Genomic DNA, 230,686 nt, shown 5'->3' on the forward strand with positions numbered 1-230,686 from the left:
GCCTCCACACCGATGTGATTCCCGCCAGCCGCTTTGTCACCTACACCACCACCCACGACCAGGTGGGCAACCGCTGCCAGGGCGATCGCCCCAGCCAGAACCTCACCCCTGCCCAGCAGGTGCTCAAGGCCGCCACAATCTACCTCTCCCCCTATACCCCGATGCTCTTTCAGGGCGAGGAGTTCGGCGCCACCACGCCCTTCCAGTTCTTCGTCTCCCACGGCGATGAGGAGCTGCTGCGCCTGACCGCGGAGGGCCGTTTGCGAGAATTCGCCAGCGCTGGGTGGGATCCCGAAGACGTACCCAACCCGGCTGAGGAGGACACCTTCCTGCGCTCCAAGCTGAACTGGGACTTCGATGCCACCCAACACCGCATCATGGAGGCCTATCGCACACTGCTGCGGCTGCGCCGCAGCTGCGGCCTCGCCGATCCGTGGCTCGAGCACATGGAGGTCAGCTGCGATGAGCAGTGGGTGGCCATGGACCGCGGCGAGTACGTATTTGTGGGCAACTACTCCGAACGTGAGGCCCACGTCCCCTTCGGCGGCACCCTCGTCTACTCCTTCACCTCCCCCGAGGTGGGCGAAACCCACACCACGCTCGGCCCCTGGGAGTTCGCGCTGATCAAGGCGGATAAAAGCTAGGACGAGCCGGTAGCACTACGCATCAACGCCACCTCTCCTCCGTGCCGAGGGCACGAACTGGGAGCAGGTGGCGTTGTTATGGGCTAGGCCTGGGCCGCGTCCTCAGAACTACACCAAGAACTGGTATTCCGGCGACTCTGGGGTGAGCATGGTGCACTTCATGCGGGAGGCATCCATGCGCTCGAGGAGAGGATCGAGATCGCGGGCGCGGGAGAGCTGCAAGCCCACCAACGCGGTGCCGGTTTCTCGGTTATTGCGCTTGAGGTACTCGAATCGGGTGATGTCATCATCCGGGCCGAGAATATCGGTGACAAAGCTGCGCAACTGGCCGGGCTCTTGGGGAAAATCAACCAAAAAGTAGTGCTTGAGGCCGCGGTGCACCAACGAGCGCTCCACGATCTCGCTATAGCGCAACACATCGTTATTGCCGCCAGAGATGATGCACACCACGATCTCGCCGGGCTTGAGGGCGACGTCGAAAAGCCCCGTCACAGACAAAGCACCGGCGGGCTCGGCGATGATTCCCTCGTTTTGGTACAGCCCCAGCATCTGGGTGCACACCGCGCCTTCATTGGCGGAGATCATGTGCACGCGCGAGCGGTTGCGATCAATGATGCGATAGTTGAGATCGCCGACGCGCTTCACGGCCGCGCCGTCGATAAACGGATCGACCGTGGGCAGCGTGGTGGGCCCCTTGTTCTCGAGGGCGGCCTGCATTGAGGCGCCCGTCTCCGGCTCCACACCAACGATCGCGGTGGTGGGCGCCATATCGGCCAGATAGCTGACCACCCCGGCCAGCAATCCGCCGCCACCCACCGGCACCACGACGGTGTCCGCCGATTTGCCCATGGCGGTGAGCTGGGCGAGAATCTCGGCGGCCACGGTGCCCTGGCCGATGATGGTGTCGCGGGCATCGAAGGGCTCCACGAGGGTGGCGCCGGTCTCCTTGGCATCGGCCTTCGCCGCCGCCGAGGCGGCGTCATAGGTATCGCCAATCTGGATGACCTCGACGAAGTCGCCGCCGTGCACGCGGATGCGCTTGAGCTTCTGCTTCGGGGTTTGCTCCGGCACATAGATGCGGCCGGTGATGCCGAGGGTGCGGCACGCATAGGCCACGCCTTGCGCGTGATTACCAGCGGAGGCGGCCACGATCCCGGCGGCACGATGCGCGTCATCGAGCTGCGAGATGTTGTTATAAGCGCCGCGGATCTTATAGGAGCGCACGTCCTGGAGATCTTCGCGCTTCAGATACACCTCCGCGCCGGTGAGCTCGGACATGCGGGGGCTGTACTGCAGCGGGGAGGGACCCAACACGGTGGAAATTCGCGCCTGCGCCATTTGAATATCGGACGCGTGAATCTCCAGAGATGCAAGCTCGTGCGTCGCGGTGTCAGCTGGCGTGGGCGCGTCAGTCGCGCTGTGGTGATCCGTCATGCAGCAAGATTCTAGCGCCTCGCGCTATCGCCTTTGTGCTCCCCTCCCCTAGAGCGCAGAAAACGCCACCCTTCAGGACCATCGCAGAGGCGCGCGCGATGGTGGCTGGAGGGTGGCGTCGATAAGCGACATCGGGACGCTAGGCCAGAATGCCGGGCCCCATCTCTGCCTTGAGATCTCCCATCAAGCTGGGGGTACGGTTCACGCGCAAGTGATCGCCGAGCACCATCATCGTGGTTTCCTCGCCGCACTCGAGCGTGAGATACACATCGGATTCGCCCTTATTGGCCTGCAGCACACCCTTCAAACGGGAAATATTCGCAATCGTGCACTGATCGGCGCGCATGCGCAGCCGCAGCGGAATACCATTGCCACTTCCCGCAAGATCGGGCTGTTTCATGTCATCGCAGAAGATCGACTGGCGCTCATCCTTTTCGGAAATGTGCGCCTTCACCAACACGATGCTGTCCTCAGCGATCATGCCGCTGACCAAGGCGTAGACCTTGTTAAACACCAGCACCTCGAGCTGGGCGCCGATGTGGTCCTCAATCGTGATAATCACCCAGGGCGAGCCATCGCGCTTCGAGAAACGACGGTCCACCTTGGAAATAATGCCGCCGATGGTCACCTCTTGTCCGTGGCGCACATTGCGCTCCAAGATGTCGGTGAATGCCGTATCAGTTTGCAGCGCCAGCGCGTCCTCGAAACCGTCCAGCGGGTGGCCGGAGACATACAGGCCGAGCATTTCCCTTTCGAGGGCGAGCTGCTGCTTTTTATCCCAATTCTGGTCCGGCACCTCGATCTCGAAGATCGTGGTGTCCTCGGCGCCATCGCCCAGGCTGGCAAAGAGATCGAACTGGCCCTTGGCCACCGCCTTCTTGGTGGAGGAAACACCATCGACTGCTTCTTCGTGAATCAGCATCAGGCCTTTACGGGGATGGCCCAAGGAGTCGAAAGCGCCCGCCTTGATCAGCGACTCGGTCACGCGCTTGGTGCACGCCACGGTATCGATTTTGTCCAAATAGTCGGAAAAAGAGGTGAAACTTCCCTTTTCTTCCCGCGCGGCAATGATGGAATCCACCACTTCCTCGCCCACATTGCGCACCGCGCCCAAACCGAAGCGGATGTCCTTGTCCACCGATTGGAAGGTCAGCTTGGAATCGTTCACATCCGGCGGGAACACGTGAATACCAAGGTGGCGGCAATCGGCCAGGTACACGGCCGACTTGTCCTTGTTATCCGAGACCGAGGTGAGCAGCGCCGCCATGTACTCAGAGGTGTAGTTCGCCTTGAGATAGCCCGTCCAAAACGAGACCAGGCCATAGCCCGCGGCGTGCGACTTATTGAACGCATAGGAGGCGAAGGGCTCGATGGTATCCCACAGTGCCTTGATGGCCTCCGAGGAATAGCCGTTTTCTTTCATCCCCTTCTCGAAGGTGATGAACTCCTTCGCCAGCACCTCGGGCTTCTTCTTACCCATGGCTTTACGGAAACTATCCGCTTGGCCGGCCGAGTAATTGGCCACTTTCTGCGAGATACGCATGATCTGCTCTTGGTAGACGATCAGACCATAGGTGTCTGCGAGAATTTCCTTCAGCGGCTCGTCCAGCTCGGGGTGGATCGGCTCGATGGGTTTGCGCCCATTCTTACGATCCGCGTAGGCCAAGTGCGCGCCCACACCCATGGGTCCGGGGCGATAGAGCGCGAGCGCCGCGACGATATCGTCGAAGTTTGTTGGTTTCATGCGCTTAAGCAGTTCGCGCATACCGGAGGAGTCCAGCTGGAACACGCCGAGAGTATCGCCGCGGGAGAGCAGCTCATAGGTTGGCTCGTCCTCGGTGCTGAGGTTTTCCAAATCCAGATCTTCGCCGCGGTTTTCCTTGATGTTTTCTAGGGCGTCACCGATGACGGTGAGGTTGCGCAGCCCCAGAAAGTCCATTTTCAGCAAACCGATGGCTTCGCAGGCAGGATAATCCCAGCCGGTGATGATGGCGCCGTCGGAGCGCTTCCACATCGGAATGTGATCCATCAGCGGCACCGAAGCCATAATCACCGCACAGGCGTGCACGCCCGCTTGGCGCACCACGCCCTCGAGGCCGCGGGCGGTCTCATAGATCTGCTTCACATCCGGATCGGACTCAATGAGTGAGCGCACCTCCCCGGCTTCCTCGTAGCGCTCGTGCTCGGGGTCGGTGATACCGGCCAAGGGAATATCCTTCGCCATGATCGCCGGCGGCAGGGCCTTGGTGATGCGGTCCGCGATCTGATAGCCGGGCTGGCCAAACTGCACGCGCGCCGAGTCCTTCAGCGCCTGCTTGGTTTTCACCGTGCCGAAGGTGATCACCTGCGCCACTTTGTCCTCGCCCCAGCGGTCAGCGGCATAGCGCACCATTTCGCCGCGGCGGCGATCGTCGAAGTCGATATCGATATCGGGTGCGGAGGGACGCTCCGGGTTGAGGAAGCGCTCGAACAGCAGATCATGCTCGATCGGGTCAATATTGGTGATCGTCAGCGCATAGGCCACCAAGGAGCCTGCGGCCGAACCACGGCCCGGCCCCACGCGGATACCGACAGAGCGGGCGTGCTTGATCAGTTCCGCCACGATGAGGAAGTAGGAGGGATAGCCCTTCATGTCGATCACTTCGACCTCGTATTGGGCGCGGTCGATATAGTCCTGCGGCACCTCTCCACCAGGGAAGCGGTTACGCAGGCCCTCAAGCACCTCGTGCTGCAGCCACGACGTCGGGGTTTCACCCTCCGGCACATCGGCGATCGGCATGCGATCGTGCGGATGCGGCTCCCAGATTTCGCTGTAATCTTCTACGCGCTCCGCGATCCACAGCGTGTTGTCGCAGGCCTTGGGCACCAGAGTGTCCCAGGTGTCGCGCATCTGATCGGCGCTTTTAATGTAGTAGCCGGTGCCGCCGAATTTGAAGCGATCTTCATCGTGCAGGGTCTTGCCGGTCTGCACGCACAGCATCGCCTCGTGGGCCTTGGCCTGGGATTCGAGCACATAGTGGCAGTCATTGGTCACCAGCGGCGGCAGCTGGAGCTTCTGCCCAATTTCGAGCAGTTCCCGTCGGACCCGCTTTTCGATATCGAGCCCGTGGTCCATGAGCTCGAGGAAGAAGTTGTCTTTGCCGTAAATGTCTTGCCACATGGCGGCCGCCTCGAGGGCCTGATCGAACTGCCCGAGACGCAAACGGGTTTGCACGTCTCCGGAGGGGCAGCCGGTGGTGGCGATAATGCCCTCGGCGCGCTCGGCGATCAGATCGGCGTCCATGCGCGGCCACTTACCCAATTGGCCTTCATAGGAGGCCATTGAGGAGAGATAGAAAAGATTCTTCAACCCGGTGGCGTTTTCCGCAATCATCGTTTGGTGCAAATACGCGCCCGAGGCGGAGACGTCATCCGATTTTTGGTGCGGCTCGCCCCACCGGATGCGCTGTTTATTAAAGCGCGACTCCGGGGCCAAATAGGCCTCCACGCCGATGATCGGCTTGATGCCCATATCGGTCATCTTGCGATAAAACGCATCAGAGCCGTACATGTTGCCGTGATCGGTCATGCCCACGGCCGGCATGCCCTGACGCTTGACCTCCTCAGCGAGCAGGTCGATCTTGGCCATGCCGTCCAGCATGGAAAACTCTGTGTGATTATGCAGATGAACGAAGGATGAGCCCATAGTGTCACGATTCTAACTGCTTTCCGCTGCCGCCTCGAAGCCCCTCGTGGCGCGCCCCTTCTTCCTCCCCACTATGCACTTATCGACGCTGCCCTACAGCAATGAATCCCGCCCCAGGCCGAGGGCCTAAGGTATCTAGCATGGTCTACGGCGTTCTTGCTTATTTGCTGTGGGGACTTTTTCCCGCCTATTTTCCTCTGCTCGACCCCGCGAGCCCCTTCGAGATCCTGGCGCACCGCATCGTGTGGACCGCCGTAGTGATGGTAATCGTTATCAATATCACAGGGGCGTGGAAAGAACTCTGGCGCGCCAGCAGCCGCACGTGGATGACTGTGGCCGCCGCCGCGGTGGTGATCGCGATCAACTGGCTCGTCTACGTTATTGCGGTAACCACCGACCATGTTGCCGAAGCCGCACTGGGATACTTCATCAATCCCCTCGTGGCTGTGGTGCTCGGATTGGTGTTTTTACGCGAAAGACTGCGCCCACTACAGACCGTGTCGGTGATAATCGCCGCCATCGCGGTCGCGCTCCTGCTGCTGTTCAGCTCCACCCCACCACTCATCGGCCTCACCCTGGCTTTTAGCTTCGCGATCTACGGTCTGCTTAAAAAGCGGGTGCCGCTACGCCCGAGCGCCTCGCTTGCGGCCGAAACTATCGTGCTGCTGCCCTTCGCCCTGCTCTACCTCATCTGGCTCGAGACCAGCGGCCAGGGCACATTCCTCTCCACCGGGATCGGGCACATGGGGCTGCTCGCATCCTCCGGCGCGGTCACGGCGCTGCCGCTTTTGCTTTTCGGCATGGCGGCACAGCGCATCCCGCTCTCCACGGTGGGCATGCTGCAATACATCACCCCCACCATTCAGATGCTCTGGGCGCTCTTTGTCACCCACGAGCACCTCGATCAGGTGCGCTGGATCGGCTTCATCATTATCTGGATCTCAGTCACGATCTTCATCGTCGATATCGCGGCGCACGGAGTACACCGCCGATCCCAGAATCGACGCCAGAACTCCTAGCGGCAGCGCCCGGCCGGCTTTAGAACGCCGGGGTCTGCTGCGTGGTGGCCGGGACCTGCTGGATTGTCTCGAAATCAGCGCGGTGGACCGGCATGATTCCGAAACGCCCCCACGCGGCGTCATTAGGCAGTGCCTCTAGGTAGGCGACGTCCTCGTTCAAACTGAGTGTCTTGATGGTGCGGGTAGGAGCCCAAATCACCAGTCCTTCGATCGGTGTGGACTCGGCGTCGTCAAGCAAAAACTGGGCGGCCAAATCGTGGCGCAGCGCCGTGGCAAATACCGCACGCCTATCCGCGGCGGCCGAAGGCTCCGGCACCACCACCGGCGAGGACATGTTGAGCACCACCGCCGAGACCCGGGGCACATCCAACTCATCGGCGATGCGCGCCGCCCGGGTCACCGACACAGGCGCGTCGAAGGTCACCAAAGCGAAGGCCGGCTCTTTACTGTCGAGCCCCGAGACTGTCGCCGCGGCGCGCTCGGCATAGTGATCGATAGATTCGCCTGTTTCTCGCCCCAGCATGTCTCCATTCGAGCTCGCAGGGCGCTCGCCGGTGTAGACCCGGCCGGCCGTGAAGACCACGGCAATGGTTAGTAGCGCCACGCCCATAGCAATGAGGACATAGCGCAGCATCGAGGCGTGGTTCACATCAGACATGGCGTACCCATCATGGTGTATCGGCTAACTTTCCCGAAGAGTATCGAGCGCTCGCGCAAGATCCTCTGGGTAGTCGCTCGTAATCGTCATCTTTTTGCCCGTGGCAGGATGATCAAACGTTAATGACACGGCATGCAGCCACTGCCGGTTGAGGCCGAGCCTTTCCGCGAGCGCCGGATCCGAACCGTACATGGGATCGCCCACACAGGGATGGTGCAAACTGGAAAAGTGCACGCGAATCTGGTGGGTGCGCCCGGTCTCTAGGTGAATATCGAGCAAGGATGCCTCGGCGAAGGCCTCGAGAGTCTCGTAGTGGGTGACACTCGGCTTGCCGTCGCGTGTTACCGCGAAGCGCCATCCTGCGGAGGGGTGGCGGCCAATGGGGGCATCGATCGTGCCCTCGAGCGGATCGGGGTGGCCCTGGATGAGAGCGTGATACGTCTTGGTCACCGTGCGCTCCTTGAAGGCGCGCTTGAGCACCGAGTAGGCGAGCTCGGATACGGCCACCACCATCACTCCCGAGGTTCCCACATCGAGCCGCTGCACGATGCCCTGGCGCTCCGGCGGCCCCGAGGTGGCGATGCTAAAGCCCGCGGCCTTTAGCCCGCCGACCACGGTGGGACCCTCCCAACCGATCGTGGGATGCGCGGCCACACCGACCGGCTTATTGATGGCAATGACGTGCTCGTCGGAATACAGCACCTCCATGCCCTCGATCAGTTCCTCTTTAGGGATGAGATCCTGGTTCGGCCCGGGCAGGGTGACCTCGAGCAGCGCGTCGACAGCGAGCCGATCGGATTTTCGCACCGGCTGACCGTCGATAAGCGCATCGCCCTTCGCCACAATATCCGCGGCGGCCGACCGAGAAATCCCCAATACCTTGGATAGGCCTTGATCGACGCGCATTCCCGCCAAACCATCGGGGACCGGCATGCGGCGAAACTGCTCAGAACTCATGCTGTCTCCTTCGTTGGCTCGGGTTCAAAAAACAGCGACACAATCACCACGACGACCCCAATGGTGATCGCGGAATCCGCCAAGTTGAATACGGCGAAACTGCCAATGGAGATGTAGTCCACGACATGGCCGACGAAAAAGCCAGGCGCGCGAAAAAGCCGATCGATGAGGTTGCCTAGGGCACCGCCCGCGATGAGAGCGACTCCGATGAGCTGAGGACGGTGCACCATTGTGCGACCGAAGTAGAGCGCGCCGAGAACAAACACCAACTGCACCGTGGTGAATACCCAGGTGTGATCTTCTCCCATAGAAAACGCCGCACCGGAATTAAACACCAGTACAAGACGCGCCCAATCGCCGATGACTGACACAGGATTGAGGGGGTCGATGGTGTGCAGAATGGCTTGTTTAATCACCTGGTCCAGCACCGCGATCACCACGATGATCGGGACCAGCACTCTCAATGCGCTCCTCTTCTTTGTTTCCACGCCATCAATATTGCCTTACTCCCCGCGCAGAACAGAACTGCCGCGCCTTCCGCCGCGCTTATCGACGCCTACCTCCACACCGCTGCACACTGGCCCCCGCACTAACCAGCCCATGCAGTCTCACTAGAATCATCGGTTATGACACCCCCGTGCCGCAGCCACCGCCCTCGTCGTTTATCCCGCAGCGTCATCGCCCTGTGCGCAGTTGGCGCCGTGGGCTTAGCAGGATGCTCCGCTGAGGATTCCGCCACCGACACCGCCGCTGTAGACAGCGATAATGCGGTGGAGTTGCAGCTGGATTCCCCCAAGGTCACCGTCATCGATGCCGGGGCGCAGGATTCTGCCACCGAACTTCGCTACACCGCGACTGCGGACAGCCCAGAAGAGGAACTATCGGTGGTGGCCTACGACGGTTTTAGCCAACAAATCGCAGCCCTTAACGAGGTCGAACCTCAGGCCCCCGCCGGCGGCGATGTCACCAGCCTCACCCTGCCGCTCACCGGCCACATCGACGGCGATAGCGGCCGACTCGAACTCGCACTAGGAGCCCCCACCTCAACGGATCTGTCCCTCAACGACACCCTCGCCAGCGCCGAAGGATTCCGGATCGTGGTCGACCGCAGCGATCGTGGAATAGCGAACTCGGTGCGTCTCGCCGCCCCGAAGGAGGCATCCGACGAGGCCCGCTCCATGGTGGAATCCGCGGTCTTCACCTGGCTATCGCTTTCCGTGGTGTTCCCCGAGGAGCCCCTCGGCGACGGCGCCCAGTGGACCGTGGACAGCCGGGTACCGGGCGAAAACTCCATGCTCCAAACCATCACCTACACCCTCGACTCCCACGAGGGCACCACCGCCACACTCAGCGCCGAGATTCAACGCCGCTCCACCCTCGGGGCGCTCAGCGCCGGCGAGGACCACCCCGAACTAGAGGTCGTCTCCACGGAATCAACCTCCACAGGCGAACTCACAGTGAACCTCGACAGTAGCGTCCGAAACACCGGCCGCATGGCAGTGACCACCCGACTGGTCTACGCCGCCGATGCGGCACGCGAAGACCAACAAGCCGTGATTCAAGATCTCACCAGCGCAGTGGAGTATTCTTCCCCATAGAACACTGGGTGTCACCCCACTACAGCAGTCGCCGCGCGCCCAGCCCGCACGCCGGCGACGCCCCAACGCGCCTGCCCGCTGTGAGGCCGACACCATCACCCGCCGATGAGGAGCAGCCCATGTCTAAACACATCCATATTGCCGTCGACGGTGTCAGCTTTTCCTATGGGGCACACCGCGTTCTCACCGATGTGTCCTTCGCCGTCGGCGCCGGCGCGGTAGCCGGACTCATCGGCGAAAACGGTGCCGGGAAATCAACGCTCATGCAGCTCATCAGCGGCACCCTCGAACCCGATGTGGGAGCAATCATCACCCCCACCAAAACCGGCTACCTCACCCAAGAAGTATCGTGGCCGCCCACCGCTCCCCTGCGCTCGATCATCTCCGACGCGATCGGCGAGCTCAAAGCCATCGAGCGCGACATCATCAGCGTCTCCGAAGAACTCGCCACCCACCCCGACTCCGCCGAGCTCGCCCAACGCTTCGACACCCTGCTCGCCGCGGCCGAACGCCACCAAGTCTGGACCCTCGACGCCCGTATCGCAGAAGTCCTCGCCGGCTTAGGACTGGCCAAAGTTGATCTCGACGCCCCCATAGGCTCCGTCTCCGGCGGGCAACGCCGCCGCCTCGCCCTCGCCGCGCTACTGCTCCGGCCCGTCGACGCGCTCATCCTGGACGAGCCCACCAACCACCTCGACGATCTCGCCTGCGACTTCCTCATCGACGAACTCCGTTCCTTCGACGGGCCCGTGCTGATGGCCAGCCATGACCGCTGGGTATTGGACAAAGTCGCCACCCATATCGTCGATCTCGATCATTCCCTCGGGCCGGAGGGCGGCGAAGGTGAAAATCTCGCACAAGGCGTGGTGTTTGGCGGAAGTTTTTCCGAATACCTCGCCTATCGCAAAGAACTTCGCGCCCGCTGGGAACACGACTACCGAATCCAGGAAGCAGAACGCTCCCGTCTCGAAGCCGGGGTGCAAGTAAGCGAAACCGATCTTTTTGCCCGCCAGGACTCCAAAACAGAAACCCGCTCCTCCGCCAAGTACTACGCCGACAAGGCAGCCAAAGTGCACGGGCAGCGCATACGTACCGCACGCAATCGCCTCGACGCTCTCGAGCGGCGGGAGATCCCCGCGCCGCCGAAGCGGCTCGAATTTGCTGGTTTGCCGGAGCACTTTCTCACCACCACTGGCTCGGACTACGCACTCATTTTTCGTAATTTCACCGTTCCTAGCCGCATGGAACACGCCTTATCGGCAAAGATTCGCCATGGAGACCACGTTCTCATCACCGGCCCGAACGGCGCCGGAAAGTCGTCCCTGCTGGAAGCGATCGCGAATACCACCGATGACGAAAACCCCAGTTTGATTATCGGCGATGACCTTCGCGTCGGCTGGATGCAGCAGGACACCGACTGGGACGATCCCTTCCGCAGCGCCAATGACATTTACGCCGATCACGCACCCAAGGGCGCGGCCTCTCTCACCGAGCTGGGTTTGCTCAGTGAGGAAGCCGCCAGGCGCCCGATTGAAAAGCTGTCGTTGGGGCAGCGCCGCCGGGTAGCGTTGGCGATCGTGTTGGCGGATCCACCGGATATTTTGCTGTTGGATGAGCCCACCAACCATATTTCCCTCACCTTGGCCGAGGAGCTCGAGGAGGCGCTGGACGGCTATGAGGGGGTGCTGCTGCTGGCCACCCACGATCGGTGGATCAAGCGGCGGTGGCAGCAGCGCGTGATTGATATTCCCGCGCCGCATCGCGAATAGAGCGCACAAAAAGGGCCCATCCTCCCGCTGCGGGGAGATGGGCCATGTGCTGTCCGGCGATGCGCTCGCCGTGTCTGCTTATTGCGGGGCGGGGGCGCCTTCCGGTGCGGGCGGTGCCTCGCCCTCGGGTGCGGGAGGAACCTCGCCTTCAGGAGCGGGTGCTTCGCCCTCGGGGGCGTTGTCCTCGGGCACCGGTGCCGGGGCGGGGAGCTCCTTGCAGAATGCGGGAACTTCCTCTGGGGCGACGGTGCTGTTGACCACGGTGCAGGCCCAGTCTTGGGAGACCTTCCAGTGGCCGTCTTCGTTGACGAACTCCACGCCCTCAGCGATCTGCGGCTCGCGATCCGGGAGGGTGAAGTGGATGGTGGCCATCACGCTATCGGGGGTCCAGCCGGGCAGGATCGGGTCCACCACTTGGAAGTTGGCGCCGGACTCTTGCTTGGAGCGGGTCATGACGTCGAACAGCTCGGGGGCCTGGTCACCGTTTTGTACGGTGAGCACGCGCTCCTCGATGGGCAGGTTCGGATCGGTGGCCCGGGCCAGAACGCCGTTGAGTTCTTCCAGGGTGGGAAGTTCGACAGCGGCGGTCGAGGAGCTGGTGCTGGAGCTGGTCTCAGACTCCTTGGAATCGCTGTCCTCAGAGCCGCACCCTGCCAGCACCAGCGATGCGGCGGTGACTAGTGCGAGTGCACGTGCCTTGTAAAGTTTCACTACTCTCCTCAGTCCTTGACTGTGTAGGTCAATTTTGTGATTGTCCACCCAGCGCCACTCAGCGTGGCGCTGGCGCGTCCACACGGGGAGGAACCACGATCGCGGGCACCATCAGTGACCGCAGATCACGAGATGACACAGCCATCTCAGTCCCTTCTCAGCGGCAGCTTAGAGCCGCTTCATGCAGGTCTCGGGCGGAAAATCTAGTACTTGGATTCTACACGGGCCAACGCGAATGGACACATCCTGGACGGCGTCGATAAGCGCCGAATGGCGCGTGCGGGCGTACGAGAAGAGCCACGGTCGCTGTTCGGAGTAGCGCGGCAGCGGGCTATCGAGGCGTTTCCGCCCGCGGCGCGGCGGCGGTGTGGCACGCTATATGCATGACTAACGAGACCGATACCACTGCGGAGCACGCCACCACCCCAGCTGCCAAAATTGTTGTGATTACCACGGGCGGAACGATCGCCTGCACAACCGATCGCGACGGAGTGCTCTTGCCCACAGTGAGCGGAGCCGAGCTGCTGGAACCGGTCGCCCAACGCTTCGAGGACACACAGCTGGCGCTCGAGGTGCGGGAACTGGACCGCCTCGATTCCTCCGCGATGACCCTCGCCGACGTCGACGCCATCATCGCCGCCGTCCACGACGCCCTCGACGACCCCACGGTGACCGGTGTCGTCGTCACCCACGGCACCGACTCCATGGAAGAAACCGCCGTTGCCGTCGACACCTTCCACGATGATCCCCGACCCGTGGTCTTCACCGGCGCCCAACGCAGCTTCGACCACCCCGACTCCGATGGGGTCGGCAACCTCTTCGAGTCCGTCGTGATCGCCATGGACTCCAGCGCCCGCGGCATCGGCGTCATTATCGTGTTCGGCCACGCCGTCATCCCCGCACGCGGCGCCACCAAATGGCACACCAGCGACAACCTCGCCTTCGCCACCAACGCCCCCGAAGAGCCCACTCGTGCCGAGCCTCTGCCCGACGCGCCCCTGGCTGACGTCACCGTCGATATCATCGCCGCATATCCCGGCGCGCCACGCACGCTTGTCGACGCCGCCCTCGACAACGGAGCCGACGGCCTCGTCATTGAAGCCATGGGGGCAGGCAACGTCGGCCGAGAACTCGCCATCGCCGTCGGCGAAGCCCTCGACGCCGGCACACCCGTGGTGATCACCACCCGCGTTCCCCGCGGCGACGTGCACGGCTCCTACGGCGGCGCCGGCGGCGGCGCCACCCTGCTCCAAAAGGGAGCCCTGGGATCCCACTACTTCCGCGCAGCTCAGGCCCGCATTCTTCTTGCTGCCGCTATTGCCACCGGCGTTCACCCCGCGACGCTGTTCTAGTTAATCCATCTCCTCTTCATACCTGGCCAACCACTCCTCCCACTCTAGGGAGGCCAGTGGATCGGCGGGCTGAAGATCCGGGTCATCTACGGCGAAACTTCGCGTACGTCCACGCGTTGTCGTGCGAGTTTCAAAACGCACCGACACGATTCCGTGTCCAGAGCCCTGTACCCAGCCGTGACCGTACTCGGGGTGTACCACGTCCTGGGTGGCGGTCCAGGTGGGGCTGTCCGGCTCTGGCTCTGGGGATTCTTCGCCGTCATGAGCGGGCTCTGGAGAACTATCCCGAACGCCCACCTCCGTATCGTCAAACTTCGCGGGCGGCAGGACCCGCTGATCAAGTTCTGGAAACATGACGTTTTGGCGTGCAGCTTCCAGGCCGGAAAAAGACACTCCCACGAGCCTGATCGGCCCGAGTTCATCTGGGTAGCGCACCATTTTCTTGGCCACCGCGTGCAAAGTGTCGAAATCATCGGTGGCATAGTTCAGCGTGTGCGAGCGGGACTCGATGTGAAAGTCCGCCATACGCAATTTCACTGTGACCGTACGGGCGCCGCGGCCATCCTGGAGTAGCCGTCGGTGTGCTCCACTTGCGGCGCGCTCCACTGCAGCGTCCACATCATTGACTGTGACAAGATCCAGCGGATACGTGTGCTCTTGAGAGATTTGTTTCGCAATCGCGCGCGGTTTTACTAAGCGGTGATCGTGTCCGCGCGCAAGATTCCACAATTCGAGGCCGGTTTTACGGCCGAGACTTATCACCACTTCTTCTTCGCTGAGTGCCGCGAAGTCACCGATCGTTTCCACCCCGAGCGCCCGCAGCTTGGATGCGGAGACAGGACCGATCCCCCAGAGTTTGCCCACGTCCAGGGGATGGAACATGGCTGATTCCTCTTCTTGGGCAACCACGAAGACGCCATCCGGTTTCGCCTCACCTGAGCCGATTTTCGCGAATTGCTTACCGCTGCCGGCCCCAATCGAGGCGGGCAGGCCTGTTTCTTCGCGAATTTCTTCGCGCAGCTCTTCGGCCCAGGCTTTCACAACGTGAGGTTCCTCGCCTTGTATCTCGTGGGGTTCGAGAAAAGCTTCATCGATGGAGAGCTGTTCAATAACGCCGGCCCGCCGGGCCACGATCTCGAATACCCGCGCCGATGCTGCCTTGTACACGGCCCGGCGCGGCTGCACGACCACTGCCCCGAAGCCCACCATGGCTTTCGCTTGAAACATTGGCATGGCCGAGTGCGCGCCAAACGTGCGCGCTTCATAGGATGCCCCGGCCACCACACCGCGCCCGTGCACCCCGCCTACGAGCACGGGCCGGCCGCGCAGCGTGGGCCGTGTCAGCTGCTCACAGGATGCATAAAACGCATCCATGTCGATGTGCAGCACCCAACGTCTCATACCTTCGAGTTTCCCAGATCTTTCTCATGCGCTTATCGACGACGTCTCCTGGCGATGTACCCGCACAGGAGAGTGACCAAACATCGCAGTCTAGTTCCACACCGTCGTTCTGGGCGAGACAGTACGCCCCAGTTGTGCATAACCCCGGAACAAAGCTGAGTATTTCACAGACGCACCGCGTATCAGGCTTTCTGCCAAGCCAAGATCGCCTGAGGTCGCTAGTCTTCGGCTACACCCCAAGAACTACCGCCTCTAGGAGAAGACCGTCATGTCTGTACAACGCTGTCACCAGCTCATTCGCGTCATCGGCGATGCGTATGAGGAACTCGTCGAACTTTTTGACTTCGACCAGGGTGGAACCCTGAGCCTTGCCGAGAGTTTGCCGGCGCTCGTGGAGCTGGAAAAACACAAGGCTGTACAAGCGCATTTAGACATTTTGCTCTGCCATCTCGCCGGCAAAGAAAATCTCACCCACGTCGCTGGGACCAATAAGCCCCGTCGCGTTCTGCGTGAGCATCTGGGCTGGTCAGGTAGAAAAATTACTGCGGCTATAGGCGAAGCGAGCCGGCTGTACAGTCCCGTGAAAGATGCCCGCATCGAAGCGGCGGAAACCGATCCAGCTCTCGACGCCGAGGTCAAGGCAGATGTGGGTCTCGCCACCGATTTGCGCGCCATCTCTCGCAAGAAACTACTCACCCAGCACATTGGCGCAGAAAAACGCACCCTCATTGATAAGCAGCTGCTCAACCTCATGGCACACAACTCCCTGCAAACCGAAACCTTGCGTGCTGAGGCCATCGACTACGCCGCCAGCCATAGCTTCAATGCCACCCGCTCCTTCCTCCGCGAAAAAGTGGCCTCGCTCAACGACACCCTCGACCCCGATAAAGAGCACGCCGAACGCAACCGTTTCTTCACCGTGTCCAAGCCCGATAAACACGGCGGGCAGCGTATTCACGGGTACCTGCCTCCACGCACCTGCGCCAAGTTGCATTCCCACATGGACAAACATCTGCGCACCACCCGCGACAAAGATGATGCCCGCAGCCTCAACCAGGTCATGGCCGACGCCTTCGACTCAGCCATCGGTTCGCACCAGAACAAGGGGGTCTTTGGCATCTCCATCTCAGCGAAAGACTTCGATATCGAGGACTATCGAGCCGCCAACGTTAGCTTCCCCACCGACACCGGCGTGAGTCTGAGCCCGGCAGACGTACTCAAGGTAGCGGAGCAGAAATATGGCTTCGTGTGTGTCCACGACCCAGAGACAGGCCAAGCACTGTCTGTGCACAAGGTGGAACGCCTTGCCAGCTTCCGCGACCGCATAGCGCTGCTCGCCTCCGAATTGGTGTGCTCGCACCCAGACTGTAACGAACCAGCGAGCCGCTGCCAGGTCCACCACCTGCTCGCGTGGAAGGACGGAGGAAAAACCGAGCTCCCGAATCTCACCCTGCTCTGCCCCGAACACCACAGCGATAACGACGATTCGCGCAGCAACCCACACAAAACCCACGCGGTACGAGATCCCCGTACGGGCCGTGTGGGCGTGACCTACCCCGCGACAGCCACGCGCCCCACCCCCACCATCACCTTCAACGACTCCCCCGACGCCCAGCGCTCAGCGGGGGCACGTATCCGACAGCAAGCATGGCCCCAGCGCCTGCACGCAGAGGAGACCACGGAATGGCGCTATGCCAGCTAAGCCGCCCTGTAAACGCAACAAACCCCGCCGAAGCGGGGCTTGGTGACACGGGCGGCTACTATGCCTAGTTCTTCTTCACAGAGACATACACCCCGTCGAGAACAGGATGGCCATCCTCGAGAGCATCGTCAATGATGGACAGATCCGTACACAGAACCTCACCAGCGATGGTGTCCTTGTGCTTAGTCGCCCACTCCAGCTTGTCTTCCGGAACCGACAACACGGCAGTGATTCGATCGGACACCTCAAACTCGGCGGCCTTACGAGCATCCTGGATACCGCGGATAACATCGTTGGCCCAACCCTCGGCCTCCAAATCCTCGGTGAGGGTCATGTCGAGCACAACGAGGCCCTCCATACCGGCAATCTGGTTGGTGGACTCGGGGTTGTCCGCAACTAGCTTCTCGGTGAACTCGCCCTGCTGCAGCTCGACGCCATCGGCGACCACGGTGTCGCCGGAACGAGAGTAGTTGCCAGCCTTGACCGCCTTGATGGCTTTTTGCACATCCTTGCCCAGGCGCGGACCAGCGACGCGGGCGTTCACCACCACCTCGAATCGGCCGACGGCATCCACATCGTCAGTGAGCTCAACCTCCTTCACGTTCACCTCATCACGAATGATGTCCGCGAAAGGCTCAAGGCGCTCTGCGTGCGGCACAGCCACAGTGAGTTTCGGCAAAGGCAGGCGGTTACGCAGCTTGTGCGACTTACGCACCGAGGAAGTAGCCGATACCACCATGCGCACCTCGTCCATTGCCTGAACAAGCTTCTCGTCACGCGGGAACTGCGACGCGTCCGGGAAGTCAGTCAGGTGCACCGAACGCTCACCGGTCAAACCGCGGTAAATCACCTCAGTAGCCATCGGCAGCAACGGGGCGGCCACACGCGTGAGAGTTTCGAGCACGGTGTAGAGGGTGTTGAACGCCTCCGGGAATTCCTGGTCGCCTGCCCAGAAACGGTCACGAGAGCGACGCACGTACCAGTTGGTCAGAGCATCACAGAACCACCGCACCTCATCGCAGGCAGTAGCAATGTCCAGGTCATCGAGGGCCTTGTCTACGGCCTCGACGAGATCACCGGTCTTAGCCAAGATGTAGCGGTCCAGCACATTCGTCGAGCTGGTATCGAAGTGCGCCGGGGTGGAGCTGTACAGCTGCAAGAAGCTGTAGGCATTCCACATCGGAAGCAGTGCTTGACGCACGCCCTCGCGGATTCCCTGCTCGGTCACGATGAGGTTACCGCCACGCAGAATGGGTGAGGACATGAGGAACCAGCGCATGGCGTCGGAGCCGTCCCGGTCGAATACCTCGTTCACATTGGGATAGTTGCCCTTGGACTTGGACATCTTCAGCCCGTCATTACCCAACACGATGCCGTGAGCAACCACGTTGGAGTAACCGGCCTTGTCCCACAGCGCAGTAGCGATGACGTGCATGGTGTAGAACCAACCACGCGACTGACCCGAGTATTCGACGATGAAGTCGGCCGGGTTGTGGGTATCGAACCACTCTTTGTTCTCGAAGGGGTAGTGCTTCTGGGCGAAGGGCATGGAGCCGGACTCGAACCAGCAGTCAAGTACTTCTGGTACGCGCCGCATGGTGGATTGCCCGGTCGGATCGTCCGGGTTGGGTCGGGTCAGCTCGTCGATGTAGGGGCGGTGCAGAGACGTCGGTCGCGTCCCGAAATCGCGTTCAAGCTCGTCGAGGGAGCCGTAGACATCGACGCGCGGGTACTCGTCGTTGTCGGAGACCCACACTGGGATGGGCGAGCCCCAGTAGCGGTTGCGGGAGATGTTCCAGTCGCGTGCGCCTTCCAGCCATTTGCCGAATTGGCCGTCGCGAATGTGCTCCGGAACCCAGCGGATCTGGTCGTGGTTGAGTTCCACCATCCGGTCGCGGATTTTGGTGACCTCGATGAACCAGGAGGGCAGCGCCATGTAGATCAGAGGCTCTCCAGAGCGCCAGGAGTGCGGGTAGGAGTGCTCGATGGTCTGGTGGCGCAGGACGCGTTTGGCGGCCTTGAGGTCCTTGATGATGTGCTTGTTCGCATCAAAGACCAGCTGTCCCTCGTATTCGGGCACAGCGTTGGTGAACTTGCCGTCCATGTCGACGGGGATGACCACGTCGATGCCGTTGGCCGAGCAGGTATTCATGTCGTCTTCACCGAAGGCGGGGGCCTGGTGAACGATGCCTGTACCGTCTTCGGTGGTCACATACTCGGCGGCAAGGATCTGGAAGGCGTTGGGGTGATCCTTGAAGTGCGGGAAGATCGGCTCATAGCTCAGGCCAACGAGTTCGTTTCCGGGGTGGGTGGAGACGATCTCGTGATTCTCGCCGAGCTCCTTGGTGTACTGCCCCAGCAGGTTTTCGGCGATCAGGAAGTCCGCGCCGCGGAATTCTTCCAGTCCGTCGTCGCCGACGCGCACCCGCACGTAGGTGACATCGGGGTGGACCGCGAGCGCCAGGTTGGATGGCAGGGTCCACGGCGTGGTGGTCCATGCAAGAGCCTGGGTGCCCACGAGCTCGGGGTTGGCGTCACCGTTGGCTGCGGTGATGGGGAAGGTCACCGTCAGGGTGGGGTCTTGGCGCATTTTGTAGCTGTCGTCGAGGCGGGTTTCCTGGTTAGACAGCGGGGTGTGCTCGGCCCATGAGTAGGGCAGCACGCGGAAACCTTGATAGATCAGGCCCTTCTCGTAGAGAGTTTTAAACGCCCACATGATGGATTCCATGTAGTTCAGATCCATCGTCTTGTAGCCGTTGTCAAAGTCCACCCAGCGAGCCTGGCGGGTGACGTATTCTTTCCACTCTTCGGTGTACTGCAGCACGGAGGTGCCGCAGTATTCGTTAAATTTCGCCAAACCCATGTCTTCGATCTCACCTTTGTCGGTGATTCCGAGCTGCTTCTCTGCTTCCAGCTCGGCGGGCAGGCCGTGGCAGTCCCAGCCGAAGACGCGATCGACTTTCTTACCCTTCATCGTTTGGAAGCGGGGCACGATGTCTTTGACGTAGCCGGTCAGGAGGTGGCCGTAGTGCGGCAGGCCATTGGCGAAGGGAGGTCCGTCGTAGAAGACGAATTCTTTGGCGCCTTCGCGTTGTTCAACGGAGGCGTGGAAGGTGCGATCGTTCTTCCAGTAGTCGAGAACGTTCTTTTCCATGTCGGGGAATCGGCTGCTTCCGCCGCTCATGTCTACGCGGGGATAGACTCCGCCTACGTTGCTCTTCGATGAGCTTTCGCCTGTGGTCATGTGGGCTCCTTACAAAGACAATTCTGGGCAGTTATGCGTGTGGTGTTATTCGCCTAGGGACGAGTTTCCCTGAGCATGTCTGCCCTGGATACCCGCGGTACCACCCTATTTGCGTGCACCCCAGGAGGGTGCGCGCCTCTTCGTTTGTCTTGTGTAAGGATTATCGACCCTCGTCGGCTGGTTCTACTTGCCGCCGTGGCGGTGTTCTTCCAGCGGCTCCCCGGTGATTGCCGGATCAATGCCTTGTGTTGCGTCACGGGGTGTTTACCCCTCGTTTGTGATGCTCCCGGGCAAGTATATCGGAGAATTCTCCTTCAGCGATAGTTCGGTTTCTTCGCCTGCCGCCGCGCGAGCATGGCTATCGCTTTCGCCGCGCGTAGCGCCATGTATCGATTCCCCATACCGCGATGCCGGCGATGGAGGTGGCGATGAGAAGATAAGCGAAGATGATCTCCTCGGTCTGCACAGTGAGAACAAGCAGAAAGAAACTTGCGAGGGCGAGCACGATAGCGAGAAGCATCATAGCCAGGATTGTAGAGGGTGAGGGGCTGTTTTTTGCTTTACGACGCCACCCCGACTGCCCCTGTGTCCGCCACGCCCACCTGCGCCGCGCCACCGCGTCCTTGTAGCTGAGCCAGCGTTGAGGCATGCCCTCGCCCCGTGCCGCCTATACTCTCCGCCTGCCCAGGCTCATACACTCCTCAGCACCGCCTTGTGTGTGCTCTGCAGGGAAAAACCGCCCGCACGGACGGTGTGGTGGCCGCGGCGGGCAGCGTCGCTACTGATCAACTGGACTAGTCCCCGCTGTGACGTCTCGGGAGACATCAATGACGGTGATCTTCTCCTGCACCCCGATGCGCTGGGGTTCGTTCTGGCTGAATCCTTGCTCAGGCTGAACCTCTCCCCCAGGTTCCCAGCGTCTCTTCGGCCCCACCAGCCTTCAGGGTGGCGTCGATAAGCGTGCATGCCGAAGGCCCCACACACATCGGTGCGTGGGGCCTGTGGCTAAAAAACGTGCTGCTAGTTATTCGAACCGTTGTGGGGGTTCGGAGCCGAGGTGGTAGTGGTATCCAGCTCCTGCAGCTTGGTCTCCAGCAGGTTCTTCAGGCGGGTGCGGTACTCGCGCTCGAAGACGCGCAGCTCGTCGATACGGTTCTCGTAGACGCTCTGCTGCTGCTTCATGGTGGCCATGGTCTCGCTGTACTTGCGGTCGGCCTCGGTCTGCAGGCTGGAGGCCTTCTGCTCGGCCTGCTTGACCTTAGCATCGGACTGCGCGGTGGCGTCGTGGATCATGGTCTCGGAACGCTGCTTGGCGTCGGAGAGCATGCGCTCGGACTTCTCGTTGGCTTCCGCAATGGTCTTTGCGGCCTGGTCCTTGGCGGTGCCCAGGGTGCGGCGAGAGGTCTCGTTGGCCTCGTTGATGGTCTTCTCGGCGGTCGCGCGGGCTTCGTCCAGCATGGACTGAGACTCGTTGCGGGCGTCGTTGGTGAGACGATCGGCCATCTCCTGAGCCAGACCCAGGACGCGAGCGGCCTGCATGTGGGTCTCGGGGGACGCGTTCTGATCATCTGCGGCAGCGGCCACGGAGACCGGCTGCTGCGGCTGCTGCTGAGCGCCAGCGTTGTCGCGGGCCTGAGCTGCTGCCTTGCGGGCCTCCTCGGCCTCCTTGCGGGCAGACTCGGCCTGCTTCTTGGCTTCTGCGAGTTGGGACTCGTACTTGGTGGCGAGCTCCTTCTCGATGCGCTTGCGCAGCTCGGTCTCGTTGACCGCCGGGCTGGCAGCAACTGCGCCACCGCGCACGGTGTCGGCGGAGTCGAGCTCCGACTGGAGCTCCTCTACCTGGGCACGCAGTGCATCGTTGTCGTCTTGGAGTTGACCAAGAGTGTCTTCGACGAGATCGAGGAACTGGTCAACCTCATCCTCAGCGTAGCCTCGCTTGCCGATCGGCGGCTTGCTAAAGGCAACATTGTGCACGTCGGCTGGAGTCAGCGGCATTGACGATTCCCTTCGCGTTAGTTTCTCTATCTTAAAAATTCTCTCAGCCGCTCCGGCGTCGCACAAGATGCTTAGACACTCTTTCGCAGCTTTGAAAATTTTTCGCGACCGACGGGGGATCTGCCTCCGTCGAATCTATATTTCTACGTTTTTCTCTTATTACGTTATCTTACGCAGATTCCCTCAAGGTGCACTGCACCTTAACACAATATACGGGTTTGATTTCGGATGTCTACGCAATTTGCTGCCGAGTCCGCGAGGACTCTGCCCGCGGGTTACCCCCGCTAGCCACATCGTAGTATCCGATTTCTCATGCTCTACACAGAACATCACCCCGTATACCGGGCCGCAGCCTCACGGCAGTGAAGCTGATATCCCGAGTGTACGGGGTGGGAGGTGACACCGTCGAGAATTGCACAAATTACACGAACGCGGCGCTATAGATGGCGATGACGATGTACTCCAGCAGGATGAGGCCGATGAACAGCACCAGCACGGAAACGTCCAGGGCCACTCCGCCCATGCGTACCGAGGGGATCATCCTGCGCAGGGCCTTCACGGGCGGGTCGGTGACCATGAAGATGGGCTCGGCGATGTAGTAGAACCAGCGCGGCGGGGAGAAGCTGCGCGAGAACGACACCACCATCTCAATCAGGATGCGGGCGATGAGCACATAGCGGAAGATGCGGATCGCCCAAAGCAGAATCATAAAAGCTGTAGTCACGGGTGTAGAGCCTAACGTATCTCACGTGTCGAGGAACAATATTTCTCGCCCTGCGTGGGCCGAGCAGTCGCCGCGGAGTGTAGCGAACGTCATACTCCAGGCGCGGCGCTCAGCGGGACGCAGGTGCTGCACACTGCTGCTAGTACGACGCCCACCGACGAAAAGAGGAGCGTCGGTGGGCGTAAAAAGATCGTGGGGGCGGCCGGCGTATTAGACGCGGGCGGTGCGCTCCAACTGGGTGGTGGAAACGTGTGCCCCGTCCGGGATGAGAGCGAAGACACGCGGCGCAACCTTCTTCATGGTGCCGCGCAGTGCAAAGCCCAGGCCGGCGGCGAAGTCCACCACGCGATGGGCGTCCTCGCTATTCATGCGGCTGATATCGAACACCACGGCATCGCCATCACGGAAGGGCTCGCCAATGCGCGCGGCTTCGGTGTAGCTGGAGATCTCCACGGGCACGATGGCGCAGGCGTAGGAGCGGTCACGGTCACGATCCCGCTCGTAGTAGCCCTCGGATTCCCGGCTCGGCTCCTCGTAGCGACGGCCGTAGCGCTCGCTGTAGCGATCCTCACCATAGGGGCGCTCGGCGTAGCCGCGCTCCTGGTAGCCGGCCTCGTCGCCGTAGTAGGCGTCATCCATGTCATCGGCGATGGGGCCGAGTCCGAAATACTCTTTGAACTTGTTCAAGCTCGACATCGTGTGGTGTTCCTCTTCTTAGATCTATGTGGAGGGATTGTGCTGGTCAATTGGGGTGTAACCAAGAGTGCGCGAGGCTCACAACCGCGTAATTTCTATCGTTAGACTACTGGCCGCGGGCCGAGGATATCCGTTCCGACACGCACAAATGTCGATCCCGCCTCAATTGCATGCACCATGTCCGCGCTCATGCCTGCCGAGTAGTCCAAGCGCCGCCCTAGCTGCTCCGACCAACGCTGCACGACCGCGGCGCCGCGCGCAAAAACGTCGCGCGGATCGGCGTCGAGCGGCGGCACACACATGAACCCGCCACAGCGGGTGCGGGGCTGTGATTCGAGCGTCTCGACGATCTCTGCCAGCTGGTCCAGTCCGGTGCCGCCGCGCGCGCTATCGCCATCGGCGGAGAGCTGCACAAGGCAGTGCAGCACCGCGTCCTCCTGGCGCTGGCCACGCTCGATGGCCAGCTCCATTCCGCGATCCAGCTTCTCGGCGATGGCCACCGAATCCACGGAGTGCACCCAGTCTGCCCAGCGGGCGATCGAGTTGGCCTTCTTGGATTGGATCTGCCCGATCATATGAAAGGACATCTCCGGCAGGGCTTCCTTCTTTTCTTTGGCCTCTTGGTCCCGATTCTCCCCCACCGCTGTGACTCCGAGCTCCTGCAGCAGCGCCACATCGGAGACGGGATGAAACTTCGTCACTGGCAGCAACTGAATCTCGGCGGCCTCGCGACCCGCATGGGCGGCGGCCTCGGCGATGGTGGCGCGCACCTGCTCTAGCCGGGTGGCGAGTTCCTCGCGCCTGGTCAGCGTCTCTTCACTCATTTTTCCTCCTAGGATCGGCGTGGCTCGTGTGCGTGAGCCGCGGCGCTACCGTTGAGCCACACCAGCCCCGCCTGGCGTCCGGTGGGCCCCTGGGCGCGGCGATAGGAAAATAGCGACTCGTCCTCGATGGTGCAGCGGGGATCAACATCAATGGCGCGCACGCCCAGCGCGCGCAGCTGCGCTACCAGCCCGGCCCGAATATCCAATCCCGTGGTGCCCGTGGCGGTGCGGCACCGACTACCCGGCAGACGGGACTCGACATCGGCGGCCATCTCTGGCGGCACCTCATAGCGCGCCCCAGAGGCGGCGGGGCCGAGCAGGACATGGATGGCCTCTGGCCGGGCCCCGAGCTCCACCATGGTCTCTACGGTGCGGCGGACGATGCCATTGCGCGCGCCCATCCGGCCGGCATGGGCGGCGGCGACTACCCCGGCATGGTGATCCGAGAGCAGCACCGGCACGCAGTCAGCCACCAGCACGGCGAGAGCGAGGTCGGCGCTGGTGGTCACCAGCGCATCGCTGGCGGGCACCGGCTCCTGCTGCGGACGATCGACCACGGTGACTGTCGGGGAATGGATTTGCTCCATCCACACGATGCGCTCCGGGGCGAGGCCGATGATGCGGGCTAGCCGGCGGCGATTAGCGGCGACAGCCTGCGGATCATCGCCCACGTGATCGCCAAGATTAAAACTGTCGTAAGGGAAGGCCGAAGCCCCGCCGGCACGGCTAGTAACAACCTTGCGGACGGGGCGAGTATCGATAGTCACGTAACTGCTTCAGTTCCTAACGCATGAAATCGGGAATGTCGAGGTCATCCACCGGCGGCTCCGAGCGGCGCGGTTCGGGGCGCTCCTCGTAGTCATTGTGGGTAAACAACCCCGGAGAGCGATCGCTGCCCAAGCGATGGCGCGCCTGGTTAGCGCGGTCATCATAGGCGCGGTGCTCGCGGGCCGGCTCCTCGGCACGCTCGGGGGCGGGGCGCTCGCCGGACTCGGCGCGCTCGCCGCGGCCGAACATGCCCTCGTTCTGGCGCGGTGCCGGGGTGGGGCTGGCCGCAGCCGGGCGCTCTGCGGGCTGGCGCACATTATCGTTATCGGCCACCGAGGCGGCATCGTCGAAGCCCGTGGCGATCACGGTGACGCGCACCTCGTCGCCGAGGGTGTCGTCGATGATGGTGCCGAAGATGAGGTTCACATCCGGATCGGACTGGCTCTCCACCATCTCTGCGGCCTGGTAGACCTCCTGCAGGCCCAGATCGGAACCACCGGCGAAGGAGAGCAGCACGCCCTTGGCGCCTTCCATGGTGGACTCCAGCAAGGGAGAGTTGATGGCCTGCTCCGCCGCAGCCACCGCGCGGTTATCGCCCCGCGAGGAGCCGATGCCCATGAGGGCGGAGCCGGCATCGGACATCACGGCACGCACGTCCGCAAAGTCCACGTTGATAATGCCCGGGGTGGTGATGAGCTGGGTAATGCCCTGCACGCCGTTGTAGAGCACCTCGTCCGCGGAGCGGAAGGCCTCCATCATGGAGAGGTTGGCATCGCCTAGCTGCAGCAGGCGATCATTAGGAATCACGATGAGAGTGTCGCAGGAGTCGCGCAAGGCCTCGATGCCCTCGAGCGCCTGACGCATACGGCGACGGCCTTCAAACTTGAAGGGACGGGTCACCACGCCCACGGTGAGCGCGCCCATCTTCTTGGCGATATTAGCCACCACCGGGGCCGCGCCGGTGCCGGTGCCGCCACCCTCGCCGGCGGTCACGAAGACCATGTCGGCGCCCTTCAGGGATTCCTCGATCTCGGACTTGTGGTCCTCGGCAGAGGTGCGGCCCACCTCGGGATTAGCCCCGGCGCCAAGGCCGCGGGTGGCCTCTCGGCCAATGTCGAGCTTGACGTCGGCATCCGAGAAGAGCAAAGCCTGGGAGTCGGTATTAACGGCGATAAATTCAACGCCCGCCAGGCCCTCTTCAATCATGCGGTTGACGGCATTGACGCCGCCGCCGCCGACACCGACGACCTTGATGACGGCGAGGTAGTTGTTCGGTGAGGTCATGGTTATAAGGCTCGCCTTTCGGGTTTTTCTCGTGTGATCCTAGTTTTATGTGCGCTCAGGTATAGCCCACATATTGTTGAAACAATGTAAGTCCATCATGGTCGACACATACGCATTTGAGGGTGACATTCGCGCGGCGTGTCTTTAACCCTAAAGCTCAACTTTAGAGTTCTGACGTGCGCTTTCGCTTAGCGGGTCGTGACCATATTCGGGTTGCTCACATTCCACCAGTCCTCGGGGCGGGTGAGCACCGCACGGGTGGCCCGTGCCTTATTGGCGGCATCCTCTGCCGAGCCCCAATACACGGCCTTCGCCCCCATCTCGGCGTTCTCGAAGTGCAAGGTCAGCTCGAAGGGGCTCGGGGCTTCGACGAAGCGCAGCAGCCCGCGCTGGTCGCCGGCGATCTCCTCCCACGCGTTCACGGCGTCGACGACGGCCGCATAGATCTTGGGGTTGTCATCACTCATGCCCACAATCTTCATTGCGCCGCGCGGATCATCGCTGATCACGAAGGGCACCCCATCGCGGTCGGCAAGATGTGCGCCATCGGCCTGTTCGGAAAAGATGAAGGGCTCGCGCTCCACCACCTGGACTTCGATGCCGCGGGGCGAGGAATGGCCCACCGTCGCCGATTTCACCCACGGCAACTCCGCGACGCGGCTCGCCGCACCAGCGGTATCCACGCGCAGCGAGTTTTCCCCTTCCACCACACCAGCGGCGGCGAGCACCTCCTCCGTGGAGGTTTCCTTATTCCCCTCTACCGAGACCTGAGAGACGGTGATGATGGGAAAGAACACGCAGATCAGCACTGCCACTGCCCCCAGGGCGATCACCGCGCCGAAAGCTTGGACAATCCTCCTGCGGCTCACTTATTCCCCCGCCTCTGCTGTGGTGGCGGAGCTGGACAAGCCCTCGAGAATTTCGTCGGCAAGCATCGTCACCGAGCCCGCCCCCATAGTGAGCACAATGTCGTGCGGGTTCACCAGTTCAGCAACCACCCCGGGCACCTCGGCGAAGCTATCCACATAGCGGCAGGGCGCGCTCACCTTATCGGCGATGACGCTGCCGTTCACGCCTTCGACGGGCTCCTCGCGGGCGCCGAAAATGTCGAGCACCACCACGGCGTCGGCCATCGACAGAGCGGCGGCGAACTCCTCAGCGAATTCGATCGTGCGCGAGTAAAGGTGCGGCTGGAATACCACCACCACTTTGCCTCGCCCGATCGCGCCGACTTTGTCCTGGGCGGCTCCAATCACGGCGGAAACCTCGGTGGGGTGATGCGCATAGTCATCAAAGACACTCACCCCGAGCGCAGGCCCCTCGGCCACGGTGCCGTGATACTCGAAGCGACGGCGCACCCCGGTGAACTCGCTGAGCCCTTCGGCTAGGGCGTCCACATCGCCACCGGCGACATGGCCGGCGAGCAAGGCGGCGGCGGCGTTGAGCACCATGTGCTCACCGGGTACGTGAATGGTGACGTCCACGGCGGTATCGCCGAGGCGAATCCGGGCGCGGGTGCCATACACCGTGGTGGTGCGCTCCTCGATAATCGCGCCGGCCGGCACATCTGGGTGCATGGAGCAGGCCTCGCGGGTGCCATAGCCGACCACCGTGGTGCCCTTAGCCACACACCGCTCCCCCAACGCGGCGGCGTGTTCATCATTGAGGCACACCACCAGCGTGCCATCGTCGACAAGCCGCGCTGCGAAATCATCGAAGACGGTGAAATAGGCGTCGTGGGTTTTGAAATAGTCCAGGTGATCCGGCTCAATATTGGTCACCACGGCCACCTTGGGCCGGTATTGCAGCAGCGAGGCATCCGATTCATCGGCCTCGGCCACAAAGCAGCTGCCGGTGCCATGGTGGGCGTTGGTGCCGGCCTTATTGAGCTGGCCGCCGATAGCGAAGCTGGGATCCATGCCCGCCTGCTGCATGGCCACTACCGCCATGGAGGTGGAGGAGGTTTTGCCGTGAGTGCCCGCGAAGAGCACTTGGTCGTGGCTATCCATGAGCAGCGCCAGCATTTCCGAACGGCGCAGAATAGGAATATTCAGCTCACGGGCACGCACCAGCTCGGGATTGTCCTGGGGGATCGCCGCGAAGGAGGTGACAACGGCAGTGGGGGGTGTGCCCTCGCGGTCGATATTGGCGGCGTCGTGGCCGATGGAGATGTCCACTCCCATGGACCGCAATGCCAGCACCACCCGGGAATCCTTGGCATCGGACCCACTGACCTCGGATCCTCGCGCCAGCAAGATGCGCGCGATGCCGGACATGCCCGCACCGCCGATTCCAATCATGTGCACCCGCGTTAGGTCCGCGTCCACCATCTGCTCGCTCACCACTGTTCTCCTCGTATATGTGTGTTTCTGTGCTCGTGACGACGCCACCTCGCCACCACAGTCCTGCTGTGGGCGGCGCGGCGCGCCTTAGGGTTGATGTTAGCCGCGTGCGGCCTGAACGATGCGCTCGGCGATGTCCTCGGCGGCGCTGCCCAATCCGGCCTGGTCGGTGGAGTGCACCATGGCCTCATAGAGCTGTTCATCACTCAGGATCGCCAGCACCTGGGTGGCGAGGCTGTGGCCGTTGAGATCGGCGTCGGCGATGATGGTCGCGCCGCCGGCACTGATCACCGGCTGGGCATTGAGCCCCTGTTCGCCATTGCCATGCGGCAGCGGCACGTAGATGGCGGGGGTGCCGGAGGCACTCACCTCGGCCACCGTCATCGCGCCGGCTCGGCAGCAGATGATATCGGCGGCCGCATAGGCCTTGTTCATCTCGGTGATATACGGCAGCGGCACATAGCCGGCACGCGCCTCGGGTGCCTCGTTCTTCTTGCCATAGGCATGCAGCACCTGCACCTCGCCGGCGAGGAGCTCCTCGAGTCCCTCGGCCACGGCACGGTTGAGCGAGCGCGCGCCCTGGGAGCCGCCGGTGACCAGCAGGGTGCGGCGCTGCGGATCCAGACCGAAGCTCTCGCGTGCCTCCTGCTGCGCCTGCTCGCCGCGGGTATGGGCGTGGGCGCTGCGGATGGGCACGCCCACCACATCGCCGGGGATGCCGGACTCGGCCACCGCATTCAACCCGGTGCCGCCGAGACGCACGCCCAGCTTATTGGCCATGCCGGCGCGGGCATTGGCCTCGTGCACGAAGAAGGGGATGCCGAGGCGGCGCGCCGCCAGATAGGCGGGCGCGGAGACATAGCCGCCGAAGCCGATGAGCACGTCTGCGTCGACAGCCTTGAGTACTGCGATGGTGGCGCGCACCGAGTTGAGCACCCGCCACGGCAGCTTGGCCAGAGCCATGCTGGGTTTGCGGGGCACCGGTACCGGTGGGATGGTGCGCAGCTCATAGCCGCGCTCGGGCACGAGGTCCATCTCGAGGCCTCGGGTGGTGCCGAGGGCCGTAATGCGGATATTCTCCTCCCGCGCCCGCAGTGCATCAGCAACAGCGAGGGCAGGTTCGATGTGGCCAGCGGTGCCGCCGCCTGCCACCACCACGGATAGTGTTGTCTCGCTCATGGGGCCTTTCTACCTTTGCCGATTATGGGAATGAGGATGGCGACGCACATGGGTGAGCGGTTCGCCATAGCGGCGCACGCGATCGCGTTCGCTGTGCCGGGTCAGCGCTTCTCGACGCCGCGAGCTGGGCCGGGCATCGCGCTGCTCATGCTCTCCCCCACTGCGGGGTGACTCGCCCCGGCCCTCGCGCACGGACACACCCGTGGCCATCGGCTCGGGCAGCATGAGCAGCCGATCGAACCATGGCCGGCCGTGGGACTGCAGGGCGGAAATCGCCTCTGGTTCGTGGCGGGCGCAGTTCAACAACAGGCCCATGGATGCCAGGGTGATAATCGCCGAGGTACCGCCCGCAGAGATCAGCGGCAGCTGAATACCCGTCACCGGCCACAGGCCGATCACATAGCCGATATTAATGAATGCTTGGATCACGATGGAGCCGGTGAGCGTGGCCGCCAACAAGGAGAGGAAGCGGCTATTGCTCCGCAGCGCGATGCGGAAACCGAGCACGCAGAGCGCGGCGTAGAGCACGATCACCATGGTGGCGCCCACGAGCCCAGTTTCCTCGCCGATGATGGCGAAGATGAAGTCGTTTTTCGCCTCCGGCAAATAGAACCACTTGGCGCGAGATTGCCCCGGACCGACGCCGAACAGGGACCCATCGGAGAGGGAGAGATAGCCCTGATAGGACTGGAAGGCGGCGCCGCGAGTGTCATCGAAGCGACCGAAGAAGGCGTCCTTGAACACCGAGATGCGATCGGAACGAAAACCCGAGGAATTCCTCACCGCCACCGCCAACGCGATAACGGTGGCGACAGCCGTGAACACGATATAGCGCAGATCCAATCCGGCAAATACCAGAGTCACACCCACCACGACGAGGAACGCCAAGGCCATGCCGACGTCCCTCTCCGCGAGGATCAGTCCAAGCATCACCACCGCGACGAAAATGAACCAACCGAAGCGTGCTTTTTTCTTCTCCGGAGGGCAGTCCGCGAGCCACGCGGAGCCCCATACCGCGATTGCCACCTTGGCCAGCTCGGAGGGCTGGAGCCGGATGGGGCCGAACACGATCCACGATTGGGAGCCCACCTCTTCGCGGCCGGTACCAATGGAGGGCACGAGCACGAGGACCAAGAGCAGCACGGACACGGCCAGCACCCAGGGGGCACTGCGCCGAATGGCCTGGGGGCGCAGGCGCAGACACAGCCACATCGCCACGAAGCCCACGCCGACCATGAGGGCTTGGCGCATCGCCGTGCCAAACACGGAGGCGCCCTCAAGCACCGACCATGTCATCGAGGAACTGGCCACCATCAAAATGCCGAAGAAGGCGAGGATGACCACGATGGAAGCAACAGCGTAGTAGTCCAGCAGTGGCCGCAAGGCCACGTGAAAATACTTCCGTCGGCCGCCGTGTTCGTTGGTGAGCACGTTAGACATTGCCACCTCCAGTTGTGGGGAATGCGGCACGCATGGCGTCGGCGAATATATCGCCGCGTTCACCCATGCCGCTATACATGTCCAATGATGCCGCAGCAGGCGCCAAGATCACGTCAACACCGGCCACGGCGTGTTCGCGGGCGAAAGCAGCGATCTCTGCCATGGCCTCGTACTTATCGGTGCTGGTTGAGACATAGACCGGCAGCTCGGGCACGTGCAGCGCCAGCTGCTCGGCAATGAGCGGGGCGTCCACGCCGAGCAGTGCGGCGGCTACCATGCGCTCGCCATGAGCGCGGACCACCTCGGAGACATCGGCGCCTTTGAGCTGGCCGCCGGCCACCCACAGGATGGACTCGAAGCCCTTGAGGGCGGCATCGGCGGCGTGCGGATTGGTCGCTTTGGAATTATCAATCACGGTGATCGCGCCGGCGGCATCAGTCACCTGGTGCACCACCTGGCCGCGGTGGGCGGCCACCCCGAAGCTATCGAGAGCGGCGGCAATATCGGCGGGGCCAACTCCGTGGGCGCGGGCCATGGCAGTGGCGGCCAAGGCGTCGAGCTGACCGGCGCGCCCCGCAGGGGAGATCCCCTCGATGGGGCGAATAGGGATGCCCTCCTCGGCAGCGGCTGCCGCCGGCAGAAATGCTCGATCCACGATCCAGCCGTCCCGCACCCCCACCTGGCCAGGGGCGGGATCGCCCAGGGTAAAGCCCACGGTGCGCCCAGCGGCCTGGGATTCCATGGCGCGCACATGCTCATCGTCCACGCCGAGTACGCTCAACTCGCCGCGCAGGATGCGTGCCTTGTCCGCGCCATAGGCAGCGAAGCTGCCATGCCAGTCAATGTGGTCCTCGGCCAGGTTGAGCACGCAGCCACAGTCTGGGGTGAACTCGCTGCTCCAGTGCAGCTGGAAGCTCGATAGCTCCGCCACCACCACCTCCACCCGTGGGGTGGCCAGCAGCGCATCGGGGATGGCGATGCCGATATTGCCCACCGCCGCCGAGGCCGGATTGTGGCGCTTGATCATCGCCGCCAGCATGGCGGTGGTGGTGGTTTTGCCATTGGTGCCAGTGATCGCCAGCCAGGTGCGGCGCGGGCCGAAGATCTCGGCGCGGTCCACAAGGTAGGCGAATTCCACATCGCCAAGGACGGGAATGTCCGCGGAGATGGCGTCGACAAGCAGCGGCGAATCGGGGCGCCATCCCGGTGAGGTGATCACGCAGGAGAACTCGCTCAGCCGGGCGCGGGCCGCCGCCGTGCTCAGGGCTTCGGCGCCGAGTTCGGCGATGGCATCGGCTGCGGCGGGATTATCGTCGGCGATCGCCATCTCCGTACCCAAGGCACGCACGAGTCTGGCGCAGCCACGACCCGAGATGCCGGCCCCGGCCAGCAGGATGGGACCTGCGAGAAACTCCGGCAGCCCAGAGGCGTCATCGGTGGATGGGTGGGAGAGCTGATCTGCAGACATGATGAAAGGCTATACCCCTGCGCTGGTGAGCCACTCGCTGTAGAACAGCGCCATGCCCGCGGTGCAGGCCATGGCTGCGAGCAGCCAGAATCGGATGGTGACGGTGGTTTCAGCCCACCCACCGGACTCGAAGTGGTGGTGGAAGGGGGCCATGCGGAACACGCGGGTGCCGCGAGTTTTGAAGACGATGATCTGAATGGCCACCGAGGCGACCTCGATGACGAAGAGCGCGCCGACGATAATCATGAGCAGCTCCGTGCGCGAGGCCACGGACAGTCCCGCCACGAGGCCACCGAGCGCGAGCGAACCGGTATCGCCCATGAAGATCTTGGCGGGCGCGGCATTCCACCAGAGGAAGCCCGCGCAGGCGCCGGCGCCGGCCGCCGCGAGCATGGCGAGATCGAGCGGATCGCGCACCGAATAGCAGCCCGGCTGCACGGCGACATCGCAGGAGTTACGGAACTGCCAGAAGGTCATGGTGGTATAGGCCACCATCACCATGGCGGTGGAACCGGCGGCGAGTCCGTCGAGACCATCAGTGAGGTTCACCGCATTCGACCAAGCGGACACGAGGATGTAGATGAACACCAAAAACACCAGAGTGCCCAGGATGCCTCCGCCAAAAGCCAGATCCACGGTGTCGATATCGCGAATGAAGGACAGGTGCGTGGACGCGGGGCTGATGCCTTGGTCATTCTCAAAGCGCAGCGCACAGAATCCGAAGATGACGGCGACCGCGAGCTGCCCGAAGAGCTTGCCCTTCTTATTCAGCCCCAGATTGCGGCCCTTCGCCAGCTTGATGTAGTCATCGGCAAAGCCCAGCCCGCCGAGGGCGAGCGTCAACAACAGCACCAAGATGCCGGAGGCGGTGAAGGCGGTGGATCCGGTGATCGCGCCCACGATGGTGGCGACCACATAGCCGCCGAGGATACCGGCGAGGATCGCGATGCCGCCCATGGTGGGGGTGCCGCGCTTCCGGAGGTGCGAGGCCGGCCCATCCTCGCGAATTTCTTGGCCCAGCCCCTCGGCCGAGAAGCGACGAATGAGCACCGGGGTGAGGAAAATGGCAATGAGGAAGCTCACTACCCCGCTGATGATGATCTGCGTCATGACGTAATCTACCCGTGCGTTTCTTTCTATACCTTCGTGACTGTTCTGGCGTTTATCGGCTCTTGCTCAGCTGCGCCAATTGCTCGGCGACGTACCACAGCCGATCGGCATTGGACGCCTTGACCAACACCACCTCGCCCGGCTCGACGCCGGCGGCAATGATATTCAGCGCCCCGTCCACGCCCTCGGCGATATGGGTGTCGATACCGAGTTCCTCGGCCACGCCAGCGAGGGCGTGGGTGTTGACGTCCGTACCGACCGTGATGAGGTGATCGATGCCCTGATCCAGCAGCACCTGCCCCAGCTCCTCGTGGGCGCTGATGGCATCCTCGCCCAGCTCGGCCATCTGTCCTAAGATCGCCCAGCTGCCGGTGCCAGCGGCGGCGGCCGTGGAGGCCAGCGCCTTGATGCCGGCGCGCATGGAGTCCGGGTTGGCATTATAAGAGTCGTTGATAATCACCACTCCATCGCTGCGGGTGGTGATGGCCATACGGTTCGCCGAGGCCGCCGTGTGGGCGCTCAGCGCCGCCGCGATCTGTGCGCACTCTAGGCCCACAGCATGCCCCACCGCCGCCGTGGCTAGGGCGTTATACACCTGATGTTCGCCGCTGACCTGCAGCTGGACATCCGCGCTGCCACTCGGGGTGGTGAGGACGAAGCGCGGGCGCGCCAGCTCATCCACGCGCACCTCGGTTGCCGTGATATCGGCCTGCGGCTGGGGCGCGCGCCCGTCGAGCGCCGCCGAGGTAAAGAGCACCCGCGCCGCGGTCGTCTGCGCCATCTGCGCCACTAGCTCATCATCGGCGTTGAGCACCGCTACCCCGTCGGCGGGCAGGGCCTCGATGATCTCGCCCTTTGCGGTGGCGATATTCTCCCGCGAACCAAACTCGCCCAGGTGGGCGCTGCCCACGTTGAGCACCACCGCGATATCGGGGCGGGTGATCTCGGTGAGATGACGAATATGCCCGATCCCACGGGCAGACATTTCGCTGATGAGATAGGTGGTGTCCTCATCGCATTTGAGCGCGGTATAGGGCAGGCCGATCTCATTATTAAAAGACCCGGGCGGGGCGACGGTCTCCGCCACCGAACGCAGCAATGTGGCCAGGAAATCCTTGGTGGAGGTCTTGCCCGCGGAGCCGGTCACACCCACCACCTTCAGCCCGTGTTGCTGCTGCAACTCCGCGGTATTGCGGCGGGCCAGCGCCGCCAACCCGCCCACCACGGCCTCCGTGCGGCCGGTGGTATCGACGGCGAAGGCATAGGCGTTGTCCATGCTGCGATCCAGTTCGGTCACCGGTAGCACGATCGCGGGCCCCTCGACCTCCTGGGCCACGAGGGCGGCCGTCGCCCCAGACTCGAGGGCGGTCGGCACGAAATCGTGGCCATCCACATTCGCCCCAGGCAGGGCAACAAATAGCGAGCCCTGGGCAACATTGCGGGAGTCAAACTCCACCGGCCCGGTCACGATGGACTCGGGATCGGCACTGGCAGAGAGCTCCCCGCCGGTGATCTCGGCGATCTGCGCGAGCGTGTACTTCTTCATCAGCTGGCCTTTACTTGCTCTCGGTGCCGCGCTGCTTGAGTGCGGCACGGACCTCTTCACGATCATCAAAGTGGTGGTTGACGCCCTTGATCAGCTGGCCGGTCTCATGGCCCTTGCCGCACACCACCACGGCGTCGCCCGGCTGGGCCCAGTTGATGGCGGCGATAATGGCCTCGCGGCGATCGCCGATCTCCGTCACCTCGGCGCCCGGGGTCTCGGCCTGCTGCTCGGTGGCGCCGCGCACGACCTCGGCGCGGATGGATGCCGGCTCCTCGGAACGCGGGTTGTCATCGGTGATCACCACGAAGTCGGCGCGTTTGACGGCCTCGGCCCCCATGATCGGGCGCTTAGTGGCGTCGCGATCGCCGCCGGCACCAATCACCGCCGCGACCCGACCGGAGATCTGGGCGCGTACGGTGTCCAGCACCTCGGCGATGGCCCCCGGCTTATGGGCATAATCCACCACGGCCATAAAGTCTTGGCCCTCATCGATGGATTCCATGCGGCCGGGAACAGCCACCTCGGCGATGCCCTGGGCCACTGCGTCCACATCGGCGCCAGCTGCATGAGCACAGGCGATGGCCAGGGCGGCATTAGCCACGTTGAAACGGCCGGGCAGCGGCAGCTGCACGGTGTGGGCGGCGCCGTCCACGGTGAGGATAAAACGCTGGGAGCCGGTAGCGGAGACCTCAATATCGGAGGCGGTCACCTCGGCGCTCTGGCCGTGGGTGGCCACGCGCAGCACGGACTCGCCGGCGCGCTCGGCCATGGACTCGCCCCAGTGATCATCGATGCACACCACTGCCTGCTCGGCGTGCTGCGTGCTGGAGGGATCAAAGAACAGGGCCTTGGCCTCGAAATACTCCTCCATCGTGGGGTGGAAATCGAGGTGATCCTGCGACAGGTTGGAGAAGCCCGCGACGGCGAAGTGCGTGCCGGCGACGCGGCCGAGCACGAGGGCGTGGCTAGAGACCTCCATGATCACGTGTGTGACGCCCTCCTCCACCATGGTGGCGAAGAGCTTCTGCAGCGTCGGGGCCTCCGGGGTGGTGAGCTTGGTCGCCACGGGGGTGCCGTTGATACGGGTTCCGGTGGTGCCGATCAGCCCCACTCGATGCCCAGCCTTCATCATGCCCTTTTCCAGCATGTAGCTGGTCGTGGTCTTACCGGAGGTGCCGGTGACGCCGATGATGCTGAGCTTCTCCGAGGGGTTGTTATAAATCGCCGCGGAGACCGGTCCGAGGATCTCGCGCACATCGTCTACCACGATGATCGGGCGGGTCTCCTCCGCGTCGCGGAGAATGCCGGCGCCGGCCTGATCGGTGAGGATCACCGCGGCCTCGCAGCCGCTGGCATAGGTGGCGCCGTGCACCTGAGTGCCGGGGAGCGCCGCGAACACAGCGCCCGCGGGCAGCGAGGTGGAATCCAGTCCAATCTCGCTCACGCTCAGAGCCTCGCTGGGCTCATTGATTACGCTGCCGCCGCTGAGGGTAAGGACCTCAGAAAAGTTCAGTGCCACGCGCAGTTTCCTCCTTGATATATAGGGCTCATTAGTCTCTAGCGCTATTCAGTTATAGGCTGCCGTGCTGCTCGCCGGCGCCGTGGTGCGCATTCGGTTGCGCTCTACTTTAAGCGCAACCGCCGGGCGATGCTGCACCCGCCTCGCACCGCCCCGCACCGCCCGCTGCGGGGTGGAGCAGGACCTGTGCCTAGTAGGCCTGAAGCACAAGGTTGCCCTCGCGCGGCGGGCTGAGCGGAACATTATCCCGCGCCAGCAACCACTGCGCAATGTCTTTAAACAGTGGCGCGGCCGTGCCGCCACCGCCGCCGTGGACGCCGCGTTCTGGGTCATCGAGCATGATGCCGATGACATAGCGGGGATCATCCGCCGGAGCGATACCGGCGAAGGTAATCCAATAATCCGAGTTGGAGTAGGCGCCGGTATTTTCATCGACCTGCTGCGCGGTACCGGTCTTGCCGGAAATCTGATAGCCCTCAATCGCCCCATCAGGAGCGGTTCCGGATTGGCCGCCATCGGCGCCCTGCACCACGCCTTGGAACATATTGCGCACTACCTTGGCCGCCTCGGGCTTCATCACCTGCACGCTCTCGGGTGCCTCAATGGGCACCTCATTGCCCTCGGCATCGGTTTTGGACTTCACGATCCGCGGCTGAATGCGCTCGCCATCATTAGCGATGGTTTGATAGATCCCCGTCATCTGCAGCAGCGACATCGCCATACCCTGTCCGATGGGCAGGTTGGCGAAGGTACCGCCGCCCCAGTCCTCGCGGGCGGGCAAGAGGCCGGCGGTCTCGCCGGGCAGCTCCACTCCCGTGGCTTCTCCGAGGCCGAAACGGTGCAGATAGTCATTGAAGCGATCCTCCCCTACGCGCTGGGCGAGCATCAGGGTGCCCACGTTGGAGGATTTAGCGAAAACACCGGTGGTGGTGAAGCCCACCGTGCCGTGTGGCCATGCATCGCGCACGGTCACACCCGCCATATCGATGGAGCCGGGCACGCTGAGCACCTCGTCTGGGGTGGTCAGCTCATTGTCGATCGCCGCAGAGGCGGTGATGATCTTCGCCACCGAGCCCGGCTCGAAGGGATTGGAGATCGTCGGATTGGTGAAACTCCGCCCCTCCTCGAGCTGCTTCTTAATATCGCCATTGGGGTCGATGGTGTCGGAATTGGCCATGGCGAGCACTTCGGCGCTGCGGGCGTCGAGGACGATGGCCTGGGCGCTCTCGGCACCGGAAATATCCTTGGCCTGCTGCACCTGCTGCTGCACATAGGTCTGCAAATCCAGATCTAGGGTGAGCTCATAGCTGGCGCCATCCTGCACCGGGACGACGTCGCGAAGCGTGCCTGGGATGGCCTGGCCATTGGTGGAGACATCCTCCTTAGAGGAGCCATCCTTCCCGGCCAGATTCTCGTCCGCATAGAGTTCGAAGCCGAATTGGCCCTCGCCTTCCATGCTGGTCTTACCCACCACGTTCTGGGCGATAGCCCCATTGGGGTAGTTGCGGATTTCTTGATAGTCCGCGGCAATACCGGGGAAGGTGTCGACGATCTCCGCCGCCACATCCGGATCCACATTGCGCACGAGGATCTCATACGTGGAGTCGGCCTCGAGCTTTTTCAGGATGTCTTCTGGCTTCACGTCCTCCGCGCTGGCCCCCGCCTCCTTGATGGTGGCGGGAATCTCCTGCGCAATTTTCTCCAATTGCTTATCGACGTTGTCCGCGATGGCCTGCTCGCGTTCCTGCTCGCTCATATCGTTATAGCCGCCGGCCTCATAGAGCTTATAGTCCTGGCGTTCGCGCTCTTCCTCACGGAATTGCTTCGGCGAGACGGTCAGCGAGCGGGCCTGCATGGTCGAGGCAAGGCTGTGGCCATGACGATCCTCGATCGCGCCACGGCGCGCGGGATCCACATAGAGGCGGCTGCGCTGGGCCTCCGCCTTGGCCGCAAACTCCGGACCCCATACGACCTGCACGAGGGCGAGTCGGCCGATGAGCACCACGGCGAGAAGGATCGCAAAAACTTGCGCCACGCCGAGGCGCTTTTTCAGATTGACGGGGCCACTGGTGCTGAGCCACGTCCAGAAACGCGAGGTGGCCTGGGGCGGCTGCGACCCGCGTTCCGAGCGCGGGGCACGGGGAGCATCGTCGAGCCGGGGGCGGCGGCGAGAACGCGCCGAGACGTCGGCCGCCTCACCGCGTTCGCGGCGAACCGGGCGGCGGGGTTCCCTGCGGCGCGGCCTAGATGATTCACTCACGAACCGAGACTCCTTCACTACCCTTGAGAAAACGCTGGCCTTGGAACTGACAAGACAGGGCTTTTAGCCTCAAAACTACAGCTAGTGCCCTGTCTATAGAGGTCGAGTTCAGTCTAAACCGCCTAGCGCCCCGCATAGGGGAGCGGCGCACCGGATTGCGCGCTATTCGGCGTCTCGCGCGTTTCGGCGACACCATCGTTCACCGAGTTATTACGCGGCGCGACGGCTTCGAGACGATCGCGCATCTCCTCGGTGCGGTTGGGATCGCTGCTGGCGCGGTTTGGCCGGCCCTGTCCCTTATTGACGTCAATGATCGGCAAATTCCCATTGGGGTTGGGAGCCAGCTTCTCCTCCACTACCCCATCGCTGCGCACGTCGAGAGCGCCCGGCTGGCCGGGAATCACCATCTTGTGATCGGCGGCCCTAGCGGCCGCATCGGCGGCGGCGCGGGATTGCTCCACATCGCGGCGCAGGGTTTCGAGCTGATTACCCAGCTGGGCATCCTGCTGCGAGAGGCGCTGAATAGTAAAGGTCTGCTCCGTGTTCAGTCCGGAGAGCGACATCGTGCCCACCACACCGAGCACGCTGAGCAGCAGGAAGAACACCAAGGTGCGCACCACGCCCTGATCCGGGCGCGGAGATTCCACGCGGCGGCCGCGCACCGAAACCACCTGTTGGCTGCCCAGCCTGCGCTGGAACTTCCGCTGCGGCTTCGGTGCCGCCGGCGCCTGCGGCCGCAAGGTGGTGGCGCGGTGCCCATAACGGGTGCTCAACGACTCCCGCTCGGCGGTGTCCTTGTCACGCTCGAGCGTATCGACGCTGCTGAAGGTGCTCGTGCTGTAATCCCGCGAGCGATGGGAGGTATCCGCCCAACGCGGGGAGGGGCGATAAGCATCGTGCTCTGCCTGGCCCGAGCCATCCTGCGCGCTGCGCCGAGGACGCCGCACGGGGGTTCCTGCGGTGAGGGTCATGTCTTAGAGCCTTTCTTCCGATACTTTTTCAGCGGCGCGCACCCGCACCGATGCGGCACGGGGATTCATCTCGATCTCGGCGGCGGATGCCTTCTCCGAGCCGCGGGTGAGCAAGCGGAACGACGGAGCGGTTCCCGGGAGATCCATGGGCAGCCCCGGCGGAGTGGTGGAGGTCGTGAGATCGGTGAGCACCTTTTTCACGATCTTGTCCTCGAGCGACTGATAGCTCATGAACACCATTCGCCCGTGCGGGGCGAGTCGTTCGGCCACCACGGGGATGAGCTTTTCCAGTGACTCGAGTTCCGCATTGACTTCCACACGCAGGGCCTGGAAGGTGCGCTTGGCTGGATGCCCGCCCGTACGCCGGGTCGCCGCGGGGATGGTGTCGTACAGCAACTCCACGAGCCGCGCCGAGGACTGGAAGGGCTCCTTCTCACGCTCCCGCACGATCGCGCTGGCAATCTTGCCCGCAAAACGCTCGTCACCATAGGTTTTGAGGATGCGCGCGAGATCTCCGTGGCTATAGGTGTTGAGCACATCCGCCGCGGTTACATGCTGGCTATTATCCATGCGCATATCCAGCGGGGCGTCCACCTTATAGGCGAAACCCCGATCGACTTGATCGAGCTGCATGGAGGACACACCCAGATCGGCGAGCGCCCCGGTGAGGCCATGCTGCTGGGCGCGGATAGCGGCCGGCGCCGTCGAGCGATCGATCTCCTCACCCAGACCATCAAAGCGGGCGTGGATCGGACAGAAGCGAGCGCCGAAGCGCTCGAGCCGAGTACTGGCCTCAGCCAGGGAGCGGGCATCGCGATCGACGCCGATAACGAAACAGCTGGGGAAGGTGGACAGCAGGTGCTCGGTGTGTCCACCGGCACCGAGAGTGGCATCGACGATCACGGGATGCTCGGAGGCCTCGATCGCGGGAGCGAGTAGCTCGGTGACGCGATCGCGCAGCACGGGGACATGGCCATGATTGGCTTCGAGCTCCCGCGCTTGGGCGCTGGCTGTATCCACGTCGCGTTCCTGTTGTGTGTGCTGTGCCGTCATGGTGCGCGATCGCACCCCCTCTCGCTATGAGTCGTGCAGGTAAATAGATGTGTGGTCTCACCGGACACGTCGGCGGTGTATATAGAGCTCCGTCCGAGGGAACATTCTGGTATCGGGGAAGTACACCAGAACTTCAACCTCAGCCGGAGGTCTACACACACCGCGTGGGCGTTGTCGACAGCGGGCCTGTGTTAGATAAAGCCGCCCAGAACGTCATCCTCTGCTTCCGCGAAGGAATCCTCGGTTTCGGCCTGGTACGCAGCCCATGCCTCGGCATCCCAGATTTCTAGGAAGTCGACCGAGCCGATCACCACGCACTCTTTCTTCAAGGCCGCATACTCACGATGCGCCGCCGAAAGCGTGATTCGACCGTGCCCGTCAGGGCGTTGCTCGTCCGCACTCGCAGCGAGGTTACGAATGAACGCCCTCGCCTTGGGGTTGGTACGCGACACCGCCGCTGCCTTGCGTGCTCGAGCGGCAAACTCCTCACGGGGATACACGGCCAAGCTGTGATCTTGACCCTTGGTGACCATGAGGCCGCCCGCAAGTTCCTCGCGGAACTTTGCCGGCAGTGTGAGCCGTCCCTTGTCATCGAGCTTCGGGGTATAGGTGCCAAGAAACATGGGTTTATTGGCCTCCTTTACGTGTCAATCACCTCGAAACCCAGTGATGCGGGATACCTCGTTCAACGCGGCACTCAGGTGCGCATCTCGCATGCCTTCGATATCCAATTTCCTGCCCGCCGAGCGGCCACAATGGGCCGGCCAGCTGACCTAGGCCCCACAATACCCCACTTTCCCCCACTTTTAACAGCCTGCGCCGCCCATTTCTTTTTCTTCTCGCTAAATCCACTGTTCATCGCGGTATTTTTCTCTCGAGCGCGGTGGGAGACACGATACGCGATAACCCTCTGGGGCGTCACAGTAGGGCACGAGAGGTGACTGTAGTACTCCTGACCCCCATAATCCCCATGCGCACCACCTCTACCTTTTCGCTTTTCAACCGCACTATCTTCACCTTTTACCCAGCGGGGAGCTCCGCGTGGGACACAGTGGGGGATCGCGGTGGGAGAAAGTGGGAAGCCATGTAGTGCACTAGCCCCGTGGGGGTGTGCCGATACTGCTGGCGCGAGGTGTGGGCATGAAAAAAGCGCGCACCTTAATAGGTGCGCGCTGGATGGGGCCTCAGACCCTTAGCCCCTAGCGATGAACGGTTGGGGCGTTAGTGCTCGCCGAAGCGGCGGCGGAAACGCTCTTCCATCGAGCTTGTGTCTTGTTTCGGTGCGGCCGCGGGGCGGGAGCTACTGACGGTGTGCAGCTTCGGACCGGACTCGGCCGAGCCGCCCTCGCCGCCGTCACGCAACATCCAGAGGCCAGCGCCGAACATAATAAGAAAGCCCACTGCGCCGAGGGCGATGAACCACAGGTTGGTCTGGCTCAGCGCGATGCCACCGATCAGCACAAGAAGGCCGATGACGCCGACGGCAATCCCCCGCAGGCTCAGCGAACCAGAACCACCACCGAAAGCGGATTCCTCTTTAATTGAGGATCCAAACTTGGGATCGTCTGCAAGTAGTGACTGCTCAATCTCACGGAGAAGCTTTTTCTCCTGCTCTGAAAGCGACACTGTTCCTCCCGGGCGGGTGTGTGGCTGGGCTCCTTGTGCAGAGCACCTGCCGCTGATGGGGTCTTCAAAATACAACAACGTTTCACTGCCGCGAATTGTTCCGATCACCATTCACCGGCAGTACTCCCACCCCCGACAGCCCCACACGCCCCGCCATGGATAGCCGCCTCATGGCGACGCTGCGGCCGAGTTTCTAGGCTGCGGTGGAAGTGGGATGCAGCTGCTCATCTACATCGTCTAGGAAGGACTCTACCAGCCGCATCAAGGTACCCACGCGGGCTGGGGAAATGTGCCGATCAAGGCCATTAAGTGCACGCTGCCTCACCCGGGAGAAGGCCTCGAAGAGATCGGCATAGTCGGCACCACGTTGATCTACGAGGCGCAGCTGATCCCAGGCTGAACGCGGCAGCCGTCGCCGCTTCGCCACAGGACTATCTGCCACCCGCGCTCCCGCGAGACGCAGCGCAGCGCGGTAGCCATATTCGAGAGCATCGAGCAATTTATCGTCCAGCAGCGCCTGCTGCGCGGCCTCATAATTGTCCACACCACTGCGGAAAAGCCGGACACTATTCGGAACGCGAGGACGGAGGGAGGAGACGGTGGAGGATACGATCGGGGTGGCCATGGGCTACTCCTTCATTGTTGAGTGCTGTAGTGCGTTGTTTAGCTGTGACACTAGTGAGCACCCAGGACACTCCACCCTCCGTGTTCGAACACGTGTTCTACCGAGAATGTTCGGCTAGAATATGCCACACATCGCAGAGAAGAATGGTGAAATAAGAAGTTATGGCTGTGGAGGAAATACGCGAGCTCACGACCGTCGAGTTTTGTATGCTAACCCCGCATTTGGTGGACATCTACATTCGCGCAATGGGCTATGACCCCACCTTGGCCGATTCCCGCGTTTCCGCGTGGCGGCATAACTCCCGCAACCGCGATTTTCACGCCTTCATCGCCGTCCACGATCGCTCCATCGTCGGCGTGGTGTACGGCTTTCGTAGCAATAGCACCCAATGGTGGTTCAATCAGGTCTATCACGGGGTACGCCAGACCTACGGTGCCCATAGTCCGCAGCTAGGCACCCTCAAGGATTATGTGGAACTCTCCGAGATCCACGTCGATCCCGCCTATCAAGGCCGAGGCATTGGGCGCCGCCTCATTACGGCGTTTATCGACGCCGCCCCCACCCAGATTCTTCTCTCCACTCCAGAAACCGCCGGGGAAAACAACCGCGCTTTCGGCCTCTACCGCTCTTTAGGCTTTCAGGACCTGCTGCGCAATTTTCGTTTCCTCGGCGATTCCCGCCCCTTCGCGGTGCTCTGTCTTCCCACCGCTTCTTAGGCGGCCGGCTGCCACGCCGGGGCCATGCCGAGATTGTGCAGCACCTCTTGCGTGGCGCGGGCGAAGTTCATCGTCATAAAGTGCAGATCCTCCACCCCTTCCGCGATCAAGCGCTCGGCCATCTCGGAGGTCACCTCGATCCCCACGGCCCGGACCTGCTCATCCGTCTCTGCCGCAAGCAAACGCCGTTCCAGCGCCGTCGGCAAGGAGGAGCCGGACAACTCCACCTGACGCCGGGCCGAGCGCAGGCTCGTGATCGGCATCAGGCCGGGAATCACCGGCTTCGCGCCGTGTACGGGATCGGCGGCAGCAAGGCGATCTCGGAGCCGCAGGAAGTGCTCCACATCAAAAAACATTTGGGTGATGGAAAACTCCGCCCCGGCGCGCAGCTTCTCCAGGGTCCAGTGCGTGTCCGCGTCTAGATTCTCGGCGCGATAGTGGCCTTCGGGGAAGCTGGCGACGCCGATAGTGAAGTCGCGGCACTCCTCCACGGATTTGGTTAAACGGATGAGATCGACGGCATAGTTCAGTCCGCCTTCGGTGGGCACCCACTCCCCCAGCGGATTGCCGGGCGGATCACCGCGCAGGGCCAAGAGATTGGTGAGCCCCAGGTGGGCATACTCCCGCAGGATCGACGTGAGTTCCTCGGCGGTGTGTTCCACCAGAGTCAGGTGCACCAAGGTGGTCAGCGGGTGCTGCGAGAGCCGGCGCGCGATGCGGCCGGTGCGCTCGCGGGTGGAGCCGCCGGCGCCATAGGTCACCGAGGCGAAGGCCGCACCCAGATCGTGGAAGGTGCTCGCCGCGTCCCACATGCGCTGCTCGGCTGCGTCATCGCGGGGTGGCATGAATTCCACCGAAAAGGCCACGCAGGCTTCTCGGGGAGCAGTGATGGCGTCGATAACCGAACGGTGCTGCGGCTGTGTTGTGGGCATGGTGCTGCATTAAAGCACATACAAACCGCTTTGTGCGCGAATTGCCCCCAAAAGTGAACCGAGCGGTTCATTCCTACGGAAAATTATGTGCCCCGCACGCACCTCGTGTCTGCTGCACACGCTAGAGTCAACAGTGATACAACCTAGACCCTCCTCGCCGCCGGCTGGGGCCTCGCTGACCCCTACCCCACTATCGATCTGGAGAGACTGTGATGTCGACTCACTCGGAGCTGTTCACCGACCCTATTCAGGCCATTCCGCCAGTGGTACGTGAGCATTTGCTGAGCTACTGCACACAGCGCAATCAGCACTCCCTCGCTATGGACGAGAACGTGCATCTCGGCACTGCGGTGCTGGAAGATTTCGTGCTCAGTGGCGGTAAGCGCATGCGCCCCATCTTCGGCTGGACCGGCTTCATGGGCGCTCGGAGCCCCGAGTGCACCGAGGATATTGAGGCTGTTACGACTGCCTTATCCGCCCTCGAGTTCATCCAAGCCTGCGCTCTTATTCACGATGACATTATCGACTCCTCCGATACTCGGCGCGGCTACCCCACCGTGCACCGCCGGGTAGAGGCCTATCACCGAGAGCAAGGCTTTTCCGGCGATGCCGCCCACTTTGGCGAATCACTGGCTATATTGCTCGGCGATATGGCATTGGTATACGCCGATGACATGGTGATGGATTCCGGCCTATCGGATGCCGCGCTGCGGCGCATACGTGAGCCCTGGCGGGCGATGCGCCATGAGGTCATCGGGGGACAGATCCTCGATATCACCATCGAGTCCAAAGGCGTCGAGGGCGTGGAGGCACCCATGCGCGTCAATCGCTATAAAACGGCCGCCTACACCATCGAACGCCCGCTGCATCTGGGCGCCGCTATCGCCGGCGCAGACGAGAAGACCATCGCCGCCTATCGCTCCTATGGTCGTGACGTGGGGATCGCGTTCCAGCTGCGGGATGATGTGCTCGGGGTCTTCGGCGATCCAGCCGTCACCGGCAAACCGGCCGGCGATGATCTTCGTGAGGGAAAGCGCACCGTATTGGTGGCGCGCACGCTCGCGATTCTCGATGCTCGCGCCCCGCAGCGGGCTGCCCGACTGCGCGAAGGCCTCGGCCACGTGGAAAGCGCCTCCGATATTCAGGAGCTAGCCGAGATTATCGCTGACTCCGGGGCCGTGGACGAGGTGGAAAGCCATATCACCGAGCTGAAGAACCAGGCGCTCGCGACCATCACGGCGGTACCCACCGTGGCGGGTATTCTCGGCGATCTTGCTGAACGCGCAACCGCGCGGAGGATGTAGTGGCGATGGACTGGGCTCGTGCACGCTGGGTCGGTCTCGTCGCCGCAGTGCTGATCATCGCGGGATCCTATGGCGGAGGTGCCATCCGCAACCGCGGCGGAGTATTAGAGGCACTCGGGCTGGACTTTATGAGCTACGGCCATGGCGCCGGGGTGTCCAATACCGTGGTTTGGCTCGGCATTATGGGCACCGTGGCCGCCTGGGTGCTCTTGGGCCGGCAGGTGATGTGGAATCCGCGGCTCTCCGAGAAGGACAAAGTCGCCGAGATCCGCCGCTGTCTCATCGCCTGGGTCGCGCCACTTCTTGTCGCCGCCCCGATTCTCTCGCGAGACGTCTATAGCTATCTCATGCAGGGAGCGATGCTGCGCGATGGCTTCGACCCCTACACCCAGGGCGCCGCGGTCAATCCGGGCCCCTTCCTGCTGGAGGTCAGCCACGACTGGCGCAATACCACCACCCCCTATGGGCCGCTGCATCTATGGATCGGCGAAGGCATTACGAGCCTAGTGGGCGAGAACGTCACCCTCGGCGTGCTGCTATACAAGGTGGTCTCTATCGTCGGCTTCATCGCTATTGCGTGGTCCACGCCGAAGATTGCGCGCTGCCTCGGCGGCTCACCGGCGCTGGCGCTGTGGCTGGGCGTGGCCAACCCGGTGATGGTGCTCCACCTGGTGGGCGGCATGCACAACGAATCGCTCATGGTGGGCTTGGTCAGCCTCGGCCTGCTCTGCGCGCTGCGCCAGCGCTTCCTCTGCGCGGTGCTGCTGGTGTCTGTCGCGGTCTCGCTCAAGGCCACGGCGGCGCTGGCGCTGCCGTTTATCGTCTGGATGGGAGCCCGCCATCTCGCGGCCGTCCTGGAACGCCGGACGGGGCTCGCTCCCACTCCCCGCGCGCTCCTCGCCTTCTTCGCTACCGGTGCCTGGATGGTGGTGGAGTTCGCCGTGGTGATGATCGCGGTCACCGCCGCCTCGGGCTCAAACTGGGGATGGGTATCGCAGCTTTCGGGGAACTCGAAGGTGATCAACCCGCTGGCGCTGCCCTCGCTCATCGCCGACATTGTCACCCCGGTGATCCTGTTCATCACCGATGACTTTTCCTATAACACCGCGCTGGCCATCACCCGCCCCATCTGCGGGGTCATCATGCTTCTCGGCATCGCAGCAGCGTGGTGGATCTATCGCCAGAACAATCGGCGCAATATCATCGGCATCGCCGTGGCCTATGGCTGCGCCGTGGTATTCAACGCCGTTACCCTCCCGTGGTACTACACCAGCCTGCTCAATGTGATCGGGACCTTCCGCCCCTCGATGAGAGTCATCAAGGCCACCACCCTGCTGTCTATCATCATTGCGCTCGCCTTCACCGGCAGCGGCAATCACCAGCTCTACAACCCAGTCTGGATGGTGCCCACCACCATCGTGGCTTACTTCGCCACCGGCTATATCTTCACCGACGCAGAACGGCAACAGCCCCGGCACCGCACAGCCTGAGCCGAACGCGAGGCTGCGTTGCGGTAGAAGGATGCTGTGCCGGCGACGGGGCGTCGATAAGCGTGCTGAGTTTAGAGAGCCATGGCCTGGGCGCGGCGCATGACCTCGCGGGCGAGATGCCCGTGGAGAGCATCGACGGGGCGACCGGGCAGCGAGTCATCGGCGCTGAAAAGATACTCCAGGATCTCAGCATCCGTGTAGTGGCCATCGGACAATAGCGCGATCACTCCGGGCACAAAGCGGTTGAGCGAACCGTCCTCGTTGAGGAAGCGCTCCGGAACATATTTCACGCCATCCCGCTGCACCACAAGCAGCTGATGATCGCGGACGAGGTGATGCACCTTCGTCACCACCACACCCATGCGCTCAGCCACATCGGGGATGGCTAGCAGGGGCTCGTCAGGGCTTAAAACATCCTTGGACACTGGAATCGAACTCACGGCACCTAATGTATTACAGAGTGACGAGAAACGGTTAGCTTAACTTCGTTAATGCAGGCATACTATTCACCATGACTCAACTGGCGGTCGGCACACTTCTCGATCAGCGCTACCGAGTGGAAACTCTTATCGCTCGGGGCGGAATGTCCTCTGTGTACCGGTGCCTAGACCTGCGCCTCGGGCGCCCCGTGGCGGCAAAGGTACTTGATGATCGGCTCATGGATGACCCCGTCTCGCGGGAGCGTTTTCGCCGCGAGGCCCGCTCCATGGCGCAGCTCTCGCACCCGAGCCTCGTGAATGTCTATGACACGAACTCTTCCGGCGATCACGTATTCCTCATCATGGAACTGATCACCGGCGGCACCCTGCGCGAGCTGCTCTCCGAGCGCGGCCCTATGCCGCCGCACGCGGCCACCGCTGTGATGCGTAGTGTCCTCACCGCGCTGTCGGTGGCGCACCGCGAAGGCATGGTGCACCGCGACGTCAAGCCCGATAATGTGCTGATCAACGGCAACCATCAGGTCAAGCTCGCCGATTTCGGGCTGGTGCGCGCCACATCGCACGCCCACCACACCTCCGACCAGATCATCGGCACCGTCTCCTATCTCTCCCCCGAGCAGGTCGATGGCTCCTCGGTCGGCCCCGCCTCGGATGTGTACTCCGCCGGCATCGTGCTCTTCGAGCTTCTGAGCGGCGATACCCCCTTCACTGGGGACAACCCCATGGCCCACGCCTATGCCCGCCTGCACGCGGATGTGCCGCCGCCCTCCACGCGCATCGACGGCGTCCCCCCAGAATTCGATGAGCTCGTCGCCCGCGCCTGTGCGCGCAACCCCGCCGATCGCTTCGCCGACGCCCAGGAGTTCCTCGAGGCCGTCAACGAGGCCGCACGCACCCTGAACCTTCCCGATTTCTCCGTGCCCGTGCCCCGCCACGGTGCCGCGCACCGGGCCACCACCGTGGTGAGCCCCGCGATGAATCCAGAGCCGAACGGCCTTATGGAGGGCCCCGGCCAGCCCCAGCAGCCGCGCGAGGGGTTATTCCCCGACGCCGAAGAGGAGGCCGGCCCGCACGCCACCACGCAGGAAACCCGCACCTTCGGCGCCGTTCCCCCGACCGGCCCCGCTGGGCCGGCGGTTCCGGCAGGGCCGGCGGTTCCGGCGGGCCCCATGGGCGCCCCCGACGCCCCTACCCCGCATGGCGCGGCACAGCCCACCGCCTACGACGCCCCTGAAAATCCCCCGGCTCCCGCTGCGTCGGCAGCGCCCTCGCGCCCGTCCCGGCCCGCCGGTAATCGCCGCGGCATTGGTTTTTGGGTATGGCTGGTGGTGATTGCCCTTACCACCGCAGCGGTGGCCGTGGGTGGTTGGTGGTTCGGCTCCGGACGCTACGGCGATATCCCCTCGGTCCTCGGCATGGACCAAGAACAGGCCGTGGCCACCGTGCAGGAGGCTGGTTTTTCGGTAAGTACCGACGAGATCTATGACGACGAGGTCGCGGCTGGGGAGGCGGTGAATACCCTGCCCCCTTTTGGCGAGCGAGTACCACGCGGTCATGATGTCGTGGTACTCCTCTCCCGTGGCAAGCCGACCGTCCCCGCCATCCCCCAAGACCACGACCCGCTGAAATACGAGGCGGCTGTCACCGACCGCACCCTGGAGTGGGAGCTGGGCGAGGCCGCCTATGATGACACCGTTCCCGCCGGCAAAGTCCTCGACGCCTCCCCTGCCCCCGGCACCGAGGTGAAGGTGGGATCGGCGGTATCGGTGATTCTGTCCAAAGGCCCCGCGCCCGTGGAGGTACCCGATATTCGTGGCCGCAGCGAAGACTCCGCCCGCGCTATGCTCAAGCGGGCCGGCTTGGAGGTCTCCGAGGTGCGCAAGGAATACGACGAGGGCGTGGACCCAGACGAGGCGGTATCGACCATCCCCTCCTCCGGTACCTCGCTGAACCGCGGCGACTCGGTGATTCTCGTGATGTCGAGTGCCATCAAGGTACCGAAGATCACCGGGCTGAGCCTCGACGAGGCGAAAGACGTCCTCTCCGACGCCGGTATCAGCATCCGAGAGGCCTCCTATGTATCGAAGACCGGCCGCGTGGTCGATGAGGTAGTGGCAGTAAGCCCCTCCCCCGGCTCCGGTCTGGATCCGTCGAACGCCACCGTCTCCGTGGAGGTGGCATCGAAGGTGAAGATCCCGAGTGTCTTGGGCAAGCGCGTATCCGATGCGGTGAAACAACTCACCGAGGACGGCTTCGCGGTGGATACCTCAGGGCTGGACGATGATGATCGCGTGATCGCCCAAAGTCCCCTCCCCGGGCTGAGCAGAGACTCCTCCCGCGGGGATGTGACCATCGAGCTCACGGCCCTCTAACGCCCAGCTGGCATAACACAACGGCCCGCACTCCCTGTATCGGGGAGGCGGGCCGTTGTGCTGCGCGGAGGAGGCTACTGGTTACGCAGCATCTCCGCGACGAGGAAGGACAGCTCCAAGGACTGCTGCGTGTTCAGTCGCGGATCGCAGGCCGACTCATAGCGGCCGGGCAGATCGATATCGGTGATGTCCTCGGCACCACCGAGGCACTCGGTGACGTTCTCGCCGGTGAGCTCCACGTGGATACCGCCGGCGTGGGTGCCGAGGGCGCGGTGCACCTCGAAGAATCCCTGCACCTCATCCAGCACCTTGTCGAAGTGGCGGGTCTTATACCCATTCGAGGAGGTGTGGGTGTTGCCGTGCATCGGGTCGGTCTGCCACACCACCTTGTGGCCGGATTCTTCCACGGCGCGGACGATTCCGGGCAACACGGTGCGCACTTTGTCATGACCCATGCGGGCCACCATGGCCAAGCGCCCCGGCTCCTTGTTCGGATCCAGCTTCTCGGCATAGGCAACGGCCTCTTCTGGGCTGGTCTTCGGCCCCAGCTTGATGCCCACGGGGTTAGAGATCAGCGCGGCGAAGTTCACGTGGAAATCGTCGATACCGCGGGTGCGCTCACCGATCCACAGCTGGTGTGCGGAGAGATCATAGAGTCCGGTCTCGCCGTTTTCGTCTTGGCCAAGACGCAGCATGGCGCGCTCATAATCCACCAGCAGCGCCTCGTGGGAGCAGAAGATATTGGCTTGGCGCAGGGACTCATCGGAGACACCGCAGGCCTGCATGAAGCTCAGTCCGCGCTCGATCTCTCGCGCCAGGGCCTCATAGCGGGCACCAGCCGGCGATTGCGCCACGAACTCGCGGTTCCACTCCGTCAGGCGGTACAGATCCGCTGTGCCGGAGGCAGTAAGGGCGCGCACCAAGTTCATCGCGGCCGAGGAGTTTGCGTAGGCGCGGATCATGCGGGCCGGGTCGTGGCGGCGCGCCTCAGGGGTCGCCTCCACACCATTGACGATGTCGCCGCGGTAATTGGGCAGCCCATTGGCATCGAGATCCTGGGAGCGCGGCTTGGCGTATTGGCCAGCGATACGGGCCATCTTCACCACCGGGGTGGAGGCGCCATAGGTCAATACGACCGCCATCTGCAGCAGGGTCTTCACATTCGCCTTGATATGCGGCTCGGTATTGGCCTCGAAGGTCTCGGCGCAGTCGCCGCCTTGCAGCAGGAATGCATTACCGAGCGCCACTTCACGCAGCTGATTCTTCAGCAGGTGAATCTCCGGCGGCAGCACCACCGGCGGCACAGACTCGAGGATCTTGCGCACCGCAAGGGCTTCCTTCTCATCCCACGACGGCTGCTGCTTGGCTGGGCGCGCCACGACATCGTCAAAGCGCTCCCGAATGCCCGCAGGCAGCGGGGGAAGATCGGGCAGCTCGGATTCTGATATATCTACACTCCAACTCACACGTTTATTCTTAGCACACCGAACTATTCTTCCCTCCCCTTGCCTACCCCAGCAGAGCGGGGCGGATGCTACTTTCGGCGCGAGATGGACTGGGCCGCCCCATCGAGGCCCAGCGGCATGGCGTTGGTGCAGATAAGAAACTTGGCGCGGTTGTGCCTGGCGTCGACAAGCGCATCGTGCACTGCGCTCGGCACGGCCGGCAGTTGCGGCCTACCAGCCATTTCCCAGTACTGCTTCAGCTCGCGGGTAAAGCGCGGCAGCTGCCGTGGCAGGCCCCGCATATCCCCCCAGAGCTGCGCGAGGACGATGTGATCATAGGCGCCCACCCAGGCCCATAGTTCGGGGCGAGTGCCGTCGTGGGTGAGGAACTCAAAGACCTCGTGGCGGATGGTCGCCCGCGTTTTCCACTCGCGGCTGCCGCGCTCCGGCAGCTTGTCGAGCACGTGCGCGCGCACCCAGTCATTGGCTGAGCGCGGATCAAACTCGCTCGACACGGCGTAATATTCACGGCCGTCCTCGGCAACAATCCCGATGGAGACCAGCTCGATGGTGGTCCCGTCCTCAATAAACTCGGTGTCGTAGAAGAATCGCACGGTGGTTGTCTGCTTGCTTTCTACGCCCCGGAAACTCTTCTGCCCCGGCGCGAGCGTGGCCGTCTGCGCGCTACCCGGCTGAGAGAAGCCGACAGAGCACAGAAAGGCGAACGTACTCGAAGTGTCATTTCAGTCTAAGCACACCGGCGCGCCACGTGCTCAGCGGGGGTATAGCCACCCTCGCCGGTGCCGCCCAGGTGCACGTAACTAGCAGCGCGAGTGGCGTGCGGACGCCGCATACTCGGCGGTAGTGTCCGGCTGCTTCTTCCCCGCATCCCTGCGGCCAGCGATCATCGGCTCGATCGCCGGCGGCGCTAGGGTCCAGCCGAGCACTGGCACACGAGAGAGCAGGTAGAAGCCATAGCAGGCGGCCATTGCCACGATGAATACGCCGATCACCCACAGCGATGGACTCGACAGCAGCCCGTGATCCGGTTCGATGAGCACGTCCTCGCGGTAGCGAAAGAGCATGCCGAAGAGCACAGAGATTGCGATGGGGTGGCCGATATAGACCACGAGGGTGTGACGGCCGACGAAGGCGAGCGCGGAAAACAGCAGCGGCACGCTGGCGAGCGCCACCGCCAATAAAATCGCCGTGGGCAGCAGCCAGAGCCGCCACAGCAGCCCCTCGATGAGGTCGATGAACTCGGTGCTCCAGCCCCACATGCCTTCCTCACGTACGGGCAGCCCCGCAAGCGCCCCCGAGCGAGCCGAGCCCAGCCACCAATCATGCGCGGCATAGGCCGCCAACCCACTGAGCCCATAGGCCGCAATGAAGCGCGGCTGAGTGCAGCTGCGGGCAATCCAGGTGATGGCGACACGGTAGCGCAGTCCGATCATGTAGATGGGCAGATACTGCGCGAAATGCAGCACAATCGACGCACTCACGGGGGTGAGTTGCAGCAGCACTGGGCTAAAGGAGGCGGCCACTGCCACCCCATTGCTCAGCCGCCGGGTGGCCCATGCCCAGAGGCAGAACACGGCCAAGCAATACAAGAACCAGTACATGCCCTCGCCGTGGAGCACGCTATCGACTACCCACCCCGCCCCGCGGTGCTCGAAGTCGGCGAAGCGCACCATCTCATATTCTTTAATGAACAAGTAGATGGGCATCCACACTAGGTAGGGCAAAAAGAAAAACCAGATGCGTTTGGTGAGGACCTCGCGGAGGGAAAAGCGCAGCACTTTCGCCGAGAAGTAGCCGGAGACTAAGAAGAATAGCGGCATGCGCAGTGGATCCAGCAGATGGTTGAGCTCTGCCAGCCACGTGTCCATTCCATAGGGCACCTCTAGGCACACGTGCAGCAGCGTTACTCCGACAATGGAGAGCCCCTTCGCGGCATCGGGCCATTTCAGGCGCTCTTTCACCACCGTGTGCTCCTGCACATGCGGCATGCCGTGGCCGGTGGCATCCGGCTCCATCCTCTGTTCCACATCAGCAGCGTTATATCGCGTGGCAGGCTGATTCTGCGTCATGCGCCCGTACACTTTCTCCCTCGTGCCCCGTCATCCCAAGCGCGCTTATCGACGCTCAGCTCCCCGACACGAACACCGCGACTGCGCATGCAGCAGCGGCGCCGATAGGGGTTCAGCAGGACTGCCCTAACCCTATCGACGCCGCTCAAAAAAGTTAAACTATGCCACCTTAGCGTAACCTAAGAATCGCTGTCTTAGCCCTCCCAATTGGCGGGGAGTTCCGCCCCTTCCGGATAGCCCTTGCCCGCAGCGAGTGCTTCTTTGACATCCGCGGCATACAGGTCCACATAGGGATAGCCGGACATCTCCGAGAACAAGGCCGTGATGTGGTCGGTGAGCGCGCGGGCGGCCTCATAGCTATCGGGGTCCAGGCCGCGCTCCTGCACAAAGGCGATGGGGTCGATCGGTGGGGCCACTTTCATCCACACCTTGGCGGGGCGCACAATCCACGAGCCGATGGGATTGGCCTTGCGGGAATTGATCATCGCCACCGGCACGATGGGCTGCTGACATTCCAAGGCGGTGCGGGCCATGCCGGTCTTGCCGCGATAAATGCGACCATCCGGCGAACGGGTGCCCTCGGGGTAGACGCCGAGCACGTCGCCGCGATCGAATACCTTACGGGCCGCAGCAATAGCATTAGCCGCAGCATCCTCCGAGGTGCGATCGATCGGCACTTGGCGTAGCGAGGTGAAAAACCACAGCTGTATCTTGCCCACCAGTCCGGTACCGGTGAAATACTCATTCTTGGCGAGGAAGGTGATCTCACGGTCGCACAGCAGCGGGAAGAAGAAGGAGTCCATCACGGACTGATGGCTAGAGGCGACGATCGCAGAGCCGCTCGCTGGGATATTCTCCTTGCCTTCAATCTCTGGGCGGTTATACACCCGCAGGAAGGGTCCGATGAGGATGTTCTTAAACACCCAGTACCACTTGTTTTTCATGTGCGACTTCCCTAGCAAATGGGGCGCTGTAGATGATCTGCCCTACACGGGGCACACCACGGCTCGGCGCCGGTGAATGCATGATCTGTCCTCCCACGAGGACCGTAAGTATAGGTTAGTAGAAACTAGCCTTCACGTCCGGAAGTTTCGCCGCAAGGACGCCCTCGGTGCGCACAGAATCACTCCACCGGGGCGAGGAAACGGGTGCGCGCCCGATCGGCCGCGCCAATCATGCCGGCATCCGAGCCCAGTTCCACCGTCTTAATATCGGCGAGCGGACGGTGTCCGGCACCCACAATACGCCGCGCGAAGCGCTGCTTCGCGGCCTCAAGATACAGCGGAGAATCCTTGGCCACGCCGCCGCCGACCACAATGAGCTCGGGATCGAGGATATCGGCGACGATGGCCAACCCCTCCCCTAGCCAATGACTGAAGTGCTCCACCACTTTCACCGCAGCAGGATCCCCATTACAGGCCGCCTGCATGATCCTCCTGCCGGTGAGCTCGTCGGCCTGCGAGCGGAAGCGACGCACAAAGCTCGACTCCTCGAACTCGCCGGAGCCAATGATCTCCTTGGCAAAATCCGGCAGCGCCGTGCCCGAGCAATAGCGCTCTAGGCAGCCCCGCTTACCGCAGGGGCAGCGACGCCCATCGGGGACCACCGTGATGTGCCCGAACTCGGGGGCGGTGCCGAAAGCGCCGCGATAAATCTCCCCGTTATGCATGAGCGTCGCCCCGATCCCAGTGCCGATGGCAAAAAGCACCCACGTCTGGGCGTCGCGGGCGGCACCGAAACGGTACTCGCCCCACGCAGCAGCATTGGCGTCATGCTCGAGGACAACGGGGAGGTCAATGAGCCGCTCGATGTCCGCGCGGACGTTCTTATCGCGCCACGGCAGATGCGGGGCGAAACGTACCCGCTCGCATTCGGGATCGATAAAGCCGGCGACAGCAAGCCCCACCGCCCCCACATCGTGGCGAGAACGCAGAGACGTGACCACATACGCAATCGCCTCGTCGAGTCCACGCTGGGTGGACGGGGTGGGGACCTGGGTCGAGTCGATGATGCGCCCCTCGGGCGTCACTACGGCGCCGCGAAGGTTGGTACCGCCGATATCGAAACCGATGGAGTGGGTGGCAGACATAATGGAAGCTCTATGGGTCCCGTCTCTAGAGGTTAAAACTCACCCAGTATATATGCGCTTGACTGCGTCATTCTAATCGCTGGACGAGTGGAGAATACGCTGCAGCCGCGCCGCCATAATCGGCCACGCCCAGTGCTGCACCACGTGGGCGCGGCCCCGCTGCCCCATTGTGCTGCGCAGAACGTCATCGTCGAGCAGACGAACTATCGCGTGCACCAGGCTGTCGATGTCTCGACCATCGACCACGATGCCCGTCTCCTCCGTCACGGTCTCTGGCGCGCCGCCGGAATCGCCCGCCACCACCGGCACCCCGCTGGCTTGGGCCTCGAGGTAGACGATGCCGAGCCCCTCGACGTCGAGGCCCTTGCCGCGGGTACGGGCCGGCATACTAAAGACATCGCTGGCGGCGAGCAGCTGCCGCATCTCGCCGAATTCACACTGCCCCATGAGGTGGATGCGCTCGCTGGCCTGGGAGTTGGCGTCGATAAGCGCGCGCAGCTTCTTCTCATATGAGCCGGTGCCGACAAGCACGAGTCGCGCCTCGGGGTGGCGGGCAAGAATGCGCGGCATGGCGCGCACCAGCTGGTCCTGGCCCTTGCGAGGCACAAGCCGAGAGATACAGATGATCAGCGGCTCATCGCCCCATCCATAGCGGGCGCGCACCTGCCGCCGTTCTTTCTCGCTCAGGGGGTGAAATAGCTCGGGATCTACTCCCGAGGGCAGCGGCTCATAGCGTGGATGAGTACCCAGTGCCGGGCGGATCCGGCCCAAGGTGTAGTCGGAGATATAGGTGATCACATCGGCAGAAGCGCCAATGCGCCGCAGAATCTGGCGGGCGCCGGGCACCATCGACCACCCAACCTCGTGGCCGTGGGTGGTAGCCACCACCTGGCAGGCCCCAGCCGCCCGCGCCGCCGAGCCGAGCACCGCGAGAGGGGCCGCAGCCCCAAACCACACGGTGTCGATATCGTACTGGGCGATAAGACGACACATCTCCGCCTTGAGCCCGGGAGTGGGCAGCATGACCCGGCGAGGCCAGCGCACCACCGTGTACTCGACCTGGGCATCCCATGCTGCGGCCGCCGCAGCGTCTTGTGTGGAGGCAAGCACCACAATCTCCGCGGGGTCGAGATAGAAGACGAAATCGCGGAGATAGGACTGGATCCCGCCGACTGTGGGCGGGAAATCATTGGTAACAAGCAGCGTGCGGCCCATAGTCATCCCATTCTAGCGAGGGCCCCTAGGCCACACAGTGGGGCCTAAAAAAAATCACGCCACGCGATCCTCCCAGAGAGGACGGTGGCGTGAGGGGGCGTGGCCGGTATCAGTAGCGGCGCGCGCCGTAGAAGGGCATCGAATCCACGGAGACGACCTGCACGGGGATACCATAATCCGAGGCGTGGACCAGCTTGCCATCACCGATGTACATGCCCACGTGGGTGGCTCCGGGGTAGTAGCCCACGATATCGCCCGGCTGCAGCTGATCGCGGGATACCGGCGTGCCACCGGCCATCTGGGCCTGGGAGGTGCGCGGAATGGACTTACCCTGCTGCGCATAGGACCACACCATCAGCCCAGAGCAGTCAAAGGCGTCGGGGCCGGTGGCTCCCCAGCCATATGGAGCGCCGAGTTTGCTCATCGCGGCATTCACCGCGCTCATCCCGCCTGGGTTCGAGCTGGTAATACCGGCGAGATCGAATCCCTCGATGGGGCCGTTCTTGTTTTGCCACGCCTGGCGCAGGCTCGGCTCCAGGGCGTCAATACGCGCCTCCAGCTCACTGGTGCGCTTATTCAGCTCATCCTGCTCGCGCTCGAGCTTGGCCCGCTGGGCCTTCAGGTCGCCCAGGCGGAAGTCGGCCACAGCCTTGGCTGCAGCGGCACGCTCATGTTCCTGAGCTGCCTCGCGCAGCGCCTCCTGCAATTCCACAATGATGCGCTCATTGCGCTGACTCAGAGCGCTCATATAGGCAGTGCGATCGATGGCGTCCTGCGGGTTATGTGCCGAGGAGATGCCCGAAAGGGGATCGAGGCTCGCACCGCGGTAGCGGGCCTTCGCCACCTGGTTCACATCGCTACGAATGCTCTCGGCGTTCTCTGCCGCTTCTTGTGCAGCCGCAGAGGCTTGCCGGTACTCCTCCGCGAGGCGCGCCGCCTCCTCATTGCTCTTGTCAATATCGATGGACAGCTGCTTGACTTCCTCGTTCTTCGCAGTGGCCTCGTGGGAGACCGCGTCCATCTCCTTAATCAAGCTCTCCATCTGGGCGGGATCAGCGCTGGCAAGAGGCGCAGCGATGCTGCTGGCAGATAGGGCAAGGGCGCAGGTAATAAGCCCGAGCTTGGTGAGTTTCATGTGTTCTCCACGTGCGTCTTAGAAGTGCCGGCGCTGAAACAACAGCGTCACAATAAAAGTTACAGCGGGCCACGGGCCGCGCTGTGTGGTGTTCCTGCTCCCCTAGGGAGCACACACCCAGTTAGCGGGTTAGTTTAGCGTACATTTCGCCAATACCAACCCTGATGTGGCCACTGAGGCTTAGAGTAAATCACAGTGGTGAAAGTTATTGGCCCAGCCAGCTAGACGAGGCCGTAGCCCTGCCCACCCCCAAACGTAGGCGGCGAGCGAAGAGGGCTACGAGCACCGGCGCCCCAGCGAATGCCGAGGCGCCGCCATAACGACAAAACCGCAGACCGTACGTTGGTCTGCGGTGTGCTGTCAGGGCTGTCCTCGCCGGTGGCTCTTAGAAGCGAACCACGGAGTGGATCGGCATGTAGTTGAGCGGACGCTCGCCCACCGGGGTGCCGGACTGCATGGCGTCGATGATGGTGCCATTGCCCACGTAGATGCCGACGTGGGAAGCGCCGCCGTAGTAGGCAACGATGTCGCCGGGACGGATCTGGGACAGCGGCACGCGGACGCCGGCAGCTGCCTGCTGCTGAGAGGTGCGCGGGATGGACTTGCCCACCTGGGAGTAGACCCAGGAGGTGAAGCCGGAGCAGTCGAAGGCGTCCGGGCCGGCAGCGCCCCAGACGTAGGGAGCGCCGGTCTTGGAGCGAGCGATGCTCACGATGCGGTCACCAACAGAGTTGGAGGATGCCGGAGCGACAGAGCGGGCGACCTGAGCCTGGCCGGGAATCTGCACGGGCAGCTGAGAGCTCAGCTGGCCGGTATCAACGATGTTGTTGATCTCTGCCGGCACACCGGGAATGTTCGGCACGGCCGGAACGCTAGGAACGTTCGGCACGCCAGGAACGGACACGTTGCCGACGACCGGCACGTTGATGTCGAGGGCCTGAGCCGGAGTGGCCAGTGCGGCGGAGGCACCGGCGGCAACGGCGGTTGCGGCTGCTGCGTTGCGAACGATACGGCTTGCGCTACGACGATTGTGATTACCCATTTGAAACTTTTCCACGTCTTCCTTGTTTGAACCGGCCGGGTTAGCTGACGGGCTAGGCATCCGGAAGGCCTCCCATCCTCGCGCCGTGCTCTCTATACTGAGCACTCTTGCGAGAATTTCACCCCAGATATTTAGGTGGTTCCCCGGCTCCGGCGGCATCCTCAGGATCGGAGTTGATCAGAGACTGTGCCGGATTAGGTCTGGCTTATTCTTTTCGGTAGATGTTCGTCGGTGGCGACCAGATCGTTTTTCTTACTCTCTGCTTCGTCCCGCGAAGTCTCGTTTAGGTTACGAAACGGCAACGATACTTGTCCAACTTTCAGCAAAATCTAGGCGCTGTTATCAAGTCGTAATCTTCCAGTGACCATTCGGTGATCGAAACAGGCGACGGCGACGCGGCCCCAGGCCGTTCGAATGACACCCCTTTTACCTGCAGTTTTTCGCATATTTTCGCCCCAAGCTGCACCGATAGCGGGAGCCGCCCACCGTCGGCCGGGGCTCAATAATTATTTTTTGTGACCTTCCCCACTATAGCCGTTATCGGGCCGTGATCGTGCCCGAAACGTTATCTCAGCGCGACCACACGAAGCCCTAGGATGTCTGATCAGTGGCCCTGGAAACGCCCCTGCGCCCCGCCGAGCGTACCGACCGCGCCGGCTGGCGAGAGCGGTACTGCCCCGAGTACCGCGTGCTGGCCGCGTGGCGGTCTCTAGGCCGCTGTGGGGGACGCTTCCCCACTGCGCGTGGACAGGTGACTGTGCTGCTTGCCAAGGCGGTAGAGGCGGTGTCTACCCCACCGTCGGACCACGGTTGGCTGTGTGGGCCCTCGATGGTGCACACCGAGCATAAGAGAAGGACCCTCACCCCGAGGGTGAAGGTCCTTGACTCTATGACGCAGTAGTCTCAGTACAGAATATGTACTTCAGGTGTGATGCTATTCGCGGCCGGCATCCTTGTCGGCGCGGCGATTAGCCTCGTTGAGGTTCTCGAGCATGGTGCGCTCTTCCTCTTCGTTGGCGTGCTCGATCTCGGCAGCGCGGCGAGCGACATCCTCGCTGTCGGCCTTCCACAGGCCGCGACCCGGGTGCCCACCGAAACCAAGCTGGTTCGGCTGGTTCGGCACCTTGGCGCCTGCGTACTCGAGCGGGATCTGGTGTCCGTGCTCGTCCACTGGGCCGATGGGCTGGTGAACTTCCACGTACTCGCCGTGCGGCAGACGCACGATCACGCCGGTTTCGACGCCGTGCTCCAGCACCTCGCGGTCAGCGCGCTGGAGGCCAACGCAGATGCGGTAGGTGATGAAGTAGGAGATCGGCGGCAGCAGGATGAGGCCGATACGACCAACCCACGTCATGGCGTTGAGCGAGATATCGAAGTGGTAAGCGAAGAGGTCGTTACCACCAGAGACGGTCAGCAGTCCGTAGAAGACCAGAGCCATCACGCCGATACCGGTACGGGCCGGTACGTCGCGGGGACGCTGCAGCAGGTTGTGGTGCTCATCGTCGCCGGTGATCTTCTTCTCGATCCACGGGTAGGCGAAGAGCAGGACCACGAGGATGCCAAGCATGATGGCAACCCAGAACACGGCCGGGATGGTGTGGTTGCCGATGTAGAGCTCCCACGCCGGCATGACACGGGCGGCACCGTCAGTCCACAGCATGTAGATATCAGGCTGGGAACCAGCGGAGACCTGTGCCGGGTTATAGGGGCCAATGTTCCAGATGGCGTTGATCGTGGTGATACCTGCCATCAGGGCCAAGGCACCGGCGGTGATGATGCCGAAGGCGGAGGCCTTCAAAGCGAACACCGGGAGAATACGGACGCCCACAACGTTGTTCTCGGTGCGGCCTGCGCCCGGGAACTGGGTGTGCTTCTGGAACCAGACGATCGCCAGGTGTGCACCGATCAGGGCCAAGATGATGCCCGGCAGGATCAGCACGTGGGCGATGTAGAAGCGGTCCAGCATGATCTCGGAGGGGAAGTCGCCACCGAAGATCAGCCAGTGCATCCAAGTACCGATGATCGGCATACCCACGATGATGGCGGACATAATGCGCAGACCCACGCCGGAGAGCAGGTCGTCCGGCAGGGAGTAGCCGAAGAAGCCCTCGGCGACGGACAGCAGCATCAGCACGCTGCCGATGATCCAGTTAGCTTCACGCGGGCGACGGAACGCGCCGGTGAAGAAGATACGCATCATGTGCACGATGATGGAGATCGCGAAGGCCAGGGCGGCCCAGTGGTGCATCTGTCGAATGAACAGACCGCCACGCACCTCGAAGGAGATGTTCAGCGCGGTCTCGTAGGCACGAGACATCTCCACACCGTTGAGCGGTGCGTAGGCACCGTCGTAGATGACCTTGGAGATAGACGGATCGAAGAACAGGGTCAGATAGACACCCGTGACGATCAGGATAATGAAGCTGTACAGCGCGATCTCACCGAGCATGAAGGACCAGTGAGTCGGGAACACCTTGTTAATTTGGGTGCGCAGGAAGCCGGCTCCGCTGTAGCGAGAGTCAATGGCTTCTGCGCGCTCAGCTAGTTTATTGCTCATGATTTACGCTCCCAGAATGCCGGTCCGACAGACTCGATAAAGTTGCCTGCGGCGACGAGGTAACCATCTTCATCGACGGTAATGGGCAGCTGCGGCAGGGCACGAGCGGCGGGGCCGAACACCGGCTTGCCGAAGTGCAAAGCGTCGAACTGCGATTGGTGACAGGGGCACAGGATTCGGTTGGTCTGAGCCTCGTAGAGCGAGGTTGGGCAACCGATGTGCGTGCAGATCTTGGAGTAGGCGTAGTAGTCGCCGTAGTGGAAGTTCTCCTGTCCGACACGCTCGATCACCTTGGCAGCGTCGGCGCTGCGCAGGCGGATCAACATGACGGCGTTACGCGGACCGTGGATCGAGTGCATGTGCTCCTCGTAGACCATGGCCTGCTTGTCGTAGCGGTCACCGTCGTTGACGTACTCGTCAGGAAGCGGGAACACCGTCTCCATCGAAGCTGCCAACAGATCTTCGGGACGCATACGCACCAGACGGGTCACACCCTGGGTGGTGTAGTGCCCATCGTGCTTCTCCGCGGTCACGCCGGTGTCGCGGCCCAAGTACAGCTTGGTGCCGTGCTCGGCGAGGGTCCAGCCGGAGGTCCAGAGGGTGCCGTCACCCTGGATGCCCAACTCATGAGGCTTCCACGGGTTCTTCACCATGCCGCCGAGCGGAGCCAGGATACCCAGGCCGGCGACTGCTGCGCCGGCGCCCATGACGCCCTTGAGCATCTTGCGACGACCCAGAGTGGAGGTCTCCCAAGCGTCGTTGAGCAGCGCGCCGAGGGTCTTTGCATCGACCTCAGCGGAACCGCCATCGTGACGCTGCTGGACGGAGATCTCTTCGGGGATGAACTTCTTCACATAGGTGACTACGCCCATACCCATCGAGATGATGCCCAGACCGGCAGTCAGGCCCAACATCGGGGTGTAGAAGGTGTAAAGCCACAGTCCCTCTTGGCCGAGTGCCTTGTACTGCCACGGCCAGAAGAGGTAGATCGCCATGAAGGCGAGCATGAGAACGATGCCCGCGATGAAGAAGAAAGCGACCGAGCGCTCGGCTCGCTTCTCAGCGGGGTCATTCTCAATCGGGAAGCGTTCCTTGCGGTACGCAACCGTGACGTCATCAAGCTCGGTGCCGAGACGGGCGAGCTCCTCGTTGCTCATCGCAGCGAGTTCTTGCGAGGTGTATTCTTTGCTGTTTTTGCTCATGAGCGCGATCCAATCCACAGAGCAGCAGCGATAAGCGCTGCCATACCGGCAAGCCACATGAACATACCCTCAGCCACTGGGCCGAGGCCGCCGAGGCTCCAACCACCGGGGCTCGGGGTTTCCTTCGTGGACTTGATGTACGCGATGATGTCCTTCTTCTCGTCCAGCGAGAGCTGACGATCAGAGAACTTCGGCATGTTCTGAGGGCCAGTGAGCATAGCCTGGTAGATCTCTTGCTCGTTGGCGGGATCCAGAACCGGGGCGTACTTACCGGAGGAGAGCGCACCGCCACGTCCGGTGAAGTTGTGGCACGACGCACAGTTGAGGCGGAAGAGCTCGCCACCGCGGGCGACGTCTGCCGGATCGATAGTGCCGTCGTAGTGGCTACCGCGCAGCGACTCCATGGCGATGGTGCCGTCCTCGTTCTTCACGAGGCCGGGACCGCCACCGTTGGCGTCCACATATGCGGCAAGTGCCAGTGCTTGGTGCTCGTTATAGCGCGGGGTCTTGCGCTGTGCCTGTGCCTCATTGCGCAGCATCGGCATACGGCCAGAGTGCACTTGGAAGTACACGGCGCCTTCGCCAACACCGATCAGGGAGGGACCGCGTCCCTCAACGCCCTGAAGGTTGGTGCCGTGGCACGTAATGCAGGCTACGTCGTAGATGTCCTTACCCTCTTGAATGAGAGCGGCATCGTCTTTTTGAGCGGTTGCTACCTGTGCATCGGGGGTCAGTGCGTGAGCCAGCAGGCCGGCGCCAGTCAGACCCACCGTGAGTGCAAGAGCACCCGCGACGGAACGGCGTGCCTTACGCCGCGTCCGGGTCTTCTTTGCTTCCGCGGACTTCGCCGCAGAAACATCGTGTGGTGTGGTATCCATCATTTTCCTTTTTCGGGTTTCGGAAAGTGAAGGGCTGTTGATCCGCGACCACTCCTTCTGCCCTGCCGCATCACTGCCTGCCTGTCACAGACTGCGGTTGAGAGCCAGAAATGGCGCGAGACCGATACGGCCTACTGAATGAAGTAAATGGTTGCGAACAGGGCAATCCAGACAACATCGACGAAGTGCCAGTAGTAGGACACTGCCATTGCTGCGGTTGCCTGTGCCGGCGTGAACTTGGACTTCGCGATACGAAGCAGGACAACCACAAAGGCCAGAACGCCCGCGAGGACGTGGGCTGCGTGGAAGCCAGTCGTAATGAAGAAGACCGAGCCGTAGACACTGCTCTGAATAGTCAAGCCGTGCTCGACCAGGTGGTAGTACTCATATGCCTGACCAACGAGGAAGATCGCGCCCAACAGTGCGGACAGTGCATACCACCGGCGGAGACCGAAGACGTCACCCCTTTCTGCTGCAAAGACGCCCCACTGCGCGGTGAAGGACGACGAAATAAGGATCGCCGTGATCATCATCGCGTAGGGGACATTGAGGTGGTCCGTTCCCTCGTCCCACGAAACTCCCTGGCCATTGGCGCGGGAGACGAAGTACATGGCGAACAGACCACAGAAGAACATCAATTCCTGAGACAGGAACACGATCGTTCCCACACTGACCATGTTGGGTCGGTTCAGTGCGGCAACGCGCTGTGTTGCTGCCGTTCCTGAGTTATTTACTGCGCTCGTCACGCTTCTAAGTATGACTGATTCCTAAGGAAGATTCATCATCTACCCCCGATATAGCGCCAACTTTTTCCGTTTTCCCAGCTCGCGCTCGAGGGTTTTCTAAGAATTTAAGAAGTTTTCGATGAGCCGGGAACTTTTTGGAACCGCATCCGACGCCCCTCCGTCGGCGGTGGCAACTACTCCCCCAGGCGGGCCCGCGGCGTGATCGTCGAAGATCTCAGCAGCGTGTGCCCAATTCTCTCGCGCTCTGCTATCTCTGCGGGCGAAAGTGAGTATGCGTTTATGCTAGCGGATCAGTGCTTATTAACTCTCATAAATGCACCCTAAGAACGGCGAGATTCATCTCACAGACCCGCACAACTGGGCTTCGCCCCCCCATAGTTACCCCCATGCGGAGGCCCCTTCCGCGCGAAGATTCACCTCCCCCACCCTTAATGAGGAGAGGACGCTCACACGCTCCCGAACCACGCCGGCGACAGCTAGGGTTCTTAGGCTGCCCTTAGACATAACACACGCGGCACCCGCCTCAACTGAGAGTGAGGTGGGTGCCGCGTGAAAGTTTTTGTGAGCTATGCGGGCCGTGCGTAGGAAGCAGACAACCTACACACCGTGGGCCCGCCTAACCGTGAGCCCGGAAAAAGACTTAGTGCTTTTCCTTCGGGATGCCGTACTGCAGGTTGAGCATGGTGGTGGACCAGATAACCAGGACCGCACCGAAGCCAATCATCCAGTAGTGCATGTAGATGATGCCCGCGCCCAGCACGAAGATGGAACCAGACATCACGGCCGGCCAGATGGAGCTCGTGGAGAAGAAGCCGTAGGTGCCGGCACCGTCTTCCACTTCTGCTTCCTCCCAGTCCTGCGGGAGGATATCTTGGCGCTTCTCAGTGAAGTGGAAGTAGCCCGCGAGCATCAGGGTCATGAGGGTGGAGATCACCAGCATGGTGATACCGATCCACTCGCCGCCCGGCAGGTTTCCGGAGTCTTCAACGAAGATGGTCGCGAAAATGTAGATGATGGACGCCGCACCAATGTATGCGGTGAGGGCGTACAAGAGTTTAGAGCTGACCTTCATGTTTCTTGACCTCGTTTCCTAGTTGCCCGCGTTAGCGCCGGGCTTGTCGAGGAAGTTCCCGCCATCGCGAGAGTCCTCACGGCCAGAGACGAACGGAGCGGTGGAGGTGGCGTAGGGGGCCTCGCCGATGGACTCCAGAGCGGCCGCATTGGTGGCCTGCGGATTATTAATACGGTACTCGAGGTACTGCTTGAACTTCTCGGGGGAGACTGCACGAACCTCGAAGTTCATCATGGCGTGGTAGGTACCGCACATCTCAGCGCAGCGACCCACGAAGGCGCCTTCCTTATCGATGCTCGTGATCTGGAACTCACGCTGAGACTTATTAGCCTCCGGGTGGGAGTACACGTCACGCTTGAAGAGGAACTCCGGCACCCAGAAGGAGTGGGAGACGTCAGCGGAAGCCAACTGGAAGGAGATCGCGGTGTTGGTCGGCAGGACCAGAACCGGAACCTCTTCGGTGGTGCCGACGGTCTCGATCTTGTTGTAGCGGAGGTAGGAACGATCGTTCAGGGACGTGCCATGAATCGGATTCGGATTCTTCACACCCTCGGGATCCTTAGCGGATGCCTCGGCTGCAGCCTGACGCTCCTCATCGATGCCCTGGTACTCATTACCGGTCGGGGTGAACTGGCCGTCCACCTCTTGGTAGCCGAACTTCCAGTTCCACTGATACGCGGTCACGTCCACGGTCACCTTCGGATCCTTATCCAAAGCGGTGACGCGGTCCTGGGTCTGCACGGTGAAGAAGAACAGTGCCATCACAATGATGATCGGCACGCCGGTGAGCACGAGCTCAAGAGGGATGTTGTACTGAGTCTGGCGCGGGAACTCGTCCTTGCCAGCCTTCTTGGCGCGCTTCGCGGAGAATCCGAAGATCGAGTAGATCATGAGTCCCCACATGATGATGCCGATGATCCAGGCCGCAACCCAGACCCACACCCAGAAGTTACCCATCTCGTACGACTCGGGGGTCACACCCTCGGGCCAACCCATGCGCAGGGCATGGAAAAAGCCGTTATCAGGTGGGGTGACGTCACAACCAGTCAGCGCGAGTGCGCTGACACCGGTGACGCCTGCAAGCATCGCCTTGCGCGAAATACCACGCTTTTTACGCTGTTCCACGTGTGTCTGCCTTCCTGTCCACACAAAAACTTTGTGAGTGCCCGGAGCTGCGAGCTCGTCCTAAGACACTCTCTTAACTAAGCAGAGTACTGCATATCGGCTGTTTTTCCATGTTGTTTGTCATGATTCTTTAAGGATTCGGCCGATTCCTGAAAATTCTCTGAGGATTGTCCTCGGCACTTCCTGCCACAACGAGAGCGACGCCCGTCAATATTGTGCCCTAAGTCACCAGTTTTGGGGCGGGCTGTTCTCCCCCGTTCGGGCGTAGCCGCTCCCCCGCTGGCGCTCGCTTCACGGCGAGGTTCGCGGCTGCACCATGGCGCGTATCGAGGCTACACGGCCCTCAACCCAGCCCACGTAACGCTTAGGGCTCCACGTGATCACGGCTGTACTATTGGGAACGGCGTAGCGAGCCCGTGAGTTGATACGTCGTGGATACGCCGCGCGCTGAGGTGCTGTGGCCGAGCCCGCGCCACCTTAGCGGGCGGTGGCCAACTCCCCTCGCGGGGATTCCACAGCAGTGTCGCTCGCGCCAGAGCGCACCCTCGGCACTGTACGCTACGTCCTTAATATCTATAGCCCTCTGACACTCTTTAGGAATCGAGGAACCAGCCCGACTATGTGTGGTCTTCTTGGAATGCTCACCGCCGAGGCGAATGCCGCCGACTTTCAACACGCCGTGGAGCAGGCGCTGCCCTGCATGCACCACCGCGGCCCCGATGCCTCGGGCACCTGGCACGATGAGCATGCTGTCTTTGGCTTCAATCGCCTCTCTATCATCGACCTCGCACATTCCCATCAGCCCCTGCACTGGGGCCCGGAGGGCGAGCCGGATCGTTACTCGATGACCTTCAACGGCGAGATCTACAACTACATCGAATTGCGGGAGACCCTGCGCAAGGAGGGCTATACCTTCCACACCGATGGCGATACTGAAACTATTGCCGTGGGCTATCACCACTGGGGCGATAAGGTGGTCGAGCACCTGCGCGGCATGTTCGCCATCGCTATCTGGGATACCAAGGAGCAGGTCCTCTTCCTGGCCCGCGACCAGTTCGGCATTAAGCCGCTCTATTTCGCCACCACCCCGGCCGGCACGGTCTTTTCCTCCGAGAAGAAGACCATCCTCTCCATGGCGGAGGCCATCGGTCTGGACCTGGACCTTGACTATCGCGCCATCGAGCACTACGTGGATTTGCAGTATGTGCCGGAGCCGGAGTCGCTTCATGAGGATATTCGCCGCCTCGAGTCGGGCTGCTTCGCCACGGTGCGTCCGGGCGAGAACTTGGTGCAGCAGCGCTATTTCCGCCCGCAGTTCAACACCACCCCGGTGCCCAAGGGTGCCGAGCAGGATCTTTTCGACCGTATCGCGCGGGCGCTGGAGGATAGCGTCGAAAAGCATATGCGAGCAGATGTCACCGTCGGCTCGTTCCTCTCTGGCGGTATCGACTCCACCGCCATCGCTACTCTCGCTAAGCGGCACAATCCGAACCTATTGACCTTCACCACCGGCTTCGAGCGCGAGGGCTATTCCGAGGTGGATGTGGCAGCAGAGTCGGCGGAGGCCATCGGTGTCGAGCACATCGTGAAGATCGTCTCCCCGGAGGAGTACGCCACGGCCATTCCGCGGATCATGTGGTACCTGGATGATCCGGTGGCGGACCCGTCGCTGGTGCCGCTGTATTTCGTGGCGCAGGAGGCCCGCAAGCACGTCAAGGTGGTGCTTTCCGGCGAGGGCGCCGATGAGCTCTTCGGCGGCTACACAATATATAAGGAGCCGCTGTCGCTGGCGCCCTTTGAGAAGGTCCCCTCTCCCCTGCGCGCGGGACTGCGTCGCCTCGGCGCTGTGCTGCCCGAGGGCATGAAGGGCAAGTCCCTGCTCGAGCGCGGCACGATGACGATGGAGGAGCGCTACTACGGCAATGCGCGCTCCTTTAACTTCGAGCAGATGCAGCGGGTGATCCCGTGGGCGAGCCGCGAGTGGGATCACCGTGAAGTCACGGCCCCGATCTACGCCGAGTCCACCCACATGGATCCGGTAGCACGCATGCAGCACCTCGATCTCTTTACCTGGATGCGCGGCGATATCTTGGTCAAGGCCGACAAGATCAATATGGCTCACTCCCTTGAGCTGCGCGTGCCCTTCCTCGATAAGGAAGTATTCGCCGTGGCGGAGACGATCCCGCACGAGCTCAAGATCGCGCAGTCCACCACCAAGTACGCGCTGCGTAAGGCCATGGAGCAGATCGTGCCCGCGCACGTGCTCCACCGCAAGAAGCTGGGCTTTCCCGTACCGATGCGCCACTGGCTGGCCGGCGATGAGCTGCACGGCTGGGCCCAGGACACCATCAACGAGTCCCAGACCGAGGAGATCTTCAATAAGCCAGAGGTGCTGAAGATGCTCGCCGAGCACCGCGCCGGCACCTCGGATCACTCCCGTCGCCTGTGGACGGTGCTGGCCTTCATGGTCTGGCACGGCATCTTCGTGGAAAAGCGCATCGATCCGCAGATCGAGCAGCGCGATTACCCCGTGGATCTCTAAACCACCCAAACAGCACAACAGCCCAGCATCCCGCACAATCGGGAGCTGGGCTGTGGTGTGTGTATGGACGCTTATCGACGCTGCCCTCCACTCACAGTGCGTGCTTAGTGGAAGGAATCGCCGCAGGCGCAGGAGCCGGTGGCGTTCGGGTTGTCGATGGTAAAGCCCTGGGCTTCGATGGTGTCGGAGAAATCAATGGTGGCGCCGGCGAGATACGGGGTGCTCATCTTGTCCACGACGAGCTTCACGCCGCCGACCTCATCCATCTTGTCGCCGTCCAGGGAACGGTCGTCGAAGTAGAGCTGATAACGCAGACCAGAGCAGCCGCCAGGCTGCACGGCGATACGCAGGGAGAGATCTTCGCGCCCCTCCTGCTCGAGCAGAGCCTTCGCCTTCGCGGCGGCAGCCTCGGTGAGGATTACTCCGGTGGCGGATTCGGGTGCAGTCATGGTGAGTGGATTCTCCTTATAGTTATTGAGTCATACGACACACGGCGGTCCTCGCGGGAGGTGGGCTGATGCCGTGCCCCAGGCGCGGACACTGCTGTCATGTCAGTGGCACCAAGGCTACCGCGTGCCTCTACTGAGTGTAAACACATCCTCACAGGCACCTATTCCCCACCCTGCGTTCGCCCGCGGCTGCCTGTACGCAGCGCTTCAGCTGCCTGGGCCGCGGCGTGGGCGGGGGTGCGCCGCCGCCACCACGTACCCGTATCACCTGCCGCGCCGGCCAGCGTGGGTACTTCGCGCGCGCCGATGGGTATCTCTGGGGAATCTTTTACTAGCCTATTAGGCGTGAAACTACCGTGGCAGAAGAATCAAGACGAGACCGCATCCGACGCCCCCGCTGACACCAGCGCCGCAGAGGAGCATTCCACCGACTCCGAGGAGCAGCACCCGCGGGGCTATACCCCGAAGAAGGGCCGCCCCACCCCGAAGCGCAATGAGCGTGAGCGCGAGCGCGGGGTGCGCCGCGAGCACTTCTCCGCACCGGAGACGCGCGCCGAGGCCCGCGCGCGGCGGAAGAAGTTCAAGGAGTCGATGACGAAGGAGGAGTACAAGGAGTACAAGGCGCGGCAGAAGCGGCAACGCCGCGAGGAGCAGCGCCGGATCCAAGAGGGCATGGACCGCGGCGAGGAGCGCTATCTCCTCGAACGCGATAAGGGCGAGGTGCGTGGCTTCGCCCGCGATTGGGTGGATGCCCGCCGGTTCATCACCAATATGATGATGCCGCTGGCCCTGATCCTGCTGTTTATCATGCTGGTGTCGAACGCCGTGCCGCAGATTTCGATGGCGGCATCGATGATCGCGATGATCATCATGCTGGCGATCTTCGTCGAAGGCATCATCATGGGCCGCCGCGTCAATAGGGCCGCCCGCTTGAAGTTCCCCGGCTCCACCGAGCCTGGTTTCGGCTTGGGCTTCTACGCCTTCTCCCGCGCCGGCCAGCCGCGCCGCTGGCGTTCCCCGCGCCCGCGCGTGGAGATCGGCGCCGAGGTCTAGTAACCATGCGGAAAGGCTCGCGATGCGTCATCTGATTCTCGGCGGGGCCCGCAGTGGCAAGTCGGGCTATGCCGAAGCGCTGCTCAGCGATGCCGCGGATGTGCTCTATGTGGCCACCGCTCGGCCGTGGCCGGGCGATGAGGATTTCGCCGCCCGCATCGCCGAGCATCAGCGTCGCCGTGATCCGCGGTGGCGCACGGATGATTCTTCCGATCTTCTCGCGGTGCTGCGCACCCCGCCTGCCGCGACTCTGCTGGTGGACGATCTGGGCACGTGGATCACCCATGAGCTCGACCGCGCCCAGGCGTGGGAGAAACCGCGCGGCACCATCCGCCCGCGCTGCACGGCGCTTATCGACGCCATCTCCTCGCTTCCCGCATCCACCACACTGGTACTGGTCAGCCCAGAGGTAGGGATGGGCGTGATACCTGAACACCGCTCCGGCCGGCTCTTTCGCGATGAGCTGGGCTGGCTCAACGCGCAGCTCGCCGCGGTGATGGACCGCGTCACCTTGGTGGTCGCCGGCCAGGCGCTGCCCTTAAAAAAATGAAATTCTCGGTGCTGCAGCCGTATTCTGGGTACGTCTGATCCCCAATGCGGAAACCACCCGCGGTTTCCCGTGCCAACATAAGGAGCTGTCTCATGGAGTCCCTGCCCTCCGCCTCCGATCTATTTGCCAAGGTAGATCCCCCTAGCACTGCGGCGCGGCAGGCGGCGATCGCGCACCAAGCGGACCTGACGAAGCCTGTGGGCGCCCTCGGCCGCTATGAGGAGATCGGCATCTGGATCTCCTCCTGCCAGGACCAGTGCCCGCCGCGCACCATTACTCAGCCCACCATTGTGGTTTTCGCTGGCGATCACGGCATCGCCGCCAATGGTGTTTCCGCCTATCCTTCTGAGGTCTCGATTCAGATGGCGGAGAATATCCGCCACGGCGGCGCCGCGATCAATGTGCTGGGCCGGGCCGCCGGCGCCGAGGTGCGGCTGGTGGATGTCTCCCTCGACCACGATGTGTGGGGCGATGAGCGCGTTTCTCGTTCCTGCGGGTCGATTGACCGCGAAGATGCCATGACTAATGAGCAGGTGGTGCGCGCCCTCGAGATCGGCAAGCGCATCGCCGATGAAGAAATCGATCGCGGCGCGGATCTCCTCATCGCCGGCGACCTCGGCATCGGCAATACCACCCCGGCGGCTGCTCTCACCGGCGTCGCCACCCGCCTGGAGCCGGTTGTGGTGGTCGGCCGCGGCACCGGCATCGACGATGAAGGCTGGAAACGCAAGGTCGCCGCGGTGCGGGATGCCATGTTCCGCGCTCGCTTGCTCAACCGGGAACCCGTCAGTGTGCTGCGCACCATCGGCTCGCCGGATCTGGCCGCCATGGCTGGTTTCCTCGCTCAGGCTGCGGTGCGCCGCACACCGGTGATCCTCGACGGCGTGGTCGTCACCGCCGCCGCCCTCTGGGCCAATCGCCTCGCTCCCGGCGCGCGTCAGTGGTGGATCGCGGGACACCGTTCCGTGGAGCCGGCGCATAGCGCCGCACTCGAAGCCTTGGATCTCACCCCAGTTCTAGATTTCGGTATGCGCCTCGGGGAGGGTTCCGGCGCCGCCGCTGCCCTGCCGATCGTGCGGGCTGCGGTAGACATCATGACGGATATGGCCACGTTCAGCTCTGCTGGGGTCTCCACCCACAACGAGGACGAGAGTGTCGGGTAAAGCGGGTCCCTCCGGCAGTGGCCGCCACGGCCATCCGCTGTGGGAGGGGCCAGCCACCATCTTTTCTTGGCTCACCGTTCTCCCCCTCCGCGGGGCCACGGTTTTCGATACCACCACTGGTCGGCGGGCCATGACCTCCGTGCCGCTGGTCGGCATCGCCTTCGGCGCCGTCGCTACCCTGATCGCTGTGGTGAGCCCTCCCGCCTCCGCCGCGCTGGCCGCGGTGCTCATCGTGGTGGCGGTGCAACTCTTGAGCCGCCTCATGCACCTTGATGGGCTGGCGGATGTCGGTGATGCGCTGGGCTCCTATGCCCCTCCGGAGCGGGCACGCGAGATTCTTGGCGATCGCTATACCGGGGCGCTGGGCATGGGCGCGGTCCTGCTCGCCCTGCTCACCCAAGTGGCTGGGCTGGCCACTGTTCTCGGCGCAGTAGCCCCTTCGGCCGCGCTGCTGCTGGCCCTGCTCAGTATCTTCTTTCTCTCTCGGTGGTCGGCGCTGGTGGTGTGTCGTCGCAGTGCCTCGCCGCAGCGGCAGGCGCTCTCTCCTACCGGTTTCGGGGCGCTGATCATGGGCACAGTGCCCGCGTGGCGGGTGGCTGCCTGGGCCGCCGGTTTCGTCGTGATCTCCGCTGCGGGGTGGCTCGCCCTAGGTGCTCCTGGCATGGCTGCGGCCACGATCCTGGGCACCACGGTGATCTGGCTCTGTGCCGAGGGCCTCGTGCGCCATATGGCTCGCCGCTTTGGCGGACTCAATGGAGACTGCACCGGCGCGATCATCGAGATCACCACCGCTCTTGCCGCCGTGGCCTATGGACTCAGCCTCTCCTACCTCACCTCTTAAGTGCAGGGGGAGGCGGCGGGGGTGGCTCGGCATGCTCCCGGGACAGCGGTTGTGGACACGTCTACATCGTGGAGAAAATTCCCGTCCCGAGCGCGAAAGAATGAATAAATTTTCTGCGGCCACATCAGCATCATTTCCCCAGCGCACACAGCATTTTTTACTTATTGCCCCTTAGTGAGCGAGCAATTAATCTCCTCTGTGCAAGTGTTCAGAAAGCCACGATTGTGGCACCACAAGAGGGAGACACACTTTGTCCTTCGTCCTATCCATTAATGAGATCGTTGATGGCCCCATCAAGGATCTATACCTCGAATTCGGCGGCAACAACTGCTGCCCGCCCCCGGCACCGGCGATCCTGCCGAACCTCACCACCGTAGATTTCTCCGGTGCGCACTTCGGCTCCACCGATCTGCTCGACCTCAACATCGATCTCTCGGCTCTCTAAGCCATCCTTATATTTAAGCGATACATCTCACGCACACAGCAACACCGGCGCCCCCTCCCATGAGGGACAGCGCCGGTGTTGTCTATGAGGACTACGCCGCTTAGGCCTCGATGAGCGTGTGAATCCAGCCGTGCGTATCCTCCACGGTGCCGCGCTGGATACCCGTGAGGTGATTGCGCAGCTCCATGGTGACCGTGCCGGTGGCACCGCCAGCGATCTCAAAATCGCCGTGAGCGGACTTCACCGCGCCCACGGGGGTGATCACAGCCGCAGTGCCGCAGGCCAGGGCCTCGGTCATGGCCCCCGAGGTGGCGTCGTCACGCCACTGCTCCTTCGACACCAGCTTCTCCTCCACCTGATAGCCGAGATCGCGGGCCACCTGCAGCAGAGAATCGCGGGTCACGCCGGGAAGCAGAGAACCGGACAGGGCGGGGGTCACCACGGTGACATCCTCCCCTTCGCCGTAGACGAACATGAGATTCATGCCGCCCATCTCCTCGATGTAGTTCAGCTCGATAGAGTCCAACCACACCACCTGGTCGCAGCCCTTTTCTTCCGCCTGGGCCTGGGCCAGGAGCGAGGCAGCGTAGTTGCCAGCACACTTGGCCGCACCGGTACCACCGCGGGCAGCGCGGACGAAGTCCTCGCAAATCCACACCGACACGGGCTTGATGCCCCGCGCGAAGTAGGCGCCGGCCGGGGAGGCGATGAGCACATAGGTGTAGCTATTCGCCGGATGCACACCCAGGGAGGTCTCGGTGGAGATCATGAACGGGCGCAGGTACAGAGATTCCTCGCCGCCGGCGGCCGGAACCCAGTCGCGATCGATGTCCACCAGCTGGCGGATGGACTCGAGGAATACCTCTTGGGGCAGCTGCGGCATGGCCAAGCGGTGCGCCGAGTTCTGGAAACGCGCAGCGTTGGCGTAGGGGCGGAAGGTGACAATGGAGCCATCCTCGTGCCGATAGGCCTTCAGCCCTTCGAAGATGGCCTGCCCATAATGAAAGACATTCGTGGCCGGATCAAAGGACAGCGGGCCATAGGGGCGCACCTGGGCGTCGTGCCATCCCTTATCGTGGGACCACTCAATGGTCACCATGTGATCGGTGAAGTGCTTGCCAAACCCCGGGGCCTCAAGAATCTTCGCAATCTCAGCGGCGGGGGTGGGGTTCTCGTTCTTCCTAATGGTGAACTCTAAATCTTGCATGGTATTAAGCTACTCCCTCTCTGGTTTCAAAGCCCTGATTACCCTAAGTTTCGGGCAACCAACTCGCGGCGGCGTCTCTTAGCTCACGCTAGGCTGGTGGAAGTCTTATTCACAAGACGTTGCCGGCGCCACCGACCACAGCTGGGCGTCGATAAGCATTGACCGCTGTACAGAAAGGATTGCGAACCATATGGCGAACTCCCTGCCCGCGCGCGGCTACCTGCCTGAATTGAAGCGAAGCAAGAAGCTGGAGAAGGACACCTCCGTGCTGCTCGTGCCCGTCTATGAGGGCGAGAGCGAATTGGAGCTGCCCGTACTGGGGCCGCTGGACGATGCCTCGGCGCGCTCCCTGTGTGATGCGCTGAGCGCAGTCGGCGCCACCGGCAAGGCCGGCACCGTGCACACTGTGCCCGCCCCGAAGAAGCTCAAGGTAGACGCAGTCGCCGCGGTGGGTCTGGGTGCTGCCGAGGACTCCGATGCGGAGACGATTCGCCGTGCCGCCGGTAGCGCCATGCGCAGCCTGCCCGAGCACGCCGTTGTGGCCACCACCCTCTCTGAGCTCAATACCGCAGCCGCCGTCGAGGGCTGCGCGCTGGGTGCGTATGACTATCGCGGACTGCGCACTGAAGGCGAGAGCACCCGACCTAGCTCGGTGACCTTCCTCGGCGCCGATAAGAAGGACTTCGAGGCCGCCGTGATCGTGGCCGAGTCCGTGGCGCTGTGCCGCGACCTCGTCAATACCCCCTCCTCACACCTCTACCCCGAGTCCTATGCTTCCTTCGTGGCCGAAGAAGCCGCGAAGGTGGGGCTGCAGGCCACCGTGCTGGATGAGAAGAAGCTCGCCAAGCGCGGCTTTGGCGGCATCCTCGCCGTGGGCATGGGCTCGTCCCGCACCCCGCGGCTGGTGCGCCTGGAGTGGAAGCCGAAGAAGGCGAAGACCCACGTGGGCTTGGTGGGCAAGGGCGTGACCTTCGATACCGGCGGCATCTCCATCAAGCCGGGCGCCAATATGGAGAACATGATCTCCGATATGGGCGGCTCCGCGGCCATGATCGCCACCATCGTTGCCGCCGCCCGCCTTGAGCTGCCGGTGCAGATCACCGCCACCATCCCACTGGCGGAGAATATGCCGGGTGGCAAGGCCTACCGTCCGGGCGATGTGATCACCCACTATGGCGGCACCACCTCCGAGATCCAGAACACCGATGCCGAGGGCCGCCTCATCTTGGCGGATGCCTTGGTGCGTGCCAGCGAGGACAACCCGGACTATCTCATCGATAGCGCCACCCTCACCGGCGCCCAGGTGGTGGCCTTGGGTGATCGCACCTCCGGCGTGATGGGCGATGAGACTCTCCGCGAGCGCATTGCCGCCACGGGTCGCGATGCAGGTGAGCCGGCATGGGCCATGCCGATTCCGGAGGAGATCGCCGAGCAGTTCTCCTCTCCTTCCGCGGATCTGCGCAATATTGGCACCAACCGCTCCGCCGGCATGATGCAGGCCGGCTATTTCCTCAGCCGCTTCGTCGGCGAGGGCATCCCGTGGGCCCACATCGATATCGCGGGCCCCGCCTTCAACACCACCGCCGTCCACGGCTACACCCCGAAGCGCGCCACCGGTGTTCCGGTGCGCACCTTGGTGGATCTGCTCCGTGACATCTCGGTCAATGGTTAAAGACCTGCACCCATGACTAATCCCATCCACTTCGGTGGATGGGATTTTTCCTTTTCTCTGCCTTATGCCTCGGGCCGCTTATCGACGTCGCCCTCGGTCTCATTGTGTCTCTTTTCCCATTCCTCGCGCCGCTGCCGCTGTTCCTCGCGCTTGCGGAGGATACGGTCACGTTCGATTCGCTCGCGCATCCTTTGCGGATACCCCGTCTCCTCCACATCGAAGAGGCCGATACCCAGCGCGGAGGCGGTGGCGTTGATGCCCTTGGGCCCGCCAATCCGGCGGCGGATGAAGTCTCCATGCTCATCCACCAACACCACGCTCATCTCATTCACCAGCGTTTCGGGCTCGACGAAGCCCTCCACGAAGCCACGGCCCTGCATCCATGCGCGCAGCTCGGCGAGATCGGCGTCCCGGATGGATCCGGTGGCGCTGCGGGGAGCCTTGAGTCCCTTTTTGGATCTGCCACGGTTGAAAAGATTGAACATGACACATCATTCTACAAGCCCCCTGCGATAAGGCGGGGCTGCTCTCCACTGGGGGCATAGCGGGCCTGCACAGCATGCAGAGATCCGCTCCCACGCGCGGGGCCGCGCGGATAGGGGCACGCTATGCACAGAATGCGGAGCCTAACCGCCTACAATGGACCGTTAAAAGCGGTACTCTTTTTGTTGTTACCGTTTGACGATTTTTCACACGCTACTTTCATGCGAGGAGACTTAAAAACAATGGCGTTCTCCGTAGAGATGCCCGAGTTGGGCGAGTCAGTTACAGAAGGCACCATCACCACGTGGCTGAAGTCCGTGGGCGATACGGTCGAGGTCGACGAACCGCTCCTCGAGGTGTCCACCGACAAGGTTGATACCGAGGTTCCTTCCCCCAAGGCAGGCGTCCTGCTTGAGATCAAGGCTGACGAGGACGACACCGTCGACGTTGGCGACGTTATCTGCGTCATCGGCGACGAGGGCGAGGAGCCCTCCGGCGATTCCGATTCCGATTCTGATTCCGAGGAGTCGGAGGCCGAAGAGTCCTCCGCCGAGGAAGAGAAGAAGGAGTCTGAGGACAAGCCGAAGGCAAATAAGAAGTCCTCCTCCAGCGAGGCCACCGACGTGGCCATGCCCGAGCTGGGCGAATCCGTTAGCGAAGGCACCATCACCTCCTGGCTGAAGTCCGTCGGCGACACGGTCGAGGTCGACGAACCGCTCCTCGAAGTCTCCACCGACAAGGTCGATACCGAGGTTCCTTCCCCCGTCGCCGGCACCCTGCTCGAGATCCTCGCCGAAGAAGACGACACCGTCGACGTCGGTGACGTTATCGCCCGCATCGGCGACGCCGACGCCGCTAGCTCCTCCGACGATTCCGACTCCGACGACGACTCGGACGAAGACGAGGCAGAGGCCGAAGAAGCTGAAGCCAAGGAAGAGAAGAAGGAGTCTGAGGACAAGCCGAAGGCTGATAAGAAGTCCTCCTCCAGCGAGGCCACCGACGTGGCCATGCCCGAGCTGGGCGAGTCCGTTACAGAAGGCACCATCACCTCCTGGCTGAAGTCCGTCGGCGATACGGTCGAGGTCGACGAACCGCTCCTCGAAGTCTCCACCGACAAGGTCGACACCGAGGTCCCCTCCCCCGTCGCCGGCACCCTGCTCGAGATCCTCGCCGAAGAAGACGACACCGTCGACGTCGGTGACGTCATCGCCCGCATCGGCGACGCCGACGCCGCCAGCTCCTCCGACGACTCCGACTCCGACGACGATTCGGATGAGGCCGAAGCCGAAGAAGCTGCAGCCAAGGAAGAGAAGGAAGAGAAGAAGGAGGAGCCTAAGCAGGAGTCTGCTCCGAAGAAGGAGGAGAAGTCCGAGGCTCAGCCTGAGAAGAAGGAAGAGAAGAAGCAGGAGAAGGTCAATACCGGCGATAACCTGCCGTATGTGACCCCGCTCGTGCGGAAGCTGGCTGATAAGCACGGCATTGATCTCTCCACTGTCGAGGGCACCGGCGTGGGCGGCCGCATCCGCAAGCAGGATGTGCTGGCTGCCGCCAAGGGCGAGTCGAAGGGCGAGTCCGAGGACGCAGCCCCGGCGAAGGAGGAGACTCCCCGCGTGTCCACCAAGTCTGTGGACCCGGCAAAGGCCGAGCTGCGTGGCACCACTCAGAAGGTCAACCGTATTCGCGAGATCACCGCGAAGAAGACCCTCGAGGCCCTGCAGATCTCCGCGCAGCTCACCCAGCTGCACGAGGTGGACATGACCACCATTGCTGCCCTGCGCAAGGAGGCCAAGCCGGCCTTCACCAAGGCTCATGGTGTGAACCTCACCTACCTGCCCTTCTTCGCGAAGGCCATCGTGGAGGCCCTGGTGTCTCACCCGAATGTCAACGCCTCCTACAACGCTGAGACCAAGGAGATTACCTACCACCCGAGCGTGGGACTGGCTATCGCCGTCGACACGCCGAAGGGTCTGCTCACCCCGGTGATCCACGAGGCCGAGAAGCTGTCTCTGCCGGAGCTGGCGAAGGCGATCGTGGACTTGGCTGATCGTGCCCGCAATAACAAGCTCAAGCCGGCCGATCTGACCGGTGGCACCTTCACCATCACCAATATCGGTTCCGAGGGTGCGCTCTCCGATACCCCGATCGTGGTTCCGCCGCAGGCAGCCATGGTGGGCACCGGCGCTATCGCCAAGCGTCCAGTCGTGGTCAGCGAGAACGGCAATGACGCCATCGCTATCCGCCAGATGGCCTACCTGCCCTTCTCCTATGATCACCAGATCATCGACGGCGCTGACGCTGGCCGCTTCATGACCACCGTCCGTGACCGCCTCGAGAACATCGACTTCACCGAGGATCTCGAGCTGAGCTAAACACAGGGCTCTCCCCAACCACCCCGCGCAGTGCGTCAACGCCAGCGCGGGGTGGTTGTCTTTATGCACACCCCGCAGTTACCCCCACCGCTACCCCCGCATTCCATCACCGCAGGATGTCTGCAATCCGAGAATGGGGGCCACCACTCTCAATCCCAAACAGTGACCCAGCTCCTATAATGAGGGGGACATTTCTTTTCCTTACTGTCCTTCATCCCCAAGGCACATCAACCCCACGGAAAGGCCCACTTTGTCTTTCAGCGATCGCCATATCGGCCCCGACGCTCATGAAACTTCGATCATGCTGGATACGCTTGGCGTCTCCTCATTGGACGAACTCATTGAGAAGGCCGTCCCCGCCTCGATTATCAATACAGAGCGGATGAACCTGCCGAGCGAGCAGTCGGAATTTGAAGCACAGCGCGTGCTCGCCCACGACGCCGAGCAGAACATCCCCCTCAAGTCCTTCTATGGCCAAGGCTTCTCCTCCACCATCACCCCGTCGGTGATCCGCCGGGGTGTTCTTGAGGATGCCGGCTTCTATACCGCCTATACCCCTTATCAGCCGGAGATCTCCCAGGGCCGCCTCGAGGCCCTGCTGAACTTCCAGACCATGATCTCCGAGCTGTGCAACCTGCCCATCGCGAATGCCTCGCTGCTGGATGAGGCCACCGCCGTGGCCGAGGCCATTAGCTTGATGAGCCGCAAGGTGAAGAAGGGCCGCAGCGTGGTGTTGGACAGCCGCCTGCATCCCCAGGTGCTGAGCATCGCCCGCGAGCGTGCCCGCGTTATGGAGCTCGACGCGCACGTCCAAGACCTGTCCGTGGGGTTGGTCGCCGAGGATCTTGTGGGCACCGTGATTGCCTACACCGGCACCGAGGGCGATGTGCGCGATATTTCTTCGCTTATCGACGCCACCCACGATCGTGGCGGCCTCGCCACGGTGGTAGCGGATCCCATGATGCTGGTCCTGCACACCGCCCCTGGTGATCTCGGCGCGGACGTGTGCGTGGGCACCACCCAGCGTTTCGGTGTGCCGTTGTTCTTCGGCGGCCCCCATGCCGCGTTCATGGCGGTCACCGACTCCTTGAAGCGGCAGATCCCGGGCCGCATCGTGGGCGTGAGCAAGGATCTCGACGGCTTCCCGGCGTATCGCCTGGCCCTGCAGACCCGCGAGCAGCATATTCGCCGCGATCGCGCCACCAGCAATATCTGTACCGCCCAGGCATTGCTGGCTGTCATGGCCTCGATGTACGCCGTCTATCACGGCGCGGAGGGGCTCAAGGGCATCGCCCGCGAAATCCACCGCAAGGCCTGCAGCTTTGCCGATGCCATCGAGTCTGCGGACGCGGAGCTATCGCTGGTGCACTCCACCTTCTTCGATACCGTCTGCATCTCCACGGGCGGCCGTGCCGACGAGTTCGCCGCCACCGCCCTCGAGGAGGGCTATCTCATCCGTGCGGTGGACGAGGACCGCGTGTGTGTGAACTTCGGTGAGGCCACCACCGAGGACGATATGGCGGCCTTGTGCCGTATCTTCGGTATCGCCGACGACACCCTGGAGCAGGAGGCCGAGTCGCGCATCGAGCAGGAGCGCGCCGATGAACCGCTGCGGCATGAGATCTTCTCCCAGATCCACTCCGAAACCCAGATGATGCGCTATATTCGCCGTCTTGGCGACCGCGATCTGGCCCTCGACCGCACCATGATCCCGCTGGGCTCCTGCACCATGAAGCTCAATCCCACCTCTGCGGTCGAGCCGATCACCTGGCCTCATCTGGCAGATGTGCACCCCTTCGCCCCGGAGTCGCATACCAAGGGCTGGCGTCGCATCATCGAGGATCTCGAGACATGGCTGGCGGAAATCACCGGCTACGCCAAAGTGTCGGTGCAGCCCAATGCCGGCTCCCAGGGCGAGCTGGCCGGTTTGCTGGCTATCCGCCGCTACCACGTCTCCCGCGGCGATGAGCAGCGCGATGTGTGCATTGTTCCCGCCTCCGCCCACGGCACCAATGCCGCCTCTGCTGCGCTGGCGAACCTGCGTGTGGTCGTGGTGGCCACCGCCGATGATGGCACGGTCGATATCGAGGATCTCAAGGCCAAGCTGGAGGTCCATGCCGGCCATGTCGCCGCCATTATGATCACCTACCCCTCCACCCATGGCGTGTATGAGGAGAATGTGGGCGAGGTGTGCGAGCTGGTGCACGAGGCCGGCGGCCAGGTCTACATCGATGGCGCCAACATGAATGCCCTCGCCGGTATCGCCCGCCCCGGCGCGTTCGGCGGCGACGTCTCCCACCTGAATCTGCACAAGACCTTCACCATTCCGCATGGTGGTGGCGGCCCGGGCGTGGGCCCGATCGGCGTGGCCGAGCACCTGGTGCCCTTCCTGCCCACCGATGCCCGCACCGCCAATCCGCATGAGGATGCCCCCGTGGGCGAGGGCGTGCCGATCTCTGCCACCTACTATGGCTCGGCGGGTGTGACCCCCATTTCCTGGATGTACCTGCGGTTGATGAGCAGCGAAGGCCTCTTCGCCGCCTCCGCCCATGCCGTGCTTGCCGCCAACTACATCGTGAAGAAGCTCGAGGGCGCCTATCCGGTGCTCTATACCGGCAAGAATGGTTTGGTTGCACACGAGTGCATCGTGGATCTGCAGGAGCTGACCAAGCAGTCCGGCGTCACCGCCCTCGACGTGTGCAAGCGCTTGGTGGACTTCGGCTTCCACGCCCCCACCCTCGCTTTCCCTGTGGCCGGCACCCTCATGGTGGAGCCCACCGAGTCCGAGGACCTCGCGGAGCTCGATCGCTTCGTGGAGGCGATGCTCGTAATCCGCGAAGAGATCCAGGAGATCATCGACGGCACGGTCGCCGTGGAGGACTCCGTGATCCGCAAGGCTCCCTTCACCGCAGCCAGCGTCGTCAGTGATGAGTGGAACGAGAAGTTCAGCCGCGAAAAGGCCGCCTTCCCCGTGCCGGGGCTGCGCCGCGATAAGTATTTCCCCGCTGTCCGTCGTATTGATGATGCCTATGGCGACCGCAACCTAGTCTGCTCCTGCCCGCCGCCGGAGGCCTTCGACATCGACTCCGACCACGCTTAACCCGAAAGGCTCACCATGACTGATCTTTTGCACTCCCCGTTGCACGATCTCAACGAGAAGCTCGGCGCCAGCTTCACCGACTTCGGGGGCTGGAATATGCCGCTGAAGTACGGCCGCGAGCTCGAAGAACACCGCGCCGTGCGCGAGCGCGTCGGTGTGTTCGACCTGTCCCATATGGGCGAGCTCTCGGTGCGCGGTAGCGATGCCGCCGCATTCTTGGATTATGTGCTCGTCTCGCAGCTTTCTTCTTTGCCGGTGGGCAAGGCGAAGTATTCGATGATTGTCAACGCCGAGGGCGGCATCATCGATGATCTCATCAGCTATCGCCTCGCCGAGGACGAGTTCTTGGTGGTGCCCAACGCCGGCAACCAGCCCGCCGTGTGGGCCGCCTTCGAGGACCGCGCCCGCGAGCGCTTCGCCGATGCCGATCTGGTGCTCGAGAACCAGAGCCTGGACACCGCCCTCATCGCCGTCCAGGGCCCGCGCAGCGCCGAGCTGCTCAGCGAACTGGTTCCCACCGATTCTTCCGACACCCTCAATGGGCTCAGCTACTACTCCGCCGCCCCGCTCGCGGTGGCCGGGGTGGATACCCTCGTGGCCCGTACCGGCTACACCGGCGAGGATGGTTTCGAGGTGTATGTGGACAAGGAGCACGCCCCCGCTGTGTTCTCCGCGGTGGTCGACAAGCTCGAGGCCTATGAGGGTGCCGTCTGCGGCCTTGCCGCTCGGGATTCCCTCCGTCTCGAGGCCGCTATGCCGCTCTATGGCCATGAGTTGAGCGAGGATCTCACCCCCGTCGATGCCGGCTTGCGCGTGCTCGTGGGCAAGAATAAGACGGGCGAGTTCTACGGCGATCAGCTCCGTGAGCTGCCCACCCCGCAGCGCAAGCTCGTGGGGCTGCGGGGCGAGGGGCGTCGCGCCGCCCGTGCCGGCTCCGTGCTGTATGTCGGTGAGGAGCGCGTCGGCGAGATCACCTCCGGCCAGCTCTCCCCCACCCTCGGCCACCCCATCGCTTTGGCCTATGTAGACGCCGATCACGCCGCAGAGGGCACCACCCTCGAGGCGGATGTGCGTGGCAAGCGCCAGCCAATGACCATTGTTGCCCGCCCCTTCTACAAGCGCGGCTAAACTATTTCCCATTACGTTCTCCAGCTCGACAGAAAGGACTCACCCATGTCCCAGCTGCCCTCCACTTTCTCCTACTCCGAGGATCACGAGTGGATCGATCGCGCCGCGGATGACGCCGCCGGCACCACCGTCAAAGTTGGTCTGACGTCCATCGCCGCGGATCGTCTCGGCGAGATCGTCTTCGTGGATCTGCCCGCTGTGGGCGATTCCGTGGAGGCCGGCGAGATCTGCGGTGAAGTCGAATCCACCAAGTCCGTCTCGGATATCTACGCCCCGGTCACCGGCACCGTCACCGCCGTCAACGAGGAGCTCGAGGACAACCCGGGCCTGATCAATGACGAGCCCTTCGCGGGCGGTTATCTCTTCGAGGTCGAGGTGCAGGAGGTCGGCGAGCTCATGGATGCCGCCGAGTACGAGGCACAGAACGCCTAACTCGTCTATCAGCCGCTTCACGCTTATTGTGTGGAGCGGCCTTTTCCTGCTTATCGACGCCCGCCTCTGCCCCACAACCAGCTGCCGCCCACGGCAGCAAGGCGAGTGAGGTGCACGCCACAGGGCGCGTGTACCCTTGAGTCATTATGACTGCACCGCGCGAGCCTTTTACCCCCGCAAGCCAAGCAATCAGGCATCTCGATACCCCTATTGAGCTGCATCGGCTAGGCACCCGCGACTATGTGGAGATGTGGCACGAGCAGGCGGATTTGGCGGCGGCGCGCGCCCGCGACGAGATCGCTGACCGGGTGCTCATGCTCGAGCACCCCTCTACCTATACGGCGGGTAAGCGCACGCAGGAATCAGATCGCCCGACCAACGGCGTGCCCTGTATTGATGTGGATCGCGGCGGGCGAATCACCTGGCATGGCCCGGGCCAGCTGGTGGGCTATCCCATCATCAAATTGCGGGATCCGGTGGATGTGGTGGACTATGTTCGCCGCGTCGAGGAGGCGCTCATTCAGTTGGTGCGCTCGCTGGGGCTGAGCACGGCTGGGCGGATTGATGGCCGCTCGGGGGTGTGGGTGCCCGCCGATGAGCGCGGCCCAGATCGCAAGGTCGCGGCATTGGGTATTCGCATTACGCGGGGAATAACTATGCATGGTTTTGCGCTGAACTGTGATAACACCTTGGACTATTACGATCACATCGTTCCTTGTGGCATTAGTGACGCTGGGGTCACTACCCTGTCACGGGAGCTGGACACCGATGTGCGGGTGGAGGATGTGATCAAGCCGTGTTACCACTGGCTGGTTGAGGCTTTTGCAGGCCGGCTGGAGGTGGCCGATCACAGCTTTGGCTCCGCCGAGGACCCCTGCTCCCCAGCTGCCATCCGGAAACTATCGCTATAAAACACACGCCTCGCCCACGGTGGGGCCCGTAATTTGAGGACAAAGTGAGCGAAAAGAAGCTACTACGCATCGAGGCGCGGAACGCCGAGACTCCGATCGAGAATAAGCCGCGCTGGATCCGCACCCAGGTCAAAACTGGCCCGGAGTATAAGGACATGAAAAACCGCGTGTCCGGCGCCTCTCTGCACACGGTGTGCCAAGAGGCCGGCTGTCCCAATATTCACGAGTGTTGGGAGGACCGCGAGGCCACCTTCTTGGTTGGCGGCGATCAGTGCACCCGGCGCTGCGATTTCTGCCAGATTGCCACGGGCCGGCCCACCGAGGTCGATCGCGATGAGCCTCGTCGTGTTGCTGAGTCCGTGCAGGAGATGCAGCTGAATTACTCCACGATTACTGGCGTGGCCCGCGATGATCTTCCCGATGGGGCATCGTGGATTTATGCCGAAACCTGCCGTCAGATCCATAAGCTCAACCCCAACACGGGTGTGGAACTATTGGTCGATGATTTCCGCGGCAACCCAGACGCGCTGCAGCAGGTCTTCGAGTCCGAGCCGGAGGTCTTCGCGCACAATGTGGAAACGGTGCCGCGCATCTTTAAGAAGATCCGTCCCGCCTTCCGCTATGAACGTTCTTTGGATGTCATCCGCCAGGCTCGTGATTATGGTCTCGTGACCAAGTCCAACTTCATCCTTGGCATGGGCGAAACGGTGGAGGAAGTGCGCGAGGCCATGCAGGATTTGCATGATGCCGGCTGTGAGATCCTCACCATTACGCAGTATCTTCGCCCCGGCCCGCTGTTCCACCCCATTGACCGCTGGGTGAAGCCCGAGGAGTTCGTGGCGCATTCCAAGGCTGCGAAGGAGATCGGGTTTAAGGCCGTGATGTCTGGGCCGCTGGTACGCTCTTCCTACCGCGCTGGGCGCCTCTATGCGCGGGCGATGGCCGAGCGCGGCGAGGCCCTGCCGGAGAACCTCGCGCACCTGGGCGAGGATACCGGCACTACCGCCCAAGAGGCCTCCAGCCTCATTCAGCGCTATGGCGCGTCCAAGGACACTCCGGTAACCTCTGCCCGCCGCTAGGGCGGCCCTACAAGACACACGTGAGGAAAGGGTGACACAGGAGGAGGCAATGCGGGCGTGAGCACGCTGATCGCCTATCCTAAAACACATGGCTGATACGAATAAGAAACAACGGAAACTAGCGGCAAAGCAGGCTGCCAAGGAAGAAAAGGCGCTGAAGAAACAGCAGCGCAAGCAGAGCCGGGCGCAGGTCTGGCAGGCCTTTAAGATGCAGGCGAAGAACGACAAAAAGCTCGTTCCGCTCATGCTTCTCGCCATCATCGGCCTCGGCCTTGTCTTCTTCCTCATCGGTTCGCTCTTTGGTGGCCAGTGGTTCCTGCTGCCGCTGGGCTTGGTGCTGGGCTTCGCGCTGGCGATGTACATCTTCACCAAACGCGTGGAGAACACTGTGTACGATCGCGCCGAGGGCCAGGCCGGCGCCGCCGGCTGGGCGCTCGAGAACCTGCGGAGCGGCCCCGGCGTGGAGTGGCATACCCGCACTGCGGTGGCCACCAACCACCACATGGATGCCGTGCACCGCGTCATCGGCCCCGCCGGTGTGGTGCTCGTTGGCGAGGGCGACATCAAGCGGGTCCGCCCGCTCATGGCGAATTACAAGCGCCGCCTCGTGCGTATCGCCGGGCAGACCCCGATCTATGAGATCTTCGCCGGTGAGGGCGAGGACCAGGTGCGGGTGCGCAACCTGCAAAAAGAAATGATGAAGCTGCCCCGCAACTATAAGAAGAAGGAACTGGGCGCCCTTTCTGCTCGTTTCGAAGCGATGGACCGCGACCCGCTTCAGGCCGCTGGTATGCCGAAGGGACCTGTGCCCAAGGGCGCATCCATGGCCGGTATGAACCGCCGCGCCCGCCGCGCCGCCCAGCGTCGCTCCAAGTAGGCCGCGCCTAAAAATCAGCCACGAGCACTGCCTCTTACCTCCGCTGCCCCTCGGGCGCGGAGGTTTTTCTCTGCCCTCCCCCAGCCCTGCATGGCACCGGTGGACGTTCTATGTTTTAGAGCGTCGACGTGCAATGATGGATGGGTGAGTATCTTTGCTGAGAACCACCTGCTCGCGCTCACTGTCATCATGGCGGTGGGGCTGATTATCGGCAGGATCAACATCGGGGGATTTCGCCTCGGGGTGGCCGCTGTACTCTTTGTCGGACTGGGCTTCGCCACCGTTGAACCGGGCGTCAAGCTTCCCGAGGTGGTGTACCTGCTGGGATTGGCATTATTCGTCTATACCATCGGGCTCGAGGCAGGGCCGACATTCTTCGCCTCTTTACGTACCCGGGGGCTCAAGCACAACGCGTTTATCCTCGCGGTGCTATCTCTGGTCACGGCCATATCCTGGGGATTGATCACCCTCACCGGCTTGGGGGTGTCTACCGGTGCCGGCATGTTTACCGGCGCGGTCACCAACACCCCGGCGCTGGCCGCCGTTGTGGATTCACTGGCCGAAATCTCACAACCGGAGCACCTCGATCTGCCCGTGGTGGCCTACTCCCTCGCCTATCCGCTGGGTGTGCTCGGCGTGATCATGGTGATCGCCATCTTGGCGAAAGTGCTCAAGATCGATCATGAGCAGGAAGCCATTGATGCCGGCGTGGCGCCCCACGAGCTGGTCTCACAGCGCGTCCTAGTGATCGCGAATGATGTTCCGGCGGTGGACAATATTCCGCTGCTATGGCAGCTGCGCGTCATCATCTCCCGCGTCCAGCACGGGCATCGGGAAGGGCTGGCGGAGTATGGCGATCGGGTGCGCCCCGGCGATATCCTCACACTCGTCGGCGAGCCAACCGAAGTCGAGCGTGCCGTCGAACGCCTCGGAAAACCGCTCGAAGGCGGCCCCTCGCACGATGAAGATCTGGACTTTCGCCGTATCTTCGTCTCCTCGAAGGACGTCGTGGGGGTGCCGCTGTCGAAGCTGGAACCGAAGCTCCAGGGCATGCTGGTGACCCGTGTTCGCCGCGGCGACGCCGACATGGTGGCCACTCCCGATATGATGCTGCAGCTCGGCGACCGCGTCCGCGTGGTGGCGGATCCGCAGACGCTGCGCCGGGCGAACCGTATTTTCGGCGACTCCTATGCGCGGGTATCCAATGCCGACATGCTGCCGCTGCTGGCGGGCTTGGCCTTGGGACTGCTCGTTGGACTTATCCCCTTCCCGCTGCCCGGTGGTTCTGAGCTCAAACTGGGCAGCGCGGGTGGCCCGCTCCTCGTCGCGCTGATCTTGGGCGCGATTGGCCGCACCGGGCCGGTGGTCTGGCAGATTTCCTATAGCGCGAATAACGTCCTCCGCACCACCGGTATCACGCTCTTTCTCGCGGGAATTGGTACCACGGCGGGGGCAGGCTTTAAAACTGCGCTCAGCGACCCTGCCTCATTGACCATCATCGGCGTGGGTTTCATCATCACCGTTCTGGTCTCTACGATCACGATTCTCGCCGGCTACTTCTGGATGAAGATTCCTTTTGGTCAGGTCGCCGGTATTCTCGCCGGCGTACAAACCCACCCTGCCGTGCTCAGCTACGTCTCTGACCAAACCAAGAATGAACTGCCCGCAATCGGCTACACCACGGTCTATCCCGTTTCCATGGTGGCGAAGATCGTCCTGGCTCAGGTCTTGGTGTTCATGCTGCTCTAGCGAGCGCCGCGAGGCACCTCATAGTTCAGGCCCCTGGTTAATAACCAGGGGCCTGTGGTGTTCTTTTAGCCGAAGATTACTGCGGTTTTGGTGACACGGTCGTGGATGCCGCGGCCGTCCTCATCCACCATTGCGGCGGGGAAGATCAGCAGGGTGAGAGCCGTGCGGGCGGCGGCCCTCCACAGCCCCACCGTGGTTTCCTCATCAATGCGGGCCACACCAATTCCCAGCAAAGCCTGGCCGGGAGTACGGGCGAGCAGCGCCACGCTGATCGTGCCCAGGATGAAGTAGCACAGATAGGTCAGCGTGGCGGTACCGGTGAAGAAATCAGAGAACTGATCAATGATGATGGCGGTACCCCAACACAGGGTCCAGTCCACCAGGACACCGACGGACCGCCGCATCACCGATGCCAAAGCGCCGGGCCCCGTCTCTGGGAACCCGAGCTTTTCACCAGCCCACTTGGCGGGTCGATCGGCGTTCTCGGCCGAACTAGGAATTGCGGGACCGTCAAGCCAGCTACGCCTCTTTTCTGCCATGATCCCAATGTAATCGGGGACACGAGAGAAATGAAACTATTCGCATTATCCTTTTTCTCATCAACCCCACGGCCGCGGGGCCTCAGCCCCGCTATGGCGGCTGGGCGGCCCACCCACCCCCTTTTCGTTCGAGCTATAGATATTCGGGTACTATGGGGTTCCAGCGGCACGCGCCATATCGCAATATAGCCCGCGCCGTTCTCCTCATACCTGACGGTGTTCCTAAGCTGGAGGGCTGCGTCGATAAGCGCGTATAACTCACACGCCATAGCGGCCCCACGGCAGTGATGTAGCACCTACACTGGGGAGGAGATCTCAACCCAATAAAATAGCCCCAAGGAGCTAATACCCGTGGAGTTTGAAACCCCGAGCGACGTAGTCAAATTTATTCAGGACGAAAACGTTGAGTTTGTAGACGTGCGCTTTACCGATGTTCCCGGCACGGAACATCACCTCACTATCCCAGCGTCCATGCTCAATGAGGACGCAATGGAGGAGGGACTGGCGTTCGATGGCTCGTCGATTCGCGGATTCACCACGATCGACCAGTCCGACATGAACCTTCTGCCGGATCTGTCGACCGCCTATATCGATCCCTTCCGCGCTGCGAAGACCCTCAACGTTCGCTTCTTCGTGCACGATCCCTTCACCCGCGAGCCCTTCACCCGCGACCCGCGCAATGTGGCCCGCAAGGCGGAGGAGTATCTAGCCTCGACCGGCATCGCCGATACCTGCTTCGTCGGCGCCGAGGCCGAGTTCTATCTCTTCGACAAGGTGCGCTACGCCTCCGATGTGCAGCGCAGCTTCTACGAGGTGGACTCCGGCGAGGGCTGGTGGAACCGCGACGCCGCAACACAGATCGACGGCAGCCCCAACCTGGGCTATAAGAACCGCCACCAGGGCGGCTACTTCCCCACTGCCCCCTATGACCAGACCATGGATCTGCGTGACGCCATGGCCAAGAACCTGCTGCGCATCGGCTTCGATGTGGAGCGCTTCCACCACGAGGTGGGCAATGGTCAGCAGGAGATCAACTACCGCTTCGACACCCTGCTCCAGAGCGCCGATCTGCTGCAGAGCTTCAAGTACGTGGTGAAAAACACCGCCATCAAGTGGGGCAAGACCGCCACCTTCATGCCGAAGCCGCTGGCGAACTCCGCCGGTAGCGGCATGCACGCGCACCTGTCGCTGTGGAAGGACGGCGAGCCGCTCTTCCACGACGAGTCCGGCTACGCTGGCCTCTCCGATACCGCCCGCTACTTCATCGGCGGCATCCTCGAGCACGCTGGCGCTGTGCTGGCGTTCTCGAACCCGACGCTCAACTCCTACCACCGCCTGGTGAAGGGCTTCGAGGCCCCGATCAACCTCGTGTACTCGCAGCGTAACCGCTCCGCCGCCGTGCGCATCCCGATCACCGGCTCGAACCCGAAGGCCAAGCGCATCGAGTTCCGCGCCCCGGATCCTTCGGCGAACCCCTACTTCGCGTTCTCCGCGATGATGCTCGCCGGCTTGGACGGTGTGAAGAACCGCATCGAGCCGCATGCGCCCGTGGATAAGGACCTCTACGAGCTGCCGCCGGAGGAGGCCGCGTCCATCCCGACCGCGCCGACCTCCCTGGAGGAGTCCTTGGCCGCGCTTGAGAAGGACGCCGACTTCCTCACCGAAGGCGACGTGTTCACCGAGGATCTCATCGACACCTACGTCAAGTACAAGTGGGACACCGAGATCACCCCGTCTCGCATGGGCCCGACCCCGCTGGAGTACGAGCTCTACTACGACTGCTAAACGCTGCGCGTAGCTCCACCGTCCGCATCATCCGTTGCGGGCGGTGTTTTTTATGCTTATCGACGCCCACCCGCGCCACCATCACCGTCCAGACAGACGACGACCGCCTTCCCGCAGAGAGCGAAAGAAGGCGGTCGGCTACGGCGCTTTTCGGCTTAGTCGTCGTGGTCGTGATCGTCGTGGTCATGGCCATCGTGGTCATGCTCGGCATGATCGTGATCGAAGAGCAGTTCCTCGATGCTGGCCTGATCGGCGGTGGCGGGATCGACGAAGGTGGGCAGCTGCTGGGAGTCCAGCAGCGCGTCCTTGTCCTCGCCGAAGCGGGCGTGGAAGAAGGTGGTGTCATCCTCCTCTTCCTTCTCGCCAAGCAGCAAGAAGGGATACGGGGCGGAGTCATCCGTGGCCGTGAATACGTACCACGTGAAGTCGTCATCATCGCCGACCTTACGATCCACGGTCTCGAGGAACTCATACGCGCTCGGGGCGTCGGTGGGGTTGTCCAGGTCCTTATAACTGCCCACGAAGGTCATCTGATCGCCATCGATCACCAGCCCCTCTTTACCGTCGCCATAGGTCTCGAGGATCGTGTTCTTCAGATCATCCCAGTTCTCGGAATGCTCGATCGCGGCCTTGGCGAAGTCGGCGGCCATCTCGGGATCGTTGATATAGCTGCCGAGGCTACGGTAGGAGCCATCCCAATCCTGCAGGGCGGCGGCAGCCTCATCGGCCTTATCGGAGACCGCATCGGTGGCCTCGGTGGCCGCCTCGGAGGCGGCGCTGGTGGCATCGGACACGCTATCGGAGACCTCGTCGCTAGAACAGCCGGCCAGGGCCACTGCGCTGGCGGCGCCGAGGGCGATGAGGGTCGTCGGTAGTTTCTTCATAAATAGATATCCTTCGCTACTGCGACAGTGGTGAACAGCACCCAAGGCTACCTGAGATATATCGACGCCAGTCTCTATATAGATAACGATCCGTTTACGATTGCCCGCAAGTGACCGCGCGCGTCAGGCGCCGGACGATACACAAACACGGGCCCTCGTCGTGGCTGCGGCGGGAAAAGTTCTCTTCCCTGCAGGCCGACGAAGGCCCGTGTGGTGGCTGTACCCAGCGGCCGCCGTTTAGGCGGAGCGGCTGAGCACTGCGGAGGTATCGCTGAGTGCCGACTGCTTACGATCCGGCTTCACGATGGCGCGGTAGCCAACAAAGATCAGGAGGCCGACCACAGCGGTGACGACGATCGCACCACCGGGGCGCAGATCGAAGGTGTAGCTGAGGGTCATGCCGAGCATGGTGTAGATGATGCCCAGCACGATCGAGAGCAGATAGGCCTGCTTGTAGCTGCGGGCCACGATGAGTGCGGTGGCCACTGGCAGCACCATGAGAGAGACCACGAGCAGCGCACCGATCACCTTGGCAGCCAATGCCACAGTGACTGCGGCGAGCGCGGTGAACACGGTGTTCACCAACTGCACCTTGGTGCCGGAGATACGAGCCAGCAAAGGATCGACCACCATATCTTGCAGGCTGCCGTAGAACACCACGCTGGCGGCGACCACGAGCACAAACACGATGGAGGTGGCCCACACGTCGAATTGGGTGACGGCGGTAATCGAGCCGAAGAGATAGGACTCGAAGCTACGGCCACTCGGCGCCAAGTCGGCAAGGATCACGGCCACACCAAGACCGGCACTGAGGGTCACGGCCGTGGCCATGTCGCCGTACTGCGGGAACTTCTTACGCATCAGCTCGATGCCGAAGGCGCCGATTACGGCCACCACAATGGCGCCGACGACGGGGCTGAAGCCCGCGATCAGGCCGAGGGCCACGCCGGCAAGCGAGGTGTGGGAGAGCGCATCGCCCATCATCGCGGTGCGACGTGCCACCATCACGATGCCGATCAGGGGAATGGATATCGAGAGCAGCAGGCCCACCAGCAGGGTGCGGCGGACGAACTCGAATTCGAAGAAAAGCTCAAGCATCGATCAACTGTCCTTCCTCGATGCGCTGGATGCGATCAATGGTGACATGGCGGCGGATTTCGTCGAGATCGTGCGTAACCATGAGCACGGTGAGGCCATGCTCCTTACGCAGCTGCTCAATGAGAGTGAGGAACTCGACACGAGAGCCGGCATCGACACCGGAGATCGGCTCATCCAGGATGAGTAGATCGGGTTTGGTAATCAGCGCGCGGGAGATAAGCACCCGCTGCTGCAAACCACCGGACAGCTCCGAGAAAGGTACATCGACGATCTTCTCCAGCCCCATGGAGCGGAGAATCTCCTCGGCCTTGTCCCGTTGCTTCTTCCGAGCGAAGGTGAACATGCCCATTTCCCGAGTCAGGCCTTGGGCTACCAACTCGCGGGAGGTGATGGGAAAGGAGATCTTCTCGGTGGTGGTGGCCTGCGGCACATACCCGACGCGGTGCAGCTGATCCCCCTTCGACGAGGGCGATCCGAACAACGTCGAGGTGCCCTGGGTGGGCTTATAGGCACCGATGAAGATCTTCAGGGCGGTGGACTTGCCGCAGCCGTTCTCGCCGGTGAGACACACAGCCTCGCCGTTATTGAGGGTGAAGTTCACCCCTTTGAGGACGGGAAAACGGCCGAAAGAAAAGTGCAGGTCCTTGGTTTCGATAACTGCGGTGCTCACTGCTTTTCCCCCAATGATTCGTAGAGGTTTTCTAGGTTCATGCGCATATATCCCGTGTAGCCTTTGTCGCCTCCGCCGTACTCCATGGAGTTCAGCGGCAGCGCCCGACCATCGACTTCTTCGGCCACCACATTTGCGGTCTTGGGATCGGTGCCGTCTTCGTAATACACAACGTCGATGTCTTGCGCACGGGCGAAGCGAATGGAATCGGTGAGCACGCGCAGGCTCGGAGCCGAGTTCGTCGTCAGCCCCTGCAGCGGATGCTGGGTGAGCTGATAGTCACGTGCGAGGTACGCGAAAGCATTGTGGGCGGTCACGAAATCGCGGCGCGGGGCGTCGAGCAGCTTCTCCTTGAACTGTGCCTCCATGGTGGTGAGTTCACGCACCAGGTTGGACTTGTTCTTCTCGATCTCTTTTTCGTGATCGGGGATCAGCTTGCCCAGTTCCACGTTGATGGCATTCGCGTAGCGCTTGGCGTTGACCACCGACAGCCAGGAGTGCGGATCGAAGCTCACGGTATCCGTTTCGGAGGAACCGCCGTCGACCACATTGCTCAGCTCCAGTTCATTGCCGTCGCCGTCCACGAAGCTGTACTCCAGCAGGGACTCGGACACGCGATCAGAGACGAACACCCACTCCCCCGAGTCGGGGAATTTGAAGGTCACTTCGCCAGATTGGTGTCCCATCTGAATGTCATACACCTGGCCAGGGATGACGTCGGTGGCGGCTCGCTGCTGGAGCTGTGCGCCCTTATCGTTCATCACCTCGCGGCCCTTGTCGATGTAGTCCTGCTCGCTCAGCCCTTCCTCGAAGGGGAAGAAGGCGCCACGCAGCGAGCGCTCGTGGGTATGGCCAAAGAGCATCGTGTAGTTCGTCGAACTATCGATGGTGCCGTGCCCCATGTACTGGAACTCGCCGAGAGCGGCTGCTCCCTTGTAGTTAATGAGGTCCACGTAGTCAGAAAGCTGCAATACCGGCAGGTTGGGTAGAATGTCGCGAATTTGCGGTAACCACGGCTCCATATTGGCGCCGTTGACTACGAGCATGTCGGCTTCAGAGAGGGCCTTGATATTTTTCGGTGTGGGCTCCCAGAGATGCGGGTCTTGGCCTTCGGGCAAGAAGCTACGTACCTCGGCGTGCTCGCCGGCAATATCGGACACGAGGCTGTAGATCGGATAAAACGACGCATAAATCAGCGGAGCATCGCCTGAAGGGCCTGAAGACGACTCATCGCCCCCGCCGTTCGTTGCGCTAGGTGAAACCGCGCAACCAGCGAGAGCGACGAGCAAACTGAGGAGCAGAAGGATTTTTTTCATCACTTCAGTGCGTGCCTATGCGGCACAACCTCCATCAATTTTTAGTGAGCGTGCTCCAGAAGTTCTTCCTGGATCTGGGCCTGGGTGGCGCTGTCCGGGTTCAGGAAGGTCGGGAAGTTCTCGGCCTCGAGGAGGGCATCCTTGTCATCGCCGAAACGAGCGTGGAAGTGCTCGAGGGTCTCCTCGCCGTGCTTCGGCATGAGCAGAACGTACTTGTTCTCGGTGTCACCCTTGGCCTCGAAGACGTACCAGGTGAAGTCCTTGCCGTTGTGGCTCTTCTCTACGGACTCAACGAACTCGTACTCAACGGGCTCCTCGGAGGGGTTCTCCAGCTCGTCCGCGGTCTTGACGAAGGTCATGGAGTCGCCATCGACAACCAGACCGGCGTAGGGCACACCGTAGGACTCCTGCAGCTCCTTCTTGAGCTCGTCGATGCTCTCGCCGTGCTCTTCAGCAGCCTTGGTGAAGCCTTCCTCCATCTCGGGGTCATCGATGTAGCTACCGAGGCTGCGGTAGGTGCCATCCCAGTCAGCGAGGGTGGCCTTGGTGGCCTCGGTGGCCTCGGAAGCGGCCTCGGAGGCGGTCTCGCTAGCCTCGGAAGCGGCGGAGGTAGCAGATTCGGTTGCCGAAGAAACAGTGTCCTTGGCTTCCTCGCTGGAGCAGCCAGCGAGCGCCAGGGAACCGGCGGCGGCGATTGCGAGGATGGAGCGGGAAAGCTTCATGAGAGCCCTTTCCTTTTGTGCACAGTTACGGTTTACATCGGGCCGCCATTCAAAAAATTTATCTTTTTGGACGCGGCTCGAGACAGGGTTCAGTTGATTGAACCAAGCTGAGCTTAGGCTAAAACGATGTGGAGAAGAGTGTCAATAGATTACCCCCTAGTGGGGCGATACCCCGCCTATCCTCGAACTTTATTCGTGATCTAGCTCGCCTTGCCGGTGAATTCACCCGAGCTTAAGCTGTGAACGTCCACCCACCGCGGCGGGTAGGAAGAATGGCTAGGCATACACGATCTATTACGGCCTTCGGCACACCACATAAGAGAAAGGCATCCCCGTGGAACCCTCCACAATAACGGTCCACAGCACTCGTGCTTATCGCGGCGAGCGACCGCGGGGGCGCGGCTGGGTACACGCCGTGGCCACCGTGCTGGGAATCATTGCCGCCAGTGTGTTGGCTACCTATAGCTGGATCATGCTCACCCCAGCCCAGGCGAGCGGCGTGATGATTTATGGGGCGGGCATGGTGGCCTTGTTTAGCGTTTCGGCAACCTACCATCTGGGGCCGTGGCGCCGCCCCAGCACCGTGATGTGGTGGCGTCGTGCCGATCATTCCACCATCGCCGTCTTTATCGCCGCCACCTACACCCCCATGCTGCTATTGAGCGTCGACTCCCCTCTCGCTGAGTGGATGCTCGTGGCCGCATGGGGCGGCGCCGCCGCCGCGGTGGCGCTGAATATGTTGTGGATCAACCATCCCCGCTGGCTGGATGTAGCGGTATATCTCGTCTTGGGCTGGCTCGTGGTGCCGATCCTCCCGCAACTTCTTGCGGGCACGGGATGGACTGTGGTGTGGCTCCTTGCCGCCGGTGGCGTGATCTATTCTGCGGGGGCTGTTATCTATGGGCTCAAGCGTCCGGGCCGTACTGCCCGCTATATCGGCTATCACGAGTATTTTCACGCCACCACTGTGGTGGCCGCCGGGCTGCACTATGCGGCGGTGTGGCTGGTGGTCATGAACCACGCTGCCGCACTGTGTGCTTAACGCTGTGGGCGCAGGGTGAAAAATGCCATGGTCGCGGTGGCGCCCATGAGCACCACGGCGATCGCGGAAGTCACCACCACACCGGAATCGAAGGCGGCCCGCGCCGAGGCGGCGAGCGCCTCCCCCGCCTCACCGCCGATGGACTCCGCGGTGGCAATAGCACCGCCGAGGGTATCGCGGGCGGTGGCCGCGGCAGCACCGGAGATCGCGTCGGGCACATCTACATTGCTGCGATAGACGGCATTAACCACCGAGCCGAGCACCGCAGTACCGAGCACGGCCCCCACCTCATAGGCGGTTTCCGAGATCGCAGACGCCGCCCCGGACTTCTCCGGGGGCACAGCGGAGAGGATGAGGTCATTAGAAATGGTCTCCGCCACGCCCACGCCAATGCCGATCACCATGAAGGCGAGCACAAGACCTAAGTCGGAGTGGGAGCGGCCAGAGAACAGCACCATGAGATAGCCGGCTGCATTCATCAGCAGCCCGAAGGTCACCAGTAGGTGCGCGTCGATACGCATAGCAGCCCTCACCACCAGCAAACCGGCGATGATCGTGGCGATCATTCCCGGCACGAGCAAGAGCCCAGCCACCATGGGGCTATGCCCGCTGACCAGCTGGAAGTGCTGGGAGATAAAGTACAGCAGCCCCACCAGCGACAGAATGGCAAAGAGGTTGGCCAGCACGGCGCCGGTGAATTGACCCAGCCCAAATAGCCGCATGTCCAGCATCGGATTGGAGCTACCCAACTGCCGGCGCACAAAGAGCACCCCGCAGAGCAGGCCGAGGGCGGCGAAGAGGATCGGCTGCCAGCTGAAGCCGGAGGCGCCGATGCTCTTGATCGCCAGCACGATCGGGCCCATGGTGAAAAAGGCCAGCACAATAGAGAGAAGATCCAGCGCCCCGGGATGCGGGTTGCGGGATTCCGGAATCCACAGCGGCCCCAGCACGATCAGCGGCACCAGCACTGGGATGGCCATCAAGAAGACAGAGCCCCAATAGAAGTGCTCGAGCAGCACGCCACCCACCACGGGGCCGATGGCGGCGCCGCCGGAGAATCCCGCGGCCCAAATCGCAATGGCGAGGCGACGCTCCGTGGGATCACTAAAGATATTACGAATCAAAGAGAGCGTGGCCGGCATGATCATCGCGCCGAATAGCCCCATGCCCGCGCGGGCCGCCACCAAGAGGGCGGCGCTCGGGGCGAGGGCGGCGACCACGGAGATCACTGCGAAGCCGGAGCAGCCGATCAACAGCATCAGGCGCCGACCGACGCGATCGCCGATACTGCCCATGGGAATGAGCAGTCCAGCCAATACCAGCGGGTAGATATCCACCAACCACAGCAGCTGGGTGCCGGTAGGCGTCAGCTGCTCGGAAATATTTGGCAGGGCGAAGCTGAGGACCGTGTTATCGATGGAGACGAGCAGCACTGGCAGCATGAGAACCGCCAGCGCCTTCCACCTATCTCTCTGTTCTGGAGTCATAGCGCTACACAATCTAACAGACCCAGACTAAACCGTCCAGCCGGTACAGTTTTGCTGGTAAAGAGCACCTTACTGCGCTAGTATGACGGCATGTCCGCACGCGAAGCTGTCCTCGACGCCTATGAAACGCTGCTCATTGAACGCGATGATCAAGCCGCCACGATCAAGGCCATCGCGCAGACCGCCGGCTGTTCCAAGGGCGGGCTGCTCTACCACTTCCCCAGCAAGCAGGCGCTCGCAGACGGTCTCATCGACAGGCTGAAGCGCCGCACCAGCGACGATATTGAGACGATGCGCAGCGCCGAGGAGGGCGCGGTGAACTACTACCTGCGCACCTCCGCCGTCACCGATGACCACTTCGGCCGCACGCTCATGGCCGTCACGAAGATCGGCGCCAGCCACAGCGGCACCGTGGAGAACGCGCTGTCGATGGTGCAGGAACGCTTCCTCGCCGAGCTGCGGCGCTACTGCCCCAATGAAACCGTGGCCATCGCCGTGCTGCTGCTGGGCGATGGCCTGTACTACAACGAAATCAACTCCGGATTCTGCTGCACGGCGAAGCGGGATGTGACACCTGAGGTTCTCGCGGCTGCCGCCACGCTTATCGACGCCACCTCGCCGGAGTAATCCCCGCTTAGGCGGGGGCGTTGATGTAGATATTCTCCAGCAGCTGATCCCGTAGCTCCGGTTGTACCGGCTCGCCGGATTCATCGATCACGGTGGCCACGAGGCTAATCGAGCGCTCCCCGAGCGGCACCACGATCATCTTCGCCTCCTGCACGACCTGCACATCCAGCATGGCGGTGTTATAGGTCATGTTCTTCGCAGGATAGCCGCATACCTCGGGGGCGTCCGTGACCTGGAGGTCACCATCCTGGGAGAGCATATTCAGGGTGTCGGTGTATTGCTGGAAGGCCTCCTCTGGGCCAACCTCGACGGTGCCGCCCACAATGCTGGCGGTGACCGAGCCGGAGCTCATGGACAGCAGAATGGAATCGGCCTCGGCCTCGGGGTGGCGTTCCCAGCCCTCGGGCAGGGGCATCGCCACGGTATAGCCGGTATCGCCGACAGTAACCTCCGCGCTCGGCCCCTCAATCGGGGCGCATGTGCCGGCGGTGTCTGCGGGCGCATCCGCCGCGGCGGGAGCCTCCTCGCTGGCGGTGCTGGACGCCTCGGCCGCAGGGGACTCCGCGGCAGAATTATCGGCATCCGAGCCGCAGGCGGCGAGCGGCACGATGAGCGCGGTGGTGGCTAGGGCAGCGAGGGAGATTCTGAGGGGACGCATAGTTGAGTATCGTAGCGTGCCGAGCGGACACGGACAGGGACAAGCCCCGCCCACGGTGGCTATGAGTGCGAATGCACACCGTGAACGGGGCTTGTATCTATTCCCTCACACACTGTCCCGTGCGGAGATTAATCCTCCTCGGGGACCTCCCAGTTATAGGAGCGCTCCACAGCGCGGTTCCAATCGCTGTAGAGACGATCAACCTCTTCTTGCGGCATGGAGGGGCTCCATGTCTTCGCCTCAGAGGACTGGTCCTTCAATGCGGCCAGGTCTTCCCAGAAGCCGACACCCAGGCCGGCAGCGTAAGCCGCGCCGGTAGCGGTGGTTTCCACGTTCTTCGGGCGCACCACCTTGGTGCCCAGAATGTCGGACTGGAACTGCATGAGCAGCTCGTTCATGGTCATGCCGCCGTCGACGCGCAGGTTGGTGATCTCCACTCCGGAGTCGGCCACCATGGCGTCAGCCACCTCGCGGGTCTGGTAGGCAGTAGCCTCCAGCACGGCGCGGGCGATGTGCTTACGGTTGGTGAAGCGGGTCAGGCCGACGATCACGCCGCGGGCATCGGAGCGCCAGCGCGGGGCGAAAAGTCCCGAGAAGGCGGGCACGATGTACACGCCGCCATTGTCCTTAGCCTCGCGGGCGAGATTCTCCACGGAGGGCGAGTTGGGGATCAGCTGCAGGTTGTCCCGCAGCCACTGCACCAGGGAGCCGCCCATGGATACCGAACCCTCCAACGCGTAGACGGGCTTTTCCCCCTCGAGCTGGTAGCAGACGGTGGTGAGCAGGCCGTTTTCGCTCAGCTGCGGCTTAGTGCCGGTGTTGAGCAGCAGGAACAGGCCAGTGCCATAGGTGTTCTTGGCATCGCCGGCGCGGAAGCAGCCCTGGCCGAACATGGCAGCCTGCTGATCGCCCAGGATGGCCTTGATCGGCACCCCGGAGAGCGAGCCGCGGGCACGGATGGAGCGGAAGTCGCCCACGGAGGGACGGATCTCGGGAAGCATGGCCATCGGAATACCCATGGCCTCGCACAACTCCTCATCCCACTCCAGGGTTTCCAGATCCATGAGCAGGGTACGGGACGCGTTGGTGACGTCGGTGGCGTGCAGCGCCTCTGCCCCATCGTCGCCCTCGGCGCCGCCGGTCATGTTCCACAGCAGCCAGGTGTCGATGGTGCCGAAGAGCAGCTCGCCCTTCTCGGCACGCTCGCGGGCACCCTCGACGTTGTCGAGAATCCACTTCACCTTCGGGCCGGCCGGATAGGAGTTGATGAGCAGGCCGGTGCGCTTCTGCCACTTATCGGCAGTGCCCTCACCGATCAGCTTGCGGCAGATCTCGGTGGTGCGGGTGTCCTGCCAGACGATGGCGTTATAGATGGGCTCACCGGTGTTCTTGTCCCAGACAACGGTGGTCTCGCGCTGGTTGGTGATACCGACGGCCAGCACGTCCTGGGCGGAGATGTCCTGGTTGGCCAGGGCGCGGCCGACGGCGCGGCGGGTGTTATCCCAAATCTCCTTGGGGTCGTGCTCCACCCAGCCCTTCTGCGGGAAGTACTGCTTGTGCTCGTACTGGCCGACAGAGATCTGGTTGGCGTCGTGATCGAAAATGATGCAGCGAGTCGAGGTCGTACCTTGATCAATCGCGGCAATGTATTTGGTGGACATAATGTTCTCCAATGGTGGGGGGTGATGGGGGAAGGTGGATTACATGACGGTGGCCATGAGGCCAACGACGACGGCTGCAATCATCGGGGCGACAACAGGCACCCAGGCGTAGCCCCAGTTCGCGTCGGCCTTGCCCTTGATGGGCAGGAGGAAGGCGTAGGCGATACGAGGACCAAGGTCACGGGCCGGGTTGATGGCATAACCGGTGGGGGTACCAAGGGACATACCGATGGAGACCACCACGAAGGCCACGGCGAAGTAGGTCATCGGGCCGAGCTCGCCACCGGTGGGACCCCAGGCGATGAAGGCCAGGAGCACGAAGGTGGCCATGAACTCGGTGAATGCGTTCCAGCCGTTCTTCGGATGGGCGGGGCCGGTGAAGAAGATGCCACCGGTCACGCTGTTCGCATCGGTGTTCTCGCCGTTGTCGTCCAGCGAGTTGGCGTCGAAAAGCTGCTTGAAGGTGAGGTAGCAGAGGACTGCTCCGAAGAGACCGCCGAGCATCTGACCGACGATGTAATAAGGAACGAGCTCCCACGGGGTGGCACCATTGAGCGCAAGCATCACAGTGACGGCCGGGTTCAGGTGGCCTCCGGAGACATTCGCCACGGAGGCACCGATAAACACGGCCATACCCCAACCGAGGGCAATGAGAAGCCAGCCAGTGTTCCGGGCGCCGGAGGTGCGCAGCGTATTAACGGCGCACACTCCATTACCGAGGAGCAGGAGCAGTGTGGTGCCGAGGAATTCCCAGCCCAGCGCTTGGGTTGCTGTGATCATTAGATATCTACGCTTTCGTCGATGTTGGTTCGGGGATCGCCGGCCTTGATCATGTAGTCGGTGGCAGCGGCATCGGTGAGAGCCTTTTCGGCGTTGAGCTCGGCTTCGACGCGGCCACGGAAGCTCTCCAGCTCTGCCTCCACAGTTGCGTCATCCCAGCCCAGGTGCGGGGCGATGAAGGTGGCAACGGCCTCGGCCGCGACGGTGCCGCGATCGTCGTACTCCATAGCCACGCGCAGGCGGCGGTTGAGCACGTCCTCCAGGTGCAGCGCACCCTCGTGGGTGACGGCGTAGAGCACCTCTGCCCAGATATAGCCCTCCGCACCCTCGATGGGCGTGAGCAGGTCCTTATCCTCGGCGGCGGGGGCCAGCACCTCTTCATAGAGCGAGCCATAGCGGCCGAGCAGGTGCTCGATGGTCGCAGCCGGCAGCTCGTAGCGGGCGGCCAGCGCGTCCACCTGGTTGGCGAGCGCATGGTAGCCATCGGCGCCCAAGATCGGGGTCTGATCGGTGATGGACTCCGGAACCTGCTTCGGAATGTCGCCGATCGCGAGATCCACGGCATCCTTACCGATCACGCGGTAGGTGGTGTACTTACCGCCGGCCACGGAAATCAGACCCGGCAGGTCGCGGGCAACAGCGTGGTTGCGGGAGAGCTTGGTGGTGGTATCGGAAGAGCCGGCCACCAGCGGGCGCAGACCGGAGTAGACGCCCACGATATCGCCGTGGGTGATCGGGGTGCGCACCCGCTCGTTGAGCTCGCCCAAGATGTAGTCGATATCTTCCTTGGTGGGCGCCGGGTCCGGGCGACCCTCGGTGTACTCGGTATCGGTGGTGCCGACGATCCAGTACTCGCCCCACGGAATCACGAAGAGCACCGACTTCTCGGTGACGAAGCAGAGTGCGGCGTCGGATTCGATCTTGTCCTTCGGCACCACAATGTGCACGCCCTTGGATGCGTGCACGGAGAACTTACCCTCCACGCCGGCCATCTTGTGGATGTCGTCATTCCACACGCCGGTGGCGTTGATGAATACCGAGCCATGCACGGTGGTCTCACGGCCAGTGTCAGTATCGCGCAGGGTAGCGCCGACGACACGGCCGTGCTTCTTTTCAAAACCGACCACCTGGGTGGAGGTGCGGATGGTGGCGCCGTACTCGGCGGCGGTGCGCAGCACCGTCATGGTGTGGCGGGCGTCGTCGACAAGCGTGTCGTAGTAGCGGATACCGCCGACCACAGCATCTTCCTTCAGCGCCGGGACCACCTTGAGGGCGCCCTTGCGGGTGTAGTGCTTCTGCATGGGGACGGTCTTGGCGCCACCCATGAGGTCGTAGAGCGTGAATCCGCCGAACATCATGACCCGCTCCCACACGCGGTTGGTCAGCGGGAAGAGGAACTTCAGCGGCTTGACCTGGTGCGGAGCCAGGGTGGACATATTCAGCTCGCGTTCGCGAAGGGATTCTGCCACGAGGCGGAAGTCCAGCATCGCCAGGTAACGCAAACCGCCGTGGAACATCTTGGAGGAACGAGAGGAGGTGCCGGAGGCAAAGTCGCGGGTCTCGATCACCGCGACCTTGAGACCACGGGTGGCGGCATCGAGGGCAGCACCTGCGCCCACCGAGCCACCGCCGATGATGACGACATCAAATTTCTCTGAACCGAACTTCTCCCAAGATTCCTCGTAGTACTCGGGGTTGAGTGCCTGCTTCGATGTGGAAGCCATGTGAAAGTCACGACCTTTCCGGCCCGTCGACGCCTCGTGTTGCACTCACCAATGGGTGAGCTTCGGCGCATCGGTGGAGGCCAACAATGGGTTGATGTGAGGACGCAGTGCGGGAGTTAGGAAAGTTCTAACACTCTCATCACTTAGAGCACTGAGCCCTAATGTCAAAGTCCAGAGTAACAGCGCCTACCCCACCCCAAAAGGGTGCTTTTTATTAGTAGGACAAAGCAAGTCCCACACAAAGGGGCATAACCGCAGGTAAAAGACATATATGCAGCGAGCTATGCATAGTTGGTTGTGACTTGTAGCACATTGCACCGCTAACCTACGGTGTCGTCACTACCCCCTTTCGGGGCCTGTTTTTTCAAAATAAGGGCCGCCAAAACTACGGAATAGTAACCGACTTTTAGCTGGCGTTTTAGAGAATTCATCCCATGTCTATGCGCATAAGCTACGGAATGGTAATGAGTTATACCCCCGCGAATTTGAAAATGATCACCACCCCACAGGAAACAAAGCTACTAATCGGTAAGCGGGCATATATGTCCTGTCATTTTGCGCCCAGTTACCCCCAGCATCCTCCCCCAAAACCGAACCCTTTATGTCTATTACGGCCATCGCCGACCCCTCCCCCAGAAGGGCCGGCGAGCGCGGCCTCCCCCACCGCTAGAAGGCCGGCTTGTCCCGCTTGTGATAGCCCATGCGCGGCTGGAAGCCCTGCGGGCGGCGTCGTTGCGCGACGGCGTCGGCGATGAGCAGCCGGAAGCGCGGCGCCACGGAGGAGGGCAGCTGGGCGATGCTGAACCAGCCCACCGCACTGGATTCGTCATCGCCCACGGCCGGCTCGTCTTCGCCCACCACCTCGAGGCGGAAGGCGATATCGATATAGGAGGCAACATCCCCATTGGGGTAGGTCACCGGCCCCACTGCCCCGCACCCAAGAAGAGCGGCGACGCGGGTATCAAGGCAGGCCTCCTCTTTCACCTCGCGCACGGCGGTGTTGGTGGGTTCTTCTCCCGCATCGGCAATGCCGGTGACCGGCGTCCACATGTCATTGTCTGCCCGGCGGACGAGCAATACTTCGGGAGCATTGAGAAAGTTGCCGGTGGTGGACTCGCGTAACACGATCGCGGTCACCCCTGGAAGAAGCAGCGGCTCGTGGCCGATTTTTTCACGAAGACTGAGAATATAGTCAGGTGTAGGCATATCACCTGACTCTACCCGCACACGCTGCACGGATAGCCGGTGCGCAGGCGCCCTCACCCGCTTCAGGGGAGATATCCGCCGCCGGAGCGGGGTTGAAGTTTTGCTCACTGCACCAACCCCCTAAGCTGGGTGAGGTGCACTACATTTCTACTCGCGATACCTCGGCTACCCCGTATTCCTTCACCGATATTCTCCTCGGCGGCCTCGCTCCCGACGGTGGGCTCTTTTTACCCGAAAGCTACCCGCAGCTCAGCGATGAGCAGCTCACTCAGTGGCGAGCTGTACTGAATGAGCAGGGCTATGCCGCCCTCGCTTTTGAGGTGCTGCAGCTATTCGTCGATGACATTCCCGCGGAGGATCTGCGCGGTATCTGCGAGCGCGCCTACACCACCCCGAAGTTCTCGGACCCGGAGATCGTTCCGGTGCGCACCCTCGGCGATGGCCTGCTGCTCGGACGCTTGTCCATGGGGCCTACGGCCGCTTTTAAGGACATGGCCATGCAGCTGCTGGGCGAGCTCTTTGAATACGAGCTGGCCCGGCGCGGGCAGTCCCTTAATATCGTGGGCGCCACCTCCGGCGATACCGGATCCTCGGCGGAGTATGCGATGCGCGGGCGCGATAATATCCGCGTGTTCATGCTCACCCCCGCAGGGCGTATGACTCCCTTCCAGCAGGCCCAAATGTTTGGCCTGCACGATGACAATATCTTCAATATCGCCCTCGATGGCGTCTTCGATGACTGCCAGGACGTGGTCAAGGAGATCTCCGCGGATGCCGACTTTAAATCCACCCGGTCGATCGGTGCGGTGAACTCCATCAACTGGGCCCGCCTCATGGCGCAGGTGGTCTACTACGTTTCCTGCTGGATTCGCGCTACGTCCTCCAATGAGCAGCAGGTGTCCTTCTCCGTGCCCACCGGCAATTTCGGTGATATTTGCGCCGGCCATATCGCGCGTTCGATGGGCGTTCCCATCGACAAGCTGATCGTGGCCACGAACGAAAACAATGTGTTGGAGGAGTTCTTCCGCACCGGCGATTATCGGGTGCGCAGCTCCGCCGAAACCCAGGCCACCTCCTCGCCGTCGATGGATATCTCCAAGGCCTCCAACTTCGAGCGCTTCATCTTCGATCTCCTCGACCGCGACGCGGCGGCCACCGCGGAGCTCTTTGGCACCCAGGTAAAGCAGGGCGGTTTCTCGCTCAGCGAGCATCCTGCCTTTGCCCGCGCCGCAGCGGAGTATGGCTTCCTTGCCGGCACGTCTACCCACGCTGATCGCCTGCGCACCATCGCCCGCGTGCACCGCGACTATGGGGTGCTCATCGATCCCCACACCGCGGATGGTGTGGCCGCCGCCGAGCAGAACCGCGAGTCCACCGACTCCCCCATCATCTGCCTAGAGACGGCGCTGCCGGTGAAATTCGCCGAGACCATCACCGAGGCCATCGGCTCTGCCCCGGAGCTGCCGGAGCGCTTCGCCGGGATTGAAGATGTGGAGTTCCGCGTCTTCGATATGCCCAATGATGCCCAGCGCGTCAAGGACTTCATCGACGAGCGGCTCGCCTAGCGCGACGCGGCAAACATTAGTCTTGCCTAAAGCACCCTTGTTAGTATGCAAGGGTGCTTAAGTTTATGCTGCGGGCGGTCGGTGTGATCGCCACCGGATGCGGAATCATCGGCATAGTGTTGCCGCTGTTTCCCACGACGCCGTTTTTGCTCCTCGCAGCGTATTGCTTTGCCAAAAGCTCTCCGCGGATGCACGACTGGCTGCTCTCCCACCCGCAACTCGGCCCCTATATCACCAACTATCAATCTGGGGCGATGAGCAAAAAGCACAAGATTTTCACCCTCACCACGATATGGCTGGCCGTGGCTCTTGCCATCTGGCGTGTGGATCATGTTCTCGTCTACACCCTGTTCCCCTTGGGCGCGCTGGGCATGACCTGGCATATTTCGCGGCTGACTACCGCCCGCTAAAACCACTACCGGCCCACCCCTCGAGTCTGCACTGAGGTGGTGGGCCGGTGTGGCGCGGGGTGGCGTCGATAAGCGAGAAGCAGTTAGTGCTGCACCGCCTTAGCAGCGCCGATTCCGGTGAGGGCGCGCACTTCCATCTCTGCCGCCTTGCCCTCGAAGTTATCGGGCTTACCGAGGTAGGTGCCGATAATGCCGAGGAGGAAGCCGGCAGGGATCGCGACGATCGAGGGATTGGTAATCGGGAAGATCGCGAAGTCCGCATTCGGCAGCATGGCCGTCTCCGTGCCGGAGAATGCCGGGGAGAGCACGATGAGAATGACGGAGGTGAGCAGGCCGCCATACATGGAGAACAGGGCGCCGGTGGTGTTGAAGCGCTTCCAGTAGAGCGAGTAAATGATGGTGGGCAGGTTGGCTGCGGCGGCGATACCGAAGGCCAGGGCGACCAGGAAGGCGATATTTTGGCCCATGGCACCAATGCCCATGACGATGGCGAGCACGCCAATGACCACCACGGTGATGCGCGAGACTCGCACCTGCTCCTCCTCGGTGGCCTGACCCTTACGGATCACGTTGTTGTAGAGGTCGTGGGCCACCGAGGCCGAGGCGGTGATGGCCAGACCGGCCACCACGGCGAGGATGGTGGCGAAAGCGATGGCAGAGATCACGGCCATGAAGATCGTGCCACCGACCCGCGCCGAGAGCAGCAGCACAGCGGAGTTCACTCCACCGGGCGCGGCCTGGATCTGCTCAGGCCCCACCAGCGCGGCGGCGCCATAGCCCATGAACACGGTGAGCAGGAAGAAGAGCGCGACGATGCCGATGGTCCACGCCACCGAGCGGCGCGCCTCATGGGCGGTGGGCACGGTGTAGAAACGCATGAGCACGTGCGGCAGGCCTGCGGTGCCGAAGACGAGCGCCATGCCGAGGGAGACGAAGTCCAGCTTGGTCAGCGTGGAGGCGCCGTATTTCAGGCCCGGGCCGAGGATGTCCTCGCCCTTGGGGTGATTGGCCACGGCGGATCCGAGCAGCTCATTGAAGCCACCCTTGACGGCGAAGAAGGTCAGCAGGGTAATGAGGATGGAGCCGCCCACCAGCAGCACCGCCTTGATCATCTGCACATAGGTGGTGCCCTTCATGCCGCCGACGAGCACGTAGACGATCATGAGCACACCGACGATGGCGACCACGCCCGACTGCGCGACCTTGCCCTCGATTCCCAGCAGCAGGGCGACGAGTCCGCCGGCGCCGGCCATCTGGGCGATGAGATAGAACAGCGAAATAGACAGCGTCGAGATCGCAGCCGCGGTACGCACCGGGCCTTGCTTCAGCCGGAAGGAGAGCACATCGGCCATGGTGAAGCGTCCGGTATTGCGCAGCGGTTCGGCCACGAGCACCAGGGCCACCAGCAGGGCCACGAGGAAGCCCACCGAGTAGAGGAAGCCGTCATAGCCATAGAGGGCAATGGCGCCGGTCACGCCGAGGAAGGCGGCGGCGGAGAGGTAGTCGCCAGCGATGGCGAGGCCGTTTTGCTTGCCGGAGAAGGAGGCGCCGCCGGTGTAGAAATCGGAGCCCTTCTGCGAGGTCTGGCGGGTCACGCGAATCACGATGCCCATGGTGGCCACGATGAACGCCACGAAGATGGAGATATTGAGCACCGGGTTGCCGGTGCTGATCGCTTCAGTCGCGAGCACTGTTGTGGAGTGAGTCATAAGTAGTCCTTGGTATCTGCTAGGAGGGGGCGGCGCTAGTGCTGCTGGGGTTCACTGAGGCGCTCGTTCATCTGCTCGCGGATCAACGCGGAAGCGGGATCCAGCGTGTTATCGGCGAAGCGCAGATAGGCCCAGGTAACAATCCCGGCGGTGAGGAACTGGGCGATGCCGAGGACCATGCCGAGGTTGATATACCCGAACACCTTGATGGTCACCACATCCACCAAGAAGGTGGCGGTGACGATATAGAGCAGATACCAGGTGATGAAGGCGACGAAGACGGGGAAGACGAATCCACGGAAGGTACTACGCAGGCGTGTGAAGTCTTCTGTCTGGGCGGTCTCGATGAAATCCTGCTCGGTGGGAGTCCGGGGCACGACCGGATCCCTACCCTGCGAGGAGGGGGATGGGGACACAGGCATGGGTGTCTCACTTCCTATTGTCAAAGGTTGGGCTCATAGCGACCGACACCTGTGACCCACCACGCGCCTCCATGCACGTGACGTGGACCTCATAGTGTGCGATCGTTGTGAAGTGAGACACTACAGGCAGATGTGAAGACTGTGAAGCGACTTTCCTTTCCCATCCGAGCACATCACCCCCGCGAAAAAATGAGCCTCGCCTAAACTTCTTTGCAGGCCTGCAAAGGCGCGCCACGCGCCCACCGCAGGACGCACCACAAGCGACGGAGAAAATGGACTAAAAAATACTTTTATGCATCAAGAATCTGCCTTAATGGGGGTAACCGTGCCGTATTTCGCGCCCGATATACCCCCTTCCCCAACGTAACTTATGCAAATTTCTTCACATTTTCTCGCCCTACTACCCCCTATTGGGCGAGCTGTCGGAGCGAGCCGCAGCGCGGCCGCCACTACCCCCACCGTGGCGGCCCCAGCCCGGCGCTAGTGCCGAATCAGGCCGATATCGGTGACCACTTCGAAGCACTCCTCCCCACTGAGGGAGGATTGGTCCACCTGCGAGTCGGGGTCGATGATTACCACGCGGTGGCCCTCTTCGCGCAGCCGCCGCAGCCCCTCGAGCAGCATGCGCAAGGCCACCGGCGCCAGGGAGATAACGCGAGAGATATCCACGGCGAAGATCGGGCCGCGAATCTCGCGGGTGCGCATGGCGTGCAACAAGGCCTCGCCGGCCGAGAAGTTGAGCGTTCCCTGCAGCTTGAGAAGGGAGATATCTCCCTCTTGGACCAGCTCGCGCACCGCGTTCACGCCACGCCGGTCGGTGGCCATTAAGTGCAGGCCCCAATCGCGGGAGAGCCGCTGAAATACTTTGCGCCCCAGTACCGAGTTGCCATTGACGTCGAGCGGCGGGGAGAAAGTGGCAATGCCCAGCTGCCCAGGCAGACAGCCCATCATGCCGCCCGAGACCCCCGATTTAGCGGGAATGCCCACGGAGGTCATCCACCGTCCGGCGGCGTCATACATGCCCGCCGAGGCCATCACGGCCAAGGTTTGGTGGCACACATCCTCGCTCACGACCTGCTCGCCGGTGAGCGGCTGCACCCCACCATTGGACAGGGTGGCGGCCATGACCGCGAGATCCCGCACGGTGACATTAATGGAGCACTGATACACATAGGACACCACGGCGTCATGGGCGTCGTCGCCGATAATCCCATAGGAGCGCAGCATATGCGCGATGGCGAAATTGCGATCCGAGTTATCCAATTCCGAATAGGCCACCGCCATGTCCACGCTGAGCTCGCGCCCGGCCAGCCGAGAGAATTGGGCGAGGATCTTCTCCACGCGTTCTTCAATGGTGGAGTCCACGCCATTAATCAGCTGATTAATAGCGATCGCCCCGGCGTTGATCATGGGATTGACCGGGCGGTTGGTGGGCGTATCCAAAGAGAGCTCATTAAACGCCTCGCCGGATGGCTCTACGCCCACAGTCTCCAGAACCGTCTGCAGGCCGCATTCCTCGAGGGCGAGGGCGTAGGCGAAGGGCTTGGACACCGACTGCATGGAGAATTCCTGCTCGGCATCGCCGACACAGTAGATACGGCCATGCGAGGTGCATAGGCCGATGGCCTTGCGCTCTGGATCGGCCTGCGCCAGCACGGGGATATAGTCGGCGACCATGCCTTCGGCGTCATAGTCGATGGACTCGAGTGCGAGCGACAGGTAATCGTGAATCGGGGTAGACATACTCAGCTCCAAAGCCTTCCTTATCGCTGCGGGGCCACAGACGGGACAGACTCGACACTACCAACGCTCGCCCCCTGCCTATGACCCGCCTGCCAGCGGCGCTCGTGCCAGCACTATCGTGGTGGATGATGAACACCTCCGCTGCCGCGTCCTCCGCGTCCTCTGCGTCCTCTGCTGGCGCCCCCGACCCCACTGACCCCACCGCTGCCGTCAGCCAGCGGCAGGCGATGGTGGTGTGGCTGGCGGCCGTCGTGGTCTACATCGTGGCCATCATGGGCCGCGGTTCCTTCGGCGTGGCCAGCGTCGAGGCTTTCGAGCGTTTTTCCGCTTCTGCCAGTGGGCTCGCCGTGTTCACCGCGGTGCAGATGGGGGTATACGCCCTCGCCCAGATTCCCACCGGCGTGCTGATTGATCGTTTCGGTGCCCGCCGCCTGCTTGTTGCCGGCGCCCTCGTCATGGCCGGCGGCCAGCTGCTGCTCGCGCTGAGCACGAGTTTTACGGTGGCCATCATCGCCCGAGTGCTGGTGGCGATGGGCGATGCCACCGCATTTTTGTCGGTGATGCGCATCATTCCGCAGTGGTTTCCCTTGCACCGGGCACCCATTTTCACGCAGCTGACGGCCGCGTTGGGGCAGGTGGGCCAGTTCCTTTCCGCGGTGGTATTTCTCGGTATCCTCCACGCCGCGGGCTGGGAAGTGGCCTTTATTTCCGCGGCTGCGGCGGGCGTGCTGGTGGCGCTGGCGGCCTGGGTGGCTATTCAGGAGCCGCCCCGCCGGCTGGTGAGTTCCACCCAGCCACTGCGGACCCGCCTGCGCATCGTGGCCACCCATCCGGCCTGCTGGCAGGGCTTCTTCATTCACGGCATCGGCCTATTCCCCCAGGTGGTCTTCACCCTCACCTGGGGCATGCCGCTGATGACCCTCGGCATGGGGATCAGCGCCCACGTCGCCGGCTGGGTGCTGGTGGTCAATACCGTGGTGCAGGTTCTTGCCGGCCCGCTTCACGGGCTCATCTCGGCGCGCTTCGGGGCGAATCGCTGGCTGCTGGCGCTGGTGAGTTCGGGCATCACCATGGCGCTGTGGGCGCTCTTTTTCGCTAGCGCCTCTCCGCGCGGAGTGGTGTGGATCGTGGTGCTCAATGTGGTGATGGGCGCGCTCGCCCCGGTGGCCAATTATGGCTTCGACCAGGTGCGCGAGGCCGTGCCCCACGAGGTGCTCGCCACGGGCACCGGCTTGGCCAATATGGGCGGCTTCACCGCCGGCATGATCGTCGCCCAGGGCTATGGCATGCTTCTCGACGTCGCCGCCACGGACAGCACCCACTACACATGGGGCGATTTCCGCTTCGCTGGGCTCGCCGCCCTCATCGTGTGGGCGCTGGGCGCCAGTGCTTTGGTGTGGGCGCGCCGCCGCGAGCGCCGCTAGCGCGGGCTGGGGCCACCACGGCCCCGCAGCAGCGCATCCACCACGCTGTGCACGGCTTGGTCGCCTAAGGTTTGGCGCACGGCGTCATAGACCTTGGCGGCGTCGAAGCTCGTCCCGCGCGGAAATTCGATCCTGTCCGCGCCCTCATCTCCGGTGGGCGGGGTCGCCGCTGCGGATTCGGCATCCTCGACCTCCTCCGCGTCCACCACATCCTCGCCGGCCGAGGCGGCGGCGGGAGCACCGGGCACGCCGTTGTGCTCCACATAGATCTCGCGGTCGTCCTGATCGATCACGAGAAACTCCTCGGGATCGACCCCGAGGTTACGGAGGGTATCGGCGAACTCGATGAGATCACCGACGGTGGGGCTATCCATTTCGATCCCGATACGCATGGAAATATTCATTGCACTGCTCCTTCTAGGCGCTACGTGCACCCCAGTGTAGCGATCTAGAAACGCTCACTCCCCCGGGGAATGCGCCGCATCTGTTGGGGTCGCTGCTGGCCGCCACCGGAGAAAGACCCCATGGGCCCGAATCGGTGCTCCATCCCCTCCGAATCGGCAATCTCATCACTGATGGTGGACTCGCCCCAGAACACCTCGTCCACCACCTGCCGGGCGCGGCGGGTCTTTTTCAGATAGTCCTCCAAGAATTCTTGGTAATTCATGGGGTTCCAGCCGGCGGCCGCCGCGGTTTCCGCGAGCTGCGGCCCGGGCTGCGGCAGCTGATCGGTGCGCTTGCCCCGCACCAGCACCAGCGCATTGCGGGCGCGGGTGGCGGCCAGCCATGCGGAGCGCAGAATCTGTACCTTCTCCGCGTCCACGATGCCCTCATGTTCCATCACATCCAGCGCCTCCAAGGTGGAGGTGGTGTGCAGGGCTGGGTGCTTGTGCGCCTCAAGCATGCTCACGAGCTGCACCGTCCACTCGATATCGGTGAGCGCGCCCCGCCCCAGCTTGGTGTGGGTTTTACGATCCGCGCCGCGCGGCAAGCGTTCATTGTCCACGCGCGCCTTCATGCGGCGCACCTCACGCACGGTCTTTTCATCCACGCCCCCAGGGGGATAGCGGAACTCGTCGATGGCGGCGAGGAACTGCACGCCCAGCTCCTTATCGCCGGCAATGTCGGTGGCCCGCAGCAGCGCCTGTTTCTCCCATACCGCGCCCCACGAGGAGTAGTAGCGCTGATAGCTTTCCACGGTGCGGGCCACGGCCCCCGATTTCCCTTCGGGGCGCAGGCCCAAATCCACCTCGAGAGAGGGATCGCTGGAGGGCTTGCTCAGCCGGCGGCGCATGCGATCGACGATGCGCTTCGCCCACATCAGCGCCTCATTCTCCCCCACCGACTCCACGGGCTCGGCCACAAACATCACATCGGCATCGGAGCCATATCCCAGCTCCTTACCGCCCAACCGGCCCATACCAATCACCGCGATGCGGGCAAGAGGTTTCTCCACCTCGCCCTTATGCACGGAGCCGCGGATCTCGGCGGCGAGGGCGGCGTCGAGCACCGCATCCCAGATCTCCGAAAGGCTCGCGCACACCGTCTGCACGTCGATCAGCCCGAGCAGATCCGCGGAGGCGATACGCGCCAGCTCTACTCGACGCAGCGAGCGGGCCACGGTGATCGCCCGGTCGGGATCATCGTGCCGGGCCGCGGCCGCACGCAGTGACTTGGCAATGGTCTCCGGCGATTGCTCCAAAAGCCGCGGCCCCTTGGCGGAGTCGCTAAAGAGCTTGAGCACCTCGGGGGCGGAGACCACCAGATTCGCCGCATAGGGCGAGGTCCCCAGCACTTTCATCAGGCGCTGCCCCACGATCCCCTCATCGCGCAGGGTACGCAAGAACCACGTGCGGTCATAGGCCGCATCCGAGAGCTTGCGATAGTTGAGCAGACCCTGGTCCGGGTTGGCGGTATCGCCCAGCCACTCCATCAGGGTGGGCAGCAGCATCGCCTGGATCTTGGCCTTGCGGGAGGAGCCCGAGGCGAGCGCCGTGAGATGCTCATAGGCCCGATCCGGGAATTGATAGCCCAAGGCGGCCAGCTGCAGCTTCGCGGATTCCTTACTCAAGGTGAGCGTGCCGGTATCGAGGGCGGCCACCGAGCCCAGCAGCGGGCGGTAGAACAGCCGCGTATGCAGCCCACGGACTTGGATGGAGACGCGTTTGAGCTTCTTCAACAGGGTTTCCGCGCTGGTGCCGCGCCCCTCCCCGCGCAGCCCGGCAGAGCGCGCCAGCCACCGCAGGGCGGTGGTGTCCTCCGGCTTGGGCAGGGCATGTGTGCGCCGCAGGCGCTGCAATTGCAGGCGGTGTTCAATGGTGCGGAGAAACTCATAGTCCTCGATGAGCACCTTGCCGTCTTCTCGGCCCACATAGCCGGCGTCGATAAGCGCCTCGAGTGCAGACACGGTCGCCTTGGTGCGCAGGGTCTCATCCACGCGGCCGTGCACCATCTGCAGCAGCTGCACGGCAAATTCCACATCGCGCAGCCCGCCGCGGCCGAGTTTGAGCTCGCGCTCTTGCATATCGGAGGGCACATTATTCAGCACCCGAGAGCGCATGTGCTGCACGCCCTCCACGAAATTATCCCGCTGGCTGGCCTCCCACACCATGGGCTCGAGCGCCTCGATATAGCGTTGTCCCAGCTCCATATCGCCGGTGAGGGGGCGGGCCTTGAGCAGCGCCTGAAATTCCCAGGTTTCCGCCCAGCGCTTGTAGTAGCTCACATGCGATTCGAGGGTGCGCACCAGCGCCCCCTGCTTGCCCTCGGGGCGCAGGGCGGCATCGACCTCGAAGAAGGCCTTGCCGCCGATGCGGATGAGTTCGCTGGCCAGGCGGGTGGCCTTCGGGGTGGCGGGCTCGGCCACGAAGATCACATCGACATCGGAGATATAGTTCAATTCCCGCGCCCCGCACTTGCCCATGGCGATCACCCCGAGCGCGCAGTCCAGGGGATCCTCGCCATAGACCCCGGCGGCGGCCACGGCGAGCCCCGCAGTGAGGGCGGCATCGGCCGCATCGGACAGCCGCGCCGAGACGGTCTTAAACGCCACCATCTCTAGGCCGGAGCGGCGGCTGGTCTCGGGATAGGTGCCGGCGAGATCTGCGGCGGCGATGCGCATGATGATGCTGCGGTAGGCCACCTTCAGCGCCCGCTCGGCCTCAGTGCCCACCATGCCGGCCACATACATGCCCACCTCGGAGCAGTTCTCGGCCGCGGGCTGGGCGGAGACATCCTCGGCGAAGCGGGCGGGACGGGCGTCCACCGCGCCGAGCATGAGGCGCAGCATCTCCTCCTTGGTGGGCATCGGCTCTTTGAGGCTGCGCCACGTCTCCGGATGGGCCACCAGATGATCGCCGAGCGCGGTGGAGCCGCCGAGCAGCGCGATGAGCCGGACCCGCAGCTCGCGGTGCTCGCGCATGCTGCGATCAAACTCGGCGCGTTCCGCATCGTCGAGGTTGGCGACCAAGCGGATGAGGGTATTGAGCGCCAGATCCGGGTCGGCGGCACCGGAGAGCTGCCGCAGCAGCTCGAGGGACTCCTCGTTGTACCACCCCAGCTCCTTGAGGTCATCGGCGGCCGTGGGGCGCTGGAGGGACAAGCTGGCTGGGGTGGGCAGGCTAGTGCGCATGATCTTTATCCTCGACTGCGGGCGGTGGAATGCTCGATCTTAGTAGTGCAGATTGGTGCGCAATTCCCACGCGCTGATCTGGCTTTGATAGTCCCGCCACTCGCTCCACTTGCTGCGCAGGAAGAACTCGAAGACGTGCTCGCCCAATACCTCGGCGAGGAACTCGGACTGCTCCATCATGTGCAATGCCTGGTCCAAGCTGGCCGGCAGGTCCTGATAGCCGAGGGCGCGGCGCTCCCGGCGGGTCAGCTGCGAGATATCGTCCTCGGCCGGATCGGGGAGCTCATAGCTTTCTTTAATGCCCCGCAGACCGGCGGCAAGCAGCACCGAATAGGCCAGGTAGGGGTTGCAACCGGTGTCTGGGGAGCGCACCTCGATGCGCCGGGAGGAGACCTTCGTGGGGCGATAGGTGGGCACGCGCACCATGGCGGAACGATTCGACACTCCCCACGTGGCCGCGGTGGGGGCCTCGTTGCCAAACATGATGCGCTTATAGGAGTTCACCCACTGGTTGGTGACCGCGGAGATCTCCGGGGCGTGGTAGAGGATGCCGGCGATGAACTGCTTCGCGGTGCGCGAGAGGTTGTACATGTCATCGGAGTCGTGGAAGGCATTGGTATCGCCCTCGAAGAGCGACATGTGGGTGTGCATGGCCGAGCCGGCGAAATCCCGGAAGGGCTTCGGCATAAAGGTGGCCTTCACGCCGTGGTGGGCGGCCACATCCTTAATCAGGTAGCGGAAGGTCATGATGTTATCCGCCATATTCAGCGCCTCGGCATAGCGGAGATCAATCTCCTGCTGGCCCGGCGCGGTCTCGTGGTGCGAGAACTCCACGGCGATGCCCATGGATTCGAGAGCGGCCATGGCGTCGCGGCGGAAGCGCGGGGCATCGTCGTAGGTGGCGTGGTCGAAGTAGCCGCCATTATCGGTGGGGACGGGCTCTTTGCCATCGGTATCGAGGCTGCGCACCATGTAGAACTCAATCTCGGGGTGCAACAGCGCCCGGAAGCCTTCATCGGCGAGCCTTTCGGTCTGCCGCCGCAGCACCTGGCGGGGATCCACCCAGGAGGGCTGGCCATCGGGCATGACGATATCGCAGAACATGCGGGCGGTATTCTCCAGCCCTTCGCCATAGGAATCCGGCAGCATCTGGAAGGTGGAGGGATCGGGCTTGGCCAGGGTGTCCGATTCAGAGATGCGGGAAAAGCCCTCCACGGCCGAGCCATCGAAACCGATGCCGTCTTCGAGCGCGATCTCGAGCTCTGCGGGGGCGATAGCCACGGACTTCAGGTAGCCGAGAATATCGGTAAACCAGAGGCGCACGTAGCGGATGTCTCGTTCTTCAATGGCGCGGAGCACGAATTCCTGTTGGCTGTTCATATATTCCAACCTACTTGAGTTCGGCGCTCGAGTTGGTCCAGTATCCCGCCCTGATCTCCGGCCGCGACTCGGCACACCCCCGAGTGGTGTTTACGCAGCTAACACGGAGCAAAACTGGTAGATATTGGGCATGGGCACTGCCACGAATCTTGAGGTTGAAATAAAGTTCTCCGCCACCGAGGAGCTCGCGGTTCCGGATCTGACGCATGTCTCTGGCTGTGAGGCCGCGCGTGAGACCGTGGTGCACCGTTTATCGGCGGTGTATTTTGACACCCCCGATCTGCGGCTGACGCGGGCGAAAGTGACGCTGCGGCGCCGTACCGGCGGCAAGGATGCCGGCTGGCATATCAAGCTGCCCGGCGAGCAGGGCCGGCTGGAGATTCACGCCGATAGTGATCCCGCAGATCCGGAACGCATTCCCGCGGAGATTCTGGCGACGGTGCGGGCCTTAAGCCGCGGCCAGAGCCTCGAGCCTATCGCCCGAGTGGATAATGAGCGCCACGAGACGGTGTATGAGGATGCGGCGGGAGAAGCGCTGGCCGAGTTCTGCGATGATCACGTTTCTGCCCGCTCTTTCCTGCCCACGGGCACGGCGCGGCGCTGGCGCGAGTGGGAGATCGAGCTTGCCGGGCCGGCCGCCGAGACCAAGCGCGGGGCGAAGTTCTTGCGCAAGGCCAGCAAGGTGGTGCGCGCCGCCGGCGCCAGCGACTCCGATAGCCCCTCCAAGCTGGTGGCGGCGCTGGGCGAGTCGATTGCTGCCGCCCCCACTCCCCCGCAGCTGGCCGAGCTGCCCTCTTCCTCCCCCGCGGCGGGCGTGGTGGCGGCGCTGGCACAGAATCGCGATCGCATCGTGGAGATGGATCCGCGGGTGCGCCGCGATGAGTGGGATTCGATCCACCAGATGCGGGTGGCCACCCGCGAGCTGCGCAGCCACATGCGCACCTTCGAGGGCATTCTCGTGGGCAAGGCCTATGGCCATATTGAGCAGGAGCTCAAGGCCCTGGCCGGCATCCTTGGCCAGGCCCGCGATGCGGAGGTGGTGGCCGAGCGCATGGCTCACCTGATTGAGGCCGAGGACAGCGGCATGATCGATGAGACCACCCGCACCCGCGTGCTCCAGGGTCTCCACCGCGATTATCGCCGCGCCCACGCCCGGGTGGTGAAGGTGCTTGATAGCGAGCGCTATCTCACCTTATTGCGAGATCTCGACGAGCTGCTCGCCCATCCGCCGCTGGCCGACGACGCGCATGAGGCCGGCGACACGGCCGCCGCGGCTGAGCCGGAGCAGGTGCTGGCCAGCCATCTCGACGACGCCTATCGCCGCTTGGTGAAGCGCCATAAGAAAGCGGTGGCGCTGTGGGCCGACCAGGAGCTGGATCTGCACACCCGCGAAAACGCGGTACACAATATGCGCAAGGCTGCGAAGAAGCTCCGCTATTCGGCGGATGCTGCCGGTGCGGCCACCTCCTTGAAAACGAAGAAGGTGGTGAAGGCCTGTAAGCGCATGCAGTCTGTGCTCGGCGATTTCCAGGACACCGTCACCTCGCGCGATATGATCGTGCGGCTCGCGCTGCGCGCCCGCGCGAAGGGCGAGGATACCTTCGCCTATGGGCTGCTCTATCAAAAAGAACGCCAGCTGGGGCTGCAGGCCCTCAGTGGCTATGAAGAGTCTTTCGACGCTATTCGCGCCGCCTATACAAAGATGCGAGGGCGGCGTCGATAAGCGCTGCGACTGCTGGGCTTATCCCCAGTCGTCGTCGTTCCAGTCGTCCTCGCGCTCGCGCTCATCGGCGGCCTCGTTGCGCTGGTGCGCGATCTCGAAGGCGTTGCGGGCCTCTTCTTCGGTGGCATAGGGACCCATGCGATCGTCCCACGATCCCACCTTGTCGGTGGACACTTCTCCGGTGGAGGTGTTGTAGTACCACTTTTTCTCAGTCATGCAGTCTCCTTAAAAACTATGTGTATTGGGCATTATGCCCATTGTAGGGGCCTTAGCGCCCCCATGTCGGCACATGCGGGAACACGCTGTCCTAGAGTGGGTGAGAAGTTATGTTCCCGCGGAGTCCTAAGGAGGGGCCAAGGTGTTGTGGCCGAGCGCACATCCTGATCACGCAGCGGAGGTGGCACGGCTACACCCCACCGCCGCTCCGGTGGCCTCGGCCCCTGCGACTGTGCCGGTCATGGGCGAATATGGCGATGACACCGGCGGCACCGTCATCATTGCGCACACGACCTATCGCAGCGCGGTAGCCGCCAGCCCCATCGCCGAAGATGTGGTGCGGGTGCAGGTGCACGCCCGCGATGTGGACGGCACCACCACCACGTTCAGCGAGACCATTGGCTGGTCGCGGGTGGTCGAGCTCATGGATCAGCCGCCCGCTGCCCACGCGGAGCTGCGCGCCGCATATCCGTGGGCATGGCGCTTATCGACGCTCATTGCCAGCCTCGGCTGGCGCCCCTCCACCACCTCCGGTCACGCCGGCCTGGAGATCACTGTCTTCACCGATATTCCCGCCGTCGAGGGCTTTGGCCGCTTCGAGGCCACCGAGGCGGCGCTGGCGCTGCTCATTCACAGCGAGTCCACGGCCAAGGACGATGCGCCCGGGCGCACCCGCGTGGTGGACACCTTGGTGCATCATGCCGCCACGCTGGCCCCGCAGCCGGTGCTTCCCGCCCGCTACCACGCGGCGCTGCGGAGCGCTGGGGCGACCACGAAGCCGCATCTGGTGGTGCTCGATCACGCCGATGGCTCGGTGACGGCCGCCGCGCATCTCAGCCAGGACGGCGGGCAGCCGCACGTGGTGATCGGGGTGTATGCCCCGGGCGAGCGCCCCGCACCTGCGGAGGCGAGCGCCACCCGCCGCGCCTGCATGGCTGCGGCCTGTTCTACTTTCGGGGTGACGACACTGCGAAGTCTCCCCGATGCCCCAGAGCGTATCCATGACTGGGTGCAGGCGTTGCATATTCACCATTCCCACAGCGATACCCCCGTGCCGGACTATGTACCGAGCGCCCGCGAGGCACAGGAGTGGGCCGAGTTTTTCGCGGCGGAAGATGAGCGCGCCCAGCACACCGCCATGTTTTTGCGCTCCCGGCGCGAATCCCAAGCCTATGATGCGTTGAATGCCTCGGCGGCAGCGCTGGCGGCGCACTGCGCCACCGGCAGCCCCCTCGATGAGCACCTCACCGCGCTGGTGCAGCTCTGCCGCACCCGCGGGGCCGTGGCGGCCCGTCCCTTAGAGTGGGGCGTCTCGCCCGCGGTGCTCGCCGTTGTCCCCCAGTCCCGCGCCCAGCACACCATTGCCGAGCTCAGCGAGGACGGGTGTGTCGTCGTTGCCCTGGGCACCGGAACCACCGCCTGTATGCACTAGCCCCACCGATACGAGAGCCTATGACCTTCGACTCCATCCCTCGCGTCCTGTCCATCGCTGGTACGGATCCCACCGGCGGCGCCGGTATCCAAGCCGATATCAAGGCCATCTCCGCGGCCGGAGGTTTCGCCATGACGGTGGTGACCTCCCTGGTATCGCAAAACACCCGCGGGGTGCGCGAGATTTTTACCCCGCCCCACTCTTTCCTGCGCGAGCAGCTAGAGGCGGTGCGCAGCGATGTGGATATTGATGCCATCAAGATCGGCATGCTTGGCGATCGCGAGACCATCACCGAGGTGGCGGATTTTCTGGGGTGTATCGACGCCGACATCCCGGTGGTGATCGACCCTGTGATGAAGGCCTCCTCGGGGGATCTGCTGCACGATGAGCGCTCGGCCGATGCCTTGATCGAGCTGCTCCCCCGCGCCGATCTGATCACGCCCAATGCTGGGGAGCTGGCGGTGCTCCGGCAGGCCATGAACGGCGGTGGCCCGTTCCACGCTGGGGCCTGTGCGAATCGCGAGGAATCGCTGGCCTATGCCACCGAGGTGGCGCGCACGCTGCACACCGCCGTGGTGTGCAAGGGCGGCCATATCTCCGATGCGGACACCGGCAACACCCTGATTACCCCCGATGGCGCCCAGTGGCATACCCCCGTCGAGCGGATCGATACCCGCAATACCCACGGCACCGGCTGCTCCCTGTCCTCGGCTATTGCGACGCGGCTCGGCGCCGGCGAGCACGCCTCCGAGGCGGTGCACTGGGCCACCGTGTGGCTGCATGAGGCCATCGCGCACGCCGATGAGCTGGAGGTCGGCCACGGCCACGGGCCGGTGCACCACTTCCACCAGCTCTACCGGCAGGCTGGGCTACTGGGCGAGTAAAAAAAGGGGCGAATGAGCCGGCCTATGAGCCGGATTCTGTTCCCGCGGCTGCTGCCGTGGGCGGTAATCATCCATCTGGACCCGCCATTGCTGACGGGCCTCACGCGGCCAACCCACACGGCTCACGAAGTCGAGCAACTTCAGCCTTTCACGTGGCTGTCCGTGTGCAGGCACACCAGAGGTGCGCCCTTCGGCCTTGCTCCCGGTGGGGTTTACCTAGCCGCCCGCATCACTGCGGGCGCTGGTGCGCTCTTAACACACCCTTTCACCCTTACCTGCCAGTGCATATCATCCAGTGCAGCTGGGAGGCGGTTTCCTTTCTGTGGCACTATTCCCGCAGGTCGCCCTGGGTTGCCGTTAGCAACCACCGTGCTCTGTGGAGTCCGGACTTTCCTCGACGAGGCGACGTACACGCTTCCGCGCAGTTACGCCCGCCGCGATTACCCAGCCGACTCATTCGCAAGAAGCTAGCTTAGCCGGTGAGATTCACAATGCGCACACTCACTGGGCCATCGGCATAGAACTCCACCACAGAAATGGAGGCGAGGTCGAGGTGCAGCCGGTGGAAGAAGCGCTCATCGGCGCCAAGTGCATGCCGCAGCACCGCCTTGATGGGGGTGACATGGGCGACGAGGGCAAGGTTGCGTTCGCGGTGGTTCTCAATGAGCTGCTGCACACCCTCCCATACGCGCTGATCGGCGTCGAGTACGGATTCCCCACCGGGGGCGGCCGTGGTGGGGTCGTTCAGCCAGGTGCTGTGCAGCTGTGGATCGCGGGCGTGGGCGTCGGCGAAGCTCAGCCCATCCCAGTCGCCAAAGTCCATCTCGCGCAGGCATTCGGCGGTCTCCACCGCCGGGCCGTCGATCGTCTCGGTAAGGATCTCGGCGCTGCGCTGGGCGCGGCTCAGCGGCGAGGCCACGATGGCGTCGATGTGCTGGGCCCCATAGAAGCCCTCGCCGTCGAGGCCGGCGGCAATGCGCTGTGCGGCCGCCCGCACCTGCTGTTCGCCGAGCTCCGTGAGCGGGGCATCGGAGTGGCCGGCATAGAGTTTCTGCGCGGACATCTCGGTTTGGCCGTGGCGCAGCAGGATCAGCCGCGTCGGCGTGCTCGTCGCCCCAGTCCAGCGCGCCGCGGTGCTGGGCGCGCTCGGCGCGGGGTCGAGCGGCAGTTCCTGAACGGTGCCGGGCTCGTCGGTGGCCAGTAGCGGATGTACCGCCCGCGGCTGGGGGCGATCCTCCCCGCCGAGCACCATATGCCCCGGCTTCACCCCGGTGCCGTGCAGATCCATGGCCTCATTAGAGAGCTCATCGGCTCGCTTATTCTTGGCGCGCGGAATCCAGTGATAGCTCACTGCCCCGATCTCTTGGGCCAGGGAGCGTGCCGCCAGTGCCAGCTTCTGCATATCGGCGTGCTTGATCTTCCACGCCCCAGACATCTGCTGCACCACCAGCTTGGAGTCCATGTACACCTCCACCTCGGAGGCACCAAGGTCGCGGGCGACGCGCAGGCCGTTAATCATGCCGTGGTACTCGGCTACGTTATTGCTCGCCGAGCCCAGGTATTCCACCACGGTGGCCAGCTCGCGGCTGCGGGTGGCGTTATACACCACGGTGCCGGCCCCAGCGATGCCCGGATTGCCGCGCGAGCCGCCATCGGATTCAATAACCAGCTTCATAGATGCCCCCTAGCCGCGCTCACGCACCAGGTAGGTGCCACACTCTGGGCAGGTGGGCACGCTATCGCTGGGGGCGGACATGATGGCGGATGCCTGCGCCACCGGCAGGATAATGGAACACCCGCCACAGGTGCGCCCATTAAAGAATGCGGCGCCGAAGGCGGAGGCGCTCGCCGCGAGCAGCCGCAGCGCGTCCTCGGGAAGCTCGGCGCGGATCTCCGTGATGCGCTCCGCATTCGAGGCCTCGGCTGCCTCGGTGGCGTGTTGGGCGGCGGCCACGGCCCGCTCCGCGGCCTCAATCTTGCGGTCCAGCTCATCGGATTCCGCGCCGCTGGCCATGGTGTTCATCTCGGCGGCAGCCACCCGCTGCTCCGCCTCTTGCAGGAGGTTCTGCTGCTCGCCCAGTTTTTGGCGAGTGGAGCGCAGATCGTGCTCAAGATCGCGGCGGGTGGCGGTATCCGTTGACGCCCCCAGGGCCTGCACATTGGCCTTTTCGCGGCGGCGTAGCTTGCGGATATCCGCCTCGATCCGGCTCACTGCCCAGCGCTGATCCTCGGTGGACATCTGCGAGGCGGCGCGAGCATTGCGCTCCTCGGCGCGCTGGGCAAGCAACGCCTCCAACACCTCGCGCTCGGCCTGCTCTTCTTTTTTCAGCGGGCCGGCTCCGACGCGTTCGCGGCGAGCTAATTCGGCGAGCATGGGCTGCAAGTGCGCAGCTAGGCGCATGATTCTCCTCTAGTGGTGGTGCGGGTGTGCGGACATCGTCCACGGATCGGTACGGATGTCGATGATTGTAGTGTCTAGCCCCGTTTCCGTAGCGATCAGCTCACTGACCTGCGCCGTCCAGGGGAACTCGCTGGCCCAGTGCGCGGTATCGATCACGGCGGGACCGCCGGCGCGCAGATACTCGTCCACGGGGTGATGGCGCAGATCGGAGGTGACGTAGACGTCCACGTCTAGTCCGCGCACCGTATCGAGGAAGCTATCCCCCGCCCCGGAGGAGACCGCCACGCGCTGCACGAGCTGCTCGGGGTCGCCGGCGGCGCGAATCCCCCAGGCGGTTTCGGGCAGGGCGTTCGCCACCTGCTGCACAAAATCGGCGAGCCGCATCGGCTCGGGCAGCTGTCCGATGCGTCCCAAACCATAGGCGTGCTCGGGGTCGGTGATGCCGGCGAGCTCGACGATATCGAAGGCCACCTCCTCATAGGGATGGGCCTGCTGTAGCGCGTCATGGATGGCCTGGCGGGCCCGGCGCGGGGCCACGCATTCCACCCGCCACTCCGCGGTGCGCTGCAGGGTGCCCACCTCGCCGTCATAGGGATCGGCGCCGTCTTGGGGCTCAAATTGGCCGGTGCCGGGGAAGCTATAGGCGCACTTGGCATAGTGCCCGATCTCGCCCGCACCAGCGCTAAATAGCGCCTGCTTGACCTGTTCCAGATGGCTTTCGGGCACCTGCACGCCCCACTTATCCAGCCCGGCGGGATCGATCGGCTTGATGGGCCGGCCGGGGCGAATGCCGACCAGCTCGGCGAGCTTATCGTTCACCCCAGGCCGCGCCGAATCGGCGTTGGTGTGCGCCGCAAAAAGCGCCACCCCGCCGCGGATAAGGGTGTGCAGCACCTGCCCCTTCGGGGTGTCGGCGGCCACCGAGTTCACGCCCCGCAGCAGCAGCGGGTGGTGCACGATGAGCATGTCCACTCCCTGCTCCACGGCGCGCTGGGCCACCTCGAGGGTGACATCCAAAGCGAAGCCCACAGAGCGCACCGGCGCTGCCGGGTCACCGCAGATCAGGCCCACCTTGTCCCAGGATTCCGCCAGATAGGGCGGGTAGGCGCGGTCTAGGATGGTGCGGATATCGGCCACGGTATAGCTCATGGGCTCTCCTCAGTCGCTGTGGGATCTCGTCCACCCCAGCGTACGTGCCTAGTCCGTGGTGGTGGCGCAGGCCTCGAGGAAGGCGTCGATAAGCGTGCGCACGGCGGCCTCCTCGCGCACCGCAAGCCGCCAATAGCGCTCATCCAGCCCGGGGAAGCTCTGGCAGGGGCGCACACTAATCCCGTCACGGGCGAGGGCCAGGCGCACCTGCTCGGGGTGGTGGCAGCGCGGCTCGATGAGCATAAAGGGCGCAGGCGAGGTGGGCAGGTGGATCCGCGCATGCGGGGCGAGCAGCGCGCACTGGCGTTGTTTCGCCGCCGCCAGCCGCTGCCGCTCCTGGCGGAGGAACTCCTCGCCCTGGGCGGCCACAGTAAGAAAGGCCCGGTACTGCAGCGTGCTCAGCGGCCAGTGTGGACGGTAGCGCGCCCAGCGCTGAAGAATCTCGGGGCTGGCCACCGCATAGCCGCAGCGCAGCCCCGCCAGGGCGAAGGTTTTGGTGAGCGAGCGCAGCACCACATACTCCCCCGCCGCGGCCTGAGTGATCACGCTCTGCCCATCGCCGGCGATATCCATGAAGGCCTCATCTACCACCACGGTGCGCTGTGGGGCGCGCAGCGCGGCGATCTCCTCGGCGCTGTAGAGCCGGCCGGTGGGGTTGGTGGGATTGCCGAGCACCACCATGTCGGCTGCCGCAGGAATCGGCGGGAGCGAGAAATCGGCGGCGGTCCGACACAGCTCGACCTCAAAGCCTTGGTCGAGCAGCTGGGCGGCGGGCTCGGTGAAACCGGGGCTGAGCACCACGGGATGGCGCGGCTCGCAGCGCCCCAGCAGCGCAAAGCCTTCCGCGGCACCGTTGAGCAGGAGCACATTTTCTGCCTGTACCCCGTGCATCGCCGCGATCGCCTCTTGGGCCTGGGCGGCGAGGCCGTGGTCCGGATAGTCGCGCAGATTATCCACCTCGGCGCGCAGCGGCGCGAGCAGCCACTCCGGGGTGCGGGCGGCGACATTCACCGCGAAGTCGAGCTCCGCGGTGGCCGCGGGCACATCGCCGTGGAAGTGCAGATCATAGAGGGACACAAGCTTCAAGCCTAAAGCATGGCGTGGGTGTTTCTGACAGACTGGACAGCATGAGTTCTGGGACATTTCTGCTGCTCGATATTGATGGCACCCTCGTGGATTCCTTTCGCGGCATCCGCCATAGCCTGCTGCTCGCCCTCGACGAGCTGGGCGTGGAGCACCCCAGCGAGGAGTTCCTCTCCACTATCGCTGGTCCGCCGATGGAGCAGACCCTCGGCCGGCTCGGTCTGGATGAGCAGACGGCGCGCCGTGGCCTGCACGCCTATCTGCGTTATTTTGGCGAGTCGGGCTGGTCGATGTCGCAGCCCTACCCCGGCGCGCTGGATTTTCTGCGCCGCGCCGCCGCCACCCCGGGGCTGACCGTGGCCACCTGTTCGAGCAAGGGCGAAGGCTTTGCTCGCCAGACCCTGGAGCACTTCGACATGATGGAGCATCTCGCCTTCCTTGGGGCGGCCGAGGAGCACGGCACCCGCCGCACTAAGATTGCGGTGCTCGACTATGTCATGGACCGCCTCGAGATCGATCCGCAGCGCGACACAGTGGTGCTGGTGGGCGATCGCATCCACGATTTTGAGGCAGCCAACGCCCGGTCGATCGATTCCATCGCGGCTGAGTGGGGATATGGGCGCCCGGACGAGTACGCGGCGGCCACCCACTCGGCTTCCGATTTTGCAGCCACCGAAAGGATTCTCAGTGACTACTTCAGCTAAGCCCCACATCGTGTTCGTCTGCACCGGCAATATTTGCCGCTCCCCCATGGCCGAGGTCATCGTGCGCGCCGCAGTCGAGGATGCGGGCATGGCCGACGCCGTCGAGATCTCCTCCTGCGGTATCGGCGGCTGGCATAGCGGCCAACAGGCGGATCGTCGCGCCCGCGCCGAATTGGCTGCGCATGGCTATGATGGCGAGTCCCATCGCGCCCAGCAGCTGAATAGTGCGCTTATCGACGCCGACCTGCTGATCGCTCTCGACGATGGCCACATCGATGACCTTCTCTCCCAGGGCGCCGCTGAAGAGCGCATTCGTTTATTGCGCTCCTTTGATCCGGACTCCGCTCCGGGGGCCATCGTGGAGGATCCCTATTATGGCGGCAGCGAGGGCTTTAGCATCACCCGCAGACAGATCGAGGCGGCCACCCCGGGCATTGTGGACTGGGTTCGTCACGCGACTTCGCTAAGCTAAGCACCGTGTCTGGACATAACAGCGCCGAAAGCAGCCGCAGCTCTGCGGGCCTGAAGGCTTTTCTCAATCCTGGCTGGGTGATCGCCGCCGTCCTTGTGGTGGCCTTCACCTATCTTGCTATTGCGGTGCTCGCACCGTGGCAGCTGGGCAAGAACTCCGATACCAATGAGCGCAATGAGCAGCTGGATGCCGCTTTTGCGGTGGAGCCGGTGGACTATAGCGAGCTGGTGGACTCCACCGGCCGCATTGATCCGGCAGATGAGTGGCATCGCGCGATTCTGCGCGGGCACTATCTCCCCGAGCACGAGGTGCTTTTGCGTATGCGCCCTGTCGGCGGCGGCCCGGCCTTCAACGCGCTGACCCCCTTCGAGCTGGATTCCGGCGAGGTGGTGCTGGTCAATCGCGGCTATGTGCCGGCCCGCAATACCGAGGTGCCCTCCATTGCGCCCGCGCCCAACGGCGAGGTGACGATCACCACCCATGTGCGCGTCAATGAGCCCACCCCCACCCAGGAGCCGATGTTCGATCAGGGCTATGAGCAGGTATGGGGCATTAATACCGAGCAGATAGCGGAGCTCACCGGACTGCCGCTGGGCCGCGATTTTGTGCAGCTCACCGCGGATCAGCCGGGGGTGCTCACCGCCCAGCCGCTGCCCTCAAAGGAGAGTGGCCCCTATCTCTCCTATGGTTTGCAGTGGATTGCCTTTGGCATCATGGCGCCGCTCGCGCTGGGCTATTTCATCTATGCCGAGCTGCGGGAGCGCCGCCGCGATGAGGAGGAAACGGAGCACACCTCCGCCTTGGATCCGCTCTCTCAGCCGCAGCCCTATCTCAGCGACACTCCGGCCACGCCGAGCCCGAAACGGGCCCGCTATAGCGAGAAGCGCCACAGCGCCTTCCAGCGGCGCGCGGAACAGGACGAAGAGCGCTTCTGAGCCAGCAGCACCGCCCCGAGCGCCGCGAGCGCCTGGGTGCGCCGCGCCAGCTGTACTGCCGCCCGCAGGTCCTGAGCCTGCGGCGGCGACCCGGCCCCCAAGTGGGGCCGGTTTTCTGTGCCATGGGCATAGACGGTGGGCCCGCCCAAGCGCACCCCGAGATAGCCGGCGGCGGTGGACTCCACCACCCCGGCATTGGGGCTGGGATGCTGCGGGGCCTGCTCCCGCCAAAAACGCAGCGTCGCACGCCCCCGGCCGCGGGTGGCGGCCAAGGCCACGTGCAGGGCCCCATTGATACGGGCGGGGATATAGGCAACGACATCATCGACGACTGCGGCGACGCGCCCGAAGCGGAGATAACGCTCGGAGCGATAGCCCACCATGGCGTCGAGGGTGTTAATCGCGCGGTGCGCGGCCACCAGCTCGGGGCGGCCGGTGGCGGCGAGCACCAGCGGCACCACCGCGGCATCGGAGGTATTCTCCGCCAGGGATTCGGTGCCGGCGCGGGCCATGGCCGGCAGATCAAGCAGCGCGGGATCTCGGGAGCAGAGCCAAGGGATCCAGGCGCGGGCGCTCTCGCTCTCGCCGGCCTCAAGGGCATCGGCCAAGCTGCTGCCGACGCGCTCGAGGGTGGTGCCGCCGAGACTGGCCCATAGCACCGCCGCCATGGTGAGCTCCGGGGCGCGTTTCGCCGCCGCGTGCGTCGCGAGCACCACAGGGGCCAGCGCCGCGCCCCAATAGAGGGCGCCGCGGGCCACCGAGTCGGCATAGAGGTGGCGCTCCAGCCACAGCGCATAACGGCCGAATAGCGCCACGGGGTGCCCGCGCTGCGGATCGCCGATGATCCGGTCGGCGGCGACCCCAGCGATAATGCCGCAGGCGCCGGCGCGGCCGTGCATAGGAGCAGTCATAAGCGTCTAGCCTACGACAACCGCCCCCACACCATGCAGGGCGTGGGGGCGGTGGCAGGCACTCAGAGCGACTTAGCGCAGCTTATTGGCCACGATGTGGCCCATAGCCTTGGTGCCCTGGACGGTCGGGTGGTTCGGCAGCGGCCCGATCACCGGGTCCGCCACGCCGGCGACCCAGCGATCCTCATTGCGGGGAGCGCAGGTGCCGTGGCCGATGCTCTCGGGGTAGATATCCACGAAGTTCATGCCAGCGAAGTGAGCGGCATTACGCAGGGAGTCGCGGAACTTCTCCTGCACCTGGGTGGCGCCCGGGGTGGCGATGGGGTGCAGCACGTTCTGCTCGTTGTAGAGGCAGACCTGATCGTTGGTGGCGAACTCGGGGTAGGACACCAGGGAGACGCGAGCGTTCGGGGCCACCTGGCGGATGCGGTTAGCGGTCTCGCGCATGGTCTCGCGGAAGAGAGTGGAATCCGGGGTGGGGATATTGGCCATGTCCATGCCGGCATCGACCCACTGCAGGGTATCGAGGCCGCCGTACATCATGGCGACTTCCTTGGTGCCGGGGCCGATGGATCCCTGCTGGATGGCGAGCTCCAGGTAGGCGCGCAGCTGAATGACGGGGGCGCCGCCGGTGCCATTGCAGGACCAGTCAGCGAGGGAGTAGCCGAGGTCGCGGGCAGCGGTCTTGGGCCAGTTATCCATATCGGTGGCGCAGTTCGGCACCAGCGGGCTCTGTGCGGGAGCCAGGCCACGCGGGCCACCCTTACCGGCGTTGGCGGTGAAGGAGTCACCGAAGGTCACCATCTCCTTCTCCCCCGAGTGAACCGGCTGGAAGGGCAGGCCCGGTGCCGGCGGCAGTGCCGGGGCAGCAGGCAGACCCGGGATCTGCGGCACCTCCGGCAGCGGCGGCAGCTGCGGAAGCTGGGCAGAGGCCACGTTGGCGGAGCCCAAGCCGATGGTGGCCACAGTCACCGCGGCGACGGTGGCCTTAAGGATGGAGGAGGAGAAACGACGCATAACTCACATTTCCTAAGAATATGCAGCCCCCGCCCAGACTGAACTACCCCTCAGCAGAAGCTGAGAAGAGCGCTCATCGAGGCGGCCGAGACTGCACGGCGGTCATATTGACACCCTCGCCACGAACCCGACGGGAACGCAGCACAGAGGGTTTTAAATCACGTGTTGAGGATAGATCATAGATAATCGTGACACAACCGTTATCTAGCGCGGCACGCAGCGACACGGCCGCTACGCCCTTATTTTCTTCTCAGCCCCACAGAGGCCATTCCCCCAGCGCATTGCCCCTTTTATTAATGACCGTAGCGACGGTGACACAGCAGCTATATAGCTGCTAAAAATAAACTTTCTGCAACACCCTTTTGGATTCAAAATTCCCAATTTTCACACCCGCCACATGCGCCACAGCAAATTTCCCCCACACATACACACAGCCCCACCGCACTACTGCGATGGGGCTGTGAATCTGTGCGCCCTGACGGGCTCGAACCGCCGACCTGCTGGGTGTAAACCAGCTGCTCTTCCAGCTGAGCTAAAGGCGCGCACGCTCACCATTGTGAGCTGTGTGGACACAGTAGCACAGCCCGAGGACAATCCTTAAACAATGCCCTCTAGCTGCGCGAATGAGAAAAGAAACTAGCGCTTATAGCCGCGCTGTACCAAGCAGGAACCCTGCCAATCGCCGAGGCGCTCTGCCTTGGTTTGCACCAGCCCGGCGAGCTGCGCGGATTCCGCGATCACGCCCGGCTCGATGGTGCCGGGCTGGCCGGCGCCGGGAGTCAGCAGCCACACTGCGCCACTGTCGGCGAGGGAGCGAAGGGAGTCTACGAGGCCGTCGACTAAGTCGCCGTCCTCTTCACGCCACCACAACAGCACGACATCACAGAGTTCATCAGTGTCTTCTTGGAGGAGCTCGGCGCCGATAGCGTCCTCGAGGGCCTCGCTGATCGTGCTGTCCGCATCCTCGTCCCAGCCGACTTCTTGGATAATGTCGCCGGTCTTTACATCCATCAGCTGGGCATAGCCTGCTCCGCTGTTGTTTACGGCGCCGGGGGCGTCGCCCACTGGGTTGGTTCCTTCCTGAGCTTTAGTTGAGGTCACCCTTCAGAGACTACAGCCCTGAGAGCCTTTTATCTCATCCCAAACTAAAAAAGACCCTCCCGTGCCCACACGTCCCACCACTAGCGCGGGGCCGCACCCCCGTTCACTACACACAGTGCGGACCCGCGCGCCGCTCTTGTTCTGCGGCCGCCATGGGGCCACTGTGTGGCGGCGCGAGGCGCTTAGCTGCACAAAGAGCATGGCCAATCTGCAGGCACGAAGCATAAAAGGCGGCGGGGCGGCGTCGATAAGCATTGTGCACAAAAGGATCAGTGGAACGCAGTGCCATGCCACCGCGGATTGATCCGTATTCTAGTGAGTAGACAGAGTCTCCGCGGACACCCCATTGCGCCGCTGCGCGCCCCCTTTTAGAGGGTGATGGGGCATTCGACGAAGGAACAATTTTTTGACCCTAGGAGGTTTAAGGCATGGCTTCCACCGCCGGCGACAGCTCTCAAGACCAAACAAACTTCTCCCTCATTCGTGATGGCGTCGCGTCCTATCTCAATGACGTGGACCCAGAGGAGACCCGCGAATGGCTGGACTCCCTCGATGGCATGCTCGCGGAGTCGGACATCACGCGTGCCCGCTTCCTGATGCTGCGCCTGCTGGAGCGCGCCAGCGCCCGCCGCGTACCGCTGCCCTCATTGACGTCCACGGACTACGTGAACACCATTCCCACCAGCATGGAGCCGGAGTTTCCCGGCGATGAGACCATTGAGAAGCGTTATCGCCGCTGGATCCGCTGGAACGCCGCCATCATGGTGCACCGCGCCCAGCGCCCCGGCATCGAGGTGGGCGGCCACATTTCTACCTATGCCGGCGCTGCCCCGCTCTATGAGGTGGGCTTCAACCACTTCTTCCGCGGCAAGGATCACCCCGGCGGTGGCGACCAGATCTTCTTCCAGGGCCACGCCTCCCCCGGCATGTATGCCCGCGCCTTCCTCGAGGGACGCCTCAGCGAGGACGATCTGGATGGCTTCCGCCAGGAGGTCTCCCGCCCCCAAGGCGGCATGCCCTCCTACCCGCACCCGCACCTGATGCCGAATTTCTGGGAGTTCCCCACCGTGTCCATGGGCTTGGGCCCGATGAACGCGATCTACCAGGCTCGCTTCAACCGCTACCTGGAGAACCGCGGCATCAAGGACACCTCCGATCAGCATGTCTGGGCCTTCCTTGGCGATGGCGAGATGGACGAGCCCGAATCTCGCGGCCTCATCCACATGGCTGCCTTGGACAACCTGGACAACCTCACCTTCGTCATCAACTGCAACCTGCAGCGCCTCGACGGCCCGGTGCGCGGTAATACCCAGATCATTCAGGAACTCGAGTCCTTCTTCCGCGGCGCCGGCTGGTCCGTGGTGAAGGTCGTGTGGGGCCGCGAATGGGACAAGCTCTTCGAAAAGGACAAGGAAGGCGCCCTGGTTCACCTGATGAACCACACCCCGGACGGCGATTTCCAGACCTTCAAGGCCAATGACGGCGCCTATGTGCGCGAGCACTTCTTCGGCCGCGATGAGCGCACCGCCAAGCTGGTCGAGGACATGAGCGATGAGGAAATCTGGAACCTGCGCCGCGGCGGCCACGACTACCGCAAGATCTATGCCGCCTTCAAGCGCGCCATGGAGACCAAGGATCGCCCCACCGTGATCCTGGCGCACACCATTAAGGGCTACGGCCTGGGCCACAACTTCGAGGGCCGCAACGCCACCCACCAGATGAAGAAGCTCACCGCGGAGGATCTGAAGAAGTTCCGCGATAAGCAAGAAATCCCGATCTCCGATGAGGAATTGGAGAAGGATCCCTACCTGCCGCCGTACTACAACCCCGGCCCGGAGTCCGAGGAAGTCAAGTACATGCTGGAGCGCCGCAAGGAGCTCGGCGGCTTCCTGCCTGAGCGTCGCGATAGCTACCAGCCGCTGAGCGTTCCGCCGATCGAGAAGCTGAAGTCCGCGCTCAAGGGCTCGGGAAAGCAGAAGGTCGCCACCACCATGGCGATTGTGCGCATCTTCAAGGATCTGATGCGCGATAAGGAGCTGGCTCCGCACTTCGTGCCGATCATCCCCGATGAGGCCCGCACCTTCGGTATGGACTCGTGGTTCCCGACGCTGAAGATCTACAACCCGCACGGCCAGAACTACACCCCGGTGGACCATGACCTCATGCTCTCCTACCGGGAGGCCACCGACGGACAGATCATGCACGAGGGCATCAACGAGGCCGGTTCCATGGGCGAATTCATCGCCGCCGGTACCTCCTATGCCACCCACGGCGTGCCGATGATCCCGCTGTACATCTTCTACTCGATGTTCGGCTTCCAGCGCACCGGCGACTCCATCTGGGCAGCGGCGGACCAAATGGCCCGCGGCTTCCTGCTCGGCGCCACCGCCGGCCGCACCACCCTCACCGGCGAGGGCCTGCAGCACATGGACGGCCACTCCCCTGTGCTGGCCTCCACCAACCCCTCGGTGATCTCCTATGATCCGGCCTTCGCGTATGAGCTGGCCTATATCGTCCGCGAGGGCATCGACCGCATGTACGGCGAGGGCCGCGGCGAGGATGTGATCTACTACCTCACCATCTACAACGAGCCGACCTCCCAGCCGGCCGTGCCGGAGAACCTCGATGTCGAGGGCCTGCTCAAGGGCATCTATCTCTTCGACGATGCCGAGGATGCCGAGCACTCCGCGAATATTCTCGCCTCCGGTATCGGCATGCAGGCCGCGCTGAAGGCCCAGGAGATGCTGCGCGAGAACTACGATGTTGCCGCCAATATCTACTCGGTGACCAGCTGGACGGAGCTGGCCCGCGATGGCCAAGCCTATGAGCTGGCCGCGCTGCGCCACCCTGATGAGAAGCACGAGAAGCCCTTTGTCAGCCGCGCGCTTGCCGACGCCGAGGGCCCGTTTGTGGCCGTCTCGGACTTCGCTACCGCTCTGCCGGATCAGATCCGCAAGTGGGTGCCCGGCGACTACACCGTGCTGGGTGCCGATGGCTTCGGCTTCTCGGATACCCGCCCGGCAGCCCGCCGCTACTTCAATATCGACGCCGAGTCCATCGTGGTCGCCACCCTGGCCGCGCTTGCCCGCGAGGGCAAGGTAGACGAGGACGTCGTGGCCCAGGCCGCACGGGAGTATAAGCTCGACGATCCCACCGAGGCCTAAGAAGCACACACGCCCCCATGCCGCTCACGCGGCATGGGGGCGTTGCTGTGTGTTCCGGAGAAAACTAGTCGAGAGCCTCGATCAACTCATCGATGCAGGCGCTGAGCAGCTCCGGCTGCTCCAGCGGCAGCATGTGGCCGGTATCGGCCACGATCTTCAACGTGGCATAGGGCCATACCTCGTGGATCCGCTCGGACTGGCTGACTGGGGTAAAGATGTCCTTTTTGCCCACCAGAATGAAGCCGGGAATCCCCCGCAGGTACTGGGCGGCGGCGAGCTCTTCGTGTTCCTGGAGATCGTCGAAGAAGCCCACCAGCGTGGCCAAGGGGGTATGGCGAATCATTTCCGCATGGAACTCCACGATGGGGTATTCGATGTCGTGCGCCTTGAATACAGAGGTCGCCAGCGCCGGGCCGAGCAGCTCGCTCATGGAGTCACGATATTTTTGCACCACCTCGGGCGCGGCCTCGACGGCGTTATAGGCCATATCCGCGATCGGCGAGGCCAGCACCTGCGGCACGCCCTGGGCGGAGAAGGAATCGATGGCGGTATCGACGAGCACGAGTCCCTTGATCCGCCCGGCGAGGTGCTCGTGATAGCGGCGCAGCATATTGAACACGACGAAGCCGCCGAGGGAGTGCCCGACAAGGATGAGCGGCTCGTCCTCGGTGCGGGCGCTGATGGCGGCATAGACATCATCGGCGGCGCCGGAGATGGTGCACAGCCGAGGATCCACTTCCCCCGTCTCGCCGTGCCCGCGCAGGTCCACGGCGAGGCTGCGTATCCGCGGATAGCGCTCGCGCAGGTGATCGATCTGCAGGAAGAAGGAGTCGGCGGTGAGGGTGAAGCCGTGGACGAACACGACGGTGGCGTCGGGGTCCTGCTCACAGCCGAGCTGATAGTACTGCACTGCGATGTCATCGACATCGACGGTGCCCGTGGCGGTGGGGTTGGTCAGCCCGGGGGCGTGCTGGTCTGAGGCGTGGCGATAACGGCTCTCGCGGAGCTTCTTTCGCCCGCTGGGGGTGAGCCGCCACACCATGGCTTGGGTGAGCTGTTCAAAGCGGCGGGGAACGAGATCCATAAGTGTCCATCCTAGTCGCACCGTTAAGCTAAGAATCATGAGCCAACTAGGAGAACAGCTTGCCCGCGCCTTGGGCGCGCAGCCGGCCGCGAGCGAGGAGCCCGAGGACACCTCCGATACCCGTACCCAGATCACCCGCCTCATCGCCCGGGTGAAGGACATGGACCGGGAAGCCGTGGACGTCGATGCCGACTTCAGAGAGGATCTCGGGTTCTCGCGACTGGAGCTGCTGGAGCTGGCGCTGCGGGTAGAACAGGCCACCGGCCTGCAGGTAGGCGACGAAGACGCCTTCACCTTCAGCACCGCCGCCGAAGTGATAGCCGCTGTGGATAAGCAGAACAGGGCACAATAGGAGCTATGACTGCTCATATTTCCTTTTTGACCGACATGGACGGTGTCCTCATCCAAGAGGGCAAGATGATCGACGGTGCCGATAGCTTCATCGCCGAGCTCGAGTCCAATGAGATCGAGTACATGGTGCTCACCAATAACTCGATCCACACACCCCGCGATCTCGCGGCCCGCCTGCGCAATACCGGCCTGGAGATCCCCGAGGAGCGCATCTGGACCTCGGCGCTGTCCACCGCCCGGTTCCTCTCCAGCCAGGTGGGCGAAACCACCGCCTTCGTGGTGGGTGAATCCGGGCTGACCACGGCCATGCACGAGGCCGGCTGGATCATCTCCGACAAGGAGCCGGAGTATGTGATCCTGGGTGAAACCCGCACCTACTCCTTCGAGGCGATCACCCGCGCCATCCGCCTGATTCGCGATGGCGCCAAGTTCATCTGCACCAACCCCGATGTCACCGGCCCCTCCCCCGAGGGAATTTTGCCGGCCACCGGCGCCGTTGCCGCGCTGATCACCTCCGCCACCGACCAAAAGCCCTACTTTGTGGGCAAGCCCAACCCGGTGATGATGCGCAGCGCCTTGAATGAGCTCGGTGTGCACTCCGAGTCCACCGTGATGATCGGCGATCGCATGGATACCGACGTCAAGTGCGGCCTCGAGGCCGGTATGCGCACCGTCCTGGTGCGCTCCGGTATTTCCGATGATCTCTCGATCACCAAGTTCCCCTACCGCCCCACCAAGGTGGTGGATTCGGTCGCCGATCTGGTGGGTCACACCCTGGATCCCTTCGAGGACGGCTTCTACACCGATGGCGCCAAGAAGTCCTCCACCGCCAGCTCCGACAAGAAGAAGGGCTCTAAGAAGAAGAACTAGGCCGAGACAATCCGCACGCTCGTGCTGACCTGTGCACTGAGGCTCTCGCCGAGCTCAGTCAGGGCAGTCGCGAGCGTGTCTAATTCTGTGGCCGTGCCGCTGAGTAACTGAGAGCAGCTGACAGTGCGGCTACGCGGGTCACTCTGCCACTGGGTGCACCAATTCGCCTCATAGTCCACGGTGGCGCTGGCCGGCACCGCCGGCTCCGAGCGCAGGTGAGTATAAAACAGTTCCTCCACGGCCATGCGCCGGGAGCGAGGCAGCCCCGCGATATCCACGACGGCGATCTGAATATCATCCACCCGGGGGCTAGGAAGCGCCCGCAGGGCTGGCCGCAGCGCGGCGCGGTGGGCGAAGTGATGGCAGGTAGCGGGGAAGGTCATGGTGCTGGCTCGTTTCTTCTCTGCGGGACCCAGCTCGCCGTGCAGCACGGTGGCGCTGGCGAGCAGGTGGCGTCGATAAGCAATGGGCAACCCCGCGGTGCGGGTGCCCTAAGACGAGGTACGTCTTCCCCAACGACCTCTCATGGTGGCGCGGCACGTGGCCGCGCGTCTAGAAGCAATAGTGCTGAAAAAGAGAGCACCCCAGCAACCCTCAACCACCAGTTGATACCCCCTTTTTCTCAAGTGGTACTTGAGGTTCACAGCGCTCTCTGAGGCCGCTCTTAACTCCGCTGCTGCAGCCGGCGCCACACCCCGTCATTGAACTCGGACCACAGTGGCTTGGCCCACTCGCCGAAGTCGCGGTCGGTGAGCACGACGAGCGCGGTGCGGGTCTCCGGAACGAACCACATATAGGTGCCACTGACGCCAAAGTGGCCGATGGTTTCCGGCGGCATGGACGCCCCCGTCCAGTGCGGATCCTTCTGCCCTTTGATCTCGAAGCCGAGACCCCACGGGCAGGGCTTCTGCATGCCATAGCCGGGCACAATGCCGATGAGTTCCGGATACTGCACGGTGGCGAGCTCGCGGCTCATCTGCTGCGAGAGCAGGGAGGGCACGAGCAGCTCCTGGGCAAACTTGGCCACATCCGACACACTCGATTCGATGCCGTGCCCGGGTGAGCCCTTGAGCACCGTGGTGGCCATGCCCAAAGGCTCGCACAGGGCCTCGTGGAAATACTCGGGAAAGCTGATCCCCGACTCCTGCTCAAGGAACTCGGCGAGCAATTCAAACCCATAGGAAGAGTAGATCCGGCGCTCTTCTACCCCGCGCATGCGATCGCCCTCATGAAAACCCACCCCCGAGGCATGCGCCAGAAGATGGCGCACAGTCGAGCCTGCGGGGGCGGGTGCGGGTGCCGGAGTATCGAGGTCAAAGACGCCTTCCTCCACGGCAATGAGGAAAGCATAGGCGGAGAGGAGCTTACTCACGCTGGCCAGCGGCACCACCTTTTTCGTGTCACCGACAGTCTCGGTGAGGGTGGCGGCGCCGGTCTCGCGATCGAGTTGGACCAGGGCGCCGGCGACATTGTCCACGGGCCACTGCGTGATCTCCTCCAGAAGCTGCATACCCGCCATCGTAATACCTTGGCGGGTAGCGCTTGGCCTTCTTGAGAAGCTAGGACGTCACGTCCGCGTGGCTGCGCTCCTCCTCATAGGTCGAGACCTGCTCATTGTCGTAGGTGTGCTCATCGAGGATGCCCTCGCGCTTGGCCACCACGGTGGGCACCAGCGCCTGGCCGGTGACGTTCACGGCGGTACGGCCCATATCCAGGATCGGATCCACGGCGAGCAGCAGGCCGACACCGGCCAGCGGCAGCCCCAGCGTGGAGAGGGTGAGGGTGAGCATCACGGTAGCGCCGGTAGTGCCGGCGGTCGCTGCCGAGCCGATCACGGACACGAAGACGATGAGCAGATATTCCTTCACGCCGAGGTCGATGCCATAGAACTGCGCCACAAAGAGCGCAGCGATGGCCGGGTAGATCGCGGCGCAGCCGTCCATCTTGGTGGTGGCGCCGAGCGGCACCGCGAAGCTGGTGTAGCTGCGGGGCACACCGAGGGCCTGCTCGGTGGTGCGCTCAGTCACGGGCATCACGCCCATGGAGGAGCGGGTCACAAAGCCGAGGGAGGTCACCGGCCACACCTTGCGGAAGAAGGTGCGCACGCTCAAACCGTTGAGGGCGAGAACGCTCGGGTAGATCACGCCGATCACCACGGCGAGGCCGAGGTAGATGGCGAGAACGAAGGCGCCAAGCGAGCCGATGGTATCCCACCCATAGGTGGCCACGGCGCGGGCGATGAGCGCGGCGGAGCCAATCGGCGCCAAGCGGATAATCCACCACAGCACCTTTTGCACCAGCTCCAGCAGGGAGCGGGAGAACTCAATCACGGGCTCGGCCTTCTTGCCCACCTGCACCGCGGCGATACCGAAGGCGATGGAGAGCAGCAGCAGCTGCAGCACGTTGAAGTTCGGGGTGGCGCTGAACCCGTCCGCCCCCTCACTGACGCGCACACTCAAGCCGAGCATATTGTCCGGCACGAGCGAGGAGATAAAGCCGAGCCAGGAGCCCACGCTGTCCGGCTCCGCGGCACTGGCGGCATCCACGCTGCTATTGGCGCCCGGGCGCAGGACGGTGCCGATAATCAGACCGGCCACCACCGACACCAAGGCCGTGATGGCGAACCAGATGATGGTCTGCCCCGCCAGCCGGGCGGCATTGGTCACTTCCCGCAGATTAGCCACCGAGGTGATCACGGCGGTAACCACGAGTGGCGGAATAAGGAGCTTCAGCAGGCTCACATAGGTCGAGCCGACGGAGCTCACAACCTCCGTCAGCCACGAGTCGTCGCCCATACGGCGGGCGAAGAATCCCAGAATGAGGCCAATGATGAGGCCGTAAATAACTTGTGCGCCGAAGCTGGTGAACTTTTTCCAGCTCGGCGAGGATGTGGCAGTCATAGTCGCTGTCTTTCTCGTTGATGCTTGTCGACGCCCACTCGGGGCCGGCGCAGCACCGTGCTGCGCCAAGTCCCACATCCTAAACCGAACCGACCCGTTCAGACAATTAAGACAGCTTAGTCTATTTCTTTTTCATGTAGGTATTCCAGGTCTGGCGAGCCCGCGCTGCCATGGAACCGCGCACCCGGCGGGGGTTGGCGAGAGTGCGCGTGCGCATCCATACCTTGCGGGCACTCAGGGTGGAATTTTGTGGCAGCACCCACCCCATCCAGAAGGCAAAGATGGCCATGAGCGCGCCGGTGAGACCGGCCACCACCATGCCAATGCCCGAGAGGCCATAAGAATCAAAGACCACGAGCACGGCCGAGGCCACGAGCGCCGGCACGGCATAGAGGGGCTGCCCGCCAAAGACGGCGGGCGGATTGCCGGCAAAGACATCGCGGATCATGCCACCGCCCACGGCAGTGATGAGCCCGAGGAACACGGCCGAGGCGACCGGCAGGTCAAAAGCCAAGGCCTTCGAGGTGCCGGTCACGGCCCAGACGCCCAAGATGATGGCGTCGGCATGCACCCGAAACATCGTCCACCACCGCGCGTGCAGATCAAGCACAAAGGCAATGAGCGCCCCGACGCCGGCCATGGGCAGATAAATGGGATTAGTAATGGCTACGGGGGCGCCTTCTTGGATGAGGACATCGCGCAGCATGCCGCCGCCGAGAGCTGAGAATACGGCGAGAAAGAAAAAGCCCACCACGTCGAAACCACGCTGGCGGGCGATCGTGCCGCCGATGACTCCATTGAGTACCACGCCGATAAGATCCAGCACGGCCCAGAGAGTGAGAATAGAGGGGGAAACTACAGCAGTCATCGATACTTTTTCCTTACCCCAGACATGAAAAAGCTCCCCCAGTTGGATTCGAACCAACAACCCTTCGATTAACAGTCGAATGCTCTGCCGTTGAGCTATGGGGGATTGTGTTTTCAACTAAGTCCTGTAGCGGACCTCGCTGGCAACGAGAAATAACTATAGCCCGCCCCTACAATCACAAGCAAACTCGCTGCTTATTCCAATTTTTGAGGCTTAAGAAGAGCAACTATCACCACAGCAGAACGACGGGCTATAATGACCCTCGCGCCTCAGGCTTTGCACTCGATGGCGCGTGGGGCTGTAGCTCAGTCGGTTAGAGCCGCGGACTCATAATCCGCTGGTCCCGGGTTCGAGCCCCGGCGGCCCCACCACTACACTCCTTTCACAAGCGCAACATCACCCCCACTGGCCACACCCGCTGGCCGTGGGGGTGCTGCATATATAGCCTGCTCGCTGGATTCTTAGGCGGCCCTGTCTTGGTTTTGCCCCACGGATCCCTAAAGTGTAGGTGAGCAATAGCTTTTTATCATTTTGTAACCTTGCGCTTATTTAGAGCGATACACCTAGATGAGGCGTTCAGCCCAGCGCCATGTATCCCAGAGGAAAGGCCCGAAAAGACGATGTCCCAACGTCCCACACGCGTGAGCGCAGCCACCCATGCAGATCAGCTCGTGCGCAGCATTAAGCCCCTGAAGAAGACCGGCGTACTCCGCAATCGCTCGCTCAGCGGCTGGAAGGATACGCTCACGGCTGTGGGCCGCTGGGGACTCAGCATTACCTCGCTCGTGGAACAGTCCACCGTCGAATTTGGCGATCGCACCGCCATCATCGATGACTTCGGCGAGCTCACCTTCGCCGAGCTGCGCGAGCAGGCCCGGAACATGGCCATTAACCTCGCCCTCAACGGGGTGAAGGAGGGCGACATGATCGCCATCCAGGCCCGCAACTCCCGCGGCATCATCCTGCCGCTCGCCGCCGCCGGCTATATCGGTGCGCAGCCGATGATCGTCAATCCGGCATCGTCGACCACCCAGATCACCAATATCTTCAACGCCTATGGCGCGGACGTGTTCATTGTGGACGCCGAATACGCCGAAGTGGCCTACGCCAACCCAGATGTGCCGCACTATGTGGTCGAGGGTGCGGTGGCCGCCGAGGGCGAGGAGCAGGTGGACATTTCCAGCAGCCCCACGATCGCGGAGCTGACCTCCACTCCCGCCCAGAGCTTCACGCTGCCGAAGCGCCCGAAGCCGCAGAATACGGTGATTATGTCCTCCGGCACCCGCGGCATCCCCAAGGGCGTCGTCATGCCTATCCCGCTCACCCCGAAGGCCCTGGCCGGCGTGACGCGCGTGATCCCGTGGCGCATGAACATGACCATCCAGGCCACCGCCTCAATCTTCCACGCCTGGGGCTATGGCAACCTGCTGGCCGCACTCATCACCGGCAGCACCCAGATCCTGCGCCGCCACTACGACCCGGTCGAGGCCGTGGCCGATTGCGAGCGCTACAAGGTCAACGCCATCATCTCCTCCGCCGTATTCCTGCGCGGCTTCGTGGCCGAGGCGAAGAAGACCGGCGCTAAGATCGGCCCCTTCGAGTTCATCGCGAACTCCGGCAATGCTGTGCCCGCCTATCTGGTGGAGGAGCTCGTGGATGCCTTCGGCCCAGTGCTCTACAGCCTCTATGGCTCCACCGAGCACTCCCAGATCTCGATTTCGACCTCCGAGCAGATGCTGGCTGATTCCTCCAATGCCGGCCGCCCCAACCTGGGCACCGTGCTGAAGATCTTCAAAGAGGACGGCTCCGAGGCCGGCGTCGGCGAGCTGGGCGAGATCTACTCGGCTAACTCCATGACCATGGTGGGCTTCCTCTCCGATAAGTACACCCCCTCTACCCACGATGGCCTGCTGGCCACCGGCGACCTGGGCTACCTGGACGAGGACGGCTTCCTGCACTTGGAAGGCCGCGCCGATGACATGGTGATCAAGGGCGGCGAGAATGTCTTCCCCCGCGAGGTCGAGGAGTATCTCGGGGCGCTCGATGAGGTCGCCGATGTGTACGTCTCGGGCAAGCAGGACGATGTGATCGCCCACCTCGAGGCCTGGGTGGTCAAGTCGGACTCTGCCACGGCGCTCACGAAGGACGAGCTGCGCGAGAAGGTGCGCGTCGCCCTGGCCGAGCACAATGTGCCGGAGTACATCTTCTGGGTGGATGATCTGCCGCGTAATGACAGCGGCAAGGTGGTGCCCCGCTGGCTGCCGGACCCCGCCACCCTGGACCAAGACCAGAGCTAGCGCGACCCGACTGTCCTGACCGCCTCTTGCTACAGTGGTTCGATACACGTTGTGTATAGGAAAGGACAGGAATGATTCAGTTCGTTGTCGGCGCTGCCGCCGGTTATGTCTTCGGCACGAAAGCAGGCCGTAAACGTTATTCCCAGATCAAAAACGCCTATCAGGCGGCGGTGAACTCCCCCGCCTCGAAGGCGGCGGTCAACGCGACGCGCAAGGCCATCGCCAATAAGCTCGATCCGCAGCCGCGGATGCGCGAGGTGAAGAACCTGCGCTCTGATAACCAGTCCGTGCTGGAGCCGGACGAGGACTAGTAGCGGTTCGCCCGCTCCAGCAACTGGCGGCGCTGTTGTTCCAGCGCCACCACATCCGCGAAGAGGCTGTCATAGGCCTTTTCGTCTTTCGTGGGGTTCATTCTTTCCAACTGCCCTTTGAGCTGCGCGATGATCTGCCCCACGCGCACCTCCTGCAGCCGTGAATACACCGAGTCCGCGTAGCGCACCAGATGGGCGGCATCCACGCGGATGGTTTCCACGGCCAGTTCAGAAACTAGGCCGCGGCCGTGAATATCCGGAATTTCCCCGGCCACCGCTGCGAGCCAGTCCACGCCCTCGTGGTCACCGTCCGCCTGTAGGACCTTATCCACGGCCTGTTTCACCGCCACATACGAGGGATGCGTGAAGGTGGAATCATCAAAGGCCCGCATATAGGGCACCGCGATCTCGGGGTGCTGCAGCGCCAATTTAATCGCCTCCCGCTCCGGCCAGAGACGGCTATCGCGCGGATCCGGCCGCGGCACCCGTGGCTCCTCCTGCGGGGCCGCTTGTGGACGCCGCTTCGACTGCTGCTGCGGGCGTGGGGCCCGCGCCTGTTCCCGCACCCGGCGCACCACCTCGTCGATATCGCGCCAACCCAGCCAGCCGGCAAGCTGCCGGGCGTACTCATCCCGCAGGGTGTGGTCGTGAATATCGGCGATGACGGGGATCGTGCGCCTGAGCGCCTGCAAGCGCCCTTCGACGGAGTCCAAGTCATAATCCTCGATGATCGAGCGCACCACGAACTCGAACATGGGCTCGCGGCTGGCCACGAGCTCGCGGACTGCGGCATCGCCCTTCTCTAGGCGCAGATCGCAGGGGTCCAGGCCCTCCGGCGCCACCGAGACATAGGACTGGCCGGTGAATTGCTGATCGCCATCGAAGGCGCGCATCGCGGCCTTCTGCCCTGCCTCATCGCCATCGAAGGTATAAATCAGCTCGCCGCGGAAGTAGGAATCGTCCAGCATGAGCCGGCGCAGCATCTGCAGGTGCTCCTCGCCGAAGGCGGTGCCGCAGGCCGCCACGGCGGTCTGGATGCCGGCGGCATGCATGGCCATCACGTCCGTGTAGCCCTCCACCACCACCGCCTGGTGGGAGGAGGCGATATGCTTTTTGGCCATGTCCAGCCCGAAGAGCACCTTGGACTTCTTATACAGCAGGGTATCGGGGGTGTTCATGTACTTGCCCAGCTTGTCATCGTCGAAAAGCTTGCGGGCACCGAAGCCGATCACATCCCCGGCCAGGTTCTTGATCGGCCACAGCAGGCGGCGGTGGAAGCGATCGATCGGGCCGCGGCGGCCCATCTTGCCCAGACCCGCCGCCTCAATCTCGGTGACGTCGAAGCCCTTGCGCAGCAGATGCTTGGTCAGGGTGTCCCAGCCCGCCGGCGCATAGCCGCAGCCGAACTCGCGGGCGTGCTCGGAGCTGAAGCCGCGCTCGGTGAGAAAATCGCGGGCGGTCTGCGCCTCGGCGGAGCCCAGCTGCTCTTGGTAGAACTCGTGGGCGATCTTATTCACCAAGATCAGCCGCTGCCGCGTGCCCACATCTTCCCGCCGGCCCGGTCCCCCGCCCTCATAGGAAATCTGGTAGCCAATTTTCTCCGCGCAGGCCTCCACGGCCTCGGGGAAGCTGAGGTGCTCCATCTTCATGAGGAAGGAGAAGACATCGCCGCCCTCACCGGAGGAGAAGCAATGAAAATAGCCGCGGGCTGGGCGTACGTGGAAGGAAGGTGTTTTCTCATCCTTGAAGGGCGATAGCCCCTTCAGCGAGTCCACACCAGCGGGCTTGAGCTGCACATAGTCGCCAACGATCTCGTCGATCGGCGTGGCCTCTCTGATCGCTTGAATGTCCCGCTCAGGGATACGTCCTTTACCCATGGCCCCTACATTAGCGTGCGGCTGAGACACGAATCATGCCACCGCTGCTGATCTCTATCAACGGAGGCTAATACACTACGTGTTTATGGCTGATGAACGTTCTTCGGGGCCACGCGGCTCCCTGCGTCGAGTGGCGCTGTCCGTCGGCGCCGTCCTCCTCGCCGGTCTCGGCGCCTATATCGGGCTCGATGGCTCGGAGCCGTCCACCGATAGCAGCGCCAGCAGCGCCAGCAGCGCCAGCGGCGATACCTGCGCGCTCGATACCCTGCCGCCGGAGGCCGCGGAGGTAGTGGAACGCATCGAGGCCGGCGGCCCTTTCGACTACCCCGAGAACGACGGCACCCACTTCGGTAACTACGAGCAGCTGCTGCCGCAGCGCGCCCAGGACTACTACCGCGAGTACACGGTGGAGACCCCAGGGCTCAATCATCGCGGGCCGCGGCGCATCGTCACCGGCGGCGACGCACCCGATGTGTGGTACTACACGGCCGATCATTATGAGAGTTTCTGCAGGATGACGGGAGTTTAGGCATGCAGCTAGTGGCAGTGGATTGTCGGCGCGCACGCAGTCGCGGCGAGCTGATTGTGCTGATCTCTGATGCGCTCAGCGCCCAGCCGCATCAGCGGGCCAGCAACCTCGACGGGCTGCATGATGCGTTCAAGGAGCACCCAGTCACTCACCTGCTGCTGCGTGGGGTGCGGCTGAGTGCGGCCGAGGTGAATCCGATCGAGACGGTGGCCCGCGCCGCCGCGGTGACGGTGGTGTGCCGCTGAGTATGAGTGTCTCCCATCCCGATTATTTGCGGCGCTTCCAAGACTGCGCCGATGCGGCCGCCAGCCAGGTCATCCGCTCCTATTCCACTAGCTTCGGCTTGAGCAGCCAGCTGCTCGCCCCGGCCGTGCGCCGCGATATCCATAACCTCTATGCGGTGGTGCGCATCGCCGATGAGATCGTCGATGGCACCGCCACGGTGGCGGGCATGAGCCCCGTCGAGATCCGTGCCGAGCTGGATCGCTATGAGGCGGCGGTGCTGGCTGCCCCCGAGCGCGGTTTTCATACCGACCCGGTGCTGCACGCCTATGCTGCAACCGCCCGCCGCTGCGATTTCCAGCGCGAGCACATGGCCGCCTTCTTCGCCTCCATGCGCCAAGATCTGGACCGCAGCGAGCACACCCCGGAGAGCCTCGCTCGCTATATTTATGGCTCGGCTGAGGTGATCGGTCTGATGTGTGTGCAGATCTTCCTCGCCGGCCGGGAGGTGCCGGCTGCGGATCGGGACACGATGGAGCGCGGCGCCCGCAGTCTCGGCGCGGCCTTTCAAAAAATCAACTTCCTGCGGGATCTCTCCGAGGACAGCGCTAGTCTCGGCCGCGCCTATCTGGGCGAGCTAACGGAGGAATCCAAGGCCGCGCTCATCGCCGAGATCCGCGCGGACCTGCAGGTCTCCTATGCATCGATCCCGCTGCTGCCCACCTCCTCGGCGCTGGCGGTGCGCTCGGCCACTAATCTTTTCGCCGCCCTCAGCGATGAGCTGGAGCAGGCCCCCGCCGAGCAGCTCTATCGGCAGCGGCTGCGTCTGAGCCCCGCCCGCAAGGCGGGCATCATTGCCCGCTCCCTCGCCCAAGGTGCACTCCACCGGAAAGGCCCCCATGTATCCCACTAGTGCCCTCGTGATTGGCGCCGGCGTCGCCGGACTGGCCACCGCCGCGCTCTTAGCCCGCAGCGGCGTGCAGGTGGATGTGGTGGAGAAGAATGCCGAGGTGGGCGGCCGTGCTGGGCTGCTCGTGGAGGACGGCTATCGCTGGGATACCGGCCCCTCCTGGTATCTCATGCCGGATGCCTTCGACCACTTCTTCAAGCTCATGGGTACCTCGACTGCCGAGCAGCTGGATCTGCGGCTGCTCGATCCTGGTTATCGGGTGTTTATCGACCCCTATGAGCCGCTCGATGTGCCCTTCGGCCGAGACGCCGCTGTGGAGCTCTTTGAGTCCCTCGAGCCGGGGGCCGGCGCGGCGTTGGAGACCTACTTGGATCAGGCCGAGGACGCCTATGACATCGCCATGCAGCGTTTCCTCTACACCACCTTCTCCTCGCCGGGGCCGCTGCTCGATTCCAGCGTGCTGCGACGACTCGGTACCCTCAGCTACTTGCTCAGCACCTCGCTGGATAAGCATGTGCGGCGGCGTTTTAGTGATCCGCGGCTGCACCACATTCTCAGCTACCCGGCCGTGTTTCTCAGCTCCCGCCCCGAACGCACCCCGGCGATGTATCACCTGATGAGCCACACCGACCTCACCCAAGGGGTGCGCTATCCCATGGGTGGTTTCGCGGCCGTGATCGACGCCCTCTACCGCCTCGCCCGCGACGCGGGGGTGCGCTTTCATCTCTCTACCCGTGTCACCGCCATCACCCATGAGGGGAAGCGGGCCACAGGGGTGCGCGTCCTCGACGCCCAGGGCGCGGCCGCCACGCTCACCGCGGACGTGGTGGTCTCCGGCGCGGATCTCCACCACACCGAAACCACGCTGGTGCCCGAGCGCCTGCGCAGCTACTCGGAGCGTTCCTTCGCCCGGCGCGATCCCGGCATCGGCACGGTGCTCGTGCTGGCCGGGGTGGATGGCCCGCTGGAGCAGCTCGAGCACCACAATCTGTTCTTCTCGCGTGACTGGACCCCGGATTTCGATGCGGTCTTTTCCGGCCCTCACCCGGATCGTCCCTTGGGTGCGTCGCAGTCAATGTATGTGTGCCGTCCCTCGGCCACGGACCCGAGCGTCGCCCCGGCGGGTAAGGAGAATCTTTTCCTGCTGGTTCCGGTGCCCGCGGATATCAGCCTCGGCCACGGCGACGCCTATGGGCACTCCCCCAGCGCGGCGGTGCAGGCGATTGCGGACTCCGCGCTGGAGCAGTTGGGGGCCGCCATCGGCGAGCCGGCGCTGCGTTCCCGGGTGGAGGTGCTGCGCACGATTGGCCCAACGGATTTCTCGGATCGCTATCATGCCTGGTGCGGCGGCGCGATCGGCCCTGCCCACACGCTGCGCCAGTCGGCTTTTCTGCGCGGCGCTAATGCCTCCTCCGCTCTCCGCGGCCTCTACTATGCGGGTGCCACCACGGTGCCCGGGGTGGGTGTGCCGATGTGTTTGATCTCGGCGGAGAACGTGCTCAAGCGGATCCGCGGGGATCGCTCGGGCGGGCCCTTGGTCTCCCTCGAAGGGAAGAATACCTAGCAGTAGAACACGGAGATATCGGCGGCGTTGCGGGCGGTGCGTTCGAGCCGGGATTCTGTCATGGATGCGATCTGATCCACCAGCACCCGCTGGCGCTGCTGCTCGTTCTCGGCCTGGGTGTACCAGGCGGCGAACATCGGGTCGAGTGAGCCGGGCGCGCTGAGATGCAGGTAGTCGTACACCCGGTAGATGAGGTTGCGCTGCCGGGTTTGGCGGCGCTGGTGCTGGTCTTCTTCCATCACGTACAACACGGCGATGGTTTTGAGCATGCGCACCTCGGCGGCCACCTCGGCGGAGACCACCAACTCTCCGTGATGCCGGCCCAGGGGCGCCCCGTCGTGGGCGTTAAGGGTGGCGCTAATGGCGGCACCGACATAGCGGCCGACCAGCTGCGAGGTCATGGCTTTTAATCCGGTGAGGGCGCGCAGGGAGCCATCGAAGTCGGCGGCTTGGGCCACACAGGAGAGCTGACGTAGCCGGTCGGCGGCGTCGATAAGCTCCTCGGGGCTGCCGCCAAAGGCGTGGGCGCCTTGCTGGGCGAGGGCGGCGAGTTCCACCAGGTCCCAGAGCACGCCGAGACGGATGCGGCCGGAGAGGATGCCGTCCTCCACATCGTGCACGGAATAGGCGACGTCATCGGAGAAATCCATCACCTGGGCTTCCATGCATTTTTTCTGCCCGCTCACCCCGGCGCGCGCCCAGCGGAGAATCTCGCGATCCTCATCGTAGGCACCGTATTTGCGGCGTCCTTCGCTGGCGGTCCAGGGGTATTTGCAGGAGGCGTCGATGGCGGCGCGCGATAGGTTCAGCCCATAGCTATTCCCGGCGGCGTCGAGCACCTTCGGTTCGAGGCGGGTGATGATCCGCAGGGTTTGGGCATTGCCTTCGAAGCCGCCGGCGTCCTGGGCGACGGTGTTGAGCGCCACTTCCCCATTGTGCCCATAGGGCGGGTGGCCGATGTCGTGGCAGAGCCCAGCAAGTTCGCAGAGGTCGGGGTCCAGCCCGAGGCCGCTGCCGATTCCGCGCGCAATCTGCGCCACCTCGAGGGAGTGCGTGAGCCGGGTGCGCGGGGTGTCGCCATCGCGGGGCCCCACCACTTGGGTTTTGTCCGCGAGTCGTCGCAGTGCCGCCGAGTGGAGGACGCGCGCCCGGTCGCGGGAGAAGTCGCTGCGCTCGTCGGGTGCGGCCCCAGGGAGCTGCGCGCTTTTGGCCGCTTCGCTCAGGCGGCGTTCATAATCGCTGGCGGAGTAGACGTTCACCCTAGTGACGCTAGTAGAGTTGCTTCATTCGGGCCCGCAGACTTGGCCGATAAAATGAGCCAAGCGTGCGAAAACACCGCTCGACACGCCGCGCCCAGCGCCGACCGGCCACGGTCTCCACCACCAGCACCGCCAGCCCACCGGCCTCATGCAGCAGCCCATAGACGCGCAGCCTCGCCCGCACCCCATGCCCGGTGGCGGCATATCCTTCCCGACGCGCCACCCACCGCGCCCGCAGCAGATGAGTTTGATCCGTCACCACGATCAGCGGTGTTCGCTTATCGACGCTTGCCCCCACCGCTTCCAAGGAGCTGCGCGTATCGTGGCCTTCCGGCACCTCGACGAGGTCGCGGCGCGGCACCCCGCGCTCCGCAAGATAGTTCGCTCCCGCTTCGGCTTCGCTGAAGCGATCCCCGGGTAATTTCCCGCCGACGATCACGATCCTCTGCACGGTGTGGTCCTGATAGAGCCGGTGGGCGGCGTCGAGGCGCGCGGCGAAGACCTGGGAGGGCACGCCATCGTACTGGGAGGTTCCCAGCACGAGCGCTGTTGGGGACGTGGTCATAGTGGTGCCGAGACTAGCACGGTGCAGAGTGCACTACTCTGGCACGTATGAGCACGCGCATAGTTGGTCCCCTGTCCGCCACCATGATTGCTGCCGGCGCTATCGGCCTGCTTGCCGCTGGTCCCAGCGCCCATGCGGAAGCACCGCCAGTGACCATGGTGTCCTCCGCGGATTATCAACAGTTGAGAGACAATTATGTGGGTGATTTTGCGGGGGTGTTCTCCTCCGCGGAGGCTACGGCGATTAGCGACTCACTACGCCAGGGCTTTCAGGATCATGGGCGGCTGCTTTATCTGATTTTCGAGTCTGATTATCAAGGCACCGGCACCGAGCGGGCCGAGCAGTGGTTCCAGCAGATGTCCGGCGATAACGTGGCGATCATCTCGGTGGATGTGTCCTCGCGCGCCTATGGCTACCACGCTGGTTCCGAGTGGTCGGAGTCGGAGCTCAAAGACATTGTTAATGCCGGCCTGCCCGCCCTGGGAGACAGTAACTGGGCTGCGGGGGCGCAGACAATGGCTGATACTTATGCCTCCTCCGGTTCTTTGAGCGGCGAGGAGATTGGCTGGCTCGGCGGCGGTGCCGTTGCCGTGGTGGGCGCCGGCGGCGGGCTGTGGTACGCCTCGAAGCGGCGGCGTAAGCAGGAGCAACGCCAGCAGATCGAACAGGCTCGGCAGTTCCGCTCCGATGATGTGGATAGCTTCCGTAGCCTCGATACCGAGGTGCTGGCCGAGCTGGCGGAGGAAGAGCTGGTCTCGACCGATGAGTCCATTCGCCGCGCCCACGAGGAGCTGCGTCTGGCGAAGGCCGAGTTCGGTGAGATCCGCACCCGCCAATTCACCCAAGCTCTCGAGTCCTCGCAGCGCACCCTGCACGAGGCTTTTGCCATCAAGAGCGCCCTCGATGCGGGGAATTTCCGCGGCGAGCGGCGCGATGGGCTGGTGCGGATCGTGACCTCCTGCGCGAGCGCCGATGATATTCTCGACGCCCGCTCCGAGGACTTCGCGCGGATGCGCAATGTCTTGCTCAACGCCCCAGAGAATCTGGATCGGCTCACCCAGCGCATCGTGGATTTGCGCACTCGGCTGCCGCGCGCCGAGGAGCAGCTGGAGCAGCTGCGTTCCCGCTATAGCGCCAGCACCTTGGGGTCGATCACCGACAATGTGGAGATGGCGGAGAAGCACCTCTCCGAAGCCGAGTCCACCCTCGATACCGCCCGCGACCGCGCCCAGCTGCCGGCGGGCGAGCAGTCCGATGTGGTGGATTTGATCACCGGCACCGAAAAGCTCGTGGACCAGGCCGATCAGCTGCTGGCTGGCGTGGAGCACGCCGAGACGAATATCGCCGGCGCGCGTGCCGCCCTGCCGGGGCTGATCGAGGAGGTCCGTGCAGAGCTGCGCGAGACCGAGGATCTCATGCGGCGCAGCCGCAGCACCGGCGTGCGGGTAGATGAGCAGCGTGTCAGCTCAGTCACCCAGCAGGCCGAACAGGCGGTAGCCCAGGCACAGGAGCAGGGCGAGGCCGATCCCTTGGCCAGCCACGCCACCCTCACCGAGGCCGATGGCGAGCTCGACCTGCTGCTCGAGACCCTGCGCACCACCTCGCGCGTCGGTGAGGAACTGCTGCGGCGTCTCGACAGCACCTTAGCGTCTGCGGATCGTCTCATTCAGTCCACCGAGGATCTGGTGGCCACCCGTGGCCGAGTCATTGGGGCGCGGCCACGCACCCTGCTGGCCGAGGCCATCCAGCTGCGCTCGCGGGCGCAGCAGCTGCGCGGCACGAATCTGCGGGGCGCGGCCGATACCGCTGTGGAGGCGCATCGCGCCGCTGATCGCGCCTATCGCGCGGCAGAAGACGAGATTTCCAAGTACAACGATCGGCACCGCTCCTCGGGCAGCACCTCGGGTGCCTTTGTGGCTGGCATGGTGATCAACAGCCTGCTCAGTGGCGGCGGTGGCGGCGGCTTCAGCGGCGGCGGTGGTTCCTTCGGCGGCGGGGGCGGCGGAGGCTCCTTCGGTGGTGGCGGCCGTTTCTAGTAGCGCGGCCGCCTGATCGGCGAATCCACCACCACGCAGGCCCATGTCAGCACGACGGCGTCGATAAGCGGAATCTCTGCATGGGCCGGGCCGTTTTCTATCTCGACGCGGCCGGACACCCGCGGCCGGGTGAAGGCCGCAATGGCGCCATCGGCGGTGGTGATGGCGCGTTCTTTGCGCCAGACCGAGCAGCGATCCAGCTTGTAGCGCCGGTCGCCGCATTCGGCCTCGAGAGAGGTAATGGTAAAGCCTGATTGGCGCACGCACATCATCTCCCCGTCCGCGGCGGTGGCGCGGAAGCTGAAGGAGGTGGTGCCGGGGGTGTATTCCACGAGGAGGCGCTGGCCGTCCACGTAGATCACATCGGAGCGCACGTGGGCGATGAGGAGATCATCGCGGTCGAGCAGCTCGTTTTCATCCCATACCCACACCCACGGCGATTGCCCGGGGGTGGTGGAGACTCGCTGCTCAACCATGATCGTGCGCCCTTTCTATCGGTGCTTAAAGCAGGAACACGGCCAGCGCCAAGATGGTGAGCAACACCAAGGTGGCGATGATGATGGTGGAACGCGACTCGAGACGGTTCTCCAATGCGATGCGCGCCAGCCAGGCGAGGAACACGGCTTCCTCCTGGCTGAGCAGATCATCGGAGGGAAGATCGCTCAGATCCAGCTCGACGTCGCGAACTCCCGAGTTGAAGCCAGTGAATTGGCCCAGCTTGGTGCCGTCGTGATCTTCCACCACCCAGTTATTGGAGGATTCATTGACCACACGCATGGCCCGGCCATTGGCGTCCACGGTGAATGCCTTGGCCTTGGTGAACTTGGTGCCAGCCTCTTCGGGCTTCGCGCTGTAGACGCGGCCGTCCGGGGTGGTGGCAGAGGCGCCGTCATCGGGGGCCACATGGAGGCGCCACGGCTCGCTGCCGCCCACGCTCATGCGACCGGATACGCCCTCTTGGGTAATCACGTCCACGGCCACCACATCCGCGCCTTGACGCAGCTTCATGACGGTGCCGGACTCGCCCTTTTCACGGCGCGACCATTGCAGATTCTCCATGTGCCCTACTCCTTAGCAGCCAATGAGGCGCTGGGCCAGATAGCCCTGCAGCTGGTCGATGGAGACGCGCTCCTGCTCCATGGTGTCGCGCTCACGCACGGTAACTGCGTTGTCCTCGAGCGTGTCGAAGTCCACGGTGACGCAGAAGGGGGTGCCGATCTCGTCGTGACGACGGTAGCGGCGGCCAATGGCACCGGAGACGTCATAGTCGATGGTCCAGTACTTACGCAGCTCATCCGCCACCTTTTCGGCGGTCGGGGTGAGCGTTTCCTTCTTGGACAGGGGCAGCACAGCCACCTTGATCGGAGACAGGCGCGGATCGAGCTTCAGCACGGTGCGCTTATCGACGCCACCCTTGGCATTCGGGGCCTCGTCCTCGGTGTAGGCATCACAGAGGAAGGCCATGAGGGCGCGGGTGAGGCCGAAGGAGGGCTCGATCACGTAGGGCACATAGCGATCGCCGCTCGCCTGGTCGAAGTAGGACAGGTCCTCGCCGGAGGCGGTGATGTGGCTGGAGAGATCGAAATCGGTGCGGTTGGCCACGCCCATGAGTTCGCCCCAGGGGTTGCCGCTGAAGTCAAATTTGTACTCGAAATCGATGGTGCGATCGGAGTAGTGGGCGCGCTCGTCCTGCGGCACATCGAATTGGCGGATGTTCTCGGGGTTGATGCCCAGATCGATAAACCAGTTCCAGCAGGCATCGACCCACTCGTCGAACTTCTCCGGTGCTTCTTCCGGCTTGACGAAGTACTCGATCTCCATCTGCTCAAACTCGCGGGTACGGAAGATGAAGTTGCCTGGGGTGATCTCGTTACGGAAGGCCTTACCCACCTGGCCGATACCGAAGGGCGGCTTGAGGCGGGCGGTCGTCATCACGTTTTTGAAGTTGATGAAGATACCCTGGGCGGTTTCGGGGCGCATGTAGTGCAGGCCCTGCTCGTTATCGACGGGGCCGAGGTAGGTCTTCATCAGGCCCGAGAAGAGCTGCGGTTCGGTCCACTTGCCGTCCTGGCCGGTCTCGGGATCCTTGACATCGGCGAGGCCATTCGCCGGCGGGTGGCCGTGCTTCGCCTCATAGGCCTCGAGCAAGTGGTCGGCGCGGTAGCGCTTGTGCGTGTGCAGGGACTCCACCAGCGGGTCGGTGAAGGTCTCGACGTGGCCGGAGGCCTCCCACACCTGGCGCGGCAGGATGATCGAGGAGTCCAGGCCCACCACATCGGCGCGGCCCTGAACGAAGGTGCGCCACCACTGCTTCTTGATGTTTTCCTTCAGTTCCACACCCAGCGGGCCGTAGTCCCAGGCCGAGCGGGTGCCGCCGTAGATCTCACCGCATGGATACACCAGACCTCGGCGTTTGCAGAGATTGACCACGGAATCGACAACAGATTGCTGTGCCACAGGAAGCTCCTCTTTTAGCGTCTACACATGTAAGTCTCAACCATACTATCGCTAGGGGCCACAGCCGCTGTCATCTCCTCGCCCGAGAGACGTCCCTTCCCTGATGTAACCGTTTTCATTTCAATTTCGATAAACCTTAAAGGAAACAGATGACAATACTGTGTCGGCCCCATCGTGGGGCTTACACTAATGCCTGATGATCCCCGTCTCGGCGATAACAGCCCCGCCGAGTGATTGTTCCCCTGTAACTCGAAGGAGTCAGTTCGATGGCTACCCGTAACGACCCGACCATCCCCAAACTTGGCGTGCGTAGCACGAGGCAGCGTGCAGCCGTGGTGAATGTTCTCCGCGACCTGGACGCTTTCGCTTCTGCGAAAACGATCCACGAGGAGCTCACCCGCCGTAATTACCGAGTGGGCCTGACCACCGTCTACCGCACCCTGCAGTCCTTGGCTGATATTGAGGCCGTGGACGTGCTGAACATGGCTTCCGGGGAGACGCGCTACCGCCATTGCGACACGGAAGGCCATCACCACCACCTGGTCTGCACCGACTGCGGCAAGACCGAGGAAATCGAGGGTGGCCCCGTGGAGGAATGGGCCCAGCAGGCCGCCCAGGCTCATGGTTTCAAGCTCACTGCCCATACCGCCGAGGTCTTCGGCTTCTGCGCAGAGTGCGCCCCGCGCCACTCCGCCCCTTAAGCACTAGAACGGGGCGGGCTCGTCCGCCTCGGGGTGCACCTCGCTGCCGTAGATCGCCTCATTCTTCTCGAGCCGCACCTGGTGCTTGTGGCGCATCCGCTCCTCCAGCGTCAGTCGGCGCATATCCTTGATCACACCCTCCGGCACGGAGGTAGCGTCCTCCCCGTCCTTAGAGCGCCAGATAGTGTTGCCCTGCGGATCCATCTCGACGGTGTACTCCCCAAGCGTCTTGAGCCGGTGATGCTTGGTGCACAGTGGATGCAGATTCCACGTCGCCGTCGGGCCACCTCGGTTATATTCCTGGAGGTGGTCCATCTGGCATTTCGATGCCGCCGTGGTACACCCAGGGAAGTTGCAGCAGCCATAGCGGGCGATCACCTCGTGCCGCTGCGACTCCGTGGGCTGATAGGAACCCACCTCCGAATCAGAGAGCAACTGGAGCGCGGTCACCTGCTTGAGCAGCTCGTCTGTGGCGTACTCCGATAGCCACCCCTGCTCAGGAGTCCACGCCTGCTTCTCATACCAGTTGGCGTAGACATGAAAGACCACCTTGGTGTTGGTGTTCTGCGTCATCAGCTCCACGAGCGCATCCGTCTGCGAGATCCCCCGCTGCGCGGCCACTTGGGCGATCGTCCCCATCACTTGGTGGTAGCGATGATTCTTCAGCTCGATGTCGATATAGCCGGTCTCGCCTTCGGGATTGTCCCAAAAGCTCACTGATTCCTGCGTTGTTCGGCGCGGATCTTTCTCCCCACTGGAATCCACCCCGAGCGGATCCACCCGCACCAGGATGTCGTTGATGCGCCGGCGCAACCAGTAGCGCCCTTTGAGCTGCTGATTATTGCGCCGCGGCAGTACCTCGAGCAGGAAATTCAGCTCAAAGTCCACTCTTTTCTCCGGCGCAATCCCCACCAATGCCGAGGCGAGAGCAAGCAGGTGCGAGTCATTGAAAATCGGCCTCAGGCGCAACACCGCCGCGAGCAGCGGGAAGTCCCGGAAAAGCTGGGAGAGCTCCAGGAGCGTCACCACAAAATTCTCGGTACACCCTAAAGGTCCAGCGAAGCGCGCCGCGGTATATTCCACCGCATCGCCCTCCCCTGCCTTCTCCGCGAGATAATCGATCAGCTCGATGCGACGACGATTCACCTCGAGGGCGCTATACGGTAGTGTCGCCAGCTCGTGACTATAGCGACAGTCTGTATTGTTAATGCGTTCGAACACTGCACCCCATAGCGGATGGGAGCTGTAGATAGTACGGATCTCTGCGGGTAATTGATCTTCTTTTAGCTGCGCAAACATTATTCCCCCTGCACGCTATTTCTATCCTAAACTTTTCCCCTTAGAACTATGTTCTCGCATAGATGTTCGATAGTCAATAGCTGCGCACGAGTTTTTTTTAGGCAGGGCAGCGTCGTCGCTGCGCCCAGCCAGCAGCTCAGCCAGCAGCCCAGCCAGCAGCTCAGCCAGCAGCCCAGCCAGCAGCCCAGCTAGGAGATGCTGGTACCGAAGAGCGTGCCCAATAGCCAGGTCACGCCTGCCGCTCCGAGACCAATGGCCAGCTGCCGCAGCGCCCGCTTGGCCGGCGGCCCGCCGGAAAGTACGCCCACGATGCCACCGGTGAGCAGCAGGGCGATACCAACGAGCACGGTGCTGATCACCGCAGCCGTGGTGGTGGAGAGGGCAAAGAGGAAGGGCAGGATGGGGATGAGGGCGCCGCCGGCAAAGAACGCGAAGCTCGACAGCGCCGCGGTTATCCCTGTACCCACGGAGCTGGTATCGGAGGACGCATCGCTCAATTCGCCCGGGGTCTGAACATCATGTGCGGTGCGGATGCGCTGCAGCACGGCCCGAGCTTTGTCCTCGGCCTCCTGCTGATCGATTCCGCGGGCACGATAGACCAAGGCGAGCTCATTGGCGTCGAAGTCGAGCTGCGGGAGCGCACGGCGCACCTCGGGGTCGGGGGTGGATGCCTCGAGGAGCTCTTTTTGGGACTGCACCGAGACGTACTCCCCCGCCGCCATCGAGAGGGCGCCGGCCAAAAGACCAGATACGCCGGTGAGCAGAATGACGTTCTGCGACACCCCGGAGCCCGCGATGCCGAGCACGAGCGCGAGGTTAGAGACGAGACCATCGTTGAGCCCAAAGACCCCGGCGCGGAAGCCGCCGGACATGCGTTCCCGGGAGCGCGCCGCGAGGCCGCGAACGACCTCGGCGTGGATGCGCTCATCGGCCTGCATTTGGCCGGTCGCGTCTTGGTCCTCCTCATAGGGGCTACGCGACTCCGCGTTTTGCATGAGCGCCAAGGTGAAGACTGATCCGAAGTGGCGCGCCATAAAGGCCATAAACCGCGTGGAGAAATCCGGCCGCAGGGGCATGCCCACTTCATCGCCGAGGAGGGTGTGCCAGTGCTGTTCGTGCCGCGACTCCGCTTGGGCGATGCGCAGCAGGATCTCGCGCTCCTCCCCCGTCTTGCCGCGGGCGAGCTCGCGGTACACGGCCGCCTCGGCGCGTTCATTGGCGAGGTATTGGCGCCAGCGCTTTACTTGCTTGGGGCTGGCAGTACTGAGCAGCCGCGCAGCCTTCTTCCCTCCCGCCTCATGGCTTCCTGCGGACGTCGCTTTGTCTGACATTTCTCTCCCAGCTCATGCGTGCGCCACGTCGCGCGCGTTATGTTCACGTGCCGCGGCTCATGACGACGATACGTGGCCGATTACCACGTGATCGCCGGTATCTTAACCCCTCGTGGCGGCGCTGCCAACCGGGGTTGATCATGGGATATGGGTGAAATTTTTATTTCACTCCACCGAATCGGCGATCGCGGCGGGCATATTCCTCCACTGCGGCGAAAAGGTCCTGGGGAGTGAAATCGGGGAAGAGTTTGTCTTGGTAGACCATCTCGGCATACGCGGATTGCCAGAGCAAAAAGTTTGAGGTGCGCTTCTCCCCCGAGGGCCGCAAGAAGAGGTCCACATCGGGCATATCGGGCTCGTCGAGGAACTCGGAGAAGCGCTCCTCGGTGATAGCCCCAGGCGAGAGCGTCCCGGCGCGGGCTTGGCGGGCGATCTCGCGGGCGGCGTCGACGATCTCGGCTCGGCCGCCGTAGTTCACGCACATAGCCAGGGTCATGCGGGTGTTGGACGCGGTGAGCTGCTCGGCTTCTTCTAGCTCGCGGATGACGCTGCGCCATAGCCGCGGCCGGCGGCCTGCCCACCGCACTCGCACGCCTTTCTCGTTGAGTACGTCGCGCTGCCGCCGCAGCACATCGCGGTTGAAGCCCATGAGGAAGCGCACCTCGTCCGTGCTGCGCCGCCAGTTCTCGGTGGAGAAGGCGTAGGCGGAGAGATACTCCACGCCCAATGCGAGGCAGGCATCCACCACATCCATGAGCACGGCTTCGCCGCGTTTGTGGCCTTCGGTGCGCTTGAGGCCGCGTTCCTTAGCCCAGCGCCCATTTCCGTCCATGACCAGCGCAATATGGCGCGGAATAAACTCGGCGGGAATGTTCGGCGGGGTAAGTTCAGATGAATTCACTCCCTCATTGTGCCATTAATCCGCCCGCAGGCTGAGCACACCCCGCTCGAGATGGTATTGCACGTGATCGGTGATCAGGCGGTGCGCTGTATCCACCAGCGCCGCCCATTGCACCGGATCGGCCTGCTGGGCGCGGGCCATGGCATCGTAGCGGCCGTGCGCCATCCACCACATGAGCCGAAGCGCCTCAGTGGGCACGGTGGCGGCACCGGGTGGACGGCATTCGGCGCATACGGCCCCGCCGGAACCGGGGTCGAAGCCGCGGTGGGGCCCCGGTTTATCGCAGTGAGCGCAGTTGAACATTTCGGGCAACCAGCCGGCGCTGCCCATCGCCTGCAAGAGGAAAATATCGAGGCTGAGCAGCGGAGTGTCATCGTGGCGCAGGGAGTCGAGGGCGGCGGCGGCGAGATCGAAGAGAGCCGCATCGGGCAGATCCGCCAGGGAGAGCTTTTCGGCGGTTTCGAGCACCGCGCAGGCCGCGCTATAGCGCTGGTAGTCCTCGATGATGCCGGATGCGTAGTAGTTCACCGTGTCTGCGCCGGTGATGAGCGCCAGGTTTTTGCCTGGGTAGCACTCGACGTCGAGAAGCACGAAGCGCTGGATCCGTGAGCCGAAACGCGAGCGGGCGCGGCGTACTCCTTTGGCCACGGCGCGCACCAGACCGTGTGCGCGCGTGAGCAGTACGACGATGCGATCGGCCTCGCCGAAATCATAGGTGCGCACCACGAGGGCGCGGTCGCGGAAGCTGCCGCGTCGCACGCGCGAGGACCTCCCTTAAAACCCGAGTCGTCCCAAGGATTTGGGATCCTGCTGCCAGTCTTTGAGCACCTTAATACGCAGGTCGAGATAGATATTATGGCCCAGCAGCTGCATGATCTCTTGGCGGGCGTTGTGCACGATGCGCCCATAGCGGCGATCGGCCTTGCCCATGAGGATCTTCTTCTGCCCGGGCCGCTCCACATAGATCACGGCGTGCACGTTTTTCACCCCGGGGCGCTCGGGATCGTCCAGCACCTCGTCGATCTCCACGGCCACCGAGTGCGGCAATTCCTCTTTGAGCCCGCTGAGGGCGGCCTCGCGGATGAGCTCGGCCATGCGCTTCTCGGTGGAGTCGTCGGTGATGTGATCGTCGGGATAGAACTTCGGCCCCTCGGGCAGCAGCCCCACAATCACGTCCATGAGCACATCGAGCTGCTCGCCCGACATGGACGAGACCGGAACGAGTTCCGCCTCAGGCCCGAGCAGCTCATGGGCCTGCAGCAGCCGCTCGGCGATGGTATCGCGGCTGACCTTATCCACCTTGGTGATCACGCCCAGCAGGGTGGTGTGCGGCGCTACCTTGCGCACGTTCTCCACGATCCACCGATCGCCGGGCCCGATCTTCTCATCGGCGGGAATGGTGATGCCGATGACATCCACATCGGCGTAGGTCTCGGCCACCATCTCATTGAGGCGCTCACCCAGCAGGGTGCGCGGGCGGTGCAGCCCTGGGGTATCCACGATGACTACCTGCGCGTCCTCGCGGTGCACGAGCCCGCGAATGGTGTGCCGCGTGGTTTCCGGCTGATCGGCGGTAATGGCCACTTTCTCGCCCACCAGGGCGTTCATCAGCGTGGACTTGCCGGTATTGGGCCTTCCCACGAAACTCACAAAGCCAGAGCGGAAACCTTCAGGTGTATCGGTGAACATGCGCTTAAGCATACGCGATCAGCGTTGCGGCTCTTCGTCCTGCTCCGCTGGCTTATCGACGCTGACCACCACGGTGACAATACGCATCCGGCCCTTGCGATCCGTGCCGCCTTCCGCGGTCAGGGTGAGCCCGTGGGTGTGGGTGCTGGAGCCGGGCAGGGGCACGCGCCCCAGGCCGAAGGCCATGAGCCCGCCCACGGTGTCCACGTCGAGGTCATCGTCGAACTCGAGATCCTGCTCGAGTTCCTCGGCCACAAACTCCTCGAGCTCGTCGAGGGAGAGCTTGGCGTGCACGCGGTAGCACCGCTCGGAGATCTTCTCGATGGGGGCGATCTCATCGGAGTCGTACTCGTCGGCGATCTCGCCCACGATCTCCTCCAAGATGTCCTCGATGGAGATCAACCCGGCGATGCCGCCGTATTCGTCCACCAACATCGCGATGTGGAAGCGCTGCAGCTGCATCTCCTGCAGCAGCTCGTCGAGGGACTTGGAATCGGGCACGAAGCTGGGCTCGCGCATCAGGTCGGTGACGGCGACGCTGCGGCCGCCATCGGTGGAATAGTAGGTCTGCTGCACGAGGTCCTTGAGATAGACCACGCCCACGATATCGTCCACGTTTTCCCCGATCACGGGGATGCGGGAGTAGCCGGAACGCACGCATAGCGAGGTGGCCTGGCCGGCATTTTTGTCCTGCTCGATCCATACCATCTCGGGCCGCGGCACCATCACTTGGCGGGCCGTGGTGGAGGTGAGGTCGAAGACGGACTGGATCATCTTGCGCTCGGAGTTTTCCACGATGCCGTTTTCGAGGGCCATGTCCACCATCTCGCGCACCTCCACCTCGGAGGCGAAGGGGCCATCGCGGAAACCATCACCGGGGGTGAGCTTATTGCCCACCCAAATGAGAATGCGGCTGATCGGGCCCAGCACATAGCCGATGGCGGAGAGCACCACGGCGGAACGCAAAGAGACCGTGTAGGGGTTCTTGCGCCCCACGGTGCGGGAGAACACGCCCACCACGAGATAGTTGATGAGGCTGAAGCCGAGCACCGCGATCAGCAGCGCCCAGGCCTTGCCATCGATCAGATCCACGGTAAACAGGGCGATGAGTACCGCGGCGATGGCGTCGAGAAGCGTGCGCAGCAACACCAGAAGATTGATGTTGTCGGCGCGGCGCTGCAACACTTTGAGGAGGGTTTTGGAACCCTCCTTCTCGCTTTTGACCATCTCTTCCACGCGGGCGGGAGAGATGGAATTGACGGCGGATTCGATGGTGCCGAAAGCCGCGGAGGCGATGGTGGCGACCACCGCCCCGAGGACGAAGATGAGCAATAAGGTGGGTTCCATAAGTTAGGGGCGGGGCTCCGCGATCGGCGGAATGTGTCCTTCTGTATCGGTCAGGGTCTCATCCAACTCGGCGCGATCGGCCGCGCTGGGAAAAGCAGATGCCCCCGAGGGCTTGGCGGGAAACTCGAGCTCGCGCTCGTGGATGTCATCGTACCAGTCGGCCAAAAGCTCGTTTTGCAGCGCGAACATCTCCCGCTCCTGCTCGGGCTCGAGGTGATCGAAGCCCATCAGGTGCAGGCAGCCGTGCACAGTGAGCAGCGCCAATTCGTGGGAAAGATTGTGGCCAGCCTTGGTGGCTTGGCGCTCCGCGAACTCGGGGCAGAGCACGATATCGCCCAGCATGGCCGGGCCGGGATCGGCGGCGTCGGGGCGTCCACCGGAGCCGGGGGTGAGCTCGTCCACGGGGAAGCTCATCACATCGGTGGGGCCTTCGAGATCCAGCCAGCGCACATGCAAATCGGCGATGGTGTCGAGGTCCACGATGTGGATGGATAGCTCTGCGGCTGGGTTGATGTCCATGCGTCGCAAAGCGAAACCGGCGACGTCGATGAGTGCTTCCTCGTTGACGCCCGGGTATCCGGACTCATTAAAAATCTCGATGCTCACTGCTGGGCCTTCCGCTTGAGCTGGCGTTCATCATAATCGTCATAGGCGTCCACGATGGCGCCCACGAGCTGGTGGCGCACCACGTCCTCGGCGCCGAGATCGGCGAAGTAGATATCCTCTACCCCGGAGAGGATCTCGCGGACAATGCGCAACCCGGACTTCTGCCCACCGGGCAGATCCACCTGCGTGATATCGCCGGTGACCACCATCGTGGAGCCGAAGCCGAGGCGGGTAAGAAACATCTTCATCTGCGCCGGCGTGGTGTTCTGGGCCTCGTCGAGGATCACGAATGCATCATTGAGGGTGCGGCCGCGCATATAGGCCAAGGGTGCCACCTCGATCACACCGGCCTCCATGAGCTTGGTGATGGCCTCGGGATCCATCATGTCGCGCAGCGCATCATAGAGCGGCCGCAGATAGGGGTCGATCTTGTCATTTAAGGTGCCGGGCAAAAAGCCCAGCTTCTCCCCTGCCTCCACGGCGGGACGGGTAAGAATGATGCGCGAGACAGCCTTGGACTGCAGGGCCTGCACGGCCTTGGCCATGGCCAAATAGGTTTTACCGGAGCCGGCTGGGCCGATACCGAAGACCACGGTGTGCTGGTCGATGGCATCCACATAGTCCTGCTGGCCACGAGTCTTGGGGCGAATCACCTTGCCCCGGCGGGCCACGATCTCCTGGGCCAAGCGGCGATTGACGCCCTCGGGGGCCTCGACGCTGACCATGGTGATGGTGTGCTTGACCGCGTCGCGGGTGATCACATGACCCCGCCGCGCCATGGCCTGCAGCTCGTTCAGCACGCGGCGCGCCCGGGCCACCACGGGGGCGGGCCCGGTGAGGGTGACCTCGTTGCCGCGCACGAAGAAATCGCAGGCCAGCTGGTTGTCGAGGACCTTAATGTTCTCGTCATTGATCCCGCAGACCGCCTGGGCCAGCTGCGGCTCGATGCTATAGCTCAACGATGCGGTTTCGGTGCGCTCGTAGATTCCCACGTGCTCTCTTTCTTGTCCTTTCCGGAGTGTCCACTGCAGCTTAACGTAGATGCCAGCGCGGAGTGCGCGAACCAATCGCGGCCAACGCCACCAGCCCGGCGCTGGCGGTGCGCAGCACCTCGGGGCCGAGCAGCACCGGCTGGGCGCCCGCCGCGCGAAAGGCCGCCAGCTCCTCCTCACTGATCCCGCCCTCGGGGCCGACGATGAGCATGATCTCTGGGGCATCAACACAGGCGGTGCCCAGCGACTCGGTGGCCTCCTCGTGCAGCACATAGGCCAGCCCGCCGGCGGCGGTGAGGGCCTCGATGCGCTGCACAATCTCGGCGGTCTGGTGCAGCTGCTCCACCTCGGGCACGACGGGGCGGCGGGACTGCTTGGCGGCCGCCACGGCGGTGCTCACCCATTTGCCGTGCAACTTGGCCCGCTTTTGCGCCGGCCACTTGGCGATACACCTGCTGGCCTGCCAGGGAATAAGGGCATCGACCCCTCCCTGGGTGGCCAGATCCACGGCGAGCTCGGCCCGCTCGGATTTGGGCAGCGCCTGGACGATACTCACCCGCGGCCGCGGCGCGGCCACCTCCTCCACCGCGCAGACAGTCAGCTCCACACGCTGCTTGCTGGGCGGGGCGGCGATCTCGCAGCGCAGCACGAGGCCGCGGCCATTGCTCAGCCGCAGCTGCTCGCCCACGCCGAGCCGCATCACGGTGCCGGCATGGGTGGCCTCTTGGCCGCGCAACTCCACGCGCGCGCCCACCGGCGGGGCCGCCGCGAGCTCGGGGTCCAAAAAGAGCGGAAGGGACACTGCTTTTACCTGCGGAAGCGGCTGCGGACGCGGTCGAAGAAGCCCTCGCCTTCACGGTCCTGGCTATGCACCTTGACCGACTCGGAGGACTGGGCACGCACCTTCTCCAGCAGCTCGCGGGAGGCGTCATTGAGCTCGGTGGGCACGGTGACGTCGAGGTGCGCCACCATGTCACCGGCGCCCTCGGCGCGCAGCTTCGGCATGCCGGCGCCGTGCATGCGCACGGTCTGGCCAGGCTGGGAGCCGGGCTGGATATCCACCGTCAGCTCCTCGCCGCGGAGATCGGTGACGGTGAGAGCGGCACCGAGCGCCGCATCCACCATAGGCACCTTCGCGGTGAAGTGCAGGGTATCGCCATCGCGGGTGAATACCGGGTGCGGGGTGGTGCTGACCTCCACGTAGAGATCGCCAGCTGGCCCGCCACCGTGTCCGACCTCGCCCTGGCCGGCCATGCGAATGCGCATGCCGTCGGCGATGCCCTGCGGAATAGACACCACGAGATCGCGGCGCTTGCGCACCCGTCCCTCGCCCGAGCACTCCGAGCAGGGATCCTTGATAATCTCGCCGAAGCCCTGGCAGGCCCGGCAGGGGCGGGAAGTCATCACATTGCCGAGGATGCTGCGCTGCACCTCTTGGATCTCACCGCTGCCATGACACGTCCCGCAGGTCTCGGGCGCAGCCTTGGACTCCGAACCGGTGCCCTCGCAGCAATCGCAGAGCACGGCAGTATCGACGGTGATGTCCTTCTTGACTCCGCGGAAGGCCTCCTCCAGGGAGATCTCGGTGCGCAGCAGGGCATCGTTGCCGGGCTGCACTCGCGAGCGCGGGCCACGGCCGCCCCCACCGGCGCCACCGAAGAAGGCTTCGAAGATATCGCCGAAGCCGCCACCGGAGAAGCCACCGCCATAGCCGCCCTGGGCGCGCTGCTCCATCGGGTCCCCGCCCATGTCCACGATGCGGCGTTTCTCGGGATCGAGCAGGACCTCTTGGGCCACCGAGATCTCGCGGAACTTCTCCGCTGCTTCCTCGGTATCGTTGACATCCGGGTGGTATTTGCGGGCCAGCTTGCGGTACGCCTTTTTAATCTGCGCATCGCTTGCCGACGAGTCCACGCCCAAGATTCCGTAATAGTCACGAGCCACGAGTCTTAATCTTTCCCCTAAGTAGTTGTATATTGACAGTGCTCAAACACCGATAGCTTAGTCTCCTCCCCTACAAGGAGAAACTTCGCGGAATTATTCCCCGTGATATTCGTCTGTGAGCACCCGCGACACATAGCTGGCCACGGCCTGCACCTTGGACATGGTGCCGTAATAATCCATATAGGTCGGCCCCATCACCCCCATGCCGCCCAGGCGTTCACCGGTGCCATAGCCGGTAGCCACCAGCGAGGTGTGCTTCAGCTCCGATTCCTCGTGCTCGCCGCCGATGGAGACGCGCACGGAGCCGAGATCGTGGGCATTGGAGAGCAGCTTGAGCACCACCACCTGCTCCTCCAGCGCCTCGAGCACCTCTGGGAGCCCCTGGGGAAAGTCGCCGCGGGCGCGGCTGAGATTGGAGGCGCCGGCCAGAATGAGACGATCGGAAGGCGCCTCGACGAGGGTCTCGATGAGCACGGTGGCGCAGGTGATCACGGGAATACGGATGTCGTGCGGCGCATGGGAGGCGAGATCCGCCAGCGCCACCGAGGCATCGGAGAGGGTGTGATTGCCCAAAGCCCGGTTGAGGGCGTGGCGCAGCTGCGCCACCTGTTCCGGCTCGATCACATCCTCGAGTTCCACATTGCGTTGCTCCACCCGGCCGGTATCGGTGATGAGCACGAGCAAGAGCCGCACGGGGCTGAGCAGCACCACCTCGCAGTGCTTGACCCGCGAGACCTGCAGCATCGGCATCTGCACCACCGCCGCCTGGCGGGTGAGTTGGGAGAGCAGCTGCACGGCGCGACGCAGCACATCCTCCAGATCCACCCCCTCTTCTAGGAAGGAGAGGATGGCGCGCCGTTCGGGCAGCGAGAGCGGTTTGACGTCATGAATGGAGTCCACGAAGCTGCGATAGGCCTTCTCCGTGGGCACGCGCCCCGAGGAGGCGTGGGGCTGGGTGATAAAACCCTCCGATTCCAGCACCGCCATGTCATTGCGGATGGTGGCCGAGGACACCCCGAGGTTATAGCGCTCCACCAGCGACTTCGACCCCACGGGCTCCTGCGAGCTGATGTAATCGGCAACAATCGCGCGCAGCACGCGGACGCGCCGCGCATCAGTGGCTGTGGACATGCATCTACCTCCCTCTTAACGCACCAGCCTAGTGCTCCTCCTCCGCGAGCAACAGATCGGCGATGATCCCATCGGCCAAGAGGCGACCCTGATTACTCAGTCTGAGCCGGTGCTTATCGACGCTCAGTAGCTGGCGATCAACGTAGCGGTCGATCGTCTCCGCAGCAGCCGGGTCCAGCGCGCTCCGCGCTATTCCCTCGCGCATGCGCAGGCCCAGCATAATCTGCTCGGTGTGGCGGTCGCTAGCGCTGAGCTGCTCCGTCTCCTGAATCGGCAACTCGCCGCGGCCGAGCCGCTCATAGTAGCGCCGCGGATGCTTGACGTTATAGAAGCGCTGGTCGCCGATATGCGAGTGCGCCCCCGGCCCGGCGCCCCACCAGTCGGCATCGCGCCAATAGCCGATATTGTGCCGGCACTCCCCGCCTGGGCGGGCCCAATTGGATACCTCATACCAGTCGAGTCCGGCCGCTTCGAGGCTGTGGGAGATGAGCTCAAAGCGGCGGGCCATCACATCATCGTCGGGGGCGGGCAGCTGGCCGGTGCGCACCAGCCGCCCCATTTTGGTATTCGGTTCCACGATCAGCGCATAGGCCGAAACATGGTCCACCCCGGAGCCCAGGATCGTCTCCAAGGTGAGGCGCACATCATCATCCGTTTCGCCCGGGGTGCCGTAGATCATGTCCAGGTTCACGTGCTCGAAACCGGCGGCATGCGCCTGCTCGGCCGCCGCGGCAGCGCGGCCTGGGGTGTGGGTGCGATCGAGGGTGGCCAGCACCGACTCGCTGGCGGATTGCATCCCCAAAGACACGCGAGTGAAACCGCCCGCGCGCAGCTGCTCGAAATAGCGGGCCGAGGTGGATTCCGGATTGGACTCGGTGGTGATCTCCGCATCGGGGGCGAGATCATAGTGCTGGCGGATCATGCCCAGAATGGAGACGAGTTTCTCCGCGCCGAGCAGCGAGGGCGTGCCCCCGCCAATAAAGACCGTATCCACCACGCGATGGCTGGTGGCGGCGGCCGAGAGTTCCAGCTCGATGGCGAGGGCCTGGAGATAGGACTCCGGGGAGGAGGCGCTACCGAGCTCGCCCGGGGTGTAGGTATTGAAATCGCAATATCCACAGCGCGTGGCGCAAAAGGGCACGTGAATATACACGCCAAAGGTGCTCATGGCTGCTCTCATGCACCTCGGTCGCTGGCGTGCATGCGGCGCCGCACCGAGGCCACCACGCCGTCGATCCATGCCCGCTCGGCGAGGAACTCGGGCGGGTGGGAGCCGCGGGCAGCCGCGGCATAGGAGGGGTGGGCGCGGGCGACAGTCTCCAGCCAACCCTCGGCGCAGGCGTGCACCAGCCGGCGGGTGCGGGTGAACATAGTGGCGAGGCTCACGCTCTCAAGGTCTGCGGCGGCGCAGGCAGTCTGGTCCAGCTCCCATTCAACAATCGCGGCGAGCTGCTGGGTGGCCAGTTCGGTGCGACCCTGCATGGCGTCGCTCAGCGCCGGCACCGACATCGGACTCGATAGCGCGAAAGAGGTGGAGAGCAGGTGGGCGTCGACAAGCTGCGGGCGCGCATATCGCTCCGTGCGCTTGCTGGATTCCCACACGCCCATGGACCCGGCGCGCAGCCCGCTGATGAGGGCCTGGCGGATGCCGTAGAGCTCCGAGACCACCACGCGGGCGTCGTTGATGGCTTCCACCGCGATCTCGTCGAATTCGAGGAGACATTCCTCCACGAGCTCGGCGTCCCAGTCGGTGATGGCTTCGGCAATGTGCTCGATGTATTCGGCCACTTCATCGCCGATGTTGTACATCTCTTGAGTGAGCTCTTTGAGGCGCAGCTTGGCGTCAAGTAGCTCCACGTGCTGCTCCTTTACTCGCTGGGACGGGCGGGTTGTCTTCTGCGCGTACGACTTTAAGCCAGTTCTAAGAAAAAAGGGGGATGCCTCGCCGGGTGTGGCCCGATGGAGACATCCGCCCTGGGTAGTCCTGCGGCTAGTTCGTGCGGTAGAGCACGTCGATCTCTTCCGAGAAGCGCCGCACCACCACGTTGCGCTTGACCTTCAAGGTGGGAGTGAGCTCGTTTTCCTCTTCCTTGAGGTCCCGGTCCAGGATGTAGAACTTCTTGATCGCCTCGGCGTGGGAGACCATCATATTGGCGGAGTTGATCGCGTCCTGGATTTCGGCGCGGAGCATGGGGTCGAGGGCCACATCCTTCACCGACTTGGAGAGCGGGATATTGCGCTGGGCCTTGAAGTGCTCGAAGGCCTCCGGCTCCAGGGTGATAAGCACGCCCACGAAGGGCTTGCCATCGCCCACCACCAGCGCCTGGGAGATCAACGGGTGGGAGCGCAGCTGGTCCTCCAGCGGGCCGGGCGAGATATTCTTGCCACCGGCGGTGACGATGAGATCCTTCTTGCGCCCGGTGATCTCGATGTGGCCCGATTCGTAGATCTCGCCGAGGTCGCCGGTGTTGAACCAGCCATCCTCGTCGAAGGACTCACGATTGGCCTCCTCGTTGTTCCAGTAGCCGCGGAAGAGAGTCTGCCCCTTGAACATCACCTCGCCCTCCGAGGAGAGCCGGGCGGAGACGCCACCGACGGGGCGGCCGACGGTGCCGATGATGTTGTCATCAAAGTTCACCGCAGCGGCGGCGGTGAGCTCGGTGAGGCCATAGCCCTCATAGACCGTCACACCGATGCCGCGGTAGAAGTGCAAGAGATCCCGGTCCATGGCGGCGCCACCGGAGATGCAATAGCGCACCGAGTTACCCAGCGCGGCGCGGAGCTTGGAATAGACCAGCTTGTCGTAGGTGGCGTGCCGCCACTGCAGGGTCTTGCTGGGGCCTTCCTCGGTATCGAGGGCCTTGGAGTATTCGCGGGCGGTCTTTTCCGCCTTCTCAAAGATCGCATCCTTGATCGGGCCGGCCTGCTTGGCGTTGAGCGCGGCGCCGTTGCGCACCTTCTCGAACACGCGCGGCACACCCAAGATGAGATGCGGGCGGGAGCGCTGGAACTCCACCGACAAGGTGGAGAAATCGGACCAGTGGCTCTGAGTGGCGCCCGAGATCACCACGCCCAAAGACACGGCGCGGGAGAACACGTGGGCCAACGGCAGGAAGGTGAGCACCCTATTGCCCGGGGTGGCCACCTGGCCGATGGGGTGAGTAAGCAAGGCATAGGCCTCGGCCAACCAGTTGTGGTGCGTCAGCATGCAGCCCTTGGGGCGGCCGGTGGTGCCGGAGGTATAGACCAAGGAGGCGAGATCCTCGGAGCGGGTCTCGGCGATGCGCTTCTCCACCTCGACGTCGTCTACCTCGCGGCCTTCAAACATGATGGTGTCCACGGCGGAGGCATTAATTTCTAGGATGCGGCGCAGCTTCGAGGCCGAGCCGGACAGCCGCGGCACACCATTCTCATCCACCAGCAGGTTACGCATGAGCGCAGTGTGTTCTTGGGATTCGGTAAAGGCGAAGACCGCGCCGGAATCCTCAATAATCCACTGCACTTGGCTGAGCGAGGAGGAGCCATAAATCGGCACCGACACCGCCCCGGCCGCCCAAATAGCGAAATCGATGAGCGTCCACTCATAGCGGGTCTCGCAGAGCAGGGCCACGCGATCGCCCTTCTGCACTCCATTGGCAATTAAGCCCTTGGCCACCGCATAGACTTCCTCCGCAAATTCCTGGCCGGTGACATTAACCCATTCGAAGTTCTGCGGCCGGGTAAACATAATGCCGTAAGGGCGGGAGCGGGCGGTCTCCAGCATGGCGGTCAGGCATGTGTCATGCTCGCCGATGCTGTACTTCGCGGGGGTGGAGTACTCATTCACCATGCTTATTGTGGACCTTTCTTTCAACCGGGCGGCAACGCCGTTGCCTATTTTGAAGAAACCTTCATGTTGTAAGCTACCCGCCCCCACTGGCCGAGCGCACATAGCTCGCCAACGATAGCGGGCAATTATTGCACGATCCTCAGCGGTCAATGGCACTATGGTTCCTGTGAGCTCTAGAGACGAACTTCGTAATTTAGCCAGTACCCTGAGTGTTGCCACGCAGTACACCGCCAACGACGGTTCCGTAGTGGAGGTGAGTGAGGACACCCTCATCTCCATCATTGGGGCCTTAGGTTATGAGCTGTCCGCCGACTCCTCTGAGCAGGAGTTAGCGCAGTTACGCGCCCGCGTGGAGGATGCGGAAGCCACGCGCCCCCTGCCGCGCTGCGTGGTGGCCCGGGAAGGGGATCGCCACTTCTTTAATGTGCATGTGCACGATGGCGCCGCGGCCGATGTGCGGATCCTGCTCGAAGACGGCGGCGAGGTGCGCCCCCGCCAGGAGGATAATTGGACTCCCCCGCGCACCGTCGATGGCTGCGCCTGGGGCGAGGCAACCTTCTCTACCCCCGATGATCTCCCCCTGGGCTGGCACACGCTGCAGTTGCGCTCCGAGGATATCGAGGAGGAGTGCCAGCTGGTAGTCACCCCCACCATGTTGAGCACCACCGCCTCCCTGCGCGAGCAGCCCTGCAGCGGCGTGATGGCGCAGCTCTATTCAGTGCGTTCCGCCGACTCGTGGGGAATCGGCGATTTCCATGATCTCGGCACCCTCGCCGAGGTACTCGCGACGCATGCCGACGCCGACTATGTGCTGGTCAATCCGCTGCACGCGGCCGAGCCTTTCCCGCCGGTGGAGGATTCCCCCTATCTGCCCACCACCCGGCGCTTCATGAACCCGATCTACCTGCACATCGAGTCCATTCCGGAGTATCAGGCCCTCGACGCCCAGACCCAGGCCGAGATCCAGCAGCTGGCCGCGCCGCTGAAGGAGCTCAACCACTCGGGCGGGCTTATTGATCGCAATCCGATCTACGCCACCAAGCTGCAGGTGCTGCGCGAGCTCTATAACACTCCGCGCTCCCCCGAGCGCGAGCAACAATTCCGCGAGTATGTGGAGATGGAGGGCCAGGGCCTCATCGATTTCTCCCTCTGGTGCGCCGAACAGGATCTCGCCGCCGAGGCCGAGCACGCCGCGCAGAATGGCAACCACGCCCTGAGCGAGGATCCGATGGAGGTGGCCGCCTTCTACGCCTGGGTGCAATGGCTCTGCGATGCCCAGATGCGCCAGGCGCATCACCGCGCCCTCGACGCCGGCATGCGCATTGGCATCATGGCCGATCTCGCCGTCGGGGTGCACCCCGGTGGCGCCGATGCCCACACCCTCGCCGAGGTGCTGGCCCCGCAGGCATCGGTGGGTGCTCCACCGGACGCCTATAACCAGCAGGGTCAGGATTGGTCCCAGCCGCCGTGGGATCCCTTCAAGCTGGCGGAGTCCGGCTATGCGGCCTGGCGCGATATGCTGCGCACGATTCTGCGCCACAGCGGCGGCATCCGCATCGATCACATTCTGGGCCTATTCCGCCTGTGGTGGATCCCCCGCATGCAGGCGCCCACCCACGGCACCTATGTGCACTTCGACTACAACGCCCTCGTCGGCATCCTGGTCCTTGAGGCCGAGCGCGCCGGGGCGGTAGTGATCGGCGAGGATCTCGGCACCTTCGAGTCCTGGGTGCAGGATGTGCTCGCCGCGCGCGGCATCATGGGCACCTCTATCTTGTGGTTCGAGTCCGAGCCCGAAGGCGGCGGCCCGCGCCTGCCCGAGCACTACCGCGAGCTGTGTCTCACCTCGGTCACCACCCACGATCTGCCTCCCACCGCCGGCTATCTGGCCGGTACCCATGTGGAGCTGCGGGATCAGCTGGGATTGTTTAGCCGTTCCAAGGAAGAGGAAAACGCCGAGGATCTGGCGTGGCAAAACGAGGTGCTGGAGCGCGTCCGCGAGCGGGGCTACTTCCGCGGGCACAGCCCCGTCGAGACCTTCCTGGGCGCCGAGCGCGGTGAGCGCGGACCGCTGGTGGACTTGGTGGCCGCCCTGCACTGCTATGTGGCCGCCACCCCCTCGCTACTCACCTGCACTGCGCTGGTGGATTTGGTGGGCGATAAGGCAGTACAGAATCAGCCGGGCACCACGAAGGAGCACTACCCCAACTGGTGTGTGCCGCTGCGCACTGCCACCGGCGAGCCGGTGCTTATCGAGGATCTGGCGGATGCGGAGTTCTTCCGCACCATCGCCGCGGCGGCGACGCGTTAGAGATGGCCGAGTAGCGCCATCACCACGACGAATAGCAGCAGCGCGATGAGTGCGAGCGTAACCCGCGACTTGCCATAGGTACTGCGCGGGCGGCGGCGACGGGGCTTATTCTTCATTCGGTGGTGGGCTCTTTCCAGGCGACGGGTTCTTGGTTCATCACGATCTTAGTACCCCGCGCCGCTGGGCCCGGCCGGACGGCCGCGGCGCTGCTGCTGCAGGAGGTGTCCTCGGCGTGCACGCGGGCGTGAATGCGGGAGCCCGCAAGGTCGATCACGCGCAAGAGCACCACCGCCCCAATCCCGCAGAGAACGAGCGTGACGGTGGTGACCACGGGCGCCTGCAGCCACACGGGCAAGGAGACGATCCACTGGCCGAGCTCATTGGTGATCTCAACGTAGATCTCTCGCAGCGCATCCATGGCTATGTAGTTTAGCGGGTCGCTCCCGCCAGGCCGCGCCGCTGCAGGAGCGGCTGGATATCCTTCTCGCGGCCGCGCAGCGTGGTAAAGGCCTCCGTGAAGTCGCGGGAGGCGCCGCGGGAGAGCACCAGCTCCCTAAAACGCTGCCCCGCCGCGCGCACCGAGGCGGCATCGACGCCGCTGAGGCCATCTTCGCTGCGCTCGGCAGCGACGGCGGCGCCCACCTCCTTGAACCATTCGAAGCCATCGGCATCGAGCGCCTCCGCCCAAAGGTAGGAGTAGTAGCCCGCCGAGTAGCCACCGGCGAAGATGTGGTTGAAATAGCGGGTCTGATAGCGCGGGGCGAGGTGCTCCACCTCTAGCCCGGCGTCGCTCAGCGCGGCGCGCTCGAACTCGGCGACGGCCTCCGGGGTGGCGGCGATCTTTTCGGCCGCGGCGGCGCTGAGGCTATGCCAGGCGTAATCGATAATCGCAGCACCCAGGTATTCGCTGGTGGCGAAACCCTGGCCGAAGGTGCGGGAGGCGTGGATCGCGGAGACGAGTTCTGCGGGAATGACCTCGCCGGTGACGTGGTGGCGGGCGTAATTATCCAGCACCACCGGCTCCAGCGCCCAGTTCTCGTTGATCTGGGAGGGGAACTCCACATAGTCGCGGGGCACGCTCGTCCCGGAGAAGCTGGGATAGCGCACCTGAGAGAGCAGCCCGTGCAGGCCGTGGCCAAACTCGTGGAAGAGGGTGGTCACTTCGTCCATGCTGAGCAGCGCCTCGGAACCATCGGCCGGCTTGGTAATGTTCAAGACGTTAATCACCACCGGCTTGGTGCCGAGCAGCTCCGATTGCTCGACGAAGCCGGACATCCACGCCCCGCCGCGCTTGGAGGGGCGGGCATAGTAGTCGGTGAGCAGCAGGCCGATACCGGTGCCATCGCTATCGCGCACCTCCCACACCTGCACATCCTCGTGATAGCCGCGCAGGTCCTCGCGCGGGTGCACGGTGATGCCATAGAGGCGCTCGGCGGCGAAGAACACGCCCTTTTCCACCACGCTGCGCAGCGGGAAGTACTCGCGCAGCTGGGACTCGTCGAGGGCGTAGTCCTGCTCGCGCAGCTTATTTTCCCAATAGGGCCAATCGGCGGCGGTGATCTCCTCGCCGCCGGCCACATCCTGGATGCGCTTGTACTCGCCATGCGCATTAGCTGCGGCGGCCGGGGCGAGATCCCGCAGCAGGGTCCACACCGCGGCGGTATCGGGGGCGGTTTCTTCTTCCACCACCAGCTCGGCGTGGCTGTTATAGCCGAGCAGCTCGGCCTTGCGTGCCCGCAGCTGGGCCATGCGCACCGCCACGGGGGTGGTGGATTCCACGCCGCGGGCCAGCGAGGCCTCGTAGACGCGGCGGCGCGACTCCGGCCGCTCGAGCTGCGCCTGCACAGACTGCACGCTCGGCAGGTTCAGGTGCAGCACATAGCTGCCATCCTCTTCGCGCGCCGAGGCAATCGCCGAGGCCGAAAGCCCAGCGAGCTCCTCCTCGGAGTCGAAGCTGACGGCGAGCTTCTGGGTATCGCTGAGCAGCTGGGAGCCGAAACGCTCCGAGAGCGAGGACAGCTCGCGGTTGAGCTCGGCCAACTCCGCCTTCTTCTCCGCATCGAGGGTGGCGCCGGAGCGGGCAAAAAGCCGCAGATAGTACTCGTGCAGCCGGCGGGACTCCTCATCCTCCGGCACCTCGGCATCGCGCACCAGCTGGTAGAGCTCGGTGTTCTGGATGATGGCGTCGCGGTGGGCCGCCAACTCCGGGGCGAGCTCGGCGGCCAGCTCGAGCATCTCCTCCGTGGAATCGGTATTGCACAGGTTGAAAAAGACCGACTCCACGCGGGCGAGATCGCGCCCCGAGGCCTCGAGCCGCTCTACCACGTCCTCCCAGCCCTCGCTGCGGAGGATCTCGCGGATCTCCTCCTCGTGCCGACGCATGGCCTCAGTAAACGCGGGGCGAAAGTGCTCGAAACGGATGGCGGCGAAATCGGGCAGCTGATAGTCCAGAGTGGAGGGGGACAGCAGCGGGTTGTGCTCAGTGGTAGATGTCATAGCCGCCAATACTAACGAAGACTATCAATAAGGAGCACGCCGGCGAGGCGGCGTCGATAAGCGATCGCCACTGCTTTTCTTGGGGAAAAGACTCGCCCCTGCGATAGCATGGACAGCCATGAGTGAGAACACGATCACCGTATCGACTCCCGCGGGATCGATCCGCGGGAGAGTCTACGAGGACGGGGTGGCCGAATTCTGCGGCATTCCCCACGTGCACTACGAGCAGCCCTTTGACTTCCCCGAGCAGGCCGACGCCGCCACCGAGGTCATCGATGCCACCACCCCACGCCAGCGCCCGGTGGGGCTGAGCGTGATCGCCCCCGTGTCCGCAGTACCGCGCGCAGAGCATGGGGTGCCCGCCGATCTCCCGGTGATCGCCTATGTGCACGGCGGGCGCTACGAATCCGACCACTATGACGGCTCCTGGTATCGCTCCCACGCCTTCGCCCACTCCGGGGCCATCGTGGTCTCTATCGGCTATCGCATGCGGCTCGAGGGCTTCGCCCAATTCCGCGCCGATGAGAGCTTTGCCTACCGCGGGGTCAGTGATGTGCAGCTGGGGCTCGACTGGATCCAGCGCTGCATCGAATCCTTCGGTGGCGACCCCACCAATGTCACCCTGGTGGGCCAATCCGCCGGGGCCGGCATCGCATTGTGGCTGGCCCGGCGCGACCACTACACCGGCACCTTTCGCCGTCTGGTGGCGATGTCGCCCGGTTATCCGCCACAGGATTTCTTCGCCCGCCGCGGCTGGCTGCGCAGCGCCCTCGGCGCCCCGATCACCCAGACCTCGCTGAATAACCTGGCCGCGCGCAAGCCCAGAAAGCTGGCGAAGGGCTATGCCTCGCTGCGGCGGCGCTATTTTTATGGCCCCGCGGTGGGCCCCTATCCCTTCATCCCCGGCGAGCTGGCGGATGTGGATATTCTGCTCACCTACACCGAGCACGAGATGTATCTCGAACCCAGCGCCGCATGGATGGATGAGCACGCGCCGTGGCTGGCGAAGCTCGGGATACGGCTGCTGGCCGGGCAATTCCTGCTGCATAGCGCCCGCAGCTATCTGCACTGGGCGGACACACACTACCCGAAGCAGGTGGCGCGCCGCTTCGCCTCCGATTCCTCTATTACCCGCTGGGTGCAGGCCGCGACAGAGCGCGAGTCCGGCTCTACGTGGCTGGTGCAGTTTGCCGGCGATGCCGAGAACGGCACACCGGCGCTGCACTGCGTGGATCTGCTTCTCGCCTTCGACATGCTGGAGCATTCCTCCCCCATGGTCGCCACCTTCGCCGCGGGCGATCCGCAGCGGCTGGCCCCGCGGGCCGGCCAAGTGCACCAGCTGCTGGTGGATTTCGCACAGGGCCAGCGCCCCTCCTGGCCCTGCCATGAGCCCGGCCGCGGCAACCGGGCGGCGCTGTCGCTGTCCCTAAGCGATCCCGCCGCGCCGCCGCAGGTGGTCAGCGATCCGCTCTACGGGGTGCGCGTGCACTTCCGGCTGCCGGTGCAGCAGCGCAGAGCGGCCCGGCGCGAGGCCTGGGAATAACCACGGTGGCCTGCGGATACTAGCCCGTGGGCGGCGGCAGGCTGTGGATAGAAAAACCCCTTATGCACAGCCCTGCCCGCATTCTGGCCAACGGGCGCCCACGGCGGGGCTCGGGCATTTAGTCTGCGGATACATCACTCATCCGCTTTCTAGCTACACCCACTTCAGGAGATTTCCCATGGCCAGCTCACTCGACACCATCAAAGACAAAATCCAGAAAATCCTCAGCCAGGCCCGCGATCGCGCCGGCACCGAGGAGGGCGATACCTACTTCGCCAAAGCCTTCGAGCTCATGGCGCGCTACGAGCTCGACGAGCGCGACCTCGACACCGAGGATCCCAGCGATACCGTCAGCCATATGCATATCGAGTTCGGCGGCTCCTATACCGATATGCAAAGCACACTGCTCATGGCGATTGCCCGCTCCCTGCATTGCGAGGGCTTCGTCTACTCCACCTACCGCTCGGTGAAAGTCGGCGAGGCTGTGGTCTTTGGCCGCCTCCGGCACCTCGAACGGGTGTCTACCCTCTACACCCTCATCAACCCGATCATGCTGGTGCGGGCCAGCACCCTCCGCCACGATGCCCACAGCGGCGGCTATTCCTCCACGGTGACGCTGCGCCGCAGTTTCATGCGCGGCTTCATCACCATGATCTCCAGCCGGCTCGCCGCAGCCGAGGAGCAGGCCGCCGAGTCCTCCAGCAGCTATGAGCTGGCGCTTATCGACGACGCCTCCCTGGCACGGGCCGCTCGTGCCGAATTTATCGGCGATGCCTCCTTAAGCACCCGCAGCGCCGAGGGCCGGACCTTCGATCCGCACGCCTACTCCCGCGGCATGGACGAAGCGACGGCCACCGATATCGGCCAGCACCGCATTCGCCGGCGGGCCGCCCTCGAAGCCTAAAGGGGATCCGCTGCCGCGCGCGCCGGGAGTTTTCTCTAATCTGGTCTGTATGGCTGAAGACCCTTTGAAACTCGCACACCAGGAGCCCGCCGCTGAAACGGAAGTGGATGCGGAAGGCTATGTCGTAGAACCCTCCTCCGAGGACTATGCCACCCCGAAAATGGCCGAGAATAGCCTCGAGCCGGGATGGTACAAGGAGGCCGTCTTCTACGAGGTGCTCGTCCGCGCCTTCCATGACTCCACAAATTCCGGCTCCGGTGACCTCCAGGGTCTGATCTCCAAGCTGGATTATTTGGAGTGGCTGGGCGTGGACTGCCTCTGGCTTCCGCCCTTCTATGACTCTCCGCTGCGCGATGGCGGCTACGATATCCGCAACTTCCGCGAGGTGCTGCCCGAGTTCGGCACGGTGGATGATTTCGTGGAGCTGGTGGACAAGGCCCACAAGCGCGGCATCCGCATCATTACTGATTTGGTGATGAACCACACCTCCGACCAGCACCCGTGGTTTGTGGAATCCCGCAAGGACCCAGAAGGGCCCTATGGGGATTTCTATGTGTGGAGCGATTCCGACAAGAAATACGCCGATGCCCGCATCATCTTCGTCGATACCGAGACCTCCAACTGGAGCTGGGATCCGGAGCGCGAGCAGTATTATTGGCACCGCTTCTTCTCCCACCAGCCGGATCTCAACTACGAAAACCCCGAGGTCCAGGAAGCCATGCTGGATGTGCTGCGCTTCTGGCTCGACCTCGGCTTGGACGGATTCCGCCTCGATGCGGTGCCCTATCTCTTCGAAGAAGAGGGCACCAATTGCGAGAACCTGCCCAAAACCCACGACTTCCTCAAGCGCTGCCGCGAGGTCATCGACGAGGAGTACCCAGGCCGGGTGCTGCTCGCGGAGGCCAATCAGTGGCCGGCCGATGTGGTGGAATACTTCGGCGAGCCCGTCGAGGGCGATGAGTGCCATATGGCCTTCCACTTCCCCCTCATGCCGCGCATCTTCATGGCGGTGCGACGCGAGTCTCGTCGCCCCATTTCCGAGATCCTCCAGGACACCCCCTCCATTCCGTCCTCGGCGCAGTGGGGTATCTTCCTGCGCAACCACGATGAGCTGACGCTCGAGATGGTGACGGATGAGGAGCGCGCCTTCATGTACGAGCAATTCGCCAAGGAGCCGCGCATGAAGGCGAATGTGGGTATTCGCCGCCGCCTCGCCCCGCTGCTCGAGGGCGATCGCAACCAGCTGGAGCTCTTCACCGGCCTGCTGCTCTCCCTGCCCGGATCCCCGGTGCTCTACTACGGCGATGAGATCGGCATGGGCGATAACATCTGGCTCGGCGACCGCGACGGCGTGCGCACCCCCATGCAGTGGAGCAGCGACCGCAATGGTGGTTTCTCCAAGGCCGATCCGGAGCGGCTCTATCTGCCGGTCATCCAGAACTCCCAATACGGCTACGACGCCCTCAACGTGGAGGCCCAGATGGCTGGGGAGAACTCGCTGCTGCACTGGACCCGCAATCTGATTCAGACCCGCAAGCAGCACTCCGCCTTCGGCTTCGGCGAGTTCACCGAGGTGCCCGCCAAGAACTTCGCCATCCTCAGCTATCTGCTGCGCGATGAAAAGGAAACCCTGCTGTGCGTGAACAATATGTCGCGCCGCCCGCAGGCCGTCTCCCTCGACCTCTCCGAGTTCGCCGGCCGCGTGCCGGTGGAACTCAGCGGCGGCGAGCACTTCCCCGAGATCACCGAGCAGCCCTGGGTGGTCACCCTGGCCCCGCACGGATTCTTCTGGTTCGAACTCACCGATCCCGACGCTTAGGAGCTGATCATGGATTCCGCACTCGCAACCATGCTGGCCGCCCAGCGCTTCTATGGCGCAAAATCTGAGGCCATCACCGATATTGAGGTGGTGCATACCGCCCCGCTCACCGGCAGCGACGACATCAGATGGGTGGTGGCACGCGTACACCGAGCGAGCGGCTCCGATCTATATCAGTTGCTTCTCGACGAGAACAACGCCGATGTGCTCGCCCAGCCGGCCTATGCGGCCCGCATGGGTGAGCTCATCACCAGCGACTCTCTGCCCGGCGGCGGCGCGGTTCATGCCGTGCCCGGCGCCACCCAGCCGCTCCTGCCAGCGGGGGCACTCGGCCGCGTAATCGAGGGCGAGCAATCCAATACCTCCATCATCTTCGGCGAGACGGTGATCGTGAAGTTCTTCCGCAAGCTCGCCGGCGGCATCAACCCCGATGTGGAGCTTCTGGCTGGGCTCTCGGAGCATCACTGCAGCCATATCGCCCCGCTGCGGGGATATCTCACCCACGAGATCGAGGGCGAGACAATGATTACCGGCATGGTGCAGGACTTTGTGCACCACGCCACCGATGGCTGGGTCGATGCCCTCGCCGCGGTCCGCGCGGGCGCGGACTTCTCTGACTCCGCCCGCAACCTCGGTGTGGCCACCGCCGAGGTGCACCAGCTGCTGGCCCGTCATTTCGGCACGGAGACCGTACCCGGCTCCCAGGTGGCCCAGGCCCTCAGCGACCGTTTGGAGGATGTGCTGGCCCAGGTGCCCGATCTGGCGCCCTTCGCGGAGAAGGCGCGGGCGGTATATCAACGCCTACAGGATCTCGAGGTGCCGGTGCAGCGGGTCCACGGCGATCTCCACTTGGGACAAACCCTGAAACAGGGCGAGAAATATATTCTCATCGACTTCGAGGGCGAGCCCGCCCGGCCGCTGGCGGAACGTCGGCGCATGGACAGCCCGCTGCGGGATCTCGCGGGGCTGATCCGCTCTCTCGACTACGCCGCCAATTTCGAGCACGCCGGCACCGCAGAGAGCCGGCAGCTGTGGTCTGATACCGCCACCGCCTCCCTGCTGGACGGCTATCACTTCGATCCAAGCAACCAAGATAATTTCGATATCTTGGATGCGTTCGTGCTCGATAAGGCGCTCTACGAGGTGGCCTATGAGGCCAATAACCGCCCCGACTGGATGTGGCTCCCGCTGGGTGCGGTCCGTTCTATCGCCGGCTAGCTCCGGCCCCTATCAGGGACAGCCCAGTGCATCGCGGAGCGCGCGGTGGCTGAGCTGGTCCACCATCCACGGGCTGAAGGCAAAGCCGGTGGCATCCACCGCGGCCGCCAGCTCGGCCGGGGTGGCCCAGCCATAGGAATCGACCTCGGAAGGGGCGGGCTGCAGCTGGGAGGTGGCGTCGATACGCGCAATGTAGACGGGGCAGAACTCGTGCTCCACGATGCCGCTGGAATCCACCGCGCGATAAGAATAGGTGGGTAGTACCTGCTCGATGCCGTGCAGCCCCTCAATCCCGAGCTCATAGCGGGCGCGGCGCGCGATCGCCGCCACAGCCTCCTCACCGGGGGCGGGATGCCCACAAAAACTATTGGTCCACACCCCCGGCCACGTGGCCTTGCTCAGCGCCCGACGAGTGAGCAGCACCCTGCCCTGCGCATCCTGGACATAACAGGAAAAGGCCAGATGATAGGGGGTGTCCGTGCTGTGCACCTCGGACTTCAGTGCGGTGCCGATGGGCTGATTGTGGCTATCAAGCACAACCACGAGTTCGGGGGCGTTCATACTCACCCACCATAGCGGCTAGGCATAGGCGGTCGGGCACATGCACAATAGAGGCCATGGTTTGTCACTTCCTCGATAACGACACGCTGCGCCGGCGAGGCACACGCAAGTGGAATACCTATGACCCAGCGCTGCTGCCGCTGTGGATCGCCGAATCTGACTTCTCCACCCACCCCGATGTGATCACTGCGCTGCGGCAGGCGGTGGAGCGCGAAGCCTTCGGCTACCCCGTGCAGGTTGAGGGTGTGAAAGAAGGGATGAGCGCCTTCTATCGCCAGCGCTATGGCTGGGCGCCAGAGCCCGAACAGGTGGAGGTCACCGCCGACGTGGTCCGCTCGGTGCAGCTGGCCATTGAGCTGCTCAGCTCACCCGAGGACGCCATCATCGTGCCTGTGCCGGCCTATATGCCCTTCCTCGAGCTGCCGCGGATCACCGGCCGCGAGATGCTGTGTATCGACGCAGACCCCCAGCCCAGTCTGGAGCAGATCCGGCAGGCTCACGCCCGCGGCGGCCGGGTGCTCATTCTCTGCTCCCCACACAATCCCCTGGGCGTGATCTATGAGCGCGAATATCTGGTGCAGCTCACCGATCTCGCCGCCGAGCTGGGCATGCTCGTGATCGTGGACGAAATCCACGCTCCCATCTGCTATGAGCGCCCCTATGTGCCGGTGGCCTCGATGAGCGAGAACGCCCGCCGGGTATGCGTGACCGCCACCGCCACCTCGAAGGCATGGAATATTGCTGGGCTGAAATGCGCCCAAATGTATTTCACCAACCCGGACCACCAGGCAGCCTTTCAGGCGGCGGGGCCGCTGGTCACCGACGGCTATTCCACGCTTGGTCTCGTCGGCGCTGCGGCCGCCTATACCGCCTCCACCGATTATCTCGATGAGCAGCTAGAACTGCTGCGCCGCAATCGCGACTACCTGCTCCACGCCCTACCCGAGGCCCTCCCTGGAATTAAGGCCAGCGCCCCCGAGGCCACCTACCTGATGTGGCTCGACTTCGGCGATACCGCCCTCGCCGAGGGCGAGGAGACGGCCGCGGAATATCTCGAACACCACTGCCGTGTGGTGCTCAACGATGGCGCCACCTTCGCCCCCGCGGGGCGCTATGCGCACTGCGCCCGGTTGAACTTCGCGACCCCGCCGGAGAACCTCGAGACCTTCGTGGAACTGCTGCGTCGGGCACAGTGACGTTGAGCACGCAGCGCATACCGAAGAACGAGTGGTAGGACCAGTACTGCTAGGCTGCTGAGTCGATAGCTCACATTCTGTCTAGAAAGCTCTCTTCCGATGTCTGACTCCGCTCGCTCGGCTGTGCAATCCACGGCAGTGTTCGCCACCCTCACCACGGCGACACTCATGCTGTTCTCGATGTTCTTTGGTGCCGGCAACCTCATTTTCCCGCCCATTCTCGGCGCCCAAGCCGGCACCCACTTCGCCCCCGCCATTCTTGGCTTCCTCGCCGCCGGGGTGGCCCTGCCCGTGGTGTCGATGATCGCGGTGGTGATCTCCGGCGAGGACGTGCTGGACTTATCGCGCCAGGCGGGTCGGTTCTTCGGCGTGGTCTTCCCCGTGCTCATCTATCTCTCCATCGGCGCGTTCTACGCCGTGCCCCGCACCGCGGTGGTGAGCTACTCCACCGCCTTCTCCCCCGTATTCGGCGTGGACTCCCGCGCCGCCACCGTGGCCTTCTCCGCGGTGTACTTCGTGGTGGTCTGGCTCATGTGCTACCGCGAGACCGGCCTGATTGATCGCATCGGCAAGTGGCTCACCCCCGTGCTCCTCATCCTGCTGGTGCTCATGGTGGTCATGGCGCTGCGCCAGCTCGATCCCACTGGGGTGGCTGCCGCCGAGAAGTTCGCCGAGCACCCCGGCCCCACTGGGCTGATCGAAGGCTATCTGACCATGGACTCGGTGGCCGCCCTCGCCTTCGGCATCGTGGTGATCTCCGCGCTGCGCGAAAAGGGCCTGGGCTCCCCCGATGGCATGGGGCTGAAGCGGGGCGCCATCATCGCCGCCGTCGGCGCTGGGGTGCTGCTCGGCGCGGTCTATATCGCCCTCGGCATGGTGGGCCGCGTGGTGCCCAACCCCGAGCAATACGAGGACGGCGCCGCGATCCTCACCGATATCGCCTATGTGACCATGGGCCAGCCTGGGCGTGTGCTCTTCGGCATGGTGGTGCTACTGGCGTGCATCGGTACCGCCGCCGGGCTTATCGGTTCCACCTCCGGGTTCTTCCACCGCCTGCTGCCAGCCGTGAGCTATCAGCAGTGGGTGCTGGTCTTCACCCTCATCTCCTTCGCCGTGTCCACGGTGGGCTTGCAGTCCGTATTGGCGATCGCCGGCCCCATCATCGGCTTCCTCTACCCGCCCGCGATCACCTTGGTGGCCATCACGCTGCTGGCGCCGCTGTGGAAGAGCCGCCGGCTGTTCTACACCTTCCGTCTGGGCGTGTGGGGCGCGGTGGTGTGGTCGCTGCTGGCTTCCCTGTCCTCGGTCGGCGTGGCCAGCGAGAGCATTGAGCGTCTCCTCGGCTGGGCACCGATGCATGAGCAACAGCTCGGCTGGGTGCTGCCGGTCCTCGCCCTCATCATCGTCGGGCTCATCCTCGATAGCGTCCTCCCGCCGCGTCGCCCCCTGCCCGCTCCGGTCCGCGAGACAGTGGTGCCGGCCTAGGCGATCTTGCCGATCTTATTCACCTCGAGCTGCGGATTGTCCTCACGGAGGCTATCCGCCAGCTCATAGGCGGTGGGGCGGCTGCCGCGGGGCAGGCGCACACAATAATCACGCAGAATGGCGGGCACCTCATGGGCCAGCTGGTGCGCGTCCACCCGCTGCTCGATATGCGCCGGCACCAGCGTCATGTAGGTGGTGATCGCCCCGTCGCGATGCTCCGACCAAATATCTACGCGGTGCAGCTGATCGCGGTGAAAGCTCACCCCCGAGGCGGGGATCGTGATCATGCGTCCCACGATCACTCGCCGCCGGCGGGCGTGAAAGACGAAGCGAATAAATTGCAGCAGCGTGATGACCACGCCGACGATCGGTAGAGCCGCCGCCACCCCATAGAGGGTGCGGAGAGTCTCGTGGGTTTCCGCGGCCCACGCCCCCAGCAGCGCCGCCCCGATCAGGCCGAGAACAAGCACAAACACCACGCACAGCGCGGTTGTTTTCGAGCGCAGGATCGCCCCGCCACTCATCCGCACCGCAATGATGTCTCGGTCTGTGCCGCGTCGTGCCGCTGGTTGTCCTGCCTCAGTCATGGGGCTCATTCTAGGCAGGCTTTCTCCCTTAGCCGCGCTTCAACCCGCGTCTGCACCGATCCCCCGCATTCCTGAGAACGCCACTCAGCCGACTAGCCTGTGCAAGTATGAATCTCCCCTCTCGCCGCTCGCGGCGCGACCGCACGGGCCTAAGGACCGCCGCGCTCGCCACGGCACTCGCCGTGGGAGTCAGCGGCTGCAGCGCCGGCTCCACCGCAGTACAGGTGGGCCGCGTGGCTGGGGCTAACGACATTGTGGTGGCTGCCTCGGCGTCCCCAGTCTCCCTCGACTTCACCACCAACTCCGGCGCGGCCATTCCCGGCGCGCTGATGAGCAACGTGTATGAAACCTTGGTGCGCATCGACGATGAGGGCCAGATTGTGCCCTGGCTGGCCACCTCCTGGGAGGTCTCGGAGGATGGTCGCCGCTACACCTTCACCCTGCGCGATGATGTCACCTTTTCCAATGGCGATGCCTTCACCGCCGAGACGGTGAAGTTTTCCATCGACCGCGTCCGCTCCGAGGCGTGGAGCAATGGATTGAAGAAGAAGATGGACATCGTCGAGTCCGTCGAGGTGCTCAGCCCCACCGAGGTCTCGGTGCAGCTGGCGGCGTCGTCGAATCAATGGCTGTGGGATATGGCCACCCTCGTGGGGGCGATGATGACGCCCTCGGCCATGGACACCCTCGCCAGCGCCCCCGTGGGCACGGGCCCCTATGAGGTGGAGAATTTTGCTATCGGCCACTCCATTTCTTTTCGGGCCCGGGATGACTATTGGGGCCCGGCCCCGCAGAACCAGGGCGCTGCGATCCGCTATTTCGCCGATGCAGTGGCGGCCATGAACGCGCTGCGCTCCGGGGACGTGGATGTGGTCTATTCCATGCAGTCGCCCGAGCTGCTCCACACCTTCGACCCCGCCCGCTATACGGTCGAGGTGGGCACCACCAATGGCGAGGTGCTGTTGTCGATGAACAACAACCGCGCTCCCTTCGATGATGTCCGCGTGCGCCAGGCGGTGATGTATGGCATCGACCGCCAGGCCGTGATCGACACCGCATGGGACGGGCACGGTATCGACACCGGCGGCGCCCCGGTGCCGCCCACGGATCCCTGGTATGAAGCCTCCACCCGCTATCCCTTCGACCCGGAGCGCGCGCGGCAGCTCCTCGCCGAGGCGGGCATCGATGAGAGCAATAACCACGTGGTATTCTCCGTGCCCTCGCTGCCCTATGCGGTGGCGGCGAGTGAGATCGTGGTCTCGCAGCTGCGCGATATTGGTTTGGATGTGAGCATCCGCTCCACTGAGTTCCCAGCGGTGTGGCTGAACGAGGTGCTCAAGCAGCAGGATTATGACATGTCGCTGGTGATGCACATCGAGCCGCGCGATATTCCGCAGCTTTTTGGCAATCCCGAGTACTATTTGGGCTTTGATTCGCCCGAGGTGCGCGCCCTGCTGGAGAAGGCCGATCGCGGCACTGCCCAGGAGCAGGTGCGCTATATGAAAGAGGCGGTCGATCAGATCATGGCCGAAGCCGGCGCCGATACCCTCTTTAATTTCCCCAATATTGTGGTTACCGACCGCGCGGTCAGTGGCGTGCGCGCCGATCAGATCACCGAGGGCCTGGAGCTGGCCACGATGCACCGCGACCCCGATTATGGGAAGTCTGGGAAGGAGCGCAGCTAATGTTTCGACTGCTCCTACGCGCGGGCATGCGCTTCGTGCTCACCGCGCTTGTAGCCTCCGTGGTGATTTTCGCGCTGCTACGACTGATTCCCGGCGATCCGGCCGCCATTGCTCTCGGCGTCAATGCCACTGATGAGCTCATCCGCCAAAAGCAGGCGGAGCTCGGCACCGATCGCCCGCTACTGCTGCAGTATCTGACCTGGATTGGCGGGTTTTTCACCGGCCACTGGGGAGTGTCCATGCAATCGGGTGAGGACATCACCCCCATCGTGTGGGACCGGCTGCAGGTGAGCCTGATTCTCATGGGCTGCTCGATGACGCTGGCGCTCATGATCGCCGTGCCACTGGGAATGTGGGCCGCTATTCGACGCCACCGCGCGGATGGAGTGGCCATCACCGCACTGAGTCAGGTGGGGGTGGCACTGCCGAGCTTCCTCGCCGGCATCCTGTTGGTCACGATCGTCTCGGTGCGCTGGGGGCTGCTGCCCGCTAATGGCTGGGTGCCACCCAATGCCGATCCGGCGGGGTTTATCGCCCGGCTCATCCTGCCCACTATGGCGCTGGCCAGTGTGCAGGCGGCCATCATGACCCGCTATGTGCGCTCCGCTGTGCTCGATGTGCTGCACCAGGATTTCATGCGCACCGCCCTCGCCAAGGGCATGACCGTCTGGCAGGCGATGCGCGCCCATGGGCTGCGTAATGCCGCCCTGCCGGTGGTGACGGTCACCGGGCTGCAGATGGCGGCGCTGATCGTGGGCGCGGTCGTGATTGAGCGCGTCTTCGTACTGCCCGGGGTGGGGAGCTATCTTCTCGACGCGGTCACCGGCCGTGATCTCACCGCGGTGCAATCCGTGGTGATGCTGCTCGTGCTCATCACCCTGCTCACCACCTTTATCGTCGATCTGTCCTATAGCCTTCTCGATCCGCGCATCCGCGCCGGTCGCTAACACCGGGAGGGAAGAAGAGATGCACACAGAATCTCCGGCTGCAGGCGGCGTCCGCACGCGGCAGCGCAAGCGCCCGCCGGCCAGTCTGCTCATCGGCGGTGGCATCGTGGCGGCGGTGGTGCTCACCGCGCTCATCGCGCTGGTGTGGACCCCCTTCGATCCGATTCACGCGGTGCCCGAGGAGCGGCTGCTCGGCCCCAGCGCGCAGCACTGGCTGGGCACTGATCGCTATGGCCGAGACGTGGCATCACAGCTGATGGCTGGGGCGCATATCACCCTCGCCGTGGGCGTGGTGGCGGTGGGCATCGGCATGCTCTGTGGAGTACCGCTGGGCATTATCGCCGGCATGCGCGGCGGGGCGATGGATGCGCTGGTGATGCGCGGCGCCGATCTCCTTCTCGCCTTCCCCGCGCTGCTCTTGGCCATCGTGCTCGGCGCGGTCTTTGGCACCTCCACGTGGTCGGCCATGGCGGCCATCGGTATCGCCGCCATTCCTGGGTTTGCCCGCGTCGCCCGCGCCGGAACCCTCAGCGTGCTCTCTCTCGACTTCATCGCCGCCGCGCGGATGTCCCAGGCATCGGGGCGGGCGATCGCGCTGCGGCATGTGCTGCCAAATATCCTCAGCCTCGTGATCGTGCAGGCCTCGGTAGCCTTTGCGCTGGCCATTCTCGCCGAGGCGGCCTTGAGCTTCCTCGGCCTCGGCACCCCACCGCCGGAGCCGTCGTGGGGGCGGATGCTGCAATCGGCGCAGGCCTCGCTCTATACCGCCCCGCAGCTGGCGCTGTGGCCAGGGTTGGCGATCGCGCTGACGGTGCTGGGCTTCAACCTGCTCGGCGACGGTCTGCGGGATCTGCTCGACCCCAGGCTGCACTCGACACGAAAGGCCGGCCAATGAGGGAGACAGTGCTGGACGTAGACAATCTTCAGGTGCGCACCCGCGATGGGCACCAGCTGCTGCGCGGGGTGAGCTTCAGCATCGCGGCCGGGGAGAAAGTCGGGATCATCGGCGAATCCGGTTCGGGTAAGTCGCTGACCGCGCTGAGCATCATGGGGCTGCACTCCCACACGCTGCACACCAGCGGCAGGATCACGCTGCGCGGCGAGCCGGGCAACCTAGTGGACTACTCCCCCGCCCGCTACGCCAGCCTGCGGGGCCGCCGGATATCCATGGTGTTTCAGGAGCCCATGACGGCACTGAATCCGCTCATGAAGATCGGCCCCCAAGTACGCGAGGCCGTGCAGCTGCACCAGCAGGATCTCGATTCCGCCGCTCTGAAGCGGCGCGCCTTGGCGCTGCTGGAGGAGGTGCGCTTGCCCGATCCGGAGGCCCTCTACGAGCGCTATCCGCACCAGCTTTCGGGTGGGCAGCGCCAGCGCGTGCTTATCGCCATCGCCTTGGCTAATGATCCCGAGCTCATCGTCTGCGATGAGCCCACCACCGCGCTCGACGCCACGGTGCAAGCCTCCATTCTGGCCACCCTCAACCACCTCACTGAGCAGCGCGGTACCGCCGTGTTGTTCATCACCCACGATCTCGGAGTGATGGCGCAGATCTGCGATCGGGTGCTGGTGATGCGCGAGGGCGAGATCGTGGAACGCGGCACGACCCAGCAGGTATTGCGCGAGCCCGGCGACTACACCCGCGGGCTGGTGGCTGCCTCGGATCTGGCGGCACGCGATTCCCGCGGGCACTTGTACACGGTGGGCAGCGCCGATGAGAGTTATCGCCCGGGCCACGCCTATGCCCAGCCGGAGTTTCCCACCCTGGGGCCGGCGGTGCTGGAGGCACAGCAGATCTCCCAAAGCTATCGCTCCCGCGGCTGGCGCGCCCGGCAGCGCCGCACCACCCAGGCCTTGGAGCCGCTATCGCTGAGCCTGCGCGCCGGCCAGCGCCTCGGGGTGGTGGGCGAATCCGGCTCGGGCAAGTCCACGCTCTTGAAGCTGCTGGCGGGGCTCGAGTCGAGCCGCAGCGGCGAGATCCTCGTCGATGGGCGTGCCGCCACAGCGCGCACGCTGCAGCAGGTTGCGCAGATCGTGTTCCAGGACCCAGCTGCGTCCTTGGATCCGCGGATGCGCATCGGCGAGAGCATCGCCGAACCGCTGCGGGCCGCGCGCCTCGGTGCGGCGGAGCGGGCCGCGCGGGTGCAGGAGGTGCTGGCCGATGTCGGCCTCGACGCCGAGGTGGCGCGGCGTTATCCCCACGAGTTTTCCGGCGGGCAGCGCCAGCGCATCTCTTTGGCGCGCGCCCTTGCCCCGCGACCGCGGATATTGCTGGCCGATGAGCCTGTCTCCGCCCTCGATGTCTCCGCCCGGGCCCAGGTGATCAACCTGCTCACCGAGGTGGTGCGCGAGTATCAGCTGGCCTTGGTGTTCGTCTCCCACGACCTCGGCGTGGTGCAGGCCTTGTGCTCGGAGGTAATGGTGCTCAAACAGGGCCAGCTGATCGAGGAGGGCGCTACCGCCGAGCTTTTCGCTCAGCCCCAGCAGAGCTATACCCGCGCGCTTATCGACGCCGTGCCGCGGCTGAGCCCCTAAGCGCCCAGGAGTTGGCCGGCCAGAGCATAGGCGTGATTGGGCCAGTACTCCCGTGGCCGCGGCCGCGGCGAGGCCTCATTCTGGTGGAAGCAATCGATCACATCCACCCAGCGCGAGGGCCAGGCGTGCATGCCATCGACCGCGCCCAGTAGCGCGCCGGTGATGGCCGCATTGGTGTCGGTGTCTCCTCCCCTGCCCACGGTGCGCACCAGCGACTCCTCGGCGCGCAGGACCGAGGCCAGCTCGTAAACCGCGTTGCCGAAGGCGATGGTCACCCAGCCTTCGTGTTCGAGGTACTCCGCCGGCGGGACCTCGCAATGGGCCTCCACCAGCGCCGCTACCTCTGGATAGGATGCGGCCTCGGCCTGCAGAATCTCGAGGGCCTCGGCACGGTCCGCGCCGGTGGCAATGATGCGGGCGATGGTGAGCACGTACACGCTCTGAATATCCATGCACAGCGGATTGATGTGGGTGAGCGAGCATTCTTGGCGCGCCCACTCGGCCAGCTGCTCCGCGCCCTGCGGGTCCTCCTCCAACACCCGGGCGCCGAAGATCCCGAGCGGGCTGACGCGCATGAGGGCGCCATTGGCTTGGGACTCGGGATTCTTCTGGCCGCGGTTGAGCGCCGAGGAGCACGTAATGCCGATATCGAAAGGCTCGGATTGTGCCCAGCGTCGATAAGCCGCGGCCACGTCCTCGAGCACGAAGGTGCCCTGCCGCACCAAGGAGGCGGCAAGGGATAAGGCCATCTCGGAATCATCAGTGGGCTGGCCGGCGCTGAGCCCATAGGTGCCGCCATCGGCGAGCTGCCGTACCCCCTTCGGGTAGTGCGCCTGGATCGACTCCGCCGAGCGGAACTCGACCAAACTGCCGAGAGAATCTCCAATCAATTGCCCATAGAGTGCACCGCGGGCGCGCTCGAGTCGATGTGTTCTCACCATGGCTATAGACCCACCTTCCTCGCACAATCCTTGACTCTTCGCATTCTAGGACAGCGCTGAGACACCAGTCCCGTCCTGCTTCGCCCGCGGCATCGACTGCGCAGGTATCGGCTAAAATCTGGGGCATGAGCATCGCTGTCGTAGGTTCTATCAATGCCGATCTCACCGTGCGCGTGACGCGGCACCCCGTCCCTGGAGAAACACTTCTCGGGCACAGCAGTACGGTCGCCCCAGGCGGCAAAGGCGCCAATCAGGCGGTGGCCGCGGCCCGGATGGGGGCGCAGGTCCATATGATCGGCGCGGTGGGCACGGATTCCTATGCGGAACCGGCCTGCGCCATCATGCGCGAAAGCGGCATGAGTGAGGAGGGCATCACGAGCGTGGAGGGGCCCACGGGCCTGGCGGTGATTACTGTCGCCGCGGATGGGGAGAACAGCATCGTGGTGGTGCCGGGGGCGAATGCGGCGATGAGCCCAGAGCTGGTGGATGCCCACGAGGAGCTTATTGCCGCGGCCTCCATCCTGCTGGTGCAGGGCGAGATTCCGGCCGCCGCCATCGAACGGGCCATCGCTGTGGCCACCCGCCATGGAGTGCGGGTGGTGGTGAATCTGGCGCCCGTGATCGAGATGGATCCCGCGGCGCTGCTGCACGCCGATCCGCTCATCGCCAATGAACACGAGGCGGGGCTGATCGCGCAGCTCTATAAGAAACAGGGCCAGGGCAGCCCCGAGGAGCTGGCGACGCAGCTGCGCGAGGCAGGCTTCGCCAGCGTCATCATCACCTTGGGGGCCGCGGGTGCGCTGGTGGCCACGGCGGAAGGAATCCAGCAGGTGCCCTCCCCGCGGGTCGAGGCCGTGGATACCACCGGCTGCGGGGATGCCTGCGCGGGCGCACTCGTCGCGGCGCTGGATGAGGGCGCGGACCTGATCGAGGCCACGGCCCTCGGCTGTCGTGTCGGTGCCTTCGCCGCGACCCGAGCCGGGGCCCAAACCTCGTATCCGAGCACCGCGGAGGAGCTGCCCTCCTAGCGTTCTAAAGCGCGGGAGTCGAGCTCCCCGTGCCGGGAGCAGTGCGCCACCCAGCCCATGGGCATAATCTGGACGACCATGCGGCGTCCGCAAATCTGGCAGAAGCGCGGCGGCTCGAGCCCGATCTTGGCGCCGCGGCTCAGCTCCGCGAGGCCCTTCTTATTGCGCTCGGCGTTCTCATCCAGCGGCTGCCCCGTATTGGGGTGATAGATCGGTTCCTCGCCGGTGAGAACCGCCATGAGCAGCTCGTCCGAATCAGATCGTCTCATTGAGGGCTCGGATCGGGAGACGCAGCTTGCCCAGCATGTCGAGGTCGGTTTCGGCGGGGCGACCGAGGGTGGTGAGGTAGTTACCCACGATCACCGCGTTGATACCGCCCAGCAGGCCCTGCTCGGCGCCGAGATCACCCAGGGTGAGCTCGCGGCCGCCGGCGAAGCGCAGCGTGGTCTTCGGCAGGGCGAGACGGAAGGCACCGATGGCACGCAGTGCCTCATTGGCCTCCATGGGCTCCTTGTCGGCGAAGGGGGTGCCGGGGCGCGGATCGAGGAAGTTCATGGGCACCTCGGTGGGATCCACCGAGGCCAAGTTCTGGGCGAACTCAGCGCGCTGCTCGCGGGACTCACCAAGGCCCAAGATGCCGCCGGTGCAGACCTCCATGCCCACCTGGCGCACGTTCTTCAGGGTGTCGATGCGCTCATCAAAGGTGTGGGTGGTCACCACCTGCGGGAAGTAGGACTCGCTGGTCTCGAGGTTGTGGTTATAGCGGTGTACGCCGGCGTCCTTGAGGCGCTGCGCCTGCTCCAGGGTGACCATGCCGACCGAGGCGGCGATCTCGATATCCACCTCGTCCTTGATGGCGTGGGTGGCGTCGATGAGGTCATTCATCAGCCGCTCGTCCGGGCCACGCACCGCGGCAACGATGCAGAATTCGCTGGCGCCGGTCTTGCGGGTCTGCTTGGCGGACTCGATCAGCTCGGGAATATCGATGCGGGCGGCACGAACCGGGCTATTGAACATGGCCGACTGGGAACAGAAGTGGCAATCCTCGGGGCAGCCGCCGGTCTTCAGCGACACAATGCCCTCGACCTCAACTTCGTCGCCGCACCACTTCAGGCGCACCTGGTGGGCCAGCTCGAGGAGTTCTTCGATCTTCTCATCGGGCAGATTCAGTACTGCGAGGGTCTCCTCATAGTTCAATCCCTCGCCGCGCTCAAGCACCTTGGTGCGTGCGTGCTCGAGAATAGTGCTCTCATCAAGGGCGCTACCCTGGGCGTCCTGCGTAGCCGTGGTCATAGCTGTACTCCTGTGTCGTGGGCAATAGGTGTTGCATGAGATGAACATCGTTTAGCAACAGATGTGTCAACGATAACACAAGCACTCGAACACTGTTCACGGCTTCGTGGCGTCGATAAGCCATGCGCACGGGGGTGAGTTCGTGGCCCCGCAGCTAGGTTCACTTCTTAGCAGGCTTTAAGGTGAAAGGCGCATAATTCGCCCTTTCCAGCTTCTTTTCTGAGACAAGGAGAGACGCCACCCGTGGCCACTTCCACCCCCACCGCCGTGCAGCGCACCCATCCTGTCCATCACGTTCCCGCCCCCGGCAAGCTCGCGGCCCTCGGCCTGCAGCACGTGCTGGCCTTCTACGCAGGCGCGGTGATCGTGCCGCTGTTGATCGCCAGCTCGCTGAATCTGGATGCGGAAACCACCATTCACCTCATCAACGCCGATCTGCTCACCTGCGGTATCGCCACCTTGATTCAGGTGGTGGGCATCGGCAAGCACGTCGGTGTGCGCCTGCCCCTGGTGCAGGGCGTGACCACCACCGCGGTGGCGCCGATTATTGCGATCGGCCTCGGCGTCACCGATGGCGAGGGCGGGGTGGAATCCCTGCCCACCATCTATGGCGCGGTGATCGCCGCCGGCCTCTTCACCTTCTTTGTGGCCCCGCTCTTCGGGCGGCTGCTGCGCTTCTTCCCGCCGGTGGTCACCGGCACCGTGCTGCTGGTGATGGGCACCTCCCTGCTGGCGGTGTCTGCCAATGACTTCACCAACTATGCCGAGGGCACGCCCGATCCCCGCGATCTGAGCTATGCCTTCGCCACCCTGGCCGTGATCGTGCTGGTGCAGCGCTTCTTCCGCGGCTTCTTGGGCACGCTCTCGGTGCTCTTCGGTCTGGTGCTGGGCACTGCCGCGGCGCTGCTGCTCGGCGACGCCGATCTGTCCAAGGTGGGCGACGCCGCCCCGCTGGGCATCACCACCCCCTTCTATTTCGGCATCCCCGAGTTCAATGCCGCCGCGATTGTGTCGCTGCTCATCGTCATGGTGATCACCATGGTGGAAACCACCGGCGATGTCTTCGCCACCGGCGAGATCGTACGCAAGCGCATCGGCAAACCCGATGTGGAGCGCGCCATCCGCGCCGATGGCCTCTCCACCCTGCTCGGCGGTGTGCTCAACTCCTTCCCCTATACCTGCTTCGCCCAGAATGTCGGCCTGGTGCGCATCACGGGCGTGAAATCGCGCTGGGTGGCGGCCTCCGCGGCGGGCTTCATGATTCTGCTGGGCCTGCTGCCCAAGGCTGGGGCAATCGTGGCCTCCATTCCCGCGCCTGTGCTCGGCGGCGCCTCCCTGGCGCTCTTCGCCAATGTGGCGTGGGTGGGCATGCAGACCATCGGCAAGGCCGATTGGAAAGATGACCGCAATGCCGTGATCGTCACCACCGCCCTCGGTTTGGCCATGCTGGTGACCTTCAAGCCCGATATTGCCGAGGCCCTGCCCGAGTGGGCGCGCATCTTCGTCTCCTCCGGCATGACCATCGGCGCGATCACCGCCATCGTGCTCAATATCGTGTTCTTCCACCTCGGCGCACAGTCCGGCTCGGATGTGGCCCGCCACGAGGGCCGCCAGGTCTCGCTGGAGACCATCAACGCCATGGAGCGCGAGGAGTTTGTGGCCACCCTGGCCCCGCTCTTCAACGAGGAGCAGTGGCCGCTGCACCGCGCCTGGGAGGCCCGCCCCTTTGAGGATGTGCAGGCGCTGCGCGAGGCCGTGCAGGTGGCGGTGCTCATGGCCGAGCCCGCGGAGCGCAGCCGCTTGATCGCCGACTACCCCGATATGGCCACCCTGGTGCTCAGCAGCACCGACTCCGAGGACTCTCGCCTGAACCAGGCCCGCGGCTCGGTGAGTCTGGGCGAAGCCGATGACGTGGAGACCGAACAGCTGCACGTGCTGGCCGAGACCTATCGCGAAAAGTTTGGTATGCCCTGGGTGGCGTGCCTGCGCACCGACGACAGCATCGACACCATCATCGCCGATGGTGTGCGCCGACTGGAAAATTCCGAGGCACAGGAGCTGCGCCGCACCCTCAGCGAAATCGTCGAAATCGCCAATGACCGCTTTGACATGGTGCTTGCCGACGCTAATCCCACGCGTTCCGCCTGGGATCGAAAGTTCACCGACATCGACTAAACCGGCGCATCCCTAGCATGGATACTGACCCTCAGTAGAAGGAGAAGCCCCATGAGCCCGTCTACCCCCGCGCCGCTGACCCCCATCAGCGTCGACCCCGCCGTTCTCACCCCGCGCCCCCACTATCGCGTGCTGCTCAGCAGCAGCCCCTCCCCGCACGAGGTGCGCGAGCATCTGCACAAGATCTTCGCTGATCGGCTGCAGACCCGCCTCGAGGAGCATGCCGGGCTGGTGTGCGTGCTGGACGGGCAGGTGGAGTATGTACTGAGCGCCCAGAGCGCCGAGGATCCCGCACCTCACTCCCACGCCGTGCTTGGGCCCCGCACGCCGCTGTCGAGCGCCAGCACCCAGCTCGAGGTGCGGGTGCATTCGGAGGTGCAGCCGCTGGTTCGCGCCCGCGAGACCCTGCGGGAGCTGAACTATATGCACGCCGAACTTGCCGCCGCCCTAGCCGTGCGGGAGGACGCGGTGGCGGTGTGCCACGTGTTTCGCGGCGCCAGCCGCCCCTTCGCAGTAGATCCGCAGGTGTTTAGCGAGGCAGTGCGTCACGACGTTGTCTCCGCCTACATCGTGGACCTGATAGTCACCCGCACCGACGAGGGCGCCCAAGGCATGAGCATCGGCATGGTAGAAGCAGGCCACCCAGAGCTGCAGCTGCACTCGAGCGCTCAGCCCAGCGAGGTATATAACCAGCTGGCCGATGTGTGCCAATGGGCGCTAGCCCATCAACCCATCGCGGCCGGCGATAGCCTGACGGTGGACGACCAGTGCTACCGCGCCGTGGAGGCCGAGTGGGCGGCGGGGCATCGACCAGCGCTGGAGCTGCATCTCGAGTAGCCCAAAAACGGGGGACATGGCCCTAAACGCGGCTACAGCCCGAGTAGAGTGTGATCTATGTCAAACTCCTATTTCACCCGCACGAGTGCCAGCGAGTTCGTCGCCACGGAACTCACCGCCGGCGCGTGGAATCCCCAAGAGATTCACATAGCGCCCGCCCTGGGGCTACTCACCCACATCCTGCAGGAGGACTTCGCCGCCCGCCGCCCCGGCGACACCCTGGATCTCTCCCGCATCAGCTTTGACATTCTTGGCACCGCCCCCATCGGCGAGGTGCGAGTGGATACCGAGGTGATCCGCCCCGGCCGCACCATCGAGTTGGTGCAGGCGCGGCTGATCATCGCCGAGCGTCCCGTGGTGATCGCCCGCGGCTGGTTCTCCGCCGCCTTCGATACCGGCAGCATCGAATCCACCGCAGTAGAGCGCATGCCCTCCCGCTACGCCATCCCCAGCTGGAACTTCCTCGAGGCCTGGGAGGGGGCCTTTGTCGATAGTGTGGACGCCCACCGCACGGTGCTCAGCCCCGGCCACGCCCAGGGCTGGCTCTCCTCCCGCACTCCCCTGCTGGAGGGAGTGGAGGTCTCGCCGCTGGTGAAGCTGATGACGGTGATGGACATCGTCAATGGCCTTGTGCTCAAGCACAACCCGAAAGAGGTGGCCTATCCCAATATTGATCTCAGTATCCACCTCTTCCGCGCCCCCGAGGGGCACTGGTTTGGCGCGGATACCACCATGAGCATCGGGCCTGCGGGGCACGGACTCACCCACACCCATCTGCATGATGAAAAAGGTCCGATTGGGGTGTTGTCACAGACGCTGACGGTGCGGCCTTAAAATGCTTGGCTATGACTTCATCTACGACGCCCGCATCTGGGCAGGCGGCGGAGCCAACAGCCTCCGCCGCCGCTACTCACTCCGGTGGCCCCATGCCACAACGCTCGCTGTTTCCCATCTTCGGTGCCGTGTTCGTCGCGGTATTCCTGCTCTCTAATATCACCGCCACCAAGGGCGTGACCATCGGCCCGCTGGTGACCGACGGCGCCTTCTTCCTCTTCCCGCTCGCCTATGTGATTGGCGATGTGCTCACCGAGTGCTACGGCTTTAAAAACGCCCGCCGGATGATCTTCACCGGCTTCGGCACCGCCGTGCTGGCCATTATCACCTTCTATATCGCCATTTGGCTGCCGGCGGCGGACTTCTACGAGAACGACGAGGCCTTCGCCACGGTTCTGGGATTGGTGCCGCAGATTGTTGTCGCCTCCCTCGCCGGCTATCTGGTGGGCCAGCTGCTCAACTCCTATGTGCTGGCCACCATGAAAAAGCGCAGCGGCCAGAAGCGGCTCTGGTCGCGCCTGCTCGGCTCCACCGTCGTGGGCGAGCTGGCCGATACCATCATTTTCTGCGCCATCGCCGCCTCCGTCATTGGCATCACCACCTGGGGCGATGCCCTCAACTACACCATCGTCGGCTTCCTGTGGAAGACCGCCATCGAGATCGTGGTCATGCCCATCACCTATGCCGTGATCGGCTGGGTCCGCAAGACCGACCCCACCAGCTGGTAGCCAGCATCCCACCTCGAAAAATTAAGGGTGCGGGGCCAGAGTTACTGCTCTGGCCCCGCACCCTTCGACGTCGCTAGGGGGACGCTACTTTCCCTCGTCGGTGGATAGCGCCGCCACGAAGGCCTCCTGCGGCACGGATACCGAACCGATATTCTTCATGCGCTTCTTACCGGCCTTCTGCTTCTCCAGCAGCTTGCGCTTACGCGAAATATCGCCGCCATAGCACTTCGAGAGCACGTCCTTGCGCAGCGCCCGAATATTCTCACGCGCAATCACCTTCGAGCCGATCGCCGCCTGCACCGGCACCTCGAACTGCTGGCGCGGGATCAGCTCCTTCAGCTTCACCGTCATCTTATTGCCATAGGTGCGGGCGTGATCGCGGTGCACGATGGCACTGAAGGCATCCACTGGTTCACCCTGGAGCAGGATATCCACCTTCACCAGATCGGCTTCTTGCTCGCCGGCTTCCTCATAGTTGAGGGAGGCATAGCCCTTAGTACGGGACTTGAGGGTGTCGAAGAAATCGAAGATGATCTCGCCCAGCGGCATCGTATAGCGCAGCTCGACGCGGTCCTCGGAAAGATAGTCCATCCCGCCGAGCTGGCCGCGCTTGGACTGGCACAGCTCCATGGTGGGGCCGACGAAATCGGCGGGGATGATAATCGTGGTTTTCACGATTGGCTCCCACACCTCCCGCAGCTTGCCCGAAGGCCAATCCGAGGGGTTGTAGACGATGGATTCCTCCCCCGCCTCATCGACCACGCGATAGTTCACGCTCGGCGCGGTGGAGATCAAGTCCAGGTCGAATTCGCGCTCGAGGCGATCGCGGGTGATCTCCATGTGCAGCAGGCCGAGGAAGCCACAGCGGAAGCCGAAGCCCAGCGCCACCGAGGTCTCCGGCTCATAGGTCAACGAGGCGTCGTTGAGCTGCAGCTTCTCCAAAGCGTCGCGCAGGTCGGGGTATTGCTCCTGCGAGATCGGGAATAGTCCGGAGTACACCATCGGCTTGGGCTCTTGGTAGCCCCGCAGCGGCTTCTCAGCACCCCCGGTGGCCCAGGTGACGGTGTCACCCACCTTGGACTGACGCACATCCTTCACGCCCGTGATCAGATACCCCACCTCGCCCGGGCCGAGGCCCTGGCATTTCTTCGCCGTCGGGCTCATCACGCCGATCTCGAGGGTTTCGTGGGTGGCGCCCGTAGACATCATCTTCAACTTCTGGCGCGGCTCGAGGCGGCCATCAAAGACACGAATATAGGTGACCACACCGCGGTAGGTGTCATAGACCGAATCGAAAATCATGGCGCGCGCCGGCGCGGAATCCGGCATCTCGCTGGCAGGGGCGGGCACCAGCTCGCACACCCTATCCAGCAGGGCCTCGACGCCCTCGCCGGTCTTGCCGGAGACCCGCAGCACCTCCTCGGGTTCGCAGCCGATGATGTGGGCGATTTCGAAGGCGTATTTTTCCGGGTCGGCGGCGGGAAGGTCGATCTTGTTGAGCACAGGGATGATCTCAAGATCGTTTTCCATCGCCAGATAGAGATTCGCCAAGGTTTGGGCTTCGATGCCCTGGGCGGCGTCGACAAGCAAAATTGCGCCCTCACAGGCCTCCAAGGCGCGGGAGACCTCATAAGTGAAGTCCACGTGGCCCGGGGTGTCGATCATCTGCAGCACAATGTTCTCGCCGGCATGCGCGCCGGTGCGCGGCACCCACGGCAAACGCACGTTCTGCGCCTTGATGGTGATACCACGCTCGCGCTCAATATCCATATTGTCGAGGTACTGATCACGCATATCGCGCGCATCCACCACGCCCGTCAGCTGCAGAATACGATCCGCCAGCGTGGACTTACCGTGGTCAATGTGCGCGATGATGCAGAAATTACGGATCTGCGCCGGATCCGTGAACGTAGTTTCCGCACAATTGATAGCCATATCTCAACCTTCCCTGTTTTAGCCCCTCATACCCTACCTGAGCCGTATCGACGCCCACGGCAACGGCGTATAAACTGGGCAAGCATGGGTGACAGACTCGGCGCCATCGCCTCCTCGCTGCGGGATTCGGTGTGCTATGTCGCGGAACAATTCCAGCCCCCTAGCGATGAAGACCTCGACGATACCCTCGCCACGGTACGGGAACGCCTCGGCATATCCGGCAGCGAAACCAACGAAGATCTGCGCCGCCTGCGCGCCGCCACCTCCGTACTGGTGCACGACAGCCGCGTGCTCTCCCGCAATATCTACTACGCAGCAGACATGGACGGCCAAGCCGAGCCGGGCGAAGTGGTGTGGGTGTGGCTGCGCACCGAACCCACCTCCGAGCCAGAAGACCGCGCCCTCGTGGTGGTGGGACGCACCCGACAAACCATTTTAGGGCTCCTCATCTCCTCCAACCCCGAACACCAAAACGATCCCTCGTGGCTCGATATCGGCTCGGGCAACTGGGATCTCGCCGGCGAGCAGTCTTGGGTGCGCATCGACCGCGTCATCGAAGCCTCCGAGCTCGGAATCCGGCGCCAAGGGGCGATTCTGCCGCGGCGGCGCTTCGGAAAAATCGCCCACCGCCTGCGCTCCGAGTTTGGCTGGAGTTAGCAACTGTTTGGTCGGGCCTTCATCGCCCTGCTAGAGTGTGTCGAGTTGTTCATTTTCGCGCGCGCGGCGCCTGCAGGCAGTATGCCCCGTGGCCGCCGCCGAGCCAGAGTGGCGCATTAGGTGTTCAGTACCTTGAGTTCACCTCCCTGCCCCACGCGCCCGCCCAGAATGGTGCGGGCACGGCTTATACCAGCGCGAACGTGGCTGACAGTGACCATACCGTTTCCGCCAACGATAAAGAGGTTCTAGACCATGGCAAACATCAAGTCTCAGAAGAAGCGCATCCTGACCAACGAGAAGGCTCGTCTGCGCAACAAGTCCGTGCGCTCCGCCGTGCGCACCGAGATCCGCAAGTTCCGCGCCGCCGTCGAGTCCGGCGACAAGGCTGCCGCTGAGGCCCAGCTGCGCGCTGCTTCCCGCAAGCTGGACAAGGCTGTGTCCAAGGGCGTGTTCCACCGCAACAACGCTGCGAACAAGAAGTCCAATATGGCTCGCGCCTTCAACAAGATGGAGGGCTAAGTAGCCTTCTGCCTTACCGCGCCACCAGCACTCGCTGGCCCGGCGCGGTTTTTTCATGCCCGCCCTCTTTTGGGTCTTGGGGGTGCTGAGCGTGGAGGGTACCTAGCGGGCCAATTCTGCGATGCGACGCACCGCGAATTCCACGGCGTAATTGGGCTCGAGGCCTTGGCCCTTCACCGCGGCATCGAGCTCGGCCACCACGATGACGGCCTCGCTGACATTACGGCTGCTCCAGCGGCGGGCGGCCGCGGCCACCTTTTCCACCTTCCACGGCGGAAGCCCCACCACGCGGGCCAGCTCATTGCCGTTGATGCGCCCCCGCACCGAGTACAGCCGAGCGATAGCGCCCACCGAGTTGGCCAATGCCGCAGAGATCAGCACCGGCGACACGCCCAACTGCAGGGCGCGGCGAGTAGAAGCCACCGCCCGCTCCACGCGGCCAGCGCAGGCCAGATCCGCGATATCGAAGCCCGAGACTTCCGCCACCCCGGAATAGAAGGCGCGCACCGCTTGTAGGGTGACATCGCCATTGGTGTCAGAGACCAACTGGCTCACGGCGCTGGCAAGCTCGCGAAGATCCGAGCCCACGCCCTCCAACACGGCCGTGACCACATCTGGGGTGGGACGCACCCCATGGGAGCGGAACTCTTTGTTAACGAAGCTCGGCAGCTCATTGCGCTTGACCTTATGGGCCTCGTGCACGGTGGCGATCTTCGCCAGCTTGGTGGCCATCTTTTTCTGCCGTCCGCCGCCAGAATGCACAACGATCAGCGTGATGCCCTCCGCCGGGTCCACGGCCGCCTCGAGCAGCAGCTTCGCGGCCTCCTCCCCTGCCTCGTGGGCATGGGTGAACACCACCACCCGCTCCTCGGCGAAGAGGGAGGGACTGAGCAGCTCAATGAGCTCGCTCGTCGTCACCTCACCCGCGCGCAGCTTAGTCACCGGCACTGGGTGGCCGGCCTGCTCAGACACGGCGTGAGTAACCGCGCGCTGGGCGCGCTCGGCGAGGAACTCCTCCTCGCCCAGAACGAGGTGCAGGGCTGGTACAGACACGCCCTCCATCATGCCACGCGCCGCCGCGCGGGCAGCAACACGAGAAACCAACAACAGGCGAGGATCACCCCCACCATGAAAATCACTACCTACATAGCAACAAAACCTGAAGTAATCGCGGCAAACCACGTCCCCGCACATACGGCCTAGGTAGCCACGCATGCTGCGGATATCGATTGAGAATGGACGTTGCACGTCCCGTTGTAGCAGAGCAGAAGAGAGCACGCGCAGATATAGTGCGAACCCAAGAAGCCCTGGACTCCGGAGCATAAAGATGGAGTATGGTCGCGGTTCTTGACACGCGTGAAAACGGGGGCGCCCTAGGGCGGGCCATGCTCGGCAGATAGAGCCACGCAAATACGCAGCTTGTCACAGTTAAGAGCGTCGAGGTTTCTTTCTAGGCGGATAGGGCCGCACCTATTCCTCTACCAGCCCATTCAAGCACTTCTGAAAACGGCACCCGCCGTACTCTAGGCTGAAGCCCAAACGAAGTATCGCTACGACCACGGCATAGTTAACGCGGGAGGGATCAAATTTTTACCTAAAACGCTCTGGAAAACCACTCAACTGGACTGGGACATCACTAGATAAGTGGTATTCAGATCTAGATCGGTAATCGGTGGCCGCCCATATGCACCCCGACCACAGTAAGAAAGAGTCTTCAGTGCCAAGCAACCGATTCCTGTCACAGACGTACAAGCTACAAGGAACAGATCAGCATCGCCGCCAAGGCACAACCGCTTCAGGAAACGATGCTTCATGCATGCTTTCAACGAGGTGACAGCTGAGCATAATCGCGACAGATGGACACCTTGCGCTGCGATGCCCCTTACGCTCCACAATGGGTCACATTTTTGGTGAACTCGGCAAACTCGACTGGATTTCTAGGCAAACACAGGAGCTTGCATCCACTCCCGCGCGTGCGGGAAAACTACGTGGCCGCGTACTGGCGGTGCGGGAAAACGGGTCCACTCCCGCGCGTGCGGGAAAACTACGTGGCCGCGTACTGGCGGTGCGGGAAAACGGGTCCACTCCCGCGCGTGCGGGAAAAACTTTGCGCTGGGCATGTTCCCGTTCCCGCGCAAGGGTCCACTCCCGCGCGTGCGGGAAAAACTCCGCGGCCTCCTGCCACGGGATGTACTCCTGCGGTCCACTCCCGCGCGTGCGGGAAAAACGTGGCGCGCTTGTGCAGCAGGTTGCAGTAGCCCGGTCCACTCCCGCGCGTGCGGGAAAAACCCAATCCACCTTGCCTTCAATCTGCTCGAACAGGGTCCACTCCCGCGCGTGCGGGAAAACTTACAGGGGCTGCCAAGCTAGCTATACGGGACAGGTCCACTCCCGCGCGTGCGGGAAAAACCACCTGCTGATCGAGGGCCGCGCCGCGATCGCGGGTCCACTCCCGCGCGTGCGGGAAAAACGCGTAGGAGCGTGGCACGGGGAAGCCCGGCGTAGGTCCACTCCCGCGCGTGCGGGAAAAACCACCTTGTAGTAGTCCTTCATGTTTCCTCCTTGGGTCCACTCCCGCGCGTGCGGGAAAAACAGGGCGGCGGGCTGGCTCGCTGCGCGCTCGGCGGGTCCACTCCCGCGCGTGCGGGAAAAACACGCTCGTATTCTCGGACGAGGTAGGGGCCGACGGTCCACTCCCGCGCGTGCGGGAAAAACCTTTACGCCGCCGCCATAAAGCGCCGCCGTGCCGGTCTACTCCCGCGCGTGCGGGAAAAACTCCTTGCTGAAGCAAAATCAAGCGATCCAGATGGGTCCACTCCCGCGCGTGCGGGAAAAACCGCGGTGAGACCGGCCCGCGTGGGTCCAAGTGGGGTCCACTCCCGCGCGTGCGGGAAAAACCTCGTCCCTCGGCGTCGATGCTCCAGTCAGCGAGGTCCACTCCCGCGCGTGCGGGAAAAACCCCAGCGGCGCGATTCCATGGTGGTCACGGACCGGTCCACTCCCGCGCGTGCGGGAAAAACAAGCCCGATTCGGTGATGTGGGCGGGTGCGCGGGGTCCACTCCCGCGCGTGCGGGAAAAACTATCCGGTGCCGCCGCGCACCCCGCCTACGCAGGGTCCACTCCCGCGCGTGCGGGAAAAACAGCTTCGGCGGGTTAGTATCCGACTGACCGCACGGTCCACTCCCGCGCGTGCGGGAAAAACGGCCTGCCACTCTGGGCCGCGAGCCTCGATCTCGGTCCACTCCCGCGCGTGCGGGAAAAACTAGACGTGGGCGTTATCAGTGATCATCGCGTTATGGTCCACTCCCGCGCGTGCGGGAAAAACGCAAAAGTCGTGATTTTCTTCATGCTTTGATCCGGTCCACTCCCGCGCGTGCGGGAAAAACACTCTGCGAACAGCAGGTTTAGCGAGCAAACACGGCGTATAGATTCAACTTCTATTCGCCTTGAACGAACTAAACTACGGCCGGTGGAGCAACAGTCTTAAATTTCCCGCGCGTCACCTCCTCCGCTATCAGGCCAGAACCACGGTGTCTCCTCGATAGAACTTCTAGAGTCCATAAACTTACTGGATATGTCGGGCGCGGAAGAAACCTCTTTCGGCCTTTGAGATGAGCAACTCCGTGTTGGGCCAATGGGCGCCCTGACACGGCTATGCCCACGGCAATAGGTAAATATTCTTCTACTCTTACCGTGTCGGGCGCTGTATCCGAGAGCCGGTCGAGAATATGGTCAGATGCTCCAAGCTCTGGGGAGGTCTGCCATCCTTTACTAGCGTGAAGCATCATCTCAACGCTGACGGGAGGGGCGTCCTGGATTCGTTTAAATACGATGCCATTGGCGGCAAGCCACCCTCCAGATAGCTCTGTCTTACCGCCATCCAACAGCGGCATGTTCGCTGAAAACAGATGCTTACTTACCTTGCTCAAAACCCGGTTTCCCTTGGCTGCGTTGTGGGCACATGCAACTCCATTCCTCAGGTCTGGGATGATGCACCGATGGTTTTTGGTAGTAAGCAGTCCGTTAGTCGCCGAGCGGAGGTCCTCTTCCCACCGTTCAAGATCTGGCACAAAAGCCTCGGTGAACCAAGCTGCAATTGCGGGTAGATCGGAGTCTGAAACCCCGTGCAGACGAGGAGCGGCTAAGCCTTCGGGCCAGCTCAATGAGACTTCGCGTCCAGTCACTTCTTCCGCCGCGCAGGCGATTCCGATCGTTGCGTACCATGCGCCAACGCGACTACCTCCGAGTCCGGTTAGGTCAACGAAAGGCTGGGCAGGATCGTCAATATCGTGGGAGGCCTTGTCCAGCAGCGCATCGTCTATCGTCACCGGCCCCAGAGCATGGGGATCCGGTTCCGCGGATGCTTTCCAATCTGCCAACCGGACCATTGTCTCGGCCCAGGCTAGGAACCACGGATTGTCGCCGCACAAGTCGAGGTAATTGGCCGTTCCACGGTAGCCGTGATGGGACTCAACAAGGTGCGCCACTAGGGGGTTCTCTGGACAGTAGGCGGCGACAATGCGAGCACCATGGGTAGCATGATCGACTGGGTTAGCGATGTCGCGGGGAAGAGGATTCCGACCGGTGGATTTTGCTAATGGACAATCCCCTGATTGCGCCCCTAGGTATGCCTGAAATGAGGGGTGCGCCTTTCCGAGGTCATGCAGCCCCGCGGCTTGGACGACTGTTTCCTTTAACTGCGAAGACTCGGCTTTCGAGGGCGCAATGAACTGCTCGGCCAGTCCCGATGTCTGACGGCAATGATCGACGAGTGTCAGAATCCCCGATGAGGTTTCGCGTCGTTTTTGTTGTTCGCGCGGTCGAGAGACCACAAACTTATCGCTAACGCAGACCACCCAACGGTCCAAATGTCGTCCAATCTGCTGCGGCGTCATCTCCGCGCATTCTTCGGGAAGTGGAATGATCTCAACCTCCCCAGTGGATGCGTGAACATCCTCGACTGGGGCATCACTGACCCACACTCCCCTATCTGGGAGATATCCCCCTAGGCTGGTATGCAAAACGATCGTTGATCCAGGAGCTATATCCCATAAGGACTGGGGGATGCACCATCCCTCCGCCTTCCGGATCCGTATCTTCTCCAGTCGCTCACGTGTCGTGGTGGTGGGCTCACGCTTCGCTCGCTTGTAGCCGTTGTCAGCATCATCAGTATCGGCCATCTCTCCGTTCCAATGGCCTGCGGCAAGTCCTCGGGCGAGGTGAATCGAAAGTTCAAGCTGCTCACCGCGTGTCGGAGGAGCTGCCTCTAGGATTTCTTCATCAAGTACATCTCTCCACAACACAGCGACAGGAGCCGTCTCCTCCTCTTGGTCTAGGCCACGCAGCCAAAGAGACGTGGCATGCGGAGCGGGAGCGACGAGCATCAGGGCTGCGTACTCTGCGTCCATCTGTCCCATACGTACTGGCTCCGGCCAAGCGGAGTTGTCACCCAGAACAGCTTCCTTCAAGGAAGGGATACCGCCTAACGAGAAGTCGGCGCCATTAGGTAGTGCCCGCAAGCCACTACAGACGTTGGCTAAGATGTCCTCACCGTAGACCGCTTGGCTTCCTTTGTCTGGGTTATTCTTCGGCACTACAAGGATCCCCTGCGGGTTGGCTGAACCTCCATAACGATTGAGTCGACCCATGCGCTGCACGAGCGAGGGCCACGCAGACACCTGGGTGACAAGTAGATCAACCTCAAAATCAACACCCGCCTCGAGGCATTGCGTGGACACGACAAGTTCCCCAGGTTTCGGAGCAAGGTCTTTTTCGTCACGGTCGACCATACGTACACGAGAGGTCACCAGCCGAACCTTCGTCTTCGGAAGCTTCTTAGCAAGCGCCGCCGCCACATCGGAGGCTATCTGCACGGTATTCACAAACACAATGGAGCGTGAGGTTTCCGTATGGGCGCGAGCAGCCTGTTTTACTAATTCCTTGACGGGAGAAGACGCCGTGCTACACACGATCGAGGCTAAACGCGGTGCATTGTATCTCTCCAGTGCTCCGGAGGTTTCCTGCTCGGGAAGAAACTGGATAGTGGCCTCCGCATCGGGATCAAGTACATCAACGAGATGGTCGGGAATGGTGGCGCCGAGACACGTCAGCGTCGTGTTTGCCATCGTCGATACTTGCCGAAGCGTGTCGACCATAACGGTCGACAGATGCGGCTCATCGACAACCCACGCAGCATCGTGGCTAATCAACCCAGTGTGAATGATCGCGGTGTTGGGAGTCACGCCGGGAGCATGACCCAATACTCGGAGCACTAGCTGGGTAACGGTGGTGGTGATGATGGTCGCACCACGGGGCCTATCCAGCCACGTCCGGTCGTCACGCCGAGATCCATGGAAACTCGTGACGCCCAGTGGCTCGGCTCCTTCAGCAGCAAGCAGCAATAAGGCATCAGAGACTATGCGAAGGGCCGGTGTGGATGGCTCGAGTAATGCCCGTTGCAACTGACGAACGTGAGCGTCCGCCCCGTCAACGACCGCTCGTCGTTCAACAGCATGGACATAGCGCTGCCCCAGCTGGTGAGGCAAATCTGCGGCCGTGGCGCGGCCAAGCGCCCACACCCAGACGTCCGCTAACGCCGTTTTTCCTAAGCCTGTAGGAACATCAATCATGAGGGGAAGTCGACCCGTGCGAACTGCGTAGTTCGCCGCTTCTTCCTGCCACCGATAAGGCGGCACCCCATGGACCCCATGGAAGAACTCCGCGAAGCTCGGAAACATCGTGGCATCTCCCATTAGTCATCATCTCCTGTGTTAGTGCCAATGTTGCCGACGGGAACAAATAGCGAGTCCATCGTCAGCGTAGGTCGAAGCTCTGGTGTGGGTGTCTCCACGGTGACCGCGTAAGGAACGAAGCCACGTGGATGAAAAGGCATACTCATCGGCGCGCAGCCCTTGAGTCTGGGCGAGGTTGCTTGATGGCTGAGGAGATGTACTCCCGCCTTCGACGCGTAGTGCTCGAGATAGGCTGCTGCCACTGTTCGGTCGGCGGGACCATAGATCGGTACCGCCGTACGCCAGCGTCGAGACACAGCAAAATAACTGCTCAATCGAGTCCATACTCGACGATCGGCTGGGTCATAACGCAATCCGAGTTTCTCATCTTGCAGCAACCGGTGGGCGGCTGGAATTCCGCGAACGGCTACCCCCATGAGAGCTCCGTTTCCGTGCTCCGGATCAGCGTTTACCAACGGGAATACATCACCATTACAACCAGCGACAGATCGTACATGGTCCAACGAAGCAGAGATTCTCCTCGTGTCCTTCACCGTCCGGTTAAACGTCAGCGGTATCCACCCGTCGTTATCTGGGTTCTGCGGATCGCGATGATCTGGAAGGTAGGAAACTTGACGCGCGGGCACTGTGGGAACATGAGCTCCAAGCTGATGCTCTTCCTCGAATCTTTTATCCAGTGCTGCCCCGAACCCAGGCTGCCACGTGCGCACCTGGCCGGCTGGGTTCTCCACTCCCACCCACCTCTGGGCGTTTTCTACTGCGCCGGAATCATCGCCTTCTACGACCTTCATGATGCAGCCGTCCATCGACGTGCCGAAGTAGCCGACTGCTGCGGCAGCTTTGTCGAGCAACTCCGTATGCTCCGAAGAAACGTCTACCACGTACGTCACGCGAGTGGCGAGCACCGGTTCTGGAAGCCGGGCGGCTCTTTTTGCCTGCATTTTCGTCAATTGGCCCACAGAAGCAGACTTCCGAGGCAACCTTGAGGGCTTTTTCGCCACGAATACATCAGTCCAATCGGCTTCTGGGAGCCGATACTGCCCAGTAAAAATATCGGGCGAGGCGCTGCGCTCCACTTCTCGAAGTACCGCGCGAATAGCCTCGGTAGTGGAATCAGACAGCTGCGCGTTGTGGCAGCCCGCCACTAAAGCAGAGTAGAGCCGAGCCGGGGACGGTGGCCATTCCCTCTTCCCTTGGCGATCGGTACCGTGAAATGTCGAGTTAAAGTCGACATGGATGGTAATCATTGGCCGCCTCTACTCGTCGGTGGACGACTTCGCTGCAGTAGCGAGAAGTGCGTCTAGTACCACCTGTGCCATGCTCGACGACATACGCAGCTTGATCTTGCGCGCACCGCTGCCCTGCTCTGCCGCCGGCAAGAAGCCCGCCTGAACAGATTCCTCCAGCGCCTCCAAGGTCTCTCGGCGAAGCTCGTCTACGTCCACATCGATACGACGCGCGCCCCGCTGGCCGCGTACACGAAGCCCCCAAGCCGGTGGTGCGATCTCGACGAGATCGCATTCGCTACGAATATGCCCGTCGTTTGCGACTAATTCGGTGGCCAGCATAGAGACTCCCAGCGCGGCTCGGATCACGGGTTCTTTGACCTCGTACCGATCAAGCGCTCGCAAGTCAGCTAGGGACACCGACGTCAATGAGGCAATGCTCTCGCAGGTGTAGTGAATCGGAACGGAATCACCGGAAGTAATGATGGCGCCCAGACCAAAAGCAGACGGCTGCTTAGGTTTGATCCCCTTTACTTTGGAGTCGGACTCGACGACGGTGAGCTCTCCGTCGTCTAGAACCAGTCGAGTACGACCGGAGGCAGGCAGTTTACCAGGCGTTTTGGTGGCAAACACGGGTGATGGTGAAGCGCCGGTGCCGATAATTTGGGAGGAAATTGACCGTGCTCGTCGATGGGTGGATGTCGCTCCACTGGCCAACCAGTACCCCCAAATCACTGAGTTCAGGGAGACACCCGCGATCGTAGCGGCCTCTGAAGAAACGATCTCTCGATAGAGATCGGAGCTTGGCTGGGACCAGAGTGCCTTTCCGTTGTCCTCTGTCAGGCTGTAGCGCACCCAGCTATCAATGTGACGGTGCGACAGCTCCCACGAGGATGTCCGCAGCTGCTTCAGGACATCACCTAGCTCTGCTCGACGAGCCGGAGATTCTAGGCTGGGCATATTTTTAATCGCCCTAGCCATTGATTTTTCGACGGCTTCCGCGATGTCACTGTCGGAAGGCGCAGTGATTTCCACTGCGGGCAGCCAAGGATACAACTCAGGATCGTGGTAGATGACTGGCTCAGCACGCGTTGCCTCGCCTGCAACAGACGAGATGACAACCGATGGTGCTGTCCGTCCTGAGTTAGTGAACAAGAAGCCCTCATCGTCGGGCAAGAGGACTGGCGCATTCTGGTTGATGCGATACGTGCGACCGTCGGTGTCACTGGGGTAGACAGCCGGAGCTACCGGCGTGGCTGGTCCGGCCGCTGGCTCAAGCTGGGCATGACGAACAAGCGAGGGAGATTCAGAACGGAGGATATCCGAAAGCAGAGACATATACAGTGCCTTTCAAGAGTGTGGTTAGTGGATGGGTCGTACGTGAACGAGGCCTAGGCCGTAGTTGAGGCCTCGCCCGAGGCCGTGGCTGAGAACGTCATCGAGTTCGGCGCCTCCTCGGACAGTTGCGGTGATGGTCACTGCGGGAATGATTCCCGTGCGCCCAGCGGTTCGCCTGACATTGAACCTTTCGCCCACTGTCAGGTCATCCGGTTCGAGGTTTCGCCTATTGAGGAGATCGAGAGCCCACTCAGGGAGTTCATCTGGAGGAACCGGTACTCTGCGCCCGCGAGGAGAATGTTGTTGGCGAACTTCTGGAGGTAGCGATCCCCTCTGGGAGCGTGCAACTAGGGCGTTAACAGTTACTTCAAGGTGGTATCTCTGTTCTGGATCTGTGGCTTGGAGCGCGCTGCGTTCCGCAGACAAGCCCGGTATCTGATGGTTGAGGTCAGGCCGGTGGCGCACGATGAGGTTGTTCCCAGAAACGGCAAAAAGACATCTGGCGTCTGAACGAGGCATCGCTTCGTCCAACTGCCCATCTGCAAAACCGGACATCACTATTCTGTGGAGGTCTTTCCTCGTGGCGTATCTCAGATGGGATGGAAGCCCATACTGTAAGTCCACTCCAATACTGTCTTTGTGGCTCATGGTTTAACCATAGCTAGGCCCTCGGACATGTACTCAGAATGTGAATGCTTTTCGTATGTGTGTTCGCTTTCTCGAATCGACATAACCATGGAAAGCCTGCGAAAGAATACCCTCGGCATACAGGTGTATGGCTAGGACATAATGGAGCAGTTCGAGAGCTCATTGGGTGTGACTTATTTGTCATGCCACGCGCCGCCGCGCGGGCAGCAACACGAGAAACCAACAACAGGCGAGGACCACCCCCACCACCGAATAGGGCCCGGAACCGCTCTCAATCACCGCCCAAGGCATGCCGGCAAAGAACTCGGCGCAGCGGTGAATCCACCACGTGCAGGGCTCGATAATCCGCACTGCCACAGCGGCCAGCGGCTCCGCCCGCAGCGCCACTAAGACCACAGCGAACAAACCGACGATCGTCACCGGCGCCACAGCCGCGGCCACGCACACATTGGCCGCCACCGCCACAGCAGAGACCCGTCCCACCATCAAAGCCAGCAGCGGCATAGTCACGATATCCGCGGCAATAGCTACAGACAATGCGCGGATACACACATCAGGCAGCGGCAGCCATGCCAGCCGCGGGTAGAGATACGGGTGCAAGGCCACAATCCCCGCGGTAGCGGCACAGGAGAGGGCAAAACCATAGCTCACCGCCAGATCACTGTCCCATAGCAACAGCCCCGTTATCGCCACAGCGAGCGCGTGCAGGGGTTCAGCCCGAGAGACGCTCACCACCGCCACCAGCCCCACCACCCCAGTTACGGCCGCTCTTTTCACCGAGGGCTCCGGCCCCACCAGCACCACGAAGGCCACCAGCGCTATCCCCGCTGCCGCGCATTGCCAGCGCGGCCCGCAGCCTGCGAGCCGGCAGGCGATCACGCACGCGGTGGTCACGATGGCCACATTCGCCCCCGAGACCGCCGAGAGGTGGCTGAGCCCCGTGGCGAGATAGGCCGCAGTTTCCTCCTCGCTTTGCAGGGAGGTATCGCCAAAGACCATACCGGGGATGAGCCCCACCGAGCGCTGCCCCACGTTCTGCTGTACAAGCTCCATGAATCGTGCCCGCACGGTGTGCGCGCAGTGGTCCCACCAGCTCGGCTCGCCCACAACACGGCCGTGCTGCAGCCGCGCCACCACGGCGTTCAGCCCGACGCGGGTGTCCTCCTGCAGCTGCACGCTTGCGACTACCTGTTCGCCGCGGTGGGGCTGCCAGCGTTCACACGGGTGAAAGACGGGCAGCTCGGCTGGATAGCGAGCAAGGCGCAGGCGGGTAAGGCAGGTGCTGCCGCCGGATACGTCCGTGCTGCTGATTACTCGTCCCGCAAGCTCGTAGTGGCCGCGGGCCTGGGTTATGGGATGCTGCTGGATGAGCAGGCGCCGCAGCTGGGCGACGCCACCGTGCACCACGACCGTGGCTGCCAGCAGCAGAGCGCTTCCCGGCGCGCGATACGCCCACGCGGCGGCGACAGCGACCACCCCCAGCACCGCGAGGAGCAGCGGCCCGTGCTCGGTGGCCACCACCACCCATGTGGATGCCCACGCCATGCAGGCGATCGGGATGAGGCGCAGCTCGATGAAAGCGACGGGAGGGTTCACAAGGTGACCAGGTCCTTTATTGCCTCGAATTTGGCGGGGCCGATTCCTTTGACCTCCAGCAGCTGATCGACGCTCTCAAAAGGCCCGGATGCCTCGCGATGGGCGATGATCGCTGCGGCGGTTGCTGCCCCCACCCCGGGCAGGGTCTCTAGTGCGGCGCTATCGGCGCTGTTGAGCGCTACCTTCCCGCCCGGCGCAGCGCCCGGTGCGGCGGGGTTGAGTGGGGCTGCGCCAGCGATGGGGAGATCCTCCTCGGGGCCGGGCACATAGAGTTGCTGGCCGTCGCTGAGTTTTTGGGCCAGGTTGATCGCGCTGAGCTGCGCCTCTGGCAGCGGGGCGGCATGGCGGAGCGCATCATCGGTGCGCGCACCTGCGGGCAGGTGCTGCAGCCCAGGATTGGCGACGTGCCCGACCACGGCCACCACGATCTCCTTAGGTTGCTCGGTGGTGGTCTCGTCCTCATAGACAGCCACCGATTCGACCGGCGGTGGAGATGCATCGCGGAGCTGGGGCACGAGAAATACCCCGCCGAGGAGCAGCAGTACCACGGCGGCGATCAGGCCGTGGCGCGGGCTCAGCCGCAGGCGGGGATTATCGGGATAGCGGACCTGCAGGAGGTCTTCTTCGCCGGTGGGGCGAGTCAGCTCGCGCAGGCGATCAAGCGGGGAGGCGGAAGTCATGCCCCGCAGGCTAGGTGGCGGGCGAGGTGGCGTCGATAAGCGTGTGCTGCGGGCTGTGGACTACAGCTCGTTTTCCACAGCCAGGGCCTCGATGACGGCGCTGGGGTTGCCGCGAGTCACGCTCACCGCTATGGTGCCCGGCCCAGTGTGGGTGGCGAGGGCCGGTTCGAGGCGATCCAGTCGCACCGTGGAATCAACGTGGATGCGCTCCACGATGTGAATGGCCAGCTGGCGGGCGGATTCGCGGGCCTCGTGGTGCAGCACCGTCACCACCGCCGGTTCCTCGCAGCAATACAGCTCCACGACCTCGGCGAGCTTCGCTAGCGCCTTGGCTTGGGTACGGGTTTTCGCGGCGATCTCGATGCGGCCCTGTTTGAGATGCATGAGCGGGCGGATCGCGAGCGTGGCAGAGAAGAGCACATTGGCGGCCGAGAGACGCCCAGACTTGCGCAGCTCATCGATCTTGTGCACATAAAACCACACCTCGGAGTGCTCGAGCACCTCCAAAGCGGCGTCATAGCAGGCATCAAGATCGGCGCCCTCGCGGGCCTTGAGGGCAGCGGCAATACAGGCAATACCAATGGTCGGCCCCAAGGATTCGGTGTCGAGCACGCGGACGCGGCTATCCTCAAATACCCCGGCGGCGGTGACGGCCGCAGACCACGTGGAGGAGATCTCCTTGGACATGTGCAGGGCGAGCACGCCCTCGTCGCCGCCGCGTTCTAGCTGGCGGGCATAGGCGGCCACGAGCTCGAGCGCGGATAGCCCCGCGGTGGTGCGGTCTTTGTCCGAGTGGGTGACGTGAATGTCTACCACCGTGATGCCGAGCTGCTCCGCGAGCGCGGGCGGCAGGCAGGCGGTGGAATCGGTGACGATGCGCACCGTCATGGGTGCGTGCTTTCACACACCGTCAGCCCCGGGGTCACACCCACGTTCCATCCCTCGAGATACCACTGGGCGTTGTCCAGATTATCGGCGGTGAAGGACTGCGGCTGGGGGGAACGGGGGTCATACTGCGGGCGGGCCTGTAGCTGTGCCCAGCAGGTATTAGACACGGTGGACAGCCGGGAGAATTCCTCGGCCGTGGCGAAGCCGAGCAGCGAGCCGGTGAGCGCGTTGATCGTGCCGCCGTGGGCGACACACAGAATGGACTTGTCTTCCCACTCCTCTACCTCGGCCATGGCGTCATCCACCACGGCCCGCGCCCGGGCGGCAACCTCAAGGCGGGTTTCCCCACCCGGCGGCGCCCAGGACACATCATGGCGCCAGCGGGCGCGCGCCCCAGGGGTGGCGGCGTCGATCTCCGCATGGGTTTTGCCCTGCCACTCCCCGAGATGGGTTTCGCGCAGCCGCTCATCGGTGATGAGGGGAACGTCCAGCAGTGTGGCGACTTCCCGCGCCGTATCGTGGGCGCGCTGCAAATCAGAGCAGACCACGCGCACGAAGTTCAGCCCCGATAGATAGCGGGCGGCTTGGCGCGCCTGAATCACACCACGCTCGCTGAGCTTCGTGTCGAGCTGACCTTGCATGCGAGCGGTGGCGTTATATTCGGTCTCTCCGTGGCGTAGCAGGACGAGTCGTCGGCCCATCGCGCTAGATTTCGTTCTCGGAGGGATCCTCGCCGGCGAGCGGGATCTGTCCGATGTCGTTGACCTCGCGGATATCCACCTCGTCGCCCCAGTCCTCGGGGCGGGTGAGCGTTTCCAAACCCTCGACGTCTACCAGCGGGCAGTCCGCCCAGAGACGATCGAGGCCGTAGAACTGGCGCTCGGGGCCGCGGAAGATGTGGACCACGATGTCCTCATAATCCAGCAGCGCCCAGCGTCCCTCACGGGTACCTTCGCGGCGCGTGGGGTGGTTCCGGCCAGCCTTGGCCAGCTGGTCCTCCACCTCCTCCACGATGGCGCTGACCTGGCGCTCGTTATCGGCGCTGGCGATCACAAAACACTCGGTAATAGCGAGGCGCTCGGACACATCGATCACGGCGATCTCTTCGGCCAGCTTCTCGCTGGCGGCAAGCGCTGCGATCGACGCGTACTTAATGGCGGATTCTCGTGCTGTCACTTAATAAAACTCCTTTAAAATTCTTCTTCTACCGTAATCTATCGACTGCCCTCGGCGTGAGTTTCCGCGCCCGCGCGGCCCGCGCCGTCCTCGGCAGCGCCCGCGCCCTCATAGGACGGCTGCGATAGGCGATCCCGCCCCTCGGGCCGGTAGAGCTGCCGCTTGGCTATGTATTGCACCACTCCATCCGGCACAAGGTACCAGACCGGCCGGCCGGCCCGCGCCCGGGCGCGGCAATCGGTGGAGCTGATCGCCATTGCCGGAATTTCCACGATGGACAGGTGCTCATGATCGACTTCGGGAAGAATGTCCTCCTCCAGCTCATAGCCGGGGCGGCTCACCCCCACGAAGTGCGCGAGATTAAACATCTCCTCCCAGTCCCGCCAGGTGACGATCTTCGCCAAGGCATCCGCGCCGGTAATAAAGAAGAGCTCGGCGCGGGGAAACTGTTCCCGCAAATCATGCAGGGTGTCAATGGTATAGGTGCTTCCACCGCGGTCGATATCCACCCGCGAGGTCGCGAAGCGTGGATTGGAGGCGGTGGCGATCACCGTCATCAGGTAGCGATCCTCCGCATCAGAGACATCGCGCCCAGCTTTTTGCCAAGGCTGGCCGGTGGGCACAAAGAGCACCTGGTCCAGCTGGAAACGATCGGCCACTTCGCTGGCGGCCACGAGGTGGCCGTGGTGAATCGGGTCGAAGGTGCCACCCATGATTCCGATACGTGCAGGGGCGCTCACGGGCGGGTGTGGCCTTCCCCACGCACAATCCACTTGGTGGAGGTCAGCTCCGGCAGCCCCACGGGGCCGCGGGCGTGCAGCTTCTGGGTAGAAATTCCGATCTCCGCGCCGAAGCCGAACTGCTCGCCATCGGTAAAAGCGGTAGAGGCGTTGAGCATCACCGCTGCGGCGTCCACTTCGCGGCCGAAGCGCTCCACCACGCCGCTGTCTTGGGCGGCAATGGCCTCGGTGTGGCCCGAGGAGTGGGCGCGGATGTGCTCGATCGCCCCAGCGACACCCTCCACTACCACGGCGGTGATGTCCATAGAGAGATACTCGGTGTCCAGGTCCTCTGCCGTGGCGGCCACGGCCTCATCGTTGAGCTCCAGCAGCTGCTCATCGGCGTGCACGCGCACCCCGGCAGCCACCAGGGCGTCGATGATGGCGCGGCGGCTGGAGGTGTCGAGGGCGGCGTCGATAAGCACGGTCTCGGTGGCGTTGCACACGCTCACCCGACGGGTTTTGCCATTGAGTAGCAGGGCGATGGCCTGCTCCAGATCCGCCGAGGCATCAATATAGAGGTGGCAGTTGCCGGTGCCGGTTTCGATGGTGGGCACCGTGGCGCCGGTGACCACAGCATTGATCAGCCCGGCCCCGCCCCGCGGGATCACCAGATCTACCAGCCCACGGGCGGTAATAAGCTCCGTGACGCTCTCGCGGCTCTCGCAGGGCACCAGCTGCGCGGCGGCACGCGGCAGATCATGCGCGGCGAGCACATCCTGCAGGATGGCCACCAGCGCCCGGTTGGATTCCACCGCAGACTTAGAGCCGCGCAGCAGCGCCACGTTGCCGGACTTCAGGCAGAGGCCAAAGGCATCAACGGTGACATTGGGGCGCGCCTCGTACACCATGCCAATCACTCCGAGCGGCACCCGCACCTGGCTGAGTACCAGCCCATTCGGCAGGGTGTGGCCGCGGGTGATCTCCCCTACGGGATCGCTCAGCGCCGCCACTTGGCGGAGGCCATCGGCGATGCCGCTAATGCGCTCGGTGCTCAGGGCGAGGCGGTCGAGCAGCGCCTCCGAGGTGCCGGCGGCGCGTTCCCGTTCCAAGTCGCGCTCATTGGCGGCAATAATCTCCTCGGCGCGCTCTTCGAGGGCCGCGGCGGCCGCCAGCAGCACCTCATCCTTCGCCGGGGTGCGCAGCTGCGCGATGCTCGTGCTTGCCTCACGCGCGGCGCGGGCTAGGTCCATAGTCGTTGTATTAGCGTTCATAGCTCACAACTGTAGCGTGCACTGGCGCTTGACGACGCCATCTCGCAGCCACAGCAGCCCGGCAGGCCACTAATAGCCCTGATCCACCGTCACCTCGGTGGGCATGGTCTCCCCCGCCTGATAGGCGGTGAAATTCTCCACGATCTGGGGAGCAATCAGCCGGCGGATCGAGTCCTTCGTATTGGCAGTATGAGGGGTGATCACCACCTGCTCCATCTCCCACAGGGGGTGGCCATCCGGCAGCGGCTCCGGCTCGGTCACATCGAGTCCGGCGCCGGCGATCTCCCCACGATTGAGGGCATCCACCAGGGCGTCGCTATCTACGAGCGGGCCACGGCCAACGTTGATGAGCACCGCATGCTCGGGCATGAGCTTTAAGGTGCGCTCGTTGATCATGTGGTGGGTGTCGTCTGTGAGCGGGGCGGCGAGAATCACCGCGTCCGAGGAGGACAGCACCTCATCGCGATGCTCCGAGGAATAGGTCTTGTCGGCCCCCTCCACGGGGTTACCGGAATTATTGACCGCGAGGACAGTGCAGCCGAAGCCTTTGAGCATGGGCACCAGCTCGCGGCCGATACCGCCGGCACCGATGATGCTCACGGTGCTATCGAAGAGCCAGCGGGTGGCGCTATCCACCTGTTTTTGGCAGCTCCACGACTGGGCGCGGGCCACCGGGGTGTGCTGGTGCAATTGGGCCAGCAAGAGCGCCACGGCGGACTCCGCCACTGGGCGGGCGAAGGTGCCGGAGCAATTAGAGTAGCGGCGCGAGCCATCGATAACGCCGTGCGTGAAGTAGGCATCGATACCGGCGAGCCCAAACTGCACCCACTTCACGGAGTCGGGCAGCTCGGGAAAATCCTCGGCCGAGCCGTTATACACGAGCAGCTCTGCCTCGGAGAGATCCTCGGTCAATTCACCACCGACGGCAGCGAGTTGTTCTTCTACGGTGTCCCAGTGCGTCGGTCCCATTGCATATTTCATGCACCCCACACTACGCATGTGAGGAATAGCTCGACAGGTAATCCGCGTGGATTACCGGTCGCTTCATGCCCTCCGGCAGCTCGTGGGTGTGCTTGCCCAGCATTCCGTGCAGGGTCTTGGCATCATAGGAAACCTCGCCGCGGGCAATGGTGGTGCCCTTGGGGTCCTGAATTTCCACAATGTCGCCGGAGCGGAACTCGCCATCCACCTCGGTGATACCCACGGCCAAGAGCGAGGAGCCACCACGCTGCACCACGCGCGCCGCACCCTCGTCCACGCGCACCACGCCAGAGACATCTGCGGCATAGAGCGCCCAGAAGTTCCAGGCCTTCAAGCGTCCCTGCTCCGGGTGGAACACCGTGCCCACCTGGGCAGAGGCGAGTGCCGGGCCGATATTATCGGCGCTGGCGAGCAGGACGGGGATACCGCCGCGGGAGGCGAGCCGGGCCGCCGATACCTTAGAGGCCATGCCGCCGGTACCCACTTTGCCGCCGTCGCCGGCCACAACACCTGCGAGATCCTCCGGCCCAGTGACATCGGAGACAAACTTCGCTCCGGGCTCGGCGGGGTTGCGATCATAGAGACCATCCACATCCGAGAGCAGCACCAGCGCATCGGCCCTGATGAGGTGGGCGACGATCGCGGCGAGGCGATCATTGTCGCCGAAGCGCAGCTCGGAGGTAGCCACCGTATCGTTTTCGTTGATGATGGGCACACAGCGCAGCTGCCGCAGCCGCTCCACGGTGCGCTGGGCGTTGCGGGCGCGGGAACGCTCCGCCGCGTCGGAGGCGGTGAGCAGCACCTGGCCGGTGGTGCGGCCATAGCGGGCGAAGGAGCGACCCCACTGATAGGCCAAGTGCACCTGGCCTACCGAGGCGGCCGCCTGCTTGGTGGCCAGATCCCCCGGCCGGCTTTTCAGGCCCATGGGGGCCATACCGGCGGCCACCGCACCGGAACTGACGATAATCACATCGGTGCCAGCCTCCATGCGGGCTTGGCAGGCGTCCACGAAACGGTTGATCTTCTCCGCCGAGACCGCATAGTTCTCGTCTGTCACCGAGGAGCTACCCAGCTTGACCACGATCTTCTTGGCCTTGGCAATCTCCCCCCGCAGTCCTTCTCCAGCGGGTTCGTCGAGCACCGTCTCCGGTATTCCGGCGGGCGGGAACTCAGCCGATGGGGTCTCCTGCAGGGCATAGGGAGTAGTGGGCAGCAGTGTGTCTTCGTTCATCTATTCCTAACCCTCCCAGCGGTCGCGGGAGGCTTCTTCGTCACCAAAGTCGAACTCATCGATCAGGCCGCGGCGCGCCTGGGAGGCGCGCTTACGCTCTGCGGCAGTAGAACGGGTGGAACGCCCAATGCGGGCATCGGTGCCACGGGCGGTAGCTGGGGAACCGGAGTCACTGACACCAGCGGTGGTCAGCGGCTCCCACTCGAAGGTGATCTCACCAATGGTCACCTCGGCTCCCTCGCGAGCGCCCATCTTATACAGGGCGTCCTCTACACCCAACTTGGCCAGACGATCCGCGAGATAGCCCACCGCCTCATCGTTCTCGAAGTCGGTTTGTTGAATCCAGCGGCGCGGCTTTTCGCCCAGCACCTCGTAGCCGCCGGGGTTATTCGGATCGGCCACCACGCGGAAATCATCCTTCTTATGGGCATCCACCGCAACGGGGCGCACCACGGTGCGCTGTTGGCGCTGCTTGGGATGCTTCTTGCGGTGCTCCTTCACCAGCTCCATGAGGCGATAGCGCAGCGGGTCGAGGCCCTGATGCGCTACGGCGGAGATGATGAATACCGGCCAGCCGAAGGCCTCGCGGAGATCCTCCATTACGAACTCGGCCAGCTCCCGTGCCTCGGGGATATCGGCCTTATTCAAGATGATCACGCGGGGGCGTTCGCGCAGATCGCCCAAGCCGGTGTCATGGTCGAGCACCGACTGGTAGGCGGCCAGCTCATTCTCCAGCGCCTCGATATCTGAGACCGGATCGCGCCCCGGCTCGAGCGTGGCGAGGTCCACCACATGGGCGAGCACGGCGGTGCGTTCGATATGGCGCAAAAAGTCCAGACCAAGGCCCTTGCCCTCGGAGGCGCCCGGGATCAGCCCCGGCACGTCCGCGATAGTGAAGGAATCATTGCCCATGTCCACCACCCCAAGATTGGGCTGCAGGGTGGTAAAGGGGTAATCGCCAATCTTGGGCCGCGCTGCGGAGAGCACCGAAATCAAGGACGACTTACCGGCAGAGGGAAAGCCCACGAGCCCCACGTCTGCCATGGACTTGAGCTCCAGGATCAGATCGCGTTGCTCCCCCGGCTCGCCCTTGAGCGCAAAGCCCGGGGCCTTACGCTGCTTATTAGCCAGCGCCGCATTGCCGAGGCCACCGAAGCCTCCCGAGGCGGCCACGAAGCGGGTACCCACGGCCACCAGATCCGCCAGCACCTCGCCGTCCTCATTGAGCACAACAGTGCCCGGCGGCACCTCGAGCACGAGGTCCTCGCCGCGGGCGCCATTACGGTGATCGCCGGCGCCATTATTGCCGCGGGAGGCCTTCAGGTGGGGGCGATAGTGGAAATCGAGCAGGGTGTGGGCTTGGTCAGAGACCTCAAGGATGATGTCTCCGCCGTGCCCGCCATTGCCGCCATCCGGCCCGCCGAGGGGCTTGAACTTTTCGCGGTGCACAGAAGCACAGCCATGCCCGCCGTCACCAGCCTGCAGGTGCAGTACAACGCGGTCTACGAAACGGTTCATGTGGTCCTTTAGATCGAGGAAGATTAAGCACCTGATTGTAACTCACAGCCGCAGCAATCCACACGATCCCCGTTCCGGAGAGCACGGGCGGCACCTTCATGCCAGCCCTAACGCCGCGCGTAGCCCACCCGAGAAAGATTAAAGCCGCCTGCCTCCCCGTGCGGGGAAACAAGCGGCTTAGATCTGAAGCTCTACAAGCTTTAGGCAGCTTCGGTCGGAACGATGTTCACCATGCGGCGGTTGCGCTTGGTGGTGAACTCGACGGAGCCTGCTGCAAGAGCGAACAGGGTATCGTCGCCACCGCGGCCGACGTTCTCGCCGGGGTGGAACTTGGTGCCGCGCTGACGGATGAGGATCTCGCCTGCGTTCACCTTCTGGCCGCCGAAGCGCTTCACGCCGAGGCGCTTTGCTTCGGAGTCACGACCGTTGCTGGAGCTGGATGCACCCTTCTTGTGTGCCATGACGGTTTTTCTCCTTTAAGCCTTCTCGGCCTACTTGATGCCGCTAATCTTGATAACGGTCAGGTTCTGACGGTGACCCTGACGCTTCATGTAACGGCTCTTGTTCTTGTACTTCAGGTTACGGATCTTCGGGCCCTTGACGTGCTCGATAATCTCCGCGGAAACTTCCACCTTGGCAAGCTTGTCGGCGTCGGTGGTCACATCGGCGCCGTCGACGAGAAGAACCGGGGTGAGAGCCACGGACGAACCCGGCTCACCCTCGATCTTCTCGACCTTGACGAGGTCACCTTCGGCAACCTTGTACTGCTTGCCGCCGGTCTTGACGATCGCGTACATAGGAGGGCTACCCCTTTTTCTAAAAACTCGGCTCGGGCACTCAAGGCGCCCGATTTAAGGACTTGTACTTTATTTCATGCTGAACGCACTGCGAACAGCGACTGTCCAAGACTACCTTTATCGGCTAGCAAAACACAAACCGCTACTTTTTGTTTGTGCTCCGGCGTGTCGCGCGACGCCTCCGGCCCTTGCTTGTCGACGCCGCCTGGCGCTGCTCGGACTGGCGCTTCTCCGGCTGTCGCTGCTCGGACTGGCGCTTCTCCGACGCCTGCTCCTTCGCGGGTGCCTGCTCCGCACGGCTGTTCTTGCGCACCACCCGACGACGACCACGCCGGCGCCGCGGGGAGGAGTCCTCGGACTCGTCCTTATCCGCGTGCTGCTGCGACTCGGGGGCCGGCTCGGACTGCGGGGCGGGGCTACGGCTCTCCTCGGAGCGAGCGCCCCGAGTGGAGCTACGGCGCCTGCCGCCGCGGCTACGCCGCGAGGACTGGCGACGGGAACCATCGCCGGAATCGCGTGAGTCACGCGAATCCGCTGCGTCCTCGGTCTCCTCGGCCTTGTCAGCGCTGGGCTGGGCAGGCTCGAAGTCCTCTCGCTTGGGCGCGTGATCCGAGCGGGAGTTCCCGCGGGTAGCGCGCTTGCGGCGCGGGGAGCGTTCGAACTCCGCCATGGCCTCGTCGAAGCTGGCCGGGGTGTAGTCCGCGCCCGAGGGCTCGTCCGGGTCTTCCGCATCGGCGGTGTGGACCGCCTTGGCGGCGATGGCCTGCACATCCTCGGCGCTGCTCTCTTCGGAGCGCTTCTTCTCAGAGCGCTTCTTCTTGGCCGGCTCCTCCGGCTGAGCAGAGTCCTTATTATCAGCAGAACGCTTCGTGTTCGTGCGCTTGGTGCTGCGGCGACGGCCGCGGCGCTGACGCTTCTCGGATTTCTCTTCGCGCTCAGCGTTCTCCGCCGAGTCCTCCGCGTTATCCGCTTGGGAATTGAGCGAGATGACGGCGTCGGCAAGCTCCTCGATGCTCTTCTCCGACTCCTCCTCGCGGTGCATCGCGAGGGCTGCGGGGTGCGAAGCCGGATCGTGGGAGGAGTGCTTCTTGTCCTGCTTGTCGTTCTTCTCGTTCTTCTCACGACGCTCGGAGCGATCGGACTTCTCGCCCTTATCGCCGCGGCGGCGCGGCTTGTGCGTCGGCTGCTCGCTCTGCTCGACCGGGTCGGTGTGAATAATCAGGCCACGGCCATCACAGTGCTCACACTCGGTGGCGAAGGTATCGAGCAGCCCGGTGCCCAGCTTCTTGCGGGTCATCTGTACCAGACCCAGCGAGGTCACCTCGGACACCTGGTGGCGGGTACGGTCCCGGCCCAGTGCCTCCTTGAGGCGGCGCAGCACGAGATCCTGGTTCTCGGGCAAGACCATATCGATGAAGTCCACCACGATCATGCCGCCGAGGTCACGCAGCCGCATTTGGCGCACGATCTCCTCCGCAGCCTCGAGGTTGTTCTGGGTGACGGTCTCCTCGAGGTTGCCGCCGGTGCCGGTGAACTTTCCGGTGTTCACATCCACCACGGTCATGGCTTCGGTGCGATCGATCACCAGGGTGCCGCCAGACGGCAGCCACACCTTGCGGGAGAGGGCCTTGGAGAGCTGCTCATCCACGCGGTAGTGCTCGAAGGCATCCACCCCACCGTGTTTGTTGGGGTCATACTTTTCCATGCGATCCTCCAGATCGGAGGCCACGGAGTGCACATAGGCGTAGACGGTATTCCACGCCTTCGAACCATCCACCACGAGGTGGGAGAAGTCTTCATTGAAGAGGTCGCGGATCACCTTCACCAGCATGTTGGGCTCTTCATACATGGCGACCGGCTTCGCGCCCTTGGAGGACTTCTCCTTCTTGGTGCGCTCATCGATCTGCTCCCACTGGGCGTGCAGGCGGGCCACATCAGCAGCGATGGCCTCCTCGCTCACCCCTTCCGCAGCGGTGCGGATGATGGCCCCACCCTGCTCGGGAACAACGCGCTTAAGAATGTCCTTCAGCCGTGCCCGCTCCGGGGCGGGCAGCTTGCGGGAAATACCTGCGGTACGACCACCTGGGACATACACCAAGAATCGACCGGCCAGCGAGATTTGGGTGGAGAGGCGGGCACCCTTGTGCCCGATCGGGTCCTTCACTACCTGCACGAGCACCTGATCGCCGCTCTTCAGAGCGTGTTCGATGGTGCGACGACGCCCGCCGAGACCAGCGGCGCGCCAATCCACCTCACCGGCGTAGAGCACACCATTGCGGCCCTTGCCGATGTCGATGAACGCGGCCTCCATGCTGGGCAGCACATTTTGGACGCGGCCCAGATAGATATTGCCCACCATCGAGGACTGGGTATCGGAGGTCACGAAATGTTCCACCAGCATGCCGTCTTCCAGCACACCTACCTGCGTCACCCGTCCTGGGTGATCGGTGCGTTCCTTTTCCCGCACCACCATGGTGCGCTCCACGGACTCGCGGCGCGCCAGGAACTCGGCCTCGCTGACGATATGGCGTTCATTCTTGCGCGCTTCTCGACGCTCACTCCGGCGGCGACGCTGCGCCTCCAAACGGGTCGAGCCCTTGATGGCCTTGGGCTCATCAATCGGTTCGGGATCGGCGTCCTTCTGCGGCGACTTCTTGGACTTTGCCGGCTTATCCTCGCGCTTGTCCTCATTCGACTTGCGGGACTTGCGTTCGCGCGGCTTGTCCTCACGGCGCGGCTTGTCTTTCTCCGCGGCCGGGGCGTCCTCCTCCGGGGTGGCGGCGTCGACGGCGGGCGGGATGAATAGCGGCATGGGTGCTGCTGCGGCGGAGGGATCCTCCGGCGCTGGGGTGATCTCGGGGACGATCTCCTCGAGGAGCTCCTCGGAGGCATAGCTCGCGAGCTGCTTGTCCACCTTTTCTTCGATCTGGCTGATCTCGTTTTTCACGTTGTTTTCCACGCGCTTACGGATCCGCACCTCTGGGGATTCCTCCCCGTTGTCGGGCTCCGGATCTGGGGTGTCGCTGCGGAGGGCCTCGAGCAGCTGGGCGGCCTCATCCTTGGTGAGCGAGGACTGCGCCACCTTGACCAGTCCGATTTTGTCCAGCTCAATGATGAGTTCCTTGGAGCTCATTCCCAGCATCTTCGCCATGGCAAAGACTCGGGTTCGCTCCCCCAGCTGGTTGATATCAAGTTCAGTTGTGTTGGGCTTTTCGGCCACGTTCTACTCCTTTATGCGAATCCGCGAGGGAGCTCTGCTCGACCACGCGCGATTCAGATGGGGATGAAAGTTCGGTGTGAAGTTATTGCTTGGTGAAATCTCCGTCTTCCTATTGTGGCACATCCCCGAGCCCACCCTTGGAGTTAGACCGGCCCGGCGTTGCAGATCGCCCGAACCGAACACATGTGTGGCAGGTAACACAGCTAGCGAGGTAGGGATCCCCTTCACGCCCGCGTTAATCTAAAGAGAAATTCAACACGTTGCATCAAGGTGAGGAGAAACAGCGTCATGCTGATAGGTATCCCGCGGGAGACCGATCCCGCACAGCCCCTCGTCTCCGCCACCCCTGATACCGTCGCCAAGCTCTTAAAAAAGGGTTTTGAGGTGCAGGTTCAGCGGGGCGCCGGTGTGGCCAGCGCCTATCCGGACGAGCTGTATGAGCAGGCTGGGGCACAGCTGGTGGGAGAGGACGTCTGGCATGCAGACATCGTCACGTGTCTCGATACCCCGGACAAAGAATCACTCAGCGCCCTGCGGTCGGGGGCCACGCTCATCGCCCGCATGGACCCCGCCCGCAATGAGGATGTACTGACGTATCTGAGCGAACGCGGCATCACCGCGCTCGCTATGGACGCTATTCCCCGCATCTCTCGCGCCCAGTCCATGGATGTCCTCTCCTCCATGGCCAATATTGCCGGCTATCGCGCCGTGATTGAGGCAGCCACCGCCTTTGGCCGACTCTTCACTGGCCAAGTCACCGCCGCCGGCAAGATGCCGCCAGCCACCGTCTACGTCATCGGCGCGGGCGTGGCGGGGCTTGCCGCCATCGGCACCGCCCACTCGATGGGCGCGATTGTGCGCGCTACCGATCTGCGCCCCGAAACCGCCGAGCAAGTGGAGTCGATGGGGGCCGAGTTTGTGCCCATCCCTGTGGCCGCGGAGACCTCCACGGATGGCTACGCCAAGGAAATGACCTCCGCCCAGGCCGAGGCCGCCGCCCAGCTCTACGCCCGCGAAGCCGCCGGCGCCGATATCGTCATTACCACCGCCAGCATCCCGGGCCGGCGCGCCCCTATCCTGCTACGGGGTGAGGATGTGGCACAGATGGCTCCCGGCAGTGTGATCGTGGATATGGCCGCCGCCAGTGGCGGCAACTGCGAGCTCACCCGCCCCGGTGAGGTCGTGACCACAGCCGGCGGAGTCACCATCTTAGGCTTCAAGGATCTCGCGGGCCGCCTGCCCGCGCAGGCCAGCCAGCTCTATGGCCAAAATATCGTCAATCTCCTCGGCCTGCTCTGCCCCGAGCGCAACGGCCAGATTGCCTTGGATCTTGAGGATGAGATTATCCGCGCCATCACCGTCACCCATGACAATCAGATCTACTGGCCGCCGCCTCCGGTGACGGTATCCCACACGCCGCAGGCGCCCGCAGCGGAACCGGCGCCACCAGAACCTGCAGAAGAACCGAAGAAGACGTCCTCTCGCCTCTGGTATCTCCTCGGCGCGGCGGCGGCAGTGGCATTAGTACTGTCGAGTCCGCTCGCGGTGGCCTCGCACTATATCGTGCTGTTGCTCGCGATCGTGGTGGGCTTTTATGTGATCACCGCAGTCACACACTCGCTGCACACACCACTGATGAGTGAGACCAATGCGATCTCCGGCATTGTGATTCTCGGCGCGATCCTGCAAGTGGGATCCACGAATGTGCTGGTATCGGCCTTGTCCTTTGTGGCCATCATGGTGGCCTCGATCAATATTTTCGGCGGGTTCCACGTGACCTCCCGCATGCTCACCATGTTCCGGCAGGAGGGGTAGACAATGGATAGCGCACTTCTTATCGAACGCATCACCCAGGTCGCGTATCTGGCGGCGGCGCTGCTCTTTATTCTCGCGCTCGCGGGACTATCGCGACAAAGCACCGCGGCCCGCGGTAATCGCTTCGGCGCCCTCGGCATGGCCATTGCGGTACTTGCCACCATCGCCCAGGCACTGATGAACTCCACCGCCGACCCCGTCCACTACCGCTCTCCCGTGGTCACGCTGCTGCTGGTGGTCCTGGCCATGGCGCTCGGCGGGCTCATCGGCTGGGTACGGGCGAATAAGGTGGAGATGACCGGCATGCCCGAGCTCATCGCCGCCCTGCACAGCTTCGTGGGTCTCGCCGCGGTGCTCATCGGATTCAATTCCTACCTGCACGCCCATGCCGTGCCCGCGGATATGCTGGGCTTCCACTTGGGCGAGGTGAGCGTGGGCATCTTTATCGGTGCCGTCACCTTCACCGGCTCCATCGTGGCCTATCTCAAGCTCTCCGCACGCATGAAGGGTGCACCGCTGGAGCTGCCCGGCCGCAACATGATCAACCTCGCGATCGTGGTCCTCGCGCTGCTGGCGACGGTGGTATTTATCCGCATCGGCGAGTCCCACTCGGTGTGGGCATGGATGGCGCTGCTGCTGGTGACCATCCTCGCGCTCATCCTCGGCCTACACCTGGTGGCGGCGATCGGCGGCGGCGATATGCCCGTGGTGGTGTCCATGCTCAACTCCTACTCCGGGTGGGCTGCCGCAGCGGCCGGCTTCATGCTGAGCAATAACCTGCTCATTATTGTCGGTGCGCTCGTCGGTTCCTCTGGTGCCTATCTCTCTTACATCATGTGTCAGGCGATGAATCGCTCCTTCATCTCGGTGATCCTCGGCGGTTTTGGTGCCGAATCGGCCAGCTCTGGGGCGCAGCAGGACATGGGTGCACATACGGAAACCACCCCCGAGGAGGTGGCGCAGCTGCTGGCCACGGCACGCACGGTGATGATCACCCCGGGCTATGGCATGGCGGTGGCCCAAGCCCAGTACCCGGTGGCCGCGCTCACCGCCGCCCTGCGGGAGCGTGGCGTGGAGGTACGCTTCGGCATTCACCCCGTGGCGGGGCGTCTGCCCGGGCATATGAACGTCCTTCTCGCCGAGGCCAAGGTGCCCTATGACATCGTGCTGGAGATGGACGAAGTCAATGATGACTTCGCTGATGTGGATGTGGTGTTGGTGATCGGCGCTAATGACACCGTCAACCCCATTGCTTATGAGCCGGGCTCCCCGATTGCCGGCATGCCGGTGCTCAAAGTATGGGAGGCACAACGGGTGGTGGTATTCAAACGCTCCATGGGTGCCGGCTATGCCGGAGTGCCCAATCCGCTGTTCTACAAAGACAACACCGATATGCTGCTCGGCGATGCCCGGGCGTCGGTGGAGGCCATCCGCGCTGCACTGGATTAGCCCGCATACGCCTACAGCCCTCCCCGCCAAGCGGCGGGGAGGGCTGTTGTGTATGAAGCGCGGTGTTTAGAGGTTCGGGAACCAGATGGAGATCTCACGCTCGGCGGACTCGGGAGAGTCGGAGCCGTGCACCACGTTCTCGGCTACCTCCAGGGCGTAGTCGCCGCGGATGGAGCCCGGGGCGGCCTTGGACACCGGATCGGTGCCGCCGGCCAGCTGGCGCCATGCCTCGATGGCGCGGGGCCCTTCCACCACACCAGCGATCAGCGGTGCGGAGGTGATGAAGTCCACCAGCTCGCCGAAGAAAGGCTTATCGGAGTGCTCGGCATAGTGCTTCTCGGCGGTCTCCTTATCGGCGACGCGCAGATCCAGTGCCGCGAACTTCAGGCCTTTGCGCTCGATACGGGCGATAATCTCGCCCACCAGTCCACGGTTCACACCGTCGGGCTTAATCAGGATGAGTGTACGTTCAGTCATGGTTTCCTACTCTAATGCACCAGGATCGCGCGCGGGCAGAATCCTCCCCAACGCCGGCGTGAATGCAGGTCAGAGCCCGTCGACGTAGTCGATGGCCTCTTGGAGTGTGACCCGGCGGTCATAGCGCCGCACCTGTTTGACGGCGGCCGCGGTGTCCGTGGCTTTGAGTTCGCGCACATGCCGATGCTGCTCGACGCCGAGCTCCACGGGGCGCGGGTTCTTCGCCCGGGTGTACTGCGACCAGGAGGTGACCGCGAAGATCACCAGCAGGATGAGGCTGGCGATAAACATCCAGCCACCGAAGTTGCCGTCGATAAGCATGAGCACCACCCCGATGGCAGTGATCACCACTCCGAGGAGGCTGATGATTATTTCTTTATTCATGTCGCTCCTTATCGAGGGCGGCTTTGACCGCCTTGGCCCCGGCGCCGGGAAACCAATACGCGAGGCGGGTGGCCGCGGCGGGATCGTCGAGCTCTGCCAATTGCTTCCGCTGCGGCCGGGACAGCCGGATGATGCCGCGCTGCTCTTCTCGGCGATGCCGCGTCCATGCGGCGAGGATCACCGGCATGAGCACCAATAACGCCAGGGTAATGAGGGGATGCGCCCCGAGCAGCGAGGCGCCCACAATCAGCGCCGATAGGCCGATGAGCTGATAGAGGTCGCGTTGGGAATTACGCATAGGTCTTCCCCGCTTTAGGTGTGCTGGCTGGCGAGATAGCCGCGCCGCATCCGCTCAAGAATGTTCTTGCGCAGGTAGAACACATAGGCCCACACCACGATGAAGACCACGGCCATGATGCCCATGGACACGTGCACGATAATCCCTGCGAGGGCGAAGATTTGGAGCACCCAAATGGCGGGCAGCGCCCAGCGGGCTTTCATCATGAAGGCCAGCACCATATGCGCCACGCCGACCGCGCTCACATACACCCAGTTGAAGGTGGTCCAATAGGAGCCGCCATCCACGCGCAGGATCACGGTGAGTACCAGCAGCAAAGAGATGGACTCCATGCTCAAAATGCCCGCCATCACCCCGCGCAGACCCTTCATGGGGTCTTTATCGGGGGCATGGCCTGGACCGAGGGGACCATATTCCACGTTCTTGCTCATGTTGGTTCCTTTCCAAACAGGGCGCGGGCCTCCCCGGCGGTGACCACCGATCCGGTAATCACCACACCGGAGCCAGAGACCATCTCCCCTACCTCGCCGGTGTCCTCGGCCAACTCGATGGCCAGCTCGACGGCGGTGGGCAGCTGCTCGGCCACATGCACGCGCTCTTCCCCGAAGATTTCGCGGGCGATCTCCGCGAGCTCATAGACATCGCTGGCCCGCGGCGAGGTGTTCTGGGTAATGACCACCTCATCCAGCACCGGCTCCACGGCCTGCATCAGGCCGCGGGCGTCCTTATCTCCAAGAATCCCGAGCACGCCGACGAGGCGGCGGAAGTTGAAGTCGCGGTCGAGCGCCTGGGCCAGCGCGGCCGCGCCGTGCGGGTTGTGGGTGGCATCGACGAACACGCTCGGGGTGGAGCGCACGCGCTCCAAACGGCCAGGGGAGCTGACCGTGCCGAAGCCCTCGCGCACCGTGTTCAGATCGAGGGGGCGTCCCGGACCG

198 protein-coding genes, 3 tRNA genes, 1 other RNA gene, 1 CRISPR repeat array and 1 riboswitch (2 of these 204 running past the window's edge) are annotated in these 230,686 nt (G+C 63.3%); of the genes, 69 read left to right on the forward strand and 133 right to left on the reverse strand.

Features of this window, described 5'->3' with window-relative positions; genetic code table 11:
• Positions 1–644: the 3' end of a malto-oligosyltrehalose trehalohydrolase gene (gene treZ, locus KR227_RS04295; RefSeq protein ID WP_218363908.1), read on the forward strand. It extends 1,129 nt beyond the left edge of the window; the window shows 644 of its 1,773 coding nt (coding positions 1,130–1,773); the start codon falls outside the window, past its left edge; it ends in the stop codon at positions 642–644.
• A gap of 108 nt (positions 645–752) precedes the next feature.
• Here treZ and ilvA read toward each other — a convergent pair whose 3' ends face one another.
• Positions 753–2,078 (reverse strand): threonine ammonia-lyase IlvA, encoded by a 1,326-nt coding sequence (gene ilvA, locus KR227_RS04300; protein ID WP_255549095.1) that lies wholly within the window; start codon positions 2,076–2,078, stop codon positions 753–755.
• Between the two features lie 139 nt (positions 2,079–2,217).
• Positions 2,218–5,763 carry a DNA polymerase III subunit alpha gene (gene dnaE / locus KR227_RS04305; RefSeq protein ID WP_218363910.1) on the reverse strand — a complete coding sequence of 1,182 codons (3,546 nt, stop codon included), beginning with the start codon at positions 5,761–5,763 and terminating at the stop codon, positions 2,218–2,220.
• 140 nt (positions 5,764–5,903) lie between these two features.
• Between dnaE and rarD the strand changes: the two genes are divergently transcribed.
• Positions 5,904–6,782: an EamA family transporter RarD gene (gene rarD / locus KR227_RS04310; protein WP_218363912.1), complete on the forward strand. Its 879-nt coding sequence runs from the start codon at positions 5,904–5,906 to the stop codon at positions 6,780–6,782.
• Positions 6,783–6,801: 19 nt separating this feature from the next.
• Here rarD and KR227_RS04315 read toward each other — a convergent pair whose 3' ends face one another.
• The 3 genes from KR227_RS04315 to lspA are packed head-to-tail and all read right to left on the reverse strand — an operon-like array spanning position 6,802 to position 8,885.
• The gene (locus tag KR227_RS04315; RefSeq protein ID WP_218363914.1) at positions 6,802–7,440 is read right to left on the reverse strand and encodes a hypothetical protein; all 639 of its coding nucleotides are present in this window, start codon (positions 7,438–7,440) and stop codon (positions 6,802–6,804) included.
• Positions 7,441–7,464: 24 nt separating this feature from the next.
• Complete coding sequence (locus KR227_RS04320; protein ID WP_218363916.1) at positions 7,465–8,397, reverse strand: RluA family pseudouridine synthase; 933 nt, start codon at positions 8,395–8,397, stop codon at positions 7,465–7,467.
• Complete coding sequence (gene lspA, locus KR227_RS04325; RefSeq protein ID WP_370625162.1) at positions 8,394–8,885, reverse strand: signal peptidase II; 492 nt, start codon at positions 8,883–8,885, stop codon at positions 8,394–8,396. Before lspA ends, KR227_RS04320 begins: the two co-directional genes overlap by 4 nt.
• Positions 8,886–9,023: 138 nt before the next feature.
• Between lspA and KR227_RS04330 the strand changes: the two genes are divergently transcribed.
• Positions 9,024–9,995, forward strand: a complete 972-nt coding sequence (locus KR227_RS04330) for a hypothetical protein (RefSeq protein ID WP_218363921.1) — start codon at positions 9,024–9,026, stop codon at positions 9,993–9,995.
• A gap of 119 nt (positions 9,996–10,114) precedes the next feature.
• Positions 10,115–11,764: an ABC-F family ATP-binding cassette domain-containing protein gene (locus KR227_RS04335; RefSeq protein ID WP_218363923.1), complete on the forward strand. Its 1,650-nt coding sequence runs from the start codon at positions 10,115–10,117 to the stop codon at positions 11,762–11,764.
• 78 nt (positions 11,765–11,842) lie between these two features.
• On the opposite strand, the gene KR227_RS04340 is transcribed toward KR227_RS04335, so the two are convergent.
• Entirely contained in the window at positions 11,843–12,475 is a 633-nt protein-coding gene (locus KR227_RS04340; RefSeq protein WP_218363925.1) for a hypothetical protein, read from the reverse strand.
• A gap of 383 nt (positions 12,476–12,858) precedes the next feature.
• Here KR227_RS04340 and KR227_RS04345 point away from each other — a divergent pair, with 383 nt between their 5' ends.
• Positions 12,859–13,827, forward strand: a complete 969-nt coding sequence (locus tag KR227_RS04345) for an asparaginase (RefSeq protein ID WP_218363927.1) — start codon at positions 12,859–12,861, stop codon at positions 13,825–13,827.
• On the opposite strand, the gene KR227_RS04350 is transcribed toward KR227_RS04345, so the two are convergent.
• Entirely contained in the window at positions 13,828–15,228 is a 1,401-nt protein-coding gene (locus KR227_RS04350) for a DNA polymerase IV (RefSeq protein ID WP_218363929.1), read from the reverse strand.
• A gap of 268 nt (positions 15,229–15,496) precedes the next feature.
• Here KR227_RS04350 and KR227_RS04355 point away from each other — a divergent pair, with 268 nt between their 5' ends.
• Entirely contained in the window at positions 15,497–16,930 is a 1,434-nt protein-coding gene (locus tag KR227_RS04355; RefSeq protein WP_218363931.1) for an HNH endonuclease signature motif containing protein, read from the forward strand.
• A 64-nt stretch (positions 16,931–16,994) separates the two neighbouring features.
• Here the strand turns inward: KR227_RS04355 and ileS are convergent, their stop codons facing one another.
• From ileS to KR227_RS04465, 22 genes are all read right to left on the reverse strand, one after another.
• On the reverse strand, positions 16,995–20,174 hold the full coding sequence (ileS, locus tag KR227_RS04360) for an isoleucine--tRNA ligase (RefSeq protein ID WP_218363933.1): 3,180 nt from the start codon (positions 20,172–20,174) through the stop codon (positions 16,995–16,997).
• A gap of 358 nt (positions 20,175–20,532) precedes the next feature.
• Positions 20,533–20,697, reverse strand: coding sequence for a hypothetical protein (locus KR227_RS04365; protein ID WP_192795949.1), 165 nt, complete (start codon positions 20,695–20,697; stop codon positions 20,533–20,535).
• A 497-nt stretch (positions 20,698–21,194) separates the two neighbouring features.
• Positions 21,195–22,169, reverse strand: coding sequence for a DivIVA domain-containing protein (locus KR227_RS04370; RefSeq protein ID WP_218363935.1), 975 nt, complete (start codon positions 22,167–22,169; stop codon positions 21,195–21,197).
• Between the two features lie 421 nt (positions 22,170–22,590).
• Complete coding sequence (locus KR227_RS04375) at positions 22,591–22,893, reverse strand: YggT family protein (protein ID WP_151530352.1); 303 nt, start codon at positions 22,891–22,893, stop codon at positions 22,591–22,593.
• 210 nt (positions 22,894–23,103) lie between these two features.
• Positions 23,104–23,589, reverse strand: a complete 486-nt coding sequence (locus tag KR227_RS04380) for a cell division protein SepF (RefSeq protein ID WP_151530353.1) — start codon at positions 23,587–23,589, stop codon at positions 23,104–23,106.
• Between the two features lie 101 nt (positions 23,590–23,690).
• The gene (locus tag KR227_RS04385) at positions 23,691–24,398 is read right to left on the reverse strand and encodes a YggS family pyridoxal phosphate-dependent enzyme (RefSeq protein ID WP_218364353.1); all 708 of its coding nucleotides are present in this window, start codon (positions 24,396–24,398) and stop codon (positions 23,691–23,693) included.
• Positions 24,399–24,421: 23 nt separating this feature from the next.
• Positions 24,422–25,180, reverse strand: coding sequence for a peptidoglycan editing factor PgeF (pgeF, locus tag KR227_RS04390; RefSeq protein WP_218363937.1), 759 nt, complete (start codon positions 25,178–25,180; stop codon positions 24,422–24,424).
• A 16-nt stretch (positions 25,181–25,196) separates the two neighbouring features.
• Positions 25,197–26,465 carry a cell division protein FtsZ gene (gene ftsZ, locus KR227_RS04395; RefSeq protein ID WP_151530355.1) on the reverse strand — a complete coding sequence of 423 codons (1,269 nt, stop codon included), beginning with the start codon at positions 26,463–26,465 and terminating at the stop codon, positions 25,197–25,199.
• Positions 26,466–26,653: 188 nt separating this feature from the next.
• A complete protein-coding gene (locus tag KR227_RS04400) occupies positions 26,654–27,334 on the reverse strand; it encodes an FtsQ-type POTRA domain-containing protein (RefSeq protein ID WP_218363940.1) in 681 nt (226 codons plus the stop codon).
• Positions 27,335–28,795, reverse strand: coding sequence for a UDP-N-acetylmuramate--L-alanine ligase (murC, locus tag KR227_RS04405; RefSeq protein WP_218364355.1), 1,461 nt, complete (start codon positions 28,793–28,795; stop codon positions 27,335–27,337).
• A 111-nt stretch (positions 28,796–28,906) separates the two neighbouring features.
• Positions 28,907–29,986 carry an undecaprenyldiphospho-muramoylpentapeptide beta-N-acetylglucosaminyltransferase gene (murG, locus tag KR227_RS04410; RefSeq protein ID WP_218363942.1) on the reverse strand — a complete coding sequence of 360 codons (1,080 nt, stop codon included), beginning with the start codon at positions 29,984–29,986 and terminating at the stop codon, positions 28,907–28,909.
• A 9-nt stretch (positions 29,987–29,995) separates the two neighbouring features.
• Positions 29,996–31,426 (reverse strand): FtsW/RodA/SpoVE family cell cycle protein, encoded by a 1,431-nt coding sequence (locus tag KR227_RS04415; RefSeq protein WP_218363944.1) that lies wholly within the window; start codon positions 31,424–31,426, stop codon positions 29,996–29,998.
• Positions 31,419–32,894 (reverse strand): UDP-N-acetylmuramoyl-L-alanine--D-glutamate ligase, encoded by a 1,476-nt coding sequence (gene murD / locus KR227_RS04420; RefSeq protein WP_218363946.1) that lies wholly within the window; start codon positions 32,892–32,894, stop codon positions 31,419–31,421. Before murD ends, KR227_RS04415 begins: the two co-directional genes overlap by 8 nt.
• A 9-nt stretch (positions 32,895–32,903) precedes the next feature.
• Positions 32,904–34,004, reverse strand: a complete 1,101-nt coding sequence (mraY, locus tag KR227_RS04425) for a phospho-N-acetylmuramoyl-pentapeptide-transferase (protein ID WP_151530360.1) — start codon at positions 34,002–34,004, stop codon at positions 32,904–32,906.
• A 52-nt stretch (positions 34,005–34,056) separates the two neighbouring features.
• On the reverse strand, positions 34,057–35,550 hold the full coding sequence (gene murF / locus KR227_RS04430; protein ID WP_218363948.1) for a UDP-N-acetylmuramoyl-tripeptide--D-alanyl-D-alanine ligase: 1,494 nt from the start codon (positions 35,548–35,550) through the stop codon (positions 34,057–34,059).
• Positions 35,551–35,560: 10 nt separating this feature from the next.
• On the reverse strand, positions 35,561–37,069 hold the full coding sequence (locus KR227_RS04435) for a UDP-N-acetylmuramoyl-L-alanyl-D-glutamate--2,6-diaminopimelate ligase (protein WP_218363950.1): 1,509 nt from the start codon (positions 37,067–37,069) through the stop codon (positions 35,561–35,563).
• A 190-nt stretch (positions 37,070–37,259) separates the two neighbouring features.
• Positions 37,260–39,122, reverse strand: coding sequence for a penicillin-binding protein 2 (locus KR227_RS04440; protein WP_218364357.1), 1,863 nt, complete (start codon positions 39,120–39,122; stop codon positions 37,260–37,262).
• Between the two features lie 329 nt (positions 39,123–39,451).
• The gene (locus KR227_RS04445; RefSeq protein WP_218363952.1) at positions 39,452–40,300 is read right to left on the reverse strand and encodes a hypothetical protein; all 849 of its coding nucleotides are present in this window, start codon (positions 40,298–40,300) and stop codon (positions 39,452–39,454) included.
• Between the two features lie 3 nt (positions 40,301–40,303).
• Positions 40,304–41,353, reverse strand: coding sequence for a 16S rRNA (cytosine(1402)-N(4))-methyltransferase RsmH (gene rsmH / locus KR227_RS04450; protein ID WP_218363954.1), 1,050 nt, complete (start codon positions 41,351–41,353; stop codon positions 40,304–40,306).
• Between the two features lie 191 nt (positions 41,354–41,544).
• Positions 41,545–41,976, reverse strand: a complete 432-nt coding sequence (gene mraZ, locus KR227_RS04455; protein WP_218363956.1) for a division/cell wall cluster transcriptional repressor MraZ — start codon at positions 41,974–41,976, stop codon at positions 41,545–41,547.
• 598 nt (positions 41,977–42,574) lie between these two features.
• The gene (locus KR227_RS04460; protein ID WP_218363958.1) at positions 42,575–42,979 is read right to left on the reverse strand and encodes a DUF3040 domain-containing protein; all 405 of its coding nucleotides are present in this window, start codon (positions 42,977–42,979) and stop codon (positions 42,575–42,577) included.
• Positions 42,980–43,172: 193 nt separating this feature from the next.
• The gene (locus KR227_RS04465; RefSeq protein WP_218363960.1) at positions 43,173–43,604 is read right to left on the reverse strand and encodes an SAV_6107 family HEPN domain-containing protein; all 432 of its coding nucleotides are present in this window, start codon (positions 43,602–43,604) and stop codon (positions 43,173–43,175) included.
• A 206-nt stretch (positions 43,605–43,810) separates the two neighbouring features.
• Between KR227_RS04465 and KR227_RS04470 the strand changes: the two genes are divergently transcribed.
• Complete coding sequence (locus tag KR227_RS04470) at positions 43,811–44,320, forward strand: GNAT family N-acetyltransferase (protein ID WP_255549096.1); 510 nt, start codon at positions 43,811–43,813, stop codon at positions 44,318–44,320.
• Here KR227_RS04470 and KR227_RS04475 read toward each other — a convergent pair.
• Complete coding sequence (locus tag KR227_RS04475; RefSeq protein ID WP_370625187.1) at positions 44,317–45,165, reverse strand: methylenetetrahydrofolate reductase; 849 nt, start codon at positions 45,163–45,165, stop codon at positions 44,317–44,319. The genes KR227_RS04470 and KR227_RS04475 overlap by 4 nt on opposite strands.
• 299 nt (positions 45,166–45,464) lie before the next feature.
• Between KR227_RS04475 and KR227_RS04480 the strand changes: the two genes are divergently transcribed.
• On the forward strand, positions 45,465–46,556 hold the full coding sequence (locus KR227_RS04480) for a polyprenyl synthetase family protein (protein ID WP_218363966.1): 1,092 nt from the start codon (positions 45,465–45,467) through the stop codon (positions 46,554–46,556).
• Positions 46,557–46,561: 5 nt separating this feature from the next.
• On the forward strand, positions 46,562–48,046 hold the full coding sequence (locus KR227_RS04485) for an alpha-(1->6)-mannopyranosyltransferase A (RefSeq protein WP_218363968.1): 1,485 nt from the start codon (positions 46,562–46,564) through the stop codon (positions 48,044–48,046).
• A 71-nt stretch (positions 48,047–48,117) separates the two neighbouring features.
• Here the strand turns inward: KR227_RS04485 and KR227_RS04490 are convergent, their stop codons facing one another.
• Positions 48,118–48,486, reverse strand: coding sequence for an Rv2175c family DNA-binding protein (locus KR227_RS04490; RefSeq protein ID WP_218363970.1), 369 nt, complete (start codon positions 48,484–48,486; stop codon positions 48,118–48,120).
• A 71-nt stretch (positions 48,487–48,557) separates the two neighbouring features.
• Between KR227_RS04490 and KR227_RS04495 the strand changes: the two genes are divergently transcribed.
• Positions 48,558–50,858, forward strand: a complete 2,301-nt coding sequence (locus tag KR227_RS04495; protein ID WP_218363972.1) for a PASTA domain-containing protein — start codon at positions 48,558–48,560, stop codon at positions 50,856–50,858.
• Between the two features lie 74 nt (positions 50,859–50,932).
• Here KR227_RS04495 and KR227_RS04500 read toward each other — a convergent pair whose 3' ends face one another.
• The 14 genes from KR227_RS04500 to KR227_RS04565 all read right to left on the reverse strand — a co-directional run bounded on the left by KR227_RS04500 (position 50,933) and on the right by KR227_RS04565 (position 67,454).
• Positions 50,933–52,324: a class II 3-deoxy-7-phosphoheptulonate synthase gene (locus KR227_RS04500; RefSeq protein WP_218363974.1), complete on the reverse strand. Its 1,392-nt coding sequence runs from the start codon at positions 52,322–52,324 to the stop codon at positions 50,933–50,935.
• A gap of 68 nt (positions 52,325–52,392) precedes the next feature.
• Positions 52,393–52,917 carry a polyadenylate-specific 3'-exoribonuclease AS gene (locus KR227_RS04505; RefSeq protein ID WP_151549195.1) on the reverse strand — a complete coding sequence of 175 codons (525 nt, stop codon included), beginning with the start codon at positions 52,915–52,917 and terminating at the stop codon, positions 52,393–52,395.
• A 207-nt stretch (positions 52,918–53,124) separates the two neighbouring features.
• Entirely contained in the window at positions 53,125–54,393 is a 1,269-nt protein-coding gene (locus tag KR227_RS04510) for an acyltransferase family protein (RefSeq protein ID WP_218363976.1), read from the reverse strand.
• 194 nt (positions 54,394–54,587) lie between these two features.
• A complete protein-coding gene (locus tag KR227_RS04515; protein WP_151529253.1) occupies positions 54,588–55,337 on the reverse strand; it encodes a 1-acyl-sn-glycerol-3-phosphate acyltransferase in 750 nt (249 codons plus the stop codon).
• Positions 55,338–55,516: 179 nt separating this feature from the next.
• Positions 55,517–56,482 carry an ROK family glucokinase gene (locus tag KR227_RS04520; protein ID WP_218363978.1) on the reverse strand — a complete coding sequence of 322 codons (966 nt, stop codon included), beginning with the start codon at positions 56,480–56,482 and terminating at the stop codon, positions 55,517–55,519.
• A 72-nt stretch (positions 56,483–56,554) separates the two neighbouring features.
• Entirely contained in the window at positions 56,555–57,697 is a 1,143-nt protein-coding gene (locus KR227_RS04525; RefSeq protein ID WP_304505583.1) for a glycosyltransferase family 4 protein, read from the reverse strand.
• A gap of 109 nt (positions 57,698–57,806) precedes the next feature.
• On the reverse strand, positions 57,807–58,832 hold the full coding sequence (locus KR227_RS04530) for an NlpC/P60 family protein (RefSeq protein WP_218363982.1): 1,026 nt from the start codon (positions 58,830–58,832) through the stop codon (positions 57,807–57,809).
• 385 nt (positions 58,833–59,217) lie between these two features.
• The gene (locus KR227_RS04535) at positions 59,218–59,889 is read right to left on the reverse strand and encodes a C40 family peptidase (RefSeq protein WP_370625164.1); all 672 of its coding nucleotides are present in this window, start codon (positions 59,887–59,889) and stop codon (positions 59,218–59,220) included.
• Positions 59,888–60,063: riboswitch (cyclic di-AMP (ydaO/yuaA leader) on the reverse strand. It overlaps the preceding gene by 2 nt.
• Positions 60,064–60,808: 745 nt before the next feature.
• Complete coding sequence (locus KR227_RS04540; RefSeq protein ID WP_218363984.1) at positions 60,809–62,431, reverse strand: cytochrome bc complex cytochrome b subunit; 1,623 nt, start codon at positions 62,429–62,431, stop codon at positions 60,809–60,811.
• Positions 62,428–63,633 (reverse strand): ubiquinol-cytochrome c reductase iron-sulfur subunit, encoded by a 1,206-nt coding sequence (locus KR227_RS04545; RefSeq protein WP_218363986.1) that lies wholly within the window; start codon positions 63,631–63,633, stop codon positions 62,428–62,430. Before KR227_RS04545 ends, KR227_RS04540 begins: the two co-directional genes overlap by 4 nt.
• Complete coding sequence (locus tag KR227_RS04550) at positions 63,630–64,511, reverse strand: c-type cytochrome (protein ID WP_218363988.1); 882 nt, start codon at positions 64,509–64,511, stop codon at positions 63,630–63,632. The genes KR227_RS04545 and KR227_RS04550 overlap by 4 nt, the downstream gene beginning before the upstream one ends.
• Positions 64,512–64,642: 131 nt before the next feature.
• Positions 64,643–65,257 (reverse strand): heme-copper oxidase subunit III, encoded by a 615-nt coding sequence (locus tag KR227_RS04555; RefSeq protein WP_218363990.1) that lies wholly within the window; start codon positions 65,255–65,257, stop codon positions 64,643–64,645.
• Positions 65,258–65,897: 640 nt separating this feature from the next.
• Complete coding sequence (locus KR227_RS04560; RefSeq protein WP_151529246.1) at positions 65,898–66,329, reverse strand: cytochrome c oxidase subunit 4; 432 nt, start codon at positions 66,327–66,329, stop codon at positions 65,898–65,900.
• An 18-nt stretch (positions 66,330–66,347) separates the two neighbouring features.
• Complete coding sequence (locus KR227_RS04565; RefSeq protein ID WP_218363992.1) at positions 66,348–67,454, reverse strand: cytochrome c oxidase subunit II; 1,107 nt, start codon at positions 67,452–67,454, stop codon at positions 66,348–66,350.
• A 619-nt stretch (positions 67,455–68,073) separates the two neighbouring features.
• Here KR227_RS04565 and asnB point away from each other — a divergent pair.
• Positions 68,074–69,996, forward strand: coding sequence for an asparagine synthase (glutamine-hydrolyzing) (gene asnB, locus KR227_RS04570; RefSeq protein ID WP_218363994.1), 1,923 nt, complete (start codon positions 68,074–68,076; stop codon positions 69,994–69,996).
• Between the two features lie 104 nt (positions 69,997–70,100).
• On the opposite strand, the gene erpA is transcribed toward asnB, so the two are convergent.
• A complete protein-coding gene (erpA, locus tag KR227_RS04575; protein WP_151529243.1) occupies positions 70,101–70,445 on the reverse strand; it encodes an iron-sulfur cluster insertion protein ErpA in 345 nt (114 codons plus the stop codon).
• 345 nt (positions 70,446–70,790) lie between these two features.
• Between erpA and KR227_RS04580 the strand changes: the two genes are divergently transcribed.
• The 5 genes from KR227_RS04580 (at position 70,791) to KR227_RS04600 (ending at position 74,497) form a co-directional block, all read left to right on the forward strand.
• Complete coding sequence (locus KR227_RS04580) at positions 70,791–71,498, forward strand: DUF3043 domain-containing protein (RefSeq protein ID WP_218363996.1); 708 nt, start codon at positions 70,791–70,793, stop codon at positions 71,496–71,498.
• Positions 71,499–71,520: 22 nt separating this feature from the next.
• Entirely contained in the window at positions 71,521–72,048 is a 528-nt protein-coding gene (locus KR227_RS04585; RefSeq protein ID WP_218363998.1) for a bifunctional adenosylcobinamide kinase/adenosylcobinamide-phosphate guanylyltransferase, read from the forward strand.
• Between the two features lie 92 nt (positions 72,049–72,140).
• Positions 72,141–73,211: a nicotinate-nucleotide--dimethylbenzimidazole phosphoribosyltransferase gene (cobT, locus tag KR227_RS04590; protein ID WP_151549207.1), complete on the forward strand. Its 1,071-nt coding sequence runs from the start codon at positions 72,141–72,143 to the stop codon at positions 73,209–73,211.
• Positions 73,201–74,052 (forward strand): adenosylcobinamide-GDP ribazoletransferase, encoded by an 852-nt coding sequence (locus KR227_RS04595; protein ID WP_218364000.1) that lies wholly within the window; start codon positions 73,201–73,203, stop codon positions 74,050–74,052. Before cobT ends, KR227_RS04595 begins: the two co-directional genes overlap by 11 nt.
• Positions 74,053–74,302: 250 nt before the next feature.
• The gene (locus KR227_RS04600) at positions 74,303–74,497 is read left to right on the forward strand and encodes a hypothetical protein (RefSeq protein WP_151529238.1); all 195 of its coding nucleotides are present in this window, start codon (positions 74,303–74,305) and stop codon (positions 74,495–74,497) included.
• Positions 74,498–74,597: 100 nt separating this feature from the next.
• Here the strand turns inward: KR227_RS04600 and KR227_RS04605 are convergent, their stop codons facing one another.
• A complete protein-coding gene (locus tag KR227_RS04605) occupies positions 74,598–75,704 on the reverse strand; it encodes a branched-chain amino acid aminotransferase (RefSeq protein WP_218364002.1) in 1,107 nt (368 codons plus the stop codon).
• Between the two features lie 190 nt (positions 75,705–75,894).
• Here KR227_RS04605 and KR227_RS04610 point away from each other — a divergent pair, with 190 nt between their 5' ends.
• On the forward strand, positions 75,895–77,376 hold the full coding sequence (locus tag KR227_RS04610; protein ID WP_218364004.1) for a leucyl aminopeptidase: 1,482 nt from the start codon (positions 75,895–75,897) through the stop codon (positions 77,374–77,376).
• A gap of 62 nt (positions 77,377–77,438) precedes the next feature.
• Here the strand turns inward: KR227_RS04610 and KR227_RS04615 are convergent, their stop codons facing one another.
• The gene (locus KR227_RS04615; RefSeq protein WP_218364006.1) at positions 77,439–77,861 is read right to left on the reverse strand and encodes an oxidoreductase; all 423 of its coding nucleotides are present in this window, start codon (positions 77,859–77,861) and stop codon (positions 77,439–77,441) included.
• A 240-nt stretch (positions 77,862–78,101) separates the two neighbouring features.
• Here KR227_RS04615 and sucB point away from each other — a divergent pair, with 240 nt between their 5' ends.
• The 8 genes from sucB (at position 78,102) to KR227_RS04655 (ending at position 89,504) form a co-directional block, all read left to right on the forward strand.
• A complete protein-coding gene (sucB, locus tag KR227_RS04620) occupies positions 78,102–80,228 on the forward strand; it encodes a 2-oxoglutarate dehydrogenase, E2 component, dihydrolipoamide succinyltransferase (protein WP_218364007.1) in 2,127 nt (708 codons plus the stop codon).
• Positions 80,229–80,478: 250 nt separating this feature from the next.
• A complete protein-coding gene (gcvP, locus tag KR227_RS04625) occupies positions 80,479–83,328 on the forward strand; it encodes an aminomethyl-transferring glycine dehydrogenase (RefSeq protein WP_218364008.1) in 2,850 nt (949 codons plus the stop codon).
• Positions 83,329–83,343: 15 nt separating this feature from the next.
• On the forward strand, positions 83,344–84,456 hold the full coding sequence (gene gcvT / locus KR227_RS04630; protein WP_218364009.1) for a glycine cleavage system aminomethyltransferase GcvT: 1,113 nt from the start codon (positions 83,344–83,346) through the stop codon (positions 84,454–84,456).
• A 45-nt stretch (positions 84,457–84,501) separates the two neighbouring features.
• On the forward strand, positions 84,502–84,888 hold the full coding sequence (gcvH, locus tag KR227_RS04635) for a glycine cleavage system protein GcvH (RefSeq protein WP_218364010.1): 387 nt from the start codon (positions 84,502–84,504) through the stop codon (positions 84,886–84,888).
• 146 nt (positions 84,889–85,034) lie between these two features.
• On the forward strand, positions 85,035–85,799 hold the full coding sequence (gene lipB, locus KR227_RS04640) for a lipoyl(octanoyl) transferase LipB (RefSeq protein ID WP_218364011.1): 765 nt from the start codon (positions 85,035–85,037) through the stop codon (positions 85,797–85,799).
• A 44-nt stretch (positions 85,800–85,843) separates the two neighbouring features.
• The gene (lipA, locus tag KR227_RS04645; RefSeq protein ID WP_151529229.1) at positions 85,844–86,878 is read left to right on the forward strand and encodes a lipoyl synthase; all 1,035 of its coding nucleotides are present in this window, start codon (positions 85,844–85,846) and stop codon (positions 86,876–86,878) included.
• Between the two features lie 88 nt (positions 86,879–86,966).
• Entirely contained in the window at positions 86,967–87,755 is a 789-nt protein-coding gene (locus KR227_RS04650; RefSeq protein ID WP_151529228.1) for a DUF4191 domain-containing protein, read from the forward strand.
• 144 nt (positions 87,756–87,899) lie between these two features.
• A complete protein-coding gene (locus tag KR227_RS04655) occupies positions 87,900–89,504 on the forward strand; it encodes an aspartate:alanine exchanger family transporter (protein WP_218364012.1) in 1,605 nt (534 codons plus the stop codon).
• A 65-nt stretch (positions 89,505–89,569) separates the two neighbouring features.
• On the opposite strand, the gene KR227_RS04660 is transcribed toward KR227_RS04655, so the two are convergent.
• Positions 89,570–90,043, reverse strand: coding sequence for an RDD family protein (locus KR227_RS04660; protein WP_151529226.1), 474 nt, complete (start codon positions 90,041–90,043; stop codon positions 89,570–89,572).
• A gap of 351 nt (positions 90,044–90,394) precedes the next feature.
• On the opposite strand from KR227_RS04660, the gene glnA (KR227_RS04665) reads away from it, so the two are divergent.
• Positions 90,395–91,828 carry a type I glutamate--ammonia ligase gene (gene glnA / locus KR227_RS04665; protein ID WP_218364013.1) on the forward strand — a complete coding sequence of 478 codons (1,434 nt, stop codon included), beginning with the start codon at positions 90,395–90,397 and terminating at the stop codon, positions 91,826–91,828.
• A gap of 155 nt (positions 91,829–91,983) precedes the next feature.
• On the opposite strand, the gene KR227_RS04670 is transcribed toward glnA (KR227_RS04665), so the two are convergent.
• The 5 genes from KR227_RS04670 to KR227_RS04690 form a co-directional block, all read right to left on the reverse strand.
• Entirely contained in the window at positions 91,984–92,712 is a 729-nt protein-coding gene (locus KR227_RS04670) for a ZinT/AdcA family metal-binding protein (RefSeq protein ID WP_218364015.1), read from the reverse strand.
• Positions 92,713–92,949: 237 nt separating this feature from the next.
• Entirely contained in the window at positions 92,950–93,810 is an 861-nt protein-coding gene (locus KR227_RS04675) for a metal ABC transporter permease (protein ID WP_151529223.1), read from the reverse strand.
• Positions 93,803–94,480, reverse strand: a complete 678-nt coding sequence (locus tag KR227_RS04680; RefSeq protein WP_218364017.1) for a metal ABC transporter ATP-binding protein — start codon at positions 94,478–94,480, stop codon at positions 93,803–93,805. The genes KR227_RS04675 and KR227_RS04680 overlap by 8 nt, the downstream gene beginning before the upstream one ends.
• Entirely contained in the window at positions 94,477–95,796 is a 1,320-nt protein-coding gene (locus tag KR227_RS04685; RefSeq protein WP_218364019.1) for a metal ABC transporter solute-binding protein, Zn/Mn family, read from the reverse strand. Before KR227_RS04685 ends, KR227_RS04680 begins: the two co-directional genes overlap by 4 nt.
• A 41-nt stretch (positions 95,797–95,837) precedes the next feature.
• Positions 95,838–96,518 (reverse strand): ZinT/AdcA family metal-binding protein, encoded by a 681-nt coding sequence (locus KR227_RS04690; RefSeq protein WP_218364021.1) that lies wholly within the window; start codon positions 96,516–96,518, stop codon positions 95,838–95,840.
• 334 nt (positions 96,519–96,852) lie between these two features.
• Between KR227_RS04690 and KR227_RS04695 the strand changes: the two genes are divergently transcribed.
• Positions 96,853–97,560, forward strand: a complete 708-nt coding sequence (locus KR227_RS04695) for a hemolysin III family protein (RefSeq protein WP_370625166.1) — start codon at positions 96,853–96,855, stop codon at positions 97,558–97,560.
• Here the strand turns inward: KR227_RS04695 and KR227_RS04700 are convergent.
• Positions 97,557–99,047 (reverse strand): MFS transporter, encoded by a 1,491-nt coding sequence (locus KR227_RS04700; protein WP_218364023.1) that lies wholly within the window; start codon positions 99,045–99,047, stop codon positions 97,557–97,559. The genes KR227_RS04695 and KR227_RS04700 overlap by 4 nt on opposite strands.
• A 90-nt stretch (positions 99,048–99,137) precedes the next feature.
• Here KR227_RS04700 and KR227_RS04705 point away from each other — a divergent pair, with 90 nt between their 5' ends.
• Positions 99,138–99,674, forward strand: a complete 537-nt coding sequence (locus tag KR227_RS04705; RefSeq protein WP_218364025.1) for a TetR/AcrR family transcriptional regulator — start codon at positions 99,138–99,140, stop codon at positions 99,672–99,674.
• Positions 99,675–99,681: 7 nt separating this feature from the next.
• On the opposite strand, the gene KR227_RS04710 is transcribed toward KR227_RS04705, so the two are convergent.
• The 5 genes from KR227_RS04710 to KR227_RS04730 form a co-directional block, all read right to left on the reverse strand.
• Positions 99,682–100,332 carry a hypothetical protein gene (locus tag KR227_RS04710; protein ID WP_218364026.1) on the reverse strand — a complete coding sequence of 217 codons (651 nt, stop codon included), beginning with the start codon at positions 100,330–100,332 and terminating at the stop codon, positions 99,682–99,684.
• A gap of 128 nt (positions 100,333–100,460) precedes the next feature.
• On the reverse strand, positions 100,461–101,993 hold the full coding sequence (gene glpK / locus KR227_RS04715) for a glycerol kinase GlpK (protein WP_218364028.1): 1,533 nt from the start codon (positions 101,991–101,993) through the stop codon (positions 100,461–100,463).
• A 39-nt stretch (positions 101,994–102,032) separates the two neighbouring features.
• The gene (locus tag KR227_RS04720; protein ID WP_151529214.1) at positions 102,033–102,773 is read right to left on the reverse strand and encodes an MIP/aquaporin family protein; all 741 of its coding nucleotides are present in this window, start codon (positions 102,771–102,773) and stop codon (positions 102,033–102,035) included.
• Entirely contained in the window at positions 102,773–104,497 is a 1,725-nt protein-coding gene (locus tag KR227_RS04725; protein ID WP_218364030.1) for a glycerol-3-phosphate dehydrogenase/oxidase, read from the reverse strand. Before KR227_RS04725 ends, KR227_RS04720 begins: the two co-directional genes overlap by 1 nt.
• A gap of 666 nt (positions 104,498–105,163) precedes the next feature.
• Positions 105,164–105,703 (reverse strand): NUDIX domain-containing protein, encoded by a 540-nt coding sequence (locus KR227_RS04730; protein ID WP_218364032.1) that lies wholly within the window; start codon positions 105,701–105,703, stop codon positions 105,164–105,166.
• 134 nt (positions 105,704–105,837) lie between these two features.
• Here KR227_RS04730 and thrC point away from each other — a divergent pair, with 134 nt between their 5' ends.
• Together thrC and KR227_RS04740 are read left to right on the forward strand one after the other, a co-directional pair.
• A complete protein-coding gene (thrC, locus tag KR227_RS04735; protein WP_218364034.1) occupies positions 105,838–107,268 on the forward strand; it encodes a threonine synthase in 1,431 nt (476 codons plus the stop codon).
• A 53-nt stretch (positions 107,269–107,321) separates the two neighbouring features.
• Entirely contained in the window at positions 107,322–107,678 is a 357-nt protein-coding gene (locus KR227_RS04740; RefSeq protein WP_225976647.1) for a YbaN family protein, read from the forward strand.
• A gap of 83 nt (positions 107,679–107,761) precedes the next feature.
• On the opposite strand, the gene KR227_RS04745 is transcribed toward KR227_RS04740, so the two are convergent.
• From KR227_RS04745 to KR227_RS04755, 3 genes are all read right to left on the reverse strand, one after another.
• Positions 107,762–109,387, reverse strand: coding sequence for a cation acetate symporter (locus tag KR227_RS04745; RefSeq protein WP_218364036.1), 1,626 nt, complete (start codon positions 109,385–109,387; stop codon positions 107,762–107,764).
• 35 nt (positions 109,388–109,422) lie between these two features.
• Complete coding sequence (locus tag KR227_RS04750) at positions 109,423–109,764, reverse strand: DUF485 domain-containing protein (RefSeq protein ID WP_370625167.1); 342 nt, start codon at positions 109,762–109,764, stop codon at positions 109,423–109,425.
• 525 nt (positions 109,765–110,289) lie between these two features.
• A complete protein-coding gene (locus KR227_RS04755; protein ID WP_218364039.1) occupies positions 110,290–111,552 on the reverse strand; it encodes a glutaminase in 1,263 nt (420 codons plus the stop codon).
• A 125-nt stretch (positions 111,553–111,677) separates the two neighbouring features.
• Between KR227_RS04755 and KR227_RS04760 the strand changes: the two genes are divergently transcribed.
• Positions 111,678–112,976 carry a nitrate/nitrite transporter gene (locus KR227_RS04760; RefSeq protein ID WP_255549098.1) on the forward strand — a complete coding sequence of 433 codons (1,299 nt, stop codon included), beginning with the start codon at positions 111,678–111,680 and terminating at the stop codon, positions 112,974–112,976.
• Here KR227_RS04760 and KR227_RS04765 read toward each other — a convergent pair.
• Genes KR227_RS04765 through glnA (KR227_RS04775) form a run of 3 tightly spaced genes read right to left on the reverse strand, consistent with a single transcriptional unit; the run spans position 112,973 to position 117,987 of the window.
• Positions 112,973–113,380, reverse strand: coding sequence for a hypothetical protein (locus KR227_RS04765; protein WP_218364040.1), 408 nt, complete (start codon positions 113,378–113,380; stop codon positions 112,973–112,975). The genes KR227_RS04760 and KR227_RS04765 overlap by 4 nt on opposite strands.
• Positions 113,381–113,424: 44 nt before the next feature.
• On the reverse strand, positions 113,425–116,607 hold the full coding sequence (locus KR227_RS04770; RefSeq protein ID WP_218364041.1) for a bifunctional [glutamine synthetase] adenylyltransferase/[glutamine synthetase]-adenylyl-L-tyrosine phosphorylase: 3,183 nt from the start codon (positions 116,605–116,607) through the stop codon (positions 113,425–113,427).
• 39 nt (positions 116,608–116,646) lie between these two features.
• Complete coding sequence (gene glnA, locus KR227_RS04775) at positions 116,647–117,987, reverse strand: type I glutamate--ammonia ligase (RefSeq protein ID WP_151529205.1); 1,341 nt, start codon at positions 117,985–117,987, stop codon at positions 116,647–116,649.
• A 130-nt stretch (positions 117,988–118,117) separates the two neighbouring features.
• Here glnA (KR227_RS04775) and KR227_RS04780 point away from each other — a divergent pair, with 130 nt between their 5' ends.
• On the forward strand, positions 118,118–119,710 hold the full coding sequence (locus tag KR227_RS04780) for a CYTH and CHAD domain-containing protein (protein ID WP_218364042.1): 1,593 nt from the start codon (positions 118,118–118,120) through the stop codon (positions 119,708–119,710).
• Positions 119,711–119,728: 18 nt separating this feature from the next.
• On the opposite strand, the gene KR227_RS04785 is transcribed toward KR227_RS04780, so the two are convergent.
• Positions 119,729–119,926, reverse strand: a complete 198-nt coding sequence (locus KR227_RS04785; protein WP_218364043.1) for a hypothetical protein — start codon at positions 119,924–119,926, stop codon at positions 119,729–119,731.
• 142 nt (positions 119,927–120,068) lie between these two features.
• Here KR227_RS04785 and KR227_RS04790 point away from each other — a divergent pair, with 142 nt between their 5' ends.
• Together KR227_RS04790 and thiD are read left to right on the forward strand one after the other, a co-directional pair.
• Entirely contained in the window at positions 120,069–121,358 is a 1,290-nt protein-coding gene (locus tag KR227_RS04790; RefSeq protein WP_218364044.1) for a hypothetical protein, read from the forward strand.
• Positions 121,359–121,378: 20 nt separating this feature from the next.
• A complete protein-coding gene (gene thiD, locus KR227_RS04795) occupies positions 121,379–122,242 on the forward strand; it encodes a bifunctional hydroxymethylpyrimidine kinase/phosphomethylpyrimidine kinase (protein WP_218364045.1) in 864 nt (287 codons plus the stop codon).
• Between the two features lie 9 nt (positions 122,243–122,251).
• Here the strand turns inward: thiD and rnpB are convergent.
• The 5 genes from rnpB to cobC all read right to left on the reverse strand — a co-directional run bounded on the left by rnpB (position 122,252) and on the right by cobC (position 126,869).
• An RNA gene (gene rnpB, locus KR227_RS04800) (RNase P RNA component class A) lies at positions 122,252–122,698 on the reverse strand.
• Between the two features lie 16 nt (positions 122,699–122,714).
• On the reverse strand, positions 122,715–123,917 hold the full coding sequence (locus tag KR227_RS04805) for a bifunctional RNase H/acid phosphatase (RefSeq protein ID WP_218364046.1): 1,203 nt from the start codon (positions 123,915–123,917) through the stop codon (positions 122,715–122,717).
• Between the two features lie 9 nt (positions 123,918–123,926).
• Positions 123,927–124,643 (reverse strand): C4-type zinc ribbon domain-containing protein, encoded by a 717-nt coding sequence (locus KR227_RS04810; protein WP_218364047.1) that lies wholly within the window; start codon positions 124,641–124,643, stop codon positions 123,927–123,929.
• Between the two features lie 9 nt (positions 124,644–124,652).
• On the reverse strand, positions 124,653–125,792 hold the full coding sequence (locus KR227_RS04815; protein ID WP_218364048.1) for a Nif3-like dinuclear metal center hexameric protein: 1,140 nt from the start codon (positions 125,790–125,792) through the stop codon (positions 124,653–124,655).
• Between the two features lie 48 nt (positions 125,793–125,840).
• Positions 125,841–126,869: an Rv2231c family pyridoxal phosphate-dependent protein CobC gene (gene cobC / locus KR227_RS04820; protein ID WP_218364050.1), complete on the reverse strand. Its 1,029-nt coding sequence runs from the start codon at positions 126,867–126,869 to the stop codon at positions 125,841–125,843.
• 50 nt (positions 126,870–126,919) lie between these two features.
• Between cobC and KR227_RS04825 the strand changes: the two genes are divergently transcribed.
• From KR227_RS04825 to KR227_RS04835, 3 genes are read left to right on the forward strand one after another with little or no spacing between them, the layout of a single operon-like run.
• Positions 126,920–127,579, forward strand: coding sequence for an HAD hydrolase-like protein (locus KR227_RS04825; protein WP_218364052.1), 660 nt, complete (start codon positions 126,920–126,922; stop codon positions 127,577–127,579).
• Positions 127,563–128,051: a low molecular weight protein-tyrosine-phosphatase gene (locus tag KR227_RS04830; RefSeq protein ID WP_370625169.1), complete on the forward strand. Its 489-nt coding sequence runs from the start codon at positions 127,563–127,565 to the stop codon at positions 128,049–128,051. The genes KR227_RS04825 and KR227_RS04830 overlap by 17 nt, the downstream gene beginning before the upstream one ends.
• Before the next feature lie 5 nt (positions 128,052–128,056).
• Positions 128,057–128,986: an SURF1 family protein gene (locus tag KR227_RS04835; RefSeq protein WP_218364056.1), complete on the forward strand. Its 930-nt coding sequence runs from the start codon at positions 128,057–128,059 to the stop codon at positions 128,984–128,986.
• Here the strand turns inward: KR227_RS04835 and KR227_RS04840 are convergent.
• From KR227_RS04840 to KR227_RS04855, 4 genes are all read right to left on the reverse strand, one after another.
• Complete coding sequence (locus KR227_RS04840) at positions 128,923–129,897, reverse strand: CobD/CbiB family cobalamin biosynthesis protein (protein ID WP_255549101.1); 975 nt, start codon at positions 129,895–129,897, stop codon at positions 128,923–128,925. The two genes, KR227_RS04835 and KR227_RS04840, sit on opposite strands and share 64 nt — an antisense overlap.
• A gap of 72 nt (positions 129,898–129,969) precedes the next feature.
• Positions 129,970–130,914, reverse strand: coding sequence for a GDSL-type esterase/lipase family protein (locus KR227_RS04845; protein ID WP_218364058.1), 945 nt, complete (start codon positions 130,912–130,914; stop codon positions 129,970–129,972).
• 469 nt (positions 130,915–131,383) lie between these two features.
• A tRNA-Val gene (locus KR227_RS04850) sits at positions 131,384–131,456 on the reverse strand.
• Positions 131,457–131,550: 94 nt separating this feature from the next.
• Entirely contained in the window at positions 131,551–131,925 is a 375-nt protein-coding gene (locus tag KR227_RS04855) for a DUF3052 domain-containing protein (protein ID WP_151529262.1), read from the reverse strand.
• A 518-nt stretch (positions 131,926–132,443) separates the two neighbouring features.
• Here KR227_RS04855 and aceE point away from each other — a divergent pair.
• Positions 132,444–135,179 (forward strand): pyruvate dehydrogenase (acetyl-transferring), homodimeric type, encoded by a 2,736-nt coding sequence (aceE, locus tag KR227_RS04860; protein ID WP_218364060.1) that lies wholly within the window; start codon positions 132,444–132,446, stop codon positions 135,177–135,179.
• 64 nt (positions 135,180–135,243) lie between these two features.
• Here aceE and KR227_RS04865 read toward each other — a convergent pair whose 3' ends face one another.
• Positions 135,244–136,263 (reverse strand): alpha/beta fold hydrolase, encoded by a 1,020-nt coding sequence (locus KR227_RS04865; RefSeq protein WP_218364062.1) that lies wholly within the window; start codon positions 136,261–136,263, stop codon positions 135,244–135,246.
• A gap of 37 nt (positions 136,264–136,300) precedes the next feature.
• On the opposite strand from KR227_RS04865, the gene KR227_RS04870 reads away from it, so the two are divergent.
• Together KR227_RS04870 and KR227_RS04875 are read left to right on the forward strand one after the other, a co-directional pair.
• On the forward strand, positions 136,301–136,615 hold the full coding sequence (locus KR227_RS04870; RefSeq protein ID WP_218364064.1) for an acyl carrier protein: 315 nt from the start codon (positions 136,301–136,303) through the stop codon (positions 136,613–136,615).
• A gap of 5 nt (positions 136,616–136,620) precedes the next feature.
• Entirely contained in the window at positions 136,621–137,484 is an 864-nt protein-coding gene (locus KR227_RS04875) for an HAD-IIA family hydrolase (protein ID WP_218364066.1), read from the forward strand.
• On the opposite strand, the gene KR227_RS04880 is transcribed toward KR227_RS04875, so the two are convergent.
• From KR227_RS04880 to KR227_RS04900, 5 genes are all read right to left on the reverse strand, one after another.
• On the reverse strand, positions 137,481–137,957 hold the full coding sequence (locus KR227_RS04880; RefSeq protein ID WP_218364068.1) for a hypothetical protein: 477 nt from the start codon (positions 137,955–137,957) through the stop codon (positions 137,481–137,483). The genes KR227_RS04875 and KR227_RS04880 overlap by 4 nt on opposite strands.
• 191 nt (positions 137,958–138,148) lie before the next feature.
• A complete protein-coding gene (locus KR227_RS04885) occupies positions 138,149–138,994 on the reverse strand; it encodes a serine hydrolase (RefSeq protein ID WP_218364070.1) in 846 nt (281 codons plus the stop codon).
• Positions 138,995–139,043: 49 nt separating this feature from the next.
• Positions 139,044–140,384 (reverse strand): dicarboxylate/amino acid:cation symporter, encoded by a 1,341-nt coding sequence (locus KR227_RS04890; RefSeq protein ID WP_218364072.1) that lies wholly within the window; start codon positions 140,382–140,384, stop codon positions 139,044–139,046.
• Positions 140,385–140,505: 121 nt separating this feature from the next.
• Entirely contained in the window at positions 140,506–141,252 is a 747-nt protein-coding gene (locus KR227_RS04895) for a trimeric intracellular cation channel family protein (protein ID WP_218364074.1), read from the reverse strand.
• Positions 141,253–141,285: 33 nt separating this feature from the next.
• Positions 141,286–141,357: transfer RNA gene (locus tag KR227_RS04900), tRNA-Asn, on the reverse strand.
• A 189-nt stretch (positions 141,358–141,546) separates the two neighbouring features.
• Between KR227_RS04900 and KR227_RS04905 the strand changes: the two genes are divergently transcribed.
• The 3 genes from KR227_RS04905 (at position 141,547) to KR227_RS04915 (ending at position 143,860) form a co-directional block, all read left to right on the forward strand.
• A tRNA-Ile gene (locus tag KR227_RS04905) sits at positions 141,547–141,623 on the forward strand.
• 249 nt (positions 141,624–141,872) lie between these two features.
• Positions 141,873–143,549 (forward strand): AMP-binding protein, encoded by a 1,677-nt coding sequence (locus tag KR227_RS04910; RefSeq protein WP_218364076.1) that lies wholly within the window; start codon positions 141,873–141,875, stop codon positions 143,547–143,549.
• A gap of 71 nt (positions 143,550–143,620) precedes the next feature.
• The gene (locus KR227_RS04915; protein WP_218364078.1) at positions 143,621–143,860 is read left to right on the forward strand and encodes a hypothetical protein; all 240 of its coding nucleotides are present in this window, start codon (positions 143,621–143,623) and stop codon (positions 143,858–143,860) included.
• Here the strand turns inward: KR227_RS04915 and dnaG are convergent.
• Entirely contained in the window at positions 143,857–145,737 is a 1,881-nt protein-coding gene (gene dnaG, locus KR227_RS04920; RefSeq protein ID WP_218364080.1) for a DNA primase, read from the reverse strand. The two genes, KR227_RS04915 and dnaG, sit on opposite strands and share 4 nt — an antisense overlap.
• Before the next feature lie 85 nt (positions 145,738–145,822).
• Here dnaG and KR227_RS04925 point away from each other — a divergent pair, with 85 nt between their 5' ends.
• From KR227_RS04925 to crtI, 4 genes are read left to right on the forward strand one after another with little or no spacing between them, the layout of a single operon-like run.
• The gene (locus KR227_RS04925; RefSeq protein ID WP_218364081.1) at positions 145,823–146,266 is read left to right on the forward strand and encodes a ribonuclease domain-containing protein; all 444 of its coding nucleotides are present in this window, start codon (positions 145,823–145,825) and stop codon (positions 146,264–146,266) included.
• Between the two features lie 2 nt (positions 146,267–146,268).
• Positions 146,269–146,511: a hypothetical protein gene (locus KR227_RS04930; protein ID WP_218364082.1), complete on the forward strand. Its 243-nt coding sequence runs from the start codon at positions 146,269–146,271 to the stop codon at positions 146,509–146,511.
• Between the two features lie 2 nt (positions 146,512–146,513).
• Positions 146,514–147,401 (forward strand): phytoene/squalene synthase family protein, encoded by an 888-nt coding sequence (locus tag KR227_RS04935; RefSeq protein ID WP_218364083.1) that lies wholly within the window; start codon positions 146,514–146,516, stop codon positions 147,399–147,401.
• Positions 147,388–148,962, forward strand: coding sequence for a phytoene desaturase family protein (gene crtI / locus KR227_RS04940; protein WP_218364368.1), 1,575 nt, complete (start codon positions 147,388–147,390; stop codon positions 148,960–148,962). Before KR227_RS04935 ends, crtI begins: the two co-directional genes overlap by 14 nt.
• Here the strand turns inward: crtI and KR227_RS04945 are convergent.
• Both KR227_RS04945 and KR227_RS04950 read right to left on the reverse strand, forming a co-directional pair.
• Entirely contained in the window at positions 148,959–150,221 is a 1,263-nt protein-coding gene (locus KR227_RS04945) for a deoxyguanosinetriphosphate triphosphohydrolase (protein WP_218364084.1), read from the reverse strand. The two genes, crtI and KR227_RS04945, sit on opposite strands and share 4 nt — an antisense overlap.
• 10 nt (positions 150,222–150,231) lie before the next feature.
• Positions 150,232–150,786, reverse strand: a complete 555-nt coding sequence (locus KR227_RS04950) for a YdcF family protein (protein ID WP_218364085.1) — start codon at positions 150,784–150,786, stop codon at positions 150,232–150,234.
• A 47-nt stretch (positions 150,787–150,833) separates the two neighbouring features.
• Between KR227_RS04950 and KR227_RS04955 the strand changes: the two genes are divergently transcribed.
• Complete coding sequence (locus KR227_RS04955) at positions 150,834–152,822, forward strand: TPM domain-containing protein (protein WP_218364086.1); 1,989 nt, start codon at positions 150,834–150,836, stop codon at positions 152,820–152,822.
• On the opposite strand, the gene KR227_RS04960 is transcribed toward KR227_RS04955, so the two are convergent.
• From KR227_RS04960 to KR227_RS04970, 3 genes are read right to left on the reverse strand one after another with little or no spacing between them, the layout of a single operon-like run.
• Positions 152,819–153,298 carry a hypothetical protein gene (locus KR227_RS04960; protein WP_218364087.1) on the reverse strand — a complete coding sequence of 160 codons (480 nt, stop codon included), beginning with the start codon at positions 153,296–153,298 and terminating at the stop codon, positions 152,819–152,821. The two genes, KR227_RS04955 and KR227_RS04960, sit on opposite strands and share 4 nt — an antisense overlap.
• Positions 153,299–153,323: 25 nt before the next feature.
• Positions 153,324–153,881 carry a hypothetical protein gene (locus KR227_RS04965; RefSeq protein WP_218364089.1) on the reverse strand — a complete coding sequence of 186 codons (558 nt, stop codon included), beginning with the start codon at positions 153,879–153,881 and terminating at the stop codon, positions 153,324–153,326.
• A 12-nt stretch (positions 153,882–153,893) separates the two neighbouring features.
• Positions 153,894–155,279, reverse strand: a complete 1,386-nt coding sequence (locus KR227_RS04970) for a glycine--tRNA ligase (protein WP_151529172.1) — start codon at positions 155,277–155,279, stop codon at positions 153,894–153,896.
• Positions 155,280–155,545: 266 nt separating this feature from the next.
• On the opposite strand from KR227_RS04970, the gene KR227_RS04975 reads away from it, so the two are divergent.
• Positions 155,546–155,980, forward strand: a complete 435-nt coding sequence (locus KR227_RS04975; RefSeq protein WP_151549269.1) for a Fur family transcriptional regulator — start codon at positions 155,546–155,548, stop codon at positions 155,978–155,980.
• Between the two features lie 3 nt (positions 155,981–155,983).
• Here the strand turns inward: KR227_RS04975 and KR227_RS04980 are convergent, their stop codons facing one another.
• The 14 genes from KR227_RS04980 to KR227_RS05045 form a co-directional block, all read right to left on the reverse strand.
• The gene (locus KR227_RS04980) at positions 155,984–157,126 is read right to left on the reverse strand and encodes an HNH endonuclease signature motif containing protein (protein ID WP_218364091.1); all 1,143 of its coding nucleotides are present in this window, start codon (positions 157,124–157,126) and stop codon (positions 155,984–155,986) included.
• 341 nt (positions 157,127–157,467) lie between these two features.
• The gene (locus tag KR227_RS04985) at positions 157,468–158,610 is read right to left on the reverse strand and encodes a VIT1/CCC1 transporter family protein (RefSeq protein WP_218364093.1); all 1,143 of its coding nucleotides are present in this window, start codon (positions 158,608–158,610) and stop codon (positions 157,468–157,470) included.
• 160 nt (positions 158,611–158,770) lie between these two features.
• On the reverse strand, positions 158,771–159,511 hold the full coding sequence (locus KR227_RS04990) for an isoprenyl transferase (protein WP_218364095.1): 741 nt from the start codon (positions 159,509–159,511) through the stop codon (positions 158,771–158,773).
• 15 nt (positions 159,512–159,526) lie between these two features.
• Positions 159,527–160,270 carry a DNA repair protein RecO gene (gene recO / locus KR227_RS04995; RefSeq protein WP_218364096.1) on the reverse strand — a complete coding sequence of 248 codons (744 nt, stop codon included), beginning with the start codon at positions 160,268–160,270 and terminating at the stop codon, positions 159,527–159,529.
• 15 nt (positions 160,271–160,285) lie between these two features.
• Positions 160,286–161,200, reverse strand: coding sequence for a GTPase Era (era, locus tag KR227_RS05000; protein WP_151549274.1), 915 nt, complete (start codon positions 161,198–161,200; stop codon positions 160,286–160,288).
• An 18-nt stretch (positions 161,201–161,218) separates the two neighbouring features.
• Positions 161,219–162,547 carry a hemolysin family protein gene (locus tag KR227_RS05005; RefSeq protein WP_151529166.1) on the reverse strand — a complete coding sequence of 443 codons (1,329 nt, stop codon included), beginning with the start codon at positions 162,545–162,547 and terminating at the stop codon, positions 161,219–161,221.
• A 3-nt stretch (positions 162,548–162,550) separates the two neighbouring features.
• Complete coding sequence (ybeY, locus tag KR227_RS05010; RefSeq protein ID WP_218364097.1) at positions 162,551–163,153, reverse strand: rRNA maturation RNase YbeY; 603 nt, start codon at positions 163,151–163,153, stop codon at positions 162,551–162,553.
• Positions 163,150–164,145, reverse strand: a complete 996-nt coding sequence (locus tag KR227_RS05015; RefSeq protein WP_218364098.1) for a PhoH family protein — start codon at positions 164,143–164,145, stop codon at positions 163,150–163,152. The genes ybeY and KR227_RS05015 overlap by 4 nt, the downstream gene beginning before the upstream one ends.
• Before the next feature lie 40 nt (positions 164,146–164,185).
• The gene (locus KR227_RS05020; protein WP_218364099.1) at positions 164,186–164,947 is read right to left on the reverse strand and encodes a 16S rRNA (uracil(1498)-N(3))-methyltransferase; all 762 of its coding nucleotides are present in this window, start codon (positions 164,945–164,947) and stop codon (positions 164,186–164,188) included.
• Positions 164,948–164,952: 5 nt separating this feature from the next.
• Positions 164,953–166,089, reverse strand: coding sequence for a molecular chaperone DnaJ (dnaJ, locus tag KR227_RS05025; protein WP_218364100.1), 1,137 nt, complete (start codon positions 166,087–166,089; stop codon positions 164,953–164,955).
• A 93-nt stretch (positions 166,090–166,182) separates the two neighbouring features.
• Complete coding sequence (hrcA, locus tag KR227_RS05030) at positions 166,183–167,220, reverse strand: heat-inducible transcriptional repressor HrcA (protein WP_218364101.1); 1,038 nt, start codon at positions 167,218–167,220, stop codon at positions 166,183–166,185.
• 28 nt (positions 167,221–167,248) lie between these two features.
• The gene (gene hemW / locus KR227_RS05035) at positions 167,249–168,388 is read right to left on the reverse strand and encodes a radical SAM family heme chaperone HemW (protein WP_218364102.1); all 1,140 of its coding nucleotides are present in this window, start codon (positions 168,386–168,388) and stop codon (positions 167,249–167,251) included.
• Positions 168,389–168,396: 8 nt separating this feature from the next.
• On the reverse strand, positions 168,397–169,077 hold the full coding sequence (locus KR227_RS05040) for a hypothetical protein (RefSeq protein ID WP_151529159.1): 681 nt from the start codon (positions 169,075–169,077) through the stop codon (positions 168,397–168,399).
• 133 nt (positions 169,078–169,210) lie between these two features.
• A complete protein-coding gene (locus KR227_RS05045; protein ID WP_218364103.1) occupies positions 169,211–171,049 on the reverse strand; it encodes a long-chain fatty acid--CoA ligase in 1,839 nt (612 codons plus the stop codon).
• 166 nt (positions 171,050–171,215) lie between these two features.
• Here KR227_RS05045 and malQ point away from each other — a divergent pair, with 166 nt between their 5' ends.
• Positions 171,216–173,360 carry a 4-alpha-glucanotransferase gene (gene malQ / locus KR227_RS05050; RefSeq protein WP_218364105.1) on the forward strand — a complete coding sequence of 715 codons (2,145 nt, stop codon included), beginning with the start codon at positions 171,216–171,218 and terminating at the stop codon, positions 173,358–173,360.
• Between the two features lie 112 nt (positions 173,361–173,472).
• Here malQ and KR227_RS05055 read toward each other — a convergent pair whose 3' ends face one another.
• Together KR227_RS05055 and KR227_RS05060 are read right to left on the reverse strand one after the other, a co-directional pair.
• Positions 173,473–173,778 carry a hypothetical protein gene (locus KR227_RS05055; RefSeq protein ID WP_218364399.1) on the reverse strand — a complete coding sequence of 102 codons (306 nt, stop codon included), beginning with the start codon at positions 173,776–173,778 and terminating at the stop codon, positions 173,473–173,475.
• Positions 173,779–173,789: 11 nt separating this feature from the next.
• The gene (locus KR227_RS05060; RefSeq protein WP_218364107.1) at positions 173,790–175,856 is read right to left on the reverse strand and encodes a M3 family metallopeptidase; all 2,067 of its coding nucleotides are present in this window, start codon (positions 175,854–175,856) and stop codon (positions 173,790–173,792) included.
• Between the two features lie 118 nt (positions 175,857–175,974).
• Between KR227_RS05060 and KR227_RS05065 the strand changes: the two genes are divergently transcribed.
• From KR227_RS05065 to KR227_RS05080, 4 genes are all read left to right on the forward strand, one after another.
• Entirely contained in the window at positions 175,975–177,399 is a 1,425-nt protein-coding gene (locus tag KR227_RS05065; protein WP_218364109.1) for a carboxylesterase family protein, read from the forward strand.
• A 178-nt stretch (positions 177,400–177,577) separates the two neighbouring features.
• Positions 177,578–178,303, forward strand: a complete 726-nt coding sequence (locus KR227_RS05070) for a DUF2786 domain-containing protein (RefSeq protein WP_218364111.1) — start codon at positions 177,578–177,580, stop codon at positions 178,301–178,303.
• A gap of 49 nt (positions 178,304–178,352) precedes the next feature.
• Entirely contained in the window at positions 178,353–180,122 is a 1,770-nt protein-coding gene (gene treS / locus KR227_RS05075) for a maltose alpha-D-glucosyltransferase (protein ID WP_151529152.1), read from the forward strand.
• Between the two features lie 9 nt (positions 180,123–180,131).
• Positions 180,132–181,340: a phosphotransferase gene (locus KR227_RS05080; RefSeq protein ID WP_218364113.1), complete on the forward strand. Its 1,209-nt coding sequence runs from the start codon at positions 180,132–180,134 to the stop codon at positions 181,338–181,340.
• Positions 181,341–181,352: 12 nt separating this feature from the next.
• Here the strand turns inward: KR227_RS05080 and idi are convergent, their stop codons facing one another.
• Positions 181,353–181,901 (reverse strand): isopentenyl-diphosphate Delta-isomerase, encoded by a 549-nt coding sequence (gene idi / locus KR227_RS05085; RefSeq protein WP_218364115.1) that lies wholly within the window; start codon positions 181,899–181,901, stop codon positions 181,353–181,355.
• A 56-nt stretch (positions 181,902–181,957) separates the two neighbouring features.
• On the opposite strand from idi, the gene KR227_RS05090 reads away from it, so the two are divergent.
• The gene (locus KR227_RS05090) at positions 181,958–183,097 is read left to right on the forward strand and encodes a MalY/PatB family protein (RefSeq protein WP_218364117.1); all 1,140 of its coding nucleotides are present in this window, start codon (positions 181,958–181,960) and stop codon (positions 183,095–183,097) included.
• A 99-nt stretch (positions 183,098–183,196) separates the two neighbouring features.
• Positions 183,197–184,582 (forward strand): branched-chain amino acid transport system II carrier protein, encoded by a 1,386-nt coding sequence (gene brnQ, locus KR227_RS05095; protein WP_255549102.1) that lies wholly within the window; start codon positions 183,197–183,199, stop codon positions 184,580–184,582.
• Here brnQ and KR227_RS05100 read toward each other — a convergent pair.
• Positions 184,579–185,169, reverse strand: a complete 591-nt coding sequence (locus tag KR227_RS05100; protein WP_218364119.1) for a hypothetical protein — start codon at positions 185,167–185,169, stop codon at positions 184,579–184,581. The two genes, brnQ and KR227_RS05100, sit on opposite strands and share 4 nt — an antisense overlap.
• A 107-nt stretch (positions 185,170–185,276) precedes the next feature.
• Between KR227_RS05100 and KR227_RS05105 the strand changes: the two genes are divergently transcribed.
• The 4 genes from KR227_RS05105 to KR227_RS05120 are packed head-to-tail and all read left to right on the forward strand — an operon-like array spanning position 185,277 to position 190,336.
• Complete coding sequence (locus KR227_RS05105) at positions 185,277–186,854, forward strand: ABC transporter substrate-binding protein (RefSeq protein ID WP_218364121.1); 1,578 nt, start codon at positions 185,277–185,279, stop codon at positions 186,852–186,854.
• Complete coding sequence (locus tag KR227_RS05110; RefSeq protein WP_218364123.1) at positions 186,854–187,801, forward strand: ABC transporter permease; 948 nt, start codon at positions 186,854–186,856, stop codon at positions 187,799–187,801. Before KR227_RS05105 ends, KR227_RS05110 begins: the two co-directional genes overlap by 1 nt.
• A 19-nt stretch (positions 187,802–187,820) precedes the next feature.
• The gene (locus KR227_RS05115; protein ID WP_218364125.1) at positions 187,821–188,696 is read left to right on the forward strand and encodes an ABC transporter permease; all 876 of its coding nucleotides are present in this window, start codon (positions 187,821–187,823) and stop codon (positions 188,694–188,696) included.
• On the forward strand, positions 188,693–190,336 hold the full coding sequence (locus KR227_RS05120) for an ABC transporter ATP-binding protein (RefSeq protein ID WP_218364126.1): 1,644 nt from the start codon (positions 188,693–188,695) through the stop codon (positions 190,334–190,336). The genes KR227_RS05115 and KR227_RS05120 overlap by 4 nt, the downstream gene beginning before the upstream one ends.
• Here the strand turns inward: KR227_RS05120 and KR227_RS05125 are convergent.
• Positions 190,333–191,277: an ADP-ribosylglycohydrolase family protein gene (locus tag KR227_RS05125; RefSeq protein ID WP_218364127.1), complete on the reverse strand. Its 945-nt coding sequence runs from the start codon at positions 191,275–191,277 to the stop codon at positions 190,333–190,335. The two genes, KR227_RS05120 and KR227_RS05125, sit on opposite strands and share 4 nt — an antisense overlap.
• 125 nt (positions 191,278–191,402) lie before the next feature.
• Here KR227_RS05125 and KR227_RS05130 point away from each other — a divergent pair, with 125 nt between their 5' ends.
• Positions 191,403–192,305, forward strand: coding sequence for a ribokinase (locus KR227_RS05130; RefSeq protein ID WP_218364128.1), 903 nt, complete (start codon positions 191,403–191,405; stop codon positions 192,303–192,305).
• Here the strand turns inward: KR227_RS05130 and KR227_RS05135 are convergent.
• Positions 192,302–192,574: a hypothetical protein gene (locus tag KR227_RS05135; protein WP_151529141.1), complete on the reverse strand. Its 273-nt coding sequence runs from the start codon at positions 192,572–192,574 to the stop codon at positions 192,302–192,304. The genes KR227_RS05130 and KR227_RS05135 overlap by 4 nt on opposite strands.
• Positions 192,561–193,598: a biotin synthase BioB gene (gene bioB / locus KR227_RS05140; RefSeq protein WP_151529140.1), complete on the reverse strand. Its 1,038-nt coding sequence runs from the start codon at positions 193,596–193,598 to the stop codon at positions 192,561–192,563. The genes KR227_RS05135 and bioB overlap by 14 nt, the downstream gene beginning before the upstream one ends.
• 243 nt (positions 193,599–193,841) lie before the next feature.
• Here bioB and KR227_RS05145 point away from each other — a divergent pair, with 243 nt between their 5' ends.
• The 4 genes from KR227_RS05145 to KR227_RS05160 are packed head-to-tail and all read left to right on the forward strand — an operon-like array spanning position 193,842 to position 198,172.
• Complete coding sequence (locus KR227_RS05145; RefSeq protein ID WP_370625170.1) at positions 193,842–195,773, forward strand: solute carrier family 23 protein; 1,932 nt, start codon at positions 193,842–193,844, stop codon at positions 195,771–195,773.
• A 51-nt stretch (positions 195,774–195,824) separates the two neighbouring features.
• Positions 195,825–196,610 (forward strand): hypothetical protein, encoded by a 786-nt coding sequence (locus KR227_RS05150; protein ID WP_218364129.1) that lies wholly within the window; start codon positions 195,825–195,827, stop codon positions 196,608–196,610.
• Between the two features lie 57 nt (positions 196,611–196,667).
• Positions 196,668–197,444 carry a thioesterase family protein gene (locus tag KR227_RS05155; RefSeq protein WP_218364130.1) on the forward strand — a complete coding sequence of 259 codons (777 nt, stop codon included), beginning with the start codon at positions 196,668–196,670 and terminating at the stop codon, positions 197,442–197,444.
• A gap of 11 nt (positions 197,445–197,455) precedes the next feature.
• Positions 197,456–198,172 (forward strand): queuosine precursor transporter, encoded by a 717-nt coding sequence (locus KR227_RS05160; RefSeq protein ID WP_218364131.1) that lies wholly within the window; start codon positions 197,456–197,458, stop codon positions 198,170–198,172.
• A gap of 84 nt (positions 198,173–198,256) precedes the next feature.
• On the opposite strand, the gene lepA is transcribed toward KR227_RS05160, so the two are convergent.
• Entirely contained in the window at positions 198,257–200,107 is a 1,851-nt protein-coding gene (lepA, locus tag KR227_RS05165) for a translation elongation factor 4 (protein WP_151549304.1), read from the reverse strand.
• An 84-nt stretch (positions 200,108–200,191) separates the two neighbouring features.
• Here lepA and KR227_RS05170 point away from each other — a divergent pair, with 84 nt between their 5' ends.
• Positions 200,192–200,764, forward strand: coding sequence for a type II toxin-antitoxin system PemK/MazF family toxin (locus KR227_RS05170; protein ID WP_218364132.1), 573 nt, complete (start codon positions 200,192–200,194; stop codon positions 200,762–200,764).
• Positions 200,765–201,016: 252 nt separating this feature from the next.
• Complete coding sequence (gene rpsT / locus KR227_RS05175; protein WP_077940495.1) at positions 201,017–201,283, forward strand: 30S ribosomal protein S20; 267 nt, start codon at positions 201,017–201,019, stop codon at positions 201,281–201,283.
• A gap of 102 nt (positions 201,284–201,385) precedes the next feature.
• On the opposite strand, the gene holA is transcribed toward rpsT, so the two are convergent.
• From holA to KR227_RS05265, 18 genes are all read right to left on the reverse strand, one after another.
• The gene (gene holA / locus KR227_RS05180; RefSeq protein WP_255441649.1) at positions 201,386–202,345 is read right to left on the reverse strand and encodes a DNA polymerase III subunit delta; all 960 of its coding nucleotides are present in this window, start codon (positions 202,343–202,345) and stop codon (positions 201,386–201,388) included.
• An 896-nt stretch (positions 202,346–203,241) separates the two neighbouring features.
• Positions 203,242–204,670: a CRISPR direct-repeat array (repeat unit 28 nt; unit sequence GGTCCACTCCCGCGCGTGCGGGAAAAAC).
• Positions 204,671–204,739: 69 nt separating this feature from the next.
• A complete protein-coding gene (locus KR227_RS05185; RefSeq protein WP_218364134.1) occupies positions 204,740–207,913 on the reverse strand; it encodes a CRISPR-associated endonuclease Cas3'' in 3,174 nt (1,057 codons plus the stop codon).
• Positions 207,914–208,035: 122 nt separating this feature from the next.
• A complete protein-coding gene (gene csb2 / locus KR227_RS05190) occupies positions 208,036–209,283 on the reverse strand; it encodes a type I-U CRISPR-associated protein Csb2 (RefSeq protein ID WP_218364136.1) in 1,248 nt (415 codons plus the stop codon).
• A gap of 9 nt (positions 209,284–209,292) precedes the next feature.
• The gene (locus KR227_RS05195) at positions 209,293–210,600 is read right to left on the reverse strand and encodes a type I-U CRISPR-associated protein Cas7 (protein ID WP_218364138.1); all 1,308 of its coding nucleotides are present in this window, start codon (positions 210,598–210,600) and stop codon (positions 209,293–209,295) included.
• Between the two features lie 24 nt (positions 210,601–210,624).
• Complete coding sequence (locus KR227_RS10905; RefSeq protein ID WP_218364140.1) at positions 210,625–211,248, reverse strand: type I-E CRISPR-associated protein Cas6/Cse3/CasE; 624 nt, start codon at positions 211,246–211,248, stop codon at positions 210,625–210,627.
• 180 nt (positions 211,249–211,428) lie between these two features.
• Complete coding sequence (locus tag KR227_RS10910) at positions 211,429–212,844, reverse strand: ComEC/Rec2 family competence protein (RefSeq protein WP_218364142.1); 1,416 nt, start codon at positions 212,842–212,844, stop codon at positions 211,429–211,431.
• The gene (locus tag KR227_RS05210; protein ID WP_218364144.1) at positions 212,841–213,524 is read right to left on the reverse strand and encodes a ComEA family DNA-binding protein; all 684 of its coding nucleotides are present in this window, start codon (positions 213,522–213,524) and stop codon (positions 212,841–212,843) included. The genes KR227_RS10910 and KR227_RS05210 overlap by 4 nt, the downstream gene beginning before the upstream one ends.
• A 60-nt stretch (positions 213,525–213,584) precedes the next feature.
• Positions 213,585–214,412 (reverse strand): DegV family protein, encoded by an 828-nt coding sequence (locus KR227_RS05215; protein ID WP_218364146.1) that lies wholly within the window; start codon positions 214,410–214,412, stop codon positions 213,585–213,587.
• Complete coding sequence (locus KR227_RS05220; protein WP_218364148.1) at positions 214,409–215,113, reverse strand: histidine phosphatase family protein; 705 nt, start codon at positions 215,111–215,113, stop codon at positions 214,409–214,411. Before KR227_RS05220 ends, KR227_RS05215 begins: the two co-directional genes overlap by 4 nt.
• Positions 215,114–215,117: 4 nt before the next feature.
• Positions 215,118–215,588 carry a ribosome silencing factor gene (rsfS, locus tag KR227_RS05225; RefSeq protein WP_151529125.1) on the reverse strand — a complete coding sequence of 157 codons (471 nt, stop codon included), beginning with the start codon at positions 215,586–215,588 and terminating at the stop codon, positions 215,118–215,120.
• Between the two features lie 38 nt (positions 215,589–215,626).
• On the reverse strand, positions 215,627–216,328 hold the full coding sequence (nadD, locus tag KR227_RS05230; RefSeq protein WP_151549316.1) for a nicotinate-nucleotide adenylyltransferase: 702 nt from the start codon (positions 216,326–216,328) through the stop codon (positions 215,627–215,629).
• On the reverse strand, positions 216,325–217,581 hold the full coding sequence (locus KR227_RS05235; protein ID WP_218364150.1) for a glutamate-5-semialdehyde dehydrogenase: 1,257 nt from the start codon (positions 217,579–217,581) through the stop codon (positions 216,325–216,327). Before KR227_RS05235 ends, nadD begins: the two co-directional genes overlap by 4 nt.
• A gap of 69 nt (positions 217,582–217,650) precedes the next feature.
• Positions 217,651–218,562 (reverse strand): D-isomer specific 2-hydroxyacid dehydrogenase family protein, encoded by a 912-nt coding sequence (locus KR227_RS05240; RefSeq protein ID WP_218364152.1) that lies wholly within the window; start codon positions 218,560–218,562, stop codon positions 217,651–217,653.
• 10 nt (positions 218,563–218,572) lie between these two features.
• Positions 218,573–219,793 (reverse strand): glutamate 5-kinase, encoded by a 1,221-nt coding sequence (gene proB, locus KR227_RS05245; protein WP_218364154.1) that lies wholly within the window; start codon positions 219,791–219,793, stop codon positions 218,573–218,575.
• Between the two features lie 6 nt (positions 219,794–219,799).
• Positions 219,800–221,311 carry a GTPase ObgE gene (obgE, locus tag KR227_RS05250; RefSeq protein ID WP_151549320.1) on the reverse strand — a complete coding sequence of 504 codons (1,512 nt, stop codon included), beginning with the start codon at positions 221,309–221,311 and terminating at the stop codon, positions 219,800–219,802.
• A gap of 200 nt (positions 221,312–221,511) precedes the next feature.
• Positions 221,512–221,772: a 50S ribosomal protein L27 gene (gene rpmA, locus KR227_RS05255; RefSeq protein WP_151529119.1), complete on the reverse strand. Its 261-nt coding sequence runs from the start codon at positions 221,770–221,772 to the stop codon at positions 221,512–221,514.
• A 30-nt stretch (positions 221,773–221,802) separates the two neighbouring features.
• The gene (rplU, locus tag KR227_RS05260) at positions 221,803–222,108 is read right to left on the reverse strand and encodes a 50S ribosomal protein L21 (RefSeq protein WP_151549321.1); all 306 of its coding nucleotides are present in this window, start codon (positions 222,106–222,108) and stop codon (positions 221,803–221,805) included.
• A 142-nt stretch (positions 222,109–222,250) separates the two neighbouring features.
• Positions 222,251–225,328, reverse strand: a complete 3,078-nt coding sequence (locus tag KR227_RS05265) for a translation initiation factor IF-2 N-terminal domain-containing protein (protein WP_218364157.1) — start codon at positions 225,326–225,328, stop codon at positions 222,251–222,253.
• A 288-nt stretch (positions 225,329–225,616) separates the two neighbouring features.
• On the opposite strand from KR227_RS05265, the gene KR227_RS05270 reads away from it, so the two are divergent.
• Both KR227_RS05270 and pntB read left to right on the forward strand, forming a co-directional pair.
• Complete coding sequence (locus KR227_RS05270) at positions 225,617–227,143, forward strand: Re/Si-specific NAD(P)(+) transhydrogenase subunit alpha (protein WP_218364159.1); 1,527 nt, start codon at positions 225,617–225,619, stop codon at positions 227,141–227,143.
• Positions 227,144–227,146: 3 nt separating this feature from the next.
• Complete coding sequence (gene pntB, locus KR227_RS05275; RefSeq protein WP_218364160.1) at positions 227,147–228,592, forward strand: Re/Si-specific NAD(P)(+) transhydrogenase subunit beta; 1,446 nt, start codon at positions 227,147–227,149, stop codon at positions 228,590–228,592.
• Between the two features lie 66 nt (positions 228,593–228,658).
• Here pntB and ndk read toward each other — a convergent pair whose 3' ends face one another.
• The 5 genes from ndk to KR227_RS05300 form a co-directional block, all read right to left on the reverse strand.
• Complete coding sequence (gene ndk / locus KR227_RS05280; protein ID WP_151529114.1) at positions 228,659–229,069, reverse strand: nucleoside-diphosphate kinase; 411 nt, start codon at positions 229,067–229,069, stop codon at positions 228,659–228,661.
• 69 nt (positions 229,070–229,138) lie between these two features.
• Entirely contained in the window at positions 229,139–229,453 is a 315-nt protein-coding gene (locus KR227_RS05285; RefSeq protein WP_218364161.1) for a hypothetical protein, read from the reverse strand.
• Complete coding sequence (locus KR227_RS05290) at positions 229,446–229,751, reverse strand: hypothetical protein (RefSeq protein ID WP_218364162.1); 306 nt, start codon at positions 229,749–229,751, stop codon at positions 229,446–229,448. The genes KR227_RS05285 and KR227_RS05290 overlap by 8 nt, the downstream gene beginning before the upstream one ends.
• Before the next feature lie 14 nt (positions 229,752–229,765).
• Positions 229,766–230,182 carry a DUF4233 domain-containing protein gene (locus KR227_RS05295; RefSeq protein ID WP_218364163.1) on the reverse strand — a complete coding sequence of 139 codons (417 nt, stop codon included), beginning with the start codon at positions 230,180–230,182 and terminating at the stop codon, positions 229,766–229,768.
• Positions 230,179–230,686: the final stretch of a folylpolyglutamate synthase/dihydrofolate synthase family protein gene (locus KR227_RS05300; protein WP_218364164.1), read on the reverse strand. The gene runs 986 nt beyond the window's last position; the window shows 508 of its 1,494 coding nt (coding positions 987–1,494); its start codon lies off the right edge, out of view; it ends in the stop codon at positions 230,179–230,181. Before KR227_RS05300 ends, KR227_RS05295 begins: the two co-directional genes overlap by 4 nt.

Origin of the sequence: Corynebacterium sp. TAE3-ERU30, from assembly GCF_019209925.1 — a bacterium.
Taxonomy (GTDB): domain Bacteria; phylum Actinomycetota; class Actinomycetes; order Mycobacteriales; family Mycobacteriaceae; genus Corynebacterium; species Corynebacterium megadyptis.

Coding starts and splice junctions, on each gene's coding strand:
- KR227_RS05215 (WP_218364146.1), bottom strand. CDS start 214,412: ATGACGGTGCGCATCGTCACCGATTCCACCGCCTGCCTGCCGCCCGCG.
- KR227_RS04915 (WP_218364078.1), top strand. CDS start 143,621: ATGATTCAGTTCGTTGTCGGCGCTGCCGCCGGTTATGTCTTCGGCACG.
- KR227_RS04760 (WP_255549098.1), top strand. CDS start 111,678: ATGATGAACACCTCCGCTGCCGCGTCCTCCGCGTCCTCTGCGTCCTCT.
- dnaG (WP_218364080.1), bottom strand. CDS start 145,737: ATGGGTAAAGGACGTATCCCTGAGCGGGACATTCAAGCGATCAGAGAG.
- KR227_RS04465 (WP_218363960.1), bottom strand. CDS start 43,604: ATGGCCACCCCGATCGTATCCTCCACCGTCTCCTCCCTCCGTCCTCGC.
- rplU (WP_151549321.1), bottom strand. CDS start 222,108: ATGTACGCGATCGTCAAGACCGGCGGCAAGCAGTACAAGGTTGCCGAA.
- KR227_RS04700 (WP_218364023.1), bottom strand. CDS start 99,047: ATGACTCCAGAACAGAGAGATAGGTGGAAGGCGCTGGCGGTTCTCATG.
- KR227_RS04725 (WP_218364030.1), bottom strand. CDS start 104,497: ATGGCTTCCACATCGAAGCAGGCACTCAACCCCGAGTACTACGAGGAA.
- murD (WP_218363946.1), bottom strand. CDS start 32,894: ATGTCTGCAGATCAGCTCTCCCACCCATCCACCGATGACGCCTCTGGG.
- mraY (WP_151530360.1), bottom strand. CDS start 34,004: ATGACGCAGATCATCATCAGCGGGGTAGTGAGCTTCCTCATTGCCATT.
- KR227_RS04755 (WP_218364039.1), bottom strand. CDS start 111,552: ATGTCTACCCCGATTCACGATTACCTGTCGCTCGCACTCGAGTCCATC.
- KR227_RS04605 (WP_218364002.1), bottom strand. CDS start 75,704: ATGCAAGATTTAGAGTTCACCATTAGGAAGAACGAGAACCCCACCCCC.
- lipB (WP_218364011.1), top strand. CDS start 85,035: ATGACTGCACCGCGCGAGCCTTTTACCCCCGCAAGCCAAGCAATCAGG.
- KR227_RS05130 (WP_218364128.1), top strand. CDS start 191,403: ATGAGCATCGCTGTCGTAGGTTCTATCAATGCCGATCTCACCGTGCGC.
- idi (WP_218364115.1), bottom strand. CDS start 181,901: ATGAACGCCCCCGAACTCGTGGTTGTGCTTGATAGCCACAATCAGCCC.
- KR227_RS05220 (WP_218364148.1), bottom strand. CDS start 215,113: ATGGGCCGACGACTCGTCCTGCTACGCCACGGAGAGACCGAATATAAC.
- KR227_RS04330 (WP_218363921.1), top strand. CDS start 9,024: ATGACACCCCCGTGCCGCAGCCACCGCCCTCGTCGTTTATCCCGCAGC.
- KR227_RS05060 (WP_218364107.1), bottom strand. CDS start 175,856: ATGACATCTACCACTGAGCACAACCCGCTGCTGTCCCCCTCCACTCTG.
- KR227_RS04335 (WP_218363923.1), top strand. CDS start 10,115: ATGTCTAAACACATCCATATTGCCGTCGACGGTGTCAGCTTTTCCTAT.
- KR227_RS04985 (WP_218364093.1), bottom strand. CDS start 158,610: ATGTCAGACAAAGCGACGTCCGCAGGAAGCCATGAGGCGGGAGGGAAG.
- ftsZ (WP_151530355.1), bottom strand. CDS start 26,465: ATGACCTCACCGAACAACTACCTCGCCGTCATCAAGGTCGTCGGTGTC.
- pntB (WP_218364160.1), top strand. CDS start 227,147: ATGGATAGCGCACTTCTTATCGAACGCATCACCCAGGTCGCGTATCTG.
- KR227_RS04705 (WP_218364025.1), top strand. CDS start 99,138: ATGTCCGCACGCGAAGCTGTCCTCGACGCCTATGAAACGCTGCTCATT.
- KR227_RS04960 (WP_218364087.1), bottom strand. CDS start 153,298: ATGGTTGAGCAGCGAGTCTCCACCACCCCCGGGCAATCGCCGTGGGTG.
- KR227_RS04950 (WP_218364085.1), bottom strand. CDS start 150,786: ATGACCACGTCCCCAACAGCGCTCGTGCTGGGAACCTCCCAGTACGAT.
- lepA (WP_151549304.1), bottom strand. CDS start 200,107: ATGGCTATCAATTGTGCGGAAACTACGTTCACGGATCCGGCGCAGATC.
- treS (WP_151529152.1), top strand. CDS start 178,353: ATGGCTGAAGACCCTTTGAAACTCGCACACCAGGAGCCCGCCGCTGAA.
- KR227_RS05055 (WP_218364399.1), bottom strand. CDS start 173,778: ATGGATGCGCTGCGAGAGATCTACGTTGAGATCACCAATGAGCTCGGC.
- KR227_RS04890 (WP_218364072.1), bottom strand. CDS start 140,384: ATGACTGCCACATCCTCGCCGAGCTGGAAAAAGTTCACCAGCTTCGGC.
- csb2 (WP_218364136.1), bottom strand. CDS start 209,283: ATGATTACCATCCATGTCGACTTTAACTCGACATTTCACGGTACCGAT.
- KR227_RS05285 (WP_218364161.1), bottom strand. CDS start 229,453: ATGAATAAAGAAATAATCATCAGCCTCCTCGGAGTGGTGATCACTGCC.
- glpK (WP_218364028.1), bottom strand. CDS start 101,993: ATGTCCACCAAATACATTGCCGCGATTGATCAAGGTACGACCTCGACT.
- KR227_RS04690 (WP_218364021.1), bottom strand. CDS start 96,518: ATGAAGCTTTCCCGCTCCATCCTCGCAATCGCCGCCGCCGGTTCCCTG.
- thiD (WP_218364045.1), top strand. CDS start 121,379: ATGACCTTCGACTCCATCCCTCGCGTCCTGTCCATCGCTGGTACGGAT.
- KR227_RS04825 (WP_218364052.1), top strand. CDS start 126,920: ATGAGTTCTGGGACATTTCTGCTGCTCGATATTGATGGCACCCTCGTG.
- hrcA (WP_218364101.1), bottom strand. CDS start 167,220: ATGTCCACAGCCACTGATGCGCGGCGCGTCCGCGTGCTGCGCGCGATT.
- KR227_RS04805 (WP_218364046.1), bottom strand. CDS start 123,917: ATGAAGCTGGTTATTGAATCCGATGGCGGCTCGCGCGGCAATCCGGGC.
- obgE (WP_151549320.1), bottom strand. CDS start 221,311: ATGAACCGTTTCGTAGACCGCGTTGTACTGCACCTGCAGGCTGGTGAC.
- KR227_RS05005 (WP_151529166.1), bottom strand. CDS start 162,547: ATGGAACCCACCTTATTGCTCATCTTCGTCCTCGGGGCGGTGGTCGCC.
- KR227_RS05155 (WP_218364130.1), top strand. CDS start 196,668: ATGTCAAACTCCTATTTCACCCGCACGAGTGCCAGCGAGTTCGTCGCC.
- KR227_RS04965 (WP_218364089.1), bottom strand. CDS start 153,881: ATGGAGAATCTGCAATGGTCGCGCCGTGAAAAGGGCGAGTCCGGCACC.
- KR227_RS04815 (WP_218364048.1), bottom strand. CDS start 125,792: ATGAGCTATACCGTGGCCGATATCCGCACCATCCTAGACCGCGCCTAC.
- KR227_RS04870 (WP_218364064.1), top strand. CDS start 136,301: ATGAGCCAACTAGGAGAACAGCTTGCCCGCGCCTTGGGCGCGCAGCCG.
- aceE (WP_218364060.1), top strand. CDS start 132,444: ATGGCTTCCACCGCCGGCGACAGCTCTCAAGACCAAACAAACTTCTCC.
- KR227_RS04660 (WP_151529226.1), bottom strand. CDS start 90,043: ATGGCAGAAAAGAGGCGTAGCTGGCTTGACGGTCCCGCAATTCCTAGT.
- KR227_RS05090 (WP_218364117.1), top strand. CDS start 181,958: ATGGTTTGTCACTTCCTCGATAACGACACGCTGCGCCGGCGAGGCACA.
- KR227_RS10905 (WP_218364140.1), bottom strand. CDS start 211,248: ATGAGCCACAAAGACAGTATTGGAGTGGACTTACAGTATGGGCTTCCA.
- KR227_RS04855 (WP_151529262.1), bottom strand. CDS start 131,925: ATGGATGTAAAGACCGGCGACATTATCCAAGAAGTCGGCTGGGACGAG.
- KR227_RS05160 (WP_218364131.1), top strand. CDS start 197,456: ATGACTTCATCTACGACGCCCGCATCTGGGCAGGCGGCGGAGCCAACA.
- sucB (WP_218364007.1), top strand. CDS start 78,102: ATGGCGTTCTCCGTAGAGATGCCCGAGTTGGGCGAGTCAGTTACAGAA.
- KR227_RS05195 (WP_218364138.1), bottom strand. CDS start 210,600: ATGTCTCTGCTTTCGGATATCCTCCGTTCTGAATCTCCCTCGCTTGTT.
- KR227_RS04485 (WP_218363968.1), top strand. CDS start 46,562: ATGGACTGGGCTCGTGCACGCTGGGTCGGTCTCGTCGCCGCAGTGCTG.
- KR227_RS04520 (WP_218363978.1), bottom strand. CDS start 56,482: ATGTCTGCCACCCACTCCATCGGTTTCGATATCGGCGGTACCAACCTT.
- crtI (WP_218364368.1), top strand. CDS start 147,388: ATGTATCCCACTAGTGCCCTCGTGATTGGCGCCGGCGTCGCCGGACTG.
- KR227_RS05105 (WP_218364121.1), top strand. CDS start 185,277: ATGAATCTCCCCTCTCGCCGCTCGCGGCGCGACCGCACGGGCCTAAGG.
- gcvT (WP_218364009.1), top strand. CDS start 83,344: ATGACTGATCTTTTGCACTCCCCGTTGCACGATCTCAACGAGAAGCTC.
- KR227_RS04315 (WP_218363914.1), bottom strand. CDS start 7,440: ATGTCTGATGTGAACCACGCCTCGATGCTGCGCTATGTCCTCATTGCT.
- KR227_RS04770 (WP_218364041.1), bottom strand. CDS start 116,607: ATGCGCACTAGCCTGCCCACCCCAGCCAGCTTGTCCCTCCAGCGCCCC.
- KR227_RS04510 (WP_218363976.1), bottom strand. CDS start 54,393: ATGACGCAGAATCAGCCTGCCACGCGATATAACGCTGCTGATGTGGAA.
- KR227_RS04350 (WP_218363929.1), bottom strand. CDS start 15,228: ATGAGACGTTGGGTGCTGCACATCGACATGGATGCGTTTTATGCATCC.
- KR227_RS04670 (WP_218364015.1), bottom strand. CDS start 92,712: ATGAAGAAACTACCGACGACCCTCATCGCCCTCGGCGCCGCCAGCGCA.
- KR227_RS05115 (WP_218364125.1), top strand. CDS start 187,821: ATGCACACAGAATCTCCGGCTGCAGGCGGCGTCCGCACGCGGCAGCGC.
- asnB (WP_218363994.1), top strand. CDS start 68,074: ATGTGTGGTCTTCTTGGAATGCTCACCGCCGAGGCGAATGCCGCCGAC.
- KR227_RS04550 (WP_218363988.1), bottom strand. CDS start 64,511: ATGGATACCACACCACACGATGTTTCTGCGGCGAAGTCCGCGGAAGCA.
- KR227_RS04675 (WP_151529223.1), bottom strand. CDS start 93,810: ATGCTTGAGCTTTTCTTCGAATTCGAGTTCGTCCGCCGCACCCTGCTG.
- KR227_RS04545 (WP_218363986.1), bottom strand. CDS start 63,633: ATGAGCAAAAACAGCAAAGAATACACCTCGCAAGAACTCGCTGCGATG.
- rpsT (WP_077940495.1), top strand. CDS start 201,017: ATGGCAAACATCAAGTCTCAGAAGAAGCGCATCCTGACCAACGAGAAG.
- KR227_RS04415 (WP_218363944.1), bottom strand. CDS start 31,426: ATGTCTAACGTGCTCACCAACGAACACGGCGGCCGACGGAAGTATTTT.
- KR227_RS04370 (WP_218363935.1), bottom strand. CDS start 22,169: ATGCCGCTGACTCCAGCCGACGTGCACAATGTTGCCTTTAGCAAGCCG.
- KR227_RS04365 (WP_192795949.1), bottom strand. CDS start 20,697: ATGATGCTTCTCGCTATCGTGCTCGCCCTCGCAAGTTTCTTTCTGCTT.
- glnA (WP_151529205.1), bottom strand. CDS start 117,987: ATGAACAGCCAACAGGAATTCGTGCTCCGCGCCATTGAAGAACGAGAC.
- KR227_RS05080 (WP_218364113.1), top strand. CDS start 180,132: ATGGATTCCGCACTCGCAACCATGCTGGCCGCCCAGCGCTTCTATGGC.
- KR227_RS04445 (WP_218363952.1), bottom strand. CDS start 40,300: ATGACCCTCACCGCAGGAACCCCCGTGCGGCGTCCTCGGCGCAGCGCG.
- KR227_RS04345 (WP_218363927.1), top strand. CDS start 12,859: ATGACTAACGAGACCGATACCACTGCGGAGCACGCCACCACCCCAGCT.
- KR227_RS05150 (WP_218364129.1), top strand. CDS start 195,825: ATGAGCCCGTCTACCCCCGCGCCGCTGACCCCCATCAGCGTCGACCCC.
- KR227_RS04780 (WP_218364042.1), top strand. CDS start 118,118: ATGGGCACTGCCACGAATCTTGAGGTTGAAATAAAGTTCTCCGCCACC.
- KR227_RS04710 (WP_218364026.1), bottom strand. CDS start 100,332: ATGCGTCCCCTCAGAATCTCCCTCGCTGCCCTAGCCACCACCGCGCTC.
- KR227_RS05110 (WP_218364123.1), top strand. CDS start 186,854: ATGTTTCGACTGCTCCTACGCGCGGGCATGCGCTTCGTGCTCACCGCG.
- proB (WP_218364154.1), bottom strand. CDS start 219,793: ATGAACGAAGACACACTGCTGCCCACTACTCCCTATGCCCTGCAGGAG.
- KR227_RS04530 (WP_218363982.1), bottom strand. CDS start 58,832: ATGAAACTCACCAAGCTCGGGCTTATTACCTGCGCCCTTGCCCTATCT.
- bioB (WP_151529140.1), bottom strand. CDS start 193,598: ATGACCACGGCTACGCAGGACGCCCAGGGTAGCGCCCTTGATGAGAGC.
- rpmA (WP_151529119.1), bottom strand. CDS start 221,772: ATGGCACACAAGAAGGGTGCATCCAGCTCCAGCAACGGTCGTGACTCC.
- KR227_RS04895 (WP_218364074.1), bottom strand. CDS start 141,252: ATGACTGCTGTAGTTTCCCCCTCTATTCTCACTCTCTGGGCCGTGCTG.
- KR227_RS05120 (WP_218364126.1), top strand. CDS start 188,693: ATGAGGGAGACAGTGCTGGACGTAGACAATCTTCAGGTGCGCACCCGC.
- brnQ (WP_255549102.1), top strand. CDS start 183,197: ATGTCTGACTCCGCTCGCTCGGCTGTGCAATCCACGGCAGTGTTCGCC.
- KR227_RS04685 (WP_218364019.1), bottom strand. CDS start 95,796: ATGAAAAAAATCCTTCTGCTCCTCAGTTTGCTCGTCGCTCTCGCTGGT.
- KR227_RS05065 (WP_218364109.1), top strand. CDS start 175,975: ATGAGTGAGAACACGATCACCGTATCGACTCCCGCGGGATCGATCCGC.
- holA (WP_255441649.1), bottom strand. CDS start 202,345: ATGGAGGGCGTGTCTGTACCAGCCCTGCACCTCGTTCTGGGCGAGGAG.
- KR227_RS04470 (WP_255549096.1), top strand. CDS start 43,811: ATGCTAACCCCGCATTTGGTGGACATCTACATTCGCGCAATGGGCTAT.
- KR227_RS04910 (WP_218364076.1), top strand. CDS start 141,873: ATGTCCCAACGTCCCACACGCGTGAGCGCAGCCACCCATGCAGATCAG.
- rsmH (WP_218363954.1), bottom strand. CDS start 41,353: ATGACGGCACAGCACACACAACAGGAACGCGACGTGGATACAGCCAGC.
- KR227_RS04480 (WP_218363966.1), top strand. CDS start 45,465: ATGTCGACTCACTCGGAGCTGTTCACCGACCCTATTCAGGCCATTCCG.
- KR227_RS05290 (WP_218364162.1), bottom strand. CDS start 229,751: ATGCGTAATTCCCAACGCGACCTCTATCAGCTCATCGGCCTATCGGCG.
- murF (WP_218363948.1), bottom strand. CDS start 35,550: ATGAAGAAGTACACGCTCGCGCAGATCGCCGAGATCACCGGCGGGGAG.
- gcvH (WP_218364010.1), top strand. CDS start 84,502: ATGTCCCAGCTGCCCTCCACTTTCTCCTACTCCGAGGATCACGAGTGG.
- rarD (WP_218363912.1), top strand. CDS start 5,904: ATGGTCTACGGCGTTCTTGCTTATTTGCTGTGGGGACTTTTTCCCGCC.
- KR227_RS04380 (WP_151530353.1), bottom strand. CDS start 23,589: ATGTCGAGCTTGAACAAGTTCAAAGAGTATTTCGGACTCGGCCCCATC.
- ileS (WP_218363933.1), bottom strand. CDS start 20,174: ATGACCACAGGCGAAAGCTCATCGAAGAGCAACGTAGGCGGAGTCTAT.
- KR227_RS04355 (WP_218363931.1), top strand. CDS start 15,497: ATGTCTGTACAACGCTGTCACCAGCTCATTCGCGTCATCGGCGATGCG.
- KR227_RS05045 (WP_218364103.1), bottom strand. CDS start 171,049: ATGGTGAATGAGTACTCCACCCCCGCGAAGTACAGCATCGGCGAGCAT.
- dnaE (WP_218363910.1), bottom strand. CDS start 5,763: ATGGGCTCATCCTTCGTTCATCTGCATAATCACACAGAGTTTTCCATG.
- KR227_RS04785 (WP_218364043.1), bottom strand. CDS start 119,926: ATGACTGAGAAAAAGTGGTACTACAACACCTCCACCGGAGAAGTGTCC.
- KR227_RS04585 (WP_218363998.1), top strand. CDS start 71,521: ATGCGTCATCTGATTCTCGGCGGGGCCCGCAGTGGCAAGTCGGGCTAT.
- KR227_RS04475 (WP_370625187.1), bottom strand. CDS start 45,165: ATGCCACCCCGCGATGACGCAGCCGAGCAGCGCATGTGGGACGCGGCG.
- murG (WP_218363942.1), bottom strand. CDS start 29,986: ATGAGCGAGACAACACTATCCGTGGTGGTGGCAGGCGGCGGCACCGCT.
- KR227_RS05240 (WP_218364152.1), bottom strand. CDS start 218,562: ATGAAATATGCAATGGGACCGACGCACTGGGACACCGTAGAAGAACAA.
- KR227_RS04610 (WP_218364004.1), top strand. CDS start 75,895: ATGGCGAACTCCCTGCCCGCGCGCGGCTACCTGCCTGAATTGAAGCGA.
- KR227_RS04865 (WP_218364062.1), bottom strand. CDS start 136,263: ATGGATCTCGTTCCCCGCCGCTTTGAACAGCTCACCCAAGCCATGGTG.
- KR227_RS04320 (WP_218363916.1), bottom strand. CDS start 8,397: ATGAGTTCTGAGCAGTTTCGCCGCATGCCGGTCCCCGATGGTTTGGCG.
- KR227_RS05235 (WP_218364150.1), bottom strand. CDS start 217,581: ATGAACGCTAATACAACGACTATGGACCTAGCCCGCGCCGCGCGTGAG.
- KR227_RS04845 (WP_218364058.1), bottom strand. CDS start 130,914: ATGCGTCGTTTCTCCTCCTCCATCCTTAAGGCCACCGTCGCCGCGGTG.
- KR227_RS04875 (WP_218364066.1), top strand. CDS start 136,621: ATGACTGCTCATATTTCCTTTTTGACCGACATGGACGGTGTCCTCATC.
- KR227_RS05295 (WP_218364163.1), bottom strand. CDS start 230,182: ATGAGCAAGAACGTGGAATATGGTCCCCTCGGTCCAGGCCATGCCCCC.
- KR227_RS05270 (WP_218364159.1), top strand. CDS start 225,617: ATGCTGATAGGTATCCCGCGGGAGACCGATCCCGCACAGCCCCTCGTC.
- KR227_RS05125 (WP_218364127.1), bottom strand. CDS start 191,277: ATGGTGAGAACACATCGACTCGAGCGCGCCCGCGGTGCACTCTATGGG.
- KR227_RS04525 (WP_304505583.1), bottom strand. CDS start 57,697: ATGGGCCGCACGCTGCTTGTTACCAATGATTTCCCGCCCACAGTCGGC.
- erpA (WP_151529243.1), bottom strand. CDS start 70,445: ATGACTGCACCCGAATCCGCCACCGGAGTAATCCTCACCGAGGCTGCC.
- KR227_RS04930 (WP_218364082.1), top strand. CDS start 146,269: ATGCAGCTAGTGGCAGTGGATTGTCGGCGCGCACGCAGTCGCGGCGAG.
- ilvA (WP_255549095.1), bottom strand. CDS start 2,078: ATGACGGATCACCACAGCGCGACTGACGCGCCCACGCCAGCTGACACC.
- KR227_RS04515 (WP_151529253.1), bottom strand. CDS start 55,337: ATGAAAAACAAGTGGTACTGGGTGTTTAAGAACATCCTCATCGGACCC.
- KR227_RS04925 (WP_218364081.1), top strand. CDS start 145,823: ATGGCTGATGAACGTTCTTCGGGGCCACGCGGCTCCCTGCGTCGAGTG.
- KR227_RS04955 (WP_218364086.1), top strand. CDS start 150,834: ATGAGCACGCGCATAGTTGGTCCCCTGTCCGCCACCATGATTGCTGCC.
- KR227_RS05170 (WP_218364132.1), top strand. CDS start 200,192: ATGGGTGACAGACTCGGCGCCATCGCCTCCTCGCTGCGGGATTCGGTG.
- murC (WP_218364355.1), bottom strand. CDS start 28,795: ATGGTGGACGCGGACCTAACGCGGGTGCACATGATTGGAATCGGCGGT.
- KR227_RS04885 (WP_218364070.1), bottom strand. CDS start 138,994: ATGCAGCTTCTGGAGGAGATCACGCAGTGGCCCGTGGACAATGTCGCC.
- KR227_RS04935 (WP_218364083.1), top strand. CDS start 146,514: ATGAGTGTCTCCCATCCCGATTATTTGCGGCGCTTCCAAGACTGCGCC.
- KR227_RS04495 (WP_218363972.1), top strand. CDS start 48,558: ATGACTCAACTGGCGGTCGGCACACTTCTCGATCAGCGCTACCGAGTG.
- KR227_RS04810 (WP_218364047.1), bottom strand. CDS start 124,643: ATGCGCCTAGCTGCGCACTTGCAGCCCATGCTCGCCGAATTAGCTCGC.
- KR227_RS05210 (WP_218364144.1), bottom strand. CDS start 213,524: ATGACTTCCGCCTCCCCGCTTGATCGCCTGCGCGAGCTGACTCGCCCC.
- KR227_RS04540 (WP_218363984.1), bottom strand. CDS start 62,431: ATGAGCAATAAACTAGCTGAGCGCGCAGAAGCCATTGACTCTCGCTAC.
- KR227_RS04730 (WP_218364032.1), bottom strand. CDS start 105,703: ATGCCTACACCTGACTATATTCTCAGTCTTCGTGAAAAAATCGGCCAC.
- KR227_RS04720 (WP_151529214.1), bottom strand. CDS start 102,773: ATGATCACAGCAACCCAAGCGCTGGGCTGGGAATTCCTCGGCACCACA.
- KR227_RS05185 (WP_218364134.1), bottom strand. CDS start 207,913: ATGATTGATGTTCCTACAGGCTTAGGAAAAACGGCGTTAGCGGACGTC.
- KR227_RS05100 (WP_218364119.1), bottom strand. CDS start 185,169: ATGACTGAGGCAGGACAACCAGCGGCACGACGCGGCACAGACCGAGAC.
- KR227_RS04765 (WP_218364040.1), bottom strand. CDS start 113,380: ATGAATATTTCCATGCGTATCGGGATCGAAATGGATAGCCCCACCGTC.
- KR227_RS04975 (WP_151549269.1), top strand. CDS start 155,546: ATGGCTACCCGTAACGACCCGACCATCCCCAAACTTGGCGTGCGTAGC.
- KR227_RS04650 (WP_151529228.1), top strand. CDS start 86,967: ATGGCTGATACGAATAAGAAACAACGGAAACTAGCGGCAAAGCAGGCT.
- KR227_RS04615 (WP_218364006.1), bottom strand. CDS start 77,861: ATGTTCAATCTTTTCAACCGTGGCAGATCCAAAAAGGGACTCAAGGCT.
- KR227_RS05070 (WP_218364111.1), top strand. CDS start 177,578: ATGGCCAGCTCACTCGACACCATCAAAGACAAAATCCAGAAAATCCTC.
- KR227_RS05135 (WP_151529141.1), bottom strand. CDS start 192,574: ATGAGACGATCTGATTCGGACGAGCTGCTCATGGCGGTTCTCACCGGC.
- cobT (WP_151549207.1), top strand. CDS start 72,141: ATGGAGTCCCTGCCCTCCGCCTCCGATCTATTTGCCAAGGTAGATCCC.
- mraZ (WP_218363956.1), bottom strand. CDS start 41,976: ATGTTTCTTGGCACCTATACCCCGAAGCTCGATGACAAGGGACGGCTC.
- hemW (WP_218364102.1), bottom strand. CDS start 168,388: ATGAGCACCTTTGGCGTGTATATTCACGTGCCCTTTTGCGCCACGCGC.
- KR227_RS04745 (WP_218364036.1), bottom strand. CDS start 109,387: ATGACTCACTCCACAACAGTGCTCGCGACTGAAGCGATCAGCACCGGC.
- KR227_RS04840 (WP_255549101.1), bottom strand. CDS start 129,897: ATGACTGCTCCTATGCACGGCCGCGCCGGCGCCTGCGGCATTATCGCT.
- KR227_RS04560 (WP_151529246.1), bottom strand. CDS start 66,329: ATGAAGGTCAGCTCTAAACTCTTGTACGCCCTCACCGCATACATTGGT.
- era (WP_151549274.1), bottom strand. CDS start 161,200: ATGTTCACCGATACACCTGAAGGTTTCCGCTCTGGCTTTGTGAGTTTC.
- ndk (WP_151529114.1), bottom strand. CDS start 229,069: ATGACTGAACGTACACTCATCCTGATTAAGCCCGACGGTGTGAACCGT.